General features: G+C 68.0%; 167 protein-coding genes, 1 tRNA gene, 1 other RNA gene and 1 pseudogene (1 of these 170 only partly in view). 90 read left to right on the plus strand and 80 right to left on the minus strand.

Annotated elements, in window-relative coordinates:
• Positions 1-797 carry the final stretch of an exodeoxyribonuclease V subunit alpha gene (gene recD, locus WAT24_RS02265; RefSeq protein WP_336806193.1) on the plus strand. The gene continues 1,030 nt to the left of window position 1, outside the view, so 797 of the gene's 1,827 nt are visible here — the last part of the coding sequence; its start codon lies beyond the left edge, outside the window; it ends in the stop codon at positions 795-797.
• Here recD and WAT24_RS02270 read toward each other — a convergent pair.
• From WAT24_RS02270 to WAT24_RS02300, 7 genes are all read right to left on the minus strand, one after another.
• On the minus strand, positions 794-1,864 hold the full coding sequence (locus tag WAT24_RS02270; RefSeq protein ID WP_336806194.1) for a serine hydrolase domain-containing protein: 1,071 nt from the start codon (positions 1,862-1,864) through the stop codon (positions 794-796). The genes recD and WAT24_RS02270 overlap by 4 nt on opposite strands.
• Before the next feature lie 139 nt (positions 1,865-2,003).
• Positions 2,004-2,714, minus strand: coding sequence for a M15 family metallopeptidase (locus WAT24_RS02275; protein WP_336806195.1), 711 nt, complete (start codon positions 2,712-2,714; stop codon positions 2,004-2,006).
• Positions 2,711-4,309 carry a serine hydrolase domain-containing protein gene (locus tag WAT24_RS02280; RefSeq protein WP_425605215.1) on the minus strand — a complete coding sequence of 533 codons (1,599 nt, stop codon included), beginning with the start codon at positions 4,307-4,309 and terminating at the stop codon, positions 2,711-2,713. The genes WAT24_RS02275 and WAT24_RS02280 overlap by 4 nt, the downstream gene beginning before the upstream one ends.
• Positions 4,296-5,504: a dipeptidase gene (locus tag WAT24_RS02285; RefSeq protein WP_336806372.1), complete on the minus strand. Its 1,209-nt coding sequence runs from the start codon at positions 5,502-5,504 to the stop codon at positions 4,296-4,298. Before WAT24_RS02285 ends, WAT24_RS02280 begins: the two co-directional genes overlap by 14 nt.
• Positions 5,505-5,518: 14 nt before the next feature.
• Positions 5,519-6,808, minus strand: a complete 1,290-nt coding sequence (gene lysA / locus WAT24_RS02290; protein ID WP_336806197.1) for a diaminopimelate decarboxylase — start codon at positions 6,806-6,808, stop codon at positions 5,519-5,521.
• A gap of 69 nt (positions 6,809-6,877) precedes the next feature.
• A complete protein-coding gene (locus WAT24_RS02295; RefSeq protein ID WP_336806198.1) occupies positions 6,878-9,868 on the minus strand; it encodes a TonB-dependent receptor in 2,991 nt (996 codons plus the stop codon).
• A gap of 47 nt (positions 9,869-9,915) precedes the next feature.
• The gene (locus WAT24_RS02300) at positions 9,916-11,418 is read right to left on the minus strand and encodes a transglutaminase-like domain-containing protein (RefSeq protein WP_336806199.1); all 1,503 of its coding nucleotides are present in this window, start codon (positions 11,416-11,418) and stop codon (positions 9,916-9,918) included.
• Between the two features lie 246 nt (positions 11,419-11,664).
• On the opposite strand from WAT24_RS02300, the gene WAT24_RS02305 reads away from it, so the two are divergent.
• From WAT24_RS02305 to WAT24_RS02365, 13 genes are all read left to right on the plus strand, one after another.
• Entirely contained in the window at positions 11,665-12,816 is a 1,152-nt protein-coding gene (locus WAT24_RS02305; protein WP_336806200.1) for a DUF819 family protein, read from the plus strand.
• A gap of 18 nt (positions 12,817-12,834) precedes the next feature.
• Entirely contained in the window at positions 12,835-14,235 is a 1,401-nt protein-coding gene (locus WAT24_RS02310) for a C40 family peptidase (RefSeq protein WP_336806201.1), read from the plus strand.
• 82 nt (positions 14,236-14,317) lie between these two features.
• The gene (locus tag WAT24_RS02315; RefSeq protein WP_336806202.1) at positions 14,318-15,415 is read left to right on the plus strand and encodes a dipeptide epimerase; all 1,098 of its coding nucleotides are present in this window, start codon (positions 14,318-14,320) and stop codon (positions 15,413-15,415) included.
• Positions 15,415-16,266, plus strand: coding sequence for a MurR/RpiR family transcriptional regulator (locus WAT24_RS02320; RefSeq protein ID WP_336806203.1), 852 nt, complete (start codon positions 15,415-15,417; stop codon positions 16,264-16,266). The genes WAT24_RS02315 and WAT24_RS02320 overlap by 1 nt, the downstream gene beginning before the upstream one ends.
• Positions 16,267-16,330: 64 nt before the next feature.
• Positions 16,331-17,098, plus strand: coding sequence for a L,D-transpeptidase family protein (locus WAT24_RS02325; protein WP_336806204.1), 768 nt, complete (start codon positions 16,331-16,333; stop codon positions 17,096-17,098).
• Complete coding sequence (locus tag WAT24_RS02330; protein ID WP_336806205.1) at positions 17,095-18,333, plus strand: dicarboxylate/amino acid:cation symporter; 1,239 nt, start codon at positions 17,095-17,097, stop codon at positions 18,331-18,333. Before WAT24_RS02325 ends, WAT24_RS02330 begins: the two co-directional genes overlap by 4 nt.
• Positions 18,334-18,357: 24 nt before the next feature.
• Positions 18,358-19,497 carry an NAD(P)/FAD-dependent oxidoreductase gene (locus WAT24_RS02335; protein WP_336806206.1) on the plus strand — a complete coding sequence of 380 codons (1,140 nt, stop codon included), beginning with the start codon at positions 18,358-18,360 and terminating at the stop codon, positions 19,495-19,497.
• 271 nt (positions 19,498-19,768) lie between these two features.
• Positions 19,769-20,872 (plus strand): hypothetical protein, encoded by a 1,104-nt coding sequence (locus WAT24_RS02340; protein ID WP_336806207.1) that lies wholly within the window; start codon positions 19,769-19,771, stop codon positions 20,870-20,872.
• Positions 20,873-21,286: 414 nt separating this feature from the next.
• On the plus strand, positions 21,287-22,522 hold the full coding sequence (locus WAT24_RS02345; RefSeq protein WP_336806208.1) for a tyrosine-type recombinase/integrase: 1,236 nt from the start codon (positions 21,287-21,289) through the stop codon (positions 22,520-22,522).
• A gap of 307 nt (positions 22,523-22,829) precedes the next feature.
• Positions 22,830-23,321 (plus strand): hypothetical protein, encoded by a 492-nt coding sequence (locus WAT24_RS02350; protein ID WP_336806209.1) that lies wholly within the window; start codon positions 22,830-22,832, stop codon positions 23,319-23,321.
• Positions 23,302-26,298 carry an HsdM family class I SAM-dependent methyltransferase gene (locus WAT24_RS02355; protein WP_336806210.1) on the plus strand — a complete coding sequence of 999 codons (2,997 nt, stop codon included), beginning with the start codon at positions 23,302-23,304 and terminating at the stop codon, positions 26,296-26,298. Before WAT24_RS02350 ends, WAT24_RS02355 begins: the two co-directional genes overlap by 20 nt.
• Positions 26,299-26,311: 13 nt before the next feature.
• Positions 26,312-27,046 carry a hypothetical protein gene (locus tag WAT24_RS02360; protein WP_336806211.1) on the plus strand — a complete coding sequence of 245 codons (735 nt, stop codon included), beginning with the start codon at positions 26,312-26,314 and terminating at the stop codon, positions 27,044-27,046.
• A 441-nt stretch (positions 27,047-27,487) separates the two neighbouring features.
• Positions 27,488-28,108: a cation efflux transmembrane domain-containing protein gene (locus tag WAT24_RS02365; RefSeq protein WP_336806212.1), complete on the plus strand. Its 621-nt coding sequence runs from the start codon at positions 27,488-27,490 to the stop codon at positions 28,106-28,108.
• A gap of 107 nt (positions 28,109-28,215) precedes the next feature.
• Here WAT24_RS02365 and WAT24_RS02370 read toward each other — a convergent pair whose 3' ends face one another.
• On the minus strand, positions 28,216-29,094 hold the full coding sequence (locus WAT24_RS02370) for a cation diffusion facilitator family transporter (RefSeq protein ID WP_464761725.1): 879 nt from the start codon (positions 29,092-29,094) through the stop codon (positions 28,216-28,218).
• On the opposite strand from WAT24_RS02370, the gene WAT24_RS16570 reads away from it, so the two are divergent.
• Entirely contained in the window at positions 28,996-29,214 is a 219-nt protein-coding gene (locus tag WAT24_RS16570) for a hypothetical protein (RefSeq protein WP_464759434.1), read from the plus strand. The genes WAT24_RS02370 and WAT24_RS16570 overlap by 99 nt on opposite strands.
• Before the next feature lie 63 nt (positions 29,215-29,277).
• On the opposite strand, the gene WAT24_RS02375 is transcribed toward WAT24_RS16570, so the two are convergent.
• The 9 genes from WAT24_RS02375 to merT all read right to left on the minus strand — a co-directional run bounded on the left by WAT24_RS02375 (position 29,278) and on the right by merT (position 37,733).
• The gene (locus WAT24_RS02375; RefSeq protein WP_336806214.1) at positions 29,278-29,601 is read right to left on the minus strand and encodes a P-II family nitrogen regulator; all 324 of its coding nucleotides are present in this window, start codon (positions 29,599-29,601) and stop codon (positions 29,278-29,280) included.
• Entirely contained in the window at positions 29,598-32,732 is a 3,135-nt protein-coding gene (locus WAT24_RS02380; RefSeq protein ID WP_336806215.1) for an efflux RND transporter permease subunit, read from the minus strand. Before WAT24_RS02380 ends, WAT24_RS02375 begins: the two co-directional genes overlap by 4 nt.
• The gene (locus tag WAT24_RS02385) at positions 32,732-33,829 is read right to left on the minus strand and encodes an efflux RND transporter periplasmic adaptor subunit (protein ID WP_336806216.1); all 1,098 of its coding nucleotides are present in this window, start codon (positions 33,827-33,829) and stop codon (positions 32,732-32,734) included. The genes WAT24_RS02380 and WAT24_RS02385 overlap by 1 nt, the downstream gene beginning before the upstream one ends.
• Positions 33,826-35,139 (minus strand): TolC family protein, encoded by a 1,314-nt coding sequence (locus tag WAT24_RS02390; protein WP_336806217.1) that lies wholly within the window; start codon positions 35,137-35,139, stop codon positions 33,826-33,828. Before WAT24_RS02390 ends, WAT24_RS02385 begins: the two co-directional genes overlap by 4 nt.
• A gap of 71 nt (positions 35,140-35,210) precedes the next feature.
• Positions 35,211-35,525, minus strand: a complete 315-nt coding sequence (locus WAT24_RS02395) for a hypothetical protein (protein ID WP_336806218.1) — start codon at positions 35,523-35,525, stop codon at positions 35,211-35,213.
• 277 nt (positions 35,526-35,802) lie between these two features.
• Complete coding sequence (locus WAT24_RS02400) at positions 35,803-36,516, minus strand: ZIP family metal transporter (protein WP_336806219.1); 714 nt, start codon at positions 36,514-36,516, stop codon at positions 35,803-35,805.
• A gap of 189 nt (positions 36,517-36,705) precedes the next feature.
• Positions 36,706-37,080: a carboxymuconolactone decarboxylase family protein gene (locus tag WAT24_RS02405; protein ID WP_336806220.1), complete on the minus strand. Its 375-nt coding sequence runs from the start codon at positions 37,078-37,080 to the stop codon at positions 36,706-36,708.
• Positions 37,081-37,093: 13 nt separating this feature from the next.
• Positions 37,094-37,372 (minus strand): mercury resistance system periplasmic binding protein MerP, encoded by a 279-nt coding sequence (gene merP / locus WAT24_RS02410; protein WP_336806221.1) that lies wholly within the window; start codon positions 37,370-37,372, stop codon positions 37,094-37,096.
• Positions 37,373-37,382: 10 nt separating this feature from the next.
• The gene (gene merT / locus WAT24_RS02415; protein ID WP_336806222.1) at positions 37,383-37,733 is read right to left on the minus strand and encodes a mercuric ion transporter MerT; all 351 of its coding nucleotides are present in this window, start codon (positions 37,731-37,733) and stop codon (positions 37,383-37,385) included.
• Positions 37,734-37,800: 67 nt separating this feature from the next.
• Here merT and WAT24_RS02420 point away from each other — a divergent pair, with 67 nt between their 5' ends.
• Positions 37,801-38,232 (plus strand): MerR family transcriptional regulator, encoded by a 432-nt coding sequence (locus WAT24_RS02420; protein WP_336806223.1) that lies wholly within the window; start codon positions 37,801-37,803, stop codon positions 38,230-38,232.
• Between the two features lie 17 nt (positions 38,233-38,249).
• On the opposite strand, the gene WAT24_RS02425 is transcribed toward WAT24_RS02420, so the two are convergent.
• From WAT24_RS02425 to WAT24_RS02455, 7 genes are all read right to left on the minus strand, one after another.
• Positions 38,250-38,594 (minus strand): copper-binding protein, encoded by a 345-nt coding sequence (locus WAT24_RS02425; RefSeq protein ID WP_336806224.1) that lies wholly within the window; start codon positions 38,592-38,594, stop codon positions 38,250-38,252.
• A gap of 4 nt (positions 38,595-38,598) precedes the next feature.
• Positions 38,599-41,769: an efflux RND transporter permease subunit gene (locus WAT24_RS02430; protein ID WP_336806225.1), complete on the minus strand. Its 3,171-nt coding sequence runs from the start codon at positions 41,767-41,769 to the stop codon at positions 38,599-38,601.
• Positions 41,766-43,094: an efflux RND transporter periplasmic adaptor subunit gene (locus WAT24_RS02435; RefSeq protein ID WP_336806226.1), complete on the minus strand. Its 1,329-nt coding sequence runs from the start codon at positions 43,092-43,094 to the stop codon at positions 41,766-41,768. The genes WAT24_RS02430 and WAT24_RS02435 overlap by 4 nt, the downstream gene beginning before the upstream one ends.
• On the minus strand, positions 43,091-44,368 hold the full coding sequence (locus tag WAT24_RS02440; protein ID WP_336806227.1) for a TolC family protein: 1,278 nt from the start codon (positions 44,366-44,368) through the stop codon (positions 43,091-43,093). Before WAT24_RS02440 ends, WAT24_RS02435 begins: the two co-directional genes overlap by 4 nt.
• 741 nt (positions 44,369-45,109) lie before the next feature.
• Positions 45,110-46,183: an ACR3 family arsenite efflux transporter gene (gene arsB, locus WAT24_RS02445; protein ID WP_336806228.1), complete on the minus strand. Its 1,074-nt coding sequence runs from the start codon at positions 46,181-46,183 to the stop codon at positions 45,110-45,112.
• On the minus strand, positions 46,180-46,698 hold the full coding sequence (locus WAT24_RS02450) for an arsenate reductase ArsC (protein WP_336806229.1): 519 nt from the start codon (positions 46,696-46,698) through the stop codon (positions 46,180-46,182). The genes arsB and WAT24_RS02450 overlap by 4 nt, the downstream gene beginning before the upstream one ends.
• A gap of 24 nt (positions 46,699-46,722) precedes the next feature.
• Complete coding sequence (locus tag WAT24_RS02455; protein ID WP_336806230.1) at positions 46,723-47,037, minus strand: ArsR/SmtB family transcription factor; 315 nt, start codon at positions 47,035-47,037, stop codon at positions 46,723-46,725.
• A gap of 49 nt (positions 47,038-47,086) precedes the next feature.
• Between WAT24_RS02455 and arsH the strand changes: the two genes are divergently transcribed.
• Positions 47,087-47,890: an arsenical resistance protein ArsH gene (gene arsH, locus WAT24_RS02460; RefSeq protein WP_336806231.1), complete on the plus strand. Its 804-nt coding sequence runs from the start codon at positions 47,087-47,089 to the stop codon at positions 47,888-47,890.
• Between the two features lie 49 nt (positions 47,891-47,939).
• On the opposite strand, the gene WAT24_RS02465 is transcribed toward arsH, so the two are convergent.
• From WAT24_RS02465 to WAT24_RS02535, 15 genes are all read right to left on the minus strand, one after another.
• A complete protein-coding gene (locus tag WAT24_RS02465) occupies positions 47,940-48,572 on the minus strand; it encodes a phosphatase PAP2 family protein (RefSeq protein ID WP_336806232.1) in 633 nt (210 codons plus the stop codon).
• Positions 48,569-49,186, minus strand: a complete 618-nt coding sequence (locus WAT24_RS02470; protein ID WP_336806233.1) for a cation efflux transmembrane domain-containing protein — start codon at positions 49,184-49,186, stop codon at positions 48,569-48,571. The genes WAT24_RS02465 and WAT24_RS02470 overlap by 4 nt, the downstream gene beginning before the upstream one ends.
• Positions 49,183-51,042: an FTR1 family protein gene (locus tag WAT24_RS02475; protein ID WP_336806234.1), complete on the minus strand. Its 1,860-nt coding sequence runs from the start codon at positions 51,040-51,042 to the stop codon at positions 49,183-49,185. The genes WAT24_RS02470 and WAT24_RS02475 overlap by 4 nt, the downstream gene beginning before the upstream one ends.
• A 358-nt stretch (positions 51,043-51,400) precedes the next feature.
• A complete protein-coding gene (locus WAT24_RS02480; RefSeq protein WP_336806235.1) occupies positions 51,401-52,810 on the minus strand; it encodes an NADH-quinone oxidoreductase subunit N in 1,410 nt (469 codons plus the stop codon).
• A gap of 2 nt (positions 52,811-52,812) precedes the next feature.
• A complete protein-coding gene (locus WAT24_RS02485) occupies positions 52,813-54,300 on the minus strand; it encodes a complex I subunit 4 family protein (protein WP_336806236.1) in 1,488 nt (495 codons plus the stop codon).
• Between the two features lies 1 nt (position 54,301).
• Positions 54,302-56,197, minus strand: coding sequence for an NADH-quinone oxidoreductase subunit 5 family protein (locus tag WAT24_RS02490; RefSeq protein ID WP_336806237.1), 1,896 nt, complete (start codon positions 56,195-56,197; stop codon positions 54,302-54,304).
• A gap of 8 nt (positions 56,198-56,205) precedes the next feature.
• Positions 56,206-56,511: an NADH-quinone oxidoreductase subunit NuoK gene (nuoK, locus tag WAT24_RS02495; protein WP_336806238.1), complete on the minus strand. Its 306-nt coding sequence runs from the start codon at positions 56,509-56,511 to the stop codon at positions 56,206-56,208.
• On the minus strand, positions 56,508-57,203 hold the full coding sequence (locus WAT24_RS02500) for an NADH-quinone oxidoreductase subunit J family protein (protein WP_336806239.1): 696 nt from the start codon (positions 57,201-57,203) through the stop codon (positions 56,508-56,510). Before WAT24_RS02500 ends, nuoK begins: the two co-directional genes overlap by 4 nt.
• Positions 57,200-58,129: an NADH-quinone oxidoreductase subunit H gene (locus tag WAT24_RS02505; protein WP_336806240.1), complete on the minus strand. Its 930-nt coding sequence runs from the start codon at positions 58,127-58,129 to the stop codon at positions 57,200-57,202. Before WAT24_RS02505 ends, WAT24_RS02500 begins: the two co-directional genes overlap by 4 nt.
• On the minus strand, positions 58,126-59,607 hold the full coding sequence (locus WAT24_RS02510; protein WP_336806241.1) for an NADH-quinone oxidoreductase subunit D-related protein: 1,482 nt from the start codon (positions 59,605-59,607) through the stop codon (positions 58,126-58,128). The genes WAT24_RS02505 and WAT24_RS02510 overlap by 4 nt, the downstream gene beginning before the upstream one ends.
• Complete coding sequence (locus WAT24_RS02515; protein WP_336806242.1) at positions 59,604-59,948, minus strand: NADH-quinone oxidoreductase subunit A; 345 nt, start codon at positions 59,946-59,948, stop codon at positions 59,604-59,606. The genes WAT24_RS02510 and WAT24_RS02515 overlap by 4 nt, the downstream gene beginning before the upstream one ends.
• 63 nt (positions 59,949-60,011) lie before the next feature.
• Positions 60,012-61,301: an acyltransferase family protein gene (locus tag WAT24_RS02520; RefSeq protein ID WP_336806243.1), complete on the minus strand. Its 1,290-nt coding sequence runs from the start codon at positions 61,299-61,301 to the stop codon at positions 60,012-60,014.
• Positions 61,302-61,366: 65 nt separating this feature from the next.
• Positions 61,367-62,464 carry a c-type cytochrome gene (locus WAT24_RS02525; protein ID WP_336806244.1) on the minus strand — a complete coding sequence of 366 codons (1,098 nt, stop codon included), beginning with the start codon at positions 62,462-62,464 and terminating at the stop codon, positions 61,367-61,369.
• Between the two features lie 13 nt (positions 62,465-62,477).
• Complete coding sequence (locus tag WAT24_RS02530; RefSeq protein WP_336806245.1) at positions 62,478-63,605, minus strand: copper resistance protein B; 1,128 nt, start codon at positions 63,603-63,605, stop codon at positions 62,478-62,480.
• 296 nt (positions 63,606-63,901) lie between these two features.
• Positions 63,902-65,689 (minus strand): copper resistance system multicopper oxidase, encoded by a 1,788-nt coding sequence (locus WAT24_RS02535; RefSeq protein WP_336806246.1) that lies wholly within the window; start codon positions 65,687-65,689, stop codon positions 63,902-63,904.
• A 621-nt stretch (positions 65,690-66,310) separates the two neighbouring features.
• Between WAT24_RS02535 and WAT24_RS02540 the strand changes: the two genes are divergently transcribed.
• Positions 66,311-66,685, plus strand: coding sequence for a hypothetical protein (locus WAT24_RS02540; RefSeq protein ID WP_336806247.1), 375 nt, complete (start codon positions 66,311-66,313; stop codon positions 66,683-66,685).
• A gap of 337 nt (positions 66,686-67,022) precedes the next feature.
• Here the strand turns inward: WAT24_RS02540 and WAT24_RS02545 are convergent, their stop codons facing one another.
• On the minus strand, positions 67,023-68,483 hold the full coding sequence (locus WAT24_RS02545) for a DUF6035 family protein (protein WP_336806248.1): 1,461 nt from the start codon (positions 68,481-68,483) through the stop codon (positions 67,023-67,025).
• A gap of 499 nt (positions 68,484-68,982) precedes the next feature.
• Here WAT24_RS02545 and WAT24_RS02550 point away from each other — a divergent pair, with 499 nt between their 5' ends.
• The 3 genes from WAT24_RS02550 (at position 68,983) to WAT24_RS02560 (ending at position 71,507) form a co-directional block, all read left to right on the plus strand.
• Positions 68,983-69,939: a DUF932 domain-containing protein gene (locus WAT24_RS02550; protein WP_336806249.1), complete on the plus strand. Its 957-nt coding sequence runs from the start codon at positions 68,983-68,985 to the stop codon at positions 69,937-69,939.
• Complete coding sequence (locus tag WAT24_RS02555; RefSeq protein ID WP_336806250.1) at positions 69,939-70,442, plus strand: JAB domain-containing protein; 504 nt, start codon at positions 69,939-69,941, stop codon at positions 70,440-70,442. Before WAT24_RS02550 ends, WAT24_RS02555 begins: the two co-directional genes overlap by 1 nt.
• Positions 70,443-70,529: 87 nt before the next feature.
• A complete protein-coding gene (locus tag WAT24_RS02560; protein WP_336806251.1) occupies positions 70,530-71,507 on the plus strand; it encodes a YqaJ viral recombinase family nuclease in 978 nt (325 codons plus the stop codon).
• 82 nt (positions 71,508-71,589) lie between these two features.
• Here the strand turns inward: WAT24_RS02560 and WAT24_RS02565 are convergent, their stop codons facing one another.
• Positions 71,590-71,937: a helix-turn-helix domain-containing protein gene (locus WAT24_RS02565; RefSeq protein ID WP_336806252.1), complete on the minus strand. Its 348-nt coding sequence runs from the start codon at positions 71,935-71,937 to the stop codon at positions 71,590-71,592.
• A gap of 294 nt (positions 71,938-72,231) precedes the next feature.
• Between WAT24_RS02565 and WAT24_RS02570 the strand changes: the two genes are divergently transcribed.
• The 6 genes from WAT24_RS02570 (at position 72,232) to WAT24_RS02595 (ending at position 76,910) form a co-directional block, all read left to right on the plus strand.
• Positions 72,232-72,789, plus strand: coding sequence for a DUF4339 domain-containing protein (locus WAT24_RS02570; RefSeq protein ID WP_336806253.1), 558 nt, complete (start codon positions 72,232-72,234; stop codon positions 72,787-72,789).
• A gap of 120 nt (positions 72,790-72,909) precedes the next feature.
• A complete protein-coding gene (locus tag WAT24_RS02575) occupies positions 72,910-73,332 on the plus strand; it encodes a hypothetical protein (RefSeq protein ID WP_336806254.1) in 423 nt (140 codons plus the stop codon).
• A 212-nt stretch (positions 73,333-73,544) separates the two neighbouring features.
• The gene (locus WAT24_RS02580) at positions 73,545-74,444 is read left to right on the plus strand and encodes a recombination directionality factor (protein ID WP_336806255.1); all 900 of its coding nucleotides are present in this window, start codon (positions 73,545-73,547) and stop codon (positions 74,442-74,444) included.
• Positions 74,445-74,783: 339 nt separating this feature from the next.
• Positions 74,784-75,131, plus strand: a complete 348-nt coding sequence (locus WAT24_RS02585; RefSeq protein WP_336806256.1) for a hypothetical protein — start codon at positions 74,784-74,786, stop codon at positions 75,129-75,131.
• The gene (locus WAT24_RS02590; protein ID WP_336806257.1) at positions 75,124-75,465 is read left to right on the plus strand and encodes a hypothetical protein; all 342 of its coding nucleotides are present in this window, start codon (positions 75,124-75,126) and stop codon (positions 75,463-75,465) included. The genes WAT24_RS02585 and WAT24_RS02590 overlap by 8 nt, the downstream gene beginning before the upstream one ends.
• On the plus strand, positions 75,462-76,910 hold the full coding sequence (locus tag WAT24_RS02595; RefSeq protein WP_336806258.1) for a YfjI family protein: 1,449 nt from the start codon (positions 75,462-75,464) through the stop codon (positions 76,908-76,910). The genes WAT24_RS02590 and WAT24_RS02595 overlap by 4 nt, the downstream gene beginning before the upstream one ends.
• A gap of 99 nt (positions 76,911-77,009) precedes the next feature.
• On the opposite strand, the gene WAT24_RS02600 is transcribed toward WAT24_RS02595, so the two are convergent.
• The 3 genes from WAT24_RS02600 to WAT24_RS02610 all read right to left on the minus strand — a co-directional run bounded on the left by WAT24_RS02600 (position 77,010) and on the right by WAT24_RS02610 (position 79,759).
• Entirely contained in the window at positions 77,010-77,759 is a 750-nt protein-coding gene (locus WAT24_RS02600; RefSeq protein WP_336806259.1) for a MobA/MobL family protein, read from the minus strand.
• A gap of 222 nt (positions 77,760-77,981) precedes the next feature.
• Complete coding sequence (locus WAT24_RS02605) at positions 77,982-79,424, minus strand: hypothetical protein (RefSeq protein ID WP_336806260.1); 1,443 nt, start codon at positions 79,422-79,424, stop codon at positions 77,982-77,984.
• The gene (locus tag WAT24_RS02610) at positions 79,421-79,759 is read right to left on the minus strand and encodes a restriction endonuclease (RefSeq protein ID WP_336806261.1); all 339 of its coding nucleotides are present in this window, start codon (positions 79,757-79,759) and stop codon (positions 79,421-79,423) included. The genes WAT24_RS02605 and WAT24_RS02610 overlap by 4 nt, the downstream gene beginning before the upstream one ends.
• Here WAT24_RS02610 and WAT24_RS02615 point away from each other — a divergent pair.
• From WAT24_RS02615 to WAT24_RS02640, 6 genes are all read left to right on the plus strand, one after another.
• Entirely contained in the window at positions 79,753-80,208 is a 456-nt protein-coding gene (locus WAT24_RS02615) for a restriction endonuclease (RefSeq protein WP_336806262.1), read from the plus strand. The genes WAT24_RS02610 and WAT24_RS02615 overlap by 7 nt on opposite strands.
• Positions 80,209-80,447: 239 nt before the next feature.
• Positions 80,448-81,047, plus strand: coding sequence for an anthranilate synthase component II (locus WAT24_RS02620; protein WP_336806263.1), 600 nt, complete (start codon positions 80,448-80,450; stop codon positions 81,045-81,047).
• A complete protein-coding gene (gene trpD / locus WAT24_RS02625; protein ID WP_336806264.1) occupies positions 81,044-82,096 on the plus strand; it encodes an anthranilate phosphoribosyltransferase in 1,053 nt (350 codons plus the stop codon). Before WAT24_RS02620 ends, trpD begins: the two co-directional genes overlap by 4 nt.
• Positions 82,097-82,156: 60 nt before the next feature.
• Positions 82,157-82,951, plus strand: coding sequence for an indole-3-glycerol phosphate synthase TrpC (gene trpC, locus WAT24_RS02630; RefSeq protein WP_336806265.1), 795 nt, complete (start codon positions 82,157-82,159; stop codon positions 82,949-82,951).
• Between the two features lie 2 nt (positions 82,952-82,953).
• A complete protein-coding gene (locus WAT24_RS02635; RefSeq protein WP_336806266.1) occupies positions 82,954-83,628 on the plus strand; it encodes an HAD-IB family phosphatase in 675 nt (224 codons plus the stop codon).
• Between the two features lie 127 nt (positions 83,629-83,755).
• Positions 83,756-84,709 (plus strand): bifunctional helix-turn-helix transcriptional regulator/GNAT family N-acetyltransferase, encoded by a 954-nt coding sequence (locus WAT24_RS02640; protein WP_336806267.1) that lies wholly within the window; start codon positions 83,756-83,758, stop codon positions 84,707-84,709.
• A 90-nt stretch (positions 84,710-84,799) separates the two neighbouring features.
• On the opposite strand, the gene crp is transcribed toward WAT24_RS02640, so the two are convergent.
• Positions 84,800-85,495 (minus strand): cAMP-activated global transcriptional regulator CRP, encoded by a 696-nt coding sequence (gene crp, locus WAT24_RS02645; RefSeq protein WP_336806268.1) that lies wholly within the window; start codon positions 85,493-85,495, stop codon positions 84,800-84,802.
• 275 nt (positions 85,496-85,770) lie between these two features.
• Between crp and speD the strand changes: the two genes are divergently transcribed.
• Both speD and WAT24_RS02655 read left to right on the plus strand, forming a co-directional pair.
• A complete protein-coding gene (gene speD, locus WAT24_RS02650; RefSeq protein ID WP_336806269.1) occupies positions 85,771-86,556 on the plus strand; it encodes an adenosylmethionine decarboxylase in 786 nt (261 codons plus the stop codon).
• A 65-nt stretch (positions 86,557-86,621) separates the two neighbouring features.
• Positions 86,622-87,311, plus strand: coding sequence for an extensin-like domain-containing protein (locus WAT24_RS02655; protein ID WP_336806270.1), 690 nt, complete (start codon positions 86,622-86,624; stop codon positions 87,309-87,311).
• A 99-nt stretch (positions 87,312-87,410) separates the two neighbouring features.
• On the opposite strand, the gene coq7 is transcribed toward WAT24_RS02655, so the two are convergent.
• Both coq7 and WAT24_RS02665 read right to left on the minus strand, forming a co-directional pair.
• Positions 87,411-88,052 carry a 2-polyprenyl-3-methyl-6-methoxy-1,4-benzoquinone monooxygenase gene (coq7, locus tag WAT24_RS02660; protein WP_336806271.1) on the minus strand — a complete coding sequence of 214 codons (642 nt, stop codon included), beginning with the start codon at positions 88,050-88,052 and terminating at the stop codon, positions 87,411-87,413.
• Positions 88,049-89,233, minus strand: coding sequence for a (Fe-S)-binding protein (locus tag WAT24_RS02665; protein ID WP_336806272.1), 1,185 nt, complete (start codon positions 89,231-89,233; stop codon positions 88,049-88,051). The genes coq7 and WAT24_RS02665 overlap by 4 nt, the downstream gene beginning before the upstream one ends.
• 132 nt (positions 89,234-89,365) lie before the next feature.
• Here WAT24_RS02665 and rplM point away from each other — a divergent pair, with 132 nt between their 5' ends.
• From rplM to WAT24_RS02690, 5 genes are all read left to right on the plus strand, one after another.
• Entirely contained in the window at positions 89,366-89,794 is a 429-nt protein-coding gene (gene rplM, locus WAT24_RS02670; protein WP_336806273.1) for a 50S ribosomal protein L13, read from the plus strand.
• Between the two features lie 8 nt (positions 89,795-89,802).
• Positions 89,803-90,195 carry a 30S ribosomal protein S9 gene (gene rpsI, locus WAT24_RS02675; protein WP_336806274.1) on the plus strand — a complete coding sequence of 131 codons (393 nt, stop codon included), beginning with the start codon at positions 89,803-89,805 and terminating at the stop codon, positions 90,193-90,195.
• Between the two features lie 54 nt (positions 90,196-90,249).
• A tRNA-Gln gene (locus WAT24_RS02680) sits at positions 90,250-90,323 on the plus strand.
• 264 nt (positions 90,324-90,587) lie between these two features.
• A complete protein-coding gene (locus WAT24_RS02685) occupies positions 90,588-92,168 on the plus strand; it encodes an MASE1 domain-containing protein (RefSeq protein ID WP_336806275.1) in 1,581 nt (526 codons plus the stop codon).
• A 176-nt stretch (positions 92,169-92,344) separates the two neighbouring features.
• Entirely contained in the window at positions 92,345-94,228 is a 1,884-nt protein-coding gene (locus WAT24_RS02690; protein ID WP_336806276.1) for a chloride channel protein, read from the plus strand.
• A gap of 34 nt (positions 94,229-94,262) precedes the next feature.
• On the opposite strand, the gene rpiA is transcribed toward WAT24_RS02690, so the two are convergent.
• The 6 genes from rpiA to WAT24_RS02720 form a co-directional block, all read right to left on the minus strand.
• On the minus strand, positions 94,263-94,901 hold the full coding sequence (gene rpiA, locus WAT24_RS02695) for a ribose-5-phosphate isomerase RpiA (RefSeq protein WP_336806277.1): 639 nt from the start codon (positions 94,899-94,901) through the stop codon (positions 94,263-94,265).
• Positions 94,902-94,961: 60 nt separating this feature from the next.
• Positions 94,962-95,429 carry an EVE domain-containing protein gene (locus WAT24_RS02700; RefSeq protein ID WP_336806278.1) on the minus strand — a complete coding sequence of 156 codons (468 nt, stop codon included), beginning with the start codon at positions 95,427-95,429 and terminating at the stop codon, positions 94,962-94,964.
• A complete protein-coding gene (locus WAT24_RS02705; protein WP_336806279.1) occupies positions 95,426-96,031 on the minus strand; it encodes a 5-formyltetrahydrofolate cyclo-ligase in 606 nt (201 codons plus the stop codon). The genes WAT24_RS02700 and WAT24_RS02705 overlap by 4 nt, the downstream gene beginning before the upstream one ends.
• A 94-nt stretch (positions 96,032-96,125) precedes the next feature.
• A non-coding RNA gene (ssrS, locus tag WAT24_RS02710) (6S RNA) lies at positions 96,126-96,311 on the minus strand.
• A gap of 7 nt (positions 96,312-96,318) precedes the next feature.
• Positions 96,319-96,642, minus strand: a complete 324-nt coding sequence (locus WAT24_RS02715; RefSeq protein ID WP_336806280.1) for a cell division protein ZapA — start codon at positions 96,640-96,642, stop codon at positions 96,319-96,321.
• Between the two features lies 1 nt (position 96,643).
• Positions 96,644-96,868, minus strand: a complete 225-nt coding sequence (locus WAT24_RS02720) for a TIGR02449 family protein (protein ID WP_336806281.1) — start codon at positions 96,866-96,868, stop codon at positions 96,644-96,646.
• A 131-nt stretch (positions 96,869-96,999) separates the two neighbouring features.
• On the opposite strand from WAT24_RS02720, the gene WAT24_RS02725 reads away from it, so the two are divergent.
• The 4 genes from WAT24_RS02725 to cydB all read left to right on the plus strand — a co-directional run bounded on the left by WAT24_RS02725 (position 97,000) and on the right by cydB (position 101,479).
• Positions 97,000-97,563: a UPF0149 family protein gene (locus tag WAT24_RS02725; protein WP_336806282.1), complete on the plus strand. Its 564-nt coding sequence runs from the start codon at positions 97,000-97,002 to the stop codon at positions 97,561-97,563.
• Entirely contained in the window at positions 97,521-98,879 is a 1,359-nt protein-coding gene (locus WAT24_RS02730) for an aminopeptidase P N-terminal domain-containing protein (protein WP_336806283.1), read from the plus strand. Before WAT24_RS02725 ends, WAT24_RS02730 begins: the two co-directional genes overlap by 43 nt.
• Positions 98,880-99,062: 183 nt before the next feature.
• Complete coding sequence (locus WAT24_RS02735; protein ID WP_336806284.1) at positions 99,063-100,466, plus strand: cytochrome ubiquinol oxidase subunit I; 1,404 nt, start codon at positions 99,063-99,065, stop codon at positions 100,464-100,466.
• Between the two features lie 2 nt (positions 100,467-100,468).
• A complete protein-coding gene (gene cydB, locus WAT24_RS02740; protein ID WP_336806373.1) occupies positions 100,469-101,479 on the plus strand; it encodes a cytochrome d ubiquinol oxidase subunit II in 1,011 nt (336 codons plus the stop codon).
• Between the two features lie 84 nt (positions 101,480-101,563).
• Here cydB and pepQ read toward each other — a convergent pair whose 3' ends face one another.
• The 8 genes from pepQ to rph all read right to left on the minus strand — a co-directional run bounded on the left by pepQ (position 101,564) and on the right by rph (position 110,684).
• A complete protein-coding gene (pepQ, locus tag WAT24_RS02745; protein WP_336806285.1) occupies positions 101,564-102,889 on the minus strand; it encodes a Xaa-Pro dipeptidase in 1,326 nt (441 codons plus the stop codon).
• A gap of 93 nt (positions 102,890-102,982) precedes the next feature.
• On the minus strand, positions 102,983-103,330 hold the full coding sequence (locus WAT24_RS02750; protein ID WP_336806286.1) for a PilZ domain-containing protein: 348 nt from the start codon (positions 103,328-103,330) through the stop codon (positions 102,983-102,985).
• Positions 103,327-105,450, minus strand: coding sequence for a DUF1631 family protein (locus WAT24_RS02755; protein WP_336806287.1), 2,124 nt, complete (start codon positions 105,448-105,450; stop codon positions 103,327-103,329). Before WAT24_RS02755 ends, WAT24_RS02750 begins: the two co-directional genes overlap by 4 nt.
• A 71-nt stretch (positions 105,451-105,521) precedes the next feature.
• A complete protein-coding gene (locus WAT24_RS02760; RefSeq protein ID WP_336806288.1) occupies positions 105,522-105,872 on the minus strand; it encodes a PilZ domain-containing protein in 351 nt (116 codons plus the stop codon).
• Positions 105,869-108,088, minus strand: coding sequence for a DUF1631 family protein (locus WAT24_RS02765; RefSeq protein ID WP_336806289.1), 2,220 nt, complete (start codon positions 108,086-108,088; stop codon positions 105,869-105,871). The genes WAT24_RS02760 and WAT24_RS02765 overlap by 4 nt, the downstream gene beginning before the upstream one ends.
• Before the next feature lie 102 nt (positions 108,089-108,190).
• Entirely contained in the window at positions 108,191-109,354 is a 1,164-nt protein-coding gene (hemW, locus tag WAT24_RS02770) for a radical SAM family heme chaperone HemW (RefSeq protein ID WP_336806290.1), read from the minus strand.
• A complete protein-coding gene (rdgB, locus tag WAT24_RS02775) occupies positions 109,351-109,953 on the minus strand; it encodes an RdgB/HAM1 family non-canonical purine NTP pyrophosphatase (RefSeq protein ID WP_336806291.1) in 603 nt (200 codons plus the stop codon). Before rdgB ends, hemW begins: the two co-directional genes overlap by 4 nt.
• 2 nt (positions 109,954-109,955) lie before the next feature.
• Complete coding sequence (gene rph / locus WAT24_RS02780) at positions 109,956-110,684, minus strand: ribonuclease PH (protein WP_336806292.1); 729 nt, start codon at positions 110,682-110,684, stop codon at positions 109,956-109,958.
• Positions 110,685-110,761: 77 nt separating this feature from the next.
• Between rph and WAT24_RS02785 the strand changes: the two genes are divergently transcribed.
• Positions 110,762-111,625: a YicC/YloC family endoribonuclease gene (locus tag WAT24_RS02785; RefSeq protein WP_336806293.1), complete on the plus strand. Its 864-nt coding sequence runs from the start codon at positions 110,762-110,764 to the stop codon at positions 111,623-111,625.
• A gap of 106 nt (positions 111,626-111,731) precedes the next feature.
• Here WAT24_RS02785 and WAT24_RS02790 read toward each other — a convergent pair whose 3' ends face one another.
• Both WAT24_RS02790 and WAT24_RS02795 read right to left on the minus strand, forming a co-directional pair.
• Positions 111,732-112,238 carry a 2'-5' RNA ligase family protein gene (locus WAT24_RS02790; RefSeq protein WP_336806294.1) on the minus strand — a complete coding sequence of 169 codons (507 nt, stop codon included), beginning with the start codon at positions 112,236-112,238 and terminating at the stop codon, positions 111,732-111,734.
• Positions 112,207-112,500, minus strand: a complete 294-nt coding sequence (locus WAT24_RS02795; RefSeq protein ID WP_336806295.1) for a hypothetical protein — start codon at positions 112,498-112,500, stop codon at positions 112,207-112,209. The genes WAT24_RS02790 and WAT24_RS02795 overlap by 32 nt, the downstream gene beginning before the upstream one ends.
• On the opposite strand from WAT24_RS02795, the gene WAT24_RS02800 reads away from it, so the two are divergent.
• Complete coding sequence (locus WAT24_RS02800; protein WP_336806296.1) at positions 112,499-114,310, plus strand: sensor histidine kinase; 1,812 nt, start codon at positions 112,499-112,501, stop codon at positions 114,308-114,310. The genes WAT24_RS02795 and WAT24_RS02800 overlap by 2 nt on opposite strands.
• A 140-nt stretch (positions 114,311-114,450) precedes the next feature.
• Here the strand turns inward: WAT24_RS02800 and WAT24_RS02805 are convergent, their stop codons facing one another.
• Entirely contained in the window at positions 114,451-115,029 is a 579-nt protein-coding gene (locus tag WAT24_RS02805; protein WP_336806297.1) for a TetR/AcrR family transcriptional regulator, read from the minus strand.
• Positions 115,030-115,606: 577 nt separating this feature from the next.
• Here WAT24_RS02805 and WAT24_RS02810 point away from each other — a divergent pair.
• The gene (locus WAT24_RS02810; RefSeq protein ID WP_336806298.1) at positions 115,607-116,269 is read left to right on the plus strand and encodes a glutathione S-transferase family protein; all 663 of its coding nucleotides are present in this window, start codon (positions 115,607-115,609) and stop codon (positions 116,267-116,269) included.
• Between the two features lie 118 nt (positions 116,270-116,387).
• A complete protein-coding gene (locus WAT24_RS02815; protein WP_336806299.1) occupies positions 116,388-117,557 on the plus strand; it encodes an FAD-dependent oxidoreductase in 1,170 nt (389 codons plus the stop codon).
• A gap of 35 nt (positions 117,558-117,592) precedes the next feature.
• Here the strand turns inward: WAT24_RS02815 and WAT24_RS02820 are convergent, their stop codons facing one another.
• On the minus strand, positions 117,593-117,955 hold the full coding sequence (locus WAT24_RS02820) for a winged helix-turn-helix transcriptional regulator (RefSeq protein ID WP_336806300.1): 363 nt from the start codon (positions 117,953-117,955) through the stop codon (positions 117,593-117,595).
• Between the two features lie 158 nt (positions 117,956-118,113).
• Here WAT24_RS02820 and WAT24_RS02825 point away from each other — a divergent pair, with 158 nt between their 5' ends.
• The 10 genes from WAT24_RS02825 (at position 118,114) to WAT24_RS02870 (ending at position 124,943) form a co-directional block, all read left to right on the plus strand.
• A complete protein-coding gene (locus tag WAT24_RS02825; RefSeq protein ID WP_336806301.1) occupies positions 118,114-118,428 on the plus strand; it encodes a DUF1272 domain-containing protein in 315 nt (104 codons plus the stop codon).
• 22 nt (positions 118,429-118,450) lie between these two features.
• Positions 118,451-118,942: an OsmC family protein gene (locus WAT24_RS02830; RefSeq protein ID WP_336806302.1), complete on the plus strand. Its 492-nt coding sequence runs from the start codon at positions 118,451-118,453 to the stop codon at positions 118,940-118,942.
• Between the two features lie 11 nt (positions 118,943-118,953).
• Positions 118,954-119,679: a glutathione S-transferase family protein gene (locus tag WAT24_RS02835; protein WP_336806303.1), complete on the plus strand. Its 726-nt coding sequence runs from the start codon at positions 118,954-118,956 to the stop codon at positions 119,677-119,679.
• 15 nt (positions 119,680-119,694) lie between these two features.
• The gene (locus tag WAT24_RS02840; RefSeq protein ID WP_336806304.1) at positions 119,695-120,561 is read left to right on the plus strand and encodes an isocitrate lyase/PEP mutase family protein; all 867 of its coding nucleotides are present in this window, start codon (positions 119,695-119,697) and stop codon (positions 120,559-120,561) included.
• A 207-nt stretch (positions 120,562-120,768) separates the two neighbouring features.
• Positions 120,769-121,392 (plus strand): guanylate kinase, encoded by a 624-nt coding sequence (gene gmk / locus WAT24_RS02845; RefSeq protein ID WP_336806305.1) that lies wholly within the window; start codon positions 120,769-120,771, stop codon positions 121,390-121,392.
• A gap of 74 nt (positions 121,393-121,466) precedes the next feature.
• A complete protein-coding gene (locus WAT24_RS02850) occupies positions 121,467-122,294 on the plus strand; it encodes an ABC transporter ATP-binding protein (protein WP_336806306.1) in 828 nt (275 codons plus the stop codon).
• Positions 122,291-123,061 carry a lipid asymmetry maintenance ABC transporter permease subunit MlaE gene (gene mlaE / locus WAT24_RS02855; RefSeq protein WP_336806307.1) on the plus strand — a complete coding sequence of 257 codons (771 nt, stop codon included), beginning with the start codon at positions 122,291-122,293 and terminating at the stop codon, positions 123,059-123,061. Before WAT24_RS02850 ends, mlaE begins: the two co-directional genes overlap by 4 nt.
• A 20-nt stretch (positions 123,062-123,081) precedes the next feature.
• Entirely contained in the window at positions 123,082-123,945 is an 864-nt protein-coding gene (gene mlaD / locus WAT24_RS02860; protein WP_336806308.1) for an outer membrane lipid asymmetry maintenance protein MlaD, read from the plus strand.
• A gap of 30 nt (positions 123,946-123,975) precedes the next feature.
• Positions 123,976-124,647, plus strand: a complete 672-nt coding sequence (locus WAT24_RS02865) for an MlaC/ttg2D family ABC transporter substrate-binding protein (RefSeq protein ID WP_336806309.1) — start codon at positions 123,976-123,978, stop codon at positions 124,645-124,647.
• Positions 124,644-124,943 (plus strand): STAS domain-containing protein, encoded by a 300-nt coding sequence (locus WAT24_RS02870; RefSeq protein ID WP_336806310.1) that lies wholly within the window; start codon positions 124,644-124,646, stop codon positions 124,941-124,943. The genes WAT24_RS02865 and WAT24_RS02870 overlap by 4 nt, the downstream gene beginning before the upstream one ends.
• Positions 124,944-125,020: 77 nt before the next feature.
• On the opposite strand, the gene WAT24_RS02875 is transcribed toward WAT24_RS02870, so the two are convergent.
• Positions 125,021-125,863, minus strand: a complete 843-nt coding sequence (locus WAT24_RS02875) for an MlaA family lipoprotein (RefSeq protein WP_336806311.1) — start codon at positions 125,861-125,863, stop codon at positions 125,021-125,023.
• Positions 125,864-126,061: 198 nt separating this feature from the next.
• On the opposite strand from WAT24_RS02875, the gene rpoZ reads away from it, so the two are divergent.
• The 7 genes from rpoZ to WAT24_RS02910 all read left to right on the plus strand — a co-directional run bounded on the left by rpoZ (position 126,062) and on the right by WAT24_RS02910 (position 134,240).
• Positions 126,062-126,352, plus strand: coding sequence for a DNA-directed RNA polymerase subunit omega (gene rpoZ, locus WAT24_RS02880; protein WP_091334509.1), 291 nt, complete (start codon positions 126,062-126,064; stop codon positions 126,350-126,352).
• Between the two features lie 111 nt (positions 126,353-126,463).
• Positions 126,464-128,623: a RelA/SpoT family protein gene (locus WAT24_RS02885; RefSeq protein ID WP_336806312.1), complete on the plus strand. Its 2,160-nt coding sequence runs from the start codon at positions 126,464-126,466 to the stop codon at positions 128,621-128,623.
• 94 nt (positions 128,624-128,717) lie between these two features.
• Positions 128,718-129,101, plus strand: coding sequence for a RidA family protein (locus WAT24_RS02890; protein ID WP_336806313.1), 384 nt, complete (start codon positions 128,718-128,720; stop codon positions 129,099-129,101).
• Positions 129,102-129,173: 72 nt separating this feature from the next.
• A complete protein-coding gene (gene recG / locus WAT24_RS02895) occupies positions 129,174-131,294 on the plus strand; it encodes an ATP-dependent DNA helicase RecG (RefSeq protein WP_336806314.1) in 2,121 nt (706 codons plus the stop codon).
• Between the two features lie 80 nt (positions 131,295-131,374).
• A complete protein-coding gene (locus WAT24_RS02900; protein ID WP_336806315.1) occupies positions 131,375-132,307 on the plus strand; it encodes a nucleoside hydrolase in 933 nt (310 codons plus the stop codon).
• A gap of 137 nt (positions 132,308-132,444) precedes the next feature.
• A complete protein-coding gene (locus WAT24_RS02905) occupies positions 132,445-132,690 on the plus strand; it encodes a type B 50S ribosomal protein L31 (RefSeq protein ID WP_336806316.1) in 246 nt (81 codons plus the stop codon).
• A 254-nt stretch (positions 132,691-132,944) separates the two neighbouring features.
• Entirely contained in the window at positions 132,945-134,240 is a 1,296-nt protein-coding gene (locus tag WAT24_RS02910) for a citrate synthase (protein WP_336806317.1), read from the plus strand.
• A 77-nt stretch (positions 134,241-134,317) separates the two neighbouring features.
• On the opposite strand, the gene WAT24_RS02915 is transcribed toward WAT24_RS02910, so the two are convergent.
• Positions 134,318-134,992 (minus strand): hypothetical protein, encoded by a 675-nt coding sequence (locus WAT24_RS02915; protein ID WP_336806318.1) that lies wholly within the window; start codon positions 134,990-134,992, stop codon positions 134,318-134,320.
• A gap of 67 nt (positions 134,993-135,059) precedes the next feature.
• Positions 135,060-137,591, minus strand: a complete 2,532-nt coding sequence (locus WAT24_RS02920) for a penicillin-binding protein 1A (protein WP_336806319.1) — start codon at positions 137,589-137,591, stop codon at positions 135,060-135,062.
• 249 nt (positions 137,592-137,840) lie between these two features.
• Here WAT24_RS02920 and WAT24_RS02925 point away from each other — a divergent pair, with 249 nt between their 5' ends.
• The 11 genes from WAT24_RS02925 (at position 137,841) to WAT24_RS02975 (ending at position 150,100) form a co-directional block, all read left to right on the plus strand.
• Positions 137,841-138,899 (plus strand): pilus assembly protein PilM, encoded by a 1,059-nt coding sequence (locus WAT24_RS02925; RefSeq protein ID WP_336806320.1) that lies wholly within the window; start codon positions 137,841-137,843, stop codon positions 138,897-138,899.
• Positions 138,899-139,540, plus strand: coding sequence for a PilN domain-containing protein (locus WAT24_RS02930; protein ID WP_336806321.1), 642 nt, complete (start codon positions 138,899-138,901; stop codon positions 139,538-139,540). The genes WAT24_RS02925 and WAT24_RS02930 overlap by 1 nt, the downstream gene beginning before the upstream one ends.
• Positions 139,537-140,202 carry a type IV pilus inner membrane component PilO gene (locus WAT24_RS02935; RefSeq protein ID WP_336806322.1) on the plus strand — a complete coding sequence of 222 codons (666 nt, stop codon included), beginning with the start codon at positions 139,537-139,539 and terminating at the stop codon, positions 140,200-140,202. Before WAT24_RS02930 ends, WAT24_RS02935 begins: the two co-directional genes overlap by 4 nt.
• The gene (locus tag WAT24_RS02940; RefSeq protein WP_336806323.1) at positions 140,199-140,738 is read left to right on the plus strand and encodes a pilus assembly protein PilP; all 540 of its coding nucleotides are present in this window, start codon (positions 140,199-140,201) and stop codon (positions 140,736-140,738) included. The genes WAT24_RS02935 and WAT24_RS02940 overlap by 4 nt, the downstream gene beginning before the upstream one ends.
• A gap of 53 nt (positions 140,739-140,791) precedes the next feature.
• On the plus strand, positions 140,792-142,984 hold the full coding sequence (locus WAT24_RS02945) for a type IV pilus secretin PilQ (protein WP_336806324.1): 2,193 nt from the start codon (positions 140,792-140,794) through the stop codon (positions 142,982-142,984).
• A 150-nt stretch (positions 142,985-143,134) separates the two neighbouring features.
• Positions 143,135-144,130 (plus strand): AAA family ATPase, encoded by a 996-nt coding sequence (locus tag WAT24_RS02950; RefSeq protein WP_336806325.1) that lies wholly within the window; start codon positions 143,135-143,137, stop codon positions 144,128-144,130.
• Positions 144,127-145,047, plus strand: a complete 921-nt coding sequence (locus WAT24_RS02955; protein ID WP_336806326.1) for a DUF58 domain-containing protein — start codon at positions 144,127-144,129, stop codon at positions 145,045-145,047. Before WAT24_RS02950 ends, WAT24_RS02955 begins: the two co-directional genes overlap by 4 nt.
• Positions 145,044-145,547, plus strand: coding sequence for a DUF4381 family protein (locus WAT24_RS02960; RefSeq protein WP_336806327.1), 504 nt, complete (start codon positions 145,044-145,046; stop codon positions 145,545-145,547). Before WAT24_RS02955 ends, WAT24_RS02960 begins: the two co-directional genes overlap by 4 nt.
• The gene (locus tag WAT24_RS02965) at positions 145,540-146,535 is read left to right on the plus strand and encodes a VWA domain-containing protein (RefSeq protein ID WP_336806328.1); all 996 of its coding nucleotides are present in this window, start codon (positions 145,540-145,542) and stop codon (positions 146,533-146,535) included. The genes WAT24_RS02960 and WAT24_RS02965 overlap by 8 nt, the downstream gene beginning before the upstream one ends.
• Complete coding sequence (locus WAT24_RS02970; protein ID WP_336806329.1) at positions 146,532-148,439, plus strand: tetratricopeptide repeat protein; 1,908 nt, start codon at positions 146,532-146,534, stop codon at positions 148,437-148,439. The genes WAT24_RS02965 and WAT24_RS02970 overlap by 4 nt, the downstream gene beginning before the upstream one ends.
• A complete protein-coding gene (locus tag WAT24_RS02975; protein WP_336806330.1) occupies positions 148,436-150,100 on the plus strand; it encodes a BatD family protein in 1,665 nt (554 codons plus the stop codon). The genes WAT24_RS02970 and WAT24_RS02975 overlap by 4 nt, the downstream gene beginning before the upstream one ends.
• On the opposite strand, the gene WAT24_RS02980 is transcribed toward WAT24_RS02975, so the two are convergent.
• Positions 150,087-150,611, minus strand: a complete 525-nt coding sequence (locus WAT24_RS02980; protein ID WP_336806331.1) for an O-acetyl-ADP-ribose deacetylase — start codon at positions 150,609-150,611, stop codon at positions 150,087-150,089. The two genes, WAT24_RS02975 and WAT24_RS02980, sit on opposite strands and share 14 nt — an antisense overlap.
• Before the next feature lie 62 nt (positions 150,612-150,673).
• Here WAT24_RS02980 and WAT24_RS02985 point away from each other — a divergent pair, with 62 nt between their 5' ends.
• The 4 genes from WAT24_RS02985 (at position 150,674) to WAT24_RS03000 (ending at position 156,086) form a co-directional block, all read left to right on the plus strand.
• A complete protein-coding gene (locus WAT24_RS02985; protein ID WP_336806332.1) occupies positions 150,674-151,129 on the plus strand; it encodes a MarR family winged helix-turn-helix transcriptional regulator in 456 nt (151 codons plus the stop codon).
• A gap of 151 nt (positions 151,130-151,280) precedes the next feature.
• Positions 151,281-152,396 (plus strand): efflux RND transporter periplasmic adaptor subunit, encoded by a 1,116-nt coding sequence (locus WAT24_RS02990; protein WP_336806333.1) that lies wholly within the window; start codon positions 151,281-151,283, stop codon positions 152,394-152,396.
• Between the two features lie 60 nt (positions 152,397-152,456).
• Positions 152,457-155,555: an efflux RND transporter permease subunit gene (locus WAT24_RS02995; RefSeq protein WP_336806334.1), complete on the plus strand. Its 3,099-nt coding sequence runs from the start codon at positions 152,457-152,459 to the stop codon at positions 155,553-155,555.
• 141 nt (positions 155,556-155,696) lie between these two features.
• Positions 155,697-156,086 carry a hypothetical protein gene (locus WAT24_RS03000; protein WP_336806335.1) on the plus strand — a complete coding sequence of 130 codons (390 nt, stop codon included), beginning with the start codon at positions 155,697-155,699 and terminating at the stop codon, positions 156,084-156,086.
• Positions 156,087-156,204: 118 nt separating this feature from the next.
• Here WAT24_RS03000 and WAT24_RS03005 read toward each other — a convergent pair whose 3' ends face one another.
• From WAT24_RS03005 to WAT24_RS03015, 3 genes are all read right to left on the minus strand, one after another.
• Complete coding sequence (locus WAT24_RS03005; protein ID WP_336806336.1) at positions 156,205-157,641, minus strand: M20/M25/M40 family metallo-hydrolase; 1,437 nt, start codon at positions 157,639-157,641, stop codon at positions 156,205-156,207.
• Between the two features lie 125 nt (positions 157,642-157,766).
• Entirely contained in the window at positions 157,767-158,168 is a 402-nt protein-coding gene (mscL, locus tag WAT24_RS03010) for a large-conductance mechanosensitive channel protein MscL (protein WP_336806337.1), read from the minus strand.
• Positions 158,169-158,224: 56 nt separating this feature from the next.
• Entirely contained in the window at positions 158,225-158,911 is a 687-nt protein-coding gene (locus tag WAT24_RS03015) for a fumarylacetoacetate hydrolase family protein (RefSeq protein WP_336806338.1), read from the minus strand.
• A 157-nt stretch (positions 158,912-159,068) separates the two neighbouring features.
• Between WAT24_RS03015 and WAT24_RS03020 the strand changes: the two genes are divergently transcribed.
• Complete coding sequence (locus WAT24_RS03020) at positions 159,069-160,301, plus strand: efflux RND transporter periplasmic adaptor subunit (RefSeq protein ID WP_336806339.1); 1,233 nt, start codon at positions 159,069-159,071, stop codon at positions 160,299-160,301.
• A gap of 2 nt (positions 160,302-160,303) precedes the next feature.
• On the opposite strand, the gene WAT24_RS03025 is transcribed toward WAT24_RS03020, so the two are convergent.
• The gene (locus tag WAT24_RS03025) at positions 160,304-160,756 is read right to left on the minus strand and encodes an aminotransferase-like domain-containing protein (RefSeq protein WP_336806340.1); all 453 of its coding nucleotides are present in this window, start codon (positions 160,754-160,756) and stop codon (positions 160,304-160,306) included.
• 137 nt (positions 160,757-160,893) lie between these two features.
• Between WAT24_RS03025 and WAT24_RS03030 the strand changes: the two genes are divergently transcribed.
• From WAT24_RS03030 to WAT24_RS03045, 4 genes are all read left to right on the plus strand, one after another.
• Positions 160,894-161,370 (plus strand): GNAT family N-acetyltransferase, encoded by a 477-nt coding sequence (locus tag WAT24_RS03030; protein ID WP_336806341.1) that lies wholly within the window; start codon positions 160,894-160,896, stop codon positions 161,368-161,370.
• 307 nt (positions 161,371-161,677) lie between these two features.
• Entirely contained in the window at positions 161,678-162,364 is a 687-nt protein-coding gene (locus tag WAT24_RS03035; RefSeq protein ID WP_336806342.1) for an ABC transporter ATP-binding protein, read from the plus strand.
• Between the two features lie 11 nt (positions 162,365-162,375).
• The gene (locus WAT24_RS03040; protein WP_336806343.1) at positions 162,376-163,542 is read left to right on the plus strand and encodes an ABC transporter permease; all 1,167 of its coding nucleotides are present in this window, start codon (positions 162,376-162,378) and stop codon (positions 163,540-163,542) included.
• Between the two features lie 10 nt (positions 163,543-163,552).
• Positions 163,553-164,869 carry an ABC transporter permease gene (locus tag WAT24_RS03045; protein WP_336806344.1) on the plus strand — a complete coding sequence of 439 codons (1,317 nt, stop codon included), beginning with the start codon at positions 163,553-163,555 and terminating at the stop codon, positions 164,867-164,869.
• A 27-nt stretch (positions 164,870-164,896) separates the two neighbouring features.
• On the opposite strand, the gene WAT24_RS03050 is transcribed toward WAT24_RS03045, so the two are convergent.
• Positions 164,897-166,312 carry a short-chain fatty acid transporter gene (locus tag WAT24_RS03050; RefSeq protein WP_336806345.1) on the minus strand — a complete coding sequence of 472 codons (1,416 nt, stop codon included), beginning with the start codon at positions 166,310-166,312 and terminating at the stop codon, positions 164,897-164,899.
• 203 nt (positions 166,313-166,515) lie between these two features.
• Between WAT24_RS03050 and WAT24_RS03055 the strand changes: the two are divergent.
• Positions 166,516-167,374 (plus strand): annotated as a pseudogene (locus tag WAT24_RS03055) (IS481 family transposase).
• On the opposite strand, the gene yedA reads toward WAT24_RS03055, so the two are convergent.
• The 4 genes from yedA to WAT24_RS03075 all read right to left on the minus strand — a co-directional run bounded on the left by yedA (position 167,371) and on the right by WAT24_RS03075 (position 170,057).
• Positions 167,371-168,288, minus strand: coding sequence for a drug/metabolite exporter YedA (yedA, locus tag WAT24_RS03060; RefSeq protein WP_336806346.1), 918 nt, complete (start codon positions 168,286-168,288; stop codon positions 167,371-167,373). The pseudogene WAT24_RS03055 and the gene yedA sit on opposite strands and share 4 nt — an antisense overlap.
• A gap of 32 nt (positions 168,289-168,320) precedes the next feature.
• The gene (locus tag WAT24_RS03065; protein ID WP_336806347.1) at positions 168,321-168,707 is read right to left on the minus strand and encodes a VOC family protein; all 387 of its coding nucleotides are present in this window, start codon (positions 168,705-168,707) and stop codon (positions 168,321-168,323) included.
• A gap of 144 nt (positions 168,708-168,851) precedes the next feature.
• Entirely contained in the window at positions 168,852-169,712 is an 861-nt protein-coding gene (locus tag WAT24_RS03070) for a methylated-DNA--[protein]-cysteine S-methyltransferase (RefSeq protein ID WP_336806348.1), read from the minus strand.
• A gap of 72 nt (positions 169,713-169,784) precedes the next feature.
• Positions 169,785-170,057: a hypothetical protein gene (locus tag WAT24_RS03075; RefSeq protein ID WP_336806349.1), complete on the minus strand. Its 273-nt coding sequence runs from the start codon at positions 170,055-170,057 to the stop codon at positions 169,785-169,787.
• Between the two features lie 76 nt (positions 170,058-170,133).
• On the opposite strand from WAT24_RS03075, the gene WAT24_RS03080 reads away from it, so the two are divergent.
• Positions 170,134-170,478 carry a Rieske (2Fe-2S) protein gene (locus WAT24_RS03080; RefSeq protein WP_336806350.1) on the plus strand — a complete coding sequence of 115 codons (345 nt, stop codon included), beginning with the start codon at positions 170,134-170,136 and terminating at the stop codon, positions 170,476-170,478.
• Positions 170,479-170,565: 87 nt separating this feature from the next.
• Here WAT24_RS03080 and WAT24_RS03085 read toward each other — a convergent pair whose 3' ends face one another.
• Together WAT24_RS03085 and WAT24_RS03090 are read right to left on the minus strand one after the other, a co-directional pair.
• A complete protein-coding gene (locus tag WAT24_RS03085) occupies positions 170,566-171,648 on the minus strand; it encodes a polysaccharide biosynthesis/export family protein (RefSeq protein ID WP_336806351.1) in 1,083 nt (360 codons plus the stop codon).
• Between the two features lie 94 nt (positions 171,649-171,742).
• Positions 171,743-172,006, minus strand: coding sequence for a hypothetical protein (locus WAT24_RS03090; protein WP_336806352.1), 264 nt, complete (start codon positions 172,004-172,006; stop codon positions 171,743-171,745).
• A 313-nt stretch (positions 172,007-172,319) separates the two neighbouring features.
• Here WAT24_RS03090 and WAT24_RS03095 point away from each other — a divergent pair, with 313 nt between their 5' ends.
• From WAT24_RS03095 to WAT24_RS03105, 3 genes are all read left to right on the plus strand, one after another.
• On the plus strand, positions 172,320-172,754 hold the full coding sequence (locus WAT24_RS03095) for a low molecular weight protein-tyrosine-phosphatase (RefSeq protein WP_336806353.1): 435 nt from the start codon (positions 172,320-172,322) through the stop codon (positions 172,752-172,754).
• Positions 172,755-172,777: 23 nt separating this feature from the next.
• Positions 172,778-174,994, plus strand: coding sequence for a polysaccharide biosynthesis tyrosine autokinase (locus WAT24_RS03100; RefSeq protein WP_336806354.1), 2,217 nt, complete (start codon positions 172,778-172,780; stop codon positions 174,992-174,994).
• 40 nt (positions 174,995-175,034) lie between these two features.
• The coding region (locus WAT24_RS03105; protein WP_336806374.1) for a hypothetical protein at positions 175,035-175,134 on the plus strand (100 nt) is incomplete at its 3' end.

Raw genomic sequence — 175,134 nt, forward strand, 5'->3', positions numbered from 1 at the left:
TGGCCCTCAACGGCGCCGTGCGCGCGGGCGACGCGACGGCGCTGGAGGCGATCCTCGGGGCGCAGGTGCTGCAGCAGCCAGTGGCCGGCGGCGCGTCGCTGCGCCACGCCGTCGAGGCGTGGGCCGATGCGCTCGCGACGCTGGCCATCCGCCCGACACTGCCGGACACCCGCGATGAACGGGTCGCTCCGGCGCAGGCCTCCGCGGCGCTCGCCGCGCTGCGCGCGCTCGGCGGCCGCCAGTTGCTGTGCGCGCTGCGCGAAGGCGAATTCGGTGCGCTGGCCGTCAACGCGCTGATCGAGCAGCGGCTCAAGCGCTGTTGGAACGTGCCGCCCGAGCGCGTCTGGTATCCGGGGCGCGCGGTGCTGATCACCCGCAACGACTACGCCAATCGCCTGTTCAACGGCGACGTGGGCCTGTGCCTGGCCGACGCCGATGGTCGCCTGCGGGTGTGGTTCGAAAGCTCGGGCAGTGATGGCCTGCCCGGCGCGCGCAGCTTCAGCCCGGGCATGTTGCCGGCGCACGAGGGCGCGTTCGCGATCACCATCCACAAGTCGCAGGGTTCCGAGTACGCCCGCGTGGCCGTGCTGCTGCCACCCGATCCCGCGCACCGCATCCTGTCGCGCCAGTTGCTCTACACCGGTGTGTCGCGCGCGCGGCGGGTGGTCGAACTGTGGGCAGGCGAGGCGACACTGCACGCGGCGCTGGCGCGGCCGATCCGTCGCGCCGGCGGGCTGGCCGAGCGGCTGGCTGACGCTGCAGTGGACGACGCGCCGCGGCAGCTCTCGTTGCTCTAGTGGCCCGAGGCCGGGCGCAGGAACGGCTCGGCGATCTTCAGCACGGTCCGGTAGGGCTCCGGATCATTGCGATTGCTGAGCAGGATCACGGTGAGGTGCTGCTTCGGCCAGCGCACGATCACGTTGCGGAAGCCGATGCTCTCGCCCGAATGCCACAGCGTCTCGCCGGTGATGCGCCAACCGTAGCCGTAGCTTGCCTCGTAGGGTTCGCCGGTGACCTTCGCGTGCGGGCTGAAGGCGGCCTTGCGCGAGGCGTCGCTGAGCAGGCGGTCGTCGTACAGCGCCGCGTCCCACTTGGCCAGGTCGTCGATGTTGGAGTAGATGCCGCCGTCGCCGCGGGTCGCGGAGGTGAGGCTCTGGTCGGTGCGCAGCCAGCGGCCCTTGCTCCAGCTGTAGCCGTAGGCGCGGTTCGGCACCTTGCTCTCCGTGGGCGTGGGGTCGTCGTGCACGTAGAGTAAAGTGTGCTCCATGTGCAGCGGCTGGAAGATGCGCCGCGCGAGGAAGTCCTGCAGCGACTGGCCCGAGGCCTGCTCCACCACCAGCCCGAGCAGCACGTAGCCGGTGTTGCTGTAGCGGTAGGCGCTGCCGGGTGGGAAGTAGCTGCGTGGGGTGGCGGAGAGCATGCGCAGCACGTCCTGGTCGTCGAGCTGGGTGGTGCGCCCGGGCGGGATCAGATCCTCGTAGTCGACCAGGCCGCCGGTGTGGCTGAGCAACTGGCGCAGGGTGACCCGGTCAGCGGTCGCGGGCAGCGAGGGCAACCAGTGGCGGATCGAGTCGTCGAGCGAGAGCTTGTGGTCCTGCGCCAGCAGCAGGATCGCCGCCGCGGTGAACTGCTTGCTCACCGAGGCGAGGCGGAAGTCGGTTTGCGGCGTGACTCGGGTGTGCTGCTCCAGGTCGGCCAGGCCGTAGCCCTTGCGCAGCAGCGGCTTGCCGTCCTCGAGCACGAGCAGGGCGGCGCCGGGGACGTCGCCCTGGTAGGCCTGCATCAGGCGGTCGGCGTCCTGCACGGCGTCCGCGTGGGCGACGCCGGCCAGCAGGATCGAAGCAGGCAACAGGGCAAGGCGCATGGCTTTCTCCGTGCGTGGAACTCGAGCCCTCTCCGACCGGGAGAGGGGGTGGGGTCCGGCCGTCGCATCATGCACGCTCTGCCCGAACCCCTCGCCCCTCTTTCGGGAGAGGGGCTCAACCGTGTGCCGCGAGGCTGGGTTACTTCACCGGCACGTCGTAGATCGTATGCGGTGTGGGCTCCCTGGCCCAGGTGTAGTGCCACCACTCCAGCGGGTAGTTCCTGAAGCCCTGGCGCTCCATGGCCTTGCGCAGGGCCTGGCGGTTGGCGCGCTGTTGCGGCGTGACGTCGGGCGTGTCGGTGTGTGCGCGCGGGTCGAAGAAGTCGAACGGCGTGCCCATGTCGAGCGGGTGGCAATGCGCATCGCGCGCGTCGCACCGCTGCAGCGTGAGGTCCAGGGTGCCGCCGCGGCTGTGGCCGGAGACCGGCGCGATGTAGTCGCCCAGCAGCACGCGCTTGTCCAGGTTCGGGTAGTGCGCCGCCTTGGTGCGCTGGTCGGACAGGTCGTGCGCCCAGCGCACGAAATGCGCGACGGCGCGGGCCGGGCGGTAGCAATCCCACAGTTTCAGGCGCATGTGCTGCGCACGCAGGTCCCGCTCCACGCGCGCCAGTGCCTGCGCGACCGGCCGCTTGAGCAGGCACTTGGGCGCCAGGTAGCCATCCACCGGCGCGCCCACGAAGTTGTCGTGGCCGGCGTACTTGATGTCCTCGGCGATGTCCGGCACCAGCGTGCGGATGTCGACCAGGTCGGCCTCGGCGGCGGTCTTGGCCGCAGAGAGGCGCGGCGCCTCGTCGGCATGGACGATCGAGCCGATGCAGAGCAGGCAGGCGAATGCCGTCAGTCGCTTCATGGACAATCCCCCACGCGTTCGAAGTGCAGGTCCTCGTAGTCCGAGCTGAAGTCGCCCAGCGGGTCGAGCTTGGTCATGGCGAGCGTGGGCGGCGAGCCGGGGTGCGGGTCCAGCCAGGCGTCGAGGTCGACGGCGGGATCGTCCCACTGCACCAGGTAGCGTGAACCCAGCTGCCTGACCGTGCCGTGCATGCGCGGCGACTTGAGCGCGGCCCATTGCACGCGCGCGCCTCGCGGGCACAGCAGGATCTCGCCGAACCACGGATCGCGGTAGCGGCCGCTCCAGGGGAAGGCCGCGGGCGCGACCGCGGTGGCCGCCGAGGCGTCCGGCGGCCGTGCGGCGACCGGGCGCTGCGCGGCCTGATGGTCGAGCGCGTCGGCGTACCAGGCGACGCCATGGGGGTCGTGCGGTGCGGTGAAGTGCTTGGTCAGCACCTCGCCCAGCACGGTGCGCGCGTCCTCGGCCTCGCCGTTGATAAGGAACACGAAGCCGCTCCTGCGGTCCGGCAGCAGTGCCAGCATCGAGTACATGCCGCCAAGCGTGCCGGTGTGCCAGACCACCCACTCCCCGTCGACGTCCGCCATGCGCCAGCCGTAGCCGTACGCCATCACGTGAGTGTGGTCCCAGGCGCGACGCTGGTCGGAGACCGGGATCAGCATGTGCGGCGACTGCAGCACCTGTCGCTGGGTGGAGGACAGCCACTTCAGCTGGTCCGGCGTGGGTGCCAGCCAGTTCTGCGCCCAGCTCAGCATGTCGGTGAGGTCGCAGCGGATGCCGCCGGCCGCAGCCGAGGTGATCGCGGGGATGGTCGGGCCGTCCTCGCGCATCGGCAGGTTGCGGCCGTCCTTGCGGTAGTGCGGCTGGGCCACGTCGCCCACCGCGTCGCGGCTCCAGCTGCCGACCTGGCAGCGCGACAGTCCCAGCGGCGCAAACACCTCGCGGTGCATCAGCGTCTCGTACGGCGCACCACCGGCCGCCGCGGCCACTTCGCCGGCGACCACGTAGAGCAGGTTGTCGTACTGGTACTGCGACCGGAAGCTGTAGCCGGGCTCGATGTAGCGCAACCCGTGGATGATGTCCTGGCGGGTGAAGGCGTTCGGCTCGGGCCACAGCATCAGGTCGCCGCCGCCTTCGGGCAGGCCGCTGGCATGGGTGAGCAGGTCGGCCACGCGCATGTTCTTCGTGACCCACGGATCGTGCATGCGGAAGTCGGGCAGGTACTTGGTGACCGGGTCGTCCCAGGCTAGCTTGCCCTCGTCGACCAGCCGGCCGAGCAGTGCGGTGGTCATCGCCTTGCTGTTGGAGGCGATCTTGAACAGGGTGCGCGGGGTGATCGGCTGGCCGGAGCCGGCGACGGTCTCGCCGCGGGTGGCGGCGTAGACGATGCGGCCGTTCTCGATCACCCCGACCGCGATGCCCGGCAGGTGGTAGCGGGCGACGACGGCGTCGACGATGCGGCCGTAGCCCGCCTCGTCGGATTGCGCCTCGACGCCGACCGCGGCGAGCAGGAGCAGAAGGCCCAGCGCGGCGCGAGCGCGTTTCCTGTTCACCAGCGGGCGCCGGCGCCGGAAGGCCTGCCGCTCACCGACCCGCATCGCGCTCCACCTCGCGCCACACGCGCAGCAGGTTGCCGCCCCAGATCTTGGCGATGTCGGCGTCGCTGAAGCCGGCACGGCGCAGCGCGGCGGTGACGTTGCGGGTCTCGCTGGCGTCCTTCCAGCCGGTGATGCCGCCGCCGCCGTCGAAGTCGGAGGCGATGCCCACGTGGTCGATGCCAGCGACGTCCACCATGTGGCGGATCTGCCTGACGTAGTCGTCCAGGGTAGGCAGCGGGAACTGCTGCTGGATCTTCGCCATCCCCGCGGCCATCGCCGGCAGGTAGTCGTGCTTGTCGCTGTCGTATTCCCTGTCGCCGGCTTCGCGCGCGACCTCGGCCTGCAGCTTCTTCTCGGCGGCCTCGCGGCCCGGGTCCTTCTTGAGGAACTCCTTGTAGGCCACCGCCTGGATCACGCCGCCCCTGGCGGCGATGGCGCGCAGCAGGTCGTCGGGCAGGTTGCGCGGATGGTCGAGCACCGCGCGCGCGCCCGAATGCGAGGCGATCAGCGGCGCCTTCGACACCGCCAGCGCGTCGCGCACGCAGGCGTCGGAGGCGTGCGAGACGTCGACCATCATGCCGAGCGCGTTGGCGCGCGCCACGACCGCGCGGCCGAAGTCGGTCATGCCGTGGTCGCCCGGGCTGTTCATCGCCGGCTCGCCGTGATCGGTATCCGGCAGCGAGCTGGTGCACAGGTCGTTGTTGCCCACGTGCACCAGGCCGACATAGCGCGCGCCGCGGTCGTAGGCCGCATCCAGGCGGTGCAAGTCGTGGCCCAGCGAGTAGGCGTTCTCGATGCCGATCATCGCCGAGAGCAGGCCGGCCTTGCGGTTGGCCAGCGCCTGTTCCGGCGAGGCGGCCAGGCGGATGCGGTCGGGATACGTCATCAGCATCCGGCCGATCGCCTCGTACTTGCCCTCGGCCTGGTCGACCGCCTTGGCATAGCCGGCCGCGTCGAGCTTGTGCTGCGGCACCCAGATCACGAAGAAGGCGGCGTTCAGGCCGCCGCGCTCCATCTTGCCCAGATCCACCAGCAGCGGCGTGTCCTTGCCGACGTCGAAGCGCGGCTCGCGCATGTAGGTGAACGGGATATCGACGTGGGTGTCGATGGTGATCGGCGGGTCGGCCGGCACCTGCCGTGCGGCCGCCGGCAGGGCGAGGGTGAGCGCCAGGGCGAGAAGGGCGGTTCGATGCATGCGGGTGCTGCCGGTCATGGTGTCTCCCAATCCTGCGCCGATTGTTCGCCGGCGACCATCTCCTGATGGCTCTGCCGGCGACGGACCAGCGCGTAGCGGCCGCCGTCGAGCAGGGCCTCGGCGGCGAGCGGGCGCGAGTTGTAGGTGGAGGCCATCGAGGCGCCGTAGGCGCCGGTGCCCTGGATCACCAGCAGGTCGCCGGGCTCGCAGGCGCGCAGCGTGCGGCCGCGGGCGAAGGTGTCGCCGGTCTCGCAGACCGGGCCGACGATGTCGTAGGTGGCGAGCGGGCGGGTTTGCGTGGACGCCGGCACGATGTCGTGCCAGGCGTCGTAGAGGCTGGGGCGCTGCAGGTCGTTCATCGCCGCGTCGAGCACGAGGAAGTCGCGCTCGCCGCCGTGCTTGATGCGCAGCACGCGGGTCAGCAGCACGCCGGCCTCGGCCACCAGCCAGCGGCCCGGTTCCAGCAGCAGGCGCCCGTCGAAGCCGGCCAGCGCCTCGCGGATCACGCCCACGTAGTCGGCGGCGGCGACCGCCTGGTCGTGGCCAGCACGGTAGCGCACGCCCAGGCCGCCACCGACGTCGATGCTGGCGACCGGATGGCCGGCCTGCACCAGTTCGCGCCAGAACGCCGCGACGCGGTGCAACGCCAGCCGGAAGGGTTTGAGGTCGAGGATCTGCGAACCGATGTGCACGTGCAGGCCGTCCAGCCGCACGTGCCGCAGCTGCCCGCGCTCGGCGAACCAGTCGCGCGCCTCCGCGATGCTCACGCCGAACTTGTTCTCGGCGCGGCCGGTAGAGATCTTGGCGTGGGTGAGCGCGTCCACGTCGGGATTGACGCGCACGGCCGCGCGGGCCGTGGCGCCGCGGGCGCCCGCGACCCGCTCGATCGCGCGCAGCTCGTCCAGCGATTCGACGTTGAAGCGCGCGATGCCGGCGTCCAGTGCGGCGTCGATCTCCTGCTCGGTCTTGCCTACGCCCGAGAACACGATGCGTGCGGCCGGGATGCCGGCGTCGAGCGCACGGCGCAGTTCGCCGGCGGAGACGATGTCGGCGCCCAGGCCCGCCGTGGCCATCAGTTCCAGGATGGCGCGGTTGCTGTTCGCCTTGACCGCGTAGCAGACGGTGGCGTCCAGCCCGTGTAGCGCTTGCTGCAGTTCGCGGATACGCTGGCGGATGGCGTTGGCGGAATAGGCGTACAACGGCGTGCCCAGCCGTGCGGCGAGCGCCTGCAGGTCGACGCCGTCGAAGCGGGGCTGGGGCGCCGGAAGGAAGGCGGGGCCGTCTTGCAGGGAAGGGGCGGTCATCAGGGTCATGCACGGGAGCCGGAAAAAAGACGGCCCGCGTTGCCGCGGGCCGCCAGGCGGGGAGGTGCCTTAGAAGTCCACGCTCACGGTCAGCTGGGTGAAGCGCGGCGACTGGAAGCCGATCGGCAGGCCGAAGGTCGGATTCGTCTCGTTGGAGATGTCGGTCTGCAGGTCCTGGTCCACCCGCACCTTGCGCTGCTGGTTGAGCAGGTTGTAGACCGCCAGCTTCACCCGCAGGTTGCCGCCGCCCTCGAACGGCAGCAGGTAGGTGATGCCGCCGTTGAGCGTGTAGGTCCAGGGCAGGCGTCCGTACTTGCCGCGCGGCGAACGCTCGTAGACCCGCTCTTCCGACACCGGCGAGTCGCAGTTCTGCACACAGATGAAGTAGCTGTGGTAGTTGGTGGCGTCGTAGGGATTGCCCACGCCGAAGCCGGTGATCGGGCCGCCGGAGTGGATGTCGACGTCGCCGCCGATCTGCCAGTGCGGGGTCAGGGCATAGACGCCGCGCAGCTTGAGCTGGTGGCGGCGGTCGTTCGGCAGGTAGCCGTCACCGCCGAGGTTGACCCACGGGTCGTCGAAGTTCTCGGTGCGGCCGGTGTCGTCGAAGTTGGTGTCGGAGTTGACCGGCCCCTCGGCGTTGCCGCGGTTCCAGGCCAGCACGTAGGAGGCGTTGAACGACCACTTCTCGTCCCAGGCGCGGTCGAGCTGGAACTCCAGCGAGGTGTACGTGCGCTTGGGCTTCACCCAGCCGCGCTGGCCGAGGTAGTTGCCATCGGCATCGTACATCGCCCAGCCTTCCTTGGAGGTGTCGACGGTCAGCCACCCGTCCGGGGTGCCGTCGCAGTTGGTATCGCCCCAGACCGTGACCTTCTTGCCCGGGTTGGCCATCACCCAGCCGACGTAGCCGTCGCCGCCGCACTGGGCCGTGGCGCTGATCTCCATGTCGTCGATGGCGTTGTGCAGCTTGCGGTAGGTGCCGCTCACGCCCCACGACCAGCTGCTGTTGATCATCTGCTGGAAGCCCAGGATCGCCTCGTCCTGGTAGACCGGATCCATGTTGCGGTCCACTTCCGAACGCAGGTCGCCGACCGTGCCGTCGCCCTGCGAGTTGTCGACCGGGCCGAGCTGCGGGCCCAGGCGCGGCACGGCGTATTGCGTGCCGTTGAGTTCGAGGATCTCCCAGCCGTCGAAAGCGTAGTAGGTACGCTCGTCCAGGAGGCCGCCGGCCTGCTTGATGTTGATCACGTTGGCCACGGGCAGGAAGTAGCGGCCCAGGTTGCCGAACAGCTTGGTGCTGCCGTCACCCTTCATGTCCCAGGAGAAGCCCAGGCGCGGCGCGATCTGCCGGCTCATCTTTATGTAGCTGCGGCCTTCCGCGTCCTGGTTGTCGAAGCTGTCGTTGCGCACGCCGGCGTTGAGCACGAGGTTCGGCGTGACCTGCCAGTTGTCCTCGAGGTAGTACGCGGCATTCTTGGTCTGGAACACGCCGGCGATCTCGTAGCGGCGGGCGCGCACGTAGGCGGTGTATCCGGGCGGAATCACGCCACCGTTGCTGATGGTGTCGCCGGGATTGGCCGTGTAGACGTTGTAGTAGTAGCCGCCCGGGCCGGGATAATGGCGGGCGTAATCCGAGGTGTCGACCTCGTGGTCGTAGCCGAAGCGCAGCAGGTGGTCGCCGAGCGTCCACTCGAAGTCGGCGCGCGCCTGCTTGCGGGTATCCGTTCGGCCGATCACCGACGAGCTGGTGGTGCAGCCCAGCGGCACGTCGGGCCTCGACACCGCGGCGGTCGCGGCCACGCGGTTGCACTCGATGTCGCGCTGCGAATTGACCGAGGCCTCGCGTTCGTTGCGGCCGTACATCAGCTTCATCGACAGGTCGTTGGTGAGGTAGCTGGTCCAGGTCAGCGCCCAGTTGCGGCCACCGGTGTCCGTATAGACCTCGTTGGTCTTGGCCTCGCGGGTATCCGTGGCGTAGTCGTAGTCGTAGACATCGCCGACGTCGTGGTTCTTGTCGGAGAAGGCCATCAGCGAAAGCACGTTGCTGTCGGTGATGTTCCAGTCGATGGTGGTGCCCCAGAAGCCCTGGTTCGAATTGTGGTCGGTGATCACGGCGCCGACGTCGTCGGTGTTGCGCGGGCTGGCGCCGCGCGCCTCGTACATGGCGAAGAAGAACAGCTTGTCCTTCACGATCGGGCCCGAGGCCCAGACATTGAGCTTGGTCAGCGAATCGCGGTCGCGGCTGGAGGTGTAGTAGCGCTCGCCGTCGAAGTAGTAGTCGTGCCCGCGCGAGTGCCAGTTGCCCGGCTCCATGGTCAGCTCGGTGCCGGCCTTGAACTCGTTGGTACCCGAGCGCGCCACCGCGTTGACCACGCCGCCGGTGGTGCGGCCGAACTCGACCGAGTAGCCGCCGGTCTTGACCTGGAACTGGTCGTAGAAGGCGAACGGCGCCTCGGAGAAGCCGTTGCGGTTGTAGAAGTCGGTGACGTTGAGGCCGTTGACATAGAACGCGTTCTCGGCCACGGACGAGCCGCCGAAGGAGATGCCGCCGAAGCCGGCGTCGCCCTTCACCACGCCCGGCGCGAGCAGCGCCACCGAGGTGACGTTCTGGTCGACCGGCAGGCGGACCAGGTCGCTGCGCGAGACGATGGTCGCCGATTCGGTCGAGCTGACGTCGATCACCGGCAGGACCGAGCTGGTGACGTTGATGGTGGAGAGGTTGGTCGCGCTCACCGCGCCCAGGTCGACCGTGGTGGTGGTGCCCAGCGCCACCGTCACGTTGCGCGTCGGGCCGACCGGCTGGCCGTCCTTGCTCGCGGTGATCGTGTACTGGCCCACCGGCAGGAACGGGAAGCGGTAGTTGCCCTCGCCGTCGGCGGTGATGGTGCGGGTCAGCCCGGTGGCCGGGTTGGTCACGGTCACCACGGCACCGGCCTGGGTGTGGCCGGCGACCGAACCGTCGTTGTTGGCCGCGTGTGCCGACGGCGCGCCGAACGCGGCGAGCGCGAGTCCGAGTGCCGTGCCGAGCACGGTCCTGCGCATGTTCCAAGCCTTGCTGCTCATTCCCCTTTACTCCCCATCGACGCCGGGTCGATTTCTGATGGCTGTGGTTATGGTTTGTCGCGTCCGTGCAGGAACTGCCAGTCGAAGTGGTAATCCCACTGATCGAAGTACAGGTTGCCGCCGCGCCACTCGACCTCGCCGCGCTGCGAGTCCACGGTTTCCGAGCGCGGGAAGGTCTTGGCCGGCACGAACGGTCGGCTGTAGTCGTCGTTGAAGGCGATGCGGTAGGCATCCAGGCCGCCGAGGTAGAACCAGCGCAGGCGCGGATCGTCGCCGGGCCTGGGCTCGAGCTGGCCGAAGGTCACGTCCACCGGCACCCAGCCGTAGGGGGCGAGGTAGAGTTGGCCCCAGTCGTGGATGTTGTCGTAGTCGCCGTCGGAGAACATCCAGCCGGACTGCCAGCGCGCCGGGATGCCGTTCAGGCGCAGCAGGGTGAGCAGCAGCAGGGTCTGCTCGCCGCAGTCGCCGTGGCCGGCGTGCAGGGTGTAGTCGCTGATGTTGCTGATCGTCGAGTACTCACGCGCGCCGGCCCAGGGAATCTTGTCCACGGCGGCGAACAGCTTCTGCGCGATGCGGTAGGGATTCTTCTCCTCGCCCACCACCTTGCGCGAGAACGCGCGCAGGTCGTCGGTGAAGACGATGTGCGGCGGACGCTCCTCGACGAAGGGCTTCAGTTCCGGCGTGATCGTGGCCGGCACCACCTTGGCCGGGTCGATCGGGTGGACCTGCGCGCGCAGGGTCAGCTCGTAGGTGAGCTTGAACACGGTCGGCTGACCGGCCCTGGCCGGCGCCTCCAGGTAGGCGGTGCGCTGCAGCGTGTCGGCCGGCGCGACGCGGGCGCCGGCCGGCTGGCTGGCGACCAGGCGGATGTCGTCCTGCTGGCCGGGAATGGCACGTGGGTAGGGGATCCAGGCCTTGACCGTCTCGCCCGCAGGCACCGCGCCGGCGTGGACCGTGACGGTCTGGGTGACCCGCACGCGCATCGGCAGCACGCCGGTCTTGCCGCTTTCGACCGCTTCGCGAAAGGCGGCGCGGTGGTGGTCGTTGAGCGTCTCGTTGGGGCCGTCGACGATCGGCGTCTGCACCGCGCGACGGGCGCGCGCCTCGGCACTGAGCCGGTAGAGGTTGGACGGCGCGCGGTTGAAATAGAGCGTGCGCCCGTCGATGACCATGTGCTCGAGCAGGCCGGCGCGGTCCCAGCGCGTGAATTCCGCGTCGGTGAGATCGGGGATCTGCTTGCGGATGCGCGCCTTGGCCTGCTCGGCGGTCAGCGTGAAGTCGAGCAGGATCCTGCGCATCCGCTCGCGCTGGAATTCCAGCGCCGCCCGCGTCTCCGGATCCAGGCCGGGCCGCGCCAGCGCCTGGTCGATCGCCTGGCGGGCCGCGGCGAAGTGGCCCTGGTCGATCTGTGCCACGATGGCCGGCGGTCCCGGCGGGGGCAGGCTGGCCAGCGCCGGCAGCGCGCAGCACAGCAACCCGGCCAGCACCGTGCATGCCAGCCGGCCGCTTGCCGATCCGTGTTTCCGCCGTGTCGCTGGCACCCTCGTCATGGCTCAACGCCCCCGCCAGTTGGCATCAAGATCTTGTGTAGCATGCTTGCAAAAGGTGGTCAATAATTTATGCTTCAAATCAATGCGTGAAGAATGACCTATTCCCAAAGCCCGGCCATCGCTCTACGCCCGGACTCCGGCGTGGCCTGCGGCGGCCGCACCGCGGCGGCGGGCGCGGAAGCGCGGCGGGTCACGGGATGAACAGGGGTAGCCCGGCGCAGCTTGGTCGCCAATGAGGGGAGACACGTGATCCACACCGTCTGGCCGTACCTGGCCGTCATGCTGCTCGCTGCCGGTACCTTTCCGGCGCTCGAGCGGCGCACGGGCTGGCGCGTGTTCGAGGTGCTGCCGCCGATCGTGCTGACCTATCTGCTGGTGACCGCGCTGGCGGTGTCCGGACTGTGGCAGGTCAACGACGAGATCCGCGCGGCCCAGTCCATGCTGGTCTCGCGCATGGTGCCGGCGCTGCTGTTCCTGCTGATGATCAACTGCGACCTGCGCGCGATCCTTGCGCTGGGGCCGCGCGTGCTGGGGGTGTTCGCCTGCACCACGGTGAGCCTGTTCGTCGCCTTCCTGACCACCTTCCTGATCTACCACCGCTGGCTGCCGGGGGACGACTGGCACCCGCTGGCGGCGCTCTCGGGCAGCTGGGTAGGCGGCACCGCCAACATGATCGCGGTGAAGCAGGCCATCGGCATGTCCGACCAGCACCTGGCGATGAGCCTGCTCACCGATGCGTTGTGCTATTCGATGTGGGTGGTCGTGCTGTTCGCGGTCGCGCGCCTGGCGCCGGCCTTCAACCGATGGACGCGCGCGACCTCCAGCGGCGACATCCAGGTGGCCGAGGTGCGTGCCAGCGGCCCGACGACGCCCGACAGCGTGCTGCTGTGGCTGGGTATGGCCCTGCTGGTGGCGGCGCTGGCCGCCTGGGTGGCGACCTATTTGCCGACCTCGGCCATGGTGAGCGCGACCACCTGGACCATCCTGCTCTCCACCGGCGCAGGCCTGCTGGTGGCCCATACGCCGTTGGCCCGGTTCCCGGGTGCTGGCACCATCTCCGGTGCGCTGCTGATCAGCGTGGTGGCGGTGCTGGCCTCGCAGAGCAATTTCCACGGGATCGGGGCGGCGCCGCTGTACCTGTTGTGCGGCGCCACCGTGATCACGTTGCACGCGATACTGCTGGTGGGATTCGCCAAGCTGTTCCGCTTCGACCTGTACCTGTGCGGGATCTCCTCGCTGGCGCACATCGGCGGTGTGGCCGCCACCCCGATCCTGGCGGCGAGCTACTCGCGCGCGCTGGTGCCGGTGGGCATCCTGCTCGCCCTGCTGGGCTACATACTGGGCACCGGTTTCGGCCTGCTGGTGGCGTCGATCATGTCGATGCTGGCCGGGGGCTGAGCCATGAGGACCACGACCATGCGAACCTTCGTTTCCTCCGCGATGCTGGCATTGCTGCTGGCGACCCAGCCGCTGCACGCGCGCGACGACGTCTCGACGCTGCCGGTCCCGCCCTCGGGCGTGCTGGGCGTGGGCGAGGCGCAGCTGACGCCGCAGTTCTGGATCGGCCTGCAGCCGCAGCCGGACCGGGTGATCCTCGACCGCCGCCAGATCGAGGCGCAGAACCAGCGGCTGTTCGCGCAGGACCCCTCGATGCACGACCTGCGCAAGCTGCCGCCCACGCTGAGCGCGAGCCAGGTGCGCGGCTGGATCGAGGACCTGGCCGGGGTGCCGGCGAAGCCGCTCTACGATGTCGACGGCAGGCCGGTGCCGCAGGCCACGCTCAAGGCGATCGCCGACGCGCGCGCGCTGGATGCGATCCCCGCCAGCCAGCGGACGCGCTACGGCATGGTGGTCCGCCGCGCCGCGCTGCGCACCTTCCCGACCACGCTGCGGGTATTCAGCCATCCCGGCGACACCGACATCGACCGCTTCCAGGAGACCGCCGAGTTTCCGGGCACGCCGGTGGTGATCGCCCACGCCACGCGCGATGGTCGTTGGCTGTTCGTGGTGAGCCCGCGCTACGCCGCATGGACCGAGGCGAAGAACATCGCCGAGGGCAGCAAGGCCGAGGTGTTCGCCTACGTCGACAAGACGCCCTACCGTGTCGTCACCGGTGCCAAGGTCCACACCGTCTACACCCGCGAGGCGCCGGCGGTCTCGCAGGTGGAACTGGACATGGGCACGCGCGTGCCGGTGCTCACCGACCTGCCGCCGGACCAGCCGGTCAACGGCCAGACGCCCTACGCGGCGCACGTGATCGAGCTGCCGGTGCGCCAGGCCGACGGCTCGCTCGCCTTCAGCCCCGCGCTGATCCAGAAGAACGCCGATACCGCGCCCGACTACCTGCCGCTGACCCCGCGCAACCTGATCACGCAGGCCTTCAAGTTCCTCGGCGAACGTTACGGCTGGGGCCACGCCTACGACGGGCGCGACTGTTCGGGCTTCGTCTCCGACGTCTACCGCTCGATGGGCGTGCAGATGCCGCGCAACACCTCCAGCCAGGGGGTGAGCCCGGCCTTCGCCAAGCGGACCTTCGGCAAGGACAGCACCCACGAGGAGCGCCTGCGCGCCGCACGTCAGCTCCAGCTCGGCGACCTGATCTACATCCCCGGTCACGTGATGCTCTCGCTCGGCCAGTGGCAGGGCCAGCCGTGGGTGATCCACGACGTGCTCGGCATGAGCTATCGCAAGGCCGACGGCACCATCGCACAGGTGAAGCTGAACGCCGTCTCGGTCACGCCGCTGCTGCCCATGCTCGCCGGCAAGGACTCCACCTTCATCGACCACATGACCAGCAACGTGCGCATGCGGCCGTGATTCCCATTGCCTCCCACCGTCACCGCCCTTGCGCATCGACGGCGTCGAGGATGTCTCGGCACAGGACGACGACCAGCCAACCATGAAGATCACAGACATCACGTTCGGCATGCTGCGGGTGCCGCTGAAGACGCCGTTCAAGACCGCGTTGCGCACCGTCAACCAGGTCGAGGACATCGTGGTGATGGTGCACACCGACACCGGCCAGATCGGCTATGGCGAGGCGCCGGCCACCGCGGTGATCACCGGCGACACGCACGGCTCGATCGTCGACGCGATCCGGCACTACATCTCGCCGCGCCTGATCGGCCAGGACATCGCCAACCTCAACCGCCTGACCCACCTGATCCAGGGCTCGATGGAGAAGAACTCCAGTGCCAAGGCGGCGGTGGAGATCGCCATCCACGATCTCTGGGGCCAGCTCTACGGGGCGCCGCTGTACAAGCTGCTGGGCGGCGGCGACCCGGTGATCACCACCGACATCACCATCAGCGTGGACTACATCGACAAGATGGTGGCCGACTCGGTGGCCGCGGTGGAGCGCGGCTTCGAGTCGCTGAAGATCAAGGTCGGCAAGGACATCGGCGTCGACATCGAGCGGGTCAAGGCGATCTATGCGGCGGTCGAAGGCCGCGCGCTGCTGCGCCTGGACGCCAACCAGGGCTGGACCGCCAAGCAGGCGGTCTACGCGTTGCAGACGCTGGAAGAGGCCGGCATCAAGCTCGAGCTGGTGGAGCAGCCGGTCAAGGCGCGCGACCTCGAAGGCATGCGCTACGTCACCGAGCGCGTACACACGCCGGTGATGGCCGACGAGAGCGTGTTCGGCCCGATGGAGGTGATCGAGCTGATCCGCATGCGCGCGGCCGACATCATCAACATCAAGCTGATGAAGACCGGTGGCATCTCCAACGCGATCAAGATCGCCGACATCGCCGCGCTGCACGGCATCGACTGCATGATCGGCTGCATGCTGGAGACCTCGATCAGCGTGGCGGCCGCCGTGCACGTGGCGGTGGCGCGCGCCGACGCGATCAGCAAGGTCGACCTGGATGGCCCATCGCTGGCGCAGTTCAACCCGGTCGACGGTGGGGTAATCTTCAACGAATCGGAGATCTCGGTGACCGACGCCCCGGGGCTCGGCATCCGCGAGATCCGCGGTCTGGAGAGGATCGCCGCTTGATGTCGCCGCTGGTCAAAATCCGATCGGAACGCGACCAGATGTCGGCGGTGGAGCGGCGCATCGCCGACTTCATCCTGGAGAACGCGCAGCTGCTGCGCGACTACTCGTCCCAGCAACTGGCCAACGCCTTGGGCATCAGCCAGTCCAGCGTGGTCAAGTTCACGCAGAAGCTGGGCTTCAAGGGCTATCCGGACCTCAAGTACTCGGTCGGCGAGGCGATCGCGCGTGCCGACAACGGCGACGTCCCGGCCGTCGCCCAGACGGGCGGCGGCGAGGAGGAAGGCGCCGGCGCGCTGTGGCGGCGCAAGTCCGAGGCGGAAGAGGCCACCCGCCTGATCAATCCCCCGCAGACCCTCCACGCCATCGCCGCCGCCATCGAGCAGGCGGGCCGCGCCGGCAAGGTCTTTATCATCGGCCTGGGCGAGGACGACATCTACGCGCGCAACTTCGCGCTGCGGTTGTCGCTGCTCGGCATCCTCACCGTGCACAATTTCGATACCGCGCGGATGACGGCGAACGTCTCGGCCGCAGGCGCCGGCGACGTGCTGATCGTGTTCTCCGAGCACGGCAACCACCCGGCGCTGTGCAAGATCGCGCGCTACTTCCGCGAGCGGCGCGGGCAGGTGATCACGGTCACGCGGCACACCGCCAACCCGCTGCGCACGCTGGCCGACATGGCGCTGCTGGTCAGCGCGCACGACGAGCGGCCGTACATCCAGCCGTTGCTCTACCAGTCCGCGCTGCAGCACCTGCTCGACAACGTGTTCGTGCACCTGTGCGAGGAGCACGACGACCGCCACGCCCAGCTGCTGGCCAACCTGGATCGCATCCAGCTGATGCTGGAGCCCTGACGCCATGCCTTTTCCCGGCAGGAGCTCGCTCCTACACACGACGATCGTTCGAGGTGCCTGCTTCATGCGCAGCCGAATCATTCTCCCGCTGTTCCTGGCCCTCGCTGCCGCCGGGCCGGCCGCAGCGAAGGACGAGGCTGCCTCGTGGGCGAAGGCCCGCCAGATGGTGGTGGTCACCACGGCCGACTGGGACGCGGACCACGGCATGCTGCGCACCTTCGAGCGATCCGCCGGCGGCTGGAAGGAAGTCGGCGCCCCGGCCCCGGTGACCATCGGCAAGGCCGGTGCCGCCTGGGGCCTGGGCCTCAACGCGCCGCGCCAGGACGGGCCAGTCAAGCGCGAAGGCGACCTGCGCAGCCCCGCGGGCGTGTTCGACATCGGCGAGGCGTTCGGCTACGCCGCCACGGCCGCCACGGCGATGCCCTACCGCGCGCTGAGCGCCAGCGACTGGTGCGTCGACGTCAGCGGCTCGCCGCACTACAACCGCATCGTCGACGCCCGCGTGGTTGGCGAGAAGGCGGTTGAGGGTTCCACCGAGCCGATGCGCCGCGACCTGCACGTGCATGGCGACCAGCGTTACCGCCAGGGCTTCGTGATCGAGCACAACCCGCAGCAGCGCGCGCAGGGCGGCAGCTGCATCTTCGCCCACCTGTGGAAGTCGCCGCACGATGCCACCACCGGCTGCACCGCGATGGCGCCCTCCCTGATGCGGCGCCTGCTCGGCTGGCTGCGGCCGGAGGATCACCCGGTGTTCGTGCTGCTGCCGCGACCGGCCTACGCGAAGCTCCGCGCGGCGTGGAAGCTGCCGCTGCTCGACGGGGGCGCACGATGAGTCCGACCGCGCGCGTGCTCGCCGGCCTGGCGGCCGGTGCCGTCGTCGGGCTGGCGCTGGCGGCCTGGGACCCGGCCGTGGCGGCGCAGGTGGCGGGCGCGGCACAGCCATTCGGTCGGCTGTGGCTCAACGCGTTGCAGATGACCGTGGTGCCGCTGGTGCTGGCGCTGGTGGTGGTGGGCGTCAACACCGCCACGGACGCGGCGGCCTCGGGACGCATCGCGCGGCGCGCCATCGTGGTGATCGTGCTGCTGCTGTTGCTCGGCGCGCTGTTCACCGCGGCGGCGGCGCCGGCGCTGTTCGGACTGTTCCCGCACAACCCGGCGCTGCGCAGCGCGCTCGACCACGCGGTGGTCGGCGCAACGGCGGAGCGTGCGCCGGTGGGCTGGACCGACGCGCTCACCGCCATGGTGCCGAACAACGCCATCATGGCCGCGGCGCAGAGCGCGATGCTGCCGCTGGTGGTGTTCGCGCTGTTCCTCGGCTTCGCGCTCACCCGCATCGCGCCGGCGCGGCGCGCGATGCTGGTCGAATTCTTCCAGGCGGTGGCCGACGCCATGATCGTGATCGTGCGCTGGGTGCTGTGGGCGGCGCCGGTGGGCGTGTTCGCGCTGATCCTGGGCGTGTGCGCGCGCTCGGGACTTGGCATGCTGAGCGCGCTGGGCGTGTACGTGCTGGCAGAGATCCTGCTGTACCTGGCGGTGACCGCCATGATGTACGCGGTGGCGGTGTTCTGGGGCGGCGAAAACCTGCGTCGCTTCGTCGCCGCGCTGCTGCCGCCGCAGGCGGTGGCGATCAGCACGCAGTCGTCGTTGGCTTCGCTGCCGGCCATGCTGGAAAGCGCCGAGCAGCGGCTGGGCTATCCCAAGCAGGTCAACGCGCTGGTGCTGCCCATGGCGGTGACGCTGTTCCGTCTGACCAGCCCGGTGCAGTACCTGACCTCGGCCGCGTTCATCGCCTGGGCCTACGGGATCGACCTGTCCGCCACCCAGCTGGTCGCCGGCGCGCTGCTGGCGGTGGTGATCAGCCTGGGCTCGGTCGGCCTGCCGGGTGCGGTCACCTTCATCGCCACCAACCTGCCGGTGGCGCAGGCCATGGGCGTGCCGGTCGGACCGCTGGGCCTGATGCTGGCGGTGGACACGCTGCCGGACGCCTTCGCCACCCTCGGCAACGTCACCGCCGACGTCACCGCTACCGGCGTGGTGGCACGCCAGTCGCGGCGCGACACCGCCTGATCACCCCCAACCACCTTTTTCCGTATGAGCCTGATCGACAGCGACGTGATCGTGATCGGCGCCGGCATGGCCGGCGCCTCGGTCGCCTACTTCCTCGCCCCGCATGCGCGCGTGATCGTGCTCGAGCGCGAGGCTTACGCGGGCATGCATTCCACCGGCCGCTCGGCGGCGCTGTTCAGCGAGACCTACGGTTCGCCGCAGGTGCGTGCGCTGACGCGCGCCACGCGGCCGTTCCTGGCCGCGCCGCCGGCGGGCTTCGCCAGCGCGCCGATCCTCACACGACGCGGCGCCATCGTGATCGGCACGGCCGCGGACGCCGAGCGGGTGCGTGCCGAATACGAGGCGATCCTCCCGTTCACCCGCGATCTCGAACTGCACGATACCGCCCGCCTGCGCGAAAGCGTGCCGGTGCTGCGGCCCGAGGCGGCACACATCGGCATGCACGAGCCGGGCGCGGCCGACATCGACGTCAACGAGCTGCATCAGGGCTTCCTGCGCGGGCTGCGCGCGCGTGGCGGCCAGCTGCGGCTGAACGTCGCGATCGACGCGATCGAGCGTACCGCGTCCGGCTGGGAGGTGCGGGCCCAGGACGAGACCTTCCGCGCGCCGCTGCTGCTGGACGCGGCGGGTGCCTGGGCCGATCGGGTCGCCGTGATGGCCGGCGTGGCGCCGCTGGGCCTTACGCCCAAGCGGCGCTCGGCCTTCGTGTTCGAGCCGCCGGCCGGCATGGACGTGCACCGCTGGCCCTTCGTCTGCGACATCGCCGAGACCTTCTACTTCAAGCCCGACGCGGGCCTGCTGCTCGGTTCGCCCGCCAACGCCGACCCGGTCGAGCCGCACGACGTGCAGCCGGAGGAGTACGACATCGCGCTCGGCATCCATCACATCGAGCAGGCCACCACGATGGAGATCCGCCGCCCGGTCCGCACCTGGGCGGGCCTGCGCTCCTTCGTCGCCGACGGCGACCTGGTCGGCGGCTTCGCGCCGGATGCGCCCGGCTTCTTCTGGGTCGCCGCCCAGGGCGGCTACGGCATCCAGACCAGCGCCGCGATGGGCGAAGCCTGCGCCCACCTGGCGCTCGGCCGCCCCCTGCCGGGTCATCTGGCGGACGCCGGCATCGACGCGCGCCTGCTGGCGCCGCGGCCGGTGCGCTCGTCGAGCTAGACGGCGCGAAACGCGCACCTCGCGGGACGAGGTGCGCCTTCCAAGGCATCCGTTACGCGCCCGGCACGGCCGGTTAATTCGGCTGCGAGAATACTTTCCGTCGGCGCATCGGTATTCCACAGAAGTGGTCGTGGGCCTCGCAACCGGAGGTGTGGCGACCCTGGGTCGCTACCGGTTTGCGCCTGCGTGCCGCACGGCTGTCCGTGCCGACACCCGTCCACGCCCCCCGGATGCGTCGGAGCAACCCGCACGCAGAGGGGAGGGGCACACGATGAAAACCGCCAGTTCAACGTATTCGAAGAGGCTTGCGATCGCGCTTTCGCTCGCGGGCATGGGGTGGGCCGGCCCGGCGACGGCGCAAGAGATCCTGATCGGCTTCGATGATCCGGTCGGCCTCAGCCAGATCACGGATGCCGCCCGCAGCACGTTCGTGGTCAATCAGCCCTACAAGGAAGATGGCATGGTCTTCGAGATCAACGTCAATCCGCCCGACCCGCGACTGGGGCCGAAGCTGATCGATCACTTCCACCTCATGTACGAACGCGACATTCCGGTCCTGTCGCTGACTTCCCTGCCGCACCCGGAAAACGAGCCGCGGTTTCTGGCCACCATGCTTCCGGGCAATGTGGTCCAGATGACCTACCATCCCGACAACACGGGAACGCCGCAGCCGTTCAGCATCAAGCGCGTGCGCGTCCTGGCCAACGCCGTCAACGTGGGTGTCGAGACCGCCCAAGGGGATATCTGCGTCTACAACAACCTGACGGCGGGCTACGTGTGGACGCTGCTGGACCCGCAATGCTCCACCAACCTCGTGCGTGTCACGTTCGAGACGCCAAAGGGTGTGTACAACTTCCAGATCGATGACGTGGTCTTCGAGCCGTACCCGCCGGGCACCGGCGCCGCTCCCGCCTCGGCCAGCTACACGACGAGCCAGACGTCCCATGCGGCGCAGCCTTTCGTCGATCCGCTCACCTTGATGAAGCTCATCGGCTTCAACAAGTTCCCCCCGCGGGTCGACATCAAGCCCGGCCAGCGCGTGAACACCATCGACCTCGCCAGCGAACCCACGCTGCGGGTCGCGGTGCTCACCACGAAGGGGTTCGATGCGGCGTCGATCGATCCGCGCAGCGTCAGGTTCGGCAATGGCCGCGCCAGGGTCATCAGCGACAACGGCCACTACGGCTACCTGAAGGACGTCGACGGCGACGGCGACCTGGATCTGCTGTTGTTGTTCAGGACCTCCGACGTCGCGATCCAGTGCCAGGACATCTACCAGTCACTGAAAGCCGTCGCGAACGGCAAAACGGTCATCGGCTTCGACTTCCTGCGGGAGCGGAGGTGCACCGACGATGCCAATGGCGATCTGAACTGATCCGGGGGGCCACGGACGGCCTTCTTCTTCGAGCGCCTGGAACGGCTTTCGGCCCCGGGGTTGCGATCCCTCGGCTCGCTGCGTCCACCCAAGGGGGGCGGGCGGCTGGGGGTGCAGGCCGCCTGTGCCATGACGTCTCGTCGCGACGGGACGGGCAGGGCCTCGGGGCGGCTTTCCTTCGTGCCCGGCGCTGCTGCGGCTATGATGCAGAGCATCATGTCCCGGTCCGGCCTGCCATGCTCCTGTTGATCGACAACTGGCATCGGCGTCCATGGGGATCCATGGCAGTCTACGGTTTGCTTCCAATGTGGCTACAGGACTAGGTTTGAAGTCTCTTGGTGTCCACGGGAGTCCGTTGTAAGCCAGAGAAAGTGCGGGTACCTTTGCGGGTACCGAAGACCCGATACCCGCACCATGCCACTCACAGACGCGAAGATCCGCAACACCAAGCCCGGCCCGAAACCGGCGAAGCTGGCTGATGGCGGCGGTCTCTATCTTGAAGTGCGTCCTACGGGGGCGAAGCTGTGGCGCTACCGCTATCGCATCGCGGGCAAGGAGAACCTGTTCGCCATTGGTGAGTACCCCAGCATCGCCCTCGCAGAAGCGCGTGCTGAGCACGGCAAGGCGCGGGCGTTGGTGAAACAGGGAGTCCATCCTTCTCACAATCGGCAGGCCGAACGCCTTTCGAATCAGGCGGCAAGTGCGAACACCTTCGAGGCTGTCGCGAAGGAGTGGATCTCGAAAAAGTCTCCGAGGTGGACCGCGTACTACTCGCGACAAGTGACGCGGTTCATGCAGTCCGACGTGTTTCCTTACGTCGGGAAGCTACCGATCCGTAGCGTGACATCCGCACATTTGCTGGAAATAGTTCGCCGCATCGAGGGACGCGGAGCCGAGACGGTCGCCTTGTTGGTTCGCCAATGGTCTTCGGCCATCTTTAGATATGCGGTCGCAACGCTGCGCGCTGACGGCGATCCTGCTGCTGCGTTGAAGGGAGCTATTCATCGCCCCAAGGTCGAGCACCACAAGCCGCTTTCTCGCTCCGAGATCGTCACCTTCCTGGAAGCAGTGGACAAGTACGGCGGCTATCGCACGACAGTAATCGCACTGCGGTTGATGCTGCTGACGTTCGTTCGCACTGTCGAGCTTCGAAAGGGCGAATGGTCCGAATTCAACCTGCAGGACGCTGAATGGCGGATACCGGCAGAGCGTATGAAGATGCGAGAGCCGCACATAGTGCCGCTATCCGAGCAGGCCGTGGTGTTACTGCGAGAGCTGCAAACCTATACGGGCGGCCGTGGGCTTCTATTTCCGAACTACAGAAACCCAAAGGAGTGCATGACCGCGACCACTTTGAACCGTGCGCTTGAGCGTATGGGATTCAACGGAAAGGGCAGTATCGGCTTCTCGGCGCACGGATTTCGCGCGACGGCCTCCACTCTCCTCAATGAGATGGGCTATCGATCGGATGTGATTGAGCGTCAGTTGGCACACTCCGAACGTAACAAGGTCCGCGCCAGCTACAACCACGCCGAGTACATGGAAGAGCGGAGGTCCATGATGCAGGATTGGGCCGATTTCCTAGAAGACCCGATGCGTAACAAGGGTAAGAGTACCGGCGTTACCACGCGGGCACGCCGGCCCGGTTAGAGAGGCGGAGTGTCCTGGGCCGCTAGTCGACGGACGGAAGCAAACTTATCGAGCGCGTGGCTTGATGCTCAGCCTGACCCGTGTCCTGGGCGGTGCGCTCTGTTGCTGGCTCCGAACTATCGCCATGGGTGCGTCCAAGCGCATGAGACTAGGGCGGAACACCCTTCGTGCGTGCACCGGCAAGTGCGGCTAAGAGCAAGCCGCTGAAGAGTGCCATTGGAGGGACGTTGTGGTTTTTAGACTACGTCTCGACCTCAGCCCAGATCTGCTTCAAATTTGAAGCAGATCTGCCATACTTGGTTCCACGATGGCCGGAATTCACTACACCGCAGTGCATGTGCGTGAGCTGCTCGGGCTCAGTCGCACCGATCTGCAACGGTGGCTGTCTGCCCTACCTCCATTTAATCAAGTCAAAGCCAAACCCCGGACCGCGCGCCAGTTCACGATCGCCGATCTGGCCTTCTTTCGTGCCGTTGCGGAACTGCATCAGCGCTTGGGCCTGTCCCTGCATTCGATTGCCGCATTCTCCGCGCCACTCCGCGCTCGCCTCGACATGCGGGCTGCGCTGACCGGCGGCACCGTCCGCCTGTACATCAACCAAGTTGGCGATGGTGCGTGGGCCGTTGGCAGCGAGGCGCAGGGAGCCCTGTCGGTAGCACTGGACCTGGAGCCGATCTGGCTCGCTGTCTATGCGTTCGTTGGTGTGGCCATGCCGGCTCAGCGTGAACTCGCGCTTGGCTTGGTATCCCTGTCGGGGCCTTCACATCAGGAGGACCGTCGTGGTCGCCAAGCCCGCTGAGATCGCTGACCGGCTTGGCGTGCCGCGTGATGCCTACGTCGACCTGCGCGGAACTCCGACCGCGCGCCATTTGCGCTACATGGACTTGATGGCCCCCGCGCGTCGGCCTGGCGCGGACACGCAGGAACTGCCCGATGGTGTGATCCAGGTGGCGGGCAAGGCCGCCCTTTATGTGCTCCAGGCACCGGCAATTGCAGGCTCTCCGCCTAAGGAGCAGTTGATCCAGCTGATACGCACGCTGGCATGCCGCGCTGATGCGGCCTATCTGGCAGTGTCTAGCCCGGCGTCGACGAGCATCTATCCGATCGGGTTCTACCGGGCCGATGAACTTCCCGCCATCGACAGGGAGATTCTTTCCGACAACGCTGTCGGGCTTCGCACTCTGCTTAATGGGAATACGGAAGGATCCACGCAGAAGCGTGCCGATCAACTTTGGCTAGACGATCTGCTGTTCAAGCTCTTGACGGATGCCGCCGACGGATTGCGAGCGGCGTTTCCGTCGGAGCTGCTCTCTGACGGCGATGTGGTCTCGCTGATCGGTCGGGCGCTCTTCACCCGGTTTTTGGTGGACCGAAACATCGTGGCGGGAGACGACATCACGGCCCTCTTCCCGGGTATCGAGCGGCCCGAGGAACTGTTTGCCACTCCGGCTGCGCTGATAGCGACGTTCCAATGGTTGGATCTCACCTTCAATGGCGATCTGCTCGAGCTGGGAACTAAAGACTATGTCGACTTCATGGCGCGACTTGGTTCCTCAGTGGACCTGCTGTGCACTGTGTTGTCCAACGTCATGTCGCGAGCGCCGGGTGGCCAACTGTCGTTGGACTGGAATGGGTTGCGCTTTCAACACATCCCGGTGGATGTACTGAGCCAGGTCTACGAGCACTTTGCGCACCGTTTCATGCCCGAGACGGCGCGCCAGACCAGCATCCATTTCACTCCCCGAAACATCGCCGAATTGCTCGTCGACGGTGCCTTTGGCGCCGTGCCGGCGGAACAGCGTCACTGTGCACGGGTGCTTGATCCAGCCGTAGGGGCCGGGGTTTTCCTGGTTTTAGCCTATCGCCGGCTGGCGGCCGAATACTGGCTGCATCATGGCAAGCGCCCACGTCGGTTGGCGTTGCGGCGCATTCTCACGCAGCAGCTGTGCGGCCTGGACATCAATCCAACATCGATAAAAATGGCCGCCCTGAGCTTGTATCTAGCGGCACTGGAGCTCGATCCACAGCCGCAGCCGCTCAGCGATCTGCGCTTTGAGCGGTTGTTCGATGGAACGCTGCGTTGTGTCGATCAGGCTCATTTGGGAACAAGCGAGGACGCGGCACTCGGAAGTCTGAGCTCGTCATTGCGTAAGTTAGGGCCCTTCGACATCGTGCTGGCCAACCCGCCATGGACACGCCTCCCGGGACGCTTCAAAAAGCTCCTGGACCAAGTTCCTTGGGATGCGGATGGCGCCTCACCGGTTCGCGCCAAGAGCCTGGTTCCCAATCAGTGGCCGGATCTGGCTTTTCTTTGGCGCGCTCAGCAATGGTGCAAGCCCTCAGGGGTGATTGGCCTGTTAGTGCATGCGCGCTTGCTCTTCAGCGAAGAGGCCGCCGCCGCCCGGACCCATTGGTTCGAGCGCACTCGGGTCACGGGCATCCTCAACGGCGTGTTCCTACGAAAGGATCGCCGGATATGGCCGTCCAACACACAGCCATTTTGCGCGCTGGTGTCTATAAACGAGCCTGCCGGGCCGGAGGACTCGTTTTACTTCCTTGTGCCGCGCCACGAACCGGCACTGGCCCGTCGGCGCGAGTTTCGTCTTGACCCACGGTCGGCGATCCCGGTCCCCGTCGCCATGGCGGCAAGCGTGCCGCACGTATTCAAGACGCTAGCGCGAGGCTCGGCGCTGGATCTGGAATTGATCTCGCGCTTGGGTGCAGAACCGCGCATCTCGATGCGACAGTACTTTTCGCAAGAAAGGCTGGAAATTGCTCAGGGCTTTATTGCTGGGACGCAGAACGCCCTAGATGCCACATCGCTGCGTGGCCTTCCGGTGCTAGAAGGTACCGATAAACCGCTGTTCACCGTCAAGACGCGTGCTCTCAGCCGTATCGAGCACCGTTATCCCGCACTAGCCTTGCAGTGGCCTCGCAACCCTAGCATTTACAAGGGGCCCCATCTCCTGTTCCGCGAAGCGCCCAAACAGGACATCGCGCACCGTGGTGCACTTTGGACGGACGGTGACGTGGCTTTTAGCCGCTCGTTCTATGGCGTGCACATCCCTGAGGGCAGGTCCGCCATCGGTGACTATCTCTACGTACTGTCCTACGCAGACTTGCTGATGTATTGGGTGCTCATGACGAGCTCTAAATTCGGCGTGGAGCGCGACATCTTCAACAAGGATGACTACGGCAACTTCCCTGTTGTTCCTTGGACATCGCTTTCGACATCCATAAAGCGGAACGTGGCAGAGCTGGCAGTGGCGATCCGTGGCGGGAAATCTCCCTGGTGTGACATCAACGCATTAGTGGCCAAGATCTATGGCTTGACCGTTCATGATCAAGCCTTAGTCGCCGACGCGCTGCGTTATGAAAGTCCGTTTCCTAAGAGCCAGTCGCTGAGCGTCGCCGAAATTTCGCGGGACGATCCACGGATTCCCGCATTCGCATCTTCCTTGAGGGCGCTGCTTTCAGAAGCCGAGGGCGGTGATGTCGATGTCATGCCCATTACGCTTTCCAAGGATGATGGCCTGTGGCAGTTCTTGCGCGTCACGTCTGGAGCGTCATTGGTATTCGATGCTGAGGGCATCCGTGACGTACTCAGGCGCGTAGGCGATCCTTTGATGACTTCGGAGATCCGCCTACAACTGGCGGAAGGCGATTGGTTGATCGGACGTCTCAGGCATGCACGCTATTGGAGCAAGAGCCAAGCGCATCTGTTAGCGCTCGACGTTTTGCAGCGCGGCATGTGCTCTGGTTTGGCCTCGTACTGAGGCCGCGCCGCCCATGTTCCTGCACCTCGGTTCTCCTCCCAAAGGCCCGCCACCGCCCTTTGAGGCATGGTCGGTCAGGCAGCTAAAAGTATTGGACCGGGCAATTGCGCTCGCTTGGGGACGCTCGATGGCACTACCGCTCGGACGAGCGTTGCTGGCCAGCGGCACAGAAGTCCAGATCACGGCGATGCTCCAGGATGCCCTTACCGCGTTGCTCAACAGCGGTACCTTGCCGGGCTTTTCGACATCACTATACGGCCCACCGATACGGGGCCAAGAGATGGAGGACTATTCGGGCGTTCGGCTGGAGAAGCGACCGGATTTGACGATCTCACGTCTTTCGGCACGTCCGGTGATGAATCACAACGCCATGTTCTACGAGTGCAAGATCCTGGGAAGGGGGCGCACGATAGATCACTATATTGCCCAAGGCGTTGCGCGTTTCGAGAAAGGTCAGTACGCATGGGCTATGCGACATGCAGGCATGATCGGCTATCTGGTAACCGACAGTAACCAGGATGCCAGATCCGCCTTGGTCGAACGGTGGATGCATCCGACGTCGCCAGCCTCCTGTGTCCCTCTAGCTGAAGTGCAGGAGGATGGATCTGCCCCGCTGACAATAGCGATCAGCACCCATGCGCGTAACTTTGTGCTTCGGAACGGAGAGTTGCCTGGCCCCATCGCTCTGCGACATCTATGGTTGGGCGAGAAACTGGCGGTGGTCCCTCCGAAGAAGGAGTCGGTGTAAGAGGCGCTGAGGCGCCAGTACTTGAGCTCAAGTGGGAGCGCAGCCTGATCGAGACCTAGATGTGGGGCTTCCATATATTGTTTTGACAGAGCATCAGTCGAGACACGGCTGATCACCGAGCGCGCTCGTGGACAGTGCAGTCGCAGTGGTGGAGCCTCTGCAGCGACTCGCGCCGCTGCCGTGACGTGGCATAGCTGGCAGTAAGCATTCACGCAGGGCTACCGGGAGAAGCGGTTAGCCTGGGCTACCTCTGAGAGGCGATCCTGCGCCATGCCCTGCCACTACACGGGCAAGGCAAGCAGAACAGCAAGGTTTGGGCGAGACTGTTCACAAAGGCAATAGCAAGTTTGTCTAACAGCCGAGCGCTAGTCTAGGATTCAGGCCAATGACCATACAAGTGCTTGATTCATCAGGGTCGGGCGCTTGAAGGAGACAGGCGGGATGGCGCGCGATTGCTGCGGTTGTGGCCGTGACGTGCAAGCCCTGCACGCCGAGCAACGGCGGGTGCTGATCATCGTTCTGGTGATCAATGCGCTGACGTTCATGATGATGCTGGCTGCATCGCTTTACTCCGGGTCGACTTCGCTCCTGTCAGGTAGCTTGGACAATCTGGGGGATGCCTTGGCCTACGGTCTCAGCTTGGCGGTCATTGGGCGTAGCGCGCAGGCCCACGCGTGGGTATCGTTGGTGAAGGCGCTCCTGATCCTGTCCGCGGCAGTCGTAGTCGCGGTCCAGATCGGTTGGCATCTGACGCATCCCAGCGTGCCGATCCTGAATGCCATGAGCGTGGCCGCCGTCGCCAACCTAGGCGCAAATGCCCTGTGCCTCTACCTCCTGACACCGTTCCGCCGTGGCGATATCAACATGGCTTCGGTGTGGGAGTGCTCGCGAAACGACGTCATTGAGGGCGTGGCGGTTCTGGTCGCTGCTGCGGGCGTGGGTTGGTTTGACTCGGGCTGGCCTGATCTCCTTATCGCTGCAGCGCTCTGGGTCGTGTTCCTGCGGTCATCGGTCCGGGTGGCCTGGGCTGCAATCAGCGCGTTGCGTGGGCAAGGGGGCTGACCCGGCCATAACCCGCTGCGGATATGTCACCCATGCGGCCATGCCGATCATAAACATGCTCGAACCGAGCGAGGAACATTGCCATTACAAGGGCACCTCGAGCATCTTCAGTTGGCGAGGCCTTTCTTGCGGGATTCAAGCACGCAGTTGGCCGATTCAGCCTCGCCGAACGCCGCGTGATCGGTCTGCAGTGTGGTGTGCGTGATATCGAATCGATCGTGCAACATCGCCTCAATGGCGCGCCTCACATCGTGGCAATCGACCTCTCTGCTTACAAAGACGTGTCCCGACAGCGATGGCATGCCCGAAGTAACTTCCCAAATATGTAGATCCTTAAGTGCGGTTACGGCCGGCATGGCGAGAATCGACTGACCGATTTTTTCAGGATCCAAACCGCGCGGCGCTGCCTGCAGAAAGACGCGCCCCGATTCGCGCACCAGTCCGATACCGGCTTTGAGCATTAACCCAGCGACCACCAGTGCGGCGATCGAATCTACGCGATTCCAGCCCGTCCACCAGATGATGCCTCCAGCAATCGCCGTGGCGATGAAGGCATAGAGATCGGTAAGAATGTGCTGGAAGCTGCCTTCCACGTTCAGACTTTGCCGGTTGGCCTTGCTCATCGCCCACACGGCCAGCAGATTGACGCCGATGCCCACCACGGCAATCACCGTGACCAGCAAGCCCTGCACCTGCGGGGGATCAACCAAGCGGCGAATCGCCTCGACAATGAACCAGACTGACAGAAGCAGCAGGGTCAGCCCGTTCGCCTGTGCGCTCAGAATTTCCACGCGTTTGAGCCCGAACGTGTAGCTGCCGCTGGCCGGGCGCTTGGCCAGGCGCATCGCCACCAGGGCCAACCCGATCGAGCCGACGTCGGTAAGCATGTGGCCAGCGTCGGAAATCAACGCCAGCGACCTGGCCAGAATGCCGACCACCACCTCGACGACCATGAAACCGAGCAGCAAAAGCAGCGCCACGGTCAGGTACTTCTTGTCCGCATCGGGCGCCACGCCATGGGCATGGTCGTGGTGATGATCGTGATCGTGCTTGTGTGGCTTTGTCGTGTCCATCGAACCCTCCGTTGCAGTGATTACTCTAGGTAAGCACCGCGGTGTTATGACATGACACCCGGCAAAGCGGGCGGGGCTGAACCCCGCCCGTCCGCATCAGTCCGTTTTACCGTCGATAGGCCACGCCCGATCCACCGTGCTCTGGTAGACCCATCCGGCCACGCTCTGGCCGGTGCGTCCGTGCAGGCGAATCAGTTGTACGGCTCGATCCACCTGGTCGTCTTCGCAGAACACCTCCAGCTTGATCTGTCGGGTCACGCGTTCGCCCAGTTCCATCGAATAGACCTGTTCCTGTGCACTGAGCGCCGTCAACAAGCCCTTGACGTCACTGACGGACAGGTAGCCGAACCCAGCCTCCTCCAAGGCGTGAATGACGTCGACGACGCGGCCGCGGTGGATGAATGCCTTCACTTCTTTCATGGGGTGGTCTCCTTGGCCAGGCGCCGTGCGGCGCGTTCTTCGATCCAGTCATACAGCACCGGCAGCAGTACCAGGGTCAGCAGGGTCGAGGTGATCAGGCCGCCCACTACCACGGTGGCGAGTGGACGCTGGGTTTCTGCACCGACACCACTGGAGAGCAGCATCGGCACCAGGCCCAGGATCGCCACGCTGGCGGTCATCATCACCGGGCGCATGCGCAACGCCGTGCCGCGAACCACGGCCTCCCGAACTGGAAGCCCTTTCTCGCGTTGCTCGTTCAGGAAGCTCACCAGCACGATGCCGTTCAACATCGCCACGCCGAACACAGCGATGAATCCGATGGCAGAGGGCACCGACAGGTATTGCCCGGTGATGGCCAGCCCGACGATGCCGCCGATGGTGGCGAACGGTACGTTGGCCAGGATCAGCGCGGCGTACTTCACCGAGTTGAAGGCGGTATAGAGCAACACGAAGATGAAGAAGATCGTCGCCGGCACGATCAACGACAGCCGCTTCAAGGCCCGTTGCTGGTTTTCGAACGCGCCACCCCATTCGCTGTAGTAGCCCGTCGGCAACTTCACCTGCCTGGCGATGGTGGCATTCGCCTCCTTGACGAAGCCGTCGATGTCGCGACCACGCACGTCCATCTGGATCACGGCGTAGCGTTGCAACTGCTCACGACGGATGAACGAGTAACCCTCGGCGTCACTGACCTCGGCCACCTGCGACAGCTGTACCAGGGCGCCACTGGCGGTGCGGATCGGGATGCGCTGGATCGCCGGCAAGGACGCCTTGTCGGCATCGTCCAGGCGGACCGTGATGTCAAAGCGTTTCACGCCATCGAGCTGCGTGGTCACGGGCTCGCCGCCGATGCCGTTCTTCACCACGGTCAGCACGTCGTCGGCGTTGAGGCCGTAGCGGGCCAGCGCGTCGCGATCCACCTTGATGCGGATCTGCGGCTTGCCGATGTTTGCCTCCAACGCCAGGTCTGCTACACCAGGCACCCCGGACAGCGCGTCCTTGATGCGGCTGCTGAGCCGGTCCAGCTCGCCCAGGTCCTCGCCGTAGATCTTCAGGGCCAGGGTGGCACGCACGCCGGAGATCAATTCCTCGATGCGCATCTGGATGGGTTGGGTATAGCTCACCACGGCAGTGGGCAAGGCCGCCGACAATTCCTTCTGCATCGCCTCCTCGATGCTGTCCAGCGTTTCGCCTTTGCGCCATTGATCCTTCGGCTTCAGCGGCGTGTATACCTCCATGTAGTTCACGTCGGCGGTCTCGCCCTTTTCAGCGCGCCCGATCATCGCCAGAGTGGTGTCCACCTCCGGGAATTTCTGCTTGATCAGCGCCGACACCTGTTTGGAGATATTGATCGACTCATCCAGCGAGGCCGAGGGAATCGAGGTGATGCGCCACATGATGGCGCCCTCTTTCAGGTTGGGCATGAACTCCTTGCCCAGGAACGGGAACAGCGCGAGGCTGCCGATCAAGGCGCCGGCGGCGATGCCCAGCACCAGCTTGCGCCGTCCCAGTGCCCACGCCAGCACCGTGGCGTAGTGCCGTTTCAGGAACGCGACCAAGCGCGTGTCCTTTTCCTCCTTGGGCTTCAACACCAACGCCGCCAGGACCGGAATCAGCGTCAGCGCCAAGATCAGCGAGCCGGCCATGGCGAAGCTGATGTTGAACGCCATCGGCTTGAACATCTTGCCTTCCAGCCCCTGCAGGCTGAACAGCGGCAGGAATACCACGATGATGATCAGAATCGCGAACGCCATCGGATTGGCGACCTCGCGGGCAGCGGCCAGCACGGCCGAGGTGCGGTCCACCGGCCCGCCATGGGCCTTGCGCTCGGCCATGATGCGATAGGCGTTCTCCACCATCACCACCGCGCCATCGACCATCATGCCGATGCCGATCGCCAGGCCTGCCAACGACATCAGGTTGGCTGACAGACCGGCCTGATTCATGCAGATGAAGGCGATCAGCATCGCCAGCGGCAAGGCCACGACCACCACCAGCGCGCTGCGAAATTCGCCCAGGAACAGGAACAGGATGATCGCCACCAGGATCGAGCCCTCGACCAGGGCCCGCACCGCGGTTTCTACGGCCGCGTTGACCAGCTCGGTACGCTCGTACACCGGTTTGACCGCCACGCCGGGTGGCAGCGCCTGCTTGACCGTATCGAGCTTGGCCTTGACCGCATCGACGACGCTCTTGGCGTTCTCGCCGATACGGGCCAGCGCCATGCCAAGAACCACTTCCTTGCCATCGCGCGTCACTGCACCGGTGCGTGGTGCGCCCGCTTCGGTGACGGTGGCCACGTCACGCACATAGACCGGGGTGCCGTCTTCCGTTTTCAGCACGATGTTGCCCAGGTCCTTCGCGTTCTGGATCAGCCCCAGGCCGCGCACCAGGTATTGCTCGCGTCCCACGTCGACGAAGTTGCCGCCGACCTGCGCGTTGTTCGCCTGCAACGCTTCGATCACCTCCTTGAAGCCGAGCTTGTGCGCAATGAGCTTCATCGGGTCGATGCGCACCTGGAACTGCTTTTCCTGGCCACCCCACGACGTGACGTCGTCGACGCCGGGGGCGGTGCGCAGGATCAGGCGGATGGTCCAGTCCTGCAGCGTGCGCAGGTCCATGTCGTTCGGGGCAGTGCCTGCCGTCGCGCCTTTCAATTTGTCGTCGGCGCGTTCGACGGTGTACCAGAACACCTGACCCAGACCTGACGTATTCGGGCCCATCTCCGGTTTGCCGTACCCGGCCGGCAGGCGATCGCCCACCTGTTGCAGCCGTTCATTGACCAGCTGGCGGGCAAAGTAGATGTCCATGCTGTCGTCGAAATAGACCGACACATAAGACAAACCGAACAGGCTCACCGAGCGGATCTGTTCCACCTTGGGCAGGCCGGCCAGCGCCGATTCCACCGGGGTGGTGAGCAGCTGTTCCACATCTTCGGCGGCCAGTCCCGACGCCTCGGTGTAGACGTTGACCTGCACGGGTGTGACATCGGGGAACGCGTCGATGGGCAGCTGGCGTACGGCCTGGAAGCCGAGAAAGCCGATCACCACGAAGGCGATCAGCACCAGCACCTTGTAGCGCAGGGAGAATGCAACCAGACGTTCCAGCATCATTCTTCTCCCAACTGCGAGCGCAGCAGTCGCGCCTTCAGCGCGAAGGCACCCTTACGCACGTAGGTGGCGCCGGCCTTGAGCCCTTGCGTGACGACTGTCCAGCCATCGCGCGTGTCACCGACCATCACCGGTGCCGGGTCGAACGCCCCGTTGCCCTTGGCAAGGAACACGGTGGGCTGGTTCTGCAGCAGCACGATGGCATCGGCCGGTACCGCGAGCTTCTGCACGGCGCTGCCGGTAGCAATACGCGCTTCGACCAGCTCACCGGGATGCAGAAGATCCTTGCGGTTATCGACCTCGATGCGCACCGGCACGGTGCGGGTGCGCTCATCGGTCTGATGGGAACGCTGCACCACCTTGCCGGGTATGGCGGTGTCGTGGACGAGGATGCGGGCGTCCGCGTCGGGTTCGACCCGTTCGGCATCGGCCGGTGACAACTGCGCGACGACCCACACCGAATCTTCCTTGACCAGGGTGAACAGCGTGCGACCCGGTTCCACCCGCTCGCCGACCAGAAATTCATCGGTAGTGACACGACCAGCAGCGGGAGCGAGCAGCTCAAAGCTGCCGTCGGCCGCGGCCGAGCCCTTGCGCAGCAAGCCCCCGATCTGGCCCTCGGACAAGCCGTATGCACGCAGCTTGGCGCGGGCCTGGTCGCGCTGCACTTTCGCCTCGTTGTAGCGGCGTGCCGACACCGCCTGGGGCCCCAGCGACGCGATCCGTTGCCAATCCTGTTCGGCGACGATCAACGCACCTTGCGTGGCGGCCACCTCGACGCTGGAGAGCACCACCAACGGCGCGCCGGCTTTCACGACGTCGCCCAGCCGGGCCTTGCGAGCCAGCACCTGCGACTCCACGCGCGGCGACACCAGCACGGTGGAATACGCATCGGCCTTCACTTCGCCGGGAGCCTTCAATTCATCGGTCAGCGCACGTGGCGCCACCTTGTCGAGCACGATGCCGGCGGTCTTGATCGCCTTGGTATCCAGGGCGAGCGGGTTGGCGGGCGGAGCGTCTTGTGCCATCGCCGGTCCGGCCAAGGCGGCCAACAAGGCCATGCCCAGCAGGCCGCGCTTCAATAGAGATTCATTCATCGGGAGATGTCCTGATTGGGGCCGTCCTGAGTGCGGCCATCGAGCCAGTCGTTCAGACGGCCAGCGGCGGTGAGGTAATCGAACCAGGCCTGCCAGGTCTGGTTTTCCAGCTCCTGGCCCGACAGCGCGGTATCGAGGCTTTGCTTGAGCTGTACGAGGTAATCGGACGTGCTGATTTCACCGGCACGCCAGAGCTTTTCCAGCAACGTGGTGCGGTCCTCGAACGCGGCGGCGCGGCCGGTGCGAAACGCCTCGGCGGCACCGCGCAAGGCGGCATAGCGGGCTTGCGCTTCCTGCAGCCCCGCACGCAGGACAAACTGGCGCGAGCGCACGCCCGCAGCGGCCGCATCGGCTTCCGCCCGGGCGGCATCCACTTCGGCACGTCCGGTATTGAGCACGGGCAAGGGAATGGACACGCTCAAACCGATCACCTGATCGGTACGCGGCCCACTGCGTACCTGTCCACCGGTCAGGCTGAGCGTGGGATCAGGAATGCGCGCACGACGCGCGACCTGCACGCCGGCGTCGGCGCTTGCCTGCTGAGCGCGGGCCTGACGCAGTTCGGGTAACTCGTCGACGGCCAAGGGCGTCACACGGTCGGCCGCCGGTGATAGCCCCTCGGGTAACGGCGGCAAGGTCGTGAGCTGGTCACCGCTGATGGCCAACAAAGCGGCACGCGCGGCCGCCTCATTGCCGGCGAGCGTGGCCTGCTGCACTTGCGCCTCACCGAGTGCCAGGCCGGCCAGGTCGCGTTCGGGACTGCTGATGTCGCCCACCTTGAGCCGCTGTGCGGCCAAGTCGTCAAAGCGTTGCATCAGTGCGAGGCGACGGCGACCCAATTCACTTTGTCGCGCCGCGAGTGTCGCTGTCGACCAGGCCTTCAACCAGCGGGCGGCGACGTTGCGACGCAGAAGGTCGTAGGTCGCCTCGGCGGCGAGCACCTCGGCATCACCCTGGCTGGCCCGGGCGCGACGCTTTCCGGATAGATCCAGCGCCAGACTGAGGCCAGCCGTGCGTCGGTTGACGTCGGCGTTTTCCGCATCGAGCGACAGCGAGGGGTTGTACAGCGGCTGTGCAGCGGCACGCGCACGGGCACGAGCGGCGTCGAGATCCGCCCGCGCTGCCTGGACTTCGGGGCTGGCTTGCCAGATGCGGCGTACCGCGTCCTGCAATGGAGACGAGAGCAACGAGGGTGCTCGGGTCCCTGCCGCTGGGGGAGGATCGGATAATGGGGGTACGGGGGCAGCACTGAGCAGCGCCGCATACAACAGGCACGCGGCGCCAATAGGCACCGAACGGAACACAGACATGAAGCCATCTCCTGAAATCGATCACGAAGCGACGCATCGCCTGGGCGAATGCGTCGCGAAACGGAGCGGTTTCAGGCGATTGGAGGGCGCAACAGGGAGCCGGTCGTCGCCGGCGTGAATCCGGAACGGATAGTGAAGTTGTCGAAACGAGACTCCACCCTGGCGACAGCAAGCGGGGCGGTCGTCGGCAGCGTCACCGTGTGCGCGCACGCGCAATGGCAATCCGCTTCACCAAGGAGGCAGGCGCTCGCGTCATCAGCCGACACGTTGGCGATCGCTGTATCTGCCGGCATGCTGACGGCGGAGACCGTGGTGGTCGAAACCAATCGCTTATCTGGCGCATCGGCCAGACAGACCGTGCCGGCGACCAGCTTGATCAGCAACACGGCCACCGCCAACACCCAAAGGCCGCGGTGGCGGCGCAGGCGGGTCAGTAGAGGCGGTCGGGGGCGAGTCATCCGAATATGGTAAGCAGTGAGCAATGGGTTAGACAATTACATCGGCACATTTGTTGCTCGCGTGAGGCCAGAAGGGCGAGATGGCAGGGGTTGGAATACCCCGGACATCGGCAGACGCTGGGCGCGAGGGCATGGTGCGGGCCGAATCCGCCATGCAACTTTTGCGGTCCCGTTCGTGGCATCTGTGGGTCGCGCACTGTGCGCTCTAGCCAGTTGGGGCGACCATGTCCAGCAGAAGCAAGCCAATAAAGCCTGCGAAGAACAGCGCCGTCATCCATGGCGCCTCGCGCACTTCGTGAGCCTCCTTGAGCAACTCTTCAGTGACTAGATAGAGGAAGCTCGCCGCGGCGAACGCCAGCACCGCCTCCATCCAGCCGCCTTTCAGTCCACCGAGCAAAAGGTTCCCTGCCAGTGCCCCGGCGAAGGGCATGATGGCAAGGACGAGGATGCTGACGATGATGCGGGTGCGGGACGCATCCGCACGGGCCAGGGAGGCTGCCGTTGCCAGCCCAAGCGAGAGCATTTCCACCGCCAGGGCAATCGTGACAAACAAACCCTCGCGCGCGCCAGCACCAAACGCGACACCGATCAACACGCCGTCGATCAGGACATCCGCGCCCACGATGAGTGTCATGCCCAATGGGCTGCTGCTTGTCTTCTCGATGCGGCATCCCGCCTGGCGCAGGCCAAGCATCAGCAACACGCCTGCCGTAAAGCCGGCCAGGGCCGCAAGCGGCGCATCCTGATGCAGGATGTCCGGCAGTATTTCCACCGCAAGGGCCGAGAACACCACGCCTGCCGCAAAGTGCTGCACGGCACTTCCCAACTTGGGCGAAGGCGGCTTGAAGGCGGCAATCAACCCCCCGGTGCCCATGGCAAGCAGGGGTGCCAACGCATACAGCAGCACGGTACCTAACATGAGCCCCTCCTTCCCAGTGAGGCTCACAGAGTGGCCGTCTGCGTAACGTCAGCGGCGCGAAAAAACAATCTTTCGCCGTAGCGCGCCGGATCCAGGGCGAAGTCGCAAGCAGAGCGAATGTCGCCACGGTTCAAGCGGCGCCTCCAGGTTTCAAGCGAATGCGTTGGTATGGCTGCGCCTCGGGTCGAGTTACGAGCAGCAACTTGGCTGAGCCTGCGGCATCGCCTGGCCGCTGCTGAAGTCCTTGTAGGCCTTGTAAGCCTTCAAAGACCACATCTCGCCCACGCACCCACCCATCGTCGTGGCCACCGCAAGTATTTCGCCAAGCTCGCTTTCGGTGGCCCCCAGGGTCGCAGCCTGTTGCACGTAGTAGACGATGCATGGTTCACATCGGGCGGAGATGGACCACAGCATCGCGCCCAGCGCCTTGTGCCGCGCTGGCAACGCTCCTTCGGTAAAGATGGCGGCCTGACGCATCTGCTGGATATGGCGGGAAACACCGTGCGTGACCTTGGCGAAGTCATCAAGCAGACCAAGCGCGGGGTCGATTGCTTCAAGCGACATGGTTAACTCGCCCTCAGTGGTGAATGGTGGCCGGATAGCCGGCGTCGGCGCTGGCGCGGGCCAGTTCGGCAGGCTCGGTCTTGCTGTCGTCGTACTTCACCGTGACCGTCTTCTGCTTCACATCCCAAGCGACGGCATTGACGCCCGGCACTTTCTCAAGGGACTTCCGGATGGTGATCGGGCAGGTGGGGCAAGTCATGCCGGGCACGTCAAGTGTGGTCGTGCGCGTGGCAGCCATGGAGGCCACCGGCATGGCGGCCAGCAGCAGAGCAAAGGCAAGGTTGGTTTTCATTGGCAAGTCCTCAGTAGAACCACGGGGCCGCGTAAGGGAAGGCGAAGGCGACCGCTGTCAGGGCCACCACAAGCCAGAACAGCGCCTTGTACACGCGGCGGATGGCAGGGGAGGCACACATCTCGCCGGGTAGGCACGCAGGAGGGCGGCGATAGATCCGCCAGTAGGCAGAACCCAACGCGATAAGCGAGACCAGGAGGAACCATGGTCGCAGCGGTTCAAGACGCGTCAACTGGCCGATCCAGGCGCCGCTCAATCCAATGCTGACCAGGATGAGTGGCCCCAGGCAGCAGGCCGACGCCAGCATGGCCGCCAGACCACCGATGGCCAGGGTGCTCTTCTCGGCGCTGGGTTTCTGCATCGGTCTGATTCCCGACAGGGTGAAGAAGATCTACCTTACGTCCGTAGTCAACTACGGAGTCAACGGCATGGCCTACACGATCGGTAGCCTGTCCAAAGTCACCGGCGTCCATATCGAAACCATCCGCTACTACCAGCGACGTGGCCTGATCGGCGAACCGACCAGGCCCCCGGGTGGCATCCGGCGATACCACGAGGCGCACGCGCGTCGCCTGCGCTTCATCAAGCATGCCCAGGCGCTCGGCTTCAGTCTGGACGAGGTGGCGGAACTGCTCGCCCTGGAGGACGGGCAGCACTGCCGGGAAGCGGCGCGACTGGGCGCAGACAAGCTGGCGGCGGTGCGTGCACGCATCACCCGGTTACGTCAGGTCGAACAGGCGCTTGCGAGCCTGGTCAAGCAGTGCGGTTCCCATCGCGGACAGGTGCGTTGTCCGCTGATCGCTTCCCTGGAGCTGGGTAGTGACGTGCCGATCCAAAGCATGGGAGAAGACGCCTCCTAGCGTGGAGGCGCCCTCCGTTACTGTACTGGCTTCAGTGCCGTCACTTCGCTGCGCGTGCCATCCGGGTGCAGCGTGAAATGCACCTTCTGGCCGATCTTGGCCTGCTTGAGGATCTCGGAAGAGGCATGGAAGGGCATGGTCATCGCCGGCCAGCCAATCGCCGGGATCGCCTCGTGCTGGAGCGTGATGGTGCCTGCGTGGGTATCGACGGCTCTGACGACGCCGACCGCCTGCGCCTCGGCCGGTTCGGCCGCGTCGTGCTGCATACCGGGCATGTTGGGGTTCGTCTGCAGTGGACCGGCGAAGGCCGGCGCGATGGCGAACGTGCCCACCAGGCACAGGGTCATCAGGGTGAGTTTCATGTGTTCAGTCTCCTTGCGGGTTGGAAGAGGCGCGCGTGCCGGGCTTCCGGTGCAGGCGGTGCAGGACGAGCAGGCGGAAGGCGGCCGGCAGCGCCACCATCGAGAGCAGGGGTGCGGTGAGCATGCCGCCGATCATCGGTGCGGCGATGCGTTGCATGACTTCGGAACCGGCGCCATGGCCGAGCAGGATGGGAAACAGGCCGGCGAGGATCACGGCAACCGTCATGGCCTTGGGCCGCACCCGCTGCACGGCGCCTTCGCGGATGGCGTCGTCCAGGGCCGCGGGGCCTGCCTGTGGATCGAGCGCGAGCTGGCGATCCCATGCCTGGCGCAGGTACAGCAGCATCACTACCCCGAACTCGGCCGCCACGCCGGCCAGCGCGATGAAGCCGATGATGGTCGCCACCGACACGGCATGGCCCAGCAGCCAGATCAGCCACAGGCCGCCGACCAGCGCCAGCGGCACGCTCAGCATGATGAGCGCTGCCTCGCTGGCGCGCCGGAACACCATGTAGATCAGCCCGAAGATGATCGCCAGTGCGATCGGCACCACCAGCTTGAGCCGTTGCAGGGCGCTGGCAAGAAATTCGAACTGGCCCGACCAGGCCACAGTGACGCCCGGCGGCAGCGCGATCTTCTGCGCGACCGCCTGCTGCAGGCGGTCCACCACGGTGCCCAGGTCTGTGCCGTCGGTGTCGACGTAGACGTAGGTTGCCAGCTGGCCATCCTCGCTCTTGAGCATCGAGGGGCCGGGCGTGAGCGTGACATCAGCCACCTGGCCGAGCGTGAGCTGCGCGCCATTGGCCGCCACGATCGGCAGCTGGCGAAGTGCGGCCACTGAATCGCGCTCAGCCCGCGGATAGCGCACGACGATGGGGTAGCGCTCGCGTCCCTCGATCGTCTGGCCGACCGGATCGCCACCGACCACCGTGGCCACCAACTGCTGCACGCGTGCCTGGGTCAGGCCGTAGCGTGCCGCGTCGACGGGTCGCACGTGCACGTTCACATAGCGGCCGCTGGTGGGCCGCTCGGCGATGGCCGAGCTGACGCCTGGCACATCTCCGGCCAGCGTTTCGATCTGGTCGGCCACCTGCTGCAAGGTCGCCAGGTCGGTGCCCAGCACCTTGATGCCGATTGGGCTCTTGATGCCCGTGGAGAGCATATCGATCCGATTACGGATTGGCGGCACGAACAGGTTGGTCAGGCCGGGCACGCGCACCGCCTGGTTGAGCTCGTCCTTGATCTTCGCCATGGTCATGCCCGGGCGCCATTGGTCCTTCGGTTTGAAGATGATGGTGGTCTCGAACATCTCCAGTGGCGCCGGGTCGGTGGCCGTCTCGGCGCGGCCGGCCTTGCCGAAGACATGCGCCACTTCCGGGACGGTCTTGATCATGCGATCGGTCAGCTGCAGCAACTGCGCCGCCTTGCCCGCCGACAGGCCGGGCAGGGCGGTGGGCATGTAGAGGAGGGTGCCCTCGTCCATCGCCGGCATGAACTCACTGCCGAGCTGCGTGAGCGGCACGAACGCGCTGATGAGCAGCACCCCCGCCAGCGCGAGCGTGGCCTTGGGCCAGCGCAGCACCGCTTCGAGCACCGGCCGGTAGCCGCGGACAAGCAGGCGGTTGAGTGGGTTCTCATGTTCGGCGCGGATGCGTCCGCGTACCAGGTAGCCCATCAGCACCGGCACCAGCGTCACCGCCAGGCCGGCGGCGGCTGCCATCGCATAGGTCTTGGTGAAGGCCAGCGGCGAGAACAGCTTGCCTTCCTGGCCCTGCAGGGCAAACACCGGCACGAACGACAGCGCAATGATCAGCAGGCTAACGAACAGCGCCGGGCCGACCTCAGCGCTGGCCGCGGCCACCAGCGACCAACGCTCGCCACCCCGCGGTTCGCTCCCTTCATGGGTGGCGCCCCACTGCTCCAGGTGCTTGTGGACGTTCTCGATCATCACGATCGCCGCATCGACCATGGCGCCAATGGCGATGGCGATCCCGCCCAGCGACATGAGGTTGGCCGACACGCCCTGCAGGTCCATCACGATGAAAGCGGCCAGCACCCCCAGCGGCAGGGTCACCACCGCCACCAGCGCCGAACGCAGGTGCCCCAGGAACAAGGCGCAGACCAGCGCGACCACCAGGAACTCTTCCAGCAGCTTGCCCCACACGTTTTCTACCGCCGCATCGATCAGCTGCGAACGGTCGTAGGTAGGCACGATTTCCACGCCCGCCGGCAGGCTGCGTTTCAACGTGGCGAGCTTGGCCTTCACGGCTGCGATAGCCACCTTGGCGTTCTTGCCCGAACGCAACACAACCACGCCGCCGGCCACTTCGCCCTGGCCGTCCAGCTCGGCGATGCCGCGACGGAACGTCGGTCCCCGGCGCACGGTGGCCACCTCGCGCAGCAGTACCGGGACGCCGTTGGCATTGGCGGTGATCGGCACGTTCTCGAACGCCTCCCGGGTCGTGAGGTAGCCCTCGCTGCGGACCATCAACTCGGCTTCGCCCTGTTCGATCACCGAACCGCCATTGGCGCCATTGGCTGTGGTGATGGCATCGACCAGTTGCTGCACAGTGATGCCGCGTGCCGCCAACGCCTGTGGATCGGGCACGACCTGCCAGGCGCGCTCCATGCCGCCCAGGCTCGCCACTTCGGCTACATCCGGCACCGTCTTCAGCTGGTAGCGCAGGAACCAGTCCTGCAAGGCACGCAACTGGCCCAGGTCGTGCCGCCCGGTCCGATCGACCAACGCGTACTCGTAAATCCAGCCCAGGCCGGTGGCGTCCGGGCCGAGCGCCGGATTGACGTCCGACGGCAGGCTAGTGCGCACCTGGCTCAGGTATTCGAGCACGCGCGAGCGCGCCCAATACAGGTCCGTCTTGTCGTTGAACAGCACGTAGACGTAGGAGTCGCCGAAGAACGAGTAGCCGCGCACCGTCCGGGCACCGGGCACCGAGAGCATGGTGGTCGCCAATGGGTAGGTAACCTGGTCCTCGACCACTTGTGGGGATTGCCCGGCCCACGGTGTGCGGATGATCACCTGCGTGTCGGACAGGTCGGGCAGCGCGTCGATTGGCGTGTGCAGTGCAGCGAACACGCCGGCCAGCGCCAGCGCCAGCGCAGCAAGCAGGACGAACAGGCGATGCCTGATTGCTGCGCGGATCAACGCGCCGATCATGGATGGTCTCCCATCGGCATGCCGGACATCGCGGCACTGGTGGCGGGTGCCGGCTTCGCTTCGCCATCCAGCCGCTCCAGCGCACCGGACAGGCTCGCTTCGGAATCGATCAGGAATTGCCCCGAGACAACCACCTGCTCGCCGCCGTGCAGGCCGGCGACGATCTCGGTGAGACCGCCTGCCGAACGCCCGGTACGCACGGGCATGGCGCGGAAACGCCCGTTCCCTTCCGCCAGGATGACCCGGTTGTCGATGCCGGCGGCGATCAAGGCCTCGTCCGGCACCACCGGGTGTGCTTCACCCTCGGCGGGCTTGAGGTGCACCGTGGCGAACATGCCAGGGCTTAATGCGTCATCGGCGTTGTCGATCACGATGCGTGCCCGCTGCGTGCGGGTGGCGTTGTCCACGTCCGGCAGCAGCGTTTCCACTTCGCCGTCGAAGCTGCGTCCGGGCACCGCATCCAGGGTGACGGTGACTGGCGTGCCGGCTCGCACGGTGCCGGCCACGCCTTGTGGCAGGGCCGCCTCGATCCACACGGTGGCCAGGCCATTGAGCGTCATCAGCGTCTGGCCGGCGCCCACACGCTGGCCCTCGCGCACGTCCAGGGTGGCGACGACGCCGTCCTGCGGCGCGTGCAGCGTGATCGTCCCATCGTTGCCATGCAAGGCCGAACGTACATCCGCATCGCTCAAGCCCAGTACGCGCAGCCGGGCGCGCGCGGCATCGCGTAGCGCCCTGGCGTCGGCCGATGTCGCCTGTTGCAAAGCGCGGTACTCGGCAAGGGCGCTGTTCCACTGAGGCGCGAGCAGCTCGGCCAGTGGCTCACCCTTGGTTACGCGCGTGTAGGGGGCCTTGATGTGTAGCTTCTGCACGACGGCATCGACACGAGCGCTCAGCGTTGTAGCCTGGCGCAGGTCCCAACTGACCGTGCCGGGTACCTCGATGGCATCGGCCAGCGTGCGCCGTTCTACCTTAGCGGTGCGCACCCCGAGGTTTTGCACGGTGGCCGGGTCGATGTGCACTACGCCCTTGTCGGTGCTCCCCTCATCGGCGTACTTGGGCACCATCTGCATGCCCATCGGCGAGAGCCCTGGGTGGTCGAAATGCTGCTGCGGCACCATGGTGTCGTACCAGTACAGGATCTTGCGGTCCTCCTTGGCCGGCTTTTTCGTAAATGCCTTCGTCATTGCCTGGTGTGTCGTCTGCGAACGACCGCTCAGGTAGCCGATCGCAACCAGCGCGGCCCCGACTGCGATCAGTGCCAAGACAAGCAGGAGGTGCTTTGCGCGCGACCGCGGCACGGGATTCGTATTCACGGGCGTCATGGAGAAACCTCCTGGCGGGGCAACAGATAGGCAAGCGATGCCCACAGCTGGGCGCGTTGGGCCAATGCCCGGACGTAGGTAAGCCGCAACTCGATTTCGTCGCGACGCGCGTCCAGCCACGGCTGCAAAGCGCCGCCACCGCGGTAGGAAGCCAACGCCGTGCGCGCACGATCGCGCGCCAACGGGAGCAGGCTTTCGTCATCGCGGACGATCTGTTGGCTCCATCCCTGCCAAGCGGCGAGTGTCCGTGCCAGGGTCTCGCGCTGCACCCGCCGCGCATCTTCATGCTGGAACTGCACGGCATCCGATTGCGCCTGTTTGGCGCTGATGCCGCGATCTTGCCGGTTGCGGGTGAACAGCGGCAGGCTCACGCCAACCTGCAGCGACACCATGTCCGAAAGGTAGGGCGCGCGCTTGCCGTACATCAGGCTCACGCTCCAGTCCGGGTGTTTCGCTGCGCGCGCCTGTTCCAGGTCGGCCTGGGCGACCCGTTCGCGGGTCGCCCATTGCTGCATGGGCGCCTGCCGGTCGATGGTCTGGTACAGCAGCCGTTGATCGAACGGCAATGTGCCGAAGTCGGGCGCATCGGCGAGCGTTACCTCAGCGGCATCCGGTAGCCACCGAAGCAGCCCGGCCTGGGCGGAAGCAAGATCGGCGGATGCCTGTTCAAGCTGGTTGTCGAGCGTGTCGACCGCCGCGCGCGCTGCCAGCGCGTCGGCGGCGCTGCCTTCGCCGCCGCGCAAGCGGGCCTGCGTCAGTTGCACGGCCAATTCGCCTTCCTGGCGCAGATCGCGTAGCAGCGCCATTTCTTGTTCGGCCGCCCACAAACCGATCCACGCGTCGGCGACGCCTTCCTGCACCCTCTGCACCGTCGCAGCGTGTTCGGCCATCGCGTCGCTCTCGCGCGCCTGGGCCAGCGCGCGTTCGGCATCGCGTGCGGCATGCGAGGGAATGGCCTGGGTGATGCCAATCGTGCGCATGGTCATCGTGTCCGAGTGAAGGCTGAAGGCGCCCGGATCGGTGACCGGATAGTTCGATAGCCCAACGCTCAGCGTCGGATCGGGCAAGCGCCCTGCGCGCGCCAGTTCCTCCTGCATGGCCGTGATGTGTGCATGGTGGGCATCGAGCAGCGGTGCCTGCTGGAGGCCGCGAGCAATCGCGTCTTCCAGTGAAAGCGGGCGTTCGGCGGCATATGCAGCCGAGACCGTCGCCCACGCAAGGGCAACGGCCAGACCCGACGCAACCGTGCGTCGGGCAAGGGATAGGGGAAGCATGGAGAAGCACTCCTTGGGATCGAGGATGTCTCGCGCACACGGCACGAGCACGCAGCACGGGTCAGCTGCGGCCTAGATCAGGAGCGAACAGAACAGGAGGGAAACCGGTGGTGGCGGCGCTCGCAAGCGTTCGAGTCGCTCGGGCGCTCTGGTAGTGACTTGCACCAGGCGTAGCGATGGCGAGACTGCTGGCAAGGCTGCAAACAGACTTGGCGGGACCGTGCCTGCTCGCGCATCCGGCTGGGTGGTACGGTCAGGTTGGCAATGCGCCTGGCAGAGGGGGTGCTTGGTTGATGGCGCTTGCACCATCCCCTGCGCACAGGTGTCGTCCATGCCCATGCCCGTCCCCTTGGAGACGGATACGGCAGTCGCCGCATGCTCTGGCGGCGCGATCCCACAGGCATACGCCGCCAGTGCTACCTGTTGCCACAGGAGTGCCAGCATCACCAGCCAGGTGAGGCGGCGACGAAGACGGGGGTGGAAGGTATGCGTGCGGCGCATACGTCAAATGCTATCACGTCGACATCGCACCGATTGACGCAGCCAGGCCGCAGATGCCTGAACCTGAAAAGCAAGCGCATGCCACCCATTCATGGCACACGTCGCTTGTTGTCCAGTCGCGTTCCTGGGATCAACCAGCACGAGAATTCACGGCTTGATCCCGGCATGCTGAGCCCTCACGGGAGCGCGTGATGAAGGCCGCCTTCGATTCTGCCGGCGGCGCCACCTCCCGCCACCCGGTCAGCCCCGGGCCTCGTACCAGCCGCGCGATCGATTGACGATGCGCACGACGGAAAGCATGACCGGCACTTCGATCAGCACGCCGACGACGGTAGCCAGGGCGGCCCCGGAATGCACGCCAAACAGGCCCACGGCCGCGGCCACGGCCAGCTCGAAGAAGTTACTGGCGCCGATCAGTGCAGAGGGACCGCCCACGCAGTGCGGCACGCCGAGCTGCCGGTTGAGCCAGTACGCCAGGCCGGCGTTGAAATACACCTGGATCAGGATGGGGACCGCCAACATCGCGATGACCGCTGGCTGCGCCAGGATTTGTTGTCCTTGGAAACCGAACAACAGCACCAGCGTGGCCAGCAGTGCGAGCAGCGACACCGGACCGAGACGGCGCAGCACCGCCTGCAATCTAGCCATGCCGCCACGGGCCAGCAGAGTCCGCCGCAAGGCGAGGCTGATCGCCACCGGCACCACGATGTAGAGCAAGACCGACAGCAACAGCGTGTTCCATGGCACGGTGATCGAGGAGAGGCCCAGCAGCAGCGCCACGATGGGCGCGAACGCGACCACCATGATGGCGTCGTTGAGCGCGACCTGGCTCAGCGTGAAGTTGGGCTCGCCGTTGCACAGGTTGCTCCAGACGAAAACCATGGCGGTGCATGGCGCAGCCGCCAACAGGATCAGGCCGGCGATGTAGGAGTCGAGCTGCCCGGCCGGCAGATAGGCGGCGAACACGTGGCGCACGAAAATCCAGCCCAGCAGGGCCATCGAAAACGGCTTCACCGCCCAGTTGACGAACAGCGTCACGCCGATGCCCTTCCATTGACGACGCACGTCCGCCAGGGCGCCGAAGTCGATCTTCAGAAGCATTGGGATGATCATCAACCAGATGAGGCCGGCTACGGGCAGGTTGACCTGGGCGATTTCCATGTGCCCGATGGCCTCGAACGTGCCAGGCAGCAGATGGCCGAGAAGGGTGCCCGTAATGATGCACGAGGCCACCCACAGTGTGAGGTAGCGCTCGAAGAAGCCGATCCCCGGTGCCTCGGCCGGCGCCTGGTCGATCGTGGCAACCTGGCTCATGCCGCAGCCTCGCTGCCGCCGTCACCCGTCAGCGCCCCGATACCATCCAGCGCAGACTTCAGCTCTTTGGGGCTCAGGGTTTCGACCGGCAGGTTGAGCAGCGCCATGATCCGGCGGGTGATCACCGCGTGCGCCTGGTGAAATGCTGCGCGAATCGCGGCAGGGCTGCCTTCGGCTGCAGCCGGATCGGGCAAACCCCAATGGGTGCGCACGAAATCGCCAAAGAGCACCGGGCACGGCTCGCTGGCCGCGGCGTCGCACACCGTGATGGCGATATCCAACGGTGGCGCCTGCTCGCCCACGAACTCGTCCCAGGACTTGCTCGACAGGCCATCGATGGGCATGCCAGCGCCGGCCAGCTGCTCCAGTGCATAGGGATTCACCTGGCCGGTGGGCTTGCTGCCGGCGCTAAGGGCAACGAACCGGCCCTTGCCCAGGTGGTTGAGGGTGGCTTCCGACAGGATGCTCCGGGCGGAATTGCCGGTGCAGATGAAGAGGACGCGACACGGGTGCATGGCGAAGTCTCGTGAGGAAAAGGATCAGGCACGCACGAGACCGCACTGGGCCGGCTGTCCCGCACAGCAGTGAGCGGTGAGGTAGTCGATCAGGTGCTGCATGGTTTCGAAGTCGGCGCGGTAGCGGACGTAGCGGCCTTCCGAAAAAGATTCGGCCAGACCCGCATGCACCAGCCCTTTGAGGTGGAACGACAGGGTCGAGCCACCGAGTCCCACGTGCTCGCCAATGGCGCCGACCACGGCCCCGTCCGGTCCGCAGGTGACTAGATAGCGAAAGATGCTCAACCGGCTCTCCTGGGCTAGGCCGGCTAGCAGAACCACGGCAGACTTGGTTTCCATAATTCGATATTGCTAGAATTGTTGAACAAACACAATCGGATCTTTGTCCATGTCGCTTGAGGATCTGCCCCACGTCACCGCCGAGGCGCTGGATTACCCCACGCTGGAGAAGCTGGCCTTGCCATCCGGGGCGGACCATGCGCCGCGCATCCTAATCCTCTACGGGTCGCTGCGGCCGCAATCCTTCAGCCGCAAGCTCGCGCTTGAGGCCGAACGCATCCTGCGTCAGCTGGGTGCCGAGACCCGCGTCTTCGACCCCCATGAACTGCCGGTGCTGGACGGCGTGCCCGCGTCGCATCCCAAGGTGCAGGAACTGCGCGCGCTTTCGCTCTGGTCCGAGGGCCAGGTTTGGGTCAGCCCCGAACGGCACGGCACCGTCACCGGCGTGTTCAAGAACCAGATCGACTGGCTGCCGCTGGAGGACGGGAGCGTGCGCCCGACCCAAGGCCGCACGCTGGCCGTGATGCAGGTCTGTGGTGGCTCGCAGTCGTTCAACGTGGTCAACACCTTGCGGGTGCTCGGCCGCTGGATGCGCATGGTGGCCATCCCCAACCAATCATCGGTCGCCAAGGCATGGCAGGAGTTCGACGAAAGCGGCCGCATGAAGCCGTCGCCGTACTACGACCGCGTCGTCGATGTAATGGAGGAGCTGTTCAAGTTCACGTTGATGGTGCGCGACCGTTCCGATTACCTGGTGAGCCGCTATAGCGAGCGCAAGGGAGCCGTCCAAGCCAAGGCATTGGCCGCGGCCGCAGCGGTCGTCGAGGTGCCGACAGTCAACGTCGTCATGCCCACAAACGAGGCGCCCGAGTCGGCCGTGGCGTGCTGCGGCTCCGCAGGGCGCTGCGCATGATTACCAGCGGCCGGTGATTTGTCGATTCTGGCGCCAGGGGTTCATCTGCTCATTCACCTGGTCTGGTTATTGCCTTCGCACATGTCTCTTGCCTTGCCTGCGATCTGTCCGAAGCCCATGGAGCTACGCCCATGCTTCGTTGTGAGCGCAGCAACGTCAAGGTCAGCGTGGCCATTGTGCTGACCCATAGTGCACCGAGCATGTCCCCGGGATAGTGCACTCCAAGGTAGATTCTTGCCCAGGCCATGGGCAAGCCAAGCAGGGCCACGGCCACGCCCCATCGATACGTAGAGCGCTGCAGTAACAAAATCCCGGCCAATGTCCATTGAGCGGTCAAGTGGTCGCTGGGAAAGCTTCCCGTGGCTGCATGCGTCATCCATGCTTGTCCGACTCCCGCAACGAACGGGCGGGCGCGTGGCCACAGCAAGGCCAGCCCAAGGTTCATTACCAGCGCTCCGGCGATGGCAAGCGTCGCGTCGACGACTATCCGGCGAGGCCACCGACGCGGCATCGCCCCCATCAAACCTAAGAGTGCCATGCCAGCCAGCAAGGGAGCATCGGCCAGGACGCGCGCGAACCGGGCCATGGTCATAGACGGCCTCTGAGCAGGATGGATATGCCGGAAGAGCCACACGTCCGCCCCATAAGCGGCAGCGGCTAAGTCATGCAACGAAGGCGTCATTGCGGAAGCTGCTCAGCGTGTGAAGCCGCCTCACGTGCCTCTCGCAGGATGCCGACCGCCTCCTTGAGGATGAATACCGCGATGCCGGCGCCGATCAGCAAGTCGGGAACCGCGCTGTGCAGAATCAGGACAAGCACGCCCGACGCGATCACCGCCAGGTTGGCAATCACGTCCACCCGGGTGAACAGCCAGGTGGCCCGGAGGTGGACTTCGCCACGGCGAAACCGTCCCAGCAGCCGCAGGACCGTGGTGTTGACCACCAGCGCCACCAACGCGATCGCCATCATCCAAAGGCCTTCCGGTGCGCTACCCGCCATGAAGCGCCATGCCACTCCTGCCAGGGCGCCCAGCCCCAGAAGCAAAAGCAGCGTACCGCTTGATCGCGCGGCAATGGCCTTGAAGCGGGCGTCACGGGTCCAGGCGAGCAGTCCTATCGCATAGGCACAGGCATCGGCCAGCATGTCCAGCGAGTCGGCAATCAACCCCATCGACTGCGCCGCCAGCCCGGCGATCAATCCAACGACGAACATCGTGGCATTGAGCGCAAGTGCAATACGCAGAATGCGGCGCTCTGCTTCGTTGGTGGCCTCGGCGTGGCATCCACAATCACTCATTGGTCGACCTCCGGTTTTTCGACAAGCACGTTGCCGGCTTGCGTCGTGGGCATACGGCTACGCCACGCGTTGATTGCAAAACCCAAACCCAGAATCAGGACGATGGCGACCTGAGACAGCACCGACTGCCACGTTGGAAAAATACCCAGGAGCTCCACATGCGGTACCGGCGCCGGGCTCACCGCCAGCCAGCCCGCTTCCTGCAATGCAGCAACCCCTTTGCCCGTGAGTACGATGGCCAGTATCGCGATCAGTGCGGAACTCGCGGTAAAAAAGTGCGCCAGTGGCAGGCGCCGACTGGTGCGGAGCAAGACCCAAGCGATCACAACTAGGACGCCAGCGCCCGCAGCAATGCCGCCGAGCAGCCAGGCTTCCTGGCCCTCACTCCATAGAGCGGCATAAAACAGGATCGTCTCGAAGACCTCCCGATACACCGAGATGAACGCCAAGCCGAACAGGAACCACGCCGATCGCTGGTTGAGCGCTGCGGCCATTTTCTCCTTCAGGTAGCTCTGCCATCGTCCGCCGATACTCTTCTGGTGCATCCAGAGGCCGACACTGAGCAGGACGACGGCAGCGAACAAGGACGACAGCCCCTCGGTCAACTCACGGCCCGCGCCGCTGATCGAGATCGCATAGCTCGCCAGCGCCCATGTGATGCCGCCAGCCACCAGGGCCAGTGCCCAGCCTGCATGTACGTACCGGACTGCCTGAAGCCGCTCGGCCTTGCGCAGAAAGGCCAGCAAGGCCACCACGACCAGCATCGCCTCCAGTCCCTCGCGGACCAGAATCGTGAAGGCGCCGAGGAAGGTGGCGACGGGGTCGTCGGCCGTGGTGCTGATAGCTGCTTGAGCTTTGACCAGCAATGCGTCGATCTGATCGGCCTGCTGGGCTATCTCCGTCTGAGGCTTGCCGCTGGTCAGGGCGGTCCGGTAGGCCCCCATCGCCGTTTCAAGCGTTGCGCGCAGCGCGTTGTCACGTGCATTGAGCTGCGGCTCGACCGGTTCCACGCCATCGAGGTAGGCCGAGAGCGCCAGTTTGGCGGCCTCTGAGCGCTCCCCCGAGCGATAGGCCGTGACGCTTGCCGCCAGCCGCCCACGCGCCAGTGCGAGGCCTTGCGGCGCCTCTTCGATGCCCGCCGGGTGGGAGCGCAGGTAACCGAGGATGGCGCGAGCACGCTCGGTTCCAAGGGCCGGCGTCAACGCGGCAACCCGCGCCTGCGTCAGATCCTGCAGGCTCGCAATCTGCATGCGTGCTGCAGCGTCCTGCTGCCAGGCGTGCGCACCGGTCGTCGCTTCGGCGCCGTAGGCAAGGGAGCCTACGTAGTAGGCCAACGCCCATCGATCAGCCAGGGATAGTTGCTTCGCATAGCTGGCCATGGGTGTGCCGGCAACCCCTTGGCTGATGACCTCGTATAGCGACAGCGCACTTCGTTGATCGGCCCGGGCCTGGTTGGTGAAGTCCACCGGGCGTGGATCAAGCGAAAGCCCTGCCGGGCCGTCTCCTCGTCCCGTTGAGCCATGGCAAGCAGCGCAGTTTTGTTGGTACAGCGCCGCGCCGCGCGCCAGGTCCGGAGCCTGTGTCGGCGCTGTGGGGATGGGATAAGCCTGCAACAATCCGTCGGCAAGAGCATGAGCTTGCTGGGCGACGGTAGTCGGCGTGGCTTTCGCGTCGATGGCGGCCACCAGGTGGTTCGCCTGCTCGGCCAGCGATGATGAGGTGACGGTGGGTGGGAGTGCTTGAATGCGCTTACGCGCCGTGGCCGCGAACTCACGCATCTCGGCGTACTCGGAGGCGCTTATCACTGCGCCATCGCGTACCGCACCGGCGTAATCGATCGCGAGGTAGTCGAGCATCTGCCACGTCTGGGGCACGCTCGCCGGCGCGTCTTGGGCGAACGAGGAGAAGCCCCAAAGTAGAGCAACCGCAAGGCCCGCATTGCGCAAGAAATTGTAAATGCGACTCGTTATCATTTTTTCAGTATAGCCATTTCTCCTCTCACAGTAAGCCAACCGAGGTGTGGGCAGCGACAAGGCTCGTCGACTTGCTGGGGCAAGGGCATCCGATGCGGGGCGCATCAACGGTAGTGCCAGCCAGTGCTAAACGCGCCGTGACTGTTGAGCGCTGAGTAAACCAGCGCCGAGGTTAGTCTTCGCAAAACAACGTCCCGTGCGATCAGCGCGACTCATGCGTGATCAGGTAGGTCTGGCCACTTCACCATGGCAGCGCCATAGGCTCCCAGTGTCCTAGTAGCGCCTGCGCGAGCAGCCCCAGGACCAGTACCGCCACAACACCAGCGATGACCCCGCTGCCTGCCCAGTTGCCAAGAAGCTGGGGCGCGGCTTTCCTTTCATGGAAGTAAATCGGTGCAATCGCGCGAAGGTAGTAGAACAACGACACCACCGTGTTGAGGATCGCCACGACGGCCAGCCAGGCATAGCCCGCATCGATGGTGGCAAGAAACAGCGTGAGCTTGCCGACGAAGCCGGCCAGCGGCGGGATGCCGACGAGCGAGAGCAGGCTCAAGGTCAATCCTGCCGCCAGCAGCGGGCGATGATGCGCAAGCCCACTGTAGTCCGCCAGCTCCGTGCGCCCGCGCAACTGCACCACTACGGCGAAAGCGGTCAGGTTCGCGGCGGCGTAGCCGGCCAGGAAGAAAAGCAAGGCGGGCATCGCTTGCCCGCTTGCACCGATCACGGTGACCGCCATCAGTGCATAGCCGGCCTGCGACACCGACGACCAGCCGAGCAGCCGGCGCAAATCGGTTTGCCACAGCGCAGCCAGGTTGCCCAGCGTCATCGTCGCCACCGCTATCGCCGCCAGAAGCGGGCGCCAGCCGATGGCATCGGTCGGAAACACATGCAGCAGCCGCGCCAGCGCCAGTGCGGCGCCGATCTTCGGCACCACGGTGAGAAACGCCGCTGCCGGTGCCGGCGCGCCTTCGGCCACGTCGGGCAGCCAGGTATGCACCGGCACCGCGCCGAGCTCGAAGGCCACGCCGATCACCACCAAGGCCAGCGCGAGCAGCAACAGCGGCGATGCCGCCGCGTGCGTCAACGCCACTGCCATGTCCTGATAACCGGTGCGCCCCAGCAGCCCGAACAGCAGCGCGACGCCGAGCATCAGGAGCGTGTTGGCGAACGCGCCGATCAGGAAATACTTCATGCCGGCCTCCACCGACAACGCCCAGTCGCGATGCCAGGCGGCCAGCGTGTAGCCGGTCACCGACGACAGCAGCACGCCCATTACCAGCTGCAGCGTATCGGCGGCGCCGGCCATCGCCATCGCGCCCAGCGCGGACAGCAGCAGCATCGAGTAGTACTCGCCGTGCCGGCGTTCGTGGCGGAACCATTCTGGAGCAAGCAATACGGCGATGGCGGTCGCCGCCAGAATGATCAGGCGCGCCGCGATGCTGGCGCCGTCCAGCGCCCAGGTGCCGGAAAAGGTCAGCCGTGGCTGGCCGCTCCATTGCATCGCGCACAGCACGCCGGCCAGCGCCAGTCCAATCAGGGCCAGCGGCGCGCCCAGCCACTGCCGCCGCATCGGCGCGAACGAGGCCAGAAGCAGGCCTATCACCGCCGTCACCAGAACGGCGATTTCGGGCAGGACGTCGCCGAGCGGCATCGTCAGCGACTCCGCACCAGCGTCGCCGTGGCACTGTCGATGACCGCCAGCAGCTCATGAGGATAGACGCCGATCGCCACCACCAGCAGCAACAATGCGCCCAGCGGCACGAGCTCGCGCACGCGCAAGTCGGCGAAGTCCGCCCAGCGCGCGGGCATGGCGCCGAAGAACAGCCGCTGCAGCATCTGCAGGAACAGCGCCGCGGTGATCAGGATGCCGAGCAGGCCGATCGCGGCCAGCCATGGGTAGCTGGCGAAGGTGCCGGCAAAGATCTGGAACTCGGCCACGAAGCCGGCCAGCCCCGGCAGGCCGAGGCTGGCGAACGCCGCCACCGTCGCCGCCGCGGTCAGTCGCGGTGCCACCTGCGCCAGCCCGCCGTAGGCATCCATGTCGTACTCGCGCGCGCGCTGCCAGAACACCGCGGTGATCAGAAAAAGCGCCCCGGTGATCAACCCGTGCGCAACCATTTCAACCACCGCGCCGGTCAGTGCAAGCAGGCGTCCCGCGTCGCTGCCGGCCACCGCGCCGGCCGCGGCTACGCCGAGCACGGCGTAGCCCATGTGATTGACCGAGGTGTAGGCAATGCGCCGTTTCAGGTCTTGCTGGCCCAGCGCCACCAGCGATCCCCACAGGATCGAAATCACCGCCAGGATGCCCAGCGGCAGCGCGTAGCGGGCGAACGTGGCGCTCATCATCGAGAACGGAATGCGGATCAGACCGTACACGCCCATCTTCAGCAGCACGCCGGCCAGGATCGCCGACACCGGCCCGGGCGCATTGACGTGCGCGGGCGGCAGCCAGGTGTGCAGCGGAAACAGCGGCGTCTTGATGCCGAAGCCGAACACGAAGCCGAGCAGCACCAGTGCGCTGCGCACATCCATGCCGGCCAGCGGCTGCCGCGCGATCAGCTCGCGCATGTCGAAGGTCAGCGATCCGCTGCCGAGGGACAGGCCCAGGATCGCCAGCAGGATCGCCAGCGATCCGGCGAACGTGTAGACGAAGAACTTGAGCGCCGCGCGCGGGGCGTCGTCATGGCCCCAGCGGCCAATCAGGAAATACATGCCGACCAGGCTCAGGTCAAAAAATACGTAGAACAGAAGCAGGTCCAGCGCCATAAACACGCCCAGCGAGACCGCCTCGAGAAACAGGAACCACGCGTAATAGGCGCGCGCCCGCTGCTTGGTTTCGGCCGGCCAGGCAATCGCCGCCAGAAACAGCACGGCGCTCATGGCCGAGATCGCCAGTGCGATGCCGTCGATACCGACCCGCCACGCCACGCCCAGCGACGGAATCCAAGGCACCGTGGCCACCTGCTGGAACGCCGCTGCGCCGGCGCCGGTGTCGAAGCGGGCCCACACAATCAGCAACAGCACCAGAGGCACCGCGGCCACGCCGATGGCAATCCGCCGCGTCGTTTGCTCGGAGGCGTTCGGCAGGAACAGCAGCGCGAAAGCGCCTAGCAGCGGAACGAGGATGGCCAAAGTCAACATGTCAGCTCCCCAACAGAAGGATCACGGTCAACAGCGCGCCGCCGATCGCGAGCATCGCCACGTAGTGCTGCGACAACCCGGTTTGCAACCGCCGCGCGTCGAGGCCGCCGAGGCCCACCAGCGCGGCGGCACCCTCCGGCAGGCCGTCGGCAATGCGTTCGCCAAGGCGACGACCGAACACCGCCAGCGCCGTAGTGAATGTTTCGGTCGCGCGCACGCCACGATCGACGACGGCATCGTCGTCACGCGCGATACGTGTTGCCGTGCGGCGCCCGAGCCAGGCGACAGCACGCGGTGCGGCGTCGATCAGCGCGTCGTCCGCGCGCGCGGCGGCGCTGGCCAGCAGCAGCACCGGCATGGATACGCTCACGCGCAGCAGTGTCGGCAGGTTGCACCAGTCAGCCACGGCGGCCGGCGCTCCAGCCTGGCCTAGCATCGGATGACGCCGGACCAGCAGGTAGCCGGTCGCCAGACCCAGCGCCGCCAGCAGCAGCGATGCCGCCAGCGCCAGCGCATCCGATGCCGGCCACGCCACACCCAGCAGCTCGCCCAGCGCGGCCCGTATGCGCGGTAGCCACAGCAGCGACAGCACGAGCGTGACCAGCGCAAGGAGGCCGATCGCCATGCGCTCGATGCGATGTGGCGGCTCTGCCTGCACCGGCCGAGCGCCGAAACCGAAGGCTAGGCCCTGGAAGCGCGCCGCGTACACCGCGCTCAAGCCGCCGGCCAGCAACACCGCTGCCGCCAGCCACGGGCTGATCTGTCCGCCGGCCGCGGCAATCGCCTCCTTGGTCCAGGCCGCGCCCAGCGGCGGCACGCCGGCCAGCGCCAGCGCGGCCACCCCATTCATCGTTGCCACCCACGGCAAGGTGCGACCCAGCCGCATGCGCGCAAGCGTATAGCCGTCTATCCGTTGACCGGCGATGCCGGCGGCGAGAAACAGCGGCGCCTTGAAGCAGGCATGCGCGACCAGATGCGCCACGGCAACCGCGGGGTAGCCCGCGCCCACCGCGATGAACATCAGGCCGAAGTGGGCCGAGGTGGAAGCAGCCAGTAACTTCTTGGCGTGACTCTGCACGATGGCTACCGCACCGCCGGCGAGCGCGGTGGTCAGGCCGATCGCGATCGTTGCCGGGCCAAACCACGCCACACGGCTCAACTCCGGTTGCAGCCGCGCGAGGAGGTAGGCGCCAGCGGCGACCATGGTGGCCGCATGCAGCAGGGCCGAGACCGAGGTAGGCCCAGCCATGGCGCGAAACAGCCACGGCGAGAACGGCAGTTGGCCGGATTTCGACGCCGCCGACAGCAGCAGCCCGAACGTCAGCAGCGCCAGCGGCAAACCGTGCAACTGCGCCAGGTCGGCGTAGGCGAACGATCCGCTGCCGGCAAACGCGGCCATTGCCGCCAGGAACATGCCCAGATCGCCCAAGCGCGTCATCACGAACGCGTACAGGCCCGAAGCGGGGCGGCTGGCATCGCGCCACTGGTGCGCGATCAGCGCCCACGAGCAGGCGCCGACCAGTTCCCAGCCGATCAGCAGGGTCAGCAGATCGGCGGCGATCACCAGCAACTCCATCGCGCCGACGAACAACAGCAGCAGCGCCAGCAGCCGGCGCAAACCAGGACGCTCTTCGTGGAACGCCGCGTACGCCAGTACCGGCAGGGCGACGGCCGGCACCAGCAGCGCCACCGCCGCCGACAACGGCGTCAGCGCGACATGCAGAACGAGCAGCGGGCTCCACAACAGCTTGCCCTGCCAGCTTCCGGCCGCGGCAAACGTGACCAGCAACACCATCGCCGCCATGGTGGCGCCGGCCACCAGCGCCAGCCAGCCGCGCCGTTCCGAGCCGGCTGCGAACAGCGCGGCCCCCGCGAGCATCGGCAGCAGAGCCAGCATCCAAAGCATCAGTGCTTCATCGTCGTTAGGCCCTCGATCACGTCGACCTGACGCTTGCGGTAGACCGCCGTCACCAGCGCGAAACCGATCGCCATGTCGACCGCCATCACCGCCATCACGATGATCGCCAGCAACTGGCCCTTGGGGTCGCCGCCGGCACTGTCCGACCAGCAGCCGACCACGATCAACAGCACGCCGTTGAGCATCAGCTCCAGCCCCATCAGCAGCATCACGAAGGATTTTTGCGACAGCGCGCCGTACAGGCCCAGGCCGATCAGCGCAGCAGCGACCAGGAGGATCGCTTGGAGGCTCATGCGTGATGCTCCGGTGGTTGGTGCGGGTGGTCGTTTGCATGCCCGTGCGCCGGCTCGCCGGCCGTTACAGGCGCCGCCGCAGGTGCGTGCCCGCCGTGCCCGCCATGGCCGCCGCTGCGTTTCTCCGGCATGCGCCCCGCCGGTACCCCGTCGGGCGTCAGTGGCGGCGGCAGCGAGCCGGCATCAGCCGGGCCGAAACGGCCGCTGCGGCTGGACAGCACCACCGTGCCGATCATCGTCGCCAGCAGCGTCACCCCGGCGGTCTCGAAGATCAACATCGAGCGGCCGAGCAGTTCCATCCCCAGCTCGCGGATCACCGGCCGGCCAGCGGCGAGCGGGTGCTGCGGCAGATCGGTCAGCCACACCGCTGCCGCCAGCCCGGCAAACGCGAGCACCCCGGCGACGACCGCGAAACGTTCCTGATGCACCATGTTCATCGGGTTGAGCCCGGCCGGGTTCATCATGAACATCACCATGAACAGCGCCATCACCATCATCTCCACGCCCATCATGAAGATCGTGGCCACGCCCAGATACGGCGCGCGCAGCAGCAGCATGATCAGCCCGACGGCGATGAAGGAGATCAGCAGCAGGAACGCCGAGCGCACCATCGAGTCGGTGCGGAACACGCGCCAGCCGCTGACGATGGCGATCGCCGCCAGCGTCCAGAACGCCAGGTCGGTGCCGCTCACCACAACGCCACCACGCCGGCCAGCGCCAGGTCCAGGAAGGACAGCGGCAGCAGTACCGTCCACAGCACGGTGAGCATGCGCGACGGTGGCAGCCGCGCTAGGCTGTGGCCGGCACCGACCAGCAGCGTGATCAGCACCAGCATCTTCAGCGCCAGCCACCACGGGCCGGCCCGCACGGGACCCAGATAGCCGCCCAGAAATGCGGAGCTCGCCATCGCCGCGAACGCCACCAGCATCGCGTGGCGCGCCAGCTGCCAGGTCAGCCGCGCGGCGCCGGAAACTTCGCTGGCGGTGCCGCCGGCCAGGTCCGCCGAGTCGGCGTAGTCGAATGGTCCGCGCAGGCTCAGCGACAGCCCGAGCAAGAGAAACAGCAACAACCCCAGCGGCTGGCGCAACACGTTCCACACGTCGTGCTGGGACGCCACGATATCTGCCACCGATAGCGACTGCGCCGGCAGCGCGGTGCCGATCAGCACGAACATCGACAGCAGCATGATCGGCAGGCCCATCGCGGCATAGCGATACGCGCCGATCAGCGGCAGCGGCGCGTTGGCCGACCAGCCGTGCAGGAACACTGCGATCACGGTCAGCGTCTCCACCGCGCCCCACAGCACCACGCTGGCGGACGAATCGATCACCGCGACGCCCGGCGCCAGCGGCACCACCGCCAGCCCGATACCGGCCAGCGCCAGGTACAACGCCGGCGCGAGCGCCCAGTTGAGGCGATCCGGATGCTCGGTGCGGTTTTGCTGGCGCACGAGGCTCACGGCGACGGCGCGCCATGGTGCCAGCAGCGCGTCGCGCATGAGGTTGACCGGCGGTCGCTGCGCGATGAGCGCGAATGCCAGCGAATCGATCACGGCAACAAAAACGACGCTGCCACCCAGCAGCACCAGCGTGCCGAGCCAGGGCATCAGCGCGCTCACATTGCGTGCCCGTGATGGGTGGCGCCGGCTTCCTCTGGCGAATCCTTGGGCGGGCGATACATGCGGCGCAGCGCGGCTACATCAAAACTGTTGATCACCAGCATCGCCTCGTTCCACTCCAGGCCGCACAGCAGGGTGGCGAAAGCGTCATGGTTGGGTGCTGGCATGTTTACCGCGTCATCGGCCGGCAGCGGATCATGCCCAACATCCCGCTCATCCGCGTGCGATGCCGCGGCGGGTGCAAGATCGCCGGCGCGGCTCGCCAAGTGCATGGATTGTTCGGCCTCGTCCAGCCATTGATGCAAACGCGCGCGGACGTCGCCATCGCGTTGTGTGAGCACACGAAAGTCCAGTTCGCGGTAAGCCCGATCGTGCAGCCGCTCATCCACGGCGTCGCCGGCCGCACGCAGCGCCGCGCCGCCCAAGGCCTGCGCCATTGGTGGATCGAGCTGGCCCAGCCCCGCGGGAATCGCGGCGAACGCCCCGCTTCGCACCAGCGCCTTGCGCAGTGGCGCGATCGGAACGCTATCGCCGTGCTGGATGGCGCACGCCATTCGCCGGCAGCGCTCGGCTAGCGGGGCCAGCTCAAGCACCGCGAGCATTCTCGCCACGCCGCGCAAATGCTGCGCGGCGCGTTGGTGTTCGCGGTGAGCAAGCGTCCGCGCAATGCCGGGCGTATAGCGGTTGTCATCCTGGCCACTCTGCCCCGCCGAGGAGCCGGTCGCGCCGGAATCACCGAGCTTGGAGCTTTCGGAGGCTGCGGCACTGGATCCCTGTTTGTGCAGGATTGACGACTCATCGAGTGGTTCGACCTGTCTGACAGCGGCAGCGTGCGCAGCGTGCGGTGACGAAGGCGGTGCCGGCCACAGCGGCGGGCTTTCCATGCGCGCGTGCTGAATCACATCACCCTGCAGAGTGAGCGTCAGCACCAAGCCCGCCGGCAGCGTCGGCATGAACGGACCCAGCCGCAGCGTGTAGACATCGAGCGCGAGGCCGTCGCGCAGGTCGTCGTCGGTCATCGGCATGGGCCGGCCGTACGGCGTGCCACCCATCATGCCCTTGCCGCCCTGGCCGTATTCGCCGATACCGCGCCATGGCGCGGGGGGTTCATCCGGCAGCAGGTCCGATTCGGACGGGTGCTCACCGGTCAACAGTTGCCGATACAACTCGCGCAACGCCAGCACGGGAGCGGCGTGCGGCGGCAGCGTGCGTGGCGTGCCGAAGTGGGCGGGAATGTCGCTGGCCCAGCACAGCGTGGCACGCGGGTGCGGCAACTGATCGTGCAGGCGGCGCAGGGATGCAACGTCTCGCTCTCGTACTCCACCGGCCACCAGCAGCACGCTGGCGTGACGTGGGCTCGCCACGCGCTCGATTTCCGCGCGCAGGCACAGATCGTCGACGCGATCGCTGGTGCCTTCCCCCACGGCGACGAACACCGCCACCGGTGCGGCCGCAGCGAGTGCGCGCCGTGCGCTCATTGCCACCGGAAAATCCCTTCGCGCCAGCCGTACACGAGGCCGACGGCGAGAATGACCAAAAACATGCCCATTTCCATGAGCGCCTTGCCGCCCTCGGCCACGAACACCACCGCCCACGGGTACATGAACATCATCTCCATCTCGAAGGCGATGAACAGCAGCAGCATTGGATAGCAGCGCAGGTGATAACGCTGCCATGCATGTGTCTCTGCCTCCCCACCGCCCATGTACGGCGCCTGTTGCGAGTACGAGACGGCGCGGTCGTACCCCAGGTATCGCAGTGCCGCTGCAGTACCTGCCGACCACGCTAGAACCAGAATCAGGGAAACGACATTGTTCACATCGATAGTCCACTTCAAACGCAGTGAAAGGGAGATGTAATGCACAGCGATTGGCTGTGCCGCCTACGAGTTGGGCGCATCCTCCGCCGAAGGTGGCTGCGCCGTCACCGTGTCGATGGCCCGGCCAGCCGCCGGTGCTGCATGCGCCTGCTTGGTCGGCGCCAGCTTTTTTTGCGCGCCCTGCGGGCCGGTTCCCGGCCGACCGCCGTTCATCAGCGCGAACACCGATGGCAGCCGGCGTGCCAGCAGCAGCCCCACGGACATGCCGATGGCCACGGTAATCGCCACGCTTGCCACGTAATGCGCGATCAGCCACCCGTCTGCATGTGAGGGCAGCAGTGGCCACAGCAGAATCTTGACCTCGGCGATCAGCGGGTAATGCGCCGAATGGAGAAAAAACGCCAAGCCGCCAAACCGGGCGATGGTTGCGCCCGTGCGGGTCTGCGCCCACTGCTGAAAACAGCCCCAGCAGGCGAGCACGCCCAGCAGCCGCATCGAGCGGGTAGCGGCGGTGAGCAGTTCGGGACGATGCGCACCGAGATCGATGAACAGCGGCGCCACGGTGCGCAGCGTGACCACCACCAGGTAAGCCACCAGCAACCACCAGCTCGTCGTACGTCCGATGTGCAGTGGAACGCGGCGGATGCGCAAGAATCCGCCCAGATAGAAGAAGAACACCACGTCGGTACGGAAAAAAATCAGCAGATCGCTGCCGATGATCCACGCCACCCCGAGAAACGCCATGCCCAGATACGGCGTGTGCTTGAGCGAAAGCCAGAGCAGCGGGCTCACCAGCGCGGTCACGAACAGATCGCGCACGAACCAGAACTGGAAGCCGACCGGATGGGCGGTGATGCCGAAGATCGCGTTGACGAAATCCATCGCGCTGGCGTGGCCGAGCCGGATGTTCATCTGGCCCAGCAACGGATAGGCCGGATTCCACACAAACAGCAGGGCCAGCACGGCCAGGTACAGCACGTTCCACGACACCATTGGCAGGTAAATCGAGGTGAACCGCCGACCGATACGGTGACGCAGGCTGGCCGAAGCGTTGCCGGCGTCGAACGAGTAGAACAGCCACCCCGACACCATGCTCAGCAGCGGCACCACGCTGAAAAAAAAGAACAGCGTGAAGCTGTTGACGAAGGTGGCCAGCCGATGCCCCGACGCCTCCATGCCCGAGAACGGATTGGCGCTCACGTCGGGATACTGCTCGTAATGCAGAAACACCAGCCCAATGATCAGCACGATCCGCGCGAAGCTGATGGTTTGCGAGATCGCCTGCGGCGAAAGCCCCAGGGAGTTACCCCGAAGCGTGTGCTCCAGCGCTTGGCGGTACTGCAGAAAGGCCATGTCCGTGTCCTACGACGCCGCCAAAAAATCTTCAAACCTCACCCAAGGCGATCGGGCGGCTCCGTTCACTGCGGGGTGCTTTGCGCCACGGACTGCCACTGGATGGCGGTGATTTTCCACTGTTTTCCATGCTGCTTCAGCGTGAGCAACTCGCGACTCCTCACGGTGCTCGGCTTGTCCTTCGCGCCGCTGACGATGGTGCTTTCACTGCCGACCATGACGGTGTCGCCCATCGTTATGGAGGCCCGCGACACCGGCGTCACGGTGGCGGACTTCAAATAGGCGATGTCGCCACTCAGATGATCGGCGGCGTACGCCTCGCGCGACTGCGTCTGGCCGCTTTCGCTGATGGTCACCTCCGGTGACAGCAGGGCCAGTACCGCATCGCGATCGCCACGCTGCAGCGCCTGTTGGAACGACTTCGCCACGGCCTCGGCCTCCGGCGCCGCGCCGGGCTTCATGCCATCGAACGAAAGCGGCGCAGCGGCGGCCGGTGCAGCGGCAGCATGATGGTCATCCGCGTCAGTGGCGGCGCCATCGCTGTGGGCGGGCATGCCAGGCATGTCCTGCATGCCCGGTGCCGCTGGGGCGCCATCGCCATGACCGTGGCTGTGGCCGCCATCGCCGCCCATGTCCATGTCCTCATCCGGCGGTGCCCGGGCGACGATGTCCTTGTATTGCGCCGCCGTCATGTCCGGCAGCTTCTGCAGGAACGCGACCATGCTCCAGATCGCCGGGTCTTCATGGCTGAAACCCCAGGCCGGCATCGCACTCATCTTGATGCCGTGCTTGATTACCCAGAAAGCATCTTTTGGATCGACCCGTTCCTGCGCCAGGTTGGGCGGCTGCGGGTACAGCCCGGGGCGGATCTCTGAATCGGTTTGGCCGGGTGTGAGATGGCATTGGGTGCACATGGCCGCGTACTGGCCGGCACCTTTGAGGATCAGTTGCGGGTCCTCCAGGTCGGGCACCTTGATGTCTTGCGAGCGCACATGGATCGAGCGCTCGCGCAAGGTCTGCAAGGCCGAATGGACGAGTTTGGTGTGGTGATCGTCGGCGCCGATGTTGTAGAGGCCCGAGTAGACGAACGCCCCGGCACCCAGCGCGAGAACCGCCAGAACGGCGACGACGGTGATGCTGTGATGCTTGATGTGTTTTTTCATGATGGATTCCCCTTCAGAACCAAATGCGCACGCCCGCCACGAACTGCGGGTCGAATACGGGTTGATGGTCGCGCTGCGCGTAACCGGCGGTAGCGCCGAAGCGGCGCACCCAGTTCACGCCGACATATGGCGCGAACTCGCGGCGGATCTCATAGCGCAGGCGCAGCCCCAGCGAAGCGTCGGAGACGCCGGCGCCAAGGCGACGCGCCGGGTCGGCCTTGCCGTAGGCGTTGAGCTCGAACTCCGGCGTGAGGATCAGCCGCTGGGTGAACAGCACGTCGTAGGTGGCCCGAAAGCGCGCTGCGGTTCGACCCGATTGACCGACGTAGGCCGTCGCTTCCACGTCAAAAAAGTACGGCGCCAGGCCTTCCACGCCAAAGGCGGCCCAGGTGCGCCCGGGGTCCACGCCGATGTCCCGTCGAACGCCCAGCTGGGTCGACCAGTAGGTCGCCATCAGATGGTTCCACAGCACTTCGGCACTGCCGTCTTCGAGACGTCCGGCACTGCGCTCGCCTTCGCTGCGCAGCCACAGCTTGTCGGTGTCGCCGCCATACCAGGCCTGCAGCTCCCAGGCCTGGCCGTTGGCGTTCCGCCCGTGCACCGCTTCGAGGTTGTCCAGCAGCAGTCGCCCCACCTTGGGCGGCACCATGTCCATGCCCGACCTGTCGCCGTAGCCGACGCCGTCGGAGTAATCGGGGCTGCGTGCATCCGGCGGGGCGTTGCCGCCCTGCATGGCGCCCATCGCCATGCCGGACATGCTGTCGCCGGAAGCATTGCCCGACATCCCAGACATCGACGACGACGCCGACGGACGCGCGCCTTTGGCATGGTCTGCATGGTCCATCCCGGGCATTGCCCCCTGCTGCATGCCGCCCATGTCCATCGAGCCCATGTCCATCGTCCCTGTCGAGAGTGCCTTGGCGGCAGTGGCGGGATCGGGCATTTGGCCGTGCTTCATCCCGGCCATGTCGCCATCTTTTGCGGCAGGGCTGGCCCCGGCTGCTGCCGGGGTGCTGGACGCGCTGGCCGGCATCGGCATGTTGCCCATGTCCATGCCACCCATGTCCATCGAGCTCATGGATGAAGGCGGGCTGCTGGATGAGGTCGCCGGTACGGATTCGGAGTGTTGCATGCCGGACATGGCCCCATGGTCCATGCTAGCCATGCGATCGCCTTTCCCGGAGCGAGTCGGCTCGGATGCTGCCGGAGCCCTCGTGCTGGACGTGCTGGCGGGCATCGGCATGCCGCCTATGTCCATGGAGCCCATGTCCATCGAACTCATATCCATCGAGCCCATGGGCTGGGACGCACTGCTGGATGATGAAGTGGACGAGCCGGGCGCCGACTGCGCGGCGACCGGCAATGCCACCGCACCGCCGGCAGCGAGCGCGATAGCGAGCGCCGTGCGAAGCGGGTGTTGCAAGGTGCTGACCCGCCTCATGACACCACCACTTCGCGGAACATGCCCGCTTCCATGTGGTAGAGCATGTGGCAATGGTAGGCCCAGCGCCCCACGGCATCGGCGCTCACGGCATAAGTGACCCGCTGCGCGGGCTGCACGCTGATGGTGTGCTTGCGTACCTGGAACGCGCCGTCGGGATTCTCCAGCTCGCTCCACATACCGTGCAGGTGGATCGGGTGAGGCATCATGGTGTCGTTCACCAGCACGACGCGCAGCCGCTCGCCGGCGCGGAAATGCACCGGCTTGGCATCCGTGAACGGCACGCCGTCGAAAGACCACATGTAGCGCTCCATGTTGCCGGTGAGGTGCAGCTCGATCTCGCGGCCGGGCTCGCGCCGGTCGATCGGCCCACCGATGGTGTGCAAGTCGGCGTAGGTCAGCACCCGCCGACCGTTGTCGCGAAGGCCCACGCCTGGGTCGTCCAGGTTGGTGCGCGGCATGTCCACGTGCATGTCCACGCTGGGGCCGTACTCGGTACGGGCGTGGTGGACGGCGGGCGCCTTGTTCCCACCCATGTCCATCCCGGACATCCCGGACATGCCGGACATGCCGGACATGTCCATGCCCTGCATGCCACCACCGCTGTGACCGCCATTCCCCATCGCCATGGCGCCCATCATGTCGACCATCGCCAGGCGCGTACGCGGGTCCATCGCCGGTACCTCGGCCTGCATGCCCAGACGCGGCGTCAGCGTGCCGCGGGCGTAGCCGGTGCGATCGATCGACTGGGCAAACACGGTATAAGCGCGGTCTTCCTGCGGCTCCACCAGCACGTCGTAGATCTCGGCCACGCCAATGCGGAACTCGTCCACCGGCACCGGCTCCACGTCCTGACCGTCGGCGGCGATCACGGTCATCTTCAGTCCGGGAATGCGCACGTCGAAATAGGTCATCGCCGAGCCGTTGATGAATCGCAGGCGCACCTTTTCGCCGGGCCGGAACAGGCCGCTCCAGTTACCGTTCGGCGTCGTGCCATTCATCAGGTAGGTGTAGGTGTAGCCCGACACGTCGCTCAAGTCGCTCGGGCTCATGCGCATGGTGTTCCACATCTTGCGCTTGGCCAGTGCTGCTTGGAGGCCCATGGTGCGCACGTCGCGGAAAAACTCCGGCGCGGTCGGCTCGGCAAAGTTGTAGTAATCGCTTTGGCGCTTGAGCGTGGCGAAGATGTGCTCCGGATCGTCATCGCTCCAGTCGCTGAGCATCACCACGTGGTCGCGATCGACGCGGTGCCGCTCGCCGCCGGCCGGGTCGATCACGATCGCACCGTACAGGCCGGACTGCTCCTGGAAGCGCGAATGCGAGTGGTACCAGTAGGTGCCGCTCTGCTTCACCGGGAAGCGGTAAGTGAAGGTTTCGCTCGGCGCGATGCCGGGGAAGCTGATGCCTGGCACGCCGTCCATCTGGAACGGCAGCAGGATGCCGTGCCAGTGGATCGAGGTAGGCACCGCCAGCCGGTTGGTCACGCGCAGCATCACGGTGTCACCCTCGCGCCAGTGCAAAATCGGGCCGGGAAGGCTGCCATTGATGGTGGTGGCGATACGCCGCGCACCGGTGAAGTCGACGGGGGTTTCGCCGATGGTCAGGTCGAAGGTGTCGCCGCGCAGCCGCGGCATCGCCGAGGCGGGCATCGCCGGGCCGGCGGCGCCCCAGGCACGGCCGGGCGCCAGCAGCCCGAGGCCGGCCGCGGTACCACCGGCCGCCAGGCCGAGCACGAAGTGACGGCGTGAACGATCCACCCCGTCGGGAGGAAGGAAAGGATTCATAGGGGGACTCCATCTGCGCATCCACGGGCACGGACCATGCCTCGTGAATCGTAAAGAACGCGGGCGTGTAGCCTGAGGCTCAACGCACCACAGAGGTCATGCAGCGCAGAGTCAGACGGACGGCGGTCGCAGGGGTGGCGTCATCGCCACGGCCGGCGCATGGGGCACACGAAGGTGACCAAAACGCGGGGGCATCGGCAATGCAGCAGGCAGGCCGATGCGTGAAAGAAGCAGCGCGCTCGCGCACATGGATGCGCACGTGCAGTGATTCGCGGCGATGTGGTCAGCGCAACATACGTCCTGTGAGACCGGAGCCATCGCATGTTGGGCGTGCGTCGGGGAGCGGCTTGCCATCGACATCGACATCGCGGTCGCGGTCATCGCCGGAGAAGTTGGCGGCTGGGCCATGGCTGCAAAACTCTGGAGGACCAGTGCAAACCACGCCAGCAACCCAATCACCCGAAGGCGACGAGAGTGCTGAATTTGGTGGAGGGCAGGCATCATGGCTCCGGTACCATAAGCCGGCGCGGCAACCGACTCAACCATGGAGTAGGGTTCATGCGCCTCGCCGGGTAGCCAGCGACGCGCTGGACGAGCTTCATGCCGCATTGAGGAGAGGGAATGTCCGCACTTTCATTCGAGACCATCCACGCGCTTCTGCAACGCTGGCGCGCCGATCCTGGCGGCACATATCAGAGCTGGTTCCTGTGGGAAAGGCGTTTGAAGCATTTCCGGTCCATCCGTCGCGGCCTGCAAGCGGTGGTAGAAGAAATCGATGCCGGGACCTTTGGCACGGCGTACCGCGGCTCATCGCTGGAGACCGTCGTGCACTCGATCGCCGAGCAGCGTCAGATTTTCAAAGGGGCCGATCACGCGTTCCTGTGGAAACCGAAGCTGCGGATTCCGGACATCTACGAAAATCCCGCGCATCAACGGGCGTTCGGCCGATTCCTGCAGACGTGTCTGTGCTGGGGATGGCGAACAGGCGCTGGTTGAGGCGGTCCACACGCTGGATGGGCATGCCATCAAGGGCTTGGGGCCGGCGGCAGCCAATCTTCTGTATTTCCTGCACCCCACTCTCGCCATGCCGTTCAACACGGCCATACTCAACGGCTAAAACGCGCTGATGGGGGCGAAAGCTCGTCTCGGTCGCTGGGATAGCTATCTCACGATGCGGCGACAGGTGATGACGCTCAACGAGTCACATCGCAACTTGTTATCGAACGATCTGGGTGCCGTGGCGGGCTTTCTGTTCGACATGGGCAGCGGCCGCTATCCGCTGCCCGTCGAAAATTCGCCGGGGCGTGGTCAGCCTGGCAACTTGAACCGCTGGTCAAGCAGGCAGGCGGGGGTTCACCCGTTGCCCGGCGCGCGGTGGGGGGGGCAAGACGTCGCGAGGTGCTTTCACCAGCGTGTCCGCCACTTCCGGAAACAGGAAGGCCAGCAGTGCGTCGAACTTCCGGTTAGGCAGGTAGGCGGGGTCCCCTTGGCGCATCCGCTCCCGGTATTTCGCGGCTTTTCTCGCCCACTTTCCCTGTGGGTCGTGGCGCCGGATGTGTTCGTGGCGGCCATAGGCCTCGAGCATGAGCCGGTAGATCCAGAGGGTCTCCTTCCGTTGCTCAAAGACGTGGTGGCTCAGCTCCACCAGGTTCGAGTGGCCGCTCCACACGGACCGGCCGTTCTTGGCCGAGTAGGCGGCCTGCAGGTAGATGTGTGGTCCTCCATCCGCCCGTGGCGTCGCTGGCAGAGCCAGGCCCTGCCGGGCGAATTGCGTTACGAGGGGTTGCCACCGCTCCTGAATGGCTTCTAGGGAAGGCAGCTTGTGGCCCCAGAGGTCCAGATAGAACGCTTCCAGCGCATCACGGAGCGGTTGCTCACGGGCCAGCTTCTGCTGGTGCTTCAACGCCTGTGCGACCTTGGCCTTCTCGGCGTCGTAGTCGAAGAAGAACGAGCGAGGAACGCCATGGGCGCTAACGTCGTGCTTCAGCTCATCGAAGAACACCGTCTGCGTTTCCAGCTGGTTCTCGATTGTCCCACCCACCAGCGTCGGCACAGCCCACACGCATTCCAGAACGAACCGTCCGCTGGCCTTGGAGAGGGCCACCGTTTCCTCGGTTACCCGGAAGCCGTTGCGGTTGTTCGAGTAGAAGATGTCGTCTTCGGTGAGCCGGAAGTGGGCGGGGTCGAGGTCCCGGAAGAGCCACAGCAGACGCACGCCCTCGTGCGCGTAGAAAGACATCCGCTGCGTGATGACGTGCAGGAAGGTGGTCGACAGCTGTGCCTCGAACACCACCTGTTCGCCGTTCCAGGTGCTCTGCACGTCGGGCTGGCGCCAGCGCGTGCCGTCGGCACTGACGAACCGGGTCTCCGACTCGCTGTCCGAGAAAGCCTGGTCGGCGTCGAGGCTTTCCAGCACGCGCGCCTTGAAGCGCTTGTGCGCCTCGCTTTCCTTCGCCCCGTTGAACCGTTGGGCGCAGATCGCCCGGTCGCCTTTGCCCACGATGCCCGAGCAGGCGGTGTTCTCAAAGAGGTGCTTGAAGTAGAACTGCTCGCTGACCTTGTCTTGCATACGCAGCGAAGCGAGGAACATGCCCTGGCCACACCAAGGGCACACGTATTGCGGGCGGCCCTCCTTGATCAGGACCATCTTCTGCGCCACGCGTTTGCGTTCGACCATGTCGCCGTAGTCCCCGTCGCCAAGGAAGGCTTCGAGCGACACCCACAGGCCCGACTGCCGGTCCAGCACGTGGGGATGGGTCTGATCTTTGGCGGCAAGCGCAGCGAGGCGGGTCATTGCGGTTCCTCCTGACGCCATCCTGCTAGGGACAGGTCTCACAGCGCGAGACGAAGCCGGCTAGTGTCTGCGGGCGGCGATGAGCCCCTGCAGGTAGGCGATGCTTTCCTCCTCCGGGAAGAAGGCCGCTGTAAGGGCAGGCAAATTCGCGGGCATGAAAACTTGCATCGCCTAGCCCTCAACTGCTGGTCTGAGGCAGGCGTTTCCTAAACAAAGATATTTCAGATCTATATCACCTACACGAGGCGAGGAGCTTCTCGCTTCGCGTAGGGGACATCCGCTCTGATGCTCCCATTCCACCGAGTAATTCCATGATTCCTGAAAAACCCGACCCGCTGACGTGCGTCCTGGTGGTGACCGCCGCACTGCTGCTGGGCTTCGTTCGCTGCTCGGGGAACCTCAACAAGGTTCCCTGAGCCCATCTAACTAAGCAGGACTCGCCGAAGGCCCGGGAAACCGGGCCTTCGGCGTTTATGCCGTCTGAAACGAGGAATTGAACATGCATCTGGTCGAATCGATCGCCTATCGAGGCGAGAAACCGTGGCACGGCCTGGGCAACCGACTCGAAGCCGGCCAGCCCATCGAGGTCTGGAGGGAGCGCGCCGGCATGAACTGGTCCATCGAGGACGCCGACGTGCGCTACGTGGTGGGGAACCAGGGGTTGGGGGTGATCCAATCCTTCCCGAGCCACAAGGTGCTCTACCGCTCGGATACCAAGGCACCGCTGGCGGTGGTCTCCAAGCGTTTCCAGGTCGTCCAGCCGGGCGAGATTCTGGAGTTCTACCGTGACCTGACCGAGGTGGGCGGGTTCGAGCTGGAAACGGCCGGCGTGCTGCGCGAGGGTCGCAAGTTCTGGGCCCTGGCCCGTACAGGTCAGAGCGTCACGCTGCGCGGCAAGGACAAGGTCGAGGGTTACCTGCTGCTCGCTACGGCCTGCGATGGCACGCTGGCCACCACGGCGCAGTTCACCAGCGTGCGGGTCGTCTGCAACAACACGCTGCAAATCGCGATTGGCCATGGGCAAGGCGCCATCAAGGTGCCGCACCGAAGCCACTTCGATGCCGAAGCGGTCAAGCGCCAGCTCGGCATCACCGTGTCGTCCTGGGACGGGTTCGTCGCACGCATGAAGGCCCTCGTCGACAAGCCGGTGGATCCGGATTCGGCTGAAGGCCTGCTCCGTCGGGTCTTGACCTATCCGGGGCAGGACAGCCGGATTGCTGTGGTGAACGAACAGGCCGTGGCCAACGTGCGGGCGCTGTACGAAGGCGGTGGCCGGGGTGCCCAGATGGCTTCCAGTCGCGGGACGGCCTGGGGCCTGCTCAACAGCGTCACCGAGTTCGTCGACCACCACCGGCGAGCTCGCACCGAGGACCACCGCCGGGATGCGGCATGGTTTGGCCAGGGCGCGCAGATCAAGCAGCGGGCGTGGGATGAACTGGTCAAGGGGGTGGCCTGATGCGCGCCGTGGCGGCAAGGAAACCCGTCGAGCACGTGACCACCCGCGAAGCCATCTCCCGAGACCAGCAGGATGCCCTCATCGCACAGGCGCTGGGCATCCTGTCGGCAAGGGCGCTGACCCCGGGGCAGTTCATGAAGGATCCGCCGACCGCCGGGCAGTTCTTTCGCCTGCGACTGGGCGAGGAGGGCCGGGAGCACTTCGAGGTCGCTTTCCTCGACAACCGCCACCGGCTCATAGCGGTGGAACGGCTGTTCTCCGGTTCCGTGGACGGAGCCGAAGTGCATCCACGCGTGGTGGTCCAGCGCGCGCTGGCCTTGAACGCAGTGGCAGTCATGTTGGCGCACAACCACCCCAGCGGAAATCCCGAGCCATCTGCTGCGGATCGGGTGTTGACCTCACGTTTGAGGGAGGCGCTGTGCCTGGTGGATATTCGCGTACTCGATCATTTCGTGGTGACCGCTACGGACGTGGTCTCGATGGCCACCCGCGGCCTGATGTAACGCGATCTACAAGTCGCTCCGCTCCTTCAGAGGAAGCGGCATACCGCCCGGCCCCATGGCCGGGCGTTCTTTTTCAGGAGAGGACACATGAAGAAGCAAGCAGCGTTGCGATTGGTCGACACGCGCACGCTCGACCGGCAGCAGTGGTTGGAGGTGCGCCGAGGGGGCATAGGAAGCTCGGACGCCGCGGCGGCCGTTGGCCTGAATCCCTACAAGAGCCCGCTGGCCCTGTGGATGGACAAGACCGGGCGCGTAGTTGAACAGCAAGACGTGGCCCAGGACATGGACGATCCGTGCTACTGGGGCACCTTGCTGGAGCCCTATGTCGCAGCGGCCTACCAGCGCAGGACCGGCCGCAAGGTGCGCAAGGTCAATGCGGTTCTGCAACACCCCACGTTTCCTTTCTTGCTCGCCAACCTCGATCGGGAGATCGTCGGAGACCCCGACGTCCAGATTCTCGAGTGCAAGACCGCCGGCGAGTTTGGTGCACGACTCTGGAAGGACGGCGTGCCGGACTATGTGCAACTCCAGGTCCAGCACCAGCTGGCGGTCACCGGAAAACAGGCGGCCGATGTCGCTGTACTGCTCTGCGGCCAGCAACTGGAAGTGCATCGCATCGAACGCGACGACGAGCTCATCGGCCGGTTGACGCTGCTGGAGACGCGCTTCTGGGAGCACGTGGAAACGGACACGCCGCCACCGGCCGATGGCAGTGAATCCTCAGCGAAGGCCTTGCGTCAGCTCTATCGTGACCAGGGCACGGTGCTCGACTTCACGGGCAACACGGACCTCGATGGCGCCTTCAATACCCTGGTGTCGCTGAGGGAAGAACTGGATGCCAAGGGGCAGGAAGCCGAGCGGCTCAAGCAGATCATCCAGCAAGCCATGGGGGAAGCCAGCAAAGCCTGCTTCAGCCGCGGCGAGGTCACCTACAAGGGCGCGAAGGACGGCACCAACTGGGATGTGAAACGTCTGGCATTGGACCATCCGGATCTTGCGGCTCAGTACCTCGTGACAAGGCCCGGCGCGCGACGCTTCGTGGTGACCCCGCATCCTGCGGCGTGACCGCCCGGATGGCGCGAATCACGCATCGAATCCAGTGGCGACAACAGGGGCCGGGGCGCGTGTGCGCCCTGGATCCATGCCGTTAGCCGGACTTGCCGCCCTTGCAGTCGCGCTTTTCGGCCATCTGCTTCGCCAGTGCAACCAGCTTGGCGCGATCCCCGCTGGGCAGCTTTGCGAACGCGAGGAGTAACTCGGCCTGGTCGTCCTTCTCGGCGAAGAGATAGGCGAGCGGGACACCGAGCGCCTCGGCCAGTGCTGCCGCCGTGTCCATGTCCGCGCGATTGACGCCCTGCTCGTACCGGTTGATGCGGACGCTTCCGTTGCTCTTGCTCTCCGACACCAGTCCTCCAAGCGCGCGCTGGGACAGACCACGCATATCGCGTGCGGCCTTCAGGCGTGTCGCAAAGATGGATGCAATGGGCTTGGACAAGAGGCGACAGGGCTCGGTCTGACAGCCCTCAGCATTGCGCAAGCCTGTATCGTGCGACAGACTATACTGAAACAGTATATATCACACGACGAGCAGGCCTTATGCGGCCTGAAGCAGCCAGGGGACATGTCTTGCGTCGCGCACACGAGCGGCATGTTGCCGTTGCAGCTGATCGTCTCTCGCTGACTCTTTCATCCCGTTGCGAGGGCCATGGCCACGCCATGGCTCCTTTTCCGTGCGTCCGACAACGGGCGCTTTTCACCGTCACCCATAACCCACGCCAAAGGAGTGCAAATGGACGCATCAAACACCGAGTCGGTGAGCTGGTTCTATGAAACAGATGGGCAACGCAAGGGGCCGATCATCGAAGACGGCATGCTCGCCTTGATCAAGCAGGGTGCCGTCACCTACGGCACGCTGGTTTGGAAAGCAGGCTTCCCCGAGTGGCTGAAGGTCGAGGACAGCGAACTGCGGATCCACCTGGAGCGCGTCGCGCCGCCCCCGATCACGGGAAGGCACATCGGCAACGGCGTGGTGTGGACGCTCGCGTTCGCGCCCCTTATCGGCTACATCCTTGAAAGCGCCTTCGCGTACGCGATCAACAGCAGCGACAGCGCGGCGGATGCCGCCATGAGCGACTCGAAGTACTGGTTCATCACCCTCGCCCTGAATGTTGGTCTGTCGTATTTCGACGAAGGCCGACTCAACCGTGCCGGCTACGACACCGGCAAATTCAAGGCTATGGCCTGGCTCGTGCCGGTATACCTGTACAAGCGCGCCAAGGCGCTGAATCAGAGCCTCGGCTACTTCATTGTCTGGATGGTCTGCTTCGTCCTCACGATGATCGCCTGACGGTCTCCTCGCGATGCGCGGCCCGCGCATCCGCTTCTCTTCGTTCCTGATGCCTCTCTAGGCACCACCCCATGACGCTCGCGCGCATGGGTCTAACCCACTGTGACATGGAGCATAACAATGGCTGAGTTTTTCACCGGACTGAGCACGATCCTGACGATCGTTGGCTGGTTCTTTTTCGGGTTCGGCATCGCTAACCGGATCCGCCTGCGCAAGAAGAAGATCACCCCAACCAAGCGCCAGCTATGGCAATGGTGGTTCCTGATGGTGGGCGCATGGGTGCTGGGCGGGATCTGCCTGCTGATTGGCAACCACATGGCCACCAGCCAAGCCCAAGCCGCCAACCCGGCCGTTGCCGAGCAGAGTTTGGCGGACTTCGAAGCCGCCCTAAGCAACCCCTCCACCACCGATACGGACCAGTGCGTCGACCACTGGGTTGGTGCCTATCGCAAGGACGCCGGCGAGGATGCCGTGGTTACCCAGGACCAGCTCGACGAATGGACGGGTTGGTGCAAGGAAGGCAAGCAAGCTCCGGGCTTCTGAAACCCAAGCAGCCGTCAGGCTTTCACCAGCGTCAAGTAACCCAAGAGCCCGGCATGCCGGGCTCTTGGCGTTTCTGATCCCTGAAAAACCTGCACACAGGCGGCACAAATCAGAACGCCTCCGCCGAGCGTTCCCAAAGCACGGATGTAGCGGCTGTGCGCGTGCCCGCGTTGCACCTCTTTCATTTCCCAAAATCCACGAGGAGAACAACCATGCTCAAGGGCCTCGCCATTACCCCGCCCGCCATCGGGCGAATATCCATCGGCCGCGTGGTCGAGCGCAACGGCAAGCGGCTGCCCGAGAAGGACGACCAATTCACTCTCACCACCCAGGTGCAGACGCGCGACGGCTGGGTGCTACATCCGCTGGACGACGAGTTGCGCAAGGCCGCTGGCGGGAAATTGCGGTCGATTCCCGTGCAGATGCTGTTCAATGACCCCGCTCTCAACCTGCGCGCCGACTACTCGCTTTTCGATCGCAACAAAGGTCGGCCGATGTGCGTCGGCAACGGAGAGACCTGCCGTCGACGCGGCAAGGATGGCGTCGAGCAACTGCCTTGCCCCGGAGCGGATGCGTGCGGATTCGCCCAAGGAGAGTGCAAGCCCTATGCCCGCCTGCATGCACTGGTAGACGGCGGAGCGAGCGATGAGCTCGGCAGCTTCGTCCTGCGGACGACCTCCTACAACACCATCCGCACGCTCGCAGCCCGGCTGGAGTACCTCCACGCGGTGTCAGACGGGAACCTTGCCTGCCTGCCGCTGGAGCTCAAGCTGCGGGGCAAGTCCACCGCCATGAGCTTTGGAACACCGATCTACTACGTGGATTTAGTACTTCGGGCAGGGCTGTCGATGGAGCAGGCTGTCGCGGATGCGAAGCAGCTTGCCAAGCGCCGCCGCGAGGCGGGTGTCGACCAAAAAGCGTTGGACCAAGCAGCACACCGCGGCTTCGCCAACGGCGCCTTTGAAGAGCTCGAAGAAGATGGCTCAGCGGTAGTGGAGGAGTTCTTCTCCACAGGGGCTGCTGATCGAGCCGCTGACGTCGGCGCATGCGTCGAATCCGGGTTGAAAAGTCGCCTGGACGCTCGCGTAGCCGCTGCAACGAACCGTGCATAGCGGAGGAGGTGTGGCGATGTTTTCAACCATAGGCGGTGCAGTGGTGTATGGCTTGGCCTTGTACGGGTTGGTCAAGCTCCTGCAGCAAAACGCAACTGGTGCGGCGGGGAGGTCGGAGCGGGGATGACACGATAACGAAGAGAGGAGGAGGGACGCCTGAGCGTCCCTCCTGATGCTAAGTCGCTGTTTTTTTTTGCTGCATAGCTGGTGAGAGAGCAACGCGATACGGGCTGCAAGAATCTTGAATTTTTCTCCGGCGAGGTATTTCACGGAAATGGTTGGAATAGCCCCCGACCGCTCTTCGGAGCCGGTCGATCATCCATAACCAAGGAGAAGAATGTGAGTCAAAAGCAGCATGCCGATCGCACCACGCGCGCGCCGCGGGAGCGACAGTCGGCTCCGGTCCCGGTCACCTACTTGACCGATTTCCAGCATAAGCCGTGGAAGCCCGATGGTCCCACCGTGCGCTTCCATGAGTTGCTCAAGGTGGTGCGTTTCGGGCGCAGCACCGCCTACAAGGTGTTCAAAAACGACCCAACGTTTCCGAAAGGAACGCCCCTCTTCGACACGCCTCGCTCGCCTCGCTTTTGGTGGTACGACCAGGTGATCGCCTGGTTGCGCACTCGCGAAGCTTTGGCCAGCAACTCTGCGAACAATCGCCGCAGCAAGGAGATCAAGCATGTCTGAGCTGCAGGAATTCGAGCGCTTCATGAACGAGTTGCAGGCTATCCAACCCAGCAGTCGGCGCCGGAACAGCGAAGCGTTCGCTGAGGCCTATGCCGAGGTCGAGCAGCGTTTGGCTGCAAAGGTGCCGCAGAAGGCGATTCTGACGGCTTTTAACAAAGCCTATGACTTGAAGCTGAGTCCGGTTGGGTTCCGCCAGCTGCTCGATTCGGAGCGGGAGCGTCGGCAGGCGAATGGGGATATGCCGCTGTGCCGCTCTTGCGGCCAACCGCTTGGTGAGGTTGGTCACCAGGCGATCTTGACCGACGAAGGCGTCTCGGAAGGAGGTGAAGCATGAACGGTAGCGACTATTTCCCTCAGCGCTATCCCTTGGATGCCTTTCTCATGCTGGTGCGAACGACGGCATGGGAACTACAGCAGAAGGTTCAGGCCCCTGACGCGTTGATCGGTATGGGACTGATCGCCGGGATGGCTACGGCGTGCCAGGGCCTGTTTGATGTGAAGCTGCCAACGGGGCAGTGCCGGCCGACGTCTCTGAATCTGATCGCCATTGCAGAGTCTGGCGAGCGCAAGAGTACGGTGGACGCATTGGTCTTCGCGCCGCTGTATGAGCACGACTGTCGCAAGGCGAAGGCATTTCAGGCCGCGCTGGATAGCTACCAGGCGAAGCGCGAACTCTGGGAGGCACGAGGCCAAGGCCTGCGAAACCGGCTCGCCAAGGCGGTCAGCAAAGGTGAGGCTACCGAGGCGATTCAGGCGGAGATGGCGCAACACACTACGCTGAAGCCGACCAAGCCCCGCCTGCGACGGTTCATGCGCCAGAACATTACGCCGCGGGCAATCATGGATACGCTCCGTGGCGATGGAGAGTCGATCGCGATCACGACCGATGAAGGCCAGGTGATGTTCAAGGGCGAGACGATGGCGCAGCTTGGGCTCTTGAATAAGGCGTGGGATGGGGCGCCGATGTTGACACTAGACCGTGCCGATTTCGACAACGTCTTGGTGATGAACCCTCGCGTGACGATCAGCATCATGACCCAGAAGCAGGTGCTTCAGGCTTATCTGATGAAGCATGGCGATATTGCCAAGGGATCGGGTCACTGGGCCCGGTATCTCTTCGGCTGGCCCGAGTCGATGAAGGGGTTTCGTTCGGTCAATACCGACGAACATGTCTGGGAGTGCCTGCCGCTGTTTCAGGCGCGGATGCAGGAGTTGCTTGAAAAGTACGAAGCCATCAGCGAGTCGGGTGAAGTCAAGCGCGAGGTTGTCGAGTTTTCTGACGATGCGAAGGCCCGCTGGTTCGAACTGTCGCAGCAGACGGAGTGGATGCTTCGACCCGGAGACTACCTGAACGACATCCACGACTTTGCATCAAAGATCATGGAGCTGCTCGGGCGACTTGCTGCGGTGTTCCATTGCTACAGCGGCGAGGAAGGTAAGGTGACGCTTGATACGTTGGAGCGCGCATTCACGGTCGTGCAGTGGCATTTGGAGGAATACAAGCGGATGTTCTCGCCACAGTTCGCGCTGTCGCAGGGACAGGTCGATGCGCAAGCGGTGTTCAAGTACCTCCGCGACAGCGTTTGGCAGGGCCCCCGCTCCGATACGTACGTTCCGAAGAACCATGTGCGCCAGTACGGCCCCGTCCGGGATCGTGATCGTCTCAACGCGGCGCTTCGCATCCTGGAGGCCCAGCGGGCTTTGTGGGTCGTGGTTGCCCCCCGTGGCAAGCAGCGCTTCGTTCGACTGAGCGATTGGTATTTCGGTGGCGGTCTGTAGCTTCCGATGACATCATGCTGCCCCGGCCGGCAACGGCCGGGGCCTTTTGTCTGACGCCAGTGCTGGGGCAGGCACCCCGGCGAAAGCCGTGCCATTCTGCTACGAAGTAGCAAGAGTGGCAGAGCGTGGCGGTCCCCCGGCACTGCCAGTCGCCCTCAGAGTGGCGAATAAGGCCTTCTCGCCATCCGACATGTCCTTGATCCGGGCCGGCCCGAGATGACGCTCCGGCCGGCGCTGCAGCCCCTGCTCACGCAGGCTACGGTGGTCGACTCTCGCGTTGAGGCCGTGTTCTTCAAGGGCCTGGTTCTGGATATCGGCGATCTTCTTCCTCGTGGAGATCACTTGGTCGCGAAGCACCATCGGCGACCTGCCGCCGCTGTCCTTGCGACACCCACCATCCTCCGGTCGTTCCGAGTTGTATCTCGCAAACATCCGTTCCGGTGGTCGACCGATCCCGTCTGGCACCCTGTCCGAATACATCAGGTGCATGTGCAGGTTGGTGATGCCGCCCAGTGAGCCCTCAGGTGCATGGACCGCGAGCTGGAAGGGTTTGTTGCCCACCAGTTCACGGGCCATTCGCATCGCGAGCGCACAGTTTTGCTCCAGGCTGAGCTCGTTTGGCAGAGCGATGACGTGTTCCCGGTAAGCGGCACCATTGGCGCGCTCGTAGGTATCCGCGGCTTTCCAGAACGTGGCTGGGTTGCCCTCTGTCCAGTCAGGCATGTTCCCGTTGCCCGCGTAAACCAGATCCTCCCGATCTGAATACCTACCCAGCCGCTCGATGTAAGCGGCGTGCTCCTTGGCAGAACCTTTCCTGCCACTTTTGATTCGATGATGGAAGCTGGCCATGTACGTACTACCCTTTCTCGTTTGTCAATAAAAAAGCCGACGAGATAGTTCTCGTCGGCTGCTATGAGACCGCTCCATGTAGTCCTGACGACGGCTCGGGGGGAAACGGTATGTGCGCGTCCGTTATCCCCCTCCTATATCCAGTGATCAGGATTGGATGTTCTTGTCGTCGTTGCTGGATTTGGAGTTTGTCTCACTACATAGGGAAGGGTGAGTAAGAATTTACACCTGTGCAGTAAGCTCGGCTGCCCTAACTGCCTCCAGCGAGCAGTAGTCGTAGAGATCCTGAACCGCAGCGTCGCAAACGGCAACGTCATTGGACAGGTAGCAATCGGCATACTTGTTCAGCCGGGCTAGCTGGTACGCCATCCATGCCTCGTAGCGATTGGGTATGCCGGTGATTGCCATGTAGAACTGGTTGAAGCGGCTGAACAATAACTGGTTGATACCGTGTGGGATGTAGTCATGTTCGAACAGTTCTTGGGCGCTTCTTTCGTCATCCATCTGACGGAGCACGCCAGTGCCTTTTTCAGCTTGCGTCTGCCCTAACCAGTAGGCCGAATAATTGGTTTTTACCTTCTGCTGATGGCGAATGGCGCAGAGTGCAGCAATACAATCGGCTGCCGAGATATTTTTCGTGTCTAGCGAAATGACGCCCCACTCATGGTGTACGTAGGAGCAGAGCACTTTGCTAGCCGCGTTAACGATCTTCAGCAGATCCCTGCGTTCACTGGCGATGCCGGTCGCATCTTCAATCAACTTGGCCAACGCCAGGGCGTTGGTGTCAACAAACTTGGGAAATGCTTCTACGGATGTCACCGGGGTCAGGGGGTGAACGATCGAGCCCAAAGTGCCAGAGAGCTCACGGCAGAACTCCTCGATCCTGTCCTTGATCGTATTGACCTGACCATCTACCTGCGACAGCTCGATGACCTTTTGGTACTCGCCGACGAAGTTTAGGAACGGAAGGATGCGCACATAGGTGTATATCGCTTCATGCAAGGGGCGGCTGGGCGCGGCGTTGGATTTGTGTGTGTACCGCTCAACTGCCTCGGCGAGATAGGTCAGCGCTTCGGCTATCGAGTTGGAGCGCCCGCTATGCCTAATGTAGATCGGCTCCAAAATCTCGATGTTCTCGCGCGCGATGCATTCAAGTAATTTTGGATACGTCAAAAAGGAGGTATCTATCCGTCGCAGCACGAACGGATCCACTTCTTTGCTCAACGTCGAAAGAAGGTGGTCTACTATAGCTATGCCTTTCTGATTCCTCGACGCGGTTTCCGTCGTGTAAAACTCCAGCGTCGGCTTCCCGCCGCGCGTCGGGGACTTCAGCAGTCTGAACAGTTGCGTGTCGTTGGTGTCGTTCGTGACATAAAGAAGCTTGATGGTTTTTAGCGTCGAGAGAGGGACGTCCTCAGCGAGTTTGGGCTTGCGCACATCAGCCACCTCGCCGAGGAACGCGAATACGCCGTCTAGCGAATCGTACGTGATAGATGTGCCGTTCGAATCACTTTTTTTTGCATCGGTACCGGTGATTGTCTTGAACTTTTCGTAGTTGAGCTCTTCGAGCAGCTCTTTAACAGTGCCAGTTTGCTTTCCGTTCGGATCAAGGTTGCTGCCAAAATCGAAACGGGGTGTATACACGGTGCATTCCTTGGTGGTCACTTCACGATCTCCATTAACTTGCCAAAACTCTCTACCACGTTGTACTTGATATTCTCGGGAGCAAATCGACGGTTCATCTCGTCGAAAAACTTGCGTGCGCACCTGATCTTAGTCTTCTCGATCTCTCGCAGTTCCAAGGATGACATGGAACCCTTGGCCTCGGCGACGAAGTAGATGTGTTTCACCGTTCTTCCTTGAAGGTGGTGGCCCAGTCGGTTCGCTTGATGGAGATCATCGACAACATCAACCGCCTGCTCGGCGACGACCCTAAGCAAAGCCTCAAGCGCGGCATCAAGCTTATAGGTCGCCGCATCCTGCTTCTCTATGTGTGCCAAGAACCCGACAGACCAGGCAAGACTTCACTAAGGCCGGTGACAAGCTCACGCGACATATCTACTACTGCGTGCTGAGCGGCTCCAAGATCGAACGTGCGTTCGTGACAGAACGGGACACCTGCGACGAGGTGGTCGCCTACGCCGAGCTGCCACGCGGCTTCCTGATTTCCACCCCGGTAGGCGACTACAACCCCTCGGGCCGACAACGACGTGTAGGTTGGCCTCAAGGTCATGCGGTCGATGTGCTTCAACTGCGGAAGCGTGTGCAGCGTCGACTGGTAGAGAGCAGAAGCGAATTGCGTACGGGCAGGACGGTAGGTGGACAAATGACCTGGCATCACCGACCTCTCGGGAGCAAGGAGTGTAAGGCTCACCCAGTCAAGGCCTTCCATGCGGTTGCTTCCCCCCGTGTCGCCCCCTGGGGCACAGTCCTCGTGATTATCGCGTAGCGGCATTACGTCGCGCTCCCGCGGCTCACTGGCCCGGTAGCGCGGCCACGGCTCGATTTGAGCATCCATTCGTGGCATGCGCTGTCGAGTTCAGCGAGGACTGCATACGTGCAAAAATGCTGATCCGGCGCGGTTCAATGCATCTGATTCGGTATCTGCGAAGTATGCGGGTATTTAAGCGGGTATCGTGGCTTGATGACTCGATTGTCACCCATTTTAATCAAAGAGATACATCGTATATGTTGCTGATGATCGACAACTACGACAGCTTCACCTTCAACCTCGTCCAGTACCTGGGCGAGCTGGGACAGGAGGTGAGGGTGGTGCGCAACGATGCGCTGGACGTGGCCGGCATCCGTGCGCTCGCCCCGTCGCACGTGATGATCTCGCCCGGCCCGGGCACGCCGGACGACGCCGGCGTCTCGCTGAGCGTGTTGCGCGAGCTCGCCGGACAGGTGCCGATCTTCGGCGTCTGCCTGGGCCACCAGGCGATCGGCCAGGCCTTCGGCGGCCGGGTGATCCGCGCCAAGCGGATCATGCACGGCAAGACCTCGCCGGTGCGCCACCGCGGCCAGGGCGTGTTCGCCGGCTTGCCGGATCCGTTCGAGGCGACCCGTTACCACTCGCTGGTGGTGGAGCAGGGTTCGCTGCCGGACTGCCTGGAAATCACCGCGTGGACCGAGAACCCGGACGGCTCGATCGACGAGATCATGGGGCTGCGCCACAAGACGCTGCCGGTCGAGGGCGTGCAGTTCCATCCCGAGTCGATCCTGACCCAGCACGGCCACGCCATGCTGGCCAACTTCCTCGGCCTGCCGCGGCGGAAACTGGCCGCATGAGCCCGCGCGAACTCACCATCACGCCGCAGGAGGCGCTCCAGCGCACCATCGAACACCGCGAGATCTTCCACGACGAGATGATCGCGCTGATGCGCCAGATCATGCGCGGGGAGGTCAGCCCGCTGATGACCGCGGCGATCATCACCGGCCTGCGCGTGAAGAAGGAGACGGTGGGCGAGATCACCGGCGCGGCGCGCGTGATGCGCGAACTGTCGGCCAAGGTCGAGGTGCCGCCGCACCCGCACTTCCTGGACATCGTGGGTACCGGCGGCGATGGCGCCTGCAGCTTCAACATCTCCACCGCGTCGATGTTCGTGGCCGCGGCGGCGGGCGCGCGCGTGGCGAAGCACGGCGGGCGCAGCGTGTCCTCGAAATCGGGCAGCGCCGACGTGCTCGAGGCGCTCGGTGCGGTGATCGACCTCGCCCCCGCGCAGGTCGCCCAGTGCATGGAGGCGACCGGCATCGGCTTCATGTTCGCCCCCAACCACCACCCGGCGATGAAGGTGGTGGCGCCGGTGCGGCGGGAAATGGGCGTGCGCACGTTGTTCAACATCCTCGGGCCGCTGACCAACCCGGCCGACGCGCCGAACATCCTGATGGGCGTGTTCCATCCGGACCTGGTCGGCATCCAGGTGCGCGTGCTGCAGGCGCTGGGTGCGCGCCACGCGATGGTGGTGTGGGGCCGCGACGGCATGGACGAGATCTCGCTGGGCGCCGCCACGCTGGTCGGCGAGCTGCGTGGCGGCGAGGTGCGCGAGTACGAGATCGAGCCGGAGGATTTCGGCCTGGCGATGGCCTCCAGCCGCAACCTGCGGGTGGAGAACGTGGAGGAGTCCAGGGCCATGCTGCTGGACGCGCTGGGCGGACGCCACGGCGTGCCGCACGACATCGTCTGCCTCAACGCCGGCGCGGCGCTCTACACCGCGGGCGTGGCCGGTGACGTCGACGAGGGCATCACGCTGGCGCGCGACACCATCGCCAGCGGCGCGGCGCATGCGAAAATGGTGGAGTTCATCGCCGCGACGCGGCGGCTGGCGGAACGGGCCTAGGTTGCATGCCGGCCGGCCCGGTACCGGCTGCGAGCATCCTGTCCCACGGTTCGTCCATCCATGACCGACATCCTCCAACGCATCCTCGCACGCAAGGCCGAGGAGATCGCCGAACGCAGCGCCGCGCTGCCGCTGACCGAGCTTTCCGCCCGCATCGAAGACCTGCCGCCGACGCGCGGCTTTGCCGCCGCGATCGAGGACAGGCTGGCGGCCGGGCTGCCCGCGGTGGTCGCCGAGGTCAAGAAGGCGAGCCCCAGCCAGGGCGTGATCCGCGCCGACTTCGACCCGGCCGCGATCGCGCGCAGCTATGCCGCGGGCGGGGCCGCCTGCCTCTCGGTGCTGACCGACCGCGACTTCTTCCAGGGCAGCGAGGCGTACCTGCAGCAGGCGCGCGCGGCCTGCGCGTTGCCGGTGCTGCGCAAGGACTTCATCGTCGATCCCTATCAGGTCTACGAGGCGCGCGTGATCGGCGCCGACTGCGTCCTGCTGATCGTGGCGGCGCTGGACGACGCCGCGCTGCTGGAGCTCTCCCTGCTCGCCGCGGAGCTGGACCTGGACGTGCTGTGCGAAGTGCACGACGCCGACGAACTGGAACGCGCCTTGGCGCTGCCGGTGCCGCTGATCGGCGTCAACAACCGCAACCTGCGCACCTTCGAAACCTCGCTCGACACGTCGCTCGCGCTGAAGGCGCGTATGGTCGACGACGGACGCGTACTGGTGGCCGAATCGGGCATCCACACCCGCGAGGACGTGGCACGCCTGCGCGCGGCCGACATCCATGCGTTCCTGGTCGGCGAGGCCTTCATGCGTGCCGACGATCCGGGATCGGCGCTCGGGCAGTTGTTCGCGGGCTGACGATGGACGGGCAGGACACCCTGGATGCCGGCGCCCCGCCGGTCGTGCTGTTCGACTTCGACGGCGTGCTGACCCACGCCGACACCTACGAGCTGTTCGTGCGCGAGCGCTACGCGCGCTCGCCGGGACGCAAGCTGCTCGCCCTGCTGGCGCTGCCCTGGCTGTTGCTGATGTGGCCGCTCACGCGACGGCTGCGGCGCGCGTTGGTCCATATCGCCCTGCTGGGGCTGGACGAATCGGGCTATCGCGCCGCGGTGGAGGCGTTCGCGGCGCAGCTGGTGCGCCGCCCTGGCCATTTCTGCCGCGACGGCGTGCGCGCGCTGCGCCGCCACCAGGCGGCGGGCGAGCGGGTGATCGTGGTCACCGGCTGCGAGCACACGCTGGTCGAGAGCCTGCTGGCGCAGCTGGGGCTGCGCGAGGTGGAGCTGGTCGCTTCCCGGCTCAAGCCCGGCCCGCTGGGCCTGCGCCTCGCCCATCACAACATCGGCGCCGGCAAGCTCAAGGCGCTGGCCGCGCATGGCGTGCCCGCCTGGCGCCGTGCCTACGGCGATTCCCTGCACGATCTGCCCATGCTCGAGGCGGCAGCCGAGCCGGTACTGGTCAATGGCACGCCGAAGCTGTGCAAGCGCATCGAGCAGGCGCTGGGGCGGCCGGTAGAGCGGGTGGCCTGGTACTAGGCTCCGACCGACCGGCGGCGCTCCAGGGGGCGGTGGCCGTCCGCGGGACGTGCCGATGGGGTCTTGCGCAGACGTCGTTTCCGAAATACGTTAGTTCTAACGTATCTCCTGCGATGGCGAGTCTCCCATGTACCTGGCCTCCCTCGAAAGGCTGGCTCTCGGCAGCCGGCTGAAGGCACTCAGTGATCAATTCTACGGCGCGGCGGATGAGGTGTACCGCGCACTCGGCGCGCCGATCGAGTCGCGCTGGCTGCCGGTGCTGCGCTACCTGTGGGACACGGGCCCCAGCTCGGTGACGGACGTCGCCGACGCGATCGGCCAGACCCACTCGGCGGTAAGCCAGCTCACCGCCAAGCTGGTGCGCGCGGGCATGGTGCGGCGCCGACGCGATCCGGGGGACGGGCGACGCACCGTGCTCACTCTCACCGACAAGGCGCAGGCGGCGCTCGCCGGACTGGGCCCGATCTGGTGCGCCGTACGGCGCGGCGTGAATGCCTCCCTGGGCGACCAGGCCAGCCGCCTGCTGGAGGCCGTCGCGGCCTGCGAGGACGCCCTGCGCGACCGGCCGGTCGCGGCGGCGATACTGGCCGAGCACACCACGATCGTGGCGACGCCGCTGGAGATCGTCCCCTACGCGCCGGCGCTGCGCGAGCACTTCTACCGGCTCAACGCGCAATGGCTGGAGCGGCATTTCCGCATCGAGGACGTCGACCGCGCCGTGCTGGGCGACCCGGAGCGCTACATCCTGCGGCCGGGCGGCGCGATCTTCTTCGCTCGGCTGGGCGAGGACGTCATCGGCACCTGCGCCCTGCTGCAGGAGTCGCCGGGCGTGTTCGAGCTCACCAAGATGGGGGTGGACGAGACCTTCCGCGGCCTCGGCGCGGGCAAGCGCCTGCTCGATGCGTGCATCGCCGAGTTCCACCGGCGCGGCGGCCACCGGCTGTTCCTGGAGTCCAACAGTCGCCTGACGACCGCGCTGCGGATGTACGAGAAGGCCGGCTTCGTGATGCAACCGACGATACGGCCGGGCTCGCATTACGAACGGGCGGACGTCTACATGATCTATCAGCCGCAGGCATAGCCACCGGCGCCTGCTTGGAGCGCCGCGAGCGGCCTGGGTGGCGCCGAGCGACAGGCCGGGGCGCCTGGCCTGCCCCTCTCCGGACGGGGGTCAGCGGGTGCCGCGCACCACGATGGTCTTGCCGGAGACGTTGATCATGCCCTGCTCCTCCAGCTGCTTGAGCACGCGGCCGACCATCTCGCGCGAGCAACCCACGATGCGGCTGACCTCCTGGCGGGAGATGCGGATCTGCGTGCCGTCGGGGTGGGTCATCGCGTCCGGCTCCTGGCACAGGTCCAGCAGCGTGCGGGAGATGCGGTTGGTCACGTCCATGAAGGCCATGCGGCTGACCTGGCGCGAGGTGCGCAGCAGGCGGTTGGTCAGCTGCGAGCCGATCGCGAACAGGATCTTCGGGCATTCCTCGCGCAGCGGGCCTTCCATCAGCTGGAACAGGCGCTCGTAGCTGATCTCGGCCATCTCGCAGGGCGTGCGGCTGCGCACGATGGACTCGCGCTGCGCCTGCTCGACGAACAGGCCCATCTCGCCGATGAACTGGCCGCGGTTCAGGTAGGCCAGGATCAGCTCGCGGCCCTGCTCGTCCTCGGTGCAGACCGCCAGCGAGCCCTCGATGATGTAGTAGAGCGTGTTGGCCGGGTCGCCCGGGCGGATGATCGCGGTCTTGCCGGGATAGCGCCGGCGGTGGCAGAGCGCCAGGAAACGCTCCATCGATGCCGGGTCGGGCGCGAAGCTCAGCGGCGCCTGGGACCGTTCGAAAGCCTGCTGGAGTTGGTATTTGAGTTGCGCCACGTTGGTATTCCACTGGTTGAGCCAAGGCGCTGCCGCCAAGTCGCTACCATGCAACACGGACCCTGGCCGATCAAGAGATGACCGGCTCGGGTACCGTCGAGTTCTGTTTTCCGCCGTTTTGCCGCATACTTGGCAGTCTTTCGTCCAGGCTGTCGGTCCGGGCGGAACCGGGGTCGCGCAGGATGAGGGTCCTGGCGCGTCTTTTCTTTTTCGCGGGGACCCTTGCTGCTAACCCGCCTCATCTGCTGGCCGTGTTCCGGCCATGGAGAGTCGCCGTGGTGAAACCGCTCCCGCGCCTGCGCCTGCAGGGCTTCAACAACCTGACCAAGGCCCTCAGCTTCAACATCTACGACATCTGCTACGCGGTGTCCGAAGAGCAGCGCCAACGCTACATCGAGTACATCGACGAGCAGTACGACGCCGACCGCCTGACCCAGATCCTCACCGACGTGGCGGAGATCATCGGCGCGAACATCCTCAACATCGCGCGCCAGGACTACGACCCGCAGGGCGCCTCGGTGACCATCCTGATCTCCGAGGAGCCGGTGGTGGAGAAGCTCGGCCGCGATTCGATCGCGGGCGCGGTGGTCGCGCACATGGACAAGAGCCACATCACCGTCCACACCTACCCCGAGACGCACCCGCACAACGGCATCGCGACCTTCCGCGCGGACATCGACGTTGCCACCTGCGGCGTGATCTCCCCGCTGAAGGCCCTGAACTACCTGATCGACAGCTTCGAGTCGGACATCGTGGTGTGCGACTACCGCGTGCGCGGCTTCACCCGCGACGTGAAGGGCAAGAAGCACTTCATCGACCACAAGATCAACTCGGTGCAGGACTACCTGGCGCGCCACATCCGGCAGAAGTACGAGATGTTCGACGTCAACGTGTACCAGGAGAACATCTTCCACACGAAGATGCACATCAAGGACTTCGACCTGGACACCTACCTGTTCGAGGCGCACGCGGACGACCTGTCGTTCAAGGAGCGCCAGCGCATCGAGTCGCTGCTCAAGCGCGAGATCGAGGAACTGTTCCACGGCCGCAACCTGATGTGACCGAAGACCCCGCCGCCCGGCGGGGTTTTTCGTCGCGCGCACGTGGGCGCGGCTAGCCTGCGGGGATGCGCGCCTTCCTGCTGTTCCTGCTGCTGCTCGCGTTGCTGGCGCTGGTGTGCTCGCGCGGCTGGCGTCCGCCGGACCGCTACGACCCGTGGGCGCCGCTGGACCTGCGCGCGCCGCCGGACCTGTTCTTGCACTACAAGCTCGGACGGCTGGGTGCGGATCCGCGGGCCTGCCGCGCCACACTGGCGCAGGCGGGCGCGCGCTTCGAGCCGCTGCCCGACCGCCGGGGGCCCGGCGCATGCGGCTGGACCGACGCGGTGCGCCTGCGCGGCACCGGCGAGGCGCTGCTCGCACACCCGGCGGTCGTCACCTGCCCGCTGGCGGCCAGCCTGGTGCTGCTCGACCGCCAGGTGCTGCAACCGGCGGCACGCGAGCTCTACGGCGGCCCGGTCGCGCGGATCGACCATGTCGGCGGCTACGCCTGCCGCAACCTCTACGGCCGTGCAGCGGCACCACTCAGCCACCACGCCCGCGCGGCCGCGATCGACCTCACCGGGTTCGCGCTGGCCGACGGACGCCGGCTGCGCATCGCCGACGACTGGAACGGGCAGGGCAGGGCCGCCGCGTTCCTGCACCGGGTGCACAACCGCGCCTGCGAGGTCGTCGGCATGGTGCTGGGCCCCGACTACAACCTCGAGCACCACAGCCACTTCCACGTGGAGGCGACGGGCTGGGGGTATTGCCGCTGACCTGCTGGCGGCAGGAGCGGGCTTGCTCGCGGTGCGCCTTTTTGCTCCGGCGGCTTCAGGCACGAGCATCGCGAGCAAGCCCGCTGCTATCGGCGGCGGTCAGATGCGGTAGGCGAGGGTCTTCATCACCTGCGAACTCAGGTGCATCAGGCCCGGGATGGGGAACGGCAGTGCGATGCCGCCGCGCGCCCGGGCACTGTCCGCATGACGCGCCTCGTCAGCTTGCATCTGCGCCAGGACCGCGCGCGAACGCGCGTCCTGCGGCGGCAGGCGTTGCAGGTGGTCCTCCAGGTGCGCCTCGACCTGGCGCTCGGTCTCCACCACGAAGCCCAGGCTCACCCGGTCGCCGACCAGCGCCGCGGCCGCGCCGATGGCGTAGCTGCCCGCGTACCACAGCGGGTTGAGCAGGCTCGGGCGACTGTGGAGTTCGCGCAGGCGCTGCGCGCACCAGGCCAGGTGGTCGGTTTCTTCGGCGGCGGCGTGCCGCAGGTGCTCGCGGGTGGCCTCGTCCCGGGCGAGCGCGGCCTGGCCGTCGTACAGCGCCTGGGCGCAAACCTCGCCGGTGTGATTCACCCGCATCAATCCGGCGGCGTGGCGCCGTTCGTGCTGCTCGAGCGGAGCTTCCTCCAGTGGCGTCGCCGGCGAAGGGCGCGCCGCTTCCGGTGCGCCGGCGACCGTTTCCAGGGCGCGTTCGATGCCGGCCAGCAGGCGGTCGAGCGGGGAGAGCGTGCGGACGTTCATGGCGGGATACCTTCGTCGAGCTGCTGCGCCAGCAGCACCAGCGGATGCAGGGTCGGCAGGCCTGCGCCCCGCCCGGCGAGCCCGCCGGCCAGATGCATGCGGCAACCGATATTGGACGACAGCAGCGCCTGCGGCGCCAGCGCGACGGTGGCGTCGACCGTCGGCGCGCGCAGCCGGTCGGCGCGCTCGGGAAACTCCAGCAGGTGGCTGCCGGCCGCGCCGCAGCAGCCCGGCGGCAAGGTCGCCACGTCCAGTGCCGGCACGCGCTGCAGCAGGGTGCGCAACGCCTCGCCGCTGCGCGCCACGTTGAGCTGCGTGCAGGGCAGGTGCAGCGCCGTGCGCAGGGGCAGGGGGCGGAAGCGCAGGCGGTCCGCCCGTTCGTCCAGCAGGCGCCAGGCGTCGTCCACGGCGACGCCGGGCAAGGCGGCGCGCAATTGGCCGAGACAGCCCGGCGTCACGCTGACCAGCGTGTGGGCACCGCTGGCCTGCCAGGCGGCCCGGACGCGGCGCTCGGCGCGGGCGCTGCCGTGCACTTCGCCGCCGTGGGCATCCAGCGCGCCGCAACAGAAGGCCGGCAGCACGGTCACGGCGTAGCCCGCAGCCGTGAGCAGGGTGACGGCCGCCTGCTGTGCCTCGGCATCCCCCACGCTGCCGACGCAGCCGGGGAACAGCGCCACGCGCCCGGGTCCCGACGCGCCGCGCCGGGGCGGGTGGGCCGGCCCGTGCGTGGGCACGGCGACGGCGAGCGACAGGGCGCGACGCCACGCGGAACGGGCCGGTAGCCGGCGGGCGACCGGTCGCAGCCAGCGCGCCAGCCGGCCCGCGGCCCTCAGCCACGCCGGGCGCCTGGCGATCGCCAGCAGCGCGCGTGGCCTTCGCGGCGCGGGGCCGAGCAGGGCGCGCGTCTGCACCAGCAGTTCGCCGAAGCGGACCTGGGCCGGGCAGACCCGTTCGCAGCTCAGGCAGCCCAGGCAATGGTCGAGCGGCTCGCGGACCTGCGCGTCGAGCGGCGCGGCACCACGGGCCAGCGCCGCCGCGATCGCGATGCGCCCGCGCGGGGATTCGGCCTCGTTGCCGTCCAGCGCGTAGGTGGGGCAGACCGGCAGGCACAGGCCGCACTGCACGCACTGGTCGGCCAGCGCGACGATGCGCTCGGACTTGTTCTCGGGCATGGAAGCCATGCTATCATTGCCGACTCACAGCCGAGCCGACCGGCAGGCTTGCGCGATGGATGGCGGCTCCGCTACTATCTCGCGCCTTTGTTCCACCGATTCCGCTTACCGCCCCCGTGGCGGCAGACAGGTATTCTTCTGATGAAAACGTTCAGCGCCAAGCCGGAAAGCGTCAAGCGCGACTGGTACGTGGTCGACGCCACGGGCAAGACGCTCGGCCGTCTGTCCGCCGAGATCGCCCGCCGCCTGCGCGGCAAGCACAAGCCGGAGTTCACCCCGCACGTCGACACCGGCGACTACATCGTCGTGGTCAATGCACAGAAGGTGGCGGTCACCGGCGCCAAGCTGGACGACAAGATGTACCACCGCTTCACCGGCTACGTCGGCAACCTCAAGACCATGAGCCTGAAGGACATGCTGGCCACGCACCCGGAGCGGGTGATCGAAATCGCCGTCAAGGGCATGCTGCCGAAGAACCCGCTGGGCCGCGCGATGTACCGCAAGCTCAAGGTCTACGGCGGCGCCGAGCATCCGCATACCGCCCAGCAGCCGCAGGCGCTGGAGATCTAAGGAAACCTATGGCTATCCAGCAGAATTACGGCACCGGCCGCCGCAAGACCTCCGCCGCCCGCGTGTTCCTGCGCAAGGGCAGCGGTCAGATCGAAGTCAACGGCAAGCCGCTGGACCAGTTCTTCGGTCGCGAGACCTCGCGCATGATCGTGCGCCAGCCGCTCGAACTGACCCAGAGCAGCGACAAGTTCGACATCAAGGTGACGGTCGCCGGTGGCGGCATCACCGGCCAGGCCGGCGCCATCCGGCTCGGCATCGCCCGCGCGCTGGTCGAGTACGACGAAACCCTCAAGTCGCAGCTGCGCAAGGCGGGCTTCGTCACCCGCGATGCCCGTGAGGTCGAGCGCAAGAAGGTTGGCCTGCACAAGGCCCGCCGTGCCACCCAGTTCTCGAAGCGCTAAACTGCGCTTCGAGGGGCGATGCGTCCGGTCAGAGCGCATCGTTCCGAAGGGTTTTGGGAGATCGTCTAACGGTAGGACAACGGACTCTGACTCCGTTTATCTAGGTTCGAATCCTAGTCTCCCAGCCAACCGAAAAGGCCCGCCCACCGGCGGGCCTTTTTTTGCATGGCCCACCGACTAAGCGTGGTGCGCAACCTGATCACAATTAGGAACCGGGTTGGCCGGGCGCAGCAAGTTGAGCCACGCGAGTTGAGCTAGGATGGTCCGCAGGCGCGTGCGGCCAGGCCACGATATAGGCGGTCGCAGCACCAACGGGGTCGGTTTGTATGTCGCGCGGAGGCGCAAGGCTCACTGGACAGCGAGTGTCGGATCCAGGAGCCAAGGGGTCGGGAATGCTGAAGAGGGTCTGGGACAACGTCTGGGGCCAGCGCGTCATCGTCGCCCTCGGCTACGCGGCGGCCTATGGCTTGCTCCGCGAAGTTTCCATTTCCCAATGGATGCTTTTCAGCGGCTTTAGGCTTTGTGTGTTGATCTTGGTTCCTTACCGCTACTGGCCAGCTCTGGTGGCCGGCGAGTTGGTTCCACTCACTGTTCTCGGTATCCGCGACGGTGATCAGTTTGGTTGGTTGTGGTCGGCGAGCATGCTCCTGCCCCCCATAATGCTTGCTATGCCGATCGTCCGCTTCTTTCGGGAGCAACGGCGGCTGTTTCCTACGCGCACTACTACCAGCATGAGCGCGCTATTGCTGTGCGCGTTTTTAGTGTCGTTCGTCTGGGCGGCCCTAAACTACGGAACCTTTTCGTTGATAACGCTTCCGCCCGGTTATCACTTCAAGGCGGTCGGGGCCCAGTATTTTCTAGGTAATTACATTACCGTCCTCACCGTCGTGCCCCTTGCGCTCGCCGTACGGGAGGAATTGCTCAGCAGGCCCATCCGACAATTCTGGAGCAACTTCGCGGGGAGCCGCTTGGTGCTCGAAGCCGTGTCGCTTTTGCTGCCATCCCTGGCCCTGCTCGTGTGGCTGGCATCGGGTGCTACCGGAGACGCAAGCCAGGCGGCGCGCATGGCCATGTTTTTTCCCGTGGCATGGTTGTCACTCCGCCATGGTTGGCGCGGAGCGGCTGTCGGCGGCACCGCAGCCAGCATCGCCGTAATGCTCACCATGCCGGATCGACATGACGAGAACACCATGCAAGCGGAGGCGTTCATCGCTTTCGCGGTGACCACGATGCTCCTGTTCGGCGCGCGGATCGCCGCCCTGCACAGGAGCAAGGAGCAGAAACACATGGACGCGCGCCTGGCGCTCGCGGTGGCGCAACGCAACGTCTATCTCGGTGAGCTGCAGCTGCGGGAGACATCCCGCGCCCTGGAGGAAATGAGCGCCGCCATCCAGACGTCCTACACGCAACTGCTCGGACGCACGCGGTCGCTGCTTCCCGGAACCGACGAGCGCAACTACTACCGCGACGCCATCGTCGCCCAGCACCAGATCCGTCGCCTCGCCGACTCCCTTCATCCCCTGGCCTGGCGGGAGCGCGGATTGCCCGCTGCATTGCAGGACGGAGCCATCCCGGGCGCGCTGGACGAGGCGGGCCTCGTCTACTGGTGCGACATCCAGGGCAAAGGCCTGGACCAGCTCTCGATGGGCGTCCAGATGACCCTTTACCGCCTGGCGTTGGAGGCGATCGCCTATACCTGCGCGAAACGCAACGTCAGCACCGTGCGCCTGCGGCTGCGCGGAGGGACGTTCCGTGGCCGCCGCTGGGCCGTCCTCTGTGTCGATGGCGAAGTCGACTACGAACGCCTGGCCCACGTGCGCTGGGACGAGGTCTCGTCGGCCCTCGGCTGTGGAGGCCTGGATCTGGGGGCGATCAAGGATCGCGCCCTGATCTTCGAAGGCAGGGTGCACGTGCGCTCCCTCGCGAACGGCAACCGCATCAGCATGATCGTTTTCGAGCCTGCCGCAGCCTGAAACACCGGCCGTCTCTCCGGGGGACGGCCGCTGGCGGGCGAGGCCGGTCTGTAGCGAAGGGCTTTCGCCCCGGATGCGGGGCGGTCACCGCCGCAGCAACGGGCAGGCTCCCGCGCGCGTGTGCGTCGCCTAAGGCTGTGGGCGTAACATGGTCCATTTCCCCGGGCATGATCTCCATGACCTCGCCGACCGAGAATCCAGCTCATCCGGGCGTGCGCCTGGAAGGCAGCACCGATGCGCTGCCGCTGTTCCCTTCGCTGTCCATCAGCCTCGATGCCGCCCGCATGCCGCGGCGCTCCACCCTGGTGGACCGTCGCGTACTGCGCATCACCCTGGTCGCGCTCGTGCTGGGTGTGGTGGCGGCGTTCATCGCGCAGGTGCTGACCGCCTTGATCGGCCTGGTCACCAATCTCGCGTTCTACGGCCGCTGGTCCACCGCCTTCTCCTCGCCGGCCGGCCATCACCTGGGTCCCTGGGTGATCGTGGTCCCGGTGATCGGCGGCCTGCTGGTGGGCGCGATGGCGCGCTGGGGCTCGCGCGCCATCCGCGGCCACGGCATTCCCGAGGCCATGGAGCAGGTCCTGCTCAACGAATCGAAGATCCCGCCGCGGATCACCTTCCTCAAGCCGGTGTCGTCGGCGATCGCGATCGGCACGGGCGGGCCGTTCGGCGCAGAGGGCCCGATCATCGCGACAGGTGGCGCGCTGGGCTCGTTCATCGGCCAGCTGTTGCGGGTGACCGGCGGGGAACGCAAGGTGCTGCTAGCCGCGGGCGCGGCGGCCGGCATGGCCGCGGTGTTCGGATCGCCCGTGGCGGCGGTGGTGCTGGCGGTGGAGCTGCTGCTGTTCGAACTGCGTCCGCGCTCGCTGATCCCGGTGGCGCTGTCCACCGTGGCGGCCACGGCGGTGCGCTACGCCCTGCAAGGCACCGCGCCCGTCTTCGCGATGCCGCCGCTGGCCGAGCCCGGGGCGGTCGCGCTGGCCTGCTACGTGGGCGTGGGCGCGTTGCTGGGCCTGATCAGCGTGGGCGTCACGCGGATCGTGTACGGCGTCGAGGACGCCTTCGAGAAGCTGCCCGTCCACTGGATGTGGTGGCCGGCGCTGGGCGGCATCGCGGTGGGCGTGGTCGGCTACTTCGCGCCGCTTACGCTCGGCGTGGGCTACACCAACATCGAGGACATCGTCAGCGGGCAATTCACCCTGCACGCGCTGTTCTTCCTGTGCGTGATGAAGTTCATCTCCTGGTCGATCGCGCTGGGCAGCGGCACTTCCGGCGGTACGCTCGCGCCGCTGTTCACCATCGGTGGGGCGCTGGGTGCGCTGATGGGCATCGGGCTCGCGGCGATCGCGCCGCAGTATGGCATCGATCCGCGCATCGCCGGCCTGGTCGGCATGGCGGCGATCTTCGCGGGTGCCTCGCGCGCCCTGCTCACGGCCGTGGTGTTCGCCTTCGAGACCACCGGCCAGCCGGCCGGGCTGCTGCCGCTGCTGGGCGGCTGCACCGCGGCCTACCTGATCTCCGCGCTGATGATGCGCAACACCATCATGACCGAGAAGATCGCCCGCCGTGGCGTGCGCGTGCCGGCCGAATACGCGGCCGATTACCTGGAGCAGATCGCGGTGGGCGATGCCTGCTCGCGCGACGTGGTCACCCTGCGGGCCGATCAGACCCTCGGCGAGGTGCGCCGCTGGCTGGGCGAAGGCTCGCCGCAGTCGCAGCACCAGGGCTTCCCGGTGGTGGACGCGCAGAACCGGGTGCAGGGCGTGCTGACCCGGCGTAGCCTGCTCGACCCGCAGTGGTCCTACACGCTGACCCTCGGCGACCTGGTGACCCGCGCCCCGATCGTGGTGAAGGAGGACCACTCCCTGCGCGAAGCCGCCGACCACATGGTCGCCGAGCAGGTCGGTCGCCTGGTCGTGGTGAGCAGGGAGGCGCCGCACACGATGGTGGGCATCATCACCCGTGGCGACCTGCTCAGCGCGCACGCGCGACGCCTGCACGAGGCGCGCGAGGCGAAGCGCCACCTGCGCATCGGCCGCCGCGGCATGCGGACCGCCTGAGGCGCGGCGGCGCTCCCTCGCCGGAGGGGGCGACCTATATCTCCTTGTCGCCGACCAGCACGATGTCGGCCGGGCGGCGCGCGAACAGGCCGACGGTGACGATGCCGGGGATCTGGTTCAGTTCGGTCTCCAGCCCGACCGGATCGGTGATCTGCCAACCGTGCACGTCGATCACCCAGTTGCCGTTGTCGGTCACCACGCCGTCGCGCCACACCGGCTGCCCGCCGCGCTTGACGATCTCGCGGCCGACCAGGCTGCGCGCCATCGGAATGACCTCGATCGGCAGCGGGAACTTGCCCAGCAGGTTCACGCGCTTGCTCGAATCGATGATGCAGACGAACCGGCTGCTGGCCTCGGCGATGATCTTCTCGCGCGTCAGCGCGGCACCGCCGCCCTTGATCAGTCGCTTGTGCGCATCGCACTCGTCGGCGCCGTCGACGTAGAGCGAGAGCGGGCCGGTGGCGTTGAGGTCCAGCACCGGGATACCGTGTTTCCTGAGCAGCGCGGTCGATTGCTCGGAGCTCGACACCGCACCGTTGATGCGCTGCCTGATGCCGGCCAGCGCCTCGATGAAATAGGCGACCGTCGAGCCGGTACCGACGCCGACGATGGCGCCGTCCTCGACGTAGCGGATGGCGGCCTCGCCGGCGAGGCGCTTTTCGTTGGTGCTCATGGGACCTTCCTCAGGGCTTCTGCACCTCTGCCCGCGGTCGCGGGAAGAGGGGTTTTCGTGCTACTCCAGCGCCAGGATGAAATCCCAGTCCGCGGCGCTCACCGGCATCACCGACAGGCGGTTGCCCTTGCGCACCAGCGCCATGTCGGCGAGCGCGGGCTGCGCCTTGAGCTCCTCCAGCGTGATCACGCGCTTGAGCTTGCGCACGTACTTCACGTCCACCAGGTACCAGCGCGGCCTGTCGCGCGAGCTGGCGGGGTCGAAGTACTTGCTCCTGGGATCGAACTGGCTGGGATCGGGGTAGGCCTCGCTCGCCACCGCGGCGATGCCCGCGATGCCCGGCTCGGCGCAGTTGGAGTGGTAGAAGAACACCTTGTCGCCCACGCGCATGCCGTCGCGCATGAAGTTGCGCGCCTGGTAGTTGCGCACGCCGTCCCACGGCTCGCGCCTGCGCTGCTTCAGATCGTCGATGGAGAACGTGTCCGGCTCGGACTTCATCAGCCAGTGGGTGTAGGGCCGCTCGTTCATGGCTCGTCTTCCGTGTGGCAGTCGATCAGCTCGCGGTCGGTGGCGACGAAGTCCAGCGGCACGTCCCACGGCTCGGGCTCGATGGCGGGCAGCTCCTGGAAATCGTAGGCGACGCCGACCAGCAGCGGTTCGGTCGGGCGCACCTGGTCCTTGAGGAAGCCGAAGCTGCGGTCGTACCAGCCGCCGCCGTAGCCCAGCCGGTGGCCGCTGCGGTCGAAGCCGAGCAACGGCACCAGCACCAGGTCGAGCTGGAAGGGCGCGAACCATTCGCCCGGCGCCACCGGTTCCGGGATGCCGTAGCGGTTGGGCTGCACCGGGTCGCCGGCCGACCAGGGCGCGAAGCGCAGCTGGCGGTCGTCGCCCAGCATCGGCAGCAGGAAGCGCTGGCCGCGCGCGGCCAGCGGTGGGATCACCAGGTTCAGCGGCAGCTCGCCGTCGCAGGCCCAGTAGCCGGCCACGCGGGCGTCGGTGTGGTACTCGGGGAGTTGCTCGAGGCTGCGCCGCAGGCCCTGGGCGGCGGCGATGCGCTGGGCGGGGGTGAGCGCCCGTCGGCGGTCGGCGAGATGCTGGCGCAGTTCGCGGCGTTGGGCGGTGGCGTCCACGTTCGCGCATCTCCTGTTGGGCCGGCGCCGGGGGCGCGGCTCGCGCATCCGGTCGGCGTTGCCTGCAACGTCGGCCGGATACGGGAAAGGGGTGGCGTCAACCGCGATGCCGCTGCCCACCGAACGACCTTGATCCCTTTGGATCAGGTGGGAGGGCTACGTGGCCTTCGAGGCTTTCCGCTCGCGGCGGACATGCACAACAGCCACGTGAAGCCGACCCGGGGTCGTATGTAGGAACAAGGCAAATGTAAGAGTGTGCTGGCGCACACCGCAGAAAACGCCGGGGACTATCTTACCGGCGCGTCCAGTGCGGCTTCAAGCTTGCGACGCAACGCGGCCAGCCCCTCGGTCACGCTGCGATCAGCTCCATCGTGCTGCTTGCGCAGCGCCAGGAACTCGTGGGCGATGCTGATCGCCGCGAGCACCGCCAGCCGGTCGAAGCCGGGGGCCTTGGCGTTGGCGCGCAGCTCGCGCATCTTGCGGTCCAAATAGGCCGCCGCCTCCAGCAGGCCCTCGCGTTCCTCCGGCGCGCACGCGATCAGGAACTCGCGGTCGATCAAGCGCAGCGCGACCGGCTCGGTCGCGGACGGGCTGGTGGGTGCGGTGCTCATGTCAGCCGTTGTTCTCGAGCGCCTTCAGGCGCTGGATCATCGCCTCGACGCGGGTGCGCGCCTGGTCGTTGCGCGCCATCAGCCCGGCGCGTTCGTTGGCCAGCTGTTCCTGGCTGTGACGCAGGCTGCGATTCTCCTCCTGCAGCCGGCGGACCAGATCCAGCAGGCGGTCGAGCTGCTGGCTCAGGGCTTCCAGTTCGTGCCGGGCGGGATCGGGCGTGCTCATGGCGTGAAACTATAGCAAGGGAAACCGGGCCCGGGGCGAGCACGGCGTCACCGCTCGCCGCGGGGTGCGACCTCCGCGGCGCTGGCCGGGGCTGGATTAGACTGGGCACCCCGAATCCCCCGGAGATCGCCATGACCGCCCCCGACCTGGTCGGCTACGACGAACTGGACGCCGCCCTGGTGCGCCTGCGCCTGGGCGCGGATGCCAGCGAGCTGCACGGCTCGCTGTGCGGCTTCCTGGCCGGCGGCGGCGCGCTGGGTCGCCAGCCGCTGCTCGCCGTGCTGCAGTTCGAGGACAGGGACACCACGGCCTCGGCGCCCGACCAGGCCCTGCTGGCGCGCCTGGCCACGCAGACCCGCCAGGAGCTGGATGACCCGGAACTGGGCTTCGAGCCGCTGCTGCCGGCCGACGACCGCCCGCTGCCGGAACGGGCGGAGGCGCTGGTGGAATGGTGCCGCGGCTTCCTCGGCGGCTTCGGACTGGCCGGCGCCGGCGCGCACGGCAAGTTGTCCGACGAGGCGCAGGAGATCCTGCGCGACCTGTCCACCATCGCCAGTTCGGCGTTCGACTTCGGCGACCAGGGCGAGGACGAGGACGCGCTGATCGAAGTGCACGAGTTCGTGCGCGTGGGCGCGATGCTGCTCTACACCGAATGCCAGGGCGTACGGCGCCAGGCGGGCGATACCCTGCATTGAGCATCGCTGCCGCCGAATTCGCCCGCCGCCGGCGCCAGCTCATGCGCATGGCCGGCCCCGACGCGGCGCTGCTGGTGGCGGCCGCGCCGGAGCGCATGCGCAACGCCGATGCCGCCTGGCCGTACCGGCAGGACTCCGACTTCCACTACCTCACCGGCTTTCCCGAGCCGGAGGCGGTGCTGGCGCTGCTGCCCGGGCGGGCGCACGGCGAGGCGGTGCTGTTCTGCCGCGAGCGCGATCCGGCGCACGAGCGCTGGCACGGCGAGGTCACCGGCACCGAGCGCGCGGTCAGCGTCTACGGCGTGGACGACGCCTTCCCGATCGAGGACATCGACGACATCCTGCCCGGCATGATCGAGGGACGCGCGCGCGTCTACTGCCACTTCGGCCGCGAGCCGGACTTCGACGCGCGCCTGCTCGGCTGGATGCGGCGGCTGCGCCAGCTGCGCGGCGGCGGCGTGGTGCCGAAGGAGTTCGTCGCGCTGGGCCACCTGCTGCACGACCTGCGGCTGTACAAGTCGCGCGCCGAGCTCAAGCTCATGCGGGCGGCGGCTGCGGTGGCCGCCGAGGCCCACCTGGCCGCCATGGCCGCGGCCAGGCCGGGGCGTTTCGAGTACGAAGTGGAGGCCGAGCTGGTGCGTGTAATGCGCAGCCGTGGCGCGGTGCCGGCCTTTCCGCCGATCGTGGCCGGCGGCGCCAACGCCTGCACCATGCATTACGTGGCCAACCGCGCGCGGCTCGAGGCCGGCGACCTGCTGCTGATCGACGCCGGCGCCGAGGTGGAATGCTACGCCTCGGACATCACCCGCACCTTTCCGGTGGACGGGCGCTGGTCGCGCGAGCAGCGCGCCTTGTACGAGGTGGTGCTGGCCGCGCAGCAGGCGGCGATCGACGAAGTGGCGCCCGGCCGTCCCTTCGACGCCGCCCACCATGCCGCCGTGCGGGTGATCGCCGAAGGGCTGTGCGCCCTGGGCCTGCTCGAGGGCGACGCGGACGAGGCGATCGCGCGCGGTGCCCACAAGACCTTCTTTCCCTCCAAGACCGGCCACTGGCTGGGCCTGGACGTGCATGACGTGGGCGACTACCGCGTCGACGGCGACGCGCGGCTGCTGGAAGCCGGCATGGTGGTCACGGTGGAACCGGGCATCTACGTGCCGCCGGACCTGCGCGAGGTGGCCGAGCGCTGGCGCGGCATCGGCATCCGCATCGAGGACGACGTGGCGGTGACCGCCGAGGGCAACCTCGTGCTCACCGCGGCGGTGCCCAAGGAACCGCAGGAGATCGAGCGGCTGCTCTCCACCCGCCACGGCCGGTAGGCGCGAGCGTGCCCGCGCCGCGAGCAAAAAAGCCATCGCGAGCAAGCGCCCTCCCGCAGGGGCAGGGCGGCTGCGAGGCAGGCGGCATGCGACGTCGCGCCGCGCGGCGGCCTGTCGCGCTGGCGTGGCCGTCACGTACCCGGCGTCTATAGTCGGCGGCGCACTTCCCGCCGGGAGAAAGGCATGCCGACCGCGGAGTTCCTCTCGCGCCTGCAGTTCGCGTGGGTGATGTCCTTCCACATCCTGTTTCCCGCCTTCACCATCGGGCTGGCGGCGTGGCTGGCCTTCATCGAGGGCGTGTGGCTGGTCAAGCGCAACGACCTGTGGCGTGACCTGTACTTCTTCTGGCTGAAGATCTTCGCGGTCGCCTTCGGCATGGGTGTGGTGTCGGGCATCGTGATGAGCTTCCAGTTCGGTACCAACTGGGCCGGCTTCTCGATCGTCGCCGGCAACGTGGTGGGACCGCTGCTCAACTACGAGGTGCTGACCGCCTTCTTCCTGGAGGCCACCTTCCTCGGCGTGATGCTGTTCGGCTGGAAGCGGGTCAGCGACGGCATGCATTTCCTGGCCACCTGCATGGTCTCGTTGGGCACGCTGATCTCCTCGTTCTGGATCATGTCGGCCAACAGCTGGATGCAGACGCCCGCCGGCTACGCCATTCGCGACGGCGTGTTCTACCCGGTCGACTGGTGGCAGGTGATCTTCAACCCCTCGTTCCTGGTGCGCCTGCCGCACATGGTGCTCGCGGCGTTCATCTCGACCGCGATGGTGGTGGGCGGCGTCTCGGCGATCTACCTGCTCAAGGGGCGCTTCCCCGACCGTGCCGGCGCCATGCTGAAGCTGGCACTCGCCTTCCTCGCCATCGTCATCCCGGTGCAGATCGTGATCGGCGACATGGCGGGCCTGAAGGTGCGCGAGTACCAGCCGGCCAAGCTCGCCGCGATCGAGGCACGCTGGAACACCGAGCGCGGCGTACCGCTGGCGCTGTTCGCCTGGCCGGACGAACAGGCCGAGGCCAACCGCTACGCGGTGGAGGTGCCGCGCCTGGGTAGCCTGATCCTGACCCACTCGTGGGACGGCGAGGTCAGGGGCCTCAAGGACTTCCCGCGCGACGAGCGCCCGCCGGTGGCACTGCCGTTCTTCGCCTTCCGCGTGATGGTGGGCCTGGGGCTGCTGATGCTGGCACTGGCGCTGGTCGGCCTGTGGCGCTGGAGGCGCGGCACCCTGTTCGCCGGGCGGTGGTACCTCCAGGCCTGGGTGGCGATGATCCCGTCGGGCTTCGTCGCCCTGCTGACCGGCTGGTGGGTGGCCGAGGTGGGCCGCCAGCCGTGGGTGGTGCAGGGCCTGATGCGTACCTCGGAGGCGGCGACGAAGCTTCCGGCCTCCAGCGTGCTGGCCTCGCTGGTCACCTTCGTGGTGGTGTACGTAGGGATCTTCGGGGCCGGCATCTGGTATCTGTTCAAGCTGTTCCGCGACGGGCCACTGCCGGCGCCGCAGCGCACTGCGCCGCCCACGCCGGTGCACGGCAGCCACCACCGCACGCCGGCGCGGCCGCTGTCGGCGCCGGACGACCCGATGGGGCAATGACCATGGACTGGGCCAGCATCCTTCCGGTGGTGTGGTTCTTCATCATCGGCTTCGCGGTGATCATGTACGTGCTGCTGGACGGCTTCGTGCTGGGCCTGGGCATCCTGCTGCCGTTCGCCGACGACGAGCACCAGCGCGACCACATGATGAACACCGCCGCGCCGATCTGGGACGGCAACGAGACCTGGCTGGTGCTCGGCGGCGCCGGGCTGCTGGCCACCTTCCCCAAGGCCTATGCGATCGTGCTGTCGGCGCTGTACCTGCCGATCCTGGTGATGCTGATCGCGCTGATCTTCCGCGGCGTGGCGTTCGAGTTCCGCTTCAAGGCGCACAGCTCGCGCTGGCTCTGGGGCGTGGCCTTCAGCGTGGGCTCGCTGCTCACCGCCTTCGCGCAGGGCCTGATCCTGGGCGCGCTGGTGGAGGGCATGCCGCTCACCGGCGGCAAGTACGTGCAGGGCGTGTTCGGCTGGTTCAGCCCGTTCGCGGTGATGACCGGCATCGCCGTGGTGTTCGGCTATGCCCTGCTGGGCGCGACCTGGCTGATCCTCAAGACCGAGGGGCGGCTGCAGCGCATCGCCTTCGACCTCACCCGGCCGCTGATGCTGGCGGTGATCAGCTTCATGCTGATCGTGAGCGCGTGGTTGCCGTTCCTCGACTCGCAGCTGATGGAGCGCTGGTTCACCGGCACGCATTTCCTCTACCTGTCGCCGGTGCCGATCCTGACCACGCTCAATGCCGTGCTGCTGTGGCGGGCCGTGCTGAAGAACCGCGAGGTGCAGCCGTTCGTGCTCGCGCTGTGCTTCTTCGCGCTGGGCTTCCTCGGCCTGGTGGCGGGCATGTGGCCGAACATCGTGCCGCCGTCGCTGAGCATCTGGGAGGCCGCCTCGCCGGCGACCTCGCAGGGCTTCGTGCTGGTCGGCGCGGTGTTCCTGATCCCGGCGGTGCTGGGCTACACGGTGTATTCGTATCGCGTGTTCCGCGGCAAGGTGGCGGCGGACGAGGGGTATCACTGAGGCGCGGACGCTCGCCGCCGACACGCCCTGCTTCCCGCGATGCGGCGCCGCTGCCGCCGCCGGTGCGGCGGCAGCGGTGAGGGCTCACGTCGCCAGTCGGGCGAAGGCGTCGCGGGTGAGGTTCTCCGGCGCGCCCTCGGTGCACGCCACGTCGTCCTCGATGCGGATGCCGCCATAGGGGAGCAAGGCCTCGACCCGGGCCCAGTCCACGTGCTTCGCGGCCGGGTTGGCGCGCAGTTCGTCCAGCAGCATGTCGATGAAGTACAGACCCGGCTCGATGGTCACCACCATGCCCGGCTCCAGCACGCGGGTCATGCGCAGGTAGGGGTGGCCCTCGGGGCGCGGGATGCTGCCGCCGCGCTCGTTCTGCTGGAAACCGGCCACGTCGTGCACCTGCACGCCGATCGGGTGGCCCAGGCCGTGCGGGAAGAACGCGGAGGTGACGCCGCTGGCGACCGCCTCTTCCTCGCCCATGCGGACGATGCCGTGCTCGCGCAGCACGCCGGCCAGCACGTGGTGGGCGTGGATGTGCAGCTCGGGGTAGCTCTGGCCGGGACGCACCTGGGCGGCGAAGCCGCGCTGGGCCGCGTCGACGCTGTCGATGAGCGCCTGGAACTCGTCCGCGCCGGCGGCGGCGTAGGTGCGGGTGATGTCGCTGGCATAGCCGGCGCAGCTGGCGCCTGCGTCGATCAGGAAGGAGCGATGCGCCGCCGGCGGCTCGCGGTCGAAGCGGGTGTAGTGCAGCACCGCGCCGTGTTCGTTGAGGGCCACGATGCTGGCGTAGGGCAGCTCCGCATCGATCTGGCGCGCGGCGGCGAGGTAGGCCATGTGGATGCCGAACTCGCTTTCGCCGTTGCGGAAGGCCGCCTCGGCCGCGCGGTGGGCGCGTGCGCCGATGCGGTTGGCTTCGCGCATCAGCGCCAGCTCGTAGGGCGTCTTGTAGGAGCGGTGCCAGTGCAGGTAGTCCAGCACCGCCTGCGGGTTGTTCGCCTGCACCCCGTCGACGGCGGGGCAGGCCGGACCGACCACCGCGTTGCGGCCATCCTTGGGCAGGGCCGCCACCGCTTCGTCCGCGCTGCGCACGATCTGGACCTCGAAGTGCTCGACCCAGTAGCCGCCCGGCGCCGCCGGCACCACGTGCCAGTAGTCGCGCGGCTGCACGAACACCAGCCTGGGCCGCGCGCCCGGTGCGTACACCAGCCAGCTCCCCGGCGTGTCGGTCAGTGGCAACCAGTGGCGGAAGTGCGGGTTGGCGACGAAAGGGTAGTCCTGGTCGTCGAGGAACTTGCGCAGCGGCGTGCCCGCGGGGATCAGCAACCGGTCGAAGCCGCCCAGGGCGAGCGCCTCGTCGGTGCGGCGGCGGAGAGTGGCCAGGTGCTGGGCGTAGAGCGGGGCGAGGTGGTCGGTCATGCGGATTCCTTGCAGGTCAGCCGTGCGGGCGGACACGCCCGCACGGTGGGGAACCGTCATGATCGCGCGAAGGCCGGCCGCGGGCCAGCCGGGTCAGTCCGGCAGCTCGAGCCAGCGTTGCAGCTCGGCCGCGGCGTCGTCGGCGATGGCGATGATGCGGTAGCCGGCCCAGACCTGGCCCGGCGTGGCCGCCACCTCGTGCCATTGCTCCTGCACGCCGACCTCGATCATCGCCGCGGGCGTGCCCAGCCCGGGCAACGGCAGGCGCAGCTGGTAGATCGCCTCGCTGCGCGGCGCCTCGGTGCCGATCAGCAGCATGCCGCTGGCCGACAGGTTGCCCAGTTGCCCCATGCGGCGGCCGCTCATCGCATCGATCACATCGGCGGCGATGTTGACCGGCTTGCGGTGGGCGCGGCGGCTTTCCTGGGGGTTCTGCATCATGGACGGACTCCGGGCACGGGAGCGGCCTGGCGCAGGCTGTCGGTCAGCGCGCGCCAGGCACGGTCGAGCTCGGTCTCGTTAACGGCAGGCACTTCGCGGACTTGACCCGCGGCGATCGCCCGCGCCAGGTCGCCCAGGCTCAGTTCCTCGGCGCGCTGCCCCTGGCGGGTGACGAACAGGCCGCGCGCGGCACGGGCGGAATACCAGGCCAGCTTGCGGCGGACCCGGCTGCCGTCCCCTTCGGTGAACTCGAACCATCCGCCGGCCTGCTGGCTCAGGCGCTGGTGCAGCCGCAGCGCCTCGGCGGTGAGTGGTGGCGCCACGGGTGCGGGCGCGGGCGCCGCCATCGTCGCGCGGCGCTGCTTCAGGCGCATGGCCAGCCCGTTCAACCCGGGCGCATCGGCCTCCTGCAACGCGCCGGCGCCGATCAGCCGCTGCGCGATCCCCGTGGCCTCCTCGCCGTGCATGCCGATCTGCGCCAGGCCCGCTTCCACTTCGGCGGTGAGCGCGTCCAGATTGCCGGGCGGCAGGCGCCCCAGCAGTTGGTCGGTGATTACCAGGCGCCGGGCGAAGGTCTCGCTCTGCTCGCCGTGGCGCAGCAGCGTGAGCGCCAGTACGTCCGCCCACGCGTGCTCGAGCAGCGTGCGCAGCGCGGCGTTCGGCGGCGCCTTGGCGAGCAGGCCGGCGAGCACGTCGTTGGCGCGCTGGCGGGCCTGTTCCAGGCGCTCGCGGCCCTGCATCGCCTCCACGTGGCGACGCTCGGTCGCCTGCGCCTTGCGTTGCAGCTGCGCGAGCTGGCGCTCGAGTTCGGCCAGCAGCTCGGCGTGCAGCGCGGCCAGCGGCGGCTCGCGGTCGAGCCGCTCCAGCATCTGTTCCAGCGGGGCGACCAGGCCGCCGTCGCTGTCGGCGAGCCAGTCCCGGGCAGCTTCGAGCAGTTGCTCCAGCAGCAGGCGCGCCGGGTGCTCGCGGCGGTCGAAGAACGCCGGATCGGCCACCGCCGCGCGCAGCATGGGCAGCTCCAGCCGGTCCAGCAGGGGATAGGCCGGGCCGGCGGGCGCCAGCTGGCGGCGCAGCATCTCGAACAGGCGCACGACGAGTTCCAGTGCGTCGTCCGCGTCGGGGCCGGGGCGGATCGGAATGGCGTCGAGCGGCTGGCCGAGGTTCAACTGGTCCACCAGCGCCTCGCGCAACCGCTGCGCATGGCGCAGCAGGCCTGATTCGGCCAGGCGGTTGCGTTGCGCCTGCAGGGCGGCCAGTGCGGCCTGCAATTCTTCCGTGCTGGCGAAGCGCGCGTGTGCGGTGACCGGGCGCGGACCCCGCTGGTGCGCGAGCAGCTCACGCAGCCCGCCGGAGCCGGCCGGCGTCGCCGGCTCCGGGATCGGCGCCGGCGGCAGCGGCTGTTGTCGCCGCGGCTTGCGCGGGGTGCGCGGCAATGGAAAGGGCCGCAACCGCGGCAGGATGCCCGCGCCGGCGAGATGGCTGTTGATCATCTGGTGCAAGGGCGTCAGGCCCTGCATCAGCTTGCCTTCCAGCGCCTGCAGCAGAAGCAGGTGGTGCTCGATCGGCAGGCCCAGTGCTGCGCTGGAATCGCGGAAGGCCTTGGCCATCGCCTGCGGGCCCAGCGGCATCGCCTCGCCCTCCAGCGGCGGCACGCCGACCAGCACGGCCAGGCGGTAGCTGAGCTCGACCAGCAGCGGGCCGCCCCGGGCCTCGCTGCGCGCGACCAGTTGGTCCAGTGCTGCGGTCATCTCGTGCTCGAGCGGATCGAGCAGGCTCAGGGTCAGGCGGGCCGCAGGCGCCTTCGTAGCGGCCGGCTGCGCGCCGAGTTCGAGCAGGGCCCGGTCAATGCAGGCGACGAAGCGTTCCTCGAACGCCTGGCGCTCGAGCACCAGGCGCTGGCGGGTGGCCTGGTAGCGCTGCTGGTCGATGTGGCTGCGGGCCTGCGCCGCGTGTTCGTGCAGCACGCGGTCGAATTCGATCAGGCACTGGCGCAACGGCTCGGCCAGCCACGCCTGGCACAGGCTGCGGATCTCGTCGATCAGCCGCCGTGTCCGCGCCGGCCAGTGTGCCGGTGCGGCGGCCGTGGTCGGACGATGCCGGTCCGGTTGTTCGACATCCATGGGAAGCCTTGCCGTTCCACGATGGTCCTGAGTCTATGCCGATGACGCAGGCGCGTCACCGTGGCGCCGCATCAGGCCCGTTGCAGCCACTGCACCAGCGCGACCGCATCCTCGGGGGCGATCGAGATGATGCGGTACCCGACCCAGATCTGGCCGGGGCTGGCGGCAGGCTGTTGCCACTGCTCCTGCAGGCCGATCTCGATGGTGCTGGCGCCCCCCGGCGCGCCGGCCAACGGCAGGCGCACCTGGAACACTGCTTCGCTGTGCGGCCGCTCGCCGGTCAGCAGCAGCACGCCGCTGGCCGACAGGTTGCACAGGTAACCCAGCGGACGTGCATTGATCGTGTCGGTGACCAGCGGGGAACTCGCCGTGCGCTTGCGTGGCGCGCGGCGTTGCTCCAGCGGGATGACCTGACCGGTCATGGGTGGGCAGGCGCCCGCTGCAGGCTGCCGGTGAGGGCGCGCAAGGCCCGGTCGAGCAGGTTCTCGCGCGGCGCGGACAGTTCGCGCACACGGCCGGCAGCCATGGCGGCGGCCAGCTCGCGCAGGTTCATCTCGGCCACCCGCTGGCCGCGCCGGTTGACGAACAGGCTGTTGCCCGACAGCGGCGAGAACCAGGCCAGCTTGCGCCGCGTCGTCGTCCCGGTGGCCGGATCGACGAACTCGAACCAGCTGCCGTAGGGGAGCTGGCGCAGCCGGTTGTGGATGCGCGCCTCCTGCGGGCCGAGCGGCGGCTCGGGAGGCGTCGCAGCGGGTTGTGCCGGTCCGCCGCGCTGCTCGCCCAGTCGCTGGCGCTGCTTCAGTCGCAGGGCGAGGTCGGTGGCGCTGGGCGGTCCGGCGGCGGCGCCCGGCACGGGAAGATCGGCGAGGGTGGCGGCTGCCGCTGGCGACGCGTTGCGGGTGGACTCGGGCTCGGCGGCGCCTCCGATGAGCCGTTGCGCAACCTGCTCGGCCTCCTCGGCCTGCATGCCGATCTGCTGCAGGTGATCCTCCACCGCCAGGCGCAGGCGCAGCGGATCCTCGACCGGCAGGCGGCCGAGCAACTGGTCGGTCAGCCGCAACCGCTCCGCGAAGGCCTCGCTGTCCTCACCGTGGCGCAGCAGCGCCAGCGCGAGAACGTCCGACCAGGCGCGGTCGAGCAGCGCGCGCAACAGGCCACGCGGGGTGCTCTCCACGAAGCGCGCGGCCAGCACTTCGGCGGCACGCTGGCGCGCCTGGTGCAGGCGCTCGCGGCCCTGGGCCGCCTCCACCTGGCGGCGCTCGGTCACCTGCGCCTTGCGGTTGAGCTGGGCGAGCTGGTGGCGGATGTCGGCCAGCAGGCTGGTGTAGAGGCCGGCGCTGGGTGGCTCGCGCTGCGCGCGGGCCACCAGTCGGCCGAGCTGGGCGGCAAGGTCGGGATCGATGCCGTTGCCGTCGCCCCAGTCGCGGCTGGCTTCCGCCAGCGTGCCGAGCAGGTGGCGGGCCGGGTGCTCCGCCTGTTCGAAGAAACCACGGTCGGCCATCGCCACGCGCAGGATCGGCACTTGCAGCTCGCCCAGCAACGCGGTGCTGCCCGGCCCTTGCTGGAGTTGCTGCGCCAGCTGCTCGAACAGGCGCGCCACCAGTTCCACCGTGTCGTCCTGCTCGGGGCTGAGGGCGGTACGCGCGGCGCCGGCGGGCTTGCCCGCATTGAGGTGGGCGAGCAGTTCCTCGCGCAGGCGCTGCGCGCTGCGCAGTTCGCGGCTGGCGCGGTCGGTCACCTGGGCCAGGTGGCGTTGCAGGGCGCCGAGCGCAGCCTCCAGTTCGCCGGGCGTGGCGGCGGCACCGGCGGGCGTGTGGTTCGCCCCACCCCGCTGGCGTGCGAGCAGGTCGCGCAGGCTCTCCAGTACGGTGATCGGTTCGTTGCGCGGCGCGGGCACGGTGGTCGCCGTTTCCACGGGCGGGGGCGCCTTGATCGAAGGCGGTGCCGGCGGCGCGTGCGCCGGCCGGGCGCCGGCAAAGGCGCGCAGGTGCGGCAGCACGCCGTCGGCCAGGAGATGGGCGTTGATCGCCTCGTACAGGGGCAGGAGAGTGTCGGCGAGCTTGCGTTCGAGCGCCTGTACCAGCTGCACCTGGTGTTCCGGCGGCAGGTCCAGTACCGGCAGGGCCCGGCGCACCGCGGCGGCCAGGTTGCGCGGCGAGGTGGGCAGCGCCGCGCCTTCCAGCGGCGGCGCGCCCACCAGCACGGCCAGGCGGTAGGACAACTCGGCCAGCAGCGGGCCGGTGTGGACTTCCCCGCGCGAGACCAGTTGTTCGGCGGCGGCGGTCAGTTCGTGCTCGTCGCGGGCGAGCAGGCTCAACGCCTGCGGTGCTCCCGCCGGGTCCGGCGGCTCGGGGCCTTCGCCCATGCGCCCGAAACTCTCGGCCACGTGCTCCAGCGCCTGCCGCAGGAACGCGGCCCGGCCGCGACGCAGCAGGCCGCGGCTGTCGAAGCAGCGCTGCTGTTCGAGGTGGCCGCGCGAGCGCTCGGCCTGCTGGTAGAGGCCGTCGTCGAGGGCATCCAGCCCCTCCAGCAGGACCCGCTCCAGCCGCGCCGCGCACAGCGCGCGCAGCTCGGTGACCAGGCGCTGCACCCGCGCGGGCCAGCGGTCAAAGGCGGACCGCTCATCCGATCCGGGCATGGCCGCGAGGTGCTGCCTTTGCTCGACATCCATGACGCAGTTCTCGGAATTTTGACGCGGGCCAGTGTATGCGCCCGGCGCCTGGGCCGCCATAGGCCGAGCTCAGTCCAGGAACAGGCCGATCAGGTCGTTGAGGAAGCGCTGGCCCAGCGGCGAGGGCTGCAGCCGGTCCGGCGCCTCCAGCAGCCAGCCGCGGTCGCGTGCGCGGGCCAGGGCGGGAGCGATGCGTTCCACCGCCAGGCCGGTGCGTTCGCCGAACTGACGCAGCGGCACCCCGTCGTGCAGCCGCAGGGCGTTGAGCATGTACTCGAACGGCAGTTCGGCCGGCGCCACCGGGCCGTCGCCGCCCAGGCGCGCCGGACCGCCGGCGGCCTCCAGGTAGGTGCGCGGGTGGCGGCTCTTCCAGCGCCGGCGCACGGTGCCGGCGGCCGGGTCGGTCAGCTTGCCGTGCGCGCCGGCGCCGATCCCCAGGTAATCGCCGAACTCCCAGTAGTTGAGGTTGTGCCGGCAGCGCCGGCCCGGGCGCGCGTAGGCGGAGATCTCGTACTGGCCGTAGCCGGCCCGGGCCAGGCGGGCCTGGCAGGCCTCCTGCATCGCCCAGGCGTCGTCGTCGTCGGGCAGCGGCGGCGGGTTGGAGGCGAAGGCGGTGTTGGGCTCCAGCGTGAGCTGGTAGTGCGAGATGTGCGTGGGGGCAAGTGCGATCGCCCGTTCCACGTCCGCGAGCGCACCTTCCGGCGTCTGCTGCGGCAGCGCGTACATGAGGTCCAGGTTGAGGTTGTCGTAGCCGGCATCCTGCGCCGACTTCACTGCCGTCTCGGCCTCGGCGGCCGAGTGGATGCGCCCCAGTCGCCGCAGCTTGTCGTCGTCGAAACTCTGGATGCCGAAGGACAACCGGTTCACGCCCGCGGCCAGATAGTCGTCGAAACGGCCGTGTTCGACCGTGCCCGGATTGGTCTCCAGCGTGATCTCGCAATCCGCGACGAACGGCAGCCGCGCGCGGGCGCCGTCCAGGAAGCGCGCGACGTGCCCGGGCGCGAACAGGCTGGGCGTGCCGCCGCCGAAGAACACGCTGACGATCGGGCGCCCCTGCGCCGCCGCGCCGAAATCGGCGAGATCGGCATCGAGGTCGGCGAGCAGGGTGTCCACGTAGGCCGCATACGGCGGCTCGCCGCGCAGGCCGTGCGAATTGAAATCGCAGTACGGGCACTTCTTCACGCACCAGGGCATGTGCACGTACAGCGCCAGCGGCGGCGCGATCAGCGTCATGGCCGTGGCTGCGCGCCCAGTTGCTCCTGCAGGCGGGCCAGGGCCTGGCCGCGATGGCTCAGCCGGTTCTTCAGTGCCGGGGCGAGCTCGGCGGCCGACAGGGTCTGCCCGTCGGGCAGGAACAGAGGGTCGTAGCCGAAGCCGCCGTCGCCTCGTTCGGCTTCCAGGATGCGGCCGTGCCAGCGGCCTTCGGCGATCAGCGGCGCGGGATCGTCGGCGTGGTGCAGCAGCACCAGCACGCAGATGAAGAAGGCGCCGCGCTTCTCGGTCGGCACGCCGTCGAGCGCGCGCAGCAGCTTGGCGCGGTTGGCGGCGGCGTTGCCGTGGCCGCCGGCGTAGCGGGCCGAGTACAGCCCGGGCGCGCCGTCGAGCTGTTCCACGCACAGGCCCGAGTCGTCGGCCAGCGCCGGCAGTCGCGTGATGCGTGCCGCGTGGCGCGCCTTCAGCAGCGCGTTCTCGACGAAGGTGGTGCCGGTTTCCTCGATGTCGACCACGCCGAGGCTGCCCTGCGTGACCACCTCGAAACCGCTGCCGGCGAGCAGCGCGTCGAACTCGGCGAGCTTGCCCTGGTTGGCGCTGGCCAGTACGAGACGGCGCATGCTCAAGCCTCCGCCAGCGCCGCGCGCTGCGCCGCGACCAGTTCGCCGATACCCTTCTCGGCGAGGCGCAGCATGGCGTCCATTTCCTTGCGGCGGAAGGCGTGGCCCTCGGCGGTGCCTTGCACCTCGATGAAGCCGCCGCCGTCGTTCATCACCACGTTCATGTCGGTGTCGCAGGCCGAGTCTTCGAGGTAGTCCAGGTCCAGCACCGGCACGCCCTGGTAGATGCCCACCGACACCGCCGCCACCGCGCCGACGATCGGGTTGCGCTTGAGGTTCTCGCGTCGCATCAGGAAATTCACCGCATCGACCAGCGCCACGTAGGCGCCGGTGATCGCCGCCGTGCGGGTGCCGCCGTCGGCCTGGATCACGTCGCAGTCCAGCGTGATCACGCGTTCGCCGAGCGCCTGGCGGTTGACGCAGGCGCGCAGCGATCGGCCGATCAGCCGCTGGATCTCCAGCGTGCGGCCGCCCTGGCTGCCGCGGGTCGCTTCGCGCTGGGTGCGTGTACCGGTGGCGCGCGGCAGCATGCCGTACTCGGCGGTCACCCAGCCTTCGCCCTTGCCGCGCAGCCACGGCGGCACACGGTCCTCGATACTGGCGGTGCACAGCACGCGGGTGTCGCCGAAGCTCACCAGCACCGAACCTTCGGCGTGGCGGGTGTAGTGGCGCTGCAGCGTCACCGGACGCAGCTGGTCGCTGGCGCGGCCGCTCGGGCGGGTCATGGTCATGCGAGGGCCTGGGTTGGGCAAGGCGGGATGCGAAAGTTTACCATTGCCGCTTCCCCACCGACCGCAAGGCTCGACGCATGATCCGCAGCATGACGGCCTACGCCAGCGCCGAAACCCAGGGCCCTGCCGGCACGCTCAGCTGCGAGCTGCGCACCGTCAACCACCGCTACCTGGAACTGAGCCCGCGTCTGCCGGACGAGCTGCGCGGCTTCGAGTCGGCGTTGCGCGAGCGCGTGGCGGCCCGGCTCTCGCGCGGCAAGGTGGATCTGACCGTGCGCCTGCGCGGCGTGGACTCGCGCGCCGACTCGCTGGAGGTGGACGAGGTGACGCTCAGCCGCCTGGCGGCGCTCAACCGCGAGCTGTCCGGCCGCTTCCCCGGCCTGCAGGTGCAGCTGACCGAGCTGCTGCGCTTCCCCGGCGTGCTGCGCCAGGCCGAGGCCGACCCGGAGGCGCAGCAGGCGGCGCTGTTCGAGGTGCTCGAGCGGGCGCTGGACGCACTCGCCGCCACCCGCGAGCGCGAGGGCGAGAAACTGGCGGCGATCCTGCGCGAGAAGCTCGACGCCATCGAACGGATCGTCGCCCGGGTGCGCGAGTGGATGCCGGACATCCGCGCCGCCCTTCGCGCACGCCTGGAGGCGCGCCTGGCCGACCTCAAGCAGCCCGCGGATCCCGGCCGGCTCGAGCAGGAACTGGTGCTGCAGGTCACCCGCAGCGACGTCGACGAGGAGCTCGACCGGCTCGCCACCCACGTCACCGAGACGCGCCGTGTGCTCGGCCTGGCCGAACCGGTCGGGCGCCGGCTGGACTTCCTCATGCAGGAGTTCAACCGCGAAGCCAACACGCTCGGCTCCAAGTCGGTCGACGCGCGCACCACCAACGCCGCGGTGGAACTCAAGGTGCTGATCGAGCAGATGCGCGAGCAGGTGCAGAACATCGAGTAGTGCCGGGAAAACATGCCCCGCGGTTCTGTCGAGCGGCTGGGCCAAGCTGCAAATTTCCGGGGAACGGTTCGGACTCCTCTGCCGATGCGCCGGCGAGCAAGCGGCGCTATCCGAGTGGCAGCCTCAGCCGCGTGCGCCAAGGACCGCCCGTGCGCTCGAGCAAGGCCACCTCCCGGCAATGCGCGCTGATGGCGCCCCCGGACAACGCCGTCTCCAGTGCATCGAGCACCACGCCGTCGCCGCGCCGAACGTTGCGGGCGATCGACAGGTGGGGGATGTAGCGCGGGAACCTGTCTGCCGGCAGCCGCGGAGCGAAGACGCCCTCGATAGCGGCTCGCAAGGCGGCGAACGGCGCGGCGGGTTCGGGGTCGAGAAACACCGTTGCGGGAAATCGGGACACGCGCGCCAGCCTGTACCGGAAGCCGGGTACGGAAGCGGCTGCAGCGGCCAACTGCTCCAGGTCGCGCGTGCTCAGCTCGGCAAGCCGGAGAAACGGGTAACGGACCGTGATGTGCGCACCCAGGCCTCGGTGCGCGGCCGGGTCCCACCGCTCGCGCAGGGGGCCGACGACCGGATCGGCCTCAGGCGCCAGTACCGCCAGGAAGGCGGTCATCGGTATGCACCTCCCGGTACGCCTGCAGCGCGGCTTCGTGGTCGAAGTCGCCCTGGCCGTAAAAGCCGGCCACGTCGCAGAACTCGGCGAAGGCCTGCTCGCATGCCTTGCACCCGCATTCGCCGGTGCAGCGGGGCGGGCAACCTTCGACGCAGGTGCAGGGAAGCTCCCGGTCGGGGGCCGCCTCGATCTGCGCCCGATCGGGAAAGTAGCCCTGCGTGTGAGGGTAGCGACGCAGGCCTTCGGGCGTAGGCTCGGCCATGGCTGGATACTACGCCGCGTGCGCGAGCCGCGCAGATCAGTCCGCCAGTCGTGCCGACCGCCGCCGCAGCCATGCCCGGCAGGCGGCCCTTCCCCGCCCCGCAGGGGGAAGGCGCACCTCCGAGGGCTTCCACGCGTGTTTGTCGGCATCGGCTCGTGCAAGACGGCTTGCCTGCCGGCCCTCGGGTGGGGTGAGCACACCACGCGGCAGGCCGGCGTTCCGCCGTAACGCGGCGCGCACGTTTCCTTGGCCGCAGCTTCCCGGCGACGTATCAAAAATGACATCCGCATCCGCACGGAGCGGGCCGGTGGAACGGCTTTTGCAGGAAATGATCGACCTCATGCCGGTCGGCGTCTGGGTCGCCGATCGGACGGGCCGGCTCGTACGGATGAACCGTGCGGCGCGGCGCATCTGGCGCACCGAGGCGCACCCGGACGAGCTGGCGTCGTTGCGCGCGTGGCGGGTGGACTCGGGCGGGGAACTCGCGCCGGGCGACTGGGGCCTGCAGCGCGCCATCCGTGAGCGCAAGACGTCCGAGCAGTTGCTCCGCGCCCGGTGCCCGGACGGCAGCGAGCGCACCATCCTCAACACGGCCGCTCCCCTGAACGACGCCCAGGGCCGGCTGACCGGTGCGGTGGCGGTCGACGAGGATGTCACCGAACTCATCGCCGCGCGCGCGCTGAGCGAGAAACGCGGCCAGCTGCTGCAGACGGTCCTGGACCTGCTGCCGGTGGGCGTGTTGCGCTTCGACCCGACCGGGCAGATCGTCGAAGCCAATCCCGCTGCCCGCCGGCTGTGGGGCCTGGAGGACCAGGGGCCCCTGCCCGATCTTGCCGATTTCCGGGCCCGGGACGTGGCCACGGGCGAGCGGATCGTGCCGGGGGGATGGGCGTCCACGCTGGCGCTGCACCGGGGCGAAACGATACGGGACGAGCTGCTGGAGATCTGCGGCTTCAATGGCTCGAGTCGCACGATCTTCAACTCGGCGGCGCCGCTGTACCTGCACGAGCCGCGGCCGGTCGGCGCCGTCGCCGTCAACCAGGACGTCTCCTCGCTCTATCGTACCCAGCAGCAATTGCGCACGGCCGTGCGCGACCGGGAGCAGTTGCTGGCCTTCGTCGCCCACGACCTGCGCAATCCGCTGGCGGGGTTGATGCTGCTGGCCGGCTCCATCGAGCGGGCGGCGCAGGGCGGCATGGACCCGGCCGACATCCGGGCCTTGACGGGCAAGTTGCAGGAGCGCGTGCAAGGCCTGGCCGGCCTGGTCGACGATCTCCTGGCGATCAGTGCGGGCGGCCTGGCCGACGTGTCCATGCTCAACCTGCAGCAGGCGCGCCCGGAACAACTCGTCAGCGACGCGACCGAACAGGTCCAGGACCTGTTCGACGCCAGGGGCATCGACCTGGTCGTCCAGGTCGCCCACGGCCTGCCTGCGGTGATGGTCGACCGGCAGCGCCTGCAACGGGTCTGGAGCAACCTGCTGGACAACGCCCTCAAGCACACCGAACCGGGCGGCCGGGTCACGCTCGGCGCGACGGGCCATGCGGCGGTGGCCTTCTGCGTATCCAACAGCGGCCCGGCGCTTTCCGCCGGGCAGATGGGCGCGATGTTCCGGCCCTTCTGGCAGGCGCGACGCGACAAGCAGGGCGCGGGACTGGGCCTGTCGATCGCGCGGGCGATCGTCGAAGCCCATGGCGGCTCGATCTGGGCGGAGGCCGCCGAGGGCGAGCGCGTCTGCGTGAAGTTCGAGTTGCCTCGCATCGAACTGACGCGCTCGCCGCCGTCGCGACGGTCGAGGCATGCGGCCTAGCCTCCTTGGGCTCGCGGGCCTGAGCTGTTTTAGGAGCGAGCGTGCTCGCGACGCTTTTGTCCGTGCGACCAGAGCAAGACGTTGCGAGCAAGCTCGCTCCTACAGGCGCGTGACTGGCATGTGGGCGGTTGCCTGGGATGCTAGCCCCTGCCCGGCAGGGCGGCTGCCAGGTAGCGCTGGAACGTCGGTGCCAGTGCGGCGACGAGCCGTTCCGAAGGCATCGAAACCATCGGGCCCAGTGCCAGGATGTAGCGGGTCAGCGCCACGCCGAGGGCCTGGCTCGCCACCAGGCCGGCACGGATCGGTACGGCAGCCGGATCGGGCTCGACCTGGGAGATGGCCTTGGACAGTTGCCTGGCGAAGATCTCCTTGCAGCGCTGGGCGGCCTGCGGATTGCTCACGGCCGAGCGCAGCAGCGCCTTCAGGTTCGGGTCGTGCTCCCAGCGGTTCACGAAGTGGTCCGCCAGCACCCGGCCGAGTTTCGAGCGGGGCGCGGCGGCCAGGTCCGGAAGGCGCAGATCGAACTCGGCGGCGGTAGCGAACAGCTTTTCCTTGTTGCCGTAGTAGCGCATCACGAGCGCTGCATCGATGCCCGCCTGGGCGGCGATGCCACGGATGGTGGCCTTGTCGTAACCGTACTCGGCAAACTGCGCCCGCGCTGCCGCCAGGATGGCCTCACGGGTGGCGTCCGCGCGATTCTTTGGATGGCCCAGGGACATCCGCCGATCATACTTGGAAAGCGGGTACGTGCCCGTCGCCACGCGGGCTGCGCCGCGTGCGTGCGCTTCGCAGGACTGGCGTGTCGCTGACGCAGGTGCGGAGCGTCGGGTGCGTCAGCTGAGGTCCATGACGCCGGCCAGGGGGCGCGGCGTCCGCCTGGTGGCCTGCGACCTGCGGGTCAGCATCGCCCGCCATCCGCGGGCCGCGGGCTGCGGCTGGCCACTCGAAGGTTTGTCCCTGGCCCATGCCACCCGCTGTGGAGGGATCTGGCAGCGAAGTTGAAGCCACTGGAGGTGCAGTCGCGCCATGCGCAAGAGCCTCGGAGCGCGCGAATTCGGAGTCGCGCCCGGCAGCAGGCGCAGTCGGTCATTGCCGACAAGTAGCGTGCGCGTGGCCCGCATCGATGTCAACGTCCGTTGACGTTGCGACACGGATGGCCTTAGCCTGCTGCCCGCCGATCGGGAAGGGCAGCGGCACCTGGCGCAACGTCCGAGCGGTACCTTCCGGTCGCGAACGATGCACCCCCAGCCGCAGGCGCATCGCCCGATCACCGTTGCCGCATCACGCCAGACACCCATGAGCCAGGCTTTTCTGCATTTCGGCGCGCGACATGCGTCAGGGCGCGCCATGCGTGCATGGCTCGCCCTGCGTGAGGCCGGGTTCCCGTTCCAGGAGGTGGCTGCCGACTTGCGACAACCGCATGGCTCTCCCGACCCGCTCCCGATCGGTAGCCCGCACCCTGCCGTGACGGCCCCCTTGCTGGTAGTCGGCGAAACCGTGGTCTGCGGTGCGCCGGCGATCATGGCGTTCGCCAACGACTACGCCCGCGGGACACTGCTTCCGAAAGACGCCGGCCCACGTGCGGCGGCCCGCTCGATCATGGCCTGGCAGCACGCAAGCCCGACCTGCTGGCGACTCGCGTTCGAGAGCACTTTCGATCCGTGGACGCGTCCGCTGAACGGGGACGAGCGAAGCGAGGTCGCCCGCCTTTGTCGTGTGATCGAGCCCCTGCTCGCGGCATCCACAGGCCCGTTTCTCTTCGGGCCGGTGTCGCTGGCGGATCTCTCGCTCGCTCCGGCGGCGATCGGGCTACTCCGGCATGCCGACCTTTCCGATTGGCCGGCGACCGGTACGTGGATGGAAGAGCTCCTGTCCCACCCCCCGGTGGCCGCCTGGATCGGCGGACTGGACGCGCCGACGCGCCATCACGGGCCCACGCCTCCGGGTCGGGAACCGTGAAACGAACCGGGTCGAATCCCGTGCTCCGGCGATCTTGACGCCGCGTTGCGGCGGCTTTCCCGCAAAGTCAACGACCGTTGACATAGCCTCTTCCGGGTCATTCCGAACGGAGCCAGCCATGCAGATACCGGAACGTACCGAGGTGATGATCGTAGGGGCGGGCCCATGCGGCCTGGCCCTGGCCGGGTGCCTGGCGCAGCGCCGCATCGAGCACGTACTCATCGACCGGTTGCGCGAGCCGCGTGCGACGTCGCGGGCCGCCGCCGTTCAGGCGCGCACGCTGGAGGTGCTGGAGCCGCTGGGCGTTTCCCGGGAACTGATCCGTCGTGGCGTGCTTGCCGAGACGTTCGACATCTTCTCAGGCGACGAGCTGCGCACCCGCATTTCCTTCGCCGGCCTGGAAACCGCCTATCCCTTCGTGCTCTTGCTGCCGCAGGACCAGACCGAACGTGTCCTGGAAGAACGGCTCCGGGCGCTGGGGGGAGGCGTGCTGCGGGGATGCGAGGCCGCACGGCTGACGGACGATGACGCGGAGGGATACGCGCGGGTCGACGTGGACACCCCGGTCGGCCCCCGGACGATACGCGCGCGTTACGTGATCGGCGCGGACGGACTGCACAGCATGGTCCGCGCCAGCCTGGGCATCCGCTTCGACGAGGGCACGTACCCGCAGTCCTTCGTGCTCGGCGACGTCCGCCTGGATCGCGAGATCGGCCCTTATGCGCTGCGTCTGTCGCTGGCGGACCACGGCATCCTGCTCACCGCGCCTTTCGGCGACCGCCGCTACCGGCTGATCGGCGCCGTGCAGGCGCTACCCGGGCCGGTCGACGCCGGACTGCTGCAGGCGATGCTCGATGAACGCGCGCCAAGGGTCCATCGGGCCCGGATCGAGGCCGTGGCGTGGTCGTCGGGGTTTCGCGTGCACCACGGCGTGGCCGAGCACCTGAGGGCGGGCAACGTCTTCCTCGTGGGCGATGCGGCGCACGTCCACAGCCCGGCGGGCGGCCAGGGCATGAACAACGGCATCCAGGATGCCGTCCTGCTTGCCGACCTGCTGGCCCGGGTGCTGCGGTCCGGGTCCGCGCCGTCGGCGCTCGACGCCTATGAGGCGATGCGTCTGCCGCGGGCAAGGGAAGTGGTCGCCTTCACCGACCGCCTGACACGGGCGCTTTCGCTCGAGAGCACGCCTGCCAGGCACCTTCGCGACCGGCTGGTCGAGCTGCTGGGAACCGTCCCGGCCCTGCGGCATCTGCTCGCGAAGAACCTGGCCGAGCTCGACGAGCGCTGACAGGGGCCGCAGCGCCCGCGGATGCGGCGGGCCCGTCAGCGCTTGCGCGCCTGATCGGGGTAGCGCGAGCCGGTCAGGTCGTGCGCCCAGTCGCGCGCCCAGGTGCCCAGCGGCTCGATCAGCCCGAACAGCTGGCGGCCGCGTTTGCTCAGGGCGTAGTCGCTGCCTTCCTGTGCCAGCAGCCGGGTGGCGAGCAGTTCCTTGAGCCGGGTGCTGAGCACGCCGGGGGAAATGGTTTCGCAGCGTCGCTGCAGTTCGGCGAAGCCGCAGGGGCCGTGCTCGGCCAGCACCCAGATGATGCCCATCGCCCACGACCGGCCCAGCAGGTCGAGCAACGCCATGACCGGTGCCCCGCTGCGGGAGCCGCGGACCTTGTGGCCTGGTACGGGAATGGGCATGGGGACCTGCGCGCTTCGGTGACGGAAGGGCGAGAGTACGAAAATCGTAGCGGCCGGCCAACCGCGGTGCTACGATTTCCATAGCAGAGTGCGAGGTACCTCCATGACGGCAACGTGGCGATCAACCAACCGCGTCCCTCCGGCCCGTGGGGTGACCCATGCTTGAGTTGCGCCCCAACTGCGAGTGGTGCGACCGCGACCTTCCGCCGGACTCGCCGCACGCGATGATCTGCAGCTACGAATGCACCTACTGCGAGGACTGCGTGCGCGACGTGCTGCACGACGTCTGCCCGACGTGCGGCGGCAACCTGGTGCGCCGTCCGATACGCCCGCTCGAGGAGTGGCGGCCCGGTTCGGGCCTGGGGCGCAGGCACCATCCGCCCTCGACGCAGCGCAGGCATTCCCGATGGTCCGCCGAGGAAGTGGCCGCGCTGAGCCAGCGGTTGCACGCCGTTGCGCCGGCCAATCGATGACCGCTCCGTCCGAGTACTCCCCATGAAGCGCAGCCACGACTACACCTCCACCATCGTCTGGACCGGCAACCGGGGCCTCGGCACCCGCACCTACCGCGGCTACGACCGCACCTGGGACATCGCCATCGGAGGCAAGCCGGTGGTGCACTGCTCGAACGATCCGCTGCTCGGCGGCGATCCCGGGCTGCACAACCCGGAGGACCTGCTGCTGTCCTCGCTCGCCGCCTGCCACATGCTCTGGTACCTGCACCTGGCAAGCGACGCGGGAATCGTCGTGGAGGCTTATCGGGACAGTCCGCTCGGTGTGGGCGAGACCGAGCCGGGCGGGGCCGGGCGCTTCCTGCGCGCGACGCTGCGCCCGACGATCACGCTGGCGCCGGGCAGCGACGCGCAGGCGGCGGACCGCATCCACCACGAGATCCACCGGTATTGCTTCATCGCGCGTTCGGTGAACTTCCCGGTGACCTGCGAGGCGACCTACGAGGTGCGACCGGACCAGCCGATGCGGGCCTGACGGTCGCCGGCATGCCGCACGCGATCCTCTATTCCGGCACGCGCAACGCATCGAGCTGGGCGATGCGCGCGTGGCTCGCGCTGCGCGAGGCGGAGTTTCCGTTCGAGGAACGGATGGTGGATATCCGCCGCCCGCAACGCTTCGCCAACCTCGCGCGGATCGCGCGCTTCTCCCCGTCGGCCACCGTGCCTGCGCTGGTGCTGGGCGAGACGGTGGTGTTCGACTCGCTGGCGATCATGGAGCTGGCCAACGACCATGCCGGTGGCCGCCTGCTTCCGGCCGACCCGGAGCGGCGCGCGGTGGCGCGCTCGATCGTGGCGTGGCAGCACGCCGGGCTGTCGCGGATCTGCTGGCGGATCTCCTTCGAAAGCGCGTTCTACCCGTGGAAACGGCCGCTCACGCCGGACGAGCAGGGCGAGGTGGCACGGTTGTGCGCCGCGCTCGAACCGGTGCTGGCCGCCTCCGGCGGGCCGTACCTGTTCGGTGCCGTGTCGCTCGCCGACTTCGCGTTGGCGCCGGCCGCCGTGCGGCTGCTGCGCCACCGCCCGGATCTGGCGGCCTGGCCGGCGACGGCGGCGTGGATGCGGGAGCTGATCGCGTCGCGCTGGGTGGCCGAATGGCTGCGCCAGGCCGATACGCTCCCGCACATCTGGTTCGACGACTACCTGCCGGAAGCCGCCGCGCCTCCGCCGTGGCGCGTCGACCCGCACCCGGCGCAAGGGTCGCAGTCCCCCTGACAGGAGAGCTCTCGCATGCTTCACCAAGCGGAAATGTACGAGCGTTTCGCCGCCCTCCACGCCCGCCACGGGGCGTTCATCATGCCCAATGCCTGGGACGGCATCTCCGCGCTGATCCTGCAGCGGGAGGGCTTCGAGGCGCTGGGCACCTCCTCGCTGGCGATCGCCTTCGCGGCCGGGCGGCAGGACGGGACCGGCGCGGTCGGCCGGGACGAGGCGTTGGCCAATGCCGTCCTGCTGGGCCGGCTCAGCGGCCTGCCCGTCAACGGCGACCTCGAGAACGGCTTCGGCCCTGCGCCGGACGATTGCCGCGCCACGGTGGAAGCGGCCATCGCGGCAGGCCTGGCCGGCCTGGGCATCGAGGACACCACCGCGGACCCCGCCGCCCCGCTGTTCGGCTTCGACGCGGCAGTGGCGCGGGTCGCGGCGGCGGCACGCGCTGCGAAGGGGCGGATCGTGCTTACCGGGCGGACCGACAACTACCTGCAGGGCAAGCCCGACCTGGACGACACGATCCGGCGGCTGACCGCCTTCGCCGAGGCCGGCGCCGACGTGCTCTACGCGCCCGGGCTGCCGGACCTCGCGTCGATCCGGGCAGTGGTCCGCGCCGTTGCGCCCAAGCCGGTCAACGTGGTGGTGGGTCCCGCCCGCGAACCATGCTCGCTGGCCGAGCTCGACCAGGCGGGCGTCAAGCGCGTCAGTCTGGGTGGCGCGCTCTACCGCTGTTCCATGCGAGCGCTCCGCGACGTCGCGCGGCGGATTTCCGCGGGCGATCTGCCGGCCGCCGCGAACGGCCTGGCCACCGCCGAACTCGGCGCGTGGCTGGGCGAAGCGGCGCGGCGCGGCCGCGTGTCTTCCCGTCATCGACCATCGTCGGGCTGACCTATCGGGTCCCGGGCGCAAGCGCGCGTCTCGCCGGGCCGGCGGAATGGTCGCGGCCGGCGGGCCGTATACTTGCCTGATGGCAATCAGGCACTCTCATACGATGCGCGTTTTCCCTGGCCACCCATACCGCACCCGGCGCCAGCCCTGCAGGAGCGGAGGCCCGGTGTCCGCCCGGTCGTGCGCGGCTGCGGGACACACGACGCCATGACCGGTGCGCCCGGCGGAACGCTGTTCATCGTCGCCGCGCCCTCGGGGGCGGGCAAGTCCACGCTGGTCAATGCGCTGCTCGAACGCGAGCCGTCGATCTCGCTGTCGATCTCGCACACTACCCGCCCGCCGCGCGCGGGCGAGGAGTACGGCCGGCACTACTATTTCGTCGAGCGCGCCGAGTTCGAGCGGCAGATCGCCGCAGGCACCTTCCTGGAGCACGCGGAGGTGCACGGCAACCTCTACGGCACCTCGCTGGCCACGGTGCAGGCGCTGCTCGACCAGGGGCGCGACGTGCTGCTGGAGATCGACTGGCAGGGCGCGGCGCAGATCCGCCGCGCCAAGCCGGACTGCGTGGGCGTGTTCATCCTGCCGCCCTCGCGGGCCGAGCTCGAGCGGCGCCTGCGCGGCCGCGGCTCGGACGCGCCGGAGGTGATCGAACGGCGCCTGCACAACTCGCGCGAGGAGATCGCCCACGCGCACGAGTTCGACTACATCGTGGTGAACGACGGCTTCGAGGAGGCGCTGGCCGACCTGCAGGCGATCGTGCGCGCGGTACGGCACCGGACCGCGCTGCAATGGAAGCGGCACGAGGCGCTGATCGCCGAACTGCTCGCCTGACGCTCCGGCCGCCGGAGAAGGCGCGACATGCGCCGCTTGGCCCGCACCGACCGCTCGGCTACCTTTATCCGCTTATGACCGCCCCCGCCGCCCCCTCCGAACCGCTGGTGCGCATCCGTGGCCTCACCACGGTGCTCAACGGCAAGACCATCTTCGACGCGATGGACCTGGACATCCCGCGTGGGCGGATCACCGCCATCATGGGCCCCAGCGGCACCGGCAAGACCACGCTGCTCAAGCACATCACCGGGCAGATGCGCGGCGACGCCGGGGAGGTGCGGGTGGACGGGCGGAACGTGCCGGAGCTTTCGCGCGAGAAGCTGTTCGCGCTGCGCGAGAAGATCGGCTACCTGTTCCAGAACTCGGCCCTGCTCACCGACTTCGACGTGTTCGAGAACGTGGCCTTCCCGCTGCGCCAGCACACCCGGCTGCCGGAGGTACTGATCCGCAACATCGTGCTGACCAAGCTGCAGGCGGTGGGGCTGCGCGGCGCGGCGGGGCTGATGCCCTCGGAGCTTTCCGGCGGCATGGCGCGGCGCGTGGCGCTGGCGCGGGCGATCGTGTTCGACCCGATGCTGATCCTCTACGACGAGCCCTTCGTGGGCCTGGACCCGATCGCGCTCAGTCAGGTACTCAAATTGATCCGCACGCTCAACGAGACGCTCGGCATCACCAGCGTACTGGTGGCGCACGAGCTGGAGGCGATCAAGCAGGTGGCGGACCACGTCTACCTGATCGCCAACGGCAAAGTGGTGGCGCACGGCGACCCGCGGACCATCGCGGACGACGGCTCGCCGTGGACGCGCCAGTTCTTCGGCGGCGCCATCGACGGTCCGGTGCCGTTCCAGTACCCGGCCGGCGACTACGCGCAGGCGCTGGGACTGGCGGGGGGCCAGGCATGAACGCCCGGCCGCAACGCAACGTGGTGGTCAACGCGCTGGCGCAGATCGGCGAGGCCGGGCTGTTCCTGCTGACCCTGCTGGCGGCGGTGCCGCGCAGCCTGCGCTACCTGCGCGAAACGGTGCGCCAGCTCTGGTTCGTGGGTGCCATGAGCCTGACCATCATCACCGTCTGCGGCCTGTTCGTGGGCATGGTGCTGGGCCTGCAGCTCTACTACGTGCTGTCGATCTTCGGCGGCACCGCGGCCAGCGGCACGGTGGTGGCGATCGCCATCTACCGCGAACTCGGGCCGGTGGTCACCGCACTGCTGTTCGCCGGCCGCGCCGGCACCTCGGTGACTGCCGAGATCGGCCTGATGCGCGCCACCGACCAGCTCGCCGCGATGGAAATGATGGCCGTCGATCCGATCGCCTACGTGGCGGTGCCGCGCTACCTGGCCGGCCTGGTAGCGATGCCGCTGCTGTGCGCGGTGTTCTGCGCGCTGGGCATCTTCGGCGGCCACCTGGTCGGGGTGACCTGGCTGGGCATCGACAACGGCACGTTCTGGTCGAACATGACCGCCACCGTCGACGTCTGGAAAGACGTGGTCAACGGCATCCTGGTCAAGAGCCTGGTGTTCGGCGCGGTGGTGTCGCTGATCGCCGTCTACCAGGGCTACACCACGCCGCCGACCAGCGAGGGCGTGGCCTACGCCACCACCCGCACCGTGGTCGCCTCGTCCATCGCGATCCTCGCGCTGGACTTCGTGCTGACCGCGTTCCTGATGTGATTCCGTTGAGGACCTGAGCCGTGAGCCAGAGACAATCCTATGCCGTGGGCACCGGCCTGTTCATCGTGCTCGGCTTCGCCGCGCTGGCCTACCTGGCCACACAGACCACCTCGGTGGTCAACAGCCGGCAGGGCGACAGCTATACGGTGCATGCGCGCTTCACCAACGTCGGCCAGCTCAAGGAGCGCGCGCCGGTGAAGGTGGCCGGCGTGCGCATCGGCCAGGTACGCTCGATCGCGCTCGATCCCAAGCATGAGGCGGCCGACGTCACGCTGTCGATCGACAAGCGCTATCCGCACATTCCTGCCGATTCGGTGGCCACGATCTTCACCAGTGGCCTGCTCGGCGACCAGTACGTGGGCATCGAATACGGCAGCGCCAAGAAGGACCTCGCCGACGGCGGCACGCTGGCGCTGACCCGCTCCTCGCAGCCGCTGGAGCAGATGCTGGGCCGCTTCTTCGGCGCCGGCGGCGCCTCCGACCGCGTCGGCGGCACGTACACGGTGAAGGCGCGCTTCAGCAACGTCGGCGCGCTCTCGGTGGGCGCGCCGGTGAAGATGGCGGGCGTGCCCATCGGCAGCGTGGCGGCGGTGCATGCCGACCCGGTCAAGCTGGACGCCGAGGTCGAGCTGGCGATCGACGACCGCTACGACCAGATCCCCGACGATTCGGCCGCGGCGGTGTTCACCAGCGGTTTGATCGGCTCCCAGTATGTTGCGATCCAGCCCGGCGGCTCGCCGGAGATGCTGAAGGACGGCGACGAACTGGTGCTGACCCAATCGGCCATGCAGCTCGAGGACCTGATCGGCAAATTCCTCGTCAACGGCTCGCCCGGCGAGAAGAAAGACGCCGCCCCTGCCGATACCCCCGCCGGCAAGCACTGAGCGCCGGCTTTCCATCAAGGAGCATCCCCCATGTTGCGCACCCTGGCTTTTGCGGTTGCGGTCGCGTTCGGCGGCGTGGCCGCCTCCCCCGTGCTGGCGCAGGACGCCGCCGCGCAGGCGCCGTCCGCCCAGCAGACCCCCGAGCAGGTGGTCAAGGACATTGCCCACCAGCTCGACACCACCATCGCCGGCCACCGCGATGAGCTGAAGAACGACAAGGAGAAGTTGATCTCGGTGATCGACGACGTCTTCCTGCCGCACTTCGACATCGACTACGCCTCGATCCTGGTGCTCGGCCGCCACGCGCGCGAGGCGACTCCGGAGCAGCGCGAGCGCTTCGCCAAGGCGTTCTACAACTCGATCACCCACCGCTATGCGGAAGGCCTGCTCAACTACACCAAGGGCGCGGTGCAGGTGCTGCCGTTCACCGGCGACCTCAACGACAAGCGCACCGTGGTGCGCACGCAGGTGGTGCTGGACGACGGCAAGAAGCTCTCGGTCGACTACGCCTTCCGCAAGAGCAAGAACGGCGACTGGAAGGCCTACGACGTGATCATCGAGGGCATCTCCTACGTCACCAACTACCGCAACCAGGTCGACGCGGAGATCCGCAAGGTCGGCATCGAGAAGCTGATCGCCAACCTGGAGACCCAGGGCGAGAAGGCGCTGGAGACGATGGAGAAGGACGGCAAGGCGCCATGAGTGCGTCCGCCTTCGAGCTGCGACGCGACACGCCGGGCACGCTCGGCGTGCGCGGCGTGCTGAGCTTCGACACGGCGGCGGCGGCATGGGAGGCGATCGGCGCGGCGCTGGCCGCCGGGCCGGTCGAGCGGCTCGACCTGGCGGGCGTCGAGCGCAGCGACAGCGCCGGGCTGGCCTGCGTGCTGGCCGTGCAGGCGGAGGCGCGCCGGCTCGGCCGTCCGCTGCGCGTGCAGAACCTGCCCGAAGGCTTGCGCGCGCTGGCGCGGGTCTGCGAGGTCGAGCCGCTGCTCGGCTGAACCCGTCGCGTCACCGGGTATGAAGAAGGGGCCGAACGGCCCCTTTTTCTTGGTGTGGCGCGCCCGGTCAGCGCCCGCTAATGCTTTTCCGGCGACGGGTTGCCGTTTTCCTTCGGGTGCTTGTCCTCCCAGGTGTGCTGCTCGTCCAGCAGCTGCTCCGGGTCGAAGTTGTCGTCGTTGAGCCCCTGCATCTGCTGGATCACGTCCGCCGGCGGATTGCCGTCGTAGATCTGGTAGATGCGGCGCTGGCGGTAGGCGTCACGCATGAACACGTAGGGGTCGTAGGCGGACTCGAGGAAGCTCTCCGCATCGATGCCGCGCGAGCGCAACGTCACCAGGTACATCAGCTGCGGCAGGTACTGCTGGCCGTACTTGTAGTCGTGCGTGCGCGCGTAGATCGACAGCGGGTCGAAGAAGTAGCTGTCCACCGGCAGGCGCCAGACGTCGCGCACGGTGGTCGAGCCGACGAAGGGCAGCACCAGGTAGTCGCCGTCCGGCACGCCCCAGCGGGCCAGGGTCACGCCGAAGTCGTTGTCCTCCAGCGGAATGCCCATCTGGCTGGCCGGGTCGAAGAAGCCGCCCAGGCCGAGCGTGAGGTTGACCAGGAAGCGCCCGGTGCTCTGCAGCGCCTGCTTGGGACGGGCCTGCAGCAGGTCGTTGGCGACCGTGATCGGCATCCGCAGGTTGGTGAAGAAGTCGCTCACCGAGCGGCGCACCGGCGGGTTGGTGACCTTGCGGTAGCCGACCGCCACCGGGCGGATCACCGCCTTGTCCATCGCGTCGTTGAAGGCGTAGACCTTGCGGTTGAACTTCTCCAGCGGATCGTCCGTACGCGGCTTGGCGATCGTGCAGCCCGCCAGCAGGGCCAGCGCAGCCAGTGGCAGGAGACGGCTGAGGGAGAGGCGGGGCAGGGAGAACATCGGCGTCGAATGGTCCGCAGCAAATGGGGGTGCCGCAAAATTGTACCGCCTGGTTCTGTATTTTGCAGGTGCCGGCGGTCCCTCGCCGCCGGTCCGGCGGGCGAACCGCGCATGATACGCGCATGGCGCATTGCCAGCCAAGCCTGCGCTCCGCTACACTTCCTGCCCATAAGTCGCTTTATCGCTTGAGGATTTCGCATGGCCCGCATTACCGTGGAAGACTGCCTCGAGGTGGTGGACAACCGCTTCGAACTGGTGCTGATGGCGACCAAGCGCGCGCGCCAGCTGGAGAAGGGTGCCGAGCCGGCGGTCCATCCCGACCACGACAAGCCCACGGTGCTCGCCCTGCGGGAAATCGCCGACCGCCGCATCGACCAGGCGACGATCGACGAGATCGATCGCGCCGAGCGCGAGCGTGCCGAGCGCGAGGCGCTGGAATGGGCTGCCGCCGAGGTCGACGACGACCTCTCCAAGGGCGGCGACGACTGATGCACGGCGGCGGCTGCCTTCCGCGCAGTCGCCTTGCCGGCCCCGCCGGCAATCCCGCCGTGCATGTCCACTCCCGGCACGGAAGCGCCATCTGAGCGAGGCACACCTGCCATGACGGCGACCACGCCCTCCCTTACCGTGGACGCGTCCGTGCTGCCTCCCTTCGTGCAGGCCCTGAAGGAGCGCGTGGCCTACCTGTCCGAACCGCAGGTGGCCCGCGTGCTGCGCGCCTACGAGGTGGGCGCGGACGCGCACGCCGGCCAGGCGCGCAAGAGCGGCGAGCCGTACATCACGCACCCGATCGCGGTGGCCGGCATCCTCGCCGAACTCGGGCTGGACGCCGAGACCATCATCGCCGCGATCCTGCATGACACCCTCGAGGACACCGCGCTCAGCCGCGAGGACATCACCGCCGAATTCGGCGAGACGGTGGCCGACCTGGTCGACGGCGTCACCAAGCTGGACAAGATGCGCTTCTCCAGCCGGCAGGAGGCGGATGCGGAAAGCTTCCGCAAGATGCTGCTGGCGATGGCGCGCGACCTGCGCGTGATCCTGATCAAGCTCGCCGACCGCCTGCACAACATGCGCACGCTCGGCGCCAAGGATGCCGCTTCGCGCCGGCGCATCGCCCGCGAGACGCTGGAGATCTACGCGCCGATCGCGCAGCGGCTGGGCATGAACAAGTTCAAGGCCGAGCTGCAGGACCTGGGCTTCCGCGCGCTCTACCCGGACCGCTACCGCGTGATCAGCGAGCGCATCCGCGCCGCGCTCGGCAACCGCCGCGAGGTGATGAGCAAGATCGAGCATGCGCTGGCGACGCGACTGGCCTCCGACCACCTGCCCGCGCGCGTGGTCGGGCGCATCAAGTCGCCATGGAGCATCTACTCGAAGATGCGCAGCGAGCACAAGACCTTCGCCCAGCTGATGGACGTGTACGGCTTCCGCGTGGTGGTGGACACGGCGATGAGCTGCTACATGGCGCTGGGCGCCGTGCACTCGCTGTACAAGCCGGTCGACCGGCGCTTCAAGGATTTCATCGCCATCCCCAAGGCGAACGGCTACCAGTCGCTGCACACCGTGCTGCTGGGGCCGTTCGGCGCGCCGATCGAGGTACAGATCCGCACCGCCGAGATGGACTCGGTGGCCGAGCGCGGCGTGGCCGCGCACTGGGCCTACAAGACCGACTCCGGTCCGGCCAACAGCGCGCAGGCGCGCGCCCGCGAGTGGCTCTCCTCGCTGGCTGACAGCCAGGCGCACACGCCGTCCTCGGCCGAGTTCATCGAGAACGTCAAGATCGACCTGTTCCCGGACGAGGTCTACCTGTTCACGCCGCGCGGCGACATCCTCTCGCTGCCGCGCAACGCCACCGCGCTGGACTTCGCCTACGCGGTGCACACCGACGTGGGCGACCATGCGGTGGCCGCGCGCGTGGACAAGAAGCTGCTGCCGTTGCGCACGCGGCTGGAATCGGGCCAGCTGGTCGAGATCATCACCGCGCCCTCGGCGGTGCCCAATCCCGCCTGGCTGGAATTCGTGGTCACCGGCAAGGCGCGCACCGCGATCCGCCAGTACCTCAAGCACCTGCAGCACGAGGACGCGGTGGATTTCGGCCACCGCATGCTCGACCGCGCGCTGGACGCCCTGGGCACCAACATCGACGCGATTCCCGGCAAGGTGCTCGAGCGGTTCCTGGAGGAGCACAAGCTGCGCCGGCTGGAGGAGCTGCTGTCCGACATCGCGCTGGGCAACCGCATGCCCGACCAGGTCGCGCAGCACCTGGTCGCCATGCGCGGCGGCGAGCGCGGCGCGGCCACCCCGCACGTCAGCGAGAAGATCCGCATCACCGGTGCCGAGCGCGGCGTGCTCAGCTTCGCCAACTGCTGCCATCCGCTGCCGGGCGACGAGATCATCGGCTACCTGTCCTCCGGCAAGGGCATCGTGGTGCACCGCGTGGAGTGCCCCAACGTGGTCGAGTTCCGCAAGTCGCCCGAGCGCTGCGTGGCGATCGAATGGGACCGCGACGTGCAGGGCGACTACCGCGCCGAGCTGCGCATCGAGGTGATCAATCGCCCGGGCGTGCTGGCCACCGTCGCCGCAGCCATCGCGGCGGCCGATTCCAACATCGAGAACGTCGAGTACGTCGAGCGCGATGCCGCCGCCGCCACCCTGCTGTTCGCGATGGAAGTGAAGAATCGCAAGCACCTGGCCGACGTGATCCGCCGCGTGCGCCGCACCGGCGTGGTGAGCGGCGCGTACCGCTATCCGCTGTAGGGTGCGGCGCGGTCCCGCCTCGCGGGCAAGCGGCTTCAACGGGGAGCCGCCGCCTTGTTTACACTGGAGGGCCGCAACCCACGAGGCTCCCGCCATGCCCCGCAGCATCGTCTCCACCGACCAGGCTCCCTCCGCGATCGGCCCGTACTCGCAGGCCGTGCGCGTCGGCGACACCGTGTACTTCTCCGGGCAGATCCCGCTGGATCCGGCGACCGGCAACCTGGTCGAGGGCGACATCAGCACCCAGACCCGGCGCGTGTTCGACAACCTCACGGCGGTGGCCAAGGCGGCCGGCGGCTCGCTGGCGCAGTTCGCCCGCGTGGGCATCTACGTGACCGACCTGGCCAACTTCGCCGCGGTCAACGCGGTCATGGCCGAGTACTTCCAGGCGCGGTACCCGGCACGCTCCACCATCGAGGTCTCGGCGCTGCCCAAGGGCGCGCAGGTGGAGGTCGACGCGGTGATGGTGCTGGACTGACCCGGCCCCGCGGCGCCCGCCGACAGCGGCCGGCTGCATAGGCGTCGCGCCGTGGGCTAGGCTTGACGTCCCATGCCCGCCCGCAGCGCCCGCGCCGTTCCCGCTGATGTCGCCGACCCCGGCCTGCTGCCGGTCGGCGCCCTGCCGGGCGTCGGGCCGGCGCTCGCCGAGGCGCTGGCGCGGCTCGGTCTGGAGCGGGTGCAGGACCTGTGGTTCCACCTGCCGCTGCGCTACGAGGACAGGACGCGCATCACCATGATCGGCGACCTGCGTCCGGGCGAGCGCGCCCAGGTGCTCGGCACGGTGGAGGCGGTCGAGCGCGGCTTTCGCTACCGGCCGCAGCTGAAGGTCGCAGTGGGCGACGATTCGCGCCAGACGCTGCTGCTGCGCTTCTTCCATTTCCATCGTGCCCAGGCCGAACAGCTCAAGCCGGGCCTCCGGCTGCTGTGCTACGGCGAGGCCCGCCTCGGCGCCCAGGGCCTGGAGATGGTCCACCCGCAGTACCAGCGCGTGGCCGAGAGCGCGACGGTCGCGATGGACGAGCGGCTCAGTCCGGTCTACCCGACCACCGAAGGCCTCGGCCAGAAGCGGCTGGCCGGGGTGATCGACAAGGCGCTGGCGCTGCTGCCGGCCGATGCCGAGCTCGAGTTGATCCCCCCGGAGCTGTGCGCGCGGCACGGACTGACCTCGCTGCGCGAGGCATTGCTCTACGCGCACCGGCCGCCGCCCGATGCGGCGCTGGCCGAACTGGTCGCCGGCCGGCATCCGGCGCAGCAGCGGCTGGCCTTCGAGGAACTGCTGACCCAGCACCTGAGCCTCAAGCGCATGCGGGCCGCGGTGCGCCGCCGGCGTGCGCCGGTGCTGGGCGGCGACGGTGCGTTGCGCGCGCGGTTGCTGGCCAACCTGCCGTTCGCCCTCACGGGCGCGCAGCAGCGCGTGGCGGCCGAGGTGATCGACGACCTCGCGCAATCCAGGCCGATGCTGCGGCTGGTGCAGGGCGACGTCGGCAGCGGCAAGACCGTGGTGGCCGCGCTGGCCGCGCTGGCCGCGGTGGAGGCCGGCTACCAGGTCGCCCTGATGGCGCCGACCGAACTGCTCGCCGAGCAGCACCTGCGCAACTTCCGCCACTGGCTCGAACCGCTGGGCGTGGCCGTCGAATGGCTCGCCGGCAAGCAGCAGGGCAGGGCACGCCAGCAGGCGCTCGCGCGCGTGGCCGAGGGCGCCCCGGTGGTGGTCGGCACGCACGCGCTGATGCAGGAAGGCGTGCGCTTCGCGCGACTGGGGCTGGCGATCGTCGACGAACAGCACCGCTTCGGCGTGCAGCAGCGCCTGGAGCTGCGCGACAAGGGTGCCGACCATGCGCGCGAGTACGTGCCCCACCAGCTGGTGCTCACCGCCACGCCGATTCCGCGCACGCTGGCGATGAGCGCCTATGCGGATCTGGACGTCTCCGCCATCGACGAACTGCCGCCCGGTCGCAGGCCGGTGCAGACCGTCGCCGTGTCCAACGCGCGCCGCGCGGAGGTGATCGGGCGCATCCACGCCGCCTGCGCGGATGGGCGCCAGGCCTACTGGGTGTGCACGCTGATCGAGGAGTCCGAACAGTTGCGCGCGCAGGCCGCCGAGGTCGCGCACGCGGAGCTTTCCGCCGCGCTCGCCGGGTGCCGCGTGGGGCTGGTCCACGGCCGCATGAAGGCCCGCGAGAAGCAGGCGGTGATGGATGCCTTCAAGGCCGGCGAGCTGTCCGTACTGGTGGCGACCACGGTGATCGAGGTCGGCGTGGACGTGCCCAACGCCAGCCTGATGGTGATCGAGAACAGCGAGCGGCTCGGGCTGGCCCAGCTGCACCAGTTGCGTGGCCGCGTGGGGCGCGGCGCGGTGGCCTCCAACTGCGTACTGCTCTACCAGCCGCCGCTCGGGCCGCTCGCGCGCGAGCGGCTCAACGTGATGCGCGAGACCTGCGACGGTTTCCGTATCGCCGAGAAGGACCTGGAACTGCGCGGCCCGGGCGAGGTGCTGGGCACGCGCCAGACCGGCCAGCTCGCCTTCCGCGTCGCCGACCTCACGCGCGACGCCCACCTGCTGCCGGCGGTGCAGCAGGTGGGCGCGGCGATGCTGCGCAGCCGGCCGCACGCGGCCGAGCGGCTGATCGAACGCTGGATCGGCGGCGCCGCGCGTTTCGTGCACGCATAGTGCGGAACGCCCGCGGCCGGTGCCGTTCCGATGCGCCACGCCTTCGCCTAAACTGATCGTTTCGCCAGCGTCCAGCCCTCATGAGCCGACCGCAACTCCTGATCGACACCGACCCCGGCGTCGACGACGCCCTCGCCATCCTGATGGCGCACGCCCACGCGGACGTGGCCGGCCTCTCCATCGCCGCCGGCAACGTCGGGCTGGAACACACGGTGCGCAACGCGCGCGTGCTCACCGGCCTGCTCGGCGTCGCCACGCCGGTCTTCCCTGGCTGCGCCACGCCGCTGGTGCGCCTGCCGGAGGAGGACGCGGCATTCGTGCACGGGCGCGACGGCTTCGGCGACGTGGGTTTCGACGAACCGGAAGGCGCGGCGGCCGGCGAAGCGGCGGCACTGGCCCTGCTGCGCCTCACCCGCGAGCGGCCGGGCGAGCTGACCCTGGTGGCGCTGGCGCCGCTGACCAACCTGGCGCTGGCGCTGCGGCTGGACCCGGAGCTGCCGCGGCGCGTGAAGCGGCTGGTGGTGATGGGCGGCGCGGTCACCGGCCACGGCAACACCGGGCGTGTGCCGGCCGAGTTCAACGTCGGCTTCGATCCCGAAGCGGCGCACGTCGTGTTCGAGGCGTTCGACGATTTCGACCTGGTCGACTGGGAGCTGACCCTGCGCCACGCGTTCGACGAGGAGGCCTTCGATGCCTGGCTCGCCGCCGGCGACGCGCGCGCGCGCTTCTACGGCAGCATCTGCCAGGTCGCGCGCCGCACCAACCGCGAGCGCGGCCGCCGCGGCATCATCGCGGCCGACGCACTGGCCATGGCGGTGGCCATCGACCCGGCAGTCGTGGTGCGCAGCGAGCGGCGGCATGTGGCGGTGGAACTGGACGGCCGACTCACCCGCGGGGCCACGGTCGTGGACTGGACCGGGCGGCTGGGACGGCCCGCCAACGCCAACGTGGTGCTGGAACTGGACCAGGCGCGCTTTGCGGCCATGGTGCGGCGGGCGCTGGGGGCGGGCTGACCCGGGGCGGGCAGGCGAGCGCACGGCGCCCGCTGCCGGGCGGTCAGACGCGCGACTTTCCGTCCCGACCGAAGTTGACCCCGTCGTCACCCGACGGCTACAATGCCGCTCTTTTCACCCGCCGCTTTGAGTCCGTCATGAAGCCCGATATCCATCCGAACTACCGCCCGGTGGTGTTCCAGGACCTGTCGTCCGACTTCGCGTTCCTGACGCGTTCGACGATCGCCACCAAGGAAACCATCAAGTGGGAGGACGGCAACGAGTACCCGCTGGTCAAGGTGGATATCTCCAGCCACTCGCATCCGTTCTACACCGGCAAGCAGAAGACCATCGACGCCGGCGGCCGCGTGGACAAGTTCCGCCGTCGCTACGGCCAGAAGTAAGCCGAAGAAGATTCCGGCCCGCCGCCGCGGCAGTGGCGGGCCGGGCATGCAGACACGGGGCGGGCCACGGGTCCGCCCCGTGTCTTTTCGTGTCCGACCCAAGCCCAGCCTCCATCCGCCCGCGGATGTGGGCCGGCGTTGTGCGATAATGCACCGGTTGCATCGTCTGCTTTCCCCAGGCGCGATGCCATTCCCTTGCCGGCCGGTGCCCGTTCGCGGCTGCCTCCGGTGCGTCTTTCGTGAAGGAGGTTCCCGTGTCCGATTCCAAGGTCGTCAAGCTCGTCGATGAATCGAGCAACCGCAGCAGCACGCTGCCCCTGCTGAGCGGTACGCTGGGCCCCTCGTGCATCGACCTCGGTACGCTGTACAAGGACACCGGGCACTTCACCTACGACCCGGGCTTCGGCTCCACCGCCAGCACCAAGAGCGCCATCACCTACATCGACGGTGACCAGGGCGTGCTGCTGTACCGTGGCTACCCGATCGAGCAGCTGGCGGAGAAATCCAGCTTCCTGGAAGTGGCCTACCTGCTGCTCAACGGGGAACTGCCGAGGCCGGACCAGTTCGCCGCCTTCGAGCACCAGATCACGCATCACACGATGATGCACGAGTCGCTGAAGAACTTCTTCCAGGGTTTCCACCACGACGCGCACCCGATGGCCATGCTGGCCGCCTCGGTCGCCTCGCTGTCGGCGTTCTACCACGACGACCTGGACGTGGATGACCCGGATGACCGCAAGCTCGCCGCGATCCGCCTGATCGCGAAGATGCCGACCATCGCCGCAGCCTGCTACCGCTATTCGATCGGCTGGCCGTTCCGCTACCCGCGCAACAACCTCGAGTACGTCGAGCGCTTCCTGCACATGATGTTCGAGGTGCCGAGCGAGCCGCTGCAGCTCAACCCGGTTGCCGCCAAGGCGCTGGACCTGCTGTTCATCCTGCACGCCGACCACGAGCAGAACGCCTCCACCTCGACCGTGCGCCTGGTCGGCTCCACCGGCGCCAACCCGTACGCCTCGATCGCCGCGGGCATCACCGCGCTTTGGGGGCCGGCGCACGGCGGCGCCAACGAGGCGGTGCTGAAGATGCTCGAGGAGATCGGCTCGCCCGACCGCGTCGAGACCGCGGTCAAGCGTGCCAAGGACAAGAACGACAGTTTCCGCCTGATGGGCTTCGGCCACCGCGTCTACAAGAACTTCGACCCGCGCGCCAAGATCATCCGCGAGATGTGCCACAAGGTGCTGGCCGAGCTGGGCGTCAACGACCCGCTGCTCGACGTGGCGATGAAGCTGGAGGAGGCGGCGCTGAAGGACGACTACTTCGTCGAGCGCAAGCTGTATCCGAACGTCGACTTCTACTCGGGCATCATCTACAAGGCGCTGGGCATTCCGACCGAGATGTTCACCGTGATGTTCGCCATCGCGCGCACCGCCGGCTGGATCGCGCACTGGATCGAGCAGCACGAGACCCCGGGCTCGCGCATCGGTCGCCCGCGCCAGATCTACACCGGGGCCGACGTGCGCGACTACGTGCCGGCCGAGAAGCGCTGATCCCGTCCATGGCTGGAAGAAAAACGCCCCGGCTTGCCGGGGCGTTTTCGTTTCTGTCCGATCGTCCGGCAGCCGGCCTAGCGGCGCACGGCGGCCAGCATCCGCTCGAGCTCCCCGCCGGTGTCCGCGTCGGCAAGCAGTTCCTCCACCGCGGCCAGCGAGGCACGCCGCATCGGCCTCTCGTCGATGCGGTCCAGCGGCGCCTGGCGCAGCGCATCGCGCGGCATCACGGTGAGGTCGAACGGCAGGCCGTCGGCGGCGAACAGCAGCACCGGGTAGTCGGCCTGCTCCTCGCGGCTCAGGCGCAGGCGGCGGGTCTGCGCCTCGGCCGGCACCCCGTGCTCGCGCAGGAACAGCATCACCGCGTCGGGATCGTCGCTGAAGACATGCAGGCAGACCGCCGAATGCGCGTCCGCCGTACCCTCCAGCACCGGCCCGACCAGGCGCGGATCGAAGCGGCCGAGGAAGCGCATTGCCTCGAGCGCGGCCTCGCGGCGCGCCTTCAGCTGCTGCGGCTGGCTGTCGGCATCGAACAGGCGCTGGCGCTCGCGCAAGGCCTGTTCGATCTCCTGGTTGCGCGGCAGCGCCTGCGCGTCGTGGATGCCCAGCCGCTCCGCGGCCTTGAGCTTGGCGTGGTGGAAGTCGCGGATGCCATGCTCGCTCATCAGCCGGGCGGCCTCCTGGGCCACCCGCAGCCGGTTGCGTTGCTGGCGATCTTGCGCATGGATGCGATGGTGCTGACCGCGTGCCATGGTCGCTCCTGGTGGGACGTCGGATCGGCGGGAAGCAGAGCCGATCCGGCGTGAGGAAGGCGTCGCCTCAGAAGATATCGTACGGGTGCTGCTCGTCCTGCTCCTGCTGTTGCTGCGCCGCCTGCGCGCGCAGGCGGTCGACGTCCTCCACCTTGAAGATCTCGTTCATCGCATTCGGATCGTCCGGCGAGGTGGGCAGGCCGGTCTGGCGGTTGATCTGCACGGTGGCGATCCCCGGCGGCATCGGCAGCGTGTTGGACGGCATGCCCTTGAGCGCGGTGCCCATGTAGTCCATCCAGATCGGCAGCGCCGCCTGCGCGCCGAACTCGCCCACGCCGTATGCCCGGCCGAGCGAGCTGAAGTCGTCGAAACCGACCCACACCGAGGTGGTCAGGTCGCCGTTGAAACCGACGAACCAGGCATCGCGGTGGTCGTTGGTCGACCCGGTCTTGCCGGCCAGGTCGTCACGGCCCAGCGCCTTTGCGGCGTAGCCGGTGCCGCGCAGGATCACGTCCTTCATCAGCGAGGTGATCAGGTAATCGTTGCGTACGTCGATCACCTGCGGCGCCAGCAGCGGCGGATGCGCGCCCTCGCTGTGCGCGTCCGGGGGCAGCACCGCGGCGTCGCCCACGCTGGCCAGGCTGCTGGCGGCGGCGGGCTGTGCGATGGCGTTGGCCGGACGGCTGCTCATGTCGGCCGGCGGCGGGCCCGGCGGGCGCGGGTCGAGCAGGCGTTCCTGGCAGGTGCGGCAAGCGCGGACCGGATCGGCCACGTACACCGGTTTGCCGTCGCGGTCGTCGATCTCCTTGATGAAGTAGGGCGTGACCAGGTAGCCGCCGTTGGCGAACACCGAGTAGCCGCGCGCCATCCCCATCGGCGACACCGAAGCGGTGCCCAGCGCCATCGACAGGTTGTTCGGCAAGGCATCGAGCGGAAAGCCGAAACGGGTGATGTAGTCGCGGGCGAAGCGCACGCCGATCGCGTCGAGCAGGCGCACCGACACCAGGTTCTTCGATTGCACCAGCGCCTCGCGCAGGCGCATCGGACCGTCGAACTTGCCGTCGTCGTTTTCCGGCGTCCACAGCCCGTTGGGGCGGGACGGGTCGGGCAGGGCGAGCGGGGCGTCGTTGACGATCGAGGCCGGCGTGAAGCCGCGCTCGAACGCTGCCGAGTACAGGTAGGGCTTGAAGCTCGAGCCCGGCTGGCGGGCCGCCATCACCGCGCGGTTGAACTTGCTGCGCAGGAAGTTGAATCCGCCGACCAGGGCCTGGACCGAGCCGTCCTCCGGGTCGAGCGAGACCAGCGCACCCTGCACCCGCGGCAGCTGCGCCAGTTCCCAGTCGCCCTTGTCGTTGCGCGCCACGCGCACGATGTCGCCGCGCTTGAGCACGGCGTCCACGCTCTTGGGCGCCGCCCCGACGTGGCTCTCGTCGCGGTACGGGCGGGCCCACGCCACCGCGGCCAGGTCCAGCGTGACGGTCTGGCGGCTGGCCAGGTAGAGCGTCGCCTGCGTCGCGTCGGCAGTCGTGACGATCGCCGGCTGCATCCCGGCGATGTCGGTGTAGCCGGTGAGCAGGCGGTCGAGGTCCTCGTTGGCGGCATTCGCCGGCAGTTCCTGGTGGGCCTCCGGGCCGCGCCAGCCGTGGCGCCGGTCATAGGCGACCAGGCCCGCGCGCACGGCCTTCACCGCGGCCTGCTGGCGATCGCTGCGCACGGTGGTGCGGACCACGTAGCCCTCGGTCAGGGCATCGTTGCCGAGGCGGTCCAGCGCCTGCAGGCGGACCATTTCGGCCAGGTAGGGGGCGTCCACCTCGATCGGCTGCTCGTGGGGGAAGGCGTTGTTGGGCTCGCGGATCGCCTGCTCGTACTCGGCCTTGCTGATGTAGCGGTGCTCGAGCATCTGGCCCAGCACCCAGTTGCGCCGCGCCAGCATGCGCCTGGGATTGTTGATCGGATTGACCAGCGAGGGCAGCTGGAAGGTCGAGGCAATGGTGGCGCACTCGGCGATGGTCAGCTGGTCGAGCGTCTTGCCGTAGTAGTACTCGGCCGCGGCAGCCACGCCGTAGGAGCGGTGGCCGAGGAACATCTTGTTGAGATAGAGCTCCAGGATCTGGTCCTTGGTCAGCTCGTTCTCCATGCGCAGGGCGATGAAGATCTCGGTGAGCTTGCGCGAATAGAGCTTTTCGGGGCTGAGGAAGAAGTTGCGCGCCACCTGCTGGGTGATGGTCGAGCCGCCCGGGCCCTTGTCGCCGCCGGAGATGATCACGTGCCAGCCGGCACGCACGATGCCGTGCCAGTCCACGCCCGGGTGGTTGTAGAAGTCGGCGTCCTCGGCCGAGAGCACGGCGTGCTTGAGGCGGTCCGGCACGTGGGCGATGTCCACCGGGATGCGGCGGGTCTCGCCGAAGGTGGCGATCAGCTTGCCGTCCGCGCTCAGCACGCGCAGCGGCACCTGCATGTGATAGTCCTTGAGCACCGCCACCGAGGGCAGACGGGGGGCGATCAGCCAGTAGGCGACGCCGATGGCGGCGGCGGCGAGCACGAGGCCACAGAAGGCCAGGACCAGGGCCCAGCGCAGCAGACGCTTAAAAATTTGCATGGTGTGGAAGAGCGAGACTCAAGTCAAAACACGTCGAAGTATAGATGTTGCAGTATCGACCACCCGTCCGAACCGGGGCTGGGTCGCGAAAACCGGCATCCCGGACGGCGTGAACCAAATGTGCAGGCCATCACGCCATTCTGTCGAGAAAGTTCGCGTAGGCCGTTGCCATTGCGTTAAATTTTGGATCTAATGCCCTCGCGTATCCGCCGGATTCCGGCCCGGGCGCCAGGGGCAAGGGGGAAAATCGTGGGTCTGTTTACACCCAAGAAGCCGCCGCTGATCGGCGTCGACATCAGTTCGACTGCCGTCAAGCTGCTGCAGCTGAGCCAAGCCGGCGGACGCTACCGCGTGGAGCACTACGCGGTCGAGCCGCTGCCCCCCAACGCGGTGGTGGAGAAGAACATCGTCGAGATCGAGGCAGTGGGCGAGGCGATCCGGCGCGCCCTGGCGCGCTCGGGCTCCAAGCTCAAGCATGCCGCGGCGGCGGTGGCCGGGTCGGCGGTGATCACCCGTATCGTGCCGATGCCGGCCGACCTTTCCGACGACGACCTCGAAGGCCAGATCCAGGTCGAGGCGAACCAGTACATCCCGTACCCGATCGACGAAGTCAGCCTGGACTTCGAGGTGCTCGGGCCGGTGCGCGACAACCCCGACATGAACAACGTGCTGCTGGCCGCCTCGCGCACGGAGAACGTGGACATGCGCGTGGCCGCGCTGGACCTCGGCGGGCTGACCGCCCAGGTGGTCGACGTGGAGGCCTTCGCGATGGAGAACGCCTTCGCGATGCTGGCCGACCAGCTCAACGTGGGCCGCGACGCGCTGGTCGCCCTGGTCGACATCGGCGCCACCATGACCACCCTGTCGGTGCTGCGCAACCAGCGCACCATCTATTCGCGCGAACAGGTGTTCGGCGGCAAGCAGCTCACCGACGAGATCATGCGCCGCTACGGCCTCTCCTACGAGGAGGCCGGCCGCGCCAAGCGCAAGGGCGGGCTGCCGGAGTCCTACGAGACCGAGGCGCTGGAGCCGTTCAAGGAGGCGCTGGTCCAGCAGATCAGCCGCCTGCTGCAGTTCTTCTTCGCCGGCAGCGAGTACAGCAAGGTCGACCAGGTGGTGCTGGCCGGCGGTTGCGCGGCGATCGAGGGACTGTGCCCGATGCTCGAAGAACAGCTGGGCGTGCCATGCATGGTGGCCAACCCGTTGGCGCGCATGTCGCTGTCGCCCAAGGTGCAGGCGCAGTCGCTGGCGCAGGACGCCCCGGCGCTGATGATCGCCGTCGGCCTCGCGCTGAGGAGCTTCGACTGATGGCACACATCAACCTACTTCCCTGGCGCGCCGAGCGCCGCAAGCAGCGCGAGCGGGAATTCTTCATGCAGCTCGGCGCGGCGTTCGTGGCCGGCCTGCTGGTGATGCTGCTGTGGGTGTTCTGGATGAACCTGCGCATCGACAACCAGAACGAGCGCAACGCCTATCTGCAGGGCGAGATCAAGCAACTGGACGAGCGCATCGCCAAGATAAAGGACCTGGACCGCGTCCGCCAGCGCCTGCTCGCGCGCAAGGAAATCATCGAGCAGCTGCAGGCCAACCGCTCGCAGATGGTCCATCTGTTCGACGAGATGGTGAAGACCATCCCCACCAGTGTCCGCCTGACCAGCATGAAGCAGAAGGGCGACGACATGGTGCTCTCCGGCGTGGCGCAATCCAACGCCAGCGTGGCCGAGTACATGCGCAACCTGGACGCGTCGCCGTGGATGGGCGGGGCGGACCTGGACAAGACCGAGAACAAGTATCCGGGTGGACGCATGCCCTATACCTTCGGCCTCGGCGTGAAGCTCACCCGACCGAGCCTCGAGGAGGCCAGCAAGACGCCGGTGCTGCTGCAGGGTGGTGGTGCCGCAGCCGCGGCATCGACGGCCGGGGCCGTCAGCGGAGGGGCCGCCAAATGAAGTTCTTCGACGAACTGCGCAACCTCGACCGCAACAACATCGGTGCCTGGTCGAAGTCGGTCAAATGGTTCTTCACCACGCTGGTGTTCCTGGTGGTGATGCTGCTCGGCTGGTACTTCTACATCAGCGACCAGCAGGATTCCCTCGACCAGCTGGCCTCCAAGGAAGAGACACTCAAGCAGGAGTTCGCCCAGAAGCAGGCCAAGTCGGTCAACCTGGAGGCCCTGCAGCAGCAGCTCGACGAGATGCAGGACATGCTGCGCCAGTTGCTGCGCCAGCTGCCCAGCAAGACCGAGATGCCCGAACTGCTGGTCGACATCTCGCAGACCGCGCTCTCGGCCGGTCTCGAAATCGAGCTGTTCGATCCGCAGAGCGAGCAGCCGAAGGATTTCTACGCCGAGGAGCCGATCCGGCTGAAGATGGTGGGCACCTACCACCAGTTCGGCAATTTCATCAGCGGCGTGGCCTCGCTGCCGCGGGTGGTGATCCTCACCATGCACGACGTCTCGTTGACCACGCAGCTGCCGATCGGTCCGAACGGCGAGCCGCCGGCCGGCGGCAAGCTCGTGCTGGAGGGTACGGTCAAGACCTACCGCTACCTGGAAGACGAAGAAAGCGCCGATGCCAAGAAGGCTCCGGCCAAGGCAGGGGGGCGCCGATGAGCAGGCTCGATACCAGGTTTGCCCGCGTGGCGCGGATGCTGCTGATCCTCGCCGCGCTGGTGGTGCTGGCCGGCTGCACCCGCGGCATGTCCGACCTGCGCGACTGGGTGGCGCAGGAGAAGGCCAAGAAGGGTGCGCCGATTCCTCCGCTGCCGGTCATCAAGACCTTCGAGACGTTCCAGTACACCGACGAAGGCAAGCGTGATCCGTTCAGCGCGAGTACCGCCGAGTTGCAGCCGACCGCTGCCACCAGCGGTCCTCGACCGGACGAGAACCGGCCCAAGCAGCCCCTGGAGATGTTCGCGCTCGACAGCCTGAAGATGGTCGGCACGGTGGGTTCCGGCGCGGGCATGGAGGCGCTGGTGAAGGACCCGGGCGGAGTGATCCACCGCGTCCACCGCAACGAATACATGGGGCAGAACTATGGCCGGGTCATCGACATCGCGGAAGACCACATCGACCTGGTCGAGCTGGTTTCCAACGGCAACGGCGGCTGGATGGAACGTTCGGCCAGCATCGGGCTCGGCGAGAAATGAATACAGGGGCTGACGCAATGAGCAACCACATCCAACCTGTCCGGGGCCGAGTCATGCGCCGAGCGAGCCGCTGTCTGACGATGGGCCTGCTGGCCGTCGCCGCCGCATGGGCGGGCGACGCCGCAGCCGCCACCAGCACGCTGAAGGGGATCAGCTACGACACCCTGCCCGGCGGGCGGGTCGAACTGCACCTGAACTTCGCCGGCGGCCCGCCGCCGCAGCCGCGCATCTTCACCACCGACGAGCCGCCGCGCATCGCGGTGGACTTCGCCGACACCGACAACACCGCGCCGCGCCACATCGACATCGGCAAGGGCTCGACCTCGGGCGTGTCCGCGGTCTCCGCCGGCGGGCGCACCCGCGTCGTGGTCGAGCTGATGCGGGCATCCACCTACCGCTCGCGCGTGCAGGGCAACGACCTGGTGCTCACCGTCAACAACGGTGCCGAGGCGCAGAACGTCACCAGCGCCGCCACGATCGACCCGACCAAGACGCTGCCGTCGACCATGAACGGCCCGACCGTATCCGGCATCGACTTCCGCCGTGGCCCGAACGGCGAAGGCCGCGTGCTGGTGAACTTCAGCGGCCCCGGCGCGGACGTGGACATGCATCGCGAGGGCGACCAGCTGATCGTGAAGATGAACCACGTGAAGCTGCCCGCCGAACAGGCGCAGCGGCTCGACGTGCTCGACTTCGCCACGCCGGTGCAGTCGATCGCCAGCCATGCCGAGATGGGCGGCGGCGCGCGCATGGACATCGCCGTCAAGGGCAATGTGGAGACCTCCTCCTACCAGACGGCCAACCAGTTCGTGGTGGAAGTGGCCCCCAAGAAGGGTGCCGCCGCGACCGACGGCCGCCTGGCCAAGGGCCAGGAGCCGGTCTACACCGGCAACCGCGTCACCTTCAATTTCCAGGACATCCCGGTGCGTTCGGCGCTGCAGTTGCTGGCCGATATCTCCGGGCTCAACCTGGTGGCCTCCGACAGCGTCGGTGGCAGCGTCACCCTGCGGCTGGTCAACGTGCCGTGGGACCAGGCGCTGGACGTGGTGCTGCGCGCCAAGGGCCTGGACAAGCGCCGCAACGGCAACGTCATCTGGATCGCGCCGCAGCAGGAACTGGCCAGCTACGAGCAGAACCTCGCCGAGGCGCGGCTCAAGGCCGAGGACAACGCCGAACTGGTGACCGACTACGTGCCGATCAGCTACGGCAAGGCGTCGGAGATCGCGCAGCTGCTGACCTCGGGCAGCAAGAGCGGCGGCGGCACGAGCAACGGCAGCCACGGCTTCCTGTCGACCCGCGGCAGCGTCTCGTTCGACGAGCGCACCAACACGCTGCTGCTCAACGACACGCCGGACAAGATCAAGGAACTGCGTGCGCTGATCGCGGTGCTCGACCGCCCGGTGCAGCAGGTGCTGATCGAGTCGCGCATCGTGGTCGCCACCGATGACTTCACCCGCGAACTGGGCGTGAAGTGGGGCGTGCAGGCGACCCACACCACCTCCAGTGGTCACGTGATCAGCACCGGCGCCAACGCCACCAACGCGGCCACGCTGGGCATCGACACGCACAACGCACAGGTCCAGGGCGCGACCACCGGTACCCCGGGCGAGATCACCTACCAGACCGGTGCCGGCGGCTTCAACGTCAACCTGCCGGCTTCCGCACCGGCGGGCAGCTTCGGCCTGGCCATCCTGGGCGCGAACTACCTGGTCGATCTCGAACTGTCCGCGGCGCAGACCGAGGGACGCGGCGAGGTCATCTCCAGCCCGCGCGTGATCACTGCCAACCAGCAGGAAGCGGTCATCCGCCAGGGCCAGCAGATCGGCTACGTGACCTACCAGAACAGCGCCACCGGCGCGGCCGGCAGCGGTACCGCCACGGTGCAGTTCAAGGACGCGGTGCTGGAACTGCGCGTGACCCCGACGATCACCGCCGACAGCCGCGTGTACCTGAAGATCAACGTCAAGAAGGACGCGCTGGCCAAGTTCATCGATGCGCCCGGCAGCGGCCAGGTGCCGCAGATCGACACCCGCGAGATCAACACCTCGGTGCTGGTCGACAACGGCCAGACGGTGGTGCTGGGCGGCATCTACGAGATCACCAAGGCCAACACCATCACCAAGGTGCCGGGCCTCGGCGACATCCCGGGCCTGGGCGTGCTGTTCCGCAAGACGGCCCGATCGAACAACAAGGCCGAGCTGCTGATCTTCGTGACGCCGCGGATCCTGAGCGACACGCTGCAGTAGCCGCGCCGTTGCGACGTGGCGAAAAGGGGCGGCCAGGGCCGCCCCCTTTTTTTTGCGCGTGCCGAAGGTCCTGCATGGGAAGCGCGCAAGCGCGACTAAACTTCCCGCGACTACCGTGGTCAACATCACGTTCGTACGCCGGGACCTTCGATGGACATGCCGCAAACCGCCACGCCGAACCGCCTGCAGCAGGCCTTCATGCACCTGCGCGAAGAGCTGCAGCGCGAGGTCATCGGCCAGCCGCACCTGATCGACTGCCTGCTGGTCGCCCTGCTGGCGGACGGGCACCTGCTGGTCGAGGGCGCGCCGGGCCTGGCCAAGACCACCGCCGTCAAGGCGCTGGCCGCACGCATCGAGGCGGATTTCCACCGCGTGCAGTTCACGCCGGACCTGCTGCCGGCCGACCTCACCGGCACCGACGTGTTCCGCCCGCAGACCGGCAGCTTCGAGTTCGAGCGGGGGCCGCTGTTCCACAACATCGTGCTGGCCGACGAGATCAACCGCGCCCCGGCCAAGGTGCAGTCGGCGCTGCTGGAGGCGATGGCCGAGCGCCAGATCACCGTGGGCCGCAGCACCTGGCGGCTGCCCGACCTGTTCCTGGTGATGGCCACGCAGAACCCGATCGAGCAGGAAGGCACCTTCGCCCTGCCCGAGGCGCAGCTCGATCGCTTCGTGATGCACGTGACCATCGGCTACCCCGATGCGGCTTCCGAGCTCGCCATCCTCAAGCTCGCCCGCGAGCAGGCGCGCCGCAGCCTGCACCCGGCCGCACCGCCACGCGCCGTGCTTACCCAGGCCGACGTGTTCGCCGCGCGCCACGCGGCGCTCGAAGTGCACATGGCCGCGGCGCTGGAGGAATACATCGCGCAGCTGGTGCTCGCCTCGCGCGACGCCGGCCGCTACGGGCAGGAGCTCAAGCGCTGGATCGCCTGGGGCGCGAGCCCGCGCGCGACCATCGCGCTGGATCGCTGCGCCCGCGCGCATGCCTGGCTGGCCGGGCGCGATTACGTGCTGCCCGAGGACGTGCACGGCATCGCGCACGAAGTGCTGCGCCACCGCGTGCTGCTCAGTTACGAGGCCGAAGCCGAGGGTCTGCGCAGCGACCAGGTGATCGACCGCCTGCTGGATCTCGTGCCGCTGCCGTGAGCCTCGCCCTGCCGACCCGCCCCGACGGCGACGGCCGCGTCCGCGTCTCGCTCGCCGAACTGCTCGCGCTGCGCGGGCGCATCGCGCGGGTCCGTCCACCGCGCCAGGACAGCCGTGCCGCGCCCGCCGGGCCGCAGGCGAGCCGCCTGTACGGCCGCGGCATGGACTACGCCGAGTCGCGCGTCTACCAGCCCGGCGACGACGTGCGCCGGCTCGACTGGCGCCTCACCGCGCGCAGCGGCGAGCTGCACACCAAGCTGTTCCAGGAGGAGCGCGAAGGCCGCCTGCTGATCCTGCTGGATACCAACGCCAGCATGCGCTTCGGTACGCGCGCGCGCTTCAAGTCGGTGCAGGCGGCGCGCGCCGCCGCGCTGGCGGGGTGGTACGCCGCACGCGCCGGCGAGCGCGTCGGTGCGCTGGCGTTCGGCGCGAGCAGGCACCTGCTGCGGCCCCGGGGCGGCGTGCACGGCGCCACCGCGTTGTGCGGCGCGCTGGCGCACTGGGACGCGGCCGTGGGCGGCGAGGAAGAGTCCTTGTCCGATGCGCTGGCCCGCGCCGGGCGCCTGCTGCACGGCGCCAGCCGCGTGTTGCTGGTGAGCGACGGCGTAAGCTGCGATGCGTCCGCCCGCGCCCGCCTGCGTGACGTGATGCCGCGGGCCTCGCTCGCCGTGCTGGTGGTCGCCGACGCGCTGGAGCTGGCCCCGCCGCCGCCCGGGCGCTATCCGCTGGAGCACGCCGGGCAGCGCCGCGAGGTCGATCTGCACGGCGCGCGCCGGCGTGCCGAGTTCCAGCAGGCGCTGGGCGCCGGCCCGGCGCGCCTGAGCGGTCTCGCACAGGCGCTGGGCTTGCGCTGGCGCGAGATCGACACCAGCGCCGACCCCACCGACCCGGTGGTGCAATTGCTGGGGGCACGATGATCCCCGCCCCGCCCACCGACCCTGCCGGCCCCGCGCTGCGCGACATCCACCTGCCGCCGCCGCCGTCCTGGTGGCCGCCGGCGCCGGGCTGGTGGCTGCTCGCCGTCCTCGTGCTGCTGCTCGCCGTGGCCGGCTGCGTGCTCGTCCGCCGTTGGCGCCAGCGGCGGCGCCAGCGTGCGCGCATCCTCGCCGAGCTGGATGCGCTCGCTGCGCGCCACGCCCGCGACGGCGACGCCGCCCAGCTCGCGGCCGGGCTGCACCAGCTGCTGCGCCGGGTGGCGCGACGCTGGGATCCGGCCGCCGCGCAGGCGCGCGGGGCGGCCTGGCACCGCACGCTGGCGCAGGTGCCGGTCGATCCGGCCACGCTGGCACAGCTGGAAGCGCTGGACGAGGCGATCTACCGCCCGCAGCGCTACGACACGCAGGCCGCGCTGGCGGCGACCGCGCGCTGGGTGAGCGCGGCGCTCGCGCGCCGCCGGCAGGAGGCTGGGCATGCCTGACGCCTGGCCCCATTTCGCCTGGCCCTGGGTGGCCCTGCTGCTGCCGTTGCCGTGGTTGCTGCAGCGCTGGCTGCGCCCGCTCGCGCCCGGCCAGGCGCTGCACCTGCCGCACCCGGGACTGACGCTGGACGCGCTGGAGCGCCGGCCCGGGCGCAGCGCCGCCGCCTGGTGGCTCGCCCTGGCCTGGCTGTGCCTGCTGCTCGCGGCGGCGCGGCCGCAATGGGTCGGCCCGCCGCAGGCGCAGCAGCGCAGCGGCCGGGCGATGCTGCTGGCGATCGACCTGTCCGGCAGCATGCGGACCGACGACATGCAACTGGCCGGCCAGGCGGTCAGCCGCTTCGAGGCGGTGGAGGCGATCGCCAGCGACTTCATCGCGCGCCGCGGCGGAGACGAGCTGGGCCTGGTGATGTTCGGCAGCCGGGCCTTCCTGGTCACGCCGCTGACCTACGACCTCGACGCGGTGCGCGCGCAGCTGCAGGGCGCGGCCGTCGGGTTGGCCGGTACCGAGACGGCGATCGGCGACGCCATCGCCGTGGCGGTCAAGCGGCTGGCCGGCCTGCCGCAGCAGGCCCGCGTGCTGGTGCTGCTCACCGACGGCGTCAACAACGCCGGCAACATCGCGCCCGAGCAGGCCGCCGCCGCGGCCCGGGCGGCCGGTGTGCGCATCTACACGATCGGCATCGGCGCCACCCAGATGCGCGTGCCGGATTTCTTCGGCATGCGCCTGGTGAACCCGTCCGCCGACCTGGACGAAGCCATGCTGACGCGCATCGCCAACGAGACCGGCGGCCGTTTCTTCCGCGCCACCGACACGCACGAGCTGGCCGCGGCCTACCGCGCCATCGACGCGCTGGAGCCGATGCCCCAGCACGGTCCCGCGTTGCGTCCGCGGCACGAGCTGTTCCGCTGGCCGCTGGCCGCGGCGATGCTGTTGCTGCTGCTCGCACTGGTGGATCGCGCGGGCCGGCTGCGGGAGCGCGCCGCATGAGCGAAGCGCTGCACCAGTTCCATTTCCTGCGGCCGGCCTGGCTGCTGCTGTTGCTGGCCTTGCCCCTGCCGGCCTGGCTGGCGGCGCGCGGGCAGGGCGCGCGGGCCGAGCTGGAGCGGCTGGTCGACGCGGTGCTGCTGCCGCATCTGCTCTACGGCCGTGCCTACCGACGCCGGGTGCCGGTAGGGTTGCTGGGCGCCGGCTGGGTGCTGGCCGCGCTGGCCCTGGCCGGGCCGAGCTGGAGCCGCCTGCCGCAGCCGCTGTACGCCGACCGCGCTGCGCAGGTGGTGGCGATCTCGCTGTCGCGGCACATGCTCGTGCGCGACATGGCGCCCAGCCGGCTCGACCGCGCGCGCTACAAGGCCCGCGATCTGTTCGCGGCCAACCGTGACGGCCTCAACGGCCTGGTCGCCTACGCCGGCGAGGCCTTCGTCGTGGCGCCACTGACCTCGGACGCGAACAGCCTGGACGATCTGCTCGACGCGCTCGCACCCGACACCATGCCGGTCGACGGCGACGACGCGGCCGCTGCCATTGCGCGTGGCACAGCCTTGATCCGCGACGCCAGGGTGGGCGGCGGCTCGCTGGTGCTGGTCACCGACCAGGCCGACGCCGGCGCCGTGGATGCCGCGCGCCAGGCGCGTGCGCAGGGGGTACGGGTGTCGGTGCTCGGCGTGGGCACGCCGCAGGGCGGGCCGGTGCCGCTCGACGACGGCGGCTTCCTGCAGGATGCGCACGGCAAGGTGGTGATGGCCGGACGCGACGACCGCGCGCTGACCGCGCTGGCGGCCGCCGGCGGCGGACGCTACGTGCCGATCCGCGATGACCACGCCGACGTCGACGCCCTGCATGCCCTGCTGCACGACGGCGAGGTGCAGCTGGCCACCGGCCAGGCCAGCGCACAGTGGGAGGACCGCGGCCCCTGGCTGCTGCTGCCGTTGCTGCCGCTGTTCGCACTCGCGTTCCGCCGCGGCTGGCTGGTGCTGCTGCCGTTGGTGCTGCTGCCGGCGCTGCTGCCCACGCCGGCGCGGGCGTCCACCTGGCAGGACCTGTGGCTGCGCCGCGACCAGCAGGCCGCACGGGCACTGCGCGAGGGGCACCCGCAGCAGGCCCGCGCGCTCGCCCGCGATCCGGCGCTGCGTGGCGCGGCCGCCTATCGCGCCGGCGACTACGCAGCGGCAGCCCGCGACCTGCAGCCGATCCGGACCACCGACGCGCAATACAACCTCGGCAACGCGCTGGCCAAGGCGGGGCACTACCAGGAGGCCCTGGCCGCCTACGACCGCGCGCTTGCCCTCGATCCGCACAACGCCGACGCGCTGGCCAACCGCAAGGCGGTGGAAGACTGGCTGCGCCGGCAGCCGCCACCGCAGGACAACCCGGGTGACGCAGGCAACACGCAGGACAACGGCGCCTCGAAGTCACAGCAGGGACAGGGCGACGAACAGCACAAGCGCGACAGCCAAGGCAATCGCCGCGGCCAGCAGAACGAGGGTCGGCAGGACAGGCAGGGCCGGCAAGGCCAGGGCACGCAGCGTCCGGGCGAGCAGGCCGGCGCGTCGCGCAACGGCGCACAGGGCAAGCCCTCCCAGGGCGAAGCGCAGAGCCGTCCGTTGACGCCCGAACAGCAGGCCGAGCAGCGGGCGCGCGCCGCGCAGGCAGGCGAGGCGCTCAAGCGGCAGATGGATCGCGCGCTCGGCCAGCCGGGCCAGACCGGCGAGCCGAACCAGGAGCACCAGCTCGGTGCGCTCGACCAGGACGACCCGCAGGCGCGCCTGCCGGCTGAGCTGCGCCAGGCGCTGCAGCGCGTGCCCGACGACCCCGGCGCGCTGCTGCGGCGCAAGTTCGAGCTGGAGTACCGCCAGCGCCACGGCACGGCGCCCTCCGGGGAGGACCTGCCGTGAAGCGCCTGTCGTGGCTGGGCCTGTGGCTCGTACTGCTGAGCCTGCCCGTGCTGGCCGGCGCGGCCCATGTCAGCGCCTCGCTCGACCGCAGCCAGGTGCAGCTGGGCGAAACCGTCACGCTCAACCTGCGCGCCGACGGCAGCACGGGCGGCGCGCCGCCCGACCTCGGCGCGCTTGCGGGCGACTTCGACGTGCTGGGCAGCTCCAGCAACACCAGCGTGAGCATCGTCGACGGCCGGCGCAGCGTGCAGTTCATCTACGGCGTGGCCCTGCGCCCCAAGCACGTCGGCCGGCTGAGCATTCCCGCCCTGGATTTCGCCGGCGGGCGCACCCGCCCGCTCACCCTCACCGTGGTCCCGCCCGACCCCTCGGCGGCCGCCGACACCGGCAAGGACGTGTTCCTGGAGGCCACGGCCGAGCCGACGCAGGTGCGCGTGGGGCAGCAGCTGCTGTTCACCGTGCGGCTGTACTTCGCCGGCAGCCTCAGCCGCGGCTCGCTCGAGGACCCGCAACTGCCCGGCATCGACGCCCGCCGCCTGGGCAACGACCTGGACTACGAGGCCATCCGTGGTGGCCGCGCCTACCACGTGATCGAGCGGCGCTACGCGGTGATCCCGCAGCGCGCCGGCAAGGTGACCCTGCCGCCACTGCAATTCGAGGGCGAGCTGCTCGACCCCACCGACCCGGACAGCTTCTTCGCCATGGGCTCGCCGACCACCGCGGCCTCTCCGCCGGTGACCCTGGACGTGCAGCCGGTTCCGCCCGGCTGGGGCAGCAGCGCCTGGCTGCCTGCGCGCGCGCTGGATCTCACGCTCGAGGGCCTGCCGGCCGACGGCAGGCTGCGGGTGGGCCAGCCGCTGCAGCTGACCATGGCCGTGCAGGCGACCGGCTTGCCGTACGAGGCGCTGCCTGCGCTCAGCCTGCCGCGCCTGGACGGCGCCACGGTCTATCCGGACAAGCCGGTGACCAGCACGCGCAACGACGGCCGCTGGCTGACCGGGCGCCGCCAGCAGGACTTCGCCGTGGTGCCCGACCGGCCCGGTACGCTGGTGATCCCGGCCGTCACGCTGAAGTGGTGGAACGTGCAGAGCGGGCAGGCCGAAGTGGCCCGGATACCCGCGCACACGCTGGCGGTGCTGCCTTCCGCCACGACGGACGCCGCAGCACCCGTGGCGCCGCCGGCCGCGGCGGCATCCGCGCGCGCGCCCGTCGCCGCGCCGGTGCCGGCCTGGCGCGAGGTCGTGCTGCTGGTGATCACGCTGGTGCTCGCCGGCGGCGCGCTCGGCCTGCTCGGCGGGTGGCTGTGGCGGCGCCGGCGCGCGGCGCCGGTCGGGGAGGCGGCGCCTTCCACGCGCAGCCTGCGTGCCGCCTTCCTCGCCGCCGCCCGTGGCGGGGACGCGACGGCGCAGGCGCAGTCCCTGCTGGCCTGGGCACGCGCGGAGCGGCCCGGTCTCTCCACGCTGGGGGCCCTGGCCGAAGCGCTGGATTCGCCGGTGCAGTGCGAGGCGATCGAGCGCCTGCAACGCCGCCGCTTCGCCGGCCAGCCCGGCGAGGCGCAGCCGGATCTCGCGGACGCCTTCCGCGAGGGCTTCCGCTGGCGGGCGGGGGAAGACCCGGGCGACCCGCCGCTGCCGCCGCTCTACCCGTTCAAGCTGCGCTGAACACGCGCTGCCAGAGCGCGGTCATCGCCGGCGAAACGAAGCACAGGTGCACGTCGGTGGGCTCGGGCGCCTCGGCCAGGGTCCGGCGCAGGCTGCGGCAGGCGGCTTCGGCGGCCAGTTCGGGCGGATAGCCGTAGGCGCCGCAGCTGATCGCCGGGAAGGCGATCGAGCGCAGCCGGTGCTCGTACGCCAGCTGCAGGGCGTTGCGGTAGCAGGCGGCAAGCTGCGCCGGCTCGCCGTGCTCGCCCCCGCGCCAGACCGGGCCTACCGTGTGGATCACGTGGCGGGCCGGCAGGTCGAAGCCGGGCGTGATGCGCGCTTCGCCGGTGGGGCAACGCACGCCGGGCGCGACTTCGGGCAGTGCCCGGCAGGCCTCCAGCAGGCGCGCGCCGGCGCCCCGGTGGATGGCGCCGTCGACCCCGCCGCCGCCGAGCAGGGTGTGGTTGGCGGCATTGACGACGGCATCGACGGCCAGTGTGGTGAGGTCGGCGGTGAGCAGCGTGATGGACATGGCGTGTGGGTTTCGCGCCGACGGCGCTTTATCCTTGGGCATCGGGACGGAGAGACGCAACTGTGAAGCCGGAAGACATTCCCTTCGGTTACCTGCTGAGCGACGTGACCTTGCTCTTCCGCAAGCACTTCGACCGCCGCGCCGTGCGCTTCGGGCTGACCCGCGCGCAGTGGCGGGCGATCAAGATGCTGCACCACCGCCAGGAGGCCCTGCGCCAGACCGAACTGGCGGAGCTGCTGGAAATGGAGCCGATCGCCGTCGGCCGCGTGATCGACCGCCTGCAGGCCGCCGGCTTCGTCGAGCGTCGCCCGGACCCCAAGGACCGTCGGGCCTGGCGATTGCACCTGATGCCGCGTGCGCGCGCAGTGATCGACGACATGCAGGAGATCGGCCGGGGCCTGCGCAAGGACGCCACCGTGGGCATCTCCGCGGAGGAGCTGGCGCAGGCGCTGGCCGTGATCGGCCGGATCAAGGACAACCTGCAGGCGCTCGACCAGCACGAGGCCGAGCCGGAGTAGCGACCCCTGCCGTATGGCAGTGGGCCAGGCGCCGGGAGCAACGGAAAATGGTCACGACGGGTAAACCTCCGGCAGGCTACCGCGTTGTGGCATGTTCGCCGGCCGTCCGCGCCGCCCGCTGCCGGTGCCATGGCTCCCTGGATCGACCGGCATGTCCCCGAAGAAAATCGTCCTCCTGCTCGCCATCCTCGTCCTGGTCGCCGTCGGTGCCCGGCTGGCCTGGCATCCGCGGCCGGCGCCGGCGACGGGTGCCGGAAGCGGCGACCCGGTGCCGGTCCGGGTGGCGGTGGCGAAGCGCGGGCCGCTGGACCTGACCTTGCGGCTCGTCGGCCGGGCGGAGGCCTGGTCCACCGTCACCGTGCGCGCGCAGGTGTCCGGGCAACTGGAGTCGCTGGCGTTCGAGCCCGGCAGCCGGGTCAGGAAGGGCCAGCTGCTGGCGCAGCTCGACACGCGCCTGCTCCAGGCGCAGCTCGACCAGGCCCGCGGTGCCGTCGCGCGCGACCAGGCGCAACTGCAGAAGGCCCAGGCCGACCGCAGGCGCTATGCCGACATGCTTGCCAAGGGCTACGTCTCCCGGGCCGATTTCGACACCTATCAGGCCAACCTGGCCGTGGCGCAGGCGGCGCTGCAGAGCGACCGCGCGGCGCAGGAGCTGGCGCAGACCCAGCTGGACTACGCACGCATCGTGGCGCCGTTCGACGGCGTCACCGGCGCGCCGCTGGTATGGCCCGGCGCGCAGGTGGGCGCGCAGGCCACCGACATCGTCGTGCTCAACCAGGTGCAACCGATCCGGGTCGCCTTCAGCCTGCCCGAGGCCAGCCTCGGCGCGGTGCGCGAGGCGCTGGCCCGCGGCCCGGTGCAGGTGCGCGCCACGCTGCCGGGCAACGACGTTGGAGCGCCCCTGGCCGGCACGCTCGAGTTCGTCGACAACGCGGTCGACCCCGCGACCGGCACGATCCTGCTCAAGGCACGCTTCGACAACCCGGACCTGCGGCTGACCCCCGGCCAGTTCGTGCAGGTGACCCTGCCGACCACGCGCATCGCCGACGCGGTGACCGTGCCGGTGGTCGCCATGCAGAGCTCCTCGCGCGGCAGCTTCGTGTTCGTGGTCGGGCCGGACGGCAAGGTGGAGCAGCGCTACGTGACGCCTGGGCCGGTGGCGGCGGGCCGGCAGGTCATCGACAAGGGCCTGCAGGCCGGCGAGCGGGTGGTGACCGAGGGCCAGATGCTGCTGGTCGAGGGAGCCAAAGTCCGTGTCGCCTCCTGATCCATGGGCCTCCCCTCCCGCGCGGGGAGAGGAACGACGCACAGGTAAGCCGGTTTCCGCATGAACATCCCCCAGCTCTGCATCCGCCGCCCGGTGATGACCACGCTGCTGATGGCCGCGCTGCTGGTGTTCGGCCTCGCCGCCTATCCGCGCCTGCCGGTGAACGAGCTGCCCAACGTCGACTTCCCGACGATCAGCATCAGCGCGAGCCTGCCCGGCGCGTCGCCCGAGACCATGGCTTCCGCGGTAGCGACGCCGCTGGAGGGGCAGCTGTCCACCATCGCCGGCATCCAGTCGATGAGTTCGACCAGCGCGCTGGGCTCGACTTCCATCACGCTGACCTTCGAGCTCGACCGCAACATCGACGCCGCCGCGCAGGACGTGCAGGCGGCGATTTCCTCCGCGCTGCGCCAGCTGCCGAGGGAGATGACCACGCCACCGACCTTCCGCAAGGTCAACCCGGCCGACTCCCCGATCCTCTACCTCGCGATGAGTTCCTCCACGCTGCCACTCACGCAGGTGGACCAGTTCGCCGAGACCGAACTGGCGCAGCAGCTGTCGATGGTCGACGGCGTGGCGCAGGTCAACGTGTACGGCTCGCAGAAGTACGCCGTGCGCATCAGCCTCGACCCGGACCGGCTCGCCGCCAGCGGCATCGGCATCGACCAGGTGCAGGCGGCGGTGGCCGATGCCAACGTCAACCAGGCCACCGGCTCGCTTTACGGCCGCCGCCAGCAGCTGCCGATCCGCAGCGACGGCCAGCTCCGGCGCGCGGCCGCCTACAACGACGTGGTGGTGGCCTGGCGCAACGGCGCGCCGGTGCGCGTGGGGGACCTCGGCCAGGCACGCGACAGCGTGCAGGACGACCAGCGCGCCAGCTGGTTCAACGGCGAGCGCGCCATCGTGCTGGCGATCCAGCGCCAGCCGGGCGCCAATACGGTGGAGACGGTCGACCGCATCAAGTCGGTGCTGCCCGGCTTCGAGGCGGGCCTGCCGCCGTCGGTGAAGCTGCAGGTGCTGTACGACCGCTCGCGGTCGATCCGCGAGTCGGTCGACGACGTGCAGTTCACCCTGCTGCTGGCCGGCGTGCTGGTGGTGCTGGTGATCTACCTGTTCCTGGGCAACCTGTCGGCCACGCTGATCCCGGCGATCGCCCTGCCGATCTCGGTGATCGGCACCTTCGGCGCGATGTACGCGCTCGGCTACAGCCTGGACAACCTCTCGCTGCTGGCGCTCACGCTCGCGGTCGGCTTCGTGGTGGACGACGCCATCGTGATGCTGGAGAACATCGTGCGCCACATCGAGGCCGGCGAGCCGCCGTACGAGGCGGCCATCCGGGGCGCCGGCGAGATCGGCTTCACCATCTTCTCGATGACGCTGTCGCTGATCGCCGTGTTCATCCCGGTGATGTTCATGGGCGGCATCGTGGGGCGGCTGTTCCACGAGTTCGCGGTGACCATCAGCGTGGCGATCCTGATCTCGGGCATCGTCGCGATCACGCTGACGCCGATGCTGTGCAGCCGCTTCGTCAAGGCGCACGACCACGCGGACAAGAATTGGCTGGTCGGCGGCTTCGACCGCGGCTTCTCGGCGGTGCAGCGCGGCTACCTGGCGAGCCTGCGCTGGTGCATGGACCGTCCGCGGCTGGTGCTGTTCGCGTTCGCGGCGAGCCTGGCGGTGACCGCGTGGCTGTTCGTCGCGGCGCCCAAGGACTTCATTCCGGCCGGCGACACCGGCCAGCTGCGCGTGAACACCGAGGGCCCCGAGGACGTCTCCTTCGACGCCATGGTGGCGCGCCAGCAGCGCCTGGCCGACATCGTCGCGAACGACCCCAACATCGCCGGCTACATGTCCAGCGTCGGCGCCGGCGGCTCACGGGCCACGATCAACAACGGCTCGATCCTGCTGCTGCTCAAGCCCGCCCGCGAGCGCAGGCTCGACGTCGACGCGGTGGGCCAGGAACTGCGCCGCAAGTTCGCGCAAGTGCCCGGCATCCGCACCTACATCCAGAATCCGCCGTCGATCCGGGTGGGCGGGCGGCAAAGCAAGTCCGAATACCAATACACGCTGCAGTCGGTCGACCTGCGGGCGCTGTACGACTGGTCGACCAGGGTCACGCGTGCTTTCGCCACGCTGCCGGGCTTCCAGGACGTCACCAACGACCTGGACCTCAACAGCCCCTCCATCGTGGTCGAGGTCGACCGCGACCGGCTGGCGCCGCTGGGCCTGACCATGGCGCAGGTACAGAGCGCGTTGGGCGCGGCCTTCGGCGAGAACCAGGTGTCCACCATCTACGGCGCGGCCACGCAGTACTGGGTGATCCTGCAGGTGGAGCGCACCCTGCAGGACGACCCGGCGGTGCTCTCGCGCCTCTACGTCACCTCCGGCAGCGGCCGGCTGGTGCCGCTGGACACGGTCGCGCGCTTCGTGCGCAAGCCGCAGGTGCTCACCGTCAACCACCAGGGCCAGCTGCCGGCCGTCACCGTCTCGTTCAACCTCGCGCCCGGGGTGAGCCTGGGCGAGGCGGTCGGCGAGATCGACGCGGCGATGGCGAAGATGGGACTGCCGGCCACGATCAGCGGCAGTGTGCAGGGCACGGCGCAGGCGTTCCAGGATTCCATGCAGGGCATGGGCCTGCTGCTCCTGCTCGCGGTGTTCGTCATCTACCTGGTGCTGGGCATCCTGTACGAGAGCTTCATCCACCCGCTGACGATCCTCTCCGGCCTGCCGGCGGCGGCGGTGGGCGCGCTGCTCACGCTGGTGCTGTTCGGCGCCTCGCTGGACCTGTTCGCCTTCGTCGGCATCGTGATGCTGATCGGCATCGTCAAGAAGAACGCGATCATGCTGATCGACTTCGCGCTGGAGCGGCAGCGCGAGGAGGGCATGGCGCCTGCGCAGGCGATCGCCGATGCCTGCCGCGTGCGCTTCCGTCCGATCATGATGACCACCATGGCCGCCTTCGCCGGCACGCTGCCAATCGCACTGGGCGTCGGCGCGGGCGCCGACGTGCGTCGGCCGCTGGGCCTGGCGGTGGTCGGCGGCCTGGTGGTCTCGCAGGTGCTCACGCTCTACCTGACGCCGGTGATCTACCTGGCGCTGGACCGGCTGCGCGCGCGGCTGGCCGGTCGCGGCCAGGCGCTTCCCGCGAGCGGTCGCTGACCAGGCGCCGGGCGGTCCCGTTCGGCGGAGGCGGACGGTCCGCGCGACCGGATCGGCCTCGGATCAGGCGGGGCGGCTTCACGCTCGCGCCAGCTTCAGACGTCCTGCGCTAGGGTGGCAGGGCCGTCCATGGAGATCGCCATGACACGCTTCACCTTCGCCGCGCTGACGACCTTTTCCGTACTGGCAGGCGCCGGTTGCGCGACCCGCGCGAGCGAGCCGGGGCTGCTCGACGATGCGTCCCTGCAGGCGTATGCGGCAAGGCCTTTCGACAAGCCGGCGATGATGGGGCGGACCGTCGAACTGGGCCGCAACCATGGCCTGCCCGTGGTCGCCGAGTTCCCGTGTGCGGACGTCTGCCCGCAGTACACCGTGCGGATCGTCCACTACCGCCTGCCCGAGGGCACCGACTGCGAGGCGGCCGGCGGCGTGGAGAAGACGGTCGGGGTGCCGGTGGCGATCGCCGTGCTGCCGAAGACCTTCTGCGTGCCGAAGGTGCTGGCCGGCAGCGGCAACTACTTCACGCGCTGAGCTTCGCGCAGAGCACCGCGAGCGAGCTCGCTCCTACGGATGGTCGGTGGCAGCGAGCCGGCTCGCGATTTCCCGTGGCGGTCCCGACCCTGCCGGAGACCGGGCCGGGACGATGCGCTCAGTCCCCTGCGCCGTCGTCGGCGAAGGCGCCCGGCGCGGAGCCGAAGTCGCCGTCGGCCTGCGCGGCCATGTACGAGAACGCCGCGTACACCGCCACGTTCTGCGCCAGGTCCTTCGGGTCGATCTTGTCGAGGGTGTCGTTGGCGGTGTGGTGCCAGTCGAAGTAGTAGGTGCCGTCCTGGGTCAGCGACAGCGCGGCCATGCCCTTGGCGTGCATCTGCGACAGATCCGAGCCGCCGCCGCCCGGCCGCTTGGCGTCGTAGGCCACGCCGATCGGCGCCAGCACCCTGGCGATCTGCTCGATCGCGCCGCGCGCCTGTGGCTTGACGCTCGCGCTCATGCGCCAGACCTTGCCCGAACCGAAGTCCGATTCGGTGCCGAGCTGGAACTTGCCCACCTCGCCGGCGTGCTTGTCGGCGTAGGCGCGGCCGCCCCACAGGCCCATCTCCTCGTTGGCGAAGGCGATCACGCGGATGGTGCGGTCCGGGCGCTGCGGCAGGTCGCGGATCAGCTTGCCGGCCGCCATGGCGATGGCGACGCCGGCGGCATCGTCGATCGCGCCGGTGCCGAGGTCCCAGGAATCCAGGTGGCCGCCGATCGCCACGACCTGGTCGGGATACCTGGCGCCGGTGACCTCGCCGATCACGTTGGCGCCGGTGTACTCGCCCTCGATGCCGCAGTCGAGGTCCAGCTTCACCGTGACCGGCTTGCCGTAGCCGAGCACGCGGGTGAGCTGGTCGGCGTCCGGGTTGGACAGGGCGGCGGCCGGGATCGTCTTGGCCGGATCACGGAAGCCGGTCACGCCGGCGTGCGGCGTGCGGCTGTTCGGATCGGTGCCCGCCGAGCGCAGCAGGAAGCCGGCGGCGCCCTTGGCCTGTGCGATCACCGGGCCCTGCGTGCGGATCGGCGAGCCGATGCCGTAGTCGTGGCCGTCCTTGTGGCGCTGCATGCGGAAGTCGACGTAGACGATCTTGCCCTTGACCGTCGCCGGGTCGGCCGCCTTGAGCGCATCCAGGCTCTCGAAACGCACCACCTGCGCGGTCAGTCCGCCCTTGGGCGTGCCCGGCGAATAGCCCAGCGCGGTGAGCACCAGCGACTGCGGGAACGGCGAGACGATCGCGCCGTGCTCGCTGCGGCGCACCCACTTCGGGTAGGTCACCGGCTCGGTGTAGACCTTGTCGAAGCCCAGCGCCTTGAACTTGGCGATCGCCCAGTCCACGCCGCGCTGGTCCGCCGGACTGCCGGCCAGGCGCTGTCCCACCTCGGTGGTCAGCGACTCGACGATGCGGTAGCCGGTGTCGTCGTGCATGGCCTTGTCGCGCAGCCGTTCGGCCGTCTTTACGGCTGCCGCCGGAATGACCGTGTCGGCGGCGCTGGCGGCGCCGCCTGCGAGCAGCAGGGCGGCGGCGAGCAGGGTGAGGGAAGGTCGGCGCATCGGGGGGACTCCACTGGGGATGAACGCCCGATTATTGGGGCCGCGACAGGTACTGGCGTAGGCCAGAAGTCACGGATCGCGTGCCGCGCCGCCTCTCTCGGCCGGGTAGAGGGGCGGCGGGAAGGCTAGGCCTTGTTCCGCAGCAGGTCGCGGATCTCGGTGAGCAGTGCCACCTCCGCCGGCGGGGCGGCGGGCGCCTCCTCGGGCTTGTGCGTGATGCGGTTGATCGCCTTGACCAGCAGGAAGATCACGAAGGCGATGATCAGGAAGGTGATCACCGTATTGATGAAGGCGCCATACTGGATCGCCACCTCGGCCGTCCTGGTCGCCGGATCGGCCGGCTTGAGCACCCACTTGAGCCGCGAGAAGTCGACCCCGCCGGTGACCAGGCCGATCGGCGGCATCAGCACCTGGTCGACCAGCGAACTGACGATCTTGCCGAAGGCGCCGCCGATCACCACGCCGACGGCGAGGTCGATGACGTTGCCGCGCATCGCGAATTTCTTGAACTCCTCGAGCATGCTCATGCCAGGTCCTCCGGTGGTGGATGCGGACGAACTGTAGCGCGGCCGGGCCGGCCGGTTCAGACGATGCGGCCTTCCAGCACGGCGATGCCCTCCAGCTCGGCGCGGAAGCGGTCGCCGCGCTGCAGCGCCGCGACGCCGGCGGGGGTGCCGGTGAAGACCAGGTCGCCGGCCTTCAGCTCGAACAGCCGCGACAGTGCGGCGAGGATCGCCGGCACGTCGTGAATCATCGCGTCCAGCCGGGTGTCCTGCCGCAACTGGCCGTTCACCGCGAGGCTCAGCCGCGTCTGCGGGCCGGGCTGGCCCTGCGCGGCCGGGCGCAGCGCCGACACCGGCGCGGAATGGTCGAACGCCTTGGCCACGTCCCAGGGGTGGCCCTTGGCCTTGGCCTGTGCCTGCAGGTCGCGCCGGGTGAGGTCCAGCCCCACGCCGTAGCCGAAGATCAGACCGGCCGTGGCGGCGGCGTCGAGGTCGCGGCCGCCGCCGGCCAGCGCCACCACCATCTCCAGCTCGTGGTGCAGATCGCCGGTTGCCGACGGGTAGGGCACGTCGGCGCCGTCGGCGACCACCGCGTCGGCCGGCTTGCAGAAGAACATCGGCTGTTCGCGGTCCACGGTAACGCCCATTTCGCGCGCATGGTCGGCGTAGTTGCGGCCTATGCAGAAAATGCGCCGCACCGGAAAGCGCGCATCGGTGCCGAGCACCGGCAGGCTGGGTGCGGCGGGCGCGGGAATGACGTAGGACATCGGCTGCCTCTCGGTGCATCATGGACGGGCGGCAGGATACGGCCGGCGAACGCAGATGACACCTGTCACTCGCGACGGTTGATGGCGCGGTCTGCCGCCGGCGGCCGGCTTGCCGCATCGTGTGCATCCTGCAACCGGACGGCAGTTGGGGAACGCGGTGGACAACGGAGACCTGCTCAGGCAGCTGAAGATCGAGCGCAACCAGCGTGAGGAGCACGTCGGCGGGCGCACCCGCTGGCCCTGGATCGCCGGCGCGGTCGCGCTGGTGCTGCTCCTGCTGGCCGCGGCGGGCTGGTGGGCCCTCGCGCACCGCGCCATCGCCGTGCGTACGGCGGCAGCCGTGGCGCCCAGCGCCGGCAGCGACGCCGGCGCCGTGCTGCAGGCCACCGGCTACGTCACGGCGCGGCGGCAGGCGACGGTGTCGGCGCAGATCACCGGCACGCTCACCCAGGTGCTGATCGAGGAAGGCGACCACGTGGCCAAGGGTCAGGTGCTGGCCCGCCTGGAAGACAGCGCCTATCGCGCCAACCTGGAAGCGGCGCAGGCCAGCGCACGTGCCGCGCAGGCCCAGGTCGTCCAGTTGCAGGCACAGCTCGCGCAGGCCCGCCACGATGCCGCGCGCCAGGAAGCCCTGGTCGGGCGGGGCCTGGTCGCGAAGCAGGCGGCCGAGCAGGCGCGCACCCAGGTCGATGCGCTCGCCGCCCAGCTCGTCGCCCAGCGCAAGCAGGCCGAGGCCGCGCAGGCCCAGGCACAGGTGGCGCAGGTCAACTTCGACTACACCGTGGTGCGCGCCCCGTTCGCGGGCGTGGTCACCGACAAGGCCGCACAGGTGGGCGAGATCATCTCGCCGCTGTCGGCCGGCGGCGGCTTCACCCGCACCGGCGTGGGCACCATCGTGGACATGGATTCGCTCGAAGTGGACGTGGACGTCAACGAGGCCTACATCGGCCGCGTGCAGGCCGGCATGCCGGCCGAGGCGGTGCTCGACGCCTATCCGGACTGGCGCATCCCCGCACACGTGATCGCGATCGTACCGGCCGCCGACCGCGGCAAGGCCACGGTGAAGGTGCGCGTGGCGCTGGAGAAGAAGGACGCGCGGATCGTGCCGGACATGGGCGTGCGCGTGTCGTTCCTGGAGGCGCGGCCGACGAACCTCGCGCAGGCGCCGCGCGGCGTGCTGGTGCCGGCGGCGGCCGTGGTGCAGCGCGACGGCCAGCCGGTAGTCTTCGTGGTGCAGGGCGATCGCGTGCGGCAGCGCCGCGTGCAACCTCAGCCGATGGGCGAACAGCGCCTGCTGCCGGAGAACGTGCAGCCGGGCGATGCGGTCGTCGTCTCGCCGCCAGCCGAACTACGCGACGGCAGTGCGGTGGACGTGTCGGTGGGGCATTAGCATCAGGCGGCCACCGCTTCCGGCAACGTGCGCAGGCAGTGGCCCAGCAACGCCACCGCCGCCTTCAGTTCCGCCACCGACAAGCCGGCGTAGCCCAGCAACAAGCCCGCCCGCGGCGGCGGCGAGAAGTACGAAGGCGCGGTCGAGTGCAGCCCCGGTCCCTGGGTGAGGGCGTGTTCGATCAGCGCCTGGCGTCGGGCGTGGTCCATGTCGCGCAGCCACACCACCAGGTGCATGCCCGCGTGCGAGTCCTGCAGTTCGATGCGATCGCCCAGATGCCTGCGCAGGCTGTCGACCAGTGCCGTCCGTCGGTTCCTGAGCATCTGCGACGCGCGCCGCAGATGCCGCTCGAAGGCGCCGTTGCGCATGAAGTTCGCCAGGGCGGCCTGCTCGATCGACGACAAACCCATGACGTCGAGCCACTTGCTGAAATCGTCGTCGAGCGCGTTCGGCACGGGGCCGCCGCGCCGTCGTTGTCCGGCAAGAGCGCTAACTGCGGGCCGTGTTCGGCGAGACCTGCCTGCGGTACAGCCGGCGCGTGCGCCGGTGGTTATGATCCGCTTCGCCCCATGTGCATCGCGGAGGCTTTCGGATGATCCTCGTACGCGCCGCGGCGGACCTGGACGCGGCGCGGGCCGTCGACGTGGTCCGGCGTTCCATCGCCGACCTGTGCCGGCGCGATCCCTGTCTCGGCCCGGACACCCTCCAGCGCTGGCTCGCGAACAAGACCCCGGAGAACTTTCTGGCCTGGATCGCCCATGCGCAGAGCTACTGTGCGGTCGGCGAGATCGACGGCATCCCGGCCGGCGTCGGCTTGTTGCGCCGTTCCGGCGAGATCCAGCTCTTCTACGTCGCGCCCGAAGCGCAACGCCAGGGGCTCGGCCGCGCGATCCACGATGCCGTGGAGGCACAGGCGCGCCACTGGAACCTGGATGGTCTGCATCTGTGCAGCACCACCCTGGCCCGTCCGTTCTACGAAGCGTTGGGCTACCGCGCCTGCGGCCCCGAACGGCGGTTGTTCGGCGAACTGCGCTGCCATCCCTACCGCAAGCCGTTGGAGCGCATCTAGCCCGGCTGTCGGTACCGCGCGCCGCGCCGCGATCGGTCGCGGCCGGCACCGCCGGTTGCCGCGCCCGTTGCTTCCGCGCCGGACTGCCCGCACCATCGCGTCGATCGCCGGCCGCACCTGGCGCCGGCGCCGGACGGCCCGGCATTCGCGGGTGACAGCTGTCAGGAGCGACACTTGATCTTTCGCTCTTCGGGGCATGCCCCGACATGGGTCATGCTGGCCGTACTGCCGCATGCGGCTGCAGCGCAGTGGGCGGCGCCCGGCACCGGCCCGCCGACCGCCACCGGACACGCCAAGGGAGAACGCTATGGGGACGCTGATCGAAATCCGTGACCTGGCCAAGGTCTACGCGCGTGGCAAGCAGAAGGTGGAGGTGCTGCACCACATCGACCTGGATATCGCCGAGGGCGACTTCCTGGCGCTGATGGGGCCCTCCGGCTCGGGCAAGACCACCCTGCTCAACCTCATCGGCGGGCTGGACACGCCGACCGGCGGCAGCATCAGCGTGGGCGGCCAGCGCATCGACCAGCTCGGCGCCGGGGCGCTGGCGAAGTGGCGAGCGGCCAACGTCGGCTTCGTGTTCCAGTTCTACAACCTGATGCCGATGCTCTCGGCGCAGCGCAACGTGGAGCTGCCGCTGCTGCTGACCAAGCTGTCCGCCAGCGAGCGGCGCCAGCGCGCGTCCATCGCGTTGCAGCTGGTCGGCCTGGGCGAGCGCGCGACGCACAAGCCCAACGAGCTTTCCGGCGGCCAGCAGCAGCGCGTGGCGATCGCCCGCGCGATCGTCTCCGACCCGATGCTGCTGGTCTGTGACGAGCCGACCGGCGACCTCGACCGCCAGTCCGCCGAGGACGTGCTGGGCCTGCTGCGCACGCTCAACCGCGAGCACGGCAAGACCATCGTGATGGTCACCCACGACCCGAAGGCCGCCGAATACGCCAATCACACCCTGCACCTGGACAAGGGCACGCTGGTCGAACAGGCGATGGCCTGAGGAGGCGAGCCATGAAATACCTGCACCTGATCTGGGCCGCGCTGTGGCGGCGCAAGGCGCGCACCTTCCTCACGCTCGTGTCGATCCTGGCGGCATTCCTGCTGTTCGGCATGCTCGACGGGGTGCGCAACAGCTTCGCCAACGCCGGCAAGAGTGCGGCGGGTGCCGAGCGCCTGCAGACCGGCTCGAAGCTGTCGTTCATCCAGCCGCTGCCGTCCGCCCTGCAGGCGCGGATCGCGCAGGTGCCCGGCGTGAAGGACGTGGCCTACGCCAACTGGTTCGGTGGCGCCTACCAGGACCCGCACAACCAGATCTTCACCTTCGCGGTGAGCCCGAACTACATCGACATCTACCCCGAGATCAGCGTGTCGCCGGCCGAGCGCAAGGCGTTCGACGCCACCCGCACCGGCGTGCTGGTCGGTGACGTGCTGGCCAGGAAGTACCACTGGAAGGTCGGCGACAAGCTGCCCCTGCAGTCGAACATCTTTCCCAACCGCGACGGCAGCAAGAACTGGAGCTTCGACATCGTCGGCATCATGCATGCCACCAAGCCGGACGAGCAGCAGTTCCTGCAGGGCGGCATCCTGATGCACTGGAAGTACTTCGACGAGTCCAACCCCTACAACCAGGGGCAGGTCGGCTGGTACGTCACCCGGGTCGCGGATGCCAGCCAGTCCGATCGCGTGGCCAAGGCCATCGACGCGCTCTCGGCCAATTCCGACCATGAGACCAAGACGCAGACCGAGCAGGCGGCGATGGCCTCGTGGCTCAAGCAGATGGCCGACATCGGCTTCATCGTCGTGTCGATCATGGGCGCGGTGTTCTTCACCCTGCTGCTGCTGACCGGCAACACCATGGCGCAGGCGGTGCGCGAGCGCACCTCCGAGCTGGCGGTGCTCAAGACGCTGGGCTTCTCCAGTTCCGGCGTGCTCGGCCTGGTGCTGGCCGAGTCGGTGCTGCTGGTGCTGCTGGGCGGCGTGCTCGGGTTGGGTCTGGCCTCGCTGCTCGGTCCCATGCTCAGCGCCGGCAGCGGCGGCATGGTCAACATGCCCCCGGTGGGCCTGGGCAGCTGGCTGCTGGGCCTGGGCCTGATGGTCGGGATCGGCCTGCTGGTCGGCGCGTTGCCGGCCATGCGGGCAATGCGCCTGAACATCGTCGATGCGCTGGCCGGGCGCTGAGGAGATTGCGATGAAATCGTTCCTGGGTGGACTGGCGTTGTTGCTGGTGGTGGTGCTCAGCATCGTGGCGTGGGCGGTGCTGCCCTGGCCGGCGCTGCTGGCGGTGGCGGTGCTGTTCCTGCTGTGGATGCAATTGACGCGGGTCGGCCGCCAGGCCGGCTCGGCGACCAGCGTCGGCGTGAGCACCCTGTCGCAGCGGATCGGCTCCTCGTCCGTGGTGGTGATCGGCATCGCCGGCGTGGTGGCGGTGCTGGTGTCGCTGCTGGCGATGGGCGTGGGCTATCGCGAGGCGCTCAGCAAGAGCGGCAGCGCCGATACCGCCATCGTGATGCGCGGCAGCTCGGCCTCGGAAGTGTCCTCGGTGCTCGACCATGCCAGCGTGACCGTGATCCAGGAGGCCCCCGGCATCGCCCGCGACGCTTCCGGCAAGCCGATCGCCTCGCCCGAGCTGGTGGTCGCGGCCAACCTGCCACTCAGCGACGGCAGCGGCGACGAGGGCAGCGTGCAGGTGCGCGGCATCGGCGAGCAGGCCTGGGCGCTGCGCCCCGAGGTGAAGCTGATCGCCGGCCGCAAGTTCAGGCCGGGCCTGCGCGAGCTGGTCGCGGGCAAGGGCGCACAGCGGCAGTTCGCCGGGCTCGAGCCGGGGCGGCAGATCAAGCTGGGCAGCGAGACCTGGACGGTGGTCGGCATTTTCGACGCCGGCAACGCCATGGACTCGGAGCTGTGGGCGGACGCGGACATGATCGCCTCGGCCTACCGCCGCGGCAGCTCGCGCACCTCGGTGTTCGTCCGCCTGACCGACCCCGGCGCCTTCGACACCTTCAAGGCGGCCCTGAAGGCGGACCCGCGGCTGCAGGTGGATGTGGATACCACCCTCAGCTACTTCAGCAAGCAGTCCGAAGGCGTGACCAAGGTGATCAGCGCCATCGGCATGGTGGTCGGCGTGATCATGGGCATCGGCGCGGTGTTCGGCGCGCTCAACACGATGTTCGCCGCGGTGGCCGGGCGCGCGCGCGAGATCGCCACACTGCGCGCGATCGGTTTCCGCGGCACGCCGGTGGTGGTGGCGGTGATGCTGGAGACCATGCTGCTGGCCCTGTTGGGCGGCGTGCTCGGCGGCCTCGTCGCCTGGCTGCTGTTCAACGGCTTCAGCGCATCGACGCTCGCCTCCGGCGCGGTCGGCAAGCTCAGCTTCCAGCTGCACGTGACGCCGCAGCTGCTGTGGACCGGGCTGAAGTGGGCGCTGGCGATCGGCTTCATCGGCGGCCTGTTCCCGGCCGTGCGCGCGGCGCGGCTGCCGGTGACCACGGCGCTGCGGGAGTCCTGAGCCCGGGCCTCCCGCTCCCGCCCGCCGCTAGGGCATCGCCGGGGGCACGTAGCTCAACGTCAGGCCCAGCAGCCACAGCAGGCCCAGCACCAGCGGCACGTGCACCAGCAGCTGGATGAAGGTGAAGCCCACCACGTCGCGCGCCTTGAGGCCCAGCACGCCCAGCAGCGGCAGCATCCAGAACGGGTTGACCAGGTTCGGCAACGCCTCGGCGGCGTTGTAGACCTGCACCGCCCAGCCCAGGTGCACGTGCAGGTCGTTGGCCGCCTGCATCACGTAGGGCGCCTCCACCAGCCACTTGCCGCCACCCGAGGGCACGAAGAAACCCAGCACCGCCGAGTAGGCGCCCATCACCAGCGGAAAGGTGCCGGTGGTGGCCACGTGCACGAACGCGCCGGCCAGGCGGTGGGCGAGCGTGGCGCCGTCCGCGCCCGGCGCGTGGGTGAGCAGGGCGGCGATGCCGCCGTAGAGCGGAAACTGGATCAGCACGCCGGCAGTGCCCGGCACGGCGCGTGCCACCGCGTCGAGGAAGCTGCGTGGGCGCCAGTGCAGCAGCAGGCCGAGGGTGAGGAACAGCAGGTTGTAGGTATTGAGGTCGGCGATCGCGCTGGCCAGCGGCATCGTGGCGAAGCGCCGGACCAGCCAGCCCAGCCCCAGCACACCGACCAGCACGGCCAGCAGCGGGCTGTACTCGAGCCATTCGCCCGGCCGCGTGCGCGGCGGCAGGGCGGGGCTCGCGTCGATCTCGGCCGCGCCGCAGTCGCGCGCGGTGCGGGCGCGGTCGCCGGTCGGCGTGGTGAACCAGCAGACCAGCAGCGAGGCGACGATCAGCACCGCGGTCAGCAGCAGCGACTGCCACAGGAAGATGGTCTGCCTGAAGGGCAGCACGCCGGTGATCGCGAGCAGCCCCGGCGGCATGCTCGCCGGATTGGCCTGCAACTGCGCGGCCGAGGACGACAGGCCCATCGCCCACACCGCGCCGAGGCCGAGGTAGGCGGCGGCGCCCGCCGCGCGGTAGTCCATGCGCAGCTCCTCGCGCCGCGCCAGCGTGCGCACCAGCAGCCCGCCGAACACCAGCGAGAAGCCCCACGACAGCAACGAGGCCAGCATGCTGAGCAGGCCCACGTAGCACACCGCGCCGCGACCGCTGCGCGGCATGCGCGCCAGCGCATCGATCAGCCGCGCCACCGCCGGCGCGCTGGCCACCACGTAGCCGCCGATCACCACGAAGGCCATCTGCATGGTGAACGGGATCAGGCTCCAGAAGCCGTCGCCGAAGGCCTGCACGGTGGCCACGGGCGTGGCGCCGAAGGTGAGCGCGAGCAGCGCCACCAGCGCCACGCCCAGTGCCGCGAACACCCACGCGTCGGGAAACCAGCGCTCCGACCAGGCCGCACAGCGCAACGCCGCGCGCGCCAGCAGGCCCTCCTGCGATGCGTTCATGCCGCTCTCCCGTGGCTGTCCTCGCGGCATGGTGGCGCGCGTCCGGCGGATCGACAAGACGCCTGGACGCGCAGCCTTCGGGCAAGCTCGCTCCTACACGGACGGCCGGGCTAGCTGTGATGTTTCAAGAGGTTGTTCCCCCCTCGCCGGAGGGCGAAGCTGATGTCGCCAAACAGCCAGCTTCCATCCGCGAGGGGAACAACATGCACAAGAATGCGCGCCTGACGCCCAAGGGTCGAGAGGTGCTGATCCAACGCCTGCAAGCCGGCCAGCGAGTGGCCGAGGTGGCCCAGGCGATGGGCCCATCCGAGACGACGGTACGCAAGTGGTGGCGCCGCTTCAGACAGGGCGAAGGCCTCGCCGACCGCAGCAGCCGGCCGCACCGCAGTCCGCGTGCCGTGGCCCGCGAGCGATGCGCACAGATCGAGGCCTTGCGGCGGCAGCGCCGGATCGGCCGCTGGATTGCCACGACGATGGGCCTGTCGGCGGCCACCGTGTCGCGCGTGCTGCGGCGGGCACGCCTGAGCCGCTGGCGTGAGCTTGAGCCGCGAGCGTCCCAGCCATCGCGTGACCGGCGATCGGCGTGACCGAGTGCGCGGCATCGGCTGGGAGTTCGCCCATGTGGCCATCGACGACCATTCGCGCACCTCCCTGATCACCATGGCCGAGGACGAGCGCAAGGAAAGCGCCGTGGCGTTCCTGGAGCAGGTGGTCGAGCACTACCGCGCCTGCGGCATCCGCGTCGAGCGCGTGATGACCGACAACGGCGCGGCCTACCGCTCACGGGCCTTTGCCGACGCCTGCCGGCGCCTGCAGGTGCGCCACCTCTACGCCCGGCCCTATACGCCCCAGACCAACGGCAAGGCCGAGCGCTTCATCCAGACAGCCCTGCGTGAATGGGCCTATGCGGCCAGCTACGCCACCTCACAACAGCGGCGCGAGGCGCTGCGGGACTGGCTCCACCACTACAACTGCCACCGACCGCATAGCGCGCTCGGTGGTCAGCCACCGGTGTCTCGCCTGATGCTCAGCCGAAACAACCTATTGAAGCTCCACAGCTAGCGCGCCGGTTTCTTCGCCAGGGTGATGATGGCCACGCCGAGCAGGATCACCGCCATGCCGGCCAGATCGAACGGACCGACGTGCTCGCCGGCGAGCAGCAGGCCGAACAGCACCGCCACCGGCGGATTCACGTAGGCGTAGCTGGTCGCCAACGCCGGCCGGGCGTGCTTGAGCACGTAGAGGTAGGCGCTGAAGGCCACGATCGAGCCGAATAGGGCCAGATATACCACCGCCAGCGTGGCATGCAGGGTGGGGTGCGCCGGCAGGCGCTCGCCGGTGCCGAAGCCGACCAGCAGCAGCGCCACGCTGGCGCAGAGCATCTGCGCCGCCGTGTTCATCGGGCCGACCGGCATGTCCTGACGCTTGCTCCACACCGAACCGAAGGCCCAGCACATCGCCGCCGCGATCAGCGCCAGCGCGCCGATGCGCGAGCCGGACAGCCCGCTGCCCAGGTTCAGCACCACCACGCCGACGAAGCCGACCAGCAGACCGACCGTCTCGCGCCGGTTCGGCCATTGCCCGTACAGGCCGGAGAACACCGCGGCGAACAGCGGCATGCTGGCGACCGCCACCGCCGCGATGCCCGAACTGACGGTCTCCTCGGCGTAGCACACCAGGCCGTTGCCGCCGAGCAACAGCAGCACGCCGGTGATTGCCGCGTTGCGCCACTGGCGCGGCGTCGGCGGACGCACGCCGCGCCAGCGCAGGAAGGCGTACATCGCCAGGCCCGCGCCGAGAAAGCGCACCCCGGCGAGCAGGAACGGGGGGTAGCTCTCCAGCGCGAAGCGGATGCCAAGGTAGGTCGATCCCCAGATCACGTACAGCGCCAGCAGCGCGAGCGGGATCAGCACGCGGGGATCGTCCAGCGCGCGGGGAGCGGCGGCAGCGGCAGTGTGTTCGTCGATGGCAGACATGGGACGGAGCGGGTGGGGAAGGGAGAGGGGGATCAGCCGGCCAGGTGGGTGCCGATCCACCAGAGGTTGCCCTCGGCGTCGCGCAGGCCGGCGGTGCGGTCGCCGTAGGGCTGGTCGGTCGGCGGCGACACGCTGGTGGCGCCGGCCACCAGGCCGCGGGCGTGGCAGGCGTCGACGTCCGGCACGTAGACGTGGACCGAGCCGCAGATCGCGGCGGCCCGTTCGGGGCGCTCGCCCAGCATCACCACCGAATCGTCGATCTGCACCTCGGCGTGCATGATCGAGCCGTCCTCGCGTGTCTTGCGGTAGAGCTCGCGCGCGCCGAAGGTGGCGGCGAGGAAGTCGAGCATCGCGCGCGCGTCGGCGACCAGCAGGTAGGGCGACACGGCGGGGTGGCCGGCGGGCTTGTGCTTGGGCATTGGGGGTTCCCTGGCGACGGCACGCGCGTCGCGGGCGGCGGCCGGATGCCGCCGTCGCGTGCACGATCGGGCCGAAGTGCGCACGATAGCCGGACCGGGTGTCCGGCGGTAGCGCAGTCTGTGCAAGTCAGCCTTGAGCCGTGCTCAAGAAGCGCGACGGCGCGGCGCCCGCCGCGCCCGCTCGCGGGCTAGCAGTTCGCGCTTGCGTTCCACGCCCCAGCGCCAGCCGCCCAGCGAGCCGTCCTCGCGGACCACGCGGTGGCAGGGCACGATCAGGGCGAGCCGGTTGCTGCCGCAGGCGTTGCCGATCGCGCGCGCCGCCTTGGGGTCGCCCAGTTCGGCGGCGAGCGCTCGGTAGCTGCGCGTCTCGCCGGCAGGGATACGGGTGAGCGCGTTCCACACCCGCCACTGGAACGCCGTGGCGGCGACGTCCAGCGGCGGCATGGCCGGTGCGGCGGCGTTGCTCCAGCCCAGCTCGCTGGCGATGCGCGCGATCACTGCGTCCAGCCATTCCTCGCGGCCCTCGTCGACGCGTTCGCGCTCGGCGTGCGGGAACTCCTCGGCCAGGCGGCGCTCCAGCGACGCATCGTCGTCGCCCAGGGTCACCGCGCAGATGCCACGGGTGGTGGTGGCGACCAGCAGCCGGCCCAGCGGCGTGGCGGTGGTGGTGTAGCGGATGCTGGCGCCGGCGCCGCCGGCACGGTAGCTGGCCGGGGTCATGCCCAGCAGGCGGTCGCTGTGCTCGTAGACGCGGCTGCCCGAGCCGAAGCCGGCCTCGTAGACCGCGTCGGTCACCGCCGCGCCTTCGCGCAGCGCCGCCTTCAGCTGGTCGAAACGGCGCGCGCGGTGGTACTCGGCCGGGCTCATGCCGAAGCGGCGGCGGAAGGCGCGCTGCAGGTGGCTGGGGCTCAGCGCCACGGCGCTGGCCAGGTCGTCCAGGCTGGGGGCGGTCTCGGCCTCGTCGAGCAGTCGGCGGGCCTGTTCGAGGGGTTCGATGGCGGACATGGTGGCGTTCCGGTTTCCAGATGACGCCAGCCTAGGCGGGCCGGCCCGGACGGACCATCCGCTTCTTGCGCGTCAGCGCGTGACCGGACGGCCGTGGCGCAGCACCACGAACTCGCCCTCGAGCACCTGCGGGCGGGTGCCCGCGGCGGGCGCGGCGCGGCCGACCGCCCGGGCGCGGTTCCACTGGCGCAGCGCCAGCCAAAGGCCGCCGCCGACCAGCAGCACGCCGGCCACCACCAGCCCGAACACGAGCATCACGCCCACCACGGCAAGCCCCACGAGCAGCGACAGGGCGCGCACGAGCGGGTGGCGGGAGCGGGGCGAGGGCAGCTGGAACGAGCGCATGTTAAAAATCCGTGTGGTAAAATCAACGACTTACGTGCGCAACCATGGGGCTTTCCGCCCCGCGAGGCAAGTGCCGATGGATACACCCCCCGGGGCGCTTTGCCGTCTCGATCACATTCCCGACGGCGTCGCGGTCGCTGTGGACGCCGAACTGCCGGACGGCCCGGAGAACCTGATCGTGCTGCGCGAGGGCGAGCAGGCGCGCGCCTGGCTCAACATCTGCCCGCATGCCGGGCGCCGGCTGGATTGGTCGCCGGGCCAGTTCCTGATCAGCAAGGGCCTGCTCGTCTGTGCGGCGCATGGCGCGAGTTTCCGCACCGGCGACGGGGCCTGCGTGGGCGGGCCGTGCCGCGGCCAGGCGCTGCGTGCGGTCGGGGTGTGCGTGGAACGGGGCTGGGTGCGGCTGCGGGATGCCGGCTAGCGCGCCGGCCGCACGCGCCCAGGCGCCAAACGCAAAGGGCCCGGCGATCCATGTCCGACGGGCCGTCCCTGGCCCGTCAGCCATAACTCAGTTGTTGTTGATGCGGTCGGCCGTGCCCGCGGTCTGGTAGATGAAGCCCGACAGCGGCAGCAACTGGCTCAGCACGCGGTTCCACTTGGTGATGCCGGACGCGCCGACGAACACCACGTCACCCGGCTCAACCTTGAAGTTGTCCGCCAGCGCGTACGCGGCTGGCGAGCGCGCGTTGAGGTGGAACACCTGCGCGGGGGTCTGGCTGAGCTTCTCCGAGCCGCGGATCACGTACACCGCATTGCCGGAGGCGGTGACCTGGCTGATCCCGCCCGCGCGACCCAGCGCCTGGGTCAGGGTCAGGTCGGTGGTCTTGAAGGTGATCGCCTGTGGCCGGACCACTTCACCCACCACGTAGACTTCCTTGTTGTCGTTGTAGGGCAGGAACAGCTTGTCGCCCGGCTTGAGGTAGATCGGCTGGCTGCCTTCGGCCTGGTCGAGCTTGGTCAGATCGAGCGTATAGGTGCGGCCGTCGCGGGTGAGCTTGAGGCCCGACAGATCCGCTTCCTGCGTGTTGACGCCGGCTGCGCCGATCGCCTGGGACAGGGTCAGGGGCACGGCATTGAGCACTTGGGCGTCGGTGCGCTGGAACGCGCCCTCGAGCGTAATGCGATGGCTGCCATAGCCGACCACGCTCACGTCCACCTGCGGGTCGCGCACGAAGCTGCTGAGCTTCTTGGTCAGCAGCTGGCGCAATTCCTCGATGGTCAGGCCGGCGGCCTTGACCGTGCCGGCGTAGGGATAGAACAGCGTGCCGTCCGGGCGCACCAGACGGCCGTTGGCGACGGTCTGCTGCTGCGAGCCGGCCGGCGAGGTCAGCTCCGGGTGATCCCACACCGTGATGTAGAGCGTGTCGCCCGAGCCGATCCGGTAGTCCTCCGGCTGGTAGGACAGCAGTTCGGGCGGAATCGCCGGTTGCGTCGCTTCGGTCGCGACCAGCTCCGGCGTGATCTGCACCAGTTTGGCGTAGCTGTCGTCACGCGTGAGCGCGCCTTCGTCCATCCGCTGGCCGGGCACGATGGCGCAACCGTTGAGCACGAGGGCGACGAGGAAGAGGGCTACTGCGGGTAGCGTTTTCATAATGCTTCCTTTCTGCTTGAGTCGGCGACGTGATAATCGCGGGTAAAGAGCGTTGGAAAACCGACTTGATTACCAATCGGCGACCGTTCGAGTCTTAATGGTGGCGGTTATTCGTGGTGACCGAACCGAGGCGTTTCGGGGACTGTTCAGGGAGAATCTTCACGGACTCCTCCGAACCGCCGGTCGCCACCCTGCCGCCGATGCTGTCCAGCAGGGCGGCGGGGCTGGTATCGGTCTGCGTGGGCATGGTCTGGATCGTCGACGGCGTGCCAATGTGAGTCCGCGGAACCTTGTGCGCCAAGGCCTGGGCGGTGATCAGCATGGCGCCGATGGCGAGCATGGGCTTGAAGATGTTCATGGGTCGGGCCCCCCGAGGATTGGATGACTGCCAAGCGGGCTCTTCGATCTAACGCGATCGTTTGTGAATGCTGCGAGAAAGCAGGTTCTGCAATGGCAACGGCGTGGGTGCGCGCGCCGCGTGAACGGTAACAGTCGCCGCATAGGCATTTTCTTCACGCAAATGAAGGCCGCGTCCAACATGATTTTTTCACGGACCCCGAGTTTAGACTGCCAATTCTTCCGATCGGCCGTTCGTGTGCTGCTTGCGGCCAAACGCCTTTCGGATATCGGACAGGGGCCGCATGGCCGTCGGATCGAGGAGTGTGCGGGTCGTGTTCAACAGCATCCTGGTGGTCTGCTTCGGCAACGTGTGCCGCAGCCCGGTGGCGGAATTCCTTTTCCGCCGCCATCTGGGCGATCGCGGCATCCGCGTGAGCAGCGCTGGCCTGGGGGCGCTGGTAGGCAGCCCGATGGACGAGAACGCCATCGCGCTGCTGCAGGAACGCGGCATCGATGCTTCCGAGCACCGCGCACGCCAGTTGGAGCCATCGATGCTGCGCGAAGCCGATCTCGTTCTGGCCATGGAACGGCGGCACCTGAACTCCCTCGTGCGGATCGCGCCCGAGGCCAGCGGCAAGGCCTTCCTGTTCGGCAAGTGGGACGACGGCGGTGACGTTCCGGATCCCTACCGGCGTCCCCGTCCGGTGTTCGAGCAAGTGCACGAGTCCATCGAGCGTGGCGTCAGCAGCTGGCTGCGCTACCTGTGAAAACCCAGCCTAGGAATCGGGCTATGACCACCAAACAGACGTTTCCCTCCTCCCCGCGGCGCGACGACGACATCGACCTGCATGCGTTGCTCGGGACGCTCCTCGACCACAAGTGGTTGATCGTCGGAGTCACCGCGTTGTTCTTCGTGTTCAGCGTGCTGTACGTGACGCTGGCCACGCCCGTGTACGAGGCGACCGCCACCGTGCAGGTGGAGCAGAAAGTCCCGAGCCTGCCCGGGCTGGACGACCTGACGCAGACGCTCGGTGCCTCCAGTTCGCAGGCCACCACCGAAATCGCCCTGATCACCTCGCGCACGGTGATCGGTCAGGCGGTAACCAACCTGAAGCTGGACATCCAGGCCGAACCGGAACGCTTCCCGATCATCGGCAACTATCTGGCGCGGCACTACAACCCCCAGATGCCGGGTGACGTGGCCCCGCCGTTGATGGGCATGGACAGCTACGACTGGGGCGGCTCGCAGCTGGACATCTTCCAGCTCGATGTCCCCTCCGGTCTGCTTGACAAGCCGCTGCACGTAATCGCCGGAGAGCATGGGGCCTACACCCTGACCGACGACGACGACAACGTCCTGTTGCAAGGTCGCGTCGGGCAGACGGCGACCGGCAACGGCATCACCATGCAGGTGCAGGCGTTGCACGCCAACCCGGGCACCGTGTTCGACGTTGCGCGCCATTCCCACCTGGGCACGATCACGGCATTGCAGGCCGCAATCCAGGCGGTGGAGATGGGCAAGGATTCGGGCATCATCGTCCTTACCTACGACAATCCGGACCCGGTGCTGGCCACCCAACTGCTCGACCAGATCAGTTCGCTGTATGTGCAGCAGAACGTCGAGCGCAATTCGGCCGAAGCAGCCAACAGCCTGAAGTTCGTCAAGGAACAGCTGCCCAAGGTCAAGATGGATCTGGAAAAGGCGACCGCCGCGCTGAATGCCTTCCAGATGCGCGCGCACTCGGTCGACATCAGCCTGCAGACCAAGGGCCTGCTCGATCAGACGGTCTCGATCGACACGCAGATCGAGAACCTGCGCATGCAGATGGCGGACGTCGAGCGCAAGTTCACCAGCAACCACCCGACCTACCAGGCGCTCGCCGCGCAGATCGGCCAGTTGCAGGCCAAGAAGGCCGCGCTGGAGAAGCAGGTCGGCAACCTGCCTGACACCCAGCAGGAACTGCTGCGCCTGACCCGCGACGTGCAGGTCAGCAACGAGACCTACACCAACCTGCTGAACCAGGCCCAGCAACTCGACATCGCGCGTGCCGGCACCGTAGGCAACGTGCGCGTGGTGGACCGTGCTGCCACCAACACCAACAAGCCGGTCTGGCCGCCGAAGATGATTCTGGTGTTCTGTGGCACGGCCCTGGGCGGCCTGCTGGCGCTGGCATTCATCTTCATCCGCCAGTTGCTCAACCGTGGCGTCGAGGACTTGGCGGCGATCGAGCACGTGGGTCTGCCGGTGTATGCCTGCGTGCCGCTGTCCGCCGCCGAGCGCGAGATCTCCGTGCGCACCGGCAAGGTGCGGCGAGGGGTGTATGCACAGCACCTGCTTGCGCAGAGCGCACCAGACGACCTGGCAGTAGAAGCGCTGCGCAGCCTGCGCACCAGCCTGCACTTCGCCCGGCTGGAGGCAAAGAACAACCTGCTGATGATTTCCAGCCCCGGCCCCGGGGCCGGCAAGACCTTCGTCGGCGCCAACCTGGCCGCGGTGATCGCGCAGGCCGGCCAGCGCGTGCTCCTGATCGATGCGGACATGCGCAAGGGTGCCTTGCACTCGGTGGTCGGCGGGCGCCCGGAGCAGGGCCTGTCCGAGCTGATCTCCGGCCAGATCGGGCTGTCCGAGGCGGTCCGCACGGTAGAGGGGGCAAGCAATCTCTACTTCATTGCGCGCGGCAAGGTCCCGCCGAACCCGTCCGAGCTGCTGATGCATGCGCACTTCACCGCGCTGCTGGAGAAGCTCAAGCCACGCTTCGACCTGATCATCATCGACACACCGCCGATCCTGGCGGTGACCGATGCCGCGGTGATCGGCCACCACGTGGGCACCAGCCTGATGGTGGTGCGCTTCGGTGTGAACCAGGCGCGCGAGATCGCGCTGGCCAAGCAGCGCTTCGAGCAGAACGGCGTGCCGGTCAAGGGCGCGATCTTCAACGCCGTCGAGAAGCGCAGCGCCGGCTACTACGCCTACGCGTACTACGAGTACGCCGGCGCCAAGGCCTGATCCCGCCCACGCTCAACGAAGAAAAGGACACAGCATGACACTGAAAGTCACCCTGTTCGGCACCGGCTACGTGGGCCTGGTCACCGGAACCTGCCTGGCGGAGATGGGCAACCAGGTGCTTTGCGTGGACGTGGACGCGG

Origin of the sequence: Fulvimonas yonginensis, from assembly GCF_037137055.1 — a bacterium.
Classification (GTDB): Bacteria; Pseudomonadota; Gammaproteobacteria; order Xanthomonadales; family Rhodanobacteraceae; genus Frateuria_A; species Frateuria_A yonginensis.

Bases quoted from the DNA above. Each gene is read 5' to 3' on its own strand.
- WAT24_RS02490 (WP_336806237.1), bottom strand. From the start codon at position 56,197: ATGCTGGCTCTGCTGCCGATGCTCGCGGGGGCCGCGCTGTTCGCAGCC.
- WAT24_RS02690 (WP_336806276.1), top strand. From the start codon at position 92,345: ATGACCTCGCCGACCGAGAATCCAGCTCATCCGGGCGTGCGCCTGGAA.
- WAT24_RS02620 (WP_336806263.1), top strand. From the start codon at position 80,448: ATGTTGCTGATGATCGACAACTACGACAGCTTCACCTTCAACCTCGTC.
- WAT24_RS02920 (WP_336806319.1), bottom strand. From the start codon at position 137,591: ATGCAAATTTTTAAGCGTCTGCTGCGCTGGGCCCTGGTCCTGGCCTTC.
- WAT24_RS02760 (WP_336806288.1), bottom strand. From the start codon at position 105,872: ATGACCGGTCAGGTCATCCCGCTGGAGCAACGCCGCGCGCCACGCAAG.
- WAT24_RS02315 (WP_336806202.1), top strand. From the start codon at position 14,318: ATGAAGATCACAGACATCACGTTCGGCATGCTGCGGGTGCCGCTGAAG.
- WAT24_RS02455 (WP_336806230.1), bottom strand. From the start codon at position 47,037: ATGGAAACCAAGTCTGCCGTGGTTCTGCTAGCCGGCCTAGCCCAGGAG.
- WAT24_RS02700 (WP_336806278.1), bottom strand. From the start codon at position 95,429: ATGAACGAGCGGCCCTACACCCACTGGCTGATGAAGTCCGAGCCGGAC.
- WAT24_RS02575 (WP_336806254.1), top strand. From the start codon at position 72,910: ATGGCTGAGTTTTTCACCGGACTGAGCACGATCCTGACGATCGTTGGC.
- WAT24_RS02815 (WP_336806299.1), top strand. From the start codon at position 116,388: ATGCAGATACCGGAACGTACCGAGGTGATGATCGTAGGGGCGGGCCCA.
- WAT24_RS02935 (WP_336806322.1), top strand. From the start codon at position 139,537: ATGAAGTTCTTCGACGAACTGCGCAACCTCGACCGCAACAACATCGGT.
- WAT24_RS02285 (WP_336806372.1), bottom strand. From the start codon at position 5,504: ATGCATCGAACCGCCCTTCTCGCCCTGGCGCTCACCCTCGCCCTGCCG.
- WAT24_RS02940 (WP_336806323.1), top strand. From the start codon at position 140,199: ATGAGCAGGCTCGATACCAGGTTTGCCCGCGTGGCGCGGATGCTGCTG.
- WAT24_RS02385 (WP_336806216.1), bottom strand. From the start codon at position 33,829: ATGAATGAATCTCTATTGAAGCGCGGCCTGCTGGGCATGGCCTTGTTG.
- cydB (WP_336806373.1), top strand. From the start codon at position 100,469: ATGGACTGGGCCAGCATCCTTCCGGTGGTGTGGTTCTTCATCATCGGC.
- WAT24_RS02685 (WP_336806275.1), top strand. From the start codon at position 90,588: ATGCTGAAGAGGGTCTGGGACAACGTCTGGGGCCAGCGCGTCATCGTC.
- WAT24_RS02785 (WP_336806293.1), top strand. From the start codon at position 110,762: ATGATCCGCAGCATGACGGCCTACGCCAGCGCCGAAACCCAGGGCCCT.
- WAT24_RS02435 (WP_336806226.1), bottom strand. From the start codon at position 43,094: ATGACGCCCGTGAATACGAATCCCGTGCCGCGGTCGCGCGCAAAGCAC.
- WAT24_RS03005 (WP_336806336.1), bottom strand. From the start codon at position 157,641: ATGCGCCGACCTTCCCTCACCCTGCTCGCCGCCGCCCTGCTGCTCGCA.
- WAT24_RS02400 (WP_336806219.1), bottom strand. From the start codon at position 36,516: ATGTTAGGTACCGTGCTGCTGTATGCGTTGGCACCCCTGCTTGCCATG.
- WAT24_RS02360 (WP_336806211.1), top strand. From the start codon at position 26,312: ATGTTCCTGCACCTCGGTTCTCCTCCCAAAGGCCCGCCACCGCCCTTT.
- WAT24_RS02405 (WP_336806220.1), bottom strand. From the start codon at position 37,080: ATGTCGCTTGAAGCAATCGACCCCGCGCTTGGTCTGCTTGATGACTTC.
- WAT24_RS02810 (WP_336806298.1), top strand. From the start codon at position 115,607: ATGAGCCAGGCTTTTCTGCATTTCGGCGCGCGACATGCGTCAGGGCGC.
- WAT24_RS02375 (WP_336806214.1), bottom strand. From the start codon at position 29,601: ATGAAAGAAGTGAAGGCATTCATCCACCGCGGCCGCGTCGTCGACGTC.
- rpoZ (WP_091334509.1), top strand. From the start codon at position 126,062: ATGGCCCGCATTACCGTGGAAGACTGCCTCGAGGTGGTGGACAACCGC.
- WAT24_RS02960 (WP_336806327.1), top strand. From the start codon at position 145,044: ATGATCCCCGCCCCGCCCACCGACCCTGCCGGCCCCGCGCTGCGCGAC.
- WAT24_RS02885 (WP_336806312.1), top strand. From the start codon at position 126,464: ATGACGGCGACCACGCCCTCCCTTACCGTGGACGCGTCCGTGCTGCCT.
- WAT24_RS02590 (WP_336806257.1), top strand. From the start codon at position 75,124: ATGTCTGAGCTGCAGGAATTCGAGCGCTTCATGAACGAGTTGCAGGCT.
- WAT24_RS02640 (WP_336806267.1), top strand. From the start codon at position 83,756: ATGTACCTGGCCTCCCTCGAAAGGCTGGCTCTCGGCAGCCGGCTGAAG.
- WAT24_RS02890 (WP_336806313.1), top strand. From the start codon at position 128,718: ATGCCCCGCAGCATCGTCTCCACCGACCAGGCTCCCTCCGCGATCGGC.
- WAT24_RS02535 (WP_336806246.1), bottom strand. From the start codon at position 65,689: ATGAATCCTTTCCTTCCTCCCGACGGGGTGGATCGTTCACGCCGTCAC.
- WAT24_RS02875 (WP_336806311.1), bottom strand. From the start codon at position 125,863: ATGTTCTCCCTGCCCCGCCTCTCCCTCAGCCGTCTCCTGCCACTGGCT.
- rph (WP_336806292.1), bottom strand. From the start codon at position 110,684: ATGACCATGACCCGCCCGAGCGGCCGCGCCAGCGACCAGCTGCGTCCG.
- WAT24_RS02720 (WP_336806281.1), bottom strand. From the start codon at position 96,868: ATGAGCACGCCCGATCCCGCCCGGCACGAACTGGAAGCCCTGAGCCAG.
- WAT24_RS02465 (WP_336806232.1), bottom strand. From the start codon at position 48,572: ATGACGCCTTCGTTGCATGACTTAGCCGCTGCCGCTTATGGGGCGGAC.
- pepQ (WP_336806285.1), bottom strand. From the start codon at position 102,889: ATGACCGACCACCTCGCCCCGCTCTACGCCCAGCACCTGGCCACTCTC.
- WAT24_RS02725 (WP_336806282.1), top strand. From the start codon at position 97,000: ATGACCGCCCCCGACCTGGTCGGCTACGACGAACTGGACGCCGCCCTG.
- WAT24_RS02560 (WP_336806251.1), top strand. From the start codon at position 70,530: ATGAAGAAGCAAGCAGCGTTGCGATTGGTCGACACGCGCACGCTCGAC.
- WAT24_RS02915 (WP_336806318.1), bottom strand. From the start codon at position 134,992: ATGGCACGCGGTCAGCACCATCGCATCCATGCGCAAGATCGCCAGCAA.
- coq7 (WP_336806271.1), bottom strand. From the start codon at position 88,052: ATGAACGTCCGCACGCTCTCCCCGCTCGACCGCCTGCTGGCCGGCATC.
- WAT24_RS02570 (WP_336806253.1), top strand. From the start codon at position 72,232: ATGGACGCATCAAACACCGAGTCGGTGAGCTGGTTCTATGAAACAGAT.
- WAT24_RS02595 (WP_336806258.1), top strand. From the start codon at position 75,462: ATGAACGGTAGCGACTATTTCCCTCAGCGCTATCCCTTGGATGCCTTT.
- WAT24_RS02750 (WP_336806286.1), bottom strand. From the start codon at position 103,330: ATGATGCAGAACCCCCAGGAAAGCCGCCGCGCCCACCGCAAGCCGGTC.
- WAT24_RS02715 (WP_336806280.1), bottom strand. From the start codon at position 96,642: ATGAGCACCGCACCCACCAGCCCGTCCGCGACCGAGCCGGTCGCGCTG.
- WAT24_RS02765 (WP_336806289.1), bottom strand. From the start codon at position 108,088: ATGCCCGGATCGGATGAGCGGTCCGCCTTTGACCGCTGGCCCGCGCGG.
- mlaE (WP_336806307.1), top strand. From the start codon at position 122,291: ATGAACGCCCGGCCGCAACGCAACGTGGTGGTCAACGCGCTGGCGCAG.
- arsB (WP_336806228.1), bottom strand. From the start codon at position 46,183: ATGAGCCAGGTTGCCACGATCGACCAGGCGCCGGCCGAGGCACCGGGG.
- WAT24_RS02380 (WP_336806215.1), bottom strand. From the start codon at position 32,732: ATGCTGGAACGTCTGGTTGCATTCTCCCTGCGCTACAAGGTGCTGGTG.
- WAT24_RS03080 (WP_336806350.1), top strand. From the start codon at position 170,134: ATGGATACACCCCCCGGGGCGCTTTGCCGTCTCGATCACATTCCCGAC.
- WAT24_RS02865 (WP_336806309.1), top strand. From the start codon at position 123,976: ATGTTGCGCACCCTGGCTTTTGCGGTTGCGGTCGCGTTCGGCGGCGTG.
- WAT24_RS02655 (WP_336806270.1), top strand. From the start codon at position 86,622: ATGCGCGCCTTCCTGCTGTTCCTGCTGCTGCTCGCGTTGCTGGCGCTG.
- WAT24_RS02270 (WP_336806194.1), bottom strand. From the start codon at position 1,864: ATGCGCCTTGCCCTGTTGCCTGCTTCGATCCTGCTGGCCGGCGTCGCC.
- WAT24_RS02825 (WP_336806301.1), top strand. From the start codon at position 118,114: ATGCTTGAGTTGCGCCCCAACTGCGAGTGGTGCGACCGCGACCTTCCG.
- gmk (WP_336806305.1), top strand. From the start codon at position 120,769: ATGACCGGTGCGCCCGGCGGAACGCTGTTCATCGTCGCCGCGCCCTCG.
- mscL (WP_336806337.1), bottom strand. From the start codon at position 158,168: ATGAGCATGCTCGAGGAGTTCAAGAAATTCGCGATGCGCGGCAACGTC.
- WAT24_RS02325 (WP_336806204.1), top strand. From the start codon at position 16,331: ATGCGCAGCCGAATCATTCTCCCGCTGTTCCTGGCCCTCGCTGCCGCC.
- WAT24_RS02430 (WP_336806225.1), bottom strand. From the start codon at position 41,769: ATGATCGGCGCGTTGATCCGCGCAGCAATCAGGCATCGCCTGTTCGTC.
- WAT24_RS02475 (WP_336806234.1), bottom strand. From the start codon at position 51,042: ATGCTCGACTACCTCGCGATCGATTACGCCGGTGCGGTACGCGATGGC.
- WAT24_RS02820 (WP_336806300.1), bottom strand. From the start codon at position 117,955: ATGCCCATTCCCGTACCAGGCCACAAGGTCCGCGGCTCCCGCAGCGGG.
- WAT24_RS02870 (WP_336806310.1), top strand. From the start codon at position 124,644: ATGAGTGCGTCCGCCTTCGAGCTGCGACGCGACACGCCGGGCACGCTC.
- WAT24_RS02440 (WP_336806227.1), bottom strand. From the start codon at position 44,368: ATGCTTCCCCTATCCCTTGCCCGACGCACGGTTGCGTCGGGTCTGGCC.
- WAT24_RS02945 (WP_336806324.1), top strand. From the start codon at position 140,792: ATGCGCCGAGCGAGCCGCTGTCTGACGATGGGCCTGCTGGCCGTCGCC.
- WAT24_RS02930 (WP_336806321.1), top strand. From the start codon at position 138,899: ATGGCACACATCAACCTACTTCCCTGGCGCGCCGAGCGCCGCAAGCAG.
- rpiA (WP_336806277.1), bottom strand. From the start codon at position 94,901: ATGAGCACCAACGAAAAGCGCCTCGCCGGCGAGGCCGCCATCCGCTAC.
- WAT24_RS03070 (WP_336806348.1), bottom strand. From the start codon at position 169,712: ATGTCCGCCATCGAACCCCTCGAACAGGCCCGCCGACTGCTCGACGAG.
- WAT24_RS02525 (WP_336806244.1), bottom strand. From the start codon at position 62,464: ATGAAAAAACACATCAAGCATCACAGCATCACCGTCGTCGCCGTTCTG.
- hemW (WP_336806290.1), bottom strand. From the start codon at position 109,354: ATGACGCTGATCGCGCCGCCGCTGGCGCTGTACGTGCACATGCCCTGG.
- rdgB (WP_336806291.1), bottom strand. From the start codon at position 109,953: ATGCGCCGTCTCGTACTGGCCAGCGCCAACCAGGGCAAGCTCGCCGAG.
- WAT24_RS02665 (WP_336806272.1), bottom strand. From the start codon at position 89,233: ATGGCTTCCATGCCCGAGAACAAGTCCGAGCGCATCGTCGCGCTGGCC.
- WAT24_RS02965 (WP_336806328.1), top strand. From the start codon at position 145,540: ATGCCTGACGCCTGGCCCCATTTCGCCTGGCCCTGGGTGGCCCTGCTG.
- WAT24_RS02365 (WP_336806212.1), top strand. From the start codon at position 27,488: ATGGCGCGCGATTGCTGCGGTTGTGGCCGTGACGTGCAAGCCCTGCAC.
- WAT24_RS02510 (WP_336806241.1), bottom strand. From the start codon at position 59,607: ATGAGCGCACGGCGCGCACTCGCTGCGGCCGCACCGGTGGCGGTGTTC.
- trpD (WP_336806264.1), top strand. From the start codon at position 81,044: ATGAGCCCGCGCGAACTCACCATCACGCCGCAGGAGGCGCTCCAGCGC.
- WAT24_RS03085 (WP_336806351.1), bottom strand. From the start codon at position 171,648: ATGAAAACGCTACCCGCAGTAGCCCTCTTCCTCGTCGCCCTCGTGCTC.
- arsH (WP_336806231.1), top strand. From the start codon at position 47,087: ATGTCGCTTGAGGATCTGCCCCACGTCACCGCCGAGGCGCTGGATTAC.
- WAT24_RS03065 (WP_336806347.1), bottom strand. From the start codon at position 168,707: ATGCCCAAGCACAAGCCCGCCGGCCACCCCGCCGTGTCGCCCTACCTG.
- WAT24_RS02995 (WP_336806334.1), top strand. From the start codon at position 152,457: ATGAACATCCCCCAGCTCTGCATCCGCCGCCCGGTGATGACCACGCTG.
- WAT24_RS02390 (WP_336806217.1), bottom strand. From the start codon at position 35,139: ATGTCTGTGTTCCGTTCGGTGCCTATTGGCGCCGCGTGCCTGTTGTAT.
- WAT24_RS02635 (WP_336806266.1), top strand. From the start codon at position 82,954: ATGGACGGGCAGGACACCCTGGATGCCGGCGCCCCGCCGGTCGTGCTG.
- WAT24_RS02350 (WP_336806209.1), top strand. From the start codon at position 22,830: ATGGCCGGAATTCACTACACCGCAGTGCATGTGCGTGAGCTGCTCGGG.
- WAT24_RS02520 (WP_336806243.1), bottom strand. From the start codon at position 61,301: ATGGCCTTTCTGCAGTACCGCCAAGCGCTGGAGCACACGCTTCGGGGT.
- WAT24_RS02345 (WP_336806208.1), top strand. From the start codon at position 21,287: ATGCCACTCACAGACGCGAAGATCCGCAACACCAAGCCCGGCCCGAAA.
- WAT24_RS02755 (WP_336806287.1), bottom strand. From the start codon at position 105,450: ATGGATGTCGAACAACCGGACCGGCATCGTCCGACCACGGCCGCCGCA.
- nuoK (WP_336806238.1), bottom strand. From the start codon at position 56,511: ATGAGCCTCCAAGCGATCCTCCTGGTCGCTGCTGCGCTGATCGGCCTG.
- WAT24_RS02800 (WP_336806296.1), top strand. From the start codon at position 112,499: ATGGCTGGATACTACGCCGCGTGCGCGAGCCGCGCAGATCAGTCCGCC.
- WAT24_RS02850 (WP_336806306.1), top strand. From the start codon at position 121,467: ATGACCGCCCCCGCCGCCCCCTCCGAACCGCTGGTGCGCATCCGTGGC.
- WAT24_RS02320 (WP_336806203.1), top strand. From the start codon at position 15,415: ATGTCGCCGCTGGTCAAAATCCGATCGGAACGCGACCAGATGTCGGCG.
- WAT24_RS03035 (WP_336806342.1), top strand. From the start codon at position 161,678: ATGGGGACGCTGATCGAAATCCGTGACCTGGCCAAGGTCTACGCGCGT.
- WAT24_RS02335 (WP_336806206.1), top strand. From the start codon at position 18,358: ATGAGCCTGATCGACAGCGACGTGATCGTGATCGGCGCCGGCATGGCC.
- WAT24_RS02550 (WP_336806249.1), top strand. From the start codon at position 68,983: ATGCATCTGGTCGAATCGATCGCCTATCGAGGCGAGAAACCGTGGCAC.
- trpC (WP_336806265.1), top strand. From the start codon at position 82,157: ATGACCGACATCCTCCAACGCATCCTCGCACGCAAGGCCGAGGAGATC.
- WAT24_RS02735 (WP_336806284.1), top strand. From the start codon at position 99,063: ATGCCGACCGCGGAGTTCCTCTCGCGCCTGCAGTTCGCGTGGGTGATG.
- WAT24_RS02555 (WP_336806250.1), top strand. From the start codon at position 69,939: ATGCGCGCCGTGGCGGCAAGGAAACCCGTCGAGCACGTGACCACCCGC.
- WAT24_RS02900 (WP_336806315.1), top strand. From the start codon at position 131,375: ATGAGCCGACCGCAACTCCTGATCGACACCGACCCCGGCGTCGACGAC.
- WAT24_RS03050 (WP_336806345.1), bottom strand. From the start codon at position 166,312: ATGAACGCATCGCAGGAGGGCCTGCTGGCGCGCGCGGCGTTGCGCTGT.
- WAT24_RS02830 (WP_336806302.1), top strand. From the start codon at position 118,451: ATGAAGCGCAGCCACGACTACACCTCCACCATCGTCTGGACCGGCAAC.
- WAT24_RS03090 (WP_336806352.1), bottom strand. From the start codon at position 172,006: ATGAACATCTTCAAGCCCATGCTCGCCATCGGCGCCATGCTGATCACC.
- recG (WP_336806314.1), top strand. From the start codon at position 129,174: ATGCCCGCCCGCAGCGCCCGCGCCGTTCCCGCTGATGTCGCCGACCCC.
- WAT24_RS02540 (WP_336806247.1), top strand. From the start codon at position 66,311: ATGTCCGCACTTTCATTCGAGACCATCCACGCGCTTCTGCAACGCTGG.
- WAT24_RS02805 (WP_336806297.1), bottom strand. From the start codon at position 115,029: ATGTCCCTGGGCCATCCAAAGAATCGCGCGGACGCCACCCGTGAGGCC.
- WAT24_RS02530 (WP_336806245.1), bottom strand. From the start codon at position 63,605: ATGTCCGGCATGCAACACTCCGAATCCGTACCGGCGACCTCATCCAGC.
- WAT24_RS02795 (WP_336806295.1), bottom strand. From the start codon at position 112,500: ATGGCCGAGCCTACGCCCGAAGGCCTGCGTCGCTACCCTCACACGCAG.
- WAT24_RS03015 (WP_336806338.1), bottom strand. From the start codon at position 158,911: ATGTCCTACGTCATTCCCGCGCCCGCCGCACCCAGCCTGCCGGTGCTC.
- WAT24_RS03075 (WP_336806349.1), bottom strand. From the start codon at position 170,057: ATGCGCTCGTTCCAGCTGCCCTCGCCCCGCTCCCGCCACCCGCTCGTG.
- WAT24_RS03040 (WP_336806343.1), top strand. From the start codon at position 162,376: ATGAAATACCTGCACCTGATCTGGGCCGCGCTGTGGCGGCGCAAGGCG.
- yedA (WP_336806346.1), bottom strand. From the start codon at position 168,288: ATGTCTGCCATCGACGAACACACTGCCGCTGCCGCCGCTCCCCGCGCG.
- WAT24_RS02790 (WP_336806294.1), bottom strand. From the start codon at position 112,238: ATGACCGCCTTCCTGGCGGTACTGGCGCCTGAGGCCGATCCGGTCGTC.
- WAT24_RS02295 (WP_336806198.1), bottom strand. From the start codon at position 9,868: ATGAGCAGCAAGGCTTGGAACATGCGCAGGACCGTGCTCGGCACGGCA.
- WAT24_RS02950 (WP_336806325.1), top strand. From the start codon at position 143,135: ATGGACATGCCGCAAACCGCCACGCCGAACCGCCTGCAGCAGGCCTTC.
- WAT24_RS02545 (WP_336806248.1), bottom strand. From the start codon at position 68,483: ATGACCCGCCTCGCTGCGCTTGCCGCCAAAGATCAGACCCATCCCCAC.
- WAT24_RS03000 (WP_336806335.1), top strand. From the start codon at position 155,697: ATGACACGCTTCACCTTCGCCGCGCTGACGACCTTTTCCGTACTGGCA.
- WAT24_RS02450 (WP_336806229.1), bottom strand. From the start codon at position 46,698: ATGCACCCGTGTCGCGTCCTCTTCATCTGCACCGGCAATTCCGCCCGG.
- rpsI (WP_336806274.1), top strand. From the start codon at position 89,803: ATGGCTATCCAGCAGAATTACGGCACCGGCCGCCGCAAGACCTCCGCC.
- WAT24_RS02480 (WP_336806235.1), bottom strand. From the start codon at position 52,810: ATGCCGCTCGGCGACGTCCTGCCCGAAATCGCCGTTCTGGTGACGGCG.
- WAT24_RS02420 (WP_336806223.1), top strand. From the start codon at position 37,801: ATGGCCTACACGATCGGTAGCCTGTCCAAAGTCACCGGCGTCCATATC.
- merP (WP_336806221.1), bottom strand. From the start codon at position 37,372: ATGAAAACCAACCTTGCCTTTGCTCTGCTGCTGGCCGCCATGCCGGTG.
- lysA (WP_336806197.1), bottom strand. From the start codon at position 6,808: ATGACCGCCCCTTCCCTGCAAGACGGCCCCGCCTTCCTTCCGGCGCCC.
- rplM (WP_336806273.1), top strand. From the start codon at position 89,366: ATGAAAACGTTCAGCGCCAAGCCGGAAAGCGTCAAGCGCGACTGGTAC.
- WAT24_RS02580 (WP_336806255.1), top strand. From the start codon at position 73,545: ATGCTCAAGGGCCTCGCCATTACCCCGCCCGCCATCGGGCGAATATCC.
- WAT24_RS02485 (WP_336806236.1), bottom strand. From the start codon at position 54,300: ATGTTGACTTTGGCCATCCTCGTTCCGCTGCTAGGCGCTTTCGCGCTG.
- WAT24_RS02425 (WP_336806224.1), bottom strand. From the start codon at position 38,594: ATGAAACTCACCCTGATGACCCTGTGCCTGGTGGGCACGTTCGCCATC.
- WAT24_RS02980 (WP_336806331.1), bottom strand. From the start codon at position 150,611: ATGTCCATCACGCTGCTCACCGCCGACCTCACCACACTGGCCGTCGAT.
- WAT24_RS03100 (WP_336806354.1), top strand. From the start codon at position 172,778: ATGACCACCAAACAGACGTTTCCCTCCTCCCCGCGGCGCGACGACGAC.
- WAT24_RS02470 (WP_336806233.1), bottom strand. From the start codon at position 49,186: ATGAGTGATTGTGGATGCCACGCCGAGGCCACCAACGAAGCAGAGCGC.
- WAT24_RS02280 (WP_425605215.1), bottom strand. From the start codon at position 4,309: ATGCGGGTCGGTGAGCGGCAGGCCTTCCGGCGCCGGCGCCCGCTGGTG.
- merT (WP_336806222.1), bottom strand. From the start codon at position 37,733: ATGCAGAAACCCAGCGCCGAGAAGAGCACCCTGGCCATCGGTGGTCTG.
- WAT24_RS02835 (WP_336806303.1), top strand. From the start codon at position 118,954: ATGCCGCACGCGATCCTCTATTCCGGCACGCGCAACGCATCGAGCTGG.
- WAT24_RS03045 (WP_336806344.1), top strand. From the start codon at position 163,553: ATGAAATCGTTCCTGGGTGGACTGGCGTTGTTGCTGGTGGTGGTGCTC.
- WAT24_RS02730 (WP_336806283.1), top strand. From the start codon at position 97,521: ATGCCAGGGCGTACGGCGCCAGGCGGGCGATACCCTGCATTGAGCATC.
- WAT24_RS02310 (WP_336806201.1), top strand. From the start codon at position 12,835: ATGCGAACCTTCGTTTCCTCCGCGATGCTGGCATTGCTGCTGGCGACC.
- WAT24_RS03030 (WP_336806341.1), top strand. From the start codon at position 160,894: ATGATCCTCGTACGCGCCGCGGCGGACCTGGACGCGGCGCGGGCCGTC.
- WAT24_RS02905 (WP_336806316.1), top strand. From the start codon at position 132,445: ATGAAGCCCGATATCCATCCGAACTACCGCCCGGTGGTGTTCCAGGAC.
- WAT24_RS02330 (WP_336806205.1), top strand. From the start codon at position 17,095: ATGAGTCCGACCGCGCGCGTGCTCGCCGGCCTGGCGGCCGGTGCCGTC.
- WAT24_RS02600 (WP_336806259.1), bottom strand. From the start codon at position 77,759: ATGGCCAGCTTCCATCATCGAATCAAAAGTGGCAGGAAAGGTTCTGCC.
- WAT24_RS02990 (WP_336806333.1), top strand. From the start codon at position 151,281: ATGTCCCCGAAGAAAATCGTCCTCCTGCTCGCCATCCTCGTCCTGGTC.
- WAT24_RS02340 (WP_336806207.1), top strand. From the start codon at position 19,769: ATGAAAACCGCCAGTTCAACGTATTCGAAGAGGCTTGCGATCGCGCTT.
- WAT24_RS02275 (WP_336806195.1), bottom strand. From the start codon at position 2,714: ATGAAGCGACTGACGGCATTCGCCTGCCTGCTCTGCATCGGCTCGATC.
- WAT24_RS02970 (WP_336806329.1), top strand. From the start codon at position 146,532: ATGAGCGAAGCGCTGCACCAGTTCCATTTCCTGCGGCCGGCCTGGCTG.
- WAT24_RS02300 (WP_336806199.1), bottom strand. From the start codon at position 11,418: ATGACGAGGGTGCCAGCGACACGGCGGAAACACGGATCGGCAAGCGGC.
- WAT24_RS02840 (WP_336806304.1), top strand. From the start codon at position 119,695: ATGCTTCACCAAGCGGAAATGTACGAGCGTTTCGCCGCCCTCCACGCC.